The following is a 218,631-nucleotide window of genomic DNA, read 5'->3' as shown; positions in this document are numbered from 1 at the left end:
TATACGCCTAAGTAATCGGGGCGGGCGCACAACCCGAATCGCGGAGGGAGTCCGCTCCTACAGCAGCCGAACCGCGCGTAGGAGCGGACTCCGTCCGCGATCGACATTCGCAACGCGCAAATCAACCGGCGAAGCGCAACATCCCCAACACCAGCACCGCCAGAAACACCGTCTCCCCCACCATCAGCAGGATCGGCTTCACACCCACCGTCGCCAGCGCCTTGAGCTGGGTCTTCATCCCCAGCGCCGCGATGGAAATCACCAGGCACCACTGCGACAGCTTGCCACCCGCCTCCACCACCAGCGGCGGCAGGAAGCCAGTGCTGTTCACCGCCGCCAGCACCACGAATCCCACGGCAAACCACGGCAGCAGCGGCGGACGCTTGTCCCCCGGCTCCACGCCACGGGCGCGGGTGATCATCGCCGCGCAGAGGATCACCGGCAGCAGCATCGCCACACGCATCAGCTTGACCACCGTGGCGCTGTCGCCCACTTCCTTCGAAAGGCTGTAACCGGCACCGACCACCTGCGCCACATCGTGGATGGTGCCGCCGAGGAAGATACCCGCCTGCAGCGGCGGCAGGCCCAGCGAGCGGACGATCATCGGGTAGAGGATCATCGCCAGGGTCGACAGTGCCGACACGCCGAGGACGGTGAACAGCGTGGCCTTTTCCTTCTGAGTGTGCGCTGGCAGCGCCGCCGCCAGGGCCAGGGCCGCCGAAGCGCCGCAGATAGCCGTGGCGCCGCCGGTCAACAGACCGAAGAGGAAGTTGAAGCCCAGGGCGCGGGCCGCGGCGATGGAGACCAGGATGGTCACCGTGACCAGCACCACCACCATGACCACCGGCTGCCAGCCCAGCTCGGCGATCTGCCCGAAGGTGATGCGGATGCCCAGGAGCGCCACGCCCAGGCGCAGGATTTCGCGGGCGGTGAACTCGATGCCGGCCTTGCACACGCTGTCGGCGGAGAGGAAGTTCATCGCCAGGCCGAGCAGCAGCGCAAAGAGCATCACCGGCGCGCCGTAGTGCTCGGAGAGGAATGTCGCGGCGGCCGCCACCATGGCGCTGACCAGCAGGCCGGGTAACAAGGTTCGACTGCGTGAGCCGAGGGCAGAGAGGGTCAGCGTCGTCATGCTGTCGCCTCCTGGTCAGCAAGCACCACGTGGCATTCGCCGCCGATCCAGGAAATCCCGTGCCGACGCAGCCCAAAGCCCTTGATGCCCGCCGGGCAGCCCGTGCCCAGGTCGAAGCGCAGTCCATGGGCCGGACACTGCAGCCATCGACCCTCCAGGCGACCGCTGAACAGCGAGGCGCCAGCATGGGGGCAACTGTCATCGATGGCATGCAGTTCGCCGTCGATGTCGAAGAGCAGGATCAGCCCCTGCTCGTGGTGGAACAGACTACGGCCGCCGCGCGCCGGCAGGCGTTCGGCGGGGATGTGGATCGAACAGCTCATGCCGGGATCGCCTCCGGGAACTGCCGTTCCAGCGCGCGGTAAAGGGCCGCCAGCAGCTGTTCCGGGCTCTGCCCGCCCAGGGCGAAGGCACGGCCTTCAAGGAGGAACATCGGCACGCTGGAGTCGGCCAGGGCGACGCGGCGGCCGATGAACTGGCGGGCGCCATCGGCCAGGGCCTCCTCGAAGTCGATCTCCTTGAAATCGCAGGCGCGCAGCAGACGGCGCAGGGTGTCGCGGTTGCCGATGTCCTGGCCGAGCTGGAAGTGCGCGCGGAAGATCATCTCCAGCAGCTGCTCCTTCTGGTTGTCGCTGCCTACGTGCACCGCGCGCTGAAACACCCGGTGCGCATAGGTGGTGTTGGGCATGGTGAGGATGCGTTCGAGGTCGAGGTCGACCTTGGCGCCCTCCGCCGCCCGCCGCACTTCGCCCATGCGTGCCTTCACGGCACGCTTGCCGCCCAGGCGGCGCTGGTAGAACTCGGCAAAGGGTTCGCCTTCCATCGAAATCTGCGGCAGCAGCTGCAGGCCGAGCCAGTTAACCCGCACCTGCAGCTCGGGGCGCTGGCGGGCCAGCAGGCGCAGCGCGACGTCGAGGTTGCGCTTGCCGATCAGGCACCAGGGGCAGATGAAGTCGAAAGTCATGTCCAGGTTGAGAGTCGGCATCAGGCGCCCTCCTCTTCGCCGCGCAGGCGGCGCATGTCGTTGTGGTAGTGGCGGCGGGCGTAGATGAACACCAGCGCGGCGAGGATGCTCAGCAGCGGGATGAGCTGGAAGGCGCGGTCCAGGCCGATGTGGTCGGCCAGCACGCCGGTGAGCAGCGGGCCGGGGGCCAGCCCCAGCAGGTTGTTGGCCAGGGTCAGGGTGGCGAAGGCGGTGCCGTGCACGGCCGGCGCGGTGAGGTTGGCGACCATGGCGCCGGACGGCCCGGAAGTCCCGGCGGCGACCAGCATGCCCAGGCAGATCAGGCTCAGCTGCGCGGTGCCCGGCGGCAGGTGGAAGGCCACCGACAACAGCAGGCAACTGACCAGGCAGAAGCCGATGGCGAGGATGATCTTGCGCGGCGGATTGGCGCGGCCCAGGCGATCGCAGAGGATGCCGCAGAGCACCATGCCGCTGCCGCCCACCAGCACGATCACCGCCGAAATCAGCCCGGCCTTGCCGGTGTCCAGGTGGTAGTAGCGGTTCAGGTAGCTGGGAATCCACACCATTACCGCGGCGGCGACGAATAGCTGCAGGCCACTGCCCAGGTAGGCGGCAATCACCGATCGGCTGCCGAACAGGCTGCGCAGCGAGCGACCGCTTGCCTGGCGCGGTGCTTCGGCGGCAGCCACCGGGGCAATGCGTTTCTCGCTCACCACCAGCGGGTAGAGCAGCGCCAGCAGCAGCCCGAACATCGCCATGCCGGCGAAGGCCCAGCGCCAGCCCAGGTGTGCGGCGAGCACCCCGCCCAGGCCCATGCCCAGCACCGAGCCGAACATGCCGCCGGCCATGAAGGCGCCGGTCAGGGTGGCGCGCAGGTGCGCCGGGAAGACCGAGATGACCACGGCGATGCCGACGCTGCCGTAGGCGGCCTCGCCGACACCGACGAAGAAGCGTGCGGCGAACATCTGCGGGAAGGTCTGCGCCACGGCGCAGCCCAGGGTGGCGAGGCTCCAGAGCATGGCCATCAGCGCCAGGCTGCGCACGCGTCCCCAGCGGTCGGCGAGCAGCGACAGGGGGAAGGTCAGCAGGCCGACCATCACCGCGACGATGCCGCTGAGCAGGCCGAGCTGCGCATCGCTCAGGGTCCATTCGGCCTTGAGCAACGGAAAGACGGCGTTGAGCACCTGGCGCGACATGTAGTCGGAAATCAGCAGGCCGAAGGTCAGGGCAAAGACCACCCAGGCATAGCGGCGCGGCACGCTGGGTTCAGCGGCATTGATGTCGCCCAGGGCGACGGAGGGGATGGCCATGGCGATGGTGCTCCGGGTGGGTCAGTGGATTCTTGTTGTTCTGGTTGAAAACCGGCGCGGGTTACTGGCAGAACCCGCGCCGGAGCCTGTCACGCGCGTTGCGGGACGGACTTCTGGCCCGGCTGGCGGTTGGGCGCCATGCCGTTCATGCGCAGGGTTTGCTCGACGCTGTCGTACTGCACGCCGATCTTGTAGATGGCGCGCGCTTCCTTGCCGCTGGCGACCTCGCGACCCAGTTCATGGGCGACGCGGACACACTGCTGGATCTGCTCCACCGAACTCATGCGCTGGCCGTGCTGGCCGATGATGGTGTCCTCGATGCCGCAACGCGGGTGCAGCCCCATGGCCATTGCCATCATGTTGAACGGCAGGACGTTCTTGAGCAGCGACTCGGCGGTGACGGTGGCGCCGTCCGGAGCGCGGTGCACGAAGTTCATGAAGTTGAACGGATTGGGGCCGTCGAAGCCGCCGCCGATGCCGATCCAGGTCAGGTTCAGCGGGCCCTTGTAGACGCCCTTGCGCACCAGGCGCTCGAGGGTTTCCAGGGCGTGCATGCCGGTGAGCTGGAAGTGCGGCTGGATGCCGGCGGCCTGCAGGCGCTTGAGGTGCTCCTCGACCCAGGCCGGGCCGGCCGGCACGGTCATCTCGCTGTAGGCCGCCTGGTACAGCGGGTTCTCCAGGGAAGTGCCCTTGAGGTACTCCGGGTAGAGCAGCTCCATGATGTTCATCTGGGTGGTGTTGATCGCCACCGTCACCTGGTCGGGCTTGGGGGTCAGCTCGGCGAGCATGTGGCGGGTGTCGTCGGACAGCCACTTGGCGGCTTCGCCGTCGCTTTCCGGGGCGAAGGAAATCGAGCCGCCGACCTGGATGATCATGTCCGGCACGGCTTCGCGCACGCCGGCGATCAGCTCGTTGAACTTGGACAGGCGCTTGGAGCCCTTGCCGTCCAGCTCGCGGACGTGCAGGTGGAGCACGGTGGCGCCGGCTTCGTAGCACTCCACGGCCTTCTGCACCTGCTCGTCCATGGTCACCGGGATGTCTTCGGGGAAGTCCTCGGGCATCCATTCCGGGCCATAGGGCGCGGTGGTGATGACCACCTTTTCCTGGTTCTCGGGGTGCAGCGAATCGTCGAAGAATTGCATGTCTGTCTCCTGGAATTGTTCTTGTAGGGGCCTGTTTCGAGACTCAGAACGGCTTGTCGCCGATGATCCCGGCGCGCTCCATGCGGCGCGTGCAGGGCGGGTAGTCCATCACCGCGTAGTGCTGGGTAGAGCGGTTGTCCCAGATCGCCACGTCGTTCTTCTTCCAGCGCCAGCGCACCTGGAACTCGGGGATGTACACCTGGCTCACCAGGTAGCGCAGCAGGTCCGAGGCGCCGGGGTTGGCGTCCTGGCCGAAGCGCACGTTCTGCGCGGTGTGGTAGTTGCTGAAGTGGGTCGTGAAGGCGTTGACGAACAGCACCTTCTCGCCGGTTTCCGGGTGGGTGCGCACCACCGGGTGCTCGGCGTCGGGGTACAGGGCCTTGAGCGCCAGGCGCTTGTCGATGGGCATCGCCGCACCGAAGCTGGCTTCGATACTGTGGCGCGCACGCAGGTTGGCGATGCGCTCCTTGATCTCGGCCGGCAGCATGTCGTAGGCCAGCGCCATGTTCGCCCACATGGTGTCGCCGCCCACCGGCGGGCACTCCACGCAGCGCAGGACGCAGCCCAGCGGCGGCGCCTCGCGCCAGGTGGCGTCCGTGTGCCAGGCGTTCTCGTAGCGATCGTTGGGCAGCTCCGGGGTCTTGTAGATGCGCACCAGGCCCGGATGCTCCGGGTCGCTGCCGGCCACCGGGTGGTCTTCCAGCTCGCCGAAGCGGCGGGCGAAGGCGACGTGCTCGGCACGGGTGATGTCCTGGTCGCGCAGGAACAGCACCTTGTGCTTGAGCAGCAACTCGCGCAGCTCGGCGAACAGCCCTTCATCGCGGGAAGCGTCGCCCAGGTTCACCCCGGAGATTTCGGCGCCAATGCTGCAGGTCAGACGTTCTACGTGCATGGCGGCGCCCTCAGATGACGAAGATCGACGAGCCGGTGGTCTTGCGCGACTCGAGGTCGCGGTGGGCTTGCACGGCATCTTCCAGCGCATAGTGCTGGTTGATTTCGATACGGATGTCGCCGTTACCCACGTGGGTGAACAGTTCATCCAGCAGCGCCGCCTTCTCCGCCGGGTCGGCGATGTAGTCGGCCAGCGCCGGACGGGTGAGGAAGATCGAGCCCTTCATCGCCAGCAGCACCGGATCGAACGGCGGGATCGGACCGGAAGCGGTGCCGACGCAGACCATCAGCCCGCGGCGCTTGAGCGACTCCAGGGAGGTCATGAAGGTGTCCTTGCCGACGCTGTCGAAGACCACGTCCACGCCACGGCCGTCGGTCAGCTCGCGCACCCGCTCGGCCACGCCTTCGCGGCTGTAGTTGATGACATGTTCGCAGCCGTGGGCGAAGGCGATCTCGGCCTTGGCGTCGCTGGACACCGTGCCGATCACGCGCAGGCCGAGCAGCTTGGCCCACTGCGCGACGATCAGCCCGACACCGCCGGCAGCGGCGTGCAGCAGGATGCTCTGGCCCGGCTTGAAGTCGTGGATACGACGCAGCAGGTAGGCCGAGGTCAGGCCGCGCATGGTCATGGCGGCAGCGGTTTCGAAGGCGATGTTCTCCGGCAGGCGGATCAGCGGCGCCGCCGGCACCAAGCGCTCGGTGCTGTAGGCGCCGAGGGTGTTGATGAAACCGGTGTAGGTCACCCGGTCACCAGGCACGACGTTGTTCACGCCCTCGCCCACCGCGACCACCACACCGGCGGCTTCCACGCCCATGCCGCTGGGCAGCGGGACGGCGTAGGTGCCATTGCGGAAGTAGGTATCGGCGTAGTTCAGGCCCACCGCCACATGGCGGATGCGCACTTGCCCCGGGCCGGGCTCGCCGACCTCCACGTCCTCGTAACGCAGGACTTCGGGTCCCCCTGTTTCATAGAAACGAACGGCTTTGGCCATGGCCGGAATCTCCAGTTGTCTTGTTGTCGTGGGCACTCCATTTGGAGCTGGCAAGCGCCCTTTGAGCGGACAATAGGCAGGGGCCGGGCGGGAAGCTTCACATCCTGCGACAGGGGCTTTTCATTTCATGACAGGCGCGCGGCGCCAGGCGCGGGAACGGCTGCAACCGGGCCGGATCATCACGCAGGGCGGATAACGCTGGCGCAATTCTGCAGGGAGGTGGCTGCGGCCGGGCGGCCGCAGCGCGAGGATGGATCAGTGGAACGGGAAGATGTAGTTCATCCAGGCCGCCATGCGCAGGAGGATCTTGCGCATGATCGCCACGTGGTGGAAATGCTGGCTGTAGATCGCCGCCTGGCCGTATGCACCACCGGGCATCAGGTTGGCGTACTGGGCATAATCCGGATCGGTAATTTCGATGATCACCGGCACACGTCCCGGCGGCGGTGATCCCGTATAGCTGAGCAGAGTGCCCGAAGGCTGTACCTGGCCCTCGCCGATCACACCGATAGCCTGTTTTACCTTGCCGCTGAAGACCTTGCCGGGAATCCCGTCGAAAGCGACTTCCGCCTCGTCCCCGGCGGTCAGCCGCAACTGGCTGTTCTGCCGCATCCAGGCGGCGAAATACTGCCCCTCGTCCGGGACGAAGACCATCGACGGGCGCAGCGGCAGGCGGGTCGCCATCATCCCCGGACGCAGCGACACGTGGGTGACGAAGCCACGTGACGGCGCGCGCACCACGGTGTTGTCGAGATTGAACTGGGCCAGCGCCAGCTGGGCGTTCAAGTCATCGACGCGGGCGGTGGTGAGGTCGACATCACGTTTATTGCCCACGTTGCGCAGCGCCAGTTCGCGGGCGCGGGACTGGTCGGCGCGCGCCGACACCAGCTGTGCCTTGATCGAATCCAGCTTCAGCTGGAAGGGTTTGGGGTCGATACGGAACAGCACCGCCCCCTTCTCGAGCATCTGGTTGCCCTTTACCGGCACTTCGATCACCTGGCCGGTCACCACCGGGATCACCGGGGTGGAGACGAAGTAGGAGCGCGCCACCTCGGAATACGGGTGGTTGTAGTTCATGGTGAAGATCAGCGCGCCGATCAGCACCACGCCGCCGAGTACGGCGGTGGGCACGGTCCACTTGTTCAGCGGGATGCGGAATATCTTGAAGACGGCGATGCAGATGGCGGTGTAGGTCAGGATCAGCAGCAAATCCATGCTTCAGCCCTCCCCGCCGGGTTGTTTCGGTGCCGGCGCCGCCGGGGCTGCGCCGTTCGTTCTGCCCTCCAGTACCTCCAGGCGCTGGCGCAATTCGGCCAGTTGCCCTTCGAGATACTCGGCCTCGGCTTGCGGTGTTCGCCCTTGGTGAAAGCCCCAGCCACGGTCCTTGCGGTACAACATGGCCCAGATCCAGAGGAACGGCCAGAGCGCGTGCAGGGTGAAAAGACTGACCCAACCGGCCGCGTGGATCGCGTCCTGATGGGGATGGTCGCGGTGCACCGCGATTTCATAGGGAATGTCGTGCAGCACGATGATCCCGTAGAACAGCACCACCGCGGCGAAGATCAGTATTCCCAAAGCAACGTAGTCGAGCATCCCGCCCTCCTTGCCACCTGGCCCAGCGCCAGGACGAATGGCTTGAGTATGGATGAGCCCTGGCGTTCTGCACGAGCCACGAGAGGGCCGCACGGCGCGGTTTCGCATAATCGCCAGATAGCGAATGCCCTGGTCGCCCCATTCGTCAGGGCCTATGCCCGGACGCCGGGTTTTCGCTTTCACTCCTGGAAAGGATCAACCGGGAGACATGCCATGGGCAAATCCACTGTTCTGCTGCTGATCGTCACCCTGGCCGTACTGCTCGGCGGCTCGTCCTGCGGTACTCACGATCGTCCCCCGGATGCGCCACCCCCACCGCCCCTGGACGAGGGCCAGATGAGCTACCAGCGGATTCCGCAGCAACAGATCCAGCCACAGCTGCAGTCCATTCCGCGGCGCTGAGCCCTGTCCTGGTGAGCCAGGCGGCATTGATTCAGGGCTGGCGACGCCGGGCCTTCTGCTCCGGGCTCATCAGGTACACCGTCAGGATGAAGCGCGCCGGCACCAGCGACATCAGCCCGAGCATTCCGCACACGGCGATGACGAAGATGCCGGCCTGCTCGTCCATGATGCTGGTCAGTGCGGCCAGGCCGATCGCCAGCACGATCATCACCAGCCCGAACCATTGCATCATCCGCGCGCGGCGGAACCAGGGCGACTGACGAACCAGATCGAGATTCTCGACTTCATCATTCATGGCGGCACTCCGACAGAGGATTTATTCCACGCTAACAGCCGCTGCCGACCATCAGTACGCGAGCTGACGGAAGTGCCAACCCGTAGTTCCCAGCAGCGCCCAGCAGCGCCCAGCAGCGCCGGTACAGCACGCCAGAGCGCCGCGAATTGATTCAAGTCCACGTTCTGCGCGTGGAACTGTCTATCCTTCATCCGGCTGTCATGGAACAGGGATGGGGCAATGCCGAAGAAGCTGGTGCTGGTGGCGCTCGTGGCGCTGCTGCTGGGGGGCGGACTGTGGTGGTACCTGCAGTCCCGAGAAAGCGACGACAAGGGCCTGGTGCTCTACGGCAACGTGGACATCCGCCAGGTATCGCTGGCCTTCACCGGCAGCGAGCGCATCGCGAAGATGAACGTCGAGGAAGGCGACGTGGTAAAGGCCGGCGACGTGCTGGCCAGCCTCGACACGCGCACCCTGCGCCTGCAGGTCGAAAAGGCCCAGGCGCAGATCGCCGCCCAGGAGCAGAACCTGCTGCGCCTGAAGAACGGCTCGCGCCCCGAAGACATCGACCGGGCGAAAGCCCAGGACAAGGCAGCCCGCGCCCAGCTCGACCTCGCCAACACCCAGTTGCGCCGGCTGCAGAATATTCGCGCCAACAGCCCCGGCGGCCGCGCGGTCAGCCAGCAGGACATCGACAGCGCCACCTCGCAGCAGAGGGTCGCCCAGGCCCAGTTGGAAGACCGGCAGAAATCCCTGCGCCTGGCGCAGATCGGCCCCCGCGCGGAAGACATCGCCCAGGCCGAAGCCCAACTCGCCGCCGCCCGCGCCGACCTGGCCCTGCTGCAGCACAATCTCGACGAAGCCGACCTCAAGGCGCCGCAGAACGCCACCGTGCGCTCGCGCCTGCTCGAACCCGGCGACATGGCCTCGCCGCAGCGCCCGGTTTACTCCCTGGCGCTGACCGACCCGAAATGGATTCGCGCCTACGTCAGTGAAACCAGCCTGGGACGGATCAAGCCGGGGATGAAAGCCCAGGTGTTCACCGACAGCCATCCGGACCAGGCCATCGATGGCCATGTTGGCTTCATTTCCTCGGTCGCCGAGTTCACTCCCAAATCGGTGCAGACCGAGGAGCTGCGCACCAGCCTCGTCTACGAGGTGCGCGTGTTGGTGGCCGATCCGGACAACCGCCTGCGCCTGGGCATGCCCGCCACGGTGCGCTTCGCCGACGAGCCGCGCTGATGGCCTCCAGCGAAAGTGCAGTCATCCGCGCCGAGAGACTGGCCAGGCAGTTCCTGGTGAAAGAGTCGGGCAAGACGGTGCAGGCGCTCAAGGACATCAGCCTGGACATCCCGCGCGGCCAGCTTACCGCGCTGGTCGGCCCGGACGGTGCCGGCAAGACCACCTTCCTGCGCCTGGTCGCCGGGCTGCTGCAGGCCGACGCCGGCACGCTGACGGTGCTGGACGAGGACGTACACGCCCACCCGCAGCGGGTGCAGGACCGCATCAGCTACATGCCGCAGCGCTTCGGCCTTTACGAAGACCTGAGCGTGCAGGAGAACCTCGACCTCTATGCCGACCTCCACGGCGTACCGCACCAGCAGCGCGTCGAACGCTACCAGCGCCTGCTGGAGATGACCGACCTGGCGCGCTTCACCGAGCGCCCGGCGGGCAAGCTCTCCGGCGGCATGAAACAGAAGCTGGGGCTGGCCTGCACCCTGGTGCGCTCGCCGGACCTGCTGCTGCTCGACGAGCCCACCGTCGGCGTCGACCCACTGTCGCGCCGCGAACTGTGGGAAATCATCCAGCAGCTGATCGAACAGGAGCGGCTCAGCGTGCTGGTCTCCACCTCCTACATGGACGAGGCCGAGCGCTGCGCCCAAGTCTTCCTGCTGCACCAGGGCCAGCTGATGGCCCAGGGCGACCCGGCGTCGATCCGCGAGCACGCCGACAACCTCTGCTTCATCGCCACCCCGCCCTCGGACGAGCCCGCGCGCACCCTGCAGGCGCGGCTGCTGGACGACCACCAGAACGTCGTCGATGCCGTGCCGCAGTCCGGCGAAGTGCGTTTCATCCGCCAGCCCGACGCCGACCAGGCCACCCTGGACAAGCTGCTCGACGGCGCCCCGGTACGCCAGGTGGATGCGCGCCTGGAAGACGGCTTCATGTTCCTCCTGCGCGCCCGCAGCGATGCCGAGGCGGTGGACATGGACGCTCTCAAGGCCGGCACCCATCGTCATAGCGACAGCGACGAAACCGTGATCGAGGTGAAGGACCTGGTGCGCAAGTTCGGCGACTTCACCGCCGTGGCCAGCACCAGCTTCAACGTGCACCGTGGTGAGATATTCGGCCTGCTGGGGCCCAACGGCGCCGGCAAGACCACCACCTTCCGCATGCTCTGCGGGCTGCTGCCGGCCACCAGCGGCACGCTGCAGGTTGCCGGGGTCAACCTGCGCCACGCGCGGGCGCAGGCGCGGCGCAAGGTCGGCTATGTGTCGCAGAAGTTCTCCCTGTACGGCAACCTCTCGGTGGCCGAGAACCTGCGCTTCTTCGGCGGCGCCTACGGTCTTGGCGGCAAGCAGCTGAAGCAGCGGATGGACGCGGTGTCCCGGCAGTTCGACCTCAGCGGCCAGGAGGACTCGCCCAGCGGCCAGTTGCCCGGGGGCTTCAAGCAGCGCCTGGCGATGGCGGTCGGCCTGCTCCACGAACCGGAAATCCTCTTCCTCGACGAACCCACCAGCGGCGCCGACCCGCTGGCCCGCCGTGGCTTCTGGCAGCGCATCACGGCGCTGGCGGCCTCCGGCACCACCATCATCATCACCACCCACTTCATGGAAGAAGCCGAGTACTGCGACCGCATCGTCATCCAGGACGCCGGCAAGCTGCTGGCCATGGGCACCCCGCGGGAAGTGCGCGAACAGGCCGGCGGCCAGGGCAGTACGCTGAACATGGAGCAGGCCTTCATAGCGATCGTTGAAAGCAACCGCCATCAGGCCAAGGCAGGCACCGCATGAGCGCCGGCGGCTTCTGGCGGCGCCTCGCCTCGCTGACCCGCAAGGAAGTGCGGCAGCTGGTGCGCGACCGCAGCAACCTGCTGATCGGCATCGGCCTGCCCATCGCGCTGATCCTGATCTTCGGCTACGGCCTGTCGCTGGACGTGAAGCGCGCCATCGTCGCCGTCGTGCTCGACGATCCCTCCCCCATGGCCCGCGACGTGGCCGCCGGAATCAGCCGCAGCGAGTACCTGGAGCCGCATCGCGTGCGCTCCTTCGCCGAGGGCGAGGCGCTGATGAAAGCCCGCGAAGTGGACGCGCTGGTGCAGTTCCCGTCCGACTTCACCCGCAACCTCAACGACGGCCACGCGCAGATCCAGGTGCTGGTGCAGGGTTCGGACGCCACCCGCGCCGCCAGCGTTTCGACCTACGTCAGCAGCGCCCTGGCGGGCTATGCCGAGAAGCAGGCCGACCGCGGCGCCGGCTCGGCGAGCCAGGCTGGCGCGGTCACCATCGTCCAGCGCATGTGGTTCAACGCCGCCAACACCAGCACCTGGTATCTGGTGCCGGGGCTGATCGTACTGATCATGACCCTGGTCGGCGCCTTCCTCACCGCCCTGGTGATGGCCCGCGAATGGGAGCGCGGCACGCTGGAGGCACTGTTCGTCACGCCGGTACGCCCAGTGGAAATCCTCCTGGCGAAGATCATCCCCTGCTTCGGCATCGGCATGATCGGCCTGGCGCTGTGCCTGCTCGCCGCGCGCTTCCTGTTCGACGTGCCGGTCTACGGCTCCTTCATCGTCCTGGTGATCGCCTCCATGCTCTACATGCTGGTGGCGCTGGGCATCGGCCTGCTGATCTCGGCGGTGACCAAGAACCAGTTCCTCGCCAGCCAGATCGCCCTGCTCGCCAGCTTCCTGCCGGCGATGATGCTCTCGGGCTTCATCTTCGACCTGCGCAACGTGCCCACCGCCATCCGCGTGATCGGCAACCTGCTGCCGGCGACCTACTTCATGGAGCTGGTGAAATCCCTGTTCCTGGCCGGCGACTTCTGGCCGATGATCCTCAAGAACTGCGCCATCCTCGCCGCCTACGCCGTCGCCCTGCTGGGCCTGGCGCGGCTGGTGACGCGCAAGCGGCTGGACTGACCCGCATGGAATTTCTCTGGCGCATCCTCAACCTGTGGCGCAAGGAACTGCTGGTGATCCTCAAGGACCCGGCCAACCGCATCGTGCTGGTGGCACCGGTGCTGATGCAGAGCGTGCTGTTCGGCTATGCAGTGACCTTCGACCTCAACGACGCGCCCTACGCCGTGCTCGACCTCAGCCACAGCGAATCCTCCACGCGCCTGATCTCTCGCCTGGATGGCAGCGGCATCTTCCACCGCGTGGCGACGCTGACCCGCGTGGAGGAAATCCAGACAGTGATCGACGAGCAGAAGGCCCTGCTGGTGATCCACATTCCCTCGGACTTCCAGACCCGCCTGGCCCAGGGCGACCCGGCGCCGATCCAGGTCATCCTCGACGGGCGCAACTCCAATACCGCCGGCTCCGCCGCCGCCGGGCTGGCCGTGGTCGTCCAGCAGTTCAACCAGGAACAGGGCCTGGCCGCGGCGCCCATCAGCGTGGTCAGCCGCTCCTGGTACAACCCCAACCTGGAAACCCGCTGGCCGCTGATCCCGGCGCTGATCGCCACCCTGAGCATGATGCAGACGCTGATGCTCACCGCACTCTCGGTGGCCCGCGAACGCGAACAGGGCACCTTCGACCAGTTGCTGGTGACGCCCTACACGCCGCTGGAAATCATGCTTGGCAAGGCCATCCCGCCGACGCTGATCGGCCTGGTGCAGGCCACCCTGGTGCTGCTGATGGCGCTGTTCTGGTTCGACATCCCCATGGCCGGCTCGCTGCTCGATCTTTATGGCGGGCTTGCGGTCTTCACCGTGGCCTGCGTCGGGCTGGGCATGTCGATCAGCGCCGTGTCGCTGAACATGCAGCAGGCGATGCTCTACACCTTCGTGCTGATCATGCCGCTGACGCTGCTCTCCGGCCTCGCCACGCCAGTGCGCAACATGCCCGAGTTCCTGCAGCTGGTGACCTACGCCAACCCGCTGCGCTTCGGCATCGACCTGATCCAGCGCGTCTACCTCGAAGGCGCGACGCTGGCCGATGTCTGGCACAACCTGATCCCCATGCTGGTGGTGGCCGCCGTCACCCTGCCCCTGGCCTCGTGGCTGTTCCGCCACCGGCTTGCGTGAGAGAACGACCATGACGCTAAAGCTCACTCCCCTCGCCTTCGCCCTGCTGGCCCTGGCCGGTTGCGCCGTCGGCCCCGACTACGAGACCCCGAAACCCCAGGCGCCGGCCAGTTGGCAGGCCGCGCACTCCGGTGACGCGCGACTGCACCCCGCCGAGGGTGGCACGCGCCTGAGCGAAGACTGGTGGACACTGTTCAACGACCCGGTGCTGAACAACCTGCAGCGCCGCGCCGACAAGGCCAGCCCGGACCTCAACAGCGCCATGCTGCGCTTCGCCCAGAGCCGCATGCAGCGGCAGATGGTGGCGGCCCAGCGCGGCGTGGACGTCAATGCCAGCGGCGGCGTAACCCGCCAGCGCATGAGCGAGAACGGCGCCAACGCGCTGATGATCCAGCGCATCGCCCCGGGCGCGAACAGCGAGCAGATCAGCAAGGTCCTCGCCGAACCCTTCACCCTCTACCAGGCCGGTTTCGACGCCTCCTGGGAGCCTGACCTGTGGGGCCGCATCCGCCGCTCGATCGAGGCCGCCGACGCCAGCGTGGCGGCGCAGCAGGCCATGCTGGAAGAAACGCGCCTGGGCGTCTCGGCCGAACTGGCCCGCGCCTACTTCGAACTGCGCGGCGTACAGCAGCAGATCGCCGTGGCCACCCAGGACATAGTCGCCACCGAGCAATCCCTGCAACTGATCCAGGTGCGCGCCGATGGCGGGCTGGTGGACGATTTCGACGTCGAACGCCAGCGCGGCCAGCTCGCCGAACTGCGCTCCAGCCTGCCGCAGCTGAACGCCAGCGAAAGCGCGGCGATCAACCAGATCGGCGTGCTGATCGGCGCCGAACCCGGCAGCCTGCGCGATGACCTCAAGCCCGTCGTGCAAAGCGCCCCGCAAACGCCGGACCTGAGCCTTGGCCTGCCTTCGGAGGTGGCCCGTCGCCGCCCGGATATCCGCGCCGCCGAAGCCCGGCTGCACGCTGCCACCGCCAACATCGGCGTGGCCGTGGCCGACCTCTACCCGTCCATCCGCCTGGGCGCCCAGTTCGGCTACGAATCGGCTGACGACGGCAAGTTCAGCGATTGGGGCAGCCGCACCTGGAGCGTCGGCCCGAGCCTGTCGCTGCCGATCTTCGACAACGGCCGGCGGCGCTCGCAGATCAACCTGCGCCAGCTGGAACAGCAGGAAGCGGCGGTGTCCTACCAGCAGACCGTGCTCAAGGCCTGGCAGGAAGTGGATGACGCGCTGAGCCACTACGGCGCCGAGCGCCAGCGCAACCAGCGCCTGCAGGAAAGACTGCACAGCAGCGACGTTGCCTACGGCATGGCCAAGGCGCGCTATGCCGGCGGCATGACCGACTTCCTGGTGGAATTGGACGCCCAGCGCGCCTATCTGCAGTCGCGCCGCGATGTGGTAGACAGCGATACCCAGCTGCGCCTGACGCTGATTGCCCTGTGCAAGGCGCTAGGCGGCGGCACGCCGGCGCCTGAGGCCAGCGCCAGCCGCTGAGGTCAGTTCTGCTGCGCGGTGACCTTGGCGTCGCGAAGGTCCTTGGCGACCCGGCGCTGCATCTCGTAGGCCGGCGCCTCGACGGCATCGAAGTCCTCGGAATAGCGCGTGGCGAAGCCCTGCACGCCCCACTCCTGGTACTGCTTCACGTGCCACAGCTCGTGAGCCCAGAGGGCAACATCCTTCTGAGCGTCGTCTTCGCTGCGGAAGACAATCACGTCCACCAGGGTAACGGCCTCGGTGTCGGGGTTCTGCATGATCGTCTGGGCGGCGTTCAGCTCGTCCAGCGCACCGGTGGAATAGCGCGCCGCCATCAGCACGTCGTCGGAGAAGTACGGCTGCAACTGGGCGCGGATCTCCAGCGGGATCGGCTCGGTACCGCCCTGCGCCGCCTGCTCACGGGACTGCTGCAGCCACACGCCCAGCGCCTGGGCGGCCATCTTGCGGGTATCGGTGAGGACTGGCCCGAGCACAGCGCCCAGGTCCGGCAGGCACATGCAGGTGTCCAGGCAGACCTGGCGTTGCCCCGTCGGGCAGGTCGCGGCAAGGGTATCGACGGACGCGGCCAACCCGGCGAGCAACGCCAGGGCGCGCAGGAAGCGGGTTGCAAGGGGGGATGGCATGAAATGGCTCCGCTACAGCGTGGAGAAGGACTCGGGCGTTGGACCATGAGGCGGCGCGATCATGCCATGCCGCCAGCAAAAAAGAGCACTGGCGCGACGTATGAAACTTCTGATAGCTTCTGAACCATGAATGCCGCCAACCGCACCTTCCAGTCGATTATTACCACCATCGCTCCGATGGTGGGTTAGCGCATTCAAGCGAACAACCAAACCCGCCTCCCGGCGGGTTTTTTAATGCCCGCCGTCCGAGGCTCCCGATCGAGGAGACACTGATGGACCAGGCAAACCAAGCGGCCCTCCCCCCAGAGCAGCACCCCCTGCAGGCGCTCATCCAGGCCGCCGACGAAGCCATCGGCCGCGAGGACTTCGATGCGCTGATCGAGTTCTACAGCGACGACGCCCTGCTGGTGGTCAAGCCCGGCCTGCTGGCGCGCGGCAAGGAGCAGATCCGCCGTGCATTCGTCGCCATCGCCGAGCACTTCGGGCACAACCTGCGGGTGCGCCAGGGCCGCCTGGAAATCCTCGAAACCGGCGACACCGCCCTGGTGGTCGCGCAGACCCTGCTCGACACCCGCCACGGCAAGCTGAGCCGCCGCGCCACCTACGTGTTCCGCCGCGAAGCCAATGGCGCCTGGCGCTGCGCGGTAGACAACTCCTATGGCACCGATCTGCTGGAGGCGAGGACATGAGCACACCCACAGGCACGCTGCACCTGCTGTGCGGCAAGGCGGCGTCGGGCAAGTCCTGCCTGGCGCGGGAGCTGGCCGAAGCGCCGGGCACCGTGATGCTGGCCGAGGAGCAATGGCTGGCCGAGCTGTTTCCCTGGGGCATCAGCAACCCCGACGACTACCAGCTCTACGCCCGCCGCGTGCGCAAGGTCATGGGCCCCCACGTGGTCGGCCTGCTGCGCGCCGGCACCAGCGTGGTGCTGGACATCCCCGCCAACACCCTCGCCGACCGCCGTTGGCTGATCGACCTGGCGCAACAGGCCGGCGCGGCACACTGCCTGCACTTCCTCGACGTCGACCCGGCCACCTGCCGCAACCGCCTGCTGGCGCGCCACGCCATCGCCCCGTTGGCGGCACCGCTGGACCCCGCCGGCTACGAGGCGCTCAACCGCTACTTCGTCGCCCCGCGCCCGGAGGAAAAACTGCAGGTGCAGCGCCATGGCGCCTGAGCGCGTAGAATCGCCGCCCCGATTGACCCCGATCGCCTGAACCAGAAAGACCGGAAAGATGAACACCGAAGCCATCGCCACCCTGCGCGAGCAACTGCTCGCCGCGCTGAACCCCGCTCCCGCGGAAACCCGCCGCCTGTTCCACGGCCGCGGCCGACGCTGGCCGGGGCTGGAGCAGGTCACCGCCGACTGGCTGGAAGGCGTACTGCTGGTGTCGCTGTTCCGCGAGCCGGAAGCCGAGGAACTGGCCGCGCTCAGGACAATGCTGACCGAACTGGCTGACAGCGAGGCCTGGCGCAGCACCGGTGCCCGCAGCCTGATGCTGCAGCACCGCTACACCCTGGAAAGCACCATGGAAGTGCTCCATGGCGAAGCCTTCGACGGCTGGCAGATCAGCGAGCACGGCCTGCGCTACCAGCTGGACCTGGGGCGCAAGCAGAACAACGGCCTGTTCCTCGACATGCGCTATGGGCGCCAGTGGGTGCAGGCCAACTCCGCAGGCCTGCGCGTACTCAACCTGTTCGCCTACACCTGCGGCTTTTCCGTCGCGGCGATTGCCGGCGGCGCACAGAAGGTGGTCAACCTCGACATGGCCCGCGCCGCGCTCAGCCGGGGCCGCGACAACCACCGCCTGAACGGCCACGACCTGTCCAGGGTGAGCTTCCTCGACCATGACCTGTTCAAGTCCTGGGGCAAGGTGAAGAAATCCGGCCCTTACGACCTGATCATCATCGACCCGCCGAGCTTCCAGAAAGGCAGCTTCGTCCTCGACAAGGACTACGCCCGCGTCCTGCGCCGCCTGCCGGAACTGCTGGACGGTGCCGGCACCGTGCTGGCCTGCGTGAACGACCCGGCCGTCGGCATGGACTTCCTTCTTCAAGGAATGGCCGCCGAGGCGCCGCCGCTGCGCTTCGTCGAGCGCCTGGAAAATCCGCCGGAGTTCGCCGACATCGAGGAAGACAGCGGCCTGAAGGCGCTGGTGTTCCGTCTAGGTTGATCCGCTGAGCCGGTGTGATGCGGTAGGGAAGAACGACCATAGGATGGCGTGGAGCGAAGCGATACCCATCGATTCCGAGTACCCGCTGCATGGGTATCGCTTCGCTCCACCCATCCTACAAAGCCCCTCCAAAAACGCTGTAGGCCATATCCCGATAAAAGGCCGTGCCAACCCTTGCGGCCAAGCCGCCATCACGCCATCCTTTCCACTGTATGTAAAACCAGTGCCCGCCGATGTCCGCGCCGCTCGACCCCAACCTCTACTACTTGACCAACTTCCATCGCGCCCTCGACTGGATCGACGAACGCTACGCCGACCTGCTCGACGCCGAGGAAGCGCGCTTCATCGCCGATTTCCGCGCCCTGCCGCTGCCCTCGCGGGCACTGCTGGTGCGGCTGGTGATGCGCAAGGGGCCGCACTTTCGCACCGGTAAGCTGAGCTACGCGGAGATCGGCGACATTCCCAGCGCCGCCGCGCCTCTGCTGGAGCTGGGCTGGCTCGATGACGCCTACCCGCTCACGCTGGAAGAGCTGCTGCCGCTGCTGCTCAAGGACGAACTGCTCGCGCGCTTCCGCGAGGACCTGCCGCGCGGGTCGCTGAAGAAGGCCGAGCTCTACGAGCACCTGCACGCCTACCACGGGCAGGTGCAGCCGTTCGAGGGCTGGTCTCCGCAACTCGACAGCCTTTACACCCTGATGGCGACGCCGCTGTGCGACCGCCTGCGCCTGCTGTTCTTCGGCAACCTGCAGCAGGACTGGTCGGAGTTCGTGCTCGCCGACCTCGGTATCTTCCGTTACGAAAGCGTCCCTTTCACCGCCGACTCCCGCGCCTTCCGCCGTCGCGACGACCTGGAGGCCTATATCCACCTGTGGAACGGCGCCGTCCGCTTCGAAGCCGGCGAGCCCATCGCCGAGCTGGTTGCGGAGTTGGGCGATTTCGCCAGTGACAACGATTACCTGCAGGCGCGCCACGGCCGCCTGCTGTACCGCATGGCCTACCAGCTGGAGCGCGAAGGCGAGCTGGACGCAGCGCTGGCGCTCTACCAGCGCACCGCCGCCGGGGGCTCGCGGCAGCGGCAGATCCGCGTGCTGGAACGCTTGCAACGCTTCGAGGAAGCCCATGCACTGGTGCAGGCTGCACTGGCCGCGCCGGAAAGCGATGGCGAGCTGCAACTGGTCGAGCGCGCACGGACCCGGCTGGTCCGCCAGCTCGGTTTGCCCGAGGAACAAGCCGCCAGGCCCGCGCCGCCGCTGCGCATCGACCTGGAGCTGCCGCGTCCGGACGTCAACGTCGAGTTCGCCGTGCAGGCCGTGCTCCACGAGGAACAAGCGCCCGTGCACTATGTGGAGAACGCGCTGATCTGCAGCCTGTTCGGCCTGCTCTGCTGGGAGGTGATCTTCGCCCCGCTGCCCGGCGCCTTCTTCCACCCCTTCCAGGCCGGGCCCAGCGATCTCAACCGCAGCGATTTCGTCAGCCGCCGCGCACAAGCCTTCGGCGCACGCCTGGCGTTGCTGGACAGTGGCGCCTACCTGTCGGCAATCCGCGAAACCTACATCGCCAAGTCCGGCATCCTCTCGCCCTTCGTGCACTGGGAGCTGCTGGACGAGAATCTGCTGGAACAAGCCCTGCACTGCCTGCCGGCGGCGCACCTGAAGCTGTGGTTCGAGCGCCTGCTGGCGGACCCGAAGGCCAACCGCGCCGGCATGCCCGACCTGATCCAGTTCTGGCCCGCCGAGGCACGCTACCGGATGATCGAGGTGAAGGGCCCCGGCGACCGCCTGCAGGATAACCAGAAGCGCTGGCTGGCCTTCTGCGCCGAGCACGGCATGCCGGTGGAAGTCTGTTATGTGCGCTGGCGCGAAACCGTGGAAGAGCTCGCATGAGCTACGCCATCGCGGTGCGCGCGCTGTGCGAGTTCACCGCCAAGGAGGGTGACCTCGACCTGCGCTTCACCCCCGCGCCCACGGCGCAGGAAGGCATGGCCGGGCATGCCACAGTGGTGTCGCGGCGCGGGCTGGGCTACATCGCCGAGCTGCCCTTGCGCGGAGAGTTTCCGGGCCTGGTGGTCAGCGGCCGCGCCGACGGTTACGACCCGGGTGCCAACCTGCTGGAAGAGATCAAGACCCACCGCGGCGACGTCGCGCGCATTCCGCAGAACCACCGTCTGCTGCACTGGGCGCAGGTCAAGGTGTACGGCTGGCTGCTGTGCCAGACGCTGGAAATCGACGCCATCGATCTGGCCGTCGTCTACTTCAACGTCATCACCCAGAAGGAAACCGAGTTCCGCGAGCGCTTCGCCGCCGACGACCTGCGCGCCTTCTTCGAGCTGCAATGCCAGCGCTTCGTGCAGTGGGCCGAGCAGGAAAGCGCCCATCGCATCGAGCGCGACCGGGGCCTGGAGGCGCTGCGCTTCCCTTACGCCGACTTCCGCCAGGGCCAGCGCATGCTCGCCGAGTCGGTCTACCGCGCCGCCCGCGACGGCCAGACGCTGATGGCGCAGGCCACCACCGGTATCGGCAAGACCCTCGGCACGCTATTCCCGCAGCTCAAGGCATTTCCCGGGCAGCAGCTCGACCGGCTGTTCTTCCTCACCGCCAAGACTCCTGGTCGCCGCCTGGCCCTGGACGCCCTGTCGACCCTGCGCCAGCAGGACGCTGCGCAGCCCCTGCGCGTACTCGAACACGTCGCGCGCGACAAGGCCTGCGAGCATCCGGACAAGTCCTGCCACGGCGAATCCTGCCCGCTGGCCAAGGGCTTTTACGACCGCCTGCCCGCCGCCCGCGAGGCCGCGCTCAAGCGCCGCTGGCTGACCCAGGAAAACCTGCGCGCGGTCGCGCTGGAGCACCAGGTCTGCCCCTATTACCTGAGCCAGGAACTGTGCCGCTGGGCCGACGTGGTGGTGGGCGACTACAACTACTACTTCGACATGACCGCCCTGCTCTACGGCCTGACGGTACTCAATGACTGGAAGGTGACGCTGCTGGTGGACGAGGCGCACAACCTCATCGAGCGCGGCCGCGGCATGTACAGCGCCGAGCTGGACCAGTCCGAGTTCAATGCCCTGCGCAAGGTCGCCCCGGCCGGCCTGAAAGGCGTACTGGAGCGCGTCGGCCGGCACTGGAACCAGATGCACCGCGACCAGGAGGTCGATTACCAGATCTACCCGACGGTGCCGGACCTGTTCATCGCCGCACTGCAGAAAGCCGTCAGCGCCATCACCGACCACCTTACCGACCAGCCCACCGGCAACGAGGCCGAGTTGCTGCGCTTCTACCTCGACGCCATGCTGTTCTGCCGGCTGGCCGAAGCCTACGGGCCGCACTCGCTGTTCGACATCACCCGCCACGACGGCAGCGGCCAGCGCACGCTGTCCACCCTGTGCCTGCGCAACGTGGTGCCGGCGCCCTTCCTCGCCGAACGCTTCGAGGCGGCCCACAGCACCACGCTGTTCTCCGCCACGCTGAACCCGGCCAATTACTATGCGGACCTGCTCGGCCTGCCGGAAGACACCACCTGGCGCGAAGTGGAATCGCCGTTCCACGCCGAGCAATTGGAAGTCCATGCGCTGAGCAACCTGTCCACCCGCTACCAGCACCGCGAGGCCAGCCTCACGCCGATCAGCACCCTGATGGCCCGGCAGTTCCGCGCCCGCCCTGGCAATTACCTGGCCTTCTTCAGCAGCTACGCCTACCTGCAACAGGCACTGGAGCGTTTTGCCGCCGAACACCCGGACATTCCGCGCTGGGTGCAATCGCGCAGCATGAACGAACTGGAGCGCCAGGCCTTCCTCGACCGCTTCACCCCGCACTCGCAGGGCATCGGCTTCGCCGTGCTCGGCGGTGCGTTCGGCGAGGGCATCGACCTGCCGGGCGACCGCCTGATCGGCGCTTTCATCGCCACGCTGGGGCTGCCGCAGGTGAACGAGGTCAACGAGGAAATCAAGCAGCGCATGCAGGCGATGTTCGGCGACGGCTACGACTACACCTACCTGTTCCCCGGTTTGCAGAAAGTCGTCCAGGCGGCGGGCCGGGTAATCCGCACGACGACGGATTCGGGGGTGATCTACCTGCTGGACGACCGCTTCAACCAGCCGGCGGTGAGGCGGTTGCTGCCCAGCTGGTGGAAGACGCAGCGGCTGAAGTTCGTCGCCGACCCGCCGCGGTTCAAAGCGCCGCAAGGGTATCTGCTGTTGTAACCCATCGCATTGGCTGGCCCCCGTACGTTCGTGTTCCGCCGTGATGCTGGTGCGCTCTGGTCGCGGGCATGCCTGCTCCAACGGATGACGCCCCGATGCGTCCGAATGGCCGTCAGACCAACCGCCATTGACGGCACCTTACTACCGGATAAACTGTATATCCATACAGTTATTTCCGAGCAACCCCATGTTCATCCTCCCCATATCCCTTCCCCGGCCCTCCCGCCGGGCGCATGACCGTCGCCGCTCGCCGGCCGGGAGGCCGTGATGGGCAGCGTGGTCGCCCTCGATACCCTGTTCCACCAGCGCCAGGTCTGGAAAGGCCAGCCCCAGGGCCTGCCGCCCAGCCAGCAGCCCACTGGCCATGCGGCGCTGGATGCTGCACTGCCCACTGGCGGCTGGCCGGAAGCGGCGCTCAGCGAAATTCTCCTGGCCGCCGAGGGTACCGGTGAACTGCAACTGGTCTGGCCGACCCTGGCGCGACTCAGCGCGGCAGGCGAGCGCATCGTGCTGGTCGCACCGCCCCATATCCCCTACCCGGCCGCCTGGCAGGCCGCCGGCGTGGCGCTGGAGCAGCTCGCCATCGTCCGGGCGACCGGCCGCGATGCGCTCTGGGCCGCCGAGCAGTGCCTGCGTTCGGGCAGCTGCGGCGCCGTGCTGTGCTGGCCGCAGCAGGCCGACGACCGCGCCCTGCGCCGCCTGCAGGTGGCGGCTGAAACCGGGCAGACCCTGGCCATCGCCTACCGTTCTCAGCGCGAAGCGCTCAACCCATCGCCCGCTGCGCTGCGCCTGGCGCTGGACGCCAACCCGGCCCAGCTGCGCGTGCTCAAGTGCCGGGGCGGCCTGGCGCCGGCGCGGCCCATCCCGCTGCCCTGGCACTGAGGCCGCCATGCTCTGGGCCTGCATTCTCCTGCCACAACTGGCGATGGACGGCGTGTTGCGCGGCCGTTCCGAGCCGGATGCCGCCCTGGCGCTGCTCGCCGGGCCGCCCCAGCGCCGCGTGCTGCAGGCGGTGAACCCGGCCGCGCGGGCGCTGGGGCTCAAGCCCGGCCAGTCGCTCACCGCCGCCCAGGCGCTGAGCCGCGAATTTGCCACCGCCGAATACGACCTGCGCGACGTGCAACGCTGGCAGGACCTGCTGGCCGCCTGGGCCTACGGCTTCAGCTCGCAAGTCAGCCAGCACTACCCGCGCGCGCTGCTGCTGGAGGTGCAGTCCAGCCTGCAACTGTTCGGCCCCTGGCCGCGCTTCGAGGCTCGCCTGCGCGAGGAGTTGAACGGGCTGGGCTTCCGCCACCGCATCACCGCCGCACCCAACCCGGCCGCCGCACGCATCCTCGCCAACGGCCACGACGGCCTGGCGATCCACGACAACGAGCAGTTGCGCCAGTACCTGGGCAGGATGCCGCTGGAGCGCCTGGGCCTTGAGCGCGACGCCGCCACTTCCCTGGGCCGCATGGGCCTGCGCAGCCTGCAGCAGCTGCTCGCCCTGCCGCGTGAGAGCCTGGCCCGGCGCTTTCCGCCGCAGGTGCTGCGGCAGGTCGACACCCTGCTCGGCCAGCGCCCGCTGGCCCTGGAGTTCTACCGGCCGCCAGATACCTTCGAGTCGCGCATCGAGCTGAACTTCGACGTGGAATCCACCCAGGCGCTGCTGTTCCCGCTGCGCCGCCTCACCGGCGACCTCGCCGCCTTCCTCGCCGGGCGCGACAGCGGCGTGCAGCGTTTCGTCCTCTACCTGGAACACCACGAAGGCAGCGACACGCAGATGCCGGTCGGCCTGCTCAGCGCCGAGCGCGAGGCAACGATGCTCTTCGAGCTGACCCGTGGCCGCCTGGAGCAACTGCAACTGCGCGCCCCGGTGCACAGCGTGCGGTTGCTGGCCGACGACCTGCCGGCCTTCGTCCCGCAGCACCGCGAACTGTTCGACGACCGCCCGCAACAGTCGCTGCCCTGGGAACAGCTGCGCGAACGACTGCGCGCACGGCTGGGCGACGATGCCGTGCACAGCCTCGGTGGCCGCGCCGACCATCGCCCGGAGCGCGCCTGGCAAGACTGCTCCACCCCGCTGCAGCCCGTCACCATGGCCCCGCGCCCCGGCTGGCTGCTGGCCGAACCCCAGCCGCTGCGCGAATTCGCCCCGCCCCTGCTGGCCGGCCCCGAGCGCATCGAATCCGGCTGGTGGGACGGCGAGGACATCCGCCGCGACTACTATCAGGTGCGCACCCGCAGCGGCCAGCGAGCCTGGGCGTTCCGCCCGGTGGGCGACGACGGTCCCCTGCTGCTGCACGGCTGGTTCGCATGAGCGCGCCGGTCGAAGGCATCGGCTACGCCGAGCTGCACTGCCTGTCCAACTTCAGCTTCCAGCGCGGCGCCTCCAGCGCCGCCGAGCTGTTCGAGCGGGCGAAGAAGCTCGGCTACCGGGCGCTTGCGATCACCGACGAATGCAGCCTGGCCGGTATCGTCCGCGCCTGGCAGGCCTCGAAGGAGACGAAAATCCCGCTGATCACCGGCAGCGAATTGAGCATCGAGCAAGGCCCGAAACTGGTGCTGCTGGCGGAAAACCTCACCGGCTACGAAAACCTCTGCCGCCTGCTCACCCACGCCCGCCGCCGCGCCGAGAAAGGCAGCTATCGACTGGTGCGCGCGGACTTCGACGGCAACCTGGAGCATCTGCTGGCGATCTGGCTGCCGCGTAACGCGCAGGACGACGACGGCCTCTGGCTGCGCGGTCTGTTCCCTGAGCGCCTGTGGCTGGGCATCGAACTGCACAAGGGCCCGGACGACGCCGGCAAGCTGCGACGCCTGCAGGAGCAGGCCGCGCGCCTGGAGATTCCCGCCGTGGCCTGCGGCGACGTGCACATGCATATCCGTGGCCGCCGCGCCCTGCAGGACTGCATGACTGCCATCCGCCAGCACCTGCCGGTGCACGAGGCCGGGCAGTACCTCTACCCCAACGGCGAACGGCATCTGCGACCGAAGGAGGCGCTGGCGGCGATCTACCCCGCCGAGCTGCTGGCGGAGACCTTGAAGATTGCCGAGCGCTGCACCTTCGACCTGGGCAGGGATGTGAAGTACCAGTACCCGCGCGAGTTGGTGCCCGAAGGCCACACGCCCACCACCTGGCTGCGGGAGAAGACCGAGGAAGGCATCCTTCTGCGCTGGAAAAACGGTGCTACCCCCGCCGTTCGCAAACGCGTCGAAGATGAACTGGCACTGATCGCCGAGCTGAAGTACGACAGCTACTTCCTCACGGTCTACGACATCGTCGCCTTCGCCCGCCGCCAGAGCATCCTCTGCCAGGGACGCGGCTCAGCCGCGAACTCGGTGGTCTGCTTCGCCCTGGGCATCACCGAGCTGGACCCGACCCGCGAACATGTGCACCTGCTGTTCGAGCGCTTCATCTCCCGCGAGCGCAACGAGCCGCCGGACATCGACGTCGACTTCGAGCACGACCGTCGTGAGGAAGTCATCCAGTACGTGTTCGGTCGCTACGGCCGCAGTCGCGCCGCCCTCACCGCCGTGGCCAGTACCTACCGGGGCGCCGGCGCGGTGCGCGACGTGGCCAAGGCGCTGGGCCTGCCGCCGGACCAGGTCGGCGCGCTGGCCGACTGCTGCGGCGCCTGGAGCCGCGAGGCTCCGCCGCCCGAGCGCCTGAAAGAGGCCGGCTTCGACCCGGAAAGCCCGATCCTGCGCCGCGTGCTGGCCCTGACCGGGCAACTGGTCGGCTTCCCCCGGCACCTGTCGCAGCACCCCGGCGGCTTCGTCATCTCCCAGCAGCCACTGGAAACCCTGGTGCCGGTGGAAAACGCAGCGATGCCCGAGCGCACCCTGATCCAATGGGACAAGGACGACCTCGACGCCGTCGGCCTGCTCAAGGTCGACGTGCTCGCCCTCGGCATGCTCAGCGCCCTGCGCCGCTGCTTCGACCTGATCGAGCACTATCGCGGGGAGCGTTACACACTGGCCTCACTACCGCAGGAATGCGCGAAGACCTACGCCATGATCAGCCGCGCCGACACCGTGGGGGTGTTCCAGATCGAGTCCCGCGCGCAGATGGCCATGCTGCCGCGCCTGAAACCCAAGACCTTCTATGACCTGGTGATCGAGGTGGCCATCGTCCGCCCCGGCCCGATCCAGGGCGACATGGTCCATCCCTACCTGCGGCGGCGGAACGAGGAGGAAGAAGTCGACTATCCCTCCGAGGAACTCAAGCCGGTGTTCGAGCGCACCCTCGGCGTGCCGCTGTTCCAGGAACAGGTGATGCAACTGGCGATCATCGCCGCCGAGTACACGCCCGGCGAGGCCGATCACCTGCGCCGCTCCATGGCCGCCTGGAAGCGCCACGGCGGGCTGGAGCCACACCGCCAGCGGCTGTTCGAGCGCATGACCGCCAAGGGCTACAAGCAGGAATACATCGCGCGCATCTTCGAGCAGATCAAGGGCTTCGGCAGCTACGGCTTCCCCGAGTCCCACGCCGCCAGCTTCGCCCTGCTGACCTACGCCAGCTGCTGGCTGAAATGCCACGAACCGGCGGCCTTCACCTGCGCCCTGATCAACAGCTGGCCCATGGGTTTCTACAGCCCCGACCAGCTCCTGCAGGACGCTCGCCGCCACGGCCTGGAGATCCGCCCGGTGGACGTGCGCCACAGCCACTGGGACTGCACCCTGGAGCCCGTCGCCGAACGCCAGCCGGCGATCCGCCTCGGCCTGCGCATGGTGCGCGGCCTGCGCGAGGACGTGGCCAATGCCGTGGCCCAGGCGCGCAATCAACGGTCCTTCGCCGACGTCGCCGACCTCTGCCTGCGCGCCCACCTGGACAACCGCGCCCGCGAACAACTGGCCGACGCCGGCGCCCTGCGCGGCCTCGCCGGCCACCGGCACAAGGCGCGCTGGGCGATTGCCGGGGTCGAGCCACAGCTGCCGCTGTTCGCCAGGCAAGTCACCGAGGAAGCGCCGGTCAGCCTGCCCCTGCCCAGCCGCGGCGAAGACCTGCTCACCGACTACGCGACCCTCGGCACCACCCTCGGCCCGCACCCCATGACCCTGCTGCGCGGCGCCCTCAAGGCCCGCCGCTGCCGCAGCTCACGGGAACTGACCACGCTGGAAGCCGACCGTCCGGTGCGCGTCGCCGGCCTGGTGGTCGGCCGCCAGCGTCCCGGCACCGCCAGCGGCGTCACCTTCGTCACCCTGGAAGACGAATTCGGCATGATCAACGTGATCGTCTGGCGCGACCTCGCCGAACACCAGCGCCGCCCCTTCCTCAGCGCCCGCCTGATGCAGGTGGACGGCACCCTGGAAGCCAAGGACGGCGTGCGCCATGTGATCGCCGGACGGCTGACGGACCTGAGTGATCTGCTGGAAGGGCTGGATGTGCGGAGTCGGGATTTCCATTGAGGCCAAACAGTAGCCGGCCCACAGCGGTATCATTCATCCCTGCCATGTAAACCTGGATGGAACCATGAAATCGAACGGACGCTCGCTGCTCTGCCTGTTTTTCGCTGCACTCACCTGCACTGCACTCACATCCACTGTCCAGGCCGCCGACACCACGCTGCCCGCCGGAGAATATCTGGCCAAGGGCGGCTGGGGCACCCTGGTCATTCAGAAGGCCAAGCAGGGCGAACAGGCTTTCAGCCTCGAATCCCTGGGCGCCAACGGCCACTCCTGCTCGCTGGGCGGCAGCATTCGCAACGGCGAAGCCAACCTGCATGAAGACTGGCAGGAAGGCACCTGCAACGTGAAGTTCAAGCTGCAGGACAACAGCATAGAAGTCAGCAACGATCTGACTGAGAACTGTCGGAGCTATTGCGGCGCCCGCGCCGGCTTCGCCGGCACCTATCTGAAGCCGGCCCCCGGTTGCAGCACCGATGCCCTGCGCCAGACCCGCAATCGCTTCAAGAAACTCTATGACAGCAAGGACTACGCCGGCGCCGAACGCCTGCTCGCCCCGGTGCTGAGCGACTGCAAGGCCACCCTCCACTGGCTCGATGAGCTGGCCACCCGCAATGACCTGGCCCTGACCCAGGCCAAGCTCGGCCAAGGCAAGGCCTGCCGCAGCACGCTGGAGACGATGGTGGAAGATGCCCGGCGATACAGCGGCACCGAAAAGGACAACACGGCAATCTGCGACAGCGGTGATCGTTACCTGCCACCGGCGGATTGTGACGGTTACCTGAGACAAGTCCGCGCCGCCAGGACCAACCTGGGCTGGTGTGAGCGCGCAGGAGGCTGATTCGCAACGTAGGATGGCGTGGAACAATGACTCTCAGCGCATTGGAATTTGCCCAGCGCGCCCACGCCCCTTAACCTCCCGCTATCTCCCCGTCGGCCAGCCCCATGATCACCCTCCGCCACATCGAAATCTTTCGCGCGGTCATGACCACCGGCAGCGTCACCCGCGCGGCGGCGTTCCTGCACACCAGCCAGCCCACCGTCAGCCGCGAGCTGGCGCGGCTGGAACAATTGGTCGGCTTCGAGCTGTTCCTGCGCGAGCGCGGGCGGTTGGCACCGACGGCGCGGGCGTTGATGCTGTTCGAGGAGGTGGAGCGCTCCTTCACCGGGCTGGACCGCATCGTCGCCTTCGCCGGGAGCCTGGGACAGTTCGCCGAAGGCAAGTTCTCCATCGGTTGCCTGCCGGCGCTGTCCCAGGCGCTGCTGCCGGAAGCCTGCAAGCGCTTCAGCCGGGAGAACCCGGCGATCAGCCTGGAGGTGGCGGCGCTGGAATCGCCGCACCTGGAGGAAGCGCTCAGCGCCCAGCACCACGACATCGGCCTGATCGAGAGCGACGACGCCCCACGCGGCACCGAATTGCAGCCGCTGCTGGCGGTGGACGAGGTGTGCATCCTTCCTAACGGCCATCCGCTGCTGGCCCGCGAGCGCCTGGAAGCCGCGGATTTCGCCGGCTTGCCATTCGTCAGCCTGGCCACCAGCGACCGCTACCGGCACCTGATCGATGCCGTATTCCTCGGCGCCGGCATACAGCGGCAGATGCAGGTGGAAACCCACAGCGCCGTCTCGGTGTGCAGCATGGTCCGCGCCGGCCTGGGCCTGGCCGTGGTCAACCCGATCACCGCGCTGATGTTCCAGGGCCAGGGCATCCAGCTGCGGCCGCTGGCCTTCTCCCTGCCGTTCCAGGTGAGCGTGGCGAAGCCGCTGTATCGCCCCGCTACACCGCTGCGCGAGCGCTTCGTGGCGGCACTCCAGGCAGAAGCTGGCGTACTCGTACAACACCTGCGCGACGCCGGCGTGGGCTGCACCCTATATCAAAATTGAATTGATCAGATAACAAGCGGCATTATTCAGCCATGCAAAGGGCCGGTAGACTAGCGCCATCTATCTTCGGAGCCCATTCATGACTTACCTCGCCCTGCCCCGCGCCGAACAGCTTGCCCTGCAATTCGGCACCCCGCTGTGGATCTACGACGCAGCCACCATCCGCGGCCAGATCGAGCGCCTGAAGAGCTTCGACATCATCCGCTTCGCCCAGAAGGCCTGCTCCAACCTGCACATCCTGCGCCTGATGCGCGAGCAGGGGGTGAAGGTCGACGCGGTATCCCAGGGCGAGCTGCTGCGCGCCCTGGCCGCCGGCTACTCGTGCCGTGAGGACGAATCCGAGATCGTCTTCACCGCCGACCTGCTTGACCGCACCACCCTGGAAACCGTGGTCGAGCACGGCATCCCGGTGAACGCCGGCTCCATCGACATGCTCCGCCAACTGGGCGAAGTCGCCCCCGGCCACCCGGTGTGGCTGCGCATCAACCCCGGTTTCGGCCACGGCCACAGCAACAAGACCAACACCGGCGGCGAGCACTCCAAGCACGGCATCTGGCACAGCGACCTGCGCGCCGCCCTGGACGTGATCCGCGAGCGCGGCCTGCGCCTGGTCGGCCTGCACATGCACATCGGCTCGGGCGTCGACTACGGCCACCTGGCCCAGGTCGGCGAAGCCATGCTCGGCCTGGTGCAGCAGGTGAAGGACGCCGGCCACGACCTGTCCGGCATCTCCGCCGGCGGCGGCCTGTCCATTCCCTACCGCGCCGGCGACCCGGAAGTGGATACCGCGCATTATTTCCAGCTGTGGGACAAGGCGCGCAAGGCCGCCGAAGCCGTGGTCGGCCACTCGCTGCACCTGGAGATCGAACCGGGCCGCTACCTGGTCGCCCAGTCCGGCTGCCTGCTCAGCGAAGTGCGCGCCACCAAGGATGCCGGCCGCAACCACTTCGTGCTGGTGGACGCCGGCTTCAACGACCTGATGCGCCCGTCCATGTACGGCAGCTACCACGGCATCCGCGTACTGGCCGGCGACGTGGCCAGCCGCGAGGTCATCGACACCGTGGTGGCCGGCCCGCTGTGCGAGTCCGGCGACGTGTTCACCCAGGGCGATGGCGGCGTGGTCATCCCCCGCGCCCTGCCGCGCGCCCAGGTCGGCGACCTGCTGCTGATCGAAGACACCGGCGCCTATGGCGCGTCCATGTCGTCGAACTACAACAGCCGCCCGCTGATCGCCGAGGTACTGCTCGACGGCGCCGAAGCGAAGCTGATCCGCCGCCGCCAGCGTGTGGAAGAGCTGCTGGCGCTGGAAGAAGATCTGGGCTGAGCCCGGATGTAAGCCACCTCAGCCTGAACTCCGCGGTCTGGCATGCCCTCTCCCCCCTCTCCCTGAAGGGAGAGGGGGGCTGTTCGATGTGCCGGGTGAGCGCGGTGTTGCCACCCCTGCCAATCAGTCCCCTCTCCCTTCGGAGCGGGGCGCGCAGCCAGGGTCCGGGAGAGGGAAACCCGGCACGCGTAATCCGCCCCCTCCAGGAATGCGCCCTCCTCACCGATCGATGCGCGTCGACAAAATGATCGACGACATCGTCCGCTCCACCCCATCCAGCGCGCCGATGCGGTCCAGCACCGCGTCCAGGTCGCGGATCGACAGCGCCTCGACTATCACGATCATGTCGAAGTTGCCGCTCACCGAATGCAGCGTCTTCACCTCGGCGATCTTTTCCAGCGCCTGCACCACCTGGTGCGACAGTTTCGGCAGCGCGGTCACCAGCACGTGGGCGCGCACCAGCGACTGCGCGTAGCTGTCCGACACCTTGATCGAGTAGCCGCTGATGATGCCCTGCTGCTCCAGCCGCTCGATACGGCTCTGCACCGTGGAGCGCGACACCCCGAGCTTGCGCGCCAGCTCGGAAATCGACTCACGGGCATTGGCACGCAACAGGTTCAGCAAGGCCGCGTCGGCATTTTTCGTCATATTGCTCATCGTATTGATCAATCTGCTTGAAAGCTCTCGCCAATCTTGCAGATTGTCAGGTTCATTTCAACGACGAGCTTTGCAATAGTGAGCGCCACGGCGAGCCTTCACAGCTCGCCATTTCTTTGCCCGCGCGCCACCCATCGACTGGCCTCTGCGGGCCGCGAAAGCCTTGCCAAGCTGGTGATACAAGCCGGCACGCCGAACAACCGGCACCTCGAACAACCGGCACCTCGAACAAGAAGGAAGCCCCCATGCACAAGAACCGCCACCCCAACACCCCCGGCAAGAAACCGGTGACCATCTTCGGCCCGGATTTCCCCTTCGCCTTCGACGACTGGATCGAACACCCCGCCGGGCTGGGCAGCATTCCTGCCGACAAGCACGGCCAGGAGGTGGCCATAGTCGGGGCCGGGATTTCCGGCCTGGTGGCGGCCTATGAGCTGATGAAGATGGGCCTCAAGCCCGTCGTCTACGAGGCCGCGAAAATGGGCGGCCGGCTGCGTTCGGAAAGCTTCGAAGGCGCCGACGGCATCATCGCCGAGCTGGGCGGCATGCGCTTCCCGGTGTCCAGCACCGCCTTCTACCACTACGTCGACAAGCTCGGCCTGGAGACCAAGCCCTTCCCCAACCCGCTGACCCCGGCCTCGGGCAGTACCGTGGTCGACCTGGAAGGCACCAGCCACTACGCCGAGAAGATCGACGACCTGCCGGAAATCTTCCGCGAAGTCGCCCAGGCCTGGGCCGACGCCCTGGAAGACGGCGCACGCTTCTCCGAGATCCAGGACGCCATCCGCGAGCGCGACACCGTCAAGCTCAAGGCGCTGTGGGACGAGCTGGTGCCGAAATGGGACGACCGCACCTTCTACGACTTCGTCGCCACCTCCAAGGCCTTCTCCCGCCTGTCCTACCGCCACCGCGAAATCTTCGGCCAGGTCGGCTTCGGCACCGGCGGCTGGGACTCGGACTTCCCCAACTCCATGCTGGAAATCTTCCGCGTGGTGATGACCAACTGCGATGACCACCAGCACCTGGTCGTCGGCGGCGTCGAACAGGTGCCGCGCGGCATCTGGAGCCACGTACCGGAAAACTGCGCGCACTGGCCGGCCGGCACCTCCCTGGCCTCGCTGCACAATGGCGCGCCGCGTCCGGGCGTGAAGAAGATCGCCCGCGCCGCCGACGGCACCTTCGCCGTCACCGACTACTGGGGCGACACCCGCCACTACGCCGCCGTCCTGGCGACCTGCCAGACCTGGCTGCTGACCACCCAGATCGAGTGCGAGGAAGCGCTGTTCTCGCAGAAGATGTGGATGGCCCTGGACCGCACCCGCTACATGCAGTCCTCGAAGACCTTCGTGATGGTCGACCGGCCGTTCTGGAAGGACAAGGACCCGCAGACCGGCCGCGACGTGATGAGCATGACCCTCACCGACCGCCTGACCCGCGGCACCTACCTGTTCGACAACGGCGACGACAAGCCGGGGGTGATCTGCCTGTCCTACTCCTGGATGAGCGACGCCATGAAGATGCTGCCGCACCCGGTGGAGAAGCGCGTGCAGCTGGCGCTGGACGCGCTGAAGAAGGTCTACCCGAGCGTCGACATCGCCAGCCACATCATCGGCAACCCGATCACCGTGTCCTGGGAGGCCGACCCGCACTTCCTCGGCGCCTTCAAGGGCGCGCTGCCGGGCCACTACCGCTACAACCAGCGCATGTACGCGCATTTCATGCAGGACGACATGCCCGCCGAGCAGCGCGGCATCTTCATCGCCGGCGACGACGTGTCCTGGACCCCGGCCTGGGTGGAGGGCGCGGTGCAGACCTCGCTCAACGCCGTGTGGGGGATCATGAAACACTTCGGCGGCGCGACCCATCCGGAGAACCCCGGCCCGGGCGATTGCTTCGCCGAACTGGGCCCGATGGTCCTGCCGGACTGATCCGTTCCACTGGTTGAACAGCGGCTCGCGCAGGGCCGGGATCGGGTGCACACTGCCTGATCCCGGCCTTGCGCGTTTCGAAGGAGAACCCCATGTACCTTGCCCTCTACCAGTGCCCACCCGGCCCCGACGATGTCGCCGGCAACCTGCGCCGCCTGGAGCAGGCCGCGCAGCAGGCGGTGCAGAATGGCGCGGACCTGCTGGTGCTGCCGGAGATGTACCTGTCCGGCTACAACATCGGCGCAAAACGCGTCGCGGAGCTGGCGGAAAGCTGTGACGGCCCGTCCGCCCTGCGCATCGCCGAAATTGCCCGCGAAAACAAGCTCGGCATCCTCTACGGCTACCCCGAGCGTGACGGCGACGCGGTCTTCAATAGCGTGCAGCTGATCGACCGCCAGGGCGAGCGCCGCGCCAACTACCGCAAGACCCACCTCTACGGCGATCTCGACCGCAGCCAGTTCAGCGCCTCCGACCAGCCGCCGGCGATCTTCGAGCTGGACGGCTGGAAGGTCGGCCTGCTGATCTGCTTCGACGTCGAATTCCCCGAAAACGTGCGCAGCCTGGCAATGGCCGGCGCCGACCTGGTGCTGGTGCCCACCGCCAACATGCGTCCCTACGAGTTCGTCGCCCAGGTATTGGTGCCGACTCGCGCGTACGAGAACCAGGTGTTCCTTGCCTACGCCAACTACGTGGGCAACGAGGAGGAGATCGAGTACTGCGGCCTGAGCAGCATCGTTGCCCCGGATGGCCAGGTGCTGACCAAGGCCAAACACAGCGAGGAACTGCTGGTGGCCGAGCTGGACCCGCAGCGCATTGCCCTGGCGCGCGAGGGATACAGCTATGTGCACCTGCGGCGGCCGGTGCTGTATCGCAGCTGAAAAGAGCCCGGCATTACGCCGGGCTTTTACTTCTGCCCGTTCGGGCTCGCGCAGGAATACGTAGGATGGGTGGAGCTTGCGATACCCATGCTGCCGGGCACGGACTACTGATGGGTATCGCTGCGCTCGACGCCATCCTACAAAAGCGGCCACGTTCAGCTCCGTAGCGTGGAGAAGCCTCAGGCGTTATGCACCCTACGGTTTGGATTTCTCCGTTGAGTCTCGGTGGCACGCCTGGCAGCTGCGCACCGGCCCGCTGGCGTGGAAGGCTTGCAAGCGTTCTAGATGGCAGCTCTGGCAGAGCTGATGGAAGTCCGCTTCGATGCGCACGGCCAGCGCCGGGCTCTGCTTGTGGCAGAGGATGCAGGTGCGGTTGCCGGAAACCGAAGGCGACTGGTCCTTGTAGTCGTGGTGGCAGGTGATGCAGTTCACCGAAGCGTGCGGCTCATGGGGGACCGCCAGCGGCATCAGCGGGCGGCCTTGCTGCCAGTGCTGGTGGGCAAACCATGCCCCCGCCGACAGCGCCACGCCAGCGGCGACGCAAAGACCGATCCAGGTTCGCTTCACAGTGGCAGCTCCACATTCGCCAGCAGGCTGTAGAGCGCCGACATCCCGACGATCACGATGCTGGCCGCTAGCGCGAACCAGGTGGCCCTTTGCGCGGTATTTCGCTTACGACCGCTGATGCCGTTGCCAGGTTTTGGCAGGCGCGGCCAGACGGCCACCACCAGCAACAGCGCTACCAGCAAGGCGCCCTTCCAGACTCCGCCACTGTAGTAACCCGCGCCAAGCACGTGCACGGCCATCAGCACCAGGGCGAACAGGCTGCCACCGTAGTGCCAGCGACGGAACGACGCCGCACTGCTGCTCCAGCGTGGACGCACGCGATTCAGGCTGGAAACCGCCAGTACCAGCATCAGGATCGCCGACGCTAACCCGGCCAGCATGTAGCCCGGTGCGGAGGGAAGCAGGTCTTCGATCAGCAGGGGTTCATCGACCAGCAGCACGACGATGTGTACCAGCAGCAATGCGATGGCGACAAAGCCCAGGTCGCGGTGCAGGCGCAGGAAGAACTTGCCCTCATAGAGCGGGCGAGGCTGAGGGCGTCCACCGATGACGAAGAGCAGCCCCAGCAGGCAGCCACCGAGCAACCCGGCGGCGTTGGCGAAATCCCAGGCATAGCCGAGCCCCGGCATGGCGCCGAGCCCGAGCAGGACGGCGACCGGCAGCAGGCAGCCGAGCGCCAGGCGCGCAATCAGCGCAGGCATGGGATCTCCGAACGAGGGATTCGTCGTCGGAGGCTAGCAAGCGCCGACGGCGCGCGACTGTCGCTGTCTGCCAGACGAATTGCCGGCGCTGCCACCGCGCGCCGATCTTTCCCTGTAGGACGCCGGGGTCCGTAGGATGGGTGGAGCTTGCGATACCCATGCTGCCGGATGCAGCAGAATGATGGGTATCGCTTCGCTCCACGCCATCCTACGCAGAGCGGTCAGGCTTACAGGTCGAGCACCAGGCGCGCGGATCTGGCCCGCGAGACGCAGGCGCAGATCTGCTTGTTGGCGGCCTTCTCCTTGTTCGACAGGCAGTTGTCGCGGTGCTCCGGCTCGCCCTCCAGCACTTCGACGATGCAGGTGCCGCAGATGCCTTCGCGGCACTCGGTGTCGATGTCGCAGCCGTGGGCCTGCAGTACGTCCACCAGCGTCGAGTCCGCCGGTACCTGAAGCACCACGCCGGAACTGGCCAGCTCCACTTCGAAGGAGCCGGCCGGCGCCGCGTTGGCGGCCGGGTCGGCCTGGAAGTGCTCCAGGTGGATGGCGTCATCCGGACGGCTGCGCGCGGCGATCTCCACCACCTTGTTCATGAACGGCGCCGGCCCGCAGGTGTAGACGTGCGCGTGTCGTGACGCGCGCCCCAGGCATTCGCCCAGCACACGGTCGAGGTCGGCGGGTTCGACGCCGTAGTGCAGCTCCACCTTGCCAGCGAACGCGTCACTGCTCAGCAGTTCGACGAAGGCCGCGTGCTCGGCGGAACGGGCGAAGTAGTGCAGGCGATAGGGTTCGCCCCTGGCGTTCAGGCGGTAGGCCATGCTCAGCAGCGGCGTGACGCCGATGCCGGCGGCGAACAGTACGTGTTCCTGAGCTTCCGCTGCCAGGCGGAACAGGTTGCGCGGCGCGCCGATATCCAGCTCGGCGCCTTCCTGCACATCGTGCAGCGCGCTGGAGCCGCCACGGGAAGCGCCCTCCTTCTTCACCGCCACCAGGTAGGCGGCACGGTCATCCGGAGGGCTGCACAGCGAGTACTGGCGCGTCACCCCGGTGGGCCCGGTGACGTCGACGTGGGCGCCCGGCTCGTAGGCGTCGAACGGCTGGCCATCACAACGTACGAGGCGGAAGGAGCGGATGTCCTGCGCTTCCTCGACGATCCTTTCGATTCTGACCTTCATCATGGCGTTACCTGCAAGGCATTGGGTGCGGGCTCTGTGGCCCCTTTCCCCGGCCTCTTTGTGACGAGCGGACGGGTGTTTCGGTTGGTTAATGGAGCGGGCCGGGGCTCGCTCGGAAAATCTGGGAGTGGACGGTTGTTCCCTCTCCCCCGCCCTATCCCTGAAGGGAGAGGGAGTGGTCCGTGCCGGCTGGCGCGGTAGTGCCATCCTGCGCCGTAAGGTCCCCTCTTTTGCAGGGAGAGAGCGGTTCACAGTGTCTGGAGCGCGCGGTGTTTCCAGCGCTGCCGATCAGTCCCCTCTCCCGCTTGCGGGAGAGGGTTAGGGAGAGAGGCGCTTCAGTTCCCCCACTCAAGCTCAGGCCAAGCGAAGGGCGCATAACGCGCAGCGTTATTCGCCGTCCGTCCAACCCAAACCCTCAGCGCATGAACAACCCACCATTGATATCCCAGCACGCCCCGGTCACCGACCCGGCGTTCTCCGCACAGAGCAGCAGTACGCTGTCGGCGATGAAGGTCGGGTCGCCCAGGCGGCCGGCGGGGATGGTCTTGAGGATCTGCTCCAGGCGCTCGGGCGCCACGCTCTCGTAGACCACCGGCAAGTCCAGCGGCCCCGGCGAGATGGCGTTGACCGTCACGCCCTGCCCCGAGAGTTCGCGGGCGAACACCTTGGTCAGGGTCGCCACGCCGCCCTTGGCCGCCGCGTAGTGGCCGCCGGTGGCGGTACCGCCGTTCTGCCCGGCCAGCGAGGCGATGTTGACGATGCGGCCGAAGCCGCGCGCGGCGAAGTGAGTGCCGAACACCTGGCAGGCGACGAAGGTGCCGCGCAGGTTCACTGCCATGGAGGCATCGAAGTCCTCCGGGCTGATGTCCATCAACGCGGCCACCTTGGACATCCCGGCGTTGTTCACCAGGATGTCGGTGCCGCCCCAGCGCTGGGCGATCAGATCGCGGGCAAGTTCGAAGTCGGCCTTCTCCCGCGCATCCAGCTTCAAGCCGAGGGCTGTCTGGCCCTCCGGGTCGAGTTCGTCGGCCAGGCGCTGCACCGCCTCCTCGTTGAGGTCGGCCAGCGCCACGCGCAGGCCGGCGGCGTGCAGGCGGCGCGCGATGACTTCACCAAGCCCGCGCGCGGCGCCAGTTACCAGGGCTACTCGTTGCATGGCGCGGCCCTCAGAGCAGGAAGCCGAGCGCGTTGAGCGCGTCTTCGGCGTTGATCAGGCGGATCACCTTGCGCTCCAGTCGCGGCTGGCCGTCGACGAAGCGGATGCGGTGGTTCAGGTCGGCAATGAAAGGCGTCGCCACACCGCGCTTGTAGGCGTAGAGCACCTGCGCCGAGTTCACCTCGACCAGATCGCCCGCCGCTTCCACCAGGGAAAAGCGCGAAACCGTGCGCACGGTCTTCGCCGCATCCACCGCCGACGGCGAATGGCCGCCGGTGAGGCGTTCGATGCGCAGCGCACGCATGCGTGCGTCGTCGAAGACGTAGTTCAGGCGCGAGGCGAAGTCATCGTCCTCACCGTCGATCGGCACCACGTAGACGCCGTCTTCGCTCCACAGCTGCGACCACTGCGCGTAGTCCTTGCGGTCAAGCAGCTCGGCTTCGCGCCAGACGAATTCGATGGCCTTGGCCAGCGGGCCGGAGAAGCCGTTCAGGGTGTCGTTGCTCATTGGCTCATCATCCTTTTCCACATCTGGTACGCCTCGCGCATGCCGCCTTCGTCGGTGGCGTGGGAGACCTTGTCGCCGTTCTCGGCAACCACTTCGCGGTTCAGGCCACGGTTGACCAGGATCGGCGCGTCGACGCCGGCATAGGAGCCACGCTGAACGCGATCCCAGGCCTCGGCGTCATCCGGGCTGCCGAAGCCGAACGGGCCCTGGAAGTGCTCGTGGATGCGCATGCGCTCGCGGTTGGCGATTTCCGGGCCGCCGTCCATGCCCAGGGCGACGTGGCGAATCTCGGTCTCGGTGACGGAGATCGGCCGCAGCACGCGGAAGAACGACATGGACATGGCCACGTTGGGGAACAGGTTGAGGTTGAAGCCGGCGCCATGCAGCGAGCGGACGATGCGGCGCACCTGTGCAGGCTCCATGGTCTTCGACAGTTCCTCGGTGACGTGGGCGAAGCGCTCCTGCAGCTGCTCGGTGCCATCGTCCTGGTCGAGGTCGACGTGCTCGGGAACCATCACCATCACGCTGTGGCCGTTGCCCAGGGCGTGGGTGACCGCCTGCTCGTCGCTCATGAACGAGAGCATCTCCTCGGTCTCTTCATCCACCGAGGACATGAACGACTTGTGCACGATGGGGAAGTGGTAGCCGTCGGTGGTGTTTTCCAGCTGGATCTTCCAGTTGCCCTTGAAGGTGAACTTGTGTTCGCCCTGGGTCTTGATCGGGTAGCCGGCGCCCTGCTTCATGAACAGGTCCATCCAGTGCTTCGCCCCGCCGAGGAAGTCTTCCAGCGGCTCGATCTCGTCGTTGTAGGTGGCGAACACCATGCCGGCGTAGCTCTCCACGCGCAGGCTGGTCAGCGGCAGCTCGGACTTGTCGAGGATGTCCTCGTAGCCATCCGGGTACGGCAGCGCGCGCAGCTTGCCGTCCAGTGCGTAGGACCAGCTGTGGTACGGGCAGGTGAAGCCGGTGGCATTGCCCTTGTGCTTCTCGCAGACGGTGGCGCCACGGTGGCGGCAACGGTTTTCCAGGACGTTGATGTTGCCCTTCTTGTCGCGCACCACGATGACCGGGCGGCGACCGACGCTGGTGGTCTTGAAGTCACCGGCGTTGCGCACTTCGCTTTCGTGGGCGACCCACACCCAGGTGCGGTAGAAGATCTTGTCCATCTCCGCTTCGAACAGTTGCAGGTCGTTGTACAGCGAAACATCGACGCGGTCGTCGCCAACCAGCTCTTCGACGCTGCGCGACCGGGCGATCAGCCGGTATTCGTGAGCGCTCATGCCCATCTCCTCATGCCGATTTCTTATGTTTTGGCGCAGGCCGCGTGGCGGCCAGGCTGTGTTCGAGTTGCGCACCGAAGGCGCACACGCGTTCGTCGTCGCCCTTGCGGCCGACGATCTGCAGGCCGACTTTCAGCCCGCCGCAATCCAGGTCCACCGGCACGGTCAGCGCCGGGTGTCCGCTGAGGTTGAAAGGCCGCACCAGGGGCGTCATGCCGGCCACCGACTTGCCGTTGCGCGCATCGCTGAGCAGCGGCGGCAGGTCGGGCATGGTCGGCAGCAGCAGGACTTCGAAATCCTCCAGCGCGGCGTCGATGGCGCGGGTGAAGTGCTCGCGCACCTTCTCCGCCTCGGCGCGCTCGGCGTCGGTGGTGCGGCTGGCCAGCAGCAGGCGCTGCTCGACGTCGGCGCCGATCAGCCCCTTGCCGGTCAGCGCCGCGTAGGCGGCCCAGTTTTCGTGATTGATCACCACCAGCCCGGCCTGGAAGGCCGCCTCGAACTCGCCGAGGAACAGGTGGCTGCGGCGCCAGCCGGCACGGTCGGCGGCGGCCCCCAGGCAAGCCTGGATGTGCGGTGCGGACGGCACTTCAAGGAAGGCCACGCGGGCGCCCTCGCCCGGCAGCTGCACCTCGCCGAAACCGGGGCAGATGACCTGCATGGCGGCGATCAGGTCGGCCATGTTGGCGGCAAACGGGCCGACGCAATCCAGGCTGCTCTGCGCCGGGTGCACGCCGTCGCGGCTGACGCGGCCGAAGGTCGGCTTCAGCCCGGCGATGCCGCAGCAGGCCGCCGGCACACGGACCGAACCGCCGGTGTCGGAACCCAGCGCGATGTCCGCCAGGCCCGCCGCCACGGCGGACGCGGAACCGCTGGACGAGCCGCCGGGCACGCGGTCCGGCGCCATCGGGTTGATCGGCGTACCGGTCCAGTCGTTGATGCCGGTGACGCCGAAGGCCAGTTCGTGAAGGTTGGTCTTGCCGACGATCTGCCAGCCGGCGTTCAGCACGGCATCGACCACGAAGGCATTGCGCTCGGCGGGTGCGGCATCGGCCAGCGCGCGGGTGCCGCAACGGGTCGGGTGGCCGGCGATGTCGATGCTGTCCTTGACCGCGACGCGCTTGTCGCCACTACCGAGAATGAATTCGCTGACGAAGGTGCTCATGCGCGGCCCTCCTCGACTTGGCCCAGCAGGCGTTGCGACAGGCGCTGGGTACGGAAGTGGCTGATCTGCCAGCGCCCGTCGATCTCGCGGAAGTCGATGTCCAGGCGCGTGCCGAACAGCTCGGTGTGGCCCTCGGCATAGGTCGAGAGCTGCTGCATGATCCACTGCCCGCGCGCGGTGCGACCGTCGACGCGGATCGACTCGCTGGTGAGGAAGTGCAGGTTCAGCGTGAAGTGCGGCGACGGCGGCAGATAGCTGAAGACGAACGCGGCGATGGCTTCGCGGCCCTGGTGATGGCCGAAGGTCTGCGCCGTGGAAGTGCCGATGCCTTCCCACACCGCATCCTCGCTGAACAGCTCGGCCAGCTCGCTCATCGCCACCGGCGCGTGCGGCACGTCGCAGAGGTCCATGTAGCGGGCCATCAGCCGGCGCACCTGGCTTTCCCCTTCGAGGGTCTCCAGGCGGCGGTTCAGCTCGGCCATGCTCAGGCTGCTCATGGCTCAGGTCCGCGCGGCTTCGGGGATGGTCAGCGGGCGGCCGATGCGCGCCTCGACCTTGGCGTACTTCCACAGGCTGTACTCGCCCACCGGGGTGGTGCGGAACAGGTTGCAGGCGTCGATCACAGTCTGGTGGCAATCGACGTCGGCCATGATGTAGACGGTCCACGGCGAGGTGGTGGACGGGCCGACCATCAGGCGGTCGTCATCCAGCACGCCGAGCACGTTCATGCCCGGCAGCGCGCCGAGGTCGCTCATCATCTGCGAGAAGCCTTTCCACACGGTGATGCCTTCACCGGTGGGCAGGTCGAAGAACGGTTGGGCGATGCCGATGCAGAACAATACGCGCAAGGGTTCGGTGGTCGGACGAGTCATGTTTCTGGGTCCTTGTTCTTATGGGGTCGAATCAGATGTATCCGGGGAACGGCGGCACATCGAGCAGCACCGCGCCGGCGCCGTCGTACATGCCATCGCTGAGGAAGGCGTGCTGGGTCACCACCATGGCGTCGCGCAGGTAGCGTTGCAGCGGGTGGTTGAGGTAGATCGCCGTGGTGCCGGCCAGGCTGTAGGCGCGGCGCACCACGTCAGCGCCGGCGCGGGATACGTGCACAGCGGCCAGGCGCAGCTGACTGACCTGCTCGGGCGTCACGGCGTTGCCGGCGAGGATGGAATCCCAGACGGTCTCGGTGGCGTCATAGAAGAAGCCGCGCGCGGCCTGCAATTCGGCTTCGGCCTTGCCGATCTCGATGCGTACGTAGGCCCGATCACCCAGCTTGGGCGCGCCGGTCACGCCGCTGGAAGACGCCATGCGGGTGATCTCGTCCAGCGCCGCGCGGGCCAGGCCGAGGTTGACCACGGCGAGCACCTGGGCGGCGTAGGCGATAGTCGGGTAGCGGTACAGCGGCTCGTCGATGTTCGATTCGCCGCCGCGGATGAAGGTCCAGTCGTCCGCGACGAAGGCGTTGTCCAGCTTCAAGTCGTGGCTGCCAGTGCCCTTGAGGCCGACCACGTTCCAGTTCTCGACGATCTCCACGTCCCTGGCGCGCAGCAGCGCGGTACGCGGCTTGCCGCCCGGGCCGCCGATGCCGATACCCACACCGAGCACATCGGCGCCCTTGCAGCCGCTGGCGAACTTCCAGGTGCCGCTGACGCGCCAGCCGCCTTCCACCTGCGTGGCCGGCTGGATCGGGAACAGGCCGCCGGCGAACACCAGGTCCGGGCCGTCGGCATAGAGCTCGGCGAGGGTGTGGCGCGGCAGTGCGGTGAGGTAGGTGCTGGCGCTACCGAAGCTGGCCACCCAGCCGGCGGAGCCGTCGGCTTCGGCGATGCGTTCGACCAGGCGCAGGAACTGCGCCGGCGGCAGCGCGTCGCCGCCGAAGCAGCGCGGGGTCGCGGCGCGGTAGATGCCCACGTCGCGGAAGCGTTCGATCATGTCGCGGGGAACGTGGGAGCGGCTGTCGAACTCGTCGCGGCGTTGGCGGACTTCGTCGAGCACGCGCTGGAATTCGAGGGCACGGCCGTCCGCATCGAGCGGTTCGGCGAGGGCGGCACGCAACATGGCGTCATCTCCGGTTGTTCTTGTAGGGCCGGCCCGTTCGATGCGGGTCGGTCGTCGTTGGGGCCAGTGTATGAACCGCCCTACCCGCCCAACTATTGGGGCGTGCAGCCCCATGCCTAAAGGAATCCCCTAGTCGGCGGCGAGTTACTCCGCAGTCCCTTCGCGTTACGCTGCGCGGTATAAAGACAGCACTGCCCAAAGAGTCCCGCATGATGTTCCAGCCCAAGCCCGACGACTTCCTCGCCCTGCTCCAGGCCATGCCGCTGTGCGTGATCCTCCATGACGTGCAGACCAAGGAAATCCTCTGGGCGAACAACGCCGCGCTGGCCGTGCTGGGCTTCACCCTCGAAGAGCTGGTGCCGCTCAAGGCACCGGACATGACCGCCAAGGCCCCGCAGTACCGCCGCTCGGTCGGCCTGCGCTGGCTGGAAGGCGCCGCGCGCACCGGCCAGCGCACCATCGAGTGGTGCTACCGCTCCAAGCAGGGCGTGGAAATCCTCTCCGAAGCCGTTGCCACCCGCGTGCCTCTTCAAGAGCGCGACGTGCTGATGGTGCAGTTCCGCGATATCTCGAAGGAGAAGCAGGTCGAGCGCGACCTGCAACGTTTCGAGAGCCGCCTGAAGGCCTTCATGCAGGACCTCGCCGAAGGCGTGGCGGTACTGGATGCGGACGGCAACCTGCGTTTCCTCAGCGAATCCGCCCTGCCCCTGCTGGGCGGCACTCAGGACGACTGGATGGCGCACAACTTCCTCGGCCGCTGCGACAGCGCCACGCGCCCGCGCCTGGAACACCACCTGGCGATGCAGCCGCCCAGCCGCGAGCCCTACTCCGTCAGCTACCAGTTGCAACGCCTGGATGGCGAATGGCGCTGGCACCACGCGACCTGCCGCTACATCGAGATCGAAGACGACCTGGTCGGCCACCTGCTGCTGTTCCGCGACGTCACCGACCAGGTCCGCGCCGCCCAGGCACAGCGCCAGAGCGACCAGAAACTGGAATACCTGGCGCGCTACAACGCCATGGGCGAGATGGCCCTGGCGATTGCCCACGAACTCAGCCAGCCGCTGGCGGCCACGCGCAACTTCATCGAGGGCGCGCTGATCCGCCTGGACCGCGAACAGAAGGCCGAAGCCTCCGCCGCCTGGGGCCTGGACAATGCGGTGCGGCAGATCGAGCACGCCTCGCTGATCATCAAGAGCGTGCGCGAATACGTGGTGAAACTGGAGCAGGCCGAGCAGCGCATCGACCTCAACGAACTGCTCGGCGAGACGCTCTACTTCATCAGCCTCAAGGCCCAGCCAAGCAACGTGCGCGTGGTACTGGAGCGCTGCGACGAACCGCTGTGGGTGAGCTGCGAGAAGGTGCTGGTCGGCCAGGTGATCCTCAACCTCGCCTTCAACGCCATCGAGGAGATGCTCAACCTCCCGGAAGAGCGCCGCCTGCTGCGCATCCGCACCTCTCGCGAGGGTGACAGCGCACGGCTTTGCGTGCTCGACCAGGGCCCCGGCATCGATGCCGGGGCCAGGGAGCGGCTGTTCGACGGCTTCTTCACCTCGAAGGTGAGCGGCAACGGCATTGGCCTTGCGCTGTGCCAGAGCATCGTCTCGCGGCATCGCGGCGATATCTGGGCCCAGAACGTCGAGCCGTGCGGGGCGATGTTCTGCTTCGGGTTGCCGTTGGCGGATCCGTCGTAAACAAGGTGCGACGCTTTTCGTAGGATGGGTGGAGCGCAGCGATACCCATCGATGGCGACGTACCGTGCAGCATGGGTATCGCAAGCTCCACCCATCCTACCTCCGTGACTCACCGGTAAGGCCGGCACCGTAGGGCACATAACCCGGAACGGGTTATCCGCCGATGATCCTACGGCGGATAACGCTGGCGCGTTATGCGCCCTACGAAAAGCCTTCATGCTCTCGAAATTTCCCACCGGCAAACCGCCTTGTGGGCCTACAAGGGCCGTCGCTAGATTCCAGTCCGCCACGGTCAATCCCGTGGCCGGGTGTGAAGACCTGACGGAATATAGGCGCGACCTTGCCAATGGTGCATACGAAAACAGCGAATCGTTTTTGTAGGCCCCCACGCAACTGTAGGAAACTGCAGCAGCTTGATGGTGGACCGCGTGGGGAGGCTCTCGGGCCTGCCGGTTCCTATGTTCCCGGTTCTTCACCCCCACGCGGTCCGCCTCCCTTCCAGGGATGGCGGTTCCCCTGTCGAACCGGAGTACCCGCCATGGATGTCTTACCCGCACTCACCGCCACTACCTTCCTGCGCCACAACCGCCCGCTACGGGCGCTGATGATCGACAACCAGCCGTGGTTCGTCGGCACCGACGTGGCGCGCCTGATCGGCCTGCACCATCCCACGGTGCTCGCACGCCGTCTGGAGGAAGACGAAGTGCGCGAGGTCCGCCTGCTCAGCCAGAGCGGCAACGAAGAACCTGCCGAGGTCATCAGCGAGCCGGCCCTGTACAAGGCGCTGTACCGCCACAGCCACCCGGAGAACCGCACCCTCGGCCGCTGGTTCCGGGAAGAGGTGATCCCCCTGCTGCGCGACCAGTACCAGACCAACCCGCACCAGCCGCGCCGCATGCGCCTGGTCTGGCTGGACGGCTACGTCAACGTGCTCGACTGGCAGGGCGAGGTCTGGGTGCCGCTGGACGACCTGCCGACCTTCACCCGCATCGAGGACAAGCCGAACGGCCCGCGTGGATTCTGGAAACGTTGAACGCGTCAGTGGAATAACAATGGCGCCCGAAGGTGCTGTTGCTGGCTCAGCACCGTAGGGCGCATAACCCGGAACGGGTTATCCGCCGATAGGTACGCGGCGGATAACGCTGGCGAGTTATCCGCCCTACGAAAAGCCGCCATGCCGGAGACCACCAACGACAATGGCGCCCGCGGGCGCCGTTGTCGGTTCAGGAAGGAGCCTCAGCCGTTGGCCTTCTTGATGATCGCCTCGGCAATGTTCGCCGGCGCCTCGGCGTACTTGGTGAACTCCATCGAGTAGCTGGCACGCCCCTGGGACATCGAGCGCACGTCGGTGGCATAGCCGAACATTTCGCCCAGCGGCACCTCGGCGCGGATGACCTTGCCGGCTGGCGTATCTTCCATGCCCTGGATCAGCCCGCGCCGGCGGTTGAGGTCGCCCATCACGTCGCCCATGTAGTCCTCCGGCGTCACCACCTCGACCTTCATCACCGGCTCCAGCAGCACCGCGCCGCCCTTCTGCGAGAGCTGCTTGGTGGCCATGGAGGCGGCGATCTTGAACGCCATCTCGCTGGAGTCGACGTCGTGGTAGGAGCCGTCGAACACCGAGGCCTTCAGGCCGATCAGCGGGTAGCCGGCGAGCACGCCGTTCTGCATCTGTTCCTCGATGCCCTTCTGGATCGCCGGGATGAATTCGCGCGGGATCACGCCGCCGACCACCTCGTTGACGAACTCCAGCCCATCCTTGCCCTCGTCGCCCGGCTCGAAGCGAATCCAGCAGTGACCGAACTGGCCACGGCCGCCGGACTGGCGGACAAACTTGCCCTCGATCTCGCACTTCTTGCGGATCGCCTCGCGGTAGGCCACCTGCGGCTTGCCGATGTTGGCCTCGACGTTGAACTCGCGGCGCATGCGGTCGACGATGATGTCCAGGTGCAGCTCGCCCATGCCGGAGATGATGGTCTGCCCGGTTTCCTCGTCGGTCTTGACGCGGAACGAGGGGTCTTCCTGGGCCAGCTTGGACAGGGCGATGCCCATCTTCTCCTGGTCGGCCTTGGTCTTGGGCTCCACGGCCACGGAGATCACCGGGTCGGGGAAGTCCATGCGTTCGAGGATGATCGGCTTGTCGATGGAGCACAGGGTGTCGCCGGTGGTGACGTCCTTCATTCCGATCAGCGCGGCGATGTCGCCGGCGCGCACTTCCTTGATCTCCTCGCGCTGGTTGGCGTGCATCTGCACCATCCGGCCGACGCGCTCCTTCTTGATCTTCACCGAGTTGAGCACGGCGTCGCCGCTGCTGAGCACGCCGGAATACACGCGGGCGAAGGTCAGGGTGCCGACGAAGGGGTCGGTGGCGATCTTGAAGGCCAGCGCGGAGAACGGCTCGCTGTCGTCGGCGTGGCGCTCCAGGTGCTTCTCTTCGTCGTCCGGGTCGGTGCCGTTGATCGCCGGGATTTCCGTGGGCGCCGGCAGGTAGTCGATCACCGCGTCGAGCACCAGCGGCACGCCCTTGTTCTTGAACGAGGAGCCCAGCACCGCCGGGACGATCTCGTTGGCCAGGGTGCGCTGGCGCAGGCCGGCCTTGATTTCCTCGACGGTCAGTTCCTGGCCTTCGAGGTATTTGTTCATCAGCTCGTCGTTGGCCTCGGCGGCGGCCTCGACCATGTGCGCGCGCCACTCGTCCGCCAGCGCCTGCAACTCGGCCGGGATGGGTTCCTCGGTGTAGCTGGTGCCCTGGTCGGCATCGTTCCAGACGATGGCCTTCATCTTCACCAGGTCGATCTGACCGGAAAAGGTTTCTTCCGAGCCGATGGCCAGCTGGATCGGCACCGGGGTATGCCCCAGGCGCTGCTTGATCTGCGCCACCACGCGGAGGAAGTCGGCGCCCTGGCGGTCCATCTTGTTGACGTAGGCCAGGCGCGGCACGTGGTACTTGTTGGCCTGGCGCCAGACCGTCTCGGACTGCGGCTCGACGCCGTCGGCGCCGCTGAACACCACCACCGCGCCGTCGAGCACGCGCAGGGAGCGCTCCACCTCAATGGTGAAATCGACGTGGCCGGGGGTGTCGATGATGTTGAAGCGGTACTTGTTGGGGTACTGCTTGGACGAGCCCTGCCAGAAGGCCGTGGTGGCCGCCGAGGTAATGGTGATGCCGCGCTCCTGTTCCTGCACCATCCAGTCCATGGTCGCCGCGCCGTCGTGCACCTCGCCCATCTTGTGGTTCACACCGGTGTAGAAAAGGATGCGCTCGGTGGTCGTGGTCTTGCCGGCGTCGACGTGGGCGACGATGCCGATGTTGCGGTAAAGCTCGATGGGCGTGGTGCGAGCCATGGTGTGCTCCGTATCTGCTGGGTGACTGCCGGGCCTGCTGCTGCGGGTCCGTTGCCTGCGCGGGACGGCGAAAGGAAGTGAAGCGTCAGAAATTTCTGAGCGCAACAGGCTCAAGGTAGCGCGTCTTCGTGGCAATTCCAGTGTCGCGCGGTCGCGGATGTCGCAGTCCGACCGGCTGCGTCGCTGCGGCATTGCGTTGGGAGACGGGAAAACCCTAAAATGATAGGCATTCTCAAATGACAATCTGACGCACGCACTGTGGCCCTCGTCAAAATCCCGTCCCCGCAGCATCTGCACACTCTCTACAACGAGCACAACGGCTGGCTCCAGCAGTGGCTGCGCGGCAGGCTGGGCAACGCCTGGGATGCCGCCGACCTGGCCCATGACACCTTCCTGCGCCTGCTGCGACGGCCACTGGAAGACCTCGGCGAACGCCCGCGCGCCCTCCTCACCCACATCGCCAAGGGCCTGCTGGTGGACCGCTGGCGGCGCCAGGAGATCGAGCGCGCCTACCTGGAAAGCGTCGCCGCGCTGCCCGAAGAGCTGGCGCCCGGCCCGGAAACCCGCGAGCTGATCCTCGAGGCACTGGAACGCATCGACGCCGCCCTGAGCGAACTGCCAGCGCTGACCCGCGAGGCCTTCCTGCTGTCGCAATTGGACGGCCTGACCTACCCGGTGATCGCCGAGCGCCTGGGCGTGTCCCTGGCCAGCGTAAAGCGCTATATGCGTGCCGGTTTCGTCGCCTGCCTGAGCGTCGCCTGATGCGCGAGCAACCGCTGGACCCCGGCATCCTCGGCGAAGCCGCAGACTGGCTGGTGCGCCTCAATGAACACCCGGCCAGCAATGCCGACTTGCAGGCCATCGAGCAATGGCGCGCGCGCAGCGCCCAGCACGCCGAGGCCTGGCGCCGCGCCGAAGCCCTGCTGGGCCTGCGCCAGCTGCCGCCGGGCCTGGGCCGCAACAGCCTGCAACGCACGGGCCTGAGCCGCCGGCAGATGCTCAACCGCCTGGGCGTGCTGCTGGCCGTGGCGCCCGCCGCCTGGCTGGCGGCGCGGCAGATGCCCTGGGCGGAGTGGAACGCTGACCTGCGCACTGCCGTGGGCGAGCGCAAGCACCTGCGCCTGCCTGATGGCAGCCAGCTGACCCTGAATACCGACAGCGCGGTGAACGTAGCCTTCAATGCCCGCGAGCGACGCCTGCGCCTCCTCGAAGGGGAAATCCTCGTCGACGCCCTGCCCGACCCGCGCCCCTTCCTCGTCGACGGCCGCCACGGCCTGCTGCGCACATCCACCGCACGCTTCAGCCTGCGCGATCTGGGCGATGCGTGCCGGGTCGCGGTGCTGGACAAGGAGGTCAGCGTCGAACTGCCGGGGTACGCCAGCCAGGTCGTCAGCGCCGGCCAGCAGCTGGTCTTCGGGGCACAGGGATTCCAGTCCCTGCAGACGGCGGACGCCAATGCCAGCGCCTGGGAGAACGGCATGTTGCTGGCCCAGGGCATGCGCCTGGATCACCTGCTGGGCGAACTGGGCCGCTACCGCAGCGGCTTCCTGCGCTGCGACCCACGCTTGGCCGACCTGCGGGTGACCGGGGCGATTCCTGTTGGCGACAGCGACGCAGGACTGGCGCTGCTGGCGGACATGCTGCCGGTGAAACTGCGGCGGCTGACGCGCTATTGGGTCACCGTGGAGCCTGCATGAGCTGATTCCGCCTCAATGCGATCGATCGCGTTGGGCGCGTCCGTAGGATGGCGTGGAGCGGAGCGATACCCATCGGGCCCGCCGCCGACAGCATGGGTATCGCTCAGGCTCCATCCATCCTACAAAAGCCGCCTCACTTCACTCGTTCTGCCAAAACACCGTCTGAAAAAAATTCACTCACCCCTGACACCTTTTTCGCTCTCGCCCGGTGAAGAGGAAGACAACCTCTTTCGCCGACAGGAACACTCCATGCTCCTCCGCTCCCGCCTTCGCCCGCACTCCCTCGCCCTGGCCGTCGGCCTGGCCCTGACCGGTGGCGTGGTGCTGCCCACCCAGGCCGCCGAAGCCGCCAGCCAGCAGCGCCAGTACGACATCGCCCCCGGCCCGCTGGGCGAGGTACTGGCACGTTTCGCCGCCCAGGCCGGCGTGCCGCTGGCCTTCGAGGCGCAGGCACTGAACCGCCAGCAGAGCGCGGGACTCAAGGGCAGCTTCGCGCCCGAGGAGGGTCTGGAACACCTGCTGCAAGGCAGCGGCTACCGCCTGGTGCGCAAGAACAGCGGCTATGGCGTAGAGGCCGCCCCCGATGGCAGCGGCGCCCTGGAAATGGACGCCACCACCGTCAGCGGCGCCGCGCAGCTACGCGGCGAACTGCCGCCCGCCTATGCCGGCGGCCAGGTCGCCCGCGGCGCGCAGTTGGGCATGCTGGGCAACCAGGACATCCAGGATGTGCCCTTCAGCTTCGCCAGCTACACCGCCAGGACCATCCAGGACACCCAGGCACAGACCGTTGGCGACGTGCTGCTCAACGACGCCTCGGTGCGCCAGGGCAACGGCTACGGCAACTTCTCGCAGATCTTCGTCATCCGCGGCCTGCCGCTGAGCACCGACGATGTCTCGCTCAATGGCCTGTATGGCGTTACCCCGCGGCAGATCATCGGCACCGAGTCGCTGGAGCGCGTCGAGCTGTTCAAGGGGCCCAACGCCTTCATCAACGGCGTGACGCCCAGCGGCTCCGGCATCGGTGGCGCGGTCAACCTGCAGACCAAGCGCGCCGAGGATGTCCCCACCCGCAGCGTGACCCTGGGCTACGGCAGCGACAACCAGATCGGCGAGCACCTGGACCTGGGCCAGCGCTTCGGCGAGGACAACCGCTTCGGCGCGCGGATCAACCTCGCCCAGCGCGAGGGCGAGACCGGCGTCGACGACGAGAACCAGCGCTACAAGCTGGCCACCGTCAATCTCGACTACCGTGGCGAGCGACTGCGCCTGATGACCGACTTCGGCTACCAGAAGCAGCGCATCAACCAGGGCCGCCCGGTGGTCTATGTCGGCACCGGCGTCACCAGCATCCCCCACGCGCCGGACGCCGACGACAACTACGCGCAGTCCTGGAGCTATTCGCAGCTCGAAGACACCTTCGGCATGTTCCGCGCCGAATATGACCTCAACGACAACTGGACCGCCTACCTCTCTGGCGGCGCCAAGCACACCCGCGAGAACGGCGCCTACTCGGCCCTGACCCTCAGCGACAACAACGGCGCCGCGGGCGGCGGCATGATGGACGCCACCCACGACGAGGACAACAAGAGCGCCATGGCCGGCCTGAACGGTCACTTCGCCACCGGGCCGGTCAGCCACCAGATGAACCTCAGCGTCGCCGGCATCTGGGCCGAACAGCGCAGCGCCTACACCATGATCACCAAGCGCTACCCCACCGACATCTACAATCCGGTGCAGACGCCCAAGCCCGCGCCGACCCTGAGCGGCGGCGACTACAGCGATCCGGGCATCGTCGGCAAGACGCTGAACAGGAGCCTGGCCGCCGCCGACACCCTGGGCTTGCTCGATGACCGTGTGCTGCTGACCGTCGGCGTGCGCCGGCAGAGCATCGGTACCGACGGCTGGAACTATGTCGGCAAGCGCACCGCCAGCTACGACGAGTCGATCACCACGCCGGTCTACGGCCTGGTGGTGAAGCCCACCGAGTACCTGTCGCTCTACGCCAACCGTATCGAAGGCCTGGCCGCAGGGCCGACCGCGCCCAGCAGTGCATCGAACTTCGGCGAAGTCTTCGCGCCGAACCGTTCCAAGCAGGTGGAAGTGGGCGCCAAGCTGGACTTCGGCAGCTACGGCGGCAACCTGGCCTTCTACCGCATCGAGCAGCCGTTCAGCACCACTGACCCGGATTCGAAGATCTTCAGCGTCGATGGCGAGCAGGAAAACCGTGGCATCGAGCTGAACCTCTTCGGCGAGCCCGTCGACGGCCTGCGCCTGCTGGCCGGCGGCACCTGGATCGACACCGAGCTGAAGAACACCGCGGGCGGCAAGACCGACGGCAACCGCGCCGTGGGCGTGCCGACCTTCCAGTACAACCTGGGCGCCGACTGGGACGTTCCCGGCCTCCAGGGCGCCGCCCTCAACGGCCGCGTGCTGCGCACCGGCGGCCAGTACCTGGACGCTGCCAACGACCTGAGCATCCCGGCCTGGACCCGCGTCGACCTCGGCGCCCGCTATGCCTTCAAGGTGGACGAGCGCGACGTGACCCTGCGCGCCAACCTGGAGAACGTCGCCAACAAGTCGTACTGGGCCTCCACCATCGGCGGCTACCTGACCCAGGGCGATCCGCGCACCCTGAAGCTGTCGATGACCGTCGATTTCTGACATCCCCATGCGACAGGGACGTCGCACCCTATCCAGAGCCAGCCGGTAGGCAAGAACATCGCCCGGCCGTCTCGCCACTGGAACGCAACCGCCATTCGGGTCCATGCTGGAAGCTCGCCCATTTGCCGGAGTTCGCCCCATGAGCGACGCCATCACCATCGATTTCGTCTCCGACGTGGTCTGCCCCTGGTGCGCCATCGGCCTCAACGGCCTGCTGGAAGCCATCCGCCGGGTGGACGGCGAGCTGAGGGTGGAACTGCGCATCAAGCCCTTCGAGCTCAACGCCGACATGCCCGCCGAAGGGGAAGACCTGGTGGAGCACCTGCAGCGCAAGTACGGCAGCAGCGCCGAGGACATCGCCCGCAACCAGGAGCACCTGCGCTCCATGGGCGAGGAAGTCGGCGTGCACTTCGACCTCAAGAAGCGCAGCCGCATCTACAACACCTTCGATGCCCATCGCCTGCTGCACTGGGCGGGTGAGTCGCACCGCGACATCGCCCTCAAACAGGCGCTGCTGCATGCCTACTTCGGCGAAGGACGCGACCCGAGCGACCCGGAAGTGCTGCTGGAAGTGGCCATCAGCGTCGGCCTGGACGCCGTGCGCGCGCGGGAGATCCTCGACAGCGACGCCTACGCCGACGAAGTGGTGGCCGAGGAGGACTTCTACACCAGCCACGGCATCCGCGCGGTGCCGGCGGTGATCCTCAATGGCCGGCAGCTGATCTCCGGCGCGCAGAGCACCGACTACTACGAGCAGGCGCTGCGCCAGGTGGCACGGCAGGCGCCATTGCCGGAGTGAGCTTCACCGGTGTGAAAAAGCCCGCTGCGCACGGGCCTTTTCAGCGGTCTGGCTGAACAAGGTGCCCCACCCTGCGGCAGCGCTCGCTAGTGTGTGCTATCGATCAGGTGGCACAGCGCCGTCTTCAGCTTCATCGGCCGCACCGGTTTGTGCATCAGCGTGTGGCCCAGTTCGCGCACCTGCTGCTTCAGCTCATTGCTGTAGTTCGCAGTGATCATCAGCGCCGGTAGCGGCGTGCCGCGGCGGGCGTTGATCGAGGCCACCGCATCGACCCCGTTCAGCCCGTCGTCGAGGTGGTAGTCGACTATCAGCAGGTCCGACTCGGCGTGGAAGTTGTCCACCTGGCGCGCCAGGTCTTCTTCCGACAGCGCCGTCACCACCTGGCAGCCCCAGGTTTCCAGCAGCGTACGCATGCCGGCGCAGATCGAGGCGTCGTTATCCAGCACCCACACGCGGGAGCCGCGCAGGCGTTCCACCAGGTCGTCGGCGGTGCGCTCCGGCTCCGGAGCCACGCGGGCCACACGGCGCGCCAGCGGAACTTCGATGGCGAAGCGCGAGCCCTTGCCCGGCACCGACTCCACCTGGATGCGATGACCGAGCATGCGCGCGATCTTCTCGACGATGGCCAGGCCCAGCCCCAACCCGCGATCCTGATGGAAACGCTGCACATCGCCGCGCTTGAACTCCTGGAATATCTCGCCCAGCTTGTCGGCGGCGATGCCCACACCGGTGTCCCAGACCTCGATCCACAAGCTTTGCCGACGTCGCCGGCAACCCAGCAGCACCCGGCCCGAGGGTGTGTAGCGAATGGCGTTGGTCAGCAGGTTGCGCAGGATCCGCGCCAGCAGCTGGATATCGCTGCGCACCTGCGCGCCGCACGGCACGAAGTCCAGCGCCAGGCCTTCGCTGGCGGCCACCTGGCGGTATTCGGCGGCGAGGTTGCCGAGCAGTTCGCTGACGTCGAACGAGGCGATGTCCGGCTTGATCACCCCGGCGTCCAGCTTGGAGATGTCCACCAGGGTGCCCAGCAGCGTCTCCACATCCTCCAGCGACTGGCTGATGTTGCGCACCAGCGCCTCGCCACTGCGCTCCTGCAGCGCGCTGGTAAACAGGCGCGCGGCGTTCAGCGGCTGCAGCAGGTCGTGGCTGACGGCGGCGAGGAACTTGGTCTTTGACAGGTTGGCCTGCTCGGCGTCGCGCTTGGCCTCACGCAGGCGCGCCTCGACCTGGCTGCGCTCGTCGATCTCGCGCTTGAGCTGGTCGTTCAGGCTGGTCAGTTCGGCGGTGCGTTCACGCACCCGTTGTTCGAGGTTCTGGTAGGCCTGGTGCAAGGCTTCTGCGGTGCGGCGGCGCTCGGTGATGTCGCGGATCAGCACGAACAGGCCCGTCACGGTGCCGTCGGCCTGGCGATTGGGCACGTAGGAGCGCTGCATGTAGCGCTCCTGCCCGGCGAGGTTGGTCTCGGCGATCTCGAAGGTGACGCTCTCGCCCGACAGTGCGCGCTCGAAGTACGGCTCCAGGCGCTGGCAGTGCTCGGCGCTATGCACCTCGCGCAGGTTGCGCCCGAGCATCGAGCCGCTGGGCCAGCGGTACCATTCCTCGTAGACCTTGTTGGTGAAGTCGTAGTCGAGGTCGGCAGTCAGGTAGGCGATCAGCGCCGGCACCTGATCGGTGATCAGGCGGATCCAGCGCTCGCTTTCGCGTAGCGCCTCGGCATGCCGGTAGCGCTCGGTGATGTCGGTGAAAGTGTTGACGAAGCCGCCGGTGGGCAGCGCGTGGGTGCGGATTTCCAGCATGCGCCCGTCGAACAGCCGTTGCTCGATCACGCCCTCCGCCTCGCCCTTGCGCGGGCGGCTGCGCGGAGTCAGCAACGGCAGTTCGCTGTCGGCCATGACCTCGGCGAAGGGCCGATGCGCCTCGATCGGCGCCAGCCCGCAAAGCTCCAGGAATCGCCGGTTCCACAGCTCCAGCGCGCCATCGGCGCCGACCATCGCCACGCCCTGGGACAGGTTGTCCACGGCGCGCTGCAGCAGGTGCGACTTCTGCGCCACCGCCTGCTCGCGGCGGACCATTTCGCTCTGCTTGATCTCGGTGATGTCGCTGTAGAGCACCACCAGCCCGCCGTCGCGGGTCGGCCGCTCGGTAACGCGCACCCAGCGCTCGTTGCGCAGGCGATAGAGGGTGTGTTCGTCATCGCTGCTGCGCTGCTCCTCGACGATCAGGCCGCTGCTCTGCGCCAATCGACGCACCTCGCTCAGCCGCGTTCCCGCACCGACGCGGGCGCGGGTCTGCGCCCAGAAGGCACGGAAGCGCTCGTTGTACAGGACGATGCGCTGTTGCGGGTCGAACAGCACGAAGGCATCGGAGATGCTCTCGATGGCGTCGAGCAGGTGCTGGTGTGCGGTTTCCGCGCGCAGGCGGGCATCGCTGAGCAACTGGTTGCTGGATTTCAGCTCGACCATCGCCTCGCTCAGCGCATCGGTGCGCTCGCGCACCTGTTCGGCCAGCACCACCGAGTGCTGGAAGGCGCCATAGGCGTTGTCGCCCCGCGAGGTGGCCGATTCGACGCGTTCGATCAGCGCCGCGTTGATCCGCTGCAGCTTGTGGTTGTCGCGCTCCAGTTCCTCGATGCGCGCGCGCAGCTCAGCGTCCGGCATTGCCCCGAGGACGGCCAATGGCGACACCGGTGAAGGTCTGGTTGATATGCATGCCATTGAATTGCTCCCCGTAGGTATTGAAGCCGATCACCTGCTGGCTTCGGAGAAACTCGGCGGTAGGCTCGGTATCGCCGGCCACCTCCAGCTCCAGGCGGCGCAGGAAGCAGTCGCAGCCGATGGTCAGCAGCGGCGGGCCGAGGCGTTCGTGCAAACGCTGGAACTGCGCCTGCAGCCCCGGCAGCAGCGGGCCGGTGCTCATGGCGGTGAGGACGATGCCGTTCTCCACCGCGCAATAGAAAGTCAGGCTGAGGTCGTCGTTGATCTGCTGGATCGAGCGCACGTAGTACTGGTCGCGCACCCGCACCGCCAGTGGATGTGCCGGGAACAGCGAGAAGTCCAGCTGTTCCAGCGGCACCCCGACCAGCCGGGCGAACTCCAGCGCGGCCGGCTCGGCGTTGAGCTCCAGCACGCGGCGGCTGTCGCTGTCGGCGCGGGTGACCACCAGTTTCTCTTCACTGGGCAGCACGTGGTGGGTGGTGAACACCTCGAAATCCAGCCAGGTGTTGAACAGCACCACCACCGCCGCGCCGGTGTGGAACTGGCCCTGGTAGTAGACGTGGGTGTGGGTCAGGTGGTTGTCGTCGCCGGCCGAGCCGCCGAAATGCGGAATGGCGCCGAGCGCGGCGCTGAGCGCGGCGAGCACCACCTCCTCGCGGCTGGAAAGGCCGTCGAGCAGGGTCAGGGCGAAACTGTGGTCCTTGATCGGCGCCAGCCCTGCGCTGCGGCAGTCCGCCACCAGCGACTCGACCATCTGCTGCGCGTCGATCAGGCTGAAGCGCTCCATTTCGTCCACCAGCGCGCAGGAGACGGCGAAGCTGCGCAAGTCGAAGCCCACGGCGGTGACGCAGCCGCGGCCGTAGCCCTGCGGAGTGATCTCCCCCGCAGTGGTACAGCCGGCCAGGTCGATACCGCCAAAATACTGCTCCAGGGCGGCAGCCAGCGCCGGCAGGTCGTACTCGGCGGAGCAGAAGAACAGCACGAAGCCGAGGTTGGGATGGATCAGCTGGCGCGCCAGGTCCTGGGCGACCGCCTCGACGTCGCGGGCGCTGGACATGCCGCGAACGACTCCTTGTGTTTCGTGCATGGCGTACGCCCAGTCAGGATATCGACAGGGGCATTCTACGAAGCGGCCGGGGCGCGCCCCATGCTACTTGGGTCGCGGCGGGTCTATCCGAAAGTAGCGGGATGTCAGGAGCGAGCTTGCCAATACCCCTGCTGTCGGTGCCCCGGAGTCGATGGGTCTCGCTGCACTCCCTCCCATGTTTATGCTCCGCCGTGAGGCATTTGCCGTAGGCATAGCCGCAGCGGCGGAGCGAACACGTCCGCCCGCCGTGCCAGGCCACCCCGCACTAGCGCAGCTGATGCTTGTGCAACAAGCGATAGAAAGTCGGCCGCGAGATGCCCAGCATCCGCGCCGCCACGCTGAGGTTGTCACCGTGCCGGGCGAGTGCATCGCACATGGCCTGGCGCTCCGCGCCGAGCTTGTATTCCTCCAGGGTCACCAGGGGCAGGTGCGCCGAGCGGCCTTTTTCCCGCTCCAGGCCCAGGTCGCGCGCCTCGATCTGTCGCCCTTCGGCGAGCACCAGGCCACGCCGCACCCGGTTCGCCAGCTCGCGCACGTTGCCCGGCCAATTGTGCTCGGCCATTGCCGCCAGCGCGTCATCCGAGAAGCGCCTGGGGCGACGGCCGGTCTCCACGCTATAAAGGTGGGCGAAGTGGTTGGCCAGCAGCGCCAGGTCGCCATTGCGCTCGCGCAGCGGCGAGGTCGACACCTGCAGGACATTGAGCCGGTAGTAGAGGTCCTCGCGAAACTGCCCGGCGCGGATCGCCTGTTCCAGGTCGACGTGGGTCGCCGCCAGCACCCGCACGTCGACATCGATTGGCTGGCTGCCGCCGACCCGCTCGATCTGCTTCTCCTGCAAAACGCGCAGCAGGTTGGCCTGCAGCTCCAGCGGCAGGTCGCCCACCTCGTCGAGGAACAGCGTACCGCCGTTGGCCTGTTCGAAGCGGCCGATCTTGCGCTGGTGCGCCCCGGTGAACGCGCCCTTCTCGTGGCCGAACAGTTCGGACTGGATCAGCGTCTCCGGCATCGCCCCGCAGTTGATCGCCACAAACGGGCGGATCGCCCGTCGCGACTGGCGATGCAGCGTGCGCGCCACCAGTTCCTTGCCGGTACCGCTCTCGCCGCGTATCAGCACGGGAGACTCGGTCGGCGCGAATTTCGCCAACAGCTTGCGCAGCTCGCGAACGTCGCGGCTCTCGCCGAGCAGTTCGTGTTCGTGCTCATCGCTGTGCATGCTGCCCCGACCCCGCAGGCGCGCCATGCCGAAGGCGCGGCCGAGCGTGACCTGCACACGCGCCACGTCAAAAGGCAGGGTATGGAAATCGAAGAACCATTCGCTGACGAAATCACCCACTTCATGGAGCGGCAAGGTGTCGGAGCTGAGCACGGCTATCCACTCCGTGCCGCTACGACTGATGAGTTCCTTGACCGACTCCCGGCGCTCCAGGTGCCAGGGTTGCAGGCGCAACAGGCCGACGTCGCAGCCGCGATTGCCGGCATTGTCCAGCTCGCAGCTGTCCACCTCCCATCCTGCCGCTCGTAGTCCGGGTAAAAGCCTGCGGCAATCGTCGCACGGATCGACCACCAGCAGGCGACGAAGATTCGTGGCTGCCTCGAGCATGCTCCCTTCCTTGGCGCCATTATTTTGAAAAACTTTATAAAACAGTCGGTTGGCGCTCCAATTTGTAACGCTAGCAATATATTGACGCCGCCCATCGACCGTTTTCCTATAAGGTCAATGACGAAACGATCTCAGCAGCGTGAAGGCTGCCCGGCCATTGCGCGCCACCGCGCTGACCGTTCGGCCAGATTTGCCGCACCCGATCGCCTGGGTAGACGCACCACAGGGTCAACCGGCACCTGGGCGCGGTTCGTCAAGCCTGGGTCCAAGGCACAGGCTCCGCTGAAAGGGTCGCACTGAAGAGCAGAGCGCAGGTCGTCAAGGCGCGCTGCGGCAGGGCGTGAAACAGCCCATCGGCGCAGCCGGCGCGCGCAGTTCCGCCGCCGGCAGGTAGCCATTGCGGGTATAGAGGAAATCGAAGCCGAACAGGCTGAGCATCAGCAGGATCGGCAGGACGAGAGTGACGGCGATACGCATGGCGACGCTCCTCTTCTGGTTCTTGTAGCGCCATCCTAGGCCGCAGATGCGGCGCGCAATCTACTACCTTGGTATTGCCCCATCGGTACTTTCTGCATATTTGCCGCACCCCCGGCGCTTCCTATGCTGGCCGCACAAGAACATGTCGGCCCGGAAAAGGAGTCGCCCCATGCGCCTGTTCGTCCTGCACGGCCTGGCCTATCTGCTCGCAGTCGTCTGCGCAGCCGCTTCCAGCCTCGACGCGCATGCCGAGGATGCGCCGGCGCTGGAAGTCCGCATCGGCTACCTGGGCTATACGCCCGATCCTGGGCCGCTGCTGTCCAACGTCATTGCCGAACCCACCGACGCAGGCCTGCGCGGCGCAGAGCTGGCGATCACCGACAGCAACAGCACCGGGCGCTTCCTCAAGCACCGCTACAGCCTGCAAGCCGTCCGTACCGACACCCCTGAAAAGCTGCTGGCGGAAGCCAGGCGCCTGCACGATGCCGGCCTGCGCCTGTTCGTGGTCAACGCACCGGCCGACACCCTGCGCCAGGTGGCCGCCGCACTGCCGGACAGCCTGCTGTTCAATGCCGGCGCCGCCGATGACGAGCTGCGCGCCAGCCAGTGCGCGCTCAACGTGCTGCACACCCTGCCCAGCCGGCTGATGCTGACCGACGCCCTCACCCAGTTCCTGGTGCTGCGCAAGTGGACGCGCTGGCTGCTGATCGTCGGCCAGCGTCCCGAGGACGCCGCCTACGCGGCCGCCCTGCGCCGTTCGGCCAAGCGTTTCGGCGCAAAGATAGTCGAAGAAAAACCCTTCACCTTCGACAACGACCAGCGTCGCAGCGCCCAGGCCGACATGGCGCTGTTCACCCAGTCCGGCGAGGACTACGACGCCGTGCTGGTGGCCGACGAACATGGCGATTTCGGCGAGTACGTGCCCTACAACACCTGGCTGCCGCGCCCCGTGGCCGGCACCCAGGGGCTGGTCGCCACCGGCTGGCACAAGACCGTGGAAACCTACGGCGCTGCGCAGTTGCAAAAACGCTTCGAGGAACACGCCGGGCGCTGGATGAACGATCGCGACTTCGCCGCCTGGATCGCCGTGCGCAGCATCGCCAGCGCCGTTACCCGCCTGCGCGACGCCGAGCCCATGGCGGTCCGCAAGCTCTCGCTCTCCCCGGACCTGCCGCTCGATGGCTTCAAGGGCTACAAGCTCGGCTTCCGCCCCTGGGACGGCCAGCTGCGCCAGCCGATCCCGCTGGTGCAACCGCGTGCGCTGGTCAGCACCTCGCCGCAGGAAGGCTTCCTGCACCCTGCCAGCGAACTCGACAGCCTCGGCCTCGACGCACCGGAAAGCCAGTGCCATCTCGCCGACGCAAAGCCCTGACAAGAACCGTCCACGAGGACCTTGCCCATGCACCGCCTGCTTGCCCTGTCCATTGCGCTCAGCCTTGCCTCGCCGGCCTTCGCCGCCACCGCCTACGTCTCCAACGAGAAGGACAACAACCTCAGCGTCATTGACCTGGACAGCATGACCGTCACCGGCAGCATCGACACCGGCAAGCGCCCGCGCGGGCTCGCGCTGTCCCACGACAACAAGCTGCTCTATGTCTGCGCGAGCGACTCGGACACCGTGCAGGTGATCGACCTCGCCACGCGCAAGATCATCAGGCAGCTGCCTTCGGGCGCCGACCCCGAGCAGTTCGCCCTGCACCCCAATGACCGCTGGCTGTATGTCTCCAACGAGGACGATGCGCTGGTCACCGTGGTCGACACCCAGACCGCCCAGGTACTCGGGCAGATCGACGTCGGCGTCGAGCCCGAAGGCATGGCGGTAAGCCCCGACGGCAAGTGGGCGGTGAACACCAGCGAGACCACCAACATGCTGCACTGGATCGACACCTCGACCCAGAAGCTGGTGGACAGCACGCTGGTGGATCAGCGCCCGCGCCATGCCGAGTTCACCCACGATGGCTCGCAGGTCTGGGTCTCGGCGGAGATCGGCGGCACCGTCAGCGTGGTCGATACCGCCAGCCGCAAGATTCTCAAGACCCTGCGCTTCGCCATCCAGGGCGTACACCCGGACAAGGTGCAGCCGGTTGGCGTGCAGCTGACCGCCGACGGCAAGCTGGCCTTCGTTGCCCTCGGCCCGGCCAACCATGTGGCGGTGGTGGATGCGAAGACCTTCGAAGTGCTCGACTACCTGCTGGTGGGCCGTCGCGTCTGGCACCTGGCCTTTACCCCGGACGAGAAGACCCTGCTGGCCACCAACGGCGTCAGCGGCGACGTCTCGGTGATCGACGTGGCCTCGCGCAAGGTCGCCAAGTCGATCAAGGTCGGCCGCTACCCGTGGGGCGTGGTGGTGACGCCATGAACGCGCCCACCACGAACGCACTCAGCATGAATGCGCTGGCGGTCCGCGACCTCGGCTTCTCCTACGGCCCGCGCCGCGCCCTCGACGGCCTGGAATTCGAGCTGCCCGCCGGGCGCTTCACCGCCCTGCTGGGACCCAACGGCGCCGGCAAGTCCACCCTGGTCGCCCTGCTCACCCGCCTCTACGACCTGCAGCAGGGCGAGATCGACGTGCTCGGCTGCAGCCTTCGCCGCCAGCCGCGCCTGGCACTGCGGGAGCTGGGCGTGGTGTTCCAGCAGAGCACCCTGGACCTGGACCTGAGCGTGGAGCAGAACCTGCGCTACCACGCCGCCCTGCACGGCCTGCCGCGCAGCGTGGCGAACGAGCGGATCGACGCCGAACTGGCCCGCCAGCAACTGCTGGAACGCCGCCGCGACAAGGTCCGCGCGCTCAATGGCGGGCATCGCCGTCGGGTGGAAATCGCCCGCGCCCTGCTGCATCGCCCTCGCCTCCTGCTGCTCGACGAAGCCAGCATCGGCCTCGACCCGGCGGCGCGCCAGGCGCTCAATGAACACGTGCGCCGCCTGTGTCGGGAAGATGGGCTGGCGGTGCTCTGGGCCACCCACCTGCTCGATGAAGTCCGCAACGATGATGCGCTGCTGGTGCTCTACCGCGGCCGGCTGGTTGCCCGTGGCGAGGCGCGAGACGTCTGCGCCCCGGACGCCGGCAACCTGGAGCGCGCCTTCGAGCGCCTGACCCGCCTGGAGGCCTGCGCATGAGCGCCCTGGAGAATTCGCGCTTCGGCCCCGCCGCCTACTGGCAATGCCTGTGCGGCATCGTCATGCGCGAATGGCTGCGCTTCGTCCTGCAACGCTCGCGCTTTCTCAGCGCGCTGGTCCGCCCGCTGCTCTGGCTGCTGGTGTTCGCCGCAGGCTTTCGCGCCGCGCTGGGCATCTCGATCATCGAGCCGTACGACACCTACGTCACCTACGAGACCTACATCGTGCCGGGGCTGTGCTGCATGATCCTGCTGTTCAACGGCATGCAGGGTTCGCTGTCGATGGTCTACGACCGCGAGATGGGCAGCATGCGCGTGCTGCTGACCAGCCCGCTGCCGCGCGCCTTCCTGCTCGCCAGCAAACTGTTGGCGACTGCCCTGGTGTCGCTGCTGCAGGTCTATGCCTTCCTGCTCATTGCCTGGCTGTATGGCGTGCAGCCGCCGGCCATGGGACTGGTGGCAGCGCTGCCGGCACTGCTGCTGGCCGCCCTGCTGCTAGGCGCACTGGGGCTGCTGCTGTCCAACGGCATCCGCCAGCTGGAGAACTTCGCCGGGGTGATGAATTTCGTCATCTTCCCGCTGTTCTTCCTTTCCTCCGCCCTCTACCCACTGTGGAAGATGCGCGAGGCCAGCCAGTGGCTCTACTGGCTGTGCGCGCTGAACCCGTTCAGCCACGCCGTCGAGCTGGTGCGCTTCGCGCTGTACGAGCGCTTCAACCTGCCCGCCACCGGCATCTGCCTGGGCCTGACGCTGCTCTTCGCCAGCCTCGCGGTGTTGACCTTCAACCCGCAGCATGCCGCCCTGCGCAAGGGGTGAAACCTACTACTTTGGTACCGGTTCGCCCCTCCGGACGTCGAATTTCCAAAGCCGCACAGCCGGCATCTAATGGCTACTACAAGAAGAACCAACAGAGACTCCGCCATGCCTCGCCTTGCTATTGCTGTGCCCGGCTGCCTGGCCGCCTGCCTGCTCAGCCTGCCCCTCACGCTTGCGACCGCCCAGGCCGAGGAAACGCCGCTGTTCTCTGCCGACGGTTACCGCCAGGCCCAGTACCGCAGCCCGACTCCGCCTTCCGCCGACCACGCCACCACCCTCGACACCGCGGCCCTGCAGGCGCTGCTCAAACGCGAGCCGCGGACCCGGCTGGTGGATGTCTACCGCCGCACCTGGCTCAACGGCCAGTTCGTCGAGGACGAAAAACACCGCAACCTGCCCGGCAGCCTCTGGCTGGCCAACGTCGGCACCGGTAGCCTGGAGCCGCAGTGGCAGGCCTACTTCGAGCGGAATCTCTCCCATCTCACCGAGGGGGATGCCAAGCGCCCACTGGTCTTCTACTGCCGCTCCGACTGCTGGATGAGCTGGAATGCCATCCGCCGCGCACATGCGCTGGGCTACGCCAGCCTCTACTGGTACCGTGACGGTATCGACGCCTGGGAACAGGCCGGGCTGCCCCTGCAGGATGCACAACCGCAACCCCTTCCGTGACACCTGCTTCCGTGACACCAGCTTCCGTGACACCTGTAGTAGCCTGCGACCGCAAGCCGCTCGCCACCCATAACGACAACAACGAGGTGTAGGCCATGTACAAGATCCTGATCGCCGACGATCACCCGCTGTTCCGCGAAGCCATCCACAACGTCATCGCCGATGGCTTTCCTGGCAGCGAAGTGATGGAGACCGCCGACCTCGACAGCGCCCTGGGCCTGACCCAGGAACACGACGATCTCGACCTGATCCTGCTCGACCTCAATATGCCCGGCATGCATGGCCTGAACGGCCTGATGAGCCTGCGCAACGAAGCGCCGACCATCCCGGTGGTGATCGTCTCCGCCGAGCAGGACAAGCAGGTCGTCCTGCAGGCCATCACCTACGGCGCCGTCGGCTTCATCACCAAGTCCTCGCCACGGGTGCAGATGACCGAGGCCATCGAGCAGATCCTCAATGGCAACGTCTACCTGCCGTCGGACATCATCCGCACGCAGAAATCCTCGCCGCGGCGCAGCGGCCAGGACGACCACAGCATCCCGCCGGAACTGCTGCAGGCCTTGACCCGCAAACAGTTGCTGGTGCTGGAACGGATGACCAAGGGCGAATCGAACAAGCAGATCGCGTACAACCTGGAGATTGCCGAAACCACGGTGAAGGCCCACGTCTCCGCCATCCTGCGCAAGCTGAAAGTGCACAACCGCGTACAGGCCATCCTCTGCGCGGGCGATATCGACTTCGCCGCCTACCTTCGTCGTTGAAGCGAGGCCCGCCGATTCATAAAGTGCCGTTGCGACCGCTACCGGGAACCCCTCGATGCCCTCCACCCGCACCCTGAGCCTGAGCGGCCTGGCGATGATCGCCTTCGCCGGCAACTCCCTCCTTTGCCGCCTGGCCCTGAAGGCCACCAGCATCGACGCGGTGAGCTTTACCGGCATCCGCATCTTCTCGGGCGCCCTGGTGCTCGCGCTGCTGCTGAAACTGCGCCGCCGCGTGGCCGGCGAGGGCGGCAACTGGCGTGCGGCAGCGGCGTTGTTCGTCTATGCCGCGGCCTTCTCCTACGCCTACGTACAACTGGATGCCGGCACCGGCGCGCTGCTGCTGTTCGGCGCGGTGCAGGTGACCATGATCCTGGTCGGCCTGCTGCGCGGCGAAAGTCTGCGGGGGCAGGCGTTGGTGGGCTTCCTGCTGGCCCTGGGCGGACTGCTGGTGCAGTTGCTGCCCAGCGCCAGCGCGCCGCCTCTGGCGGGGGCGCTGCTGATGCTGCTGTCAGGCGTGGCCTGGGGGCTGTACTCGCTGCTCGGGCGCAAGGGCAGCGATCCGCTGGCGACCACTACCGGCAACTTCGTGCGCGCCATTGCCCTTGCCGCGGTGCTGGCGCTGTTGTTTCACGCCGATTTGCGGCTGGACACCCCCGGCGTCGTCTACGCCGCGCTATCCGGCGCGGTGGCCTCGGGGATCGGCTATGCCATCTGGTACAGCGCGCTGCCGGGCCTGTCGGCCATCCAGGGCGCGTCGGTGCAATTGAGCGTGCCGATCCTGGCCGCCCTTTCCGGTGCCGTGCTGCTGGGCGAGGCGATCAGCCTGCGCCTGGCGCTGGTGTCGTTGGCGGTGCTGGGCGGCATCGCCCTGATCCTGCTGGCCAAGGTGCGCGCGCCTGTCGCCGAGCGCGCCTGATCCTGTCCGTCCGGTTCCGAACGACAGAGTCCGCCTGTGGGACTCGGCGCCAGGTGCATAAAAAACGGCGCCCGAAGGCGCCGTTTCCTGTGCCGCATCAGCCGATCAGAGCGCCGACCAGCCGTCCATCTGGCCGCCCAGGTCGGCGGAGTGCTCGGACAGCAGCGCCGCGTAGCCACTGATGTGCTCGTAGGAGAGTTCCATCACCGGATAGGCCAGGACCTGCCAGGGCAGCTTGTCGTTGCCGTCGTACTCGGAGTACGCCACCTTCTGCCCGTTCTGCAGCAGCATGATGGCGAAGTCCAGGGCGGACTGCTCGTCCGGGAAGATCACCGCGAACTCCACCTCATGCTCGAGGGAGAGGTCTTCGCCGTCTTCCTGCAGGGCCCACAGGGCATCGCCGATTTCGTCTTCCGGGAAAAGCTGCTTGTCGCGGCTCATGTCACTGCTCCAATTCGATTTACAAAGTGCCCGGTGTGGGCACGCCCGCGCAGGATACCCGTCCTGCATGACAGATGCCGGAAAACTTCGCCGGCACCATCGTCTTTCGTGATGTTCACCATCACGGCGTTTCACTTCCGCCCTCGCCGGCTCAGCGCGACGATGCGTCCATCGGGCCTGCGCCCTCCCACATCGAGCCTGCGACCATGCACAGCACCGACGAGGCGTACCGCATCACCTACATCACCCTGGACGAGGTGCAATTGCACTTCGAGACCCAGGTCGCCGTCACCGACGAGGAAGGCGGACTTGCCCTGCACAACGCCACCACCCTGCCCGAAGAACGCCGGGTACTGCGCGAGCTGATCCGCGAGGCGCACGAACGGCAGGCCCTGGTCGCCTGATCTCAGGAAAGCTTAGACCCTGAACGGCAAATGCCCCGCTCATGCGGGGCATTTGCCTTCGGGGGCGGGACTCAGGCCTGCAACTGATTGCCGATCGGCAAGGTGCGGATACGCTTACCGGTCGCCGCGAACAGCGCATTGGCCAGCGCCGGCGCCAGGGGCGGCACGCCGGGCTCGCCAACACCGGTTGGCGGCTCGGCCGACGGCACGATGTGCACCTCCACCACCGGCATCTCATTGATCCGCAGGACCTGGAAGTCGTGGAAGTTGGACTGGTCGACTTTGCCGTCGGTCAGGGTGATGGCACTGTGCAATGCCGCCGACAGGGCGAAGCCGATGCCGCCTTCCATCTGTGCCTTGATCACGTCGGGGTTGATCGCCAGGCCGCAATCCACCGCGCAGACCACGCGATCGACCTTGAAGCTCTTGTCGGCCTTGCAGGTCACTTCCACCACCTGGGCGACGAAGCTGCCGAACGACTCGTGCACGGCGATGCCGCGGCCGCGCTGCTCACCGTCCTTGCCCTTTTCCAGCGGCGCCAGCCAGTTCGCCCGCTGCGCCACCAGTTCCAGCGCGCCGCGATGCCGTGGGTGCTTCTCCAGCAGCCTGCGGCGGAACTCATACGGGTCCTGCTTGGCGGCGATGGCGGCTTCATCGATCAGCGTCTCGGTGGAGAACGCCGTGTGGGTGTGGCCCACCGAGCGCCACCATTGGGTCGGCACCGTGACGTTGTCCGCCAGCGCCTGCTCGACGCGCAGGTTGGGCACGGCGTAGGGCAGATCGGCGGCCCCCTCCACGGCGATCTTGTCGACGCCGTCCTTGACCATGAACTTCTCGAACGGCGTGCCGACGATGAAGGACTGCCCCACCAGCCGCTGCTCCCAGCCCACCAGGTTGCCCTGGGCATCCACCGCCAGCCGCGCGCGGTGCAGGAAGGCTGGACGGTAATAGCCGCCACGGGTGTCGTCCTCGCGGGTCCAGACCATCTTGATCGGCACCTTCACGCCCTGTGCGCGGGCGGCCTGGGCAATCGCTGCGGCCTCCAGCACGTAGTCCGAATGCGGATTGGCGCGGCGGCCGAAGCTGCCGCCGGCGTACAACTGGGTGATGCTCACCTGCTCGGGCTGCAGGCCCAGCAGTTGCGCCACGGCCCCCTGGTCGCCGGTCTGCCACTGTTCGCCGTTCCAGATCTGGCAGCTGTCTTCCTTGAGGAAGACCAGGCAGTTCAGCGGCTCCATGGCGGCGTGGGCGAGATAGGGGAACTGGTATTCGGCCTCGATCAGGTGCGCCGGCTTCTCCAGCGCCTTGCCGATGTCGCCCTCGTTGCGCGCCACGAGGCCCGGCTTGCTGGCCATGTCACGGTACTGGGCGAAGATTTCCTTGCTGCCCATCTTGAAGGCCTTGCTTTCGTCCCACTCGACCTGCAGCGCGTCACGCCCCTGGCGCGCGGCCCAGGTGTTCTTCGCCAGCACCGCGACGCCAGCAAAGCGCCGCTCGCTGCCGGGGAACTGCACCACCTCCACCACACCGGGCACGGCCTTGGCCTTGCTTGCGTCGATCTTCGCCGGCACCCCGCCGAAGCGCGGCGGGTGGGCGACCACCGCCACCAGCATGTCCGGCAGATGCACGTCCTGGGTGAACTGCGCGGTGCCGTCGGTCTTCGACGGGCTGTCCTTGCGCGGCAGCTTGACCTGGCCGATCAGCTTGAAGTCCGTCGGGTCCTTCAGCTTCACATCCGCCGGCACCGGCTGCTTCGCCGCGGCCTCGGCCAACTCGCCGAAGCTCGCCTTGTGCCCGGAAGCCGGATGGGTGACGACGCCGTCGTGCACCTCGATCTGCGCCGCCGGTACCTTCCACTGCTCCGCCGCTGCCCCCACCAGCATGGCGCGGGCGCTGGCGCCGGCCTTGCGCATCTGTTCGAAGGAGTTGGCCATGGCATTGCTGCCGCCGGTGCCCTGCAGGTTGCCGAAGGCCAGGTTGGCGTAGCGCTTGGCGTCCGCCGGTGCGCCTTCGACCTGCACGTGGCTCCAGTCGGCGTCCAGTTCCTCGGCCACCAGGGTAGCCAGGCCGGTGTAGCTGCCCTGGCCCATTTCCACGTGTTTGGCGATCACGGTAACGGTGCCGTCCGGGGCAATGCGGACGAAAGCGTTCGGTTCGAAATCGCTGGCCGCCTGGGCGTCACCCAGCTTACCCAGCAGCGGCGCGAAATAGATGCCCAGGGCCAGGCCACCGGCGCCGCGCAGGAAGCTGCGACGGCTGACGTTGAGGATGCTGCCGGGCTGCGCCGGCTTTTCGTCGATTCGGGGTTCGAGCATGACTTCGGTCCTCAAGCCAGGGTCTGGGCGGCGTCGTGGATCGCCGCGCGGATCCGCGCATAGGTGGCGCAGCGGCAGATGTTGCCGCTCATGGCGGCATCGATGTCGGCGTCGCTGGGCTTCTTGTTCGAGGCCAGCAACGCGGTGGCCGACATGATCTGGCCGGACTGGCAGTAGCCGCACTGCACCACATCGAGCTTACGCCAGGCTTCCTGCACAGCCTTGCCGGCAGCCTGCTCGGCCACCGCCTCGATGGTAGTGATCTTCTTGCCGGCCACCGCTGCCAGCGGGGTGACGCAGGAACGCGTCGGCTGGCCATCGATGTGCACGGTGCAGGCGCCGCACAGCGCCATGCCGCAGCCGTACTTGGTGCCGGTCAGCCCGGCGACGTCGCGGATGGCCCAGAGCAGCGGCATCTCGCCGGGGGCGTCGAGCTCGTGGTCCTTGCCGTTCAGGTTCACGGTAATCATCAGGAGGTTCACCTCTTTATTCTGGATATGAAAAGCCGGGTGATGGAATGCGGGTGGTCACAGGAGCGAAGCGCAACGGCTTCGACACGCAATGGATTAAGCCTAGGCGCAAGCGCAGGCGGGTGCCGCGACGATACGCGAGGAAGGTGCCGAGCGGTTTGCCTGGTTCTCTTGAGGCTTGCCTGATTCTGCGCAGGGTGTGACGGGATGTGAATCGCGTAGCCGGCGAGCAATCGCGGACGGAGTCCGCTCCTACCCTCCCGCCACGCACGGTGCTGCTTTTGTAGGGGCGGACTCCGTCCGCGATCGGCTTCAGGCCGCACCGCAGCAACACGAGGGTTCGCGAGCAAGCTCGCTCCTACAAGGAGGCCGGAAAGGCCGTGCGCATAAAAAAGCCACTCCGAAGAGTGGCTCTTTCAGCTACGGATGACGGATCACTCCGGCATCTTCATCACCACACGGCCGCCGCCCGGGCAGGTTTCCATGTAGTAGTTGGCGTCGCGGTACTGGGCGAAGTCGAACACCCGGTCGATGCTCGGCTTGAGCAGCTGGTCGGCGGTCATCTGGTTGATCGCGGTCAGCGCCCGTTGCACGGCTTCGTCGTTGCGGGTCAGGCCGATCTCCGGTTGCCCGGTGAAGTCCAGCACGCAGTGACGGTAGAACTGCAGGTGCTTCTTGAACGCCGCGCAAGCCGGGAAGGCTGCGTCATTGCCACCGTTGATGCCGTAGAGGATCAGCTTGCCGCGCTGTGCGGCCACGTCACCCAGCAGTTTCATCTGCGGGCCGGCGCACTGGTCGAGGACGATCTCCACGCCTTCACCCTTGGTGAAGCGCTCGACTTCCAGCACCAGGTCCTGCTCCTCGGTGTAGATGATCTTGTCCGCACCCAGGCCCTTGAGGAACTCACGGGTTTCCTCGTGGCTGGTGGTGGCGATCACCTGGGCGCCGAGCGCCTTGGCCAGCTGCACCGCCTGCGGAGCCAGGCAATGACCGGCCTCGGTGATCAACACACGCTGGCCGGGCTTGATCTGCGCCAACTCCACCAGGGCGAAGTACGAATACAGCAGGCCGGTGTAGTGCACCGCGGCTTCGACCGGGCTCAACACCTCGGGATAACGGGTCAGCGAGGTGCGCGGCACGATGACGTGGTCGCCCCAGGCCGGGTACAGGTTCGGCGAGTTCGCCGGGAAACTGGCCACCGCCACGCCGGGCTCGAGGTCTTCCACGCCCTCGCCCACGGCTTCGACGATGCCGGAGAGTTCATAACCGATGCCCGCCGGCAGCTTGGCCTGATCCGGGGCGAGGTTCTGCCGCCAGAGCACGTCGCGCCAACTGACCCCCAGTGCCTGGGTACGGACCAGCACTTCACCCGGCCCCGGTTGCGGGGTCGGCATTTCCTCGATCTTCAGGACCGAGGCGTCACCGAACTGGTGGAAACGGATCATGCGGGACATCACATACCTCGCCTTAATAGTGCTCATAGCCACGGACTCTATCCGGGCTTTAGGGGTGACGCCACCGTTCACCGTTGATAGTTGACATAAATGGCGATGATTCGGCCCGCCTTGAAAGCCTTGTCCGGCGCGGCCGCAAGGCTCTGCGCCGGGGCTGTCCACGAGGCAGCGGTGGCTCTGTTCATACAGAGTCAGACCACATCGCCTGGGCGAGATTCTCATTAAAAAAGTGGAAATTGATCAAGGACTTATCTGACAGACTTGACTCAGGACACGCTCGGCCTCACTTTTCCCCCATCGCCAGGGAGTCCCCATGAACCGCAACGACCTCCGCAAGGTTGACCTCAACCTGTTGATCGTTTTCGAGACGCTGATGCATGAGCGCAGCGTGACCCGCGCCGCGGAGAAGCTTTTCCTCGGCCAGCCGGCGATCAGCGCGGCCCTGGCGCGCCTGCGCGGTCTGTTCGACGATCCGCTGTTCGTACGCACCGGGCGCAGCATGGAGCCCACCGCGCGGGCGCAGGAAATCTTCGGCCACCTCTCGCCAGCGCTGGACTCCATCTCCACCGCCCTGAGCCGCGCCGCCGACTTCGACCCGGCCACCAGCAAGGCGGTGTTCCGCATCGGCCTGTCCGATGACGTGGAGTTCGGTCTGCTGCCGCCGCTGCTGCGCCGCCTGCGTTCCGAGGCACCGGGCATCACTCTGGTGGTGCGCCGCGCCAACTACCTGTTGATGCCGCAGCTGCTGTCCTCCGGGGAAATCTCCGTTGGCGTGAGCTACACCGACGAGCTGCCGGCCAACGCCAAGCGCAAGACCCTGCGCCGCAGCACCTGGAAGATCCTGCGCGCCGACTCGATCCCCGGCGCGCTGACCCTCGACGACTACTGCGCGCGCCCGCACGCGCTGGTGTCCTATGCCGGCGACCTGGACGGCTTCGTCGACCAGACCCTCGCCGAGATGGACCGCAAGCGCCAGGTGGTGCTGGCCGTGCCGCAGTTCGTCGGCCTCGCCCAGTTGCTGGCCGGCACCGACATCATCGCCACCGTGCCCGAGTACGTGGCCCTGGCGCTGACCGCCGCCGGCGGCCTGCGCGCCGAGGAGCCGCCCTTCCCCACACGTCTGGCCGAACTCTCCATGGTCTGGCGCGGCGCCCAGGACCAGGACCCGGCCGAGCGCTGGCTGCGCTCGCGCATCACCATGTTCGTGGGTGACCCCGACAGCCTCTGACGCAACTCCCTCCGTATCCCGCCTGCAGGGCGCATAACCCGGAACGGGTTATCCGCCGGCACCGACGCGGCGGATAACGCCCGAGGCGTTATTCGCCCTACGTAACGCTGCTTGCGGGCAATCTGCGTGCCCATTCCTTCTATCTATTCATGCGCATGGCGCAAAGGCTTTTATCACTCCACGTGATAATCAAAATGCACTCGTTCGATTAGTTCCCGAGCGCCCCCTTGCGCAGACTCCGCTCCATCAGAAATCCCAAAACCAATTAGATCGCCGGAGTCTTTTCCATGGAGCGAAATCTGAACACCTTGCGTATTCCGTTGGCGTTGGCCGCCGTGCTGGTTCTCAGCGCGTGCGGCAAGGGCCAGGAGGCGGCACAGAACATGGCCGCCCCCAAGGTCAGCGTGGCGGACGTCATCGAACAACCGATCAACGAATGGGACGAGTTCACCGGCCGCCTGGAGGCGCCGGAATCCGTCGAACTGCGTCCACGCGTCTCCGGCTACATCGACCGCGTCGCCTTCCGTGAAGGCGCGCTGGTGAAGAAAGGCGACCTGCTGTTCCAGATCGACCCGCGGCCGTTCCAGGCCGAGGTGCATCGCCTGGAAGCCCAGCTGCAACAGGCTCGCGCCAACCAGACCCGCACCGTCAACGAAGATGCCCGTGGCGTACGCCTGCGCGCCACCAACGCCATCTCCGCGGAACTGGCCGACGCCCGCAGCGCCGCCGCCGCCGAAGCCAAGGCGGTGGTCGCCGCGACCCAGGCGGAACTGGACAATGCCCGCCTGAACCTGTCCTTCACCCAGATCACCGCGCCCATCGACGGCCGCGTCTCGCGCGCCGAAGTCACTGCCGGCAACCTGGTCAACAGCGGCCAGACCCTGCTGACCACCCTGGTCTCCACCGACAAGGTCTACGCCTACTTCGACGCCGACGAACGCGTCTACCTGAAATACGTCGACCTCGCCCGCAAGGGCGGCCCGGACGCCCGTGGCACCAGCCCGGTGTACCTGGGCCTGACCGGCGAGGATGGCTTCCCCCACCAGGGCCGCCTGGACTTCCTCGACAACCAGGTCAACCCCAAGACCGGCACCATCCGTGGCCGCGCCGTGTTCGACAACGCCGCCAACCAGTTCACCCCCGGCCTGTACGCCCGCATCAAGCTGGTCGGCAGCGGCACCTACCCCGCCGCGCTGATCAAGGACGAAGCGGTCGGCACGGACCTGGGCAAGAAGTTCGTGCTGGTGCTCGACAAGGACAGCAAGGTGCAATACCGCGGCATCGAGCTGGGCCCGAAACTCGAAGGCCTGCGCATTGTCCGCAGCGGCCTGGTGAAGGGTGACCGCATCGTGGTCAACGGCCTGCAACGGGTTCGCCCCGGCGCCCAGGTCGATGCCCAGGGCGTGGAGATGGCCAGCAAGGAAACCCTCGCCAACCTCGAGAACCAGCGTCGCGCGCTGGAGAGCTTCGAGGCGCCGAAAGTCGCCGAGAAATCCGCCAAGCCGGGTGCTCCGCGCGGCTGACCCGCAACCCGTAATCCATGAACTGATGTACCGGGCCCTGTCCCACCAGGGCCTTGGGTGACCTTTGTCCCGGGTTTGGCGAACGATGCGTTCGCGACAGGAACCAGCCATGAACTTTTCCCAATTCTTCATCCAGCGGCCGATCTTCGCCGCCGTGCTCTCGCTGATCATCCTGATCGGCGGGGCCATCTCGCTGTTCCAGCTACCGATCAGCGAATACCCCGAGGTGGTGCCGCCCACCGTGGTGGTGCGCGCCAACTTCCCCGGGGCCAACCCCAAGGTGATCGGCGAGACCGTTGCCGCGCCGCTGGAACAGGCCATCACCGGCGTCGAGAACATGCTCTACATGTCCTCGCAGTCCACCGCCGACGGCAAGATGACCCTGACCATCACCTTCGCCCTGGGCACCGACCTGGACAATGCGCAGGTGCAGGTGCAGAACCGCGTGACCCGCACGCAGCCCAAGCTGCCCGAGGAAGTCACCCGTATCGGCATCACTGTCGACAAGGCCTCGCCCGACCTGACCATGGTCGTGCACCTGACCTCGCCGGATAACCGCTACGACATGCTCTACCTGTCCAACTACGCCATCCTCAACATCAAGGATGAGCTGGCGCGCCTGGAGGGCGTGGGCGACGTGCAGCTGTTCGGCATGGGCGACTACTCCCTGCGCGTATGGCTGGATCCGAACAAGGTCGCCTCGCGCAATCTGACCGCCACCGACGTGGTCGCCGCGATCCGCGAGCAGAACCGCCAGGTCGCCGCCGGTGCGCTCGGCGCCCCGCCGGCGCCTACCGACACCAGCTTCCAGCTGTCGATCAACACCCAGGGTCGCCTGGTCACCGAGGAAGAGTTCGAGAACATCATCATCCGCAGCGGCCCGGACGGCGAGATCACCCGCCTGAAGGACATCGCCCGGGTCGAGCTCGGCTCCAGCCAGTACGCCCTGCGCTCGCTGCTGGACAACCAGCCGGCGGTCGCCATCCCGATCTTCCAGCGTCCCGGCTCCAATGCCATCGCCATCTCCAACCTGGTGCGCGAGAAGATGGCCGAGCTGAAGAAGGACTTCCCCCAGGGCGTGGACTACTCCATCGTCTATGACCCGACCATCTTCGTCCGTGGCTCCATCGAGGCGGTGGTGCACACCCTCTTCGAAGCCCTGATCCTGGTGGTGCTGGTGGTCGTGCTGTTCCTGCAGACCTGGCGCGCCTCGATCATCCCGCTGGCCGCCGTGCCGGTGTCGCTGATCGGTACCTTCGCAGTGATGCACGCCTTCGGCTTCTCGCTCAACGCGCTGTCGCTGTTCGGCCTGGTACTGGCCATCGGCATCGTGGTGGACGACGCCATCGTGGTGGTGGAGAACGTCGAGCGGAACATCGGGCTCGGCCTCACGCCCGTCGAGGCGACCAAGCGCGCCATGAAGGAAGTGACCGGACCAATCATCGCCACCGCGCTGGTGCTGTGCGCCGTGTTCATTCCCACCGCGTTCATCTCCGGCCTCACCGGGCAGTTCTACCGGCAGTTCGCCCTGACCATCGCAATATCGACGGTGATCTCCGCGTTCAACTCGCTGACCCTGTCGCCGGCGCTGTCCGCCGTGCTGCTCAAGGGACACCACGAGCCGAAGGACCGCTTCTCGGTGCTGCTCGACAAGCTGCTGGGCGGCTGGCTGTTCCGTCCGTTCAACCGCTTCTTCGACCGCGCCAGCCACGGCTATGTCGGTACCGTCACCCGCGTGCTGCGTGGCAGTTCGATTGCGCTGATTCTCTACGCGGGACTGATCGGCCTGACCTACCTGGGCTTCTCCAGCACCCCGACCGGCTTCGTGCCGCAACAGGACAAACAGTACCTGGTGGCCTTCGCACAACTGCCCGACGCCGCCACGCTGGATCGCACCGAAGCGGTGATCAAGCGCATGTCGGACATCGCCGGCAAGCACCCCGGCATCGAGCACACCGTGTCCTTCCCGGGCCTGTCGATCAACGGTTTCACCAACAGCCCCAACAGCGGCATCGTCTTCACCCCGCTCAAGGACTTCAGCGAGCGTAAAGGCCCGGGCATGTCGGCCAACGAGATCGCCGCCGAGCTGAACAAGCAGTTCGCGGATATCCAGGACGCCTACATCGCGATCTTCCCGCCGCCGCCGGTACAGGGGCTGGGAACCATAGGCGGCTTCCGCCTGCAGATCGAGGACCGTGGCAACGCCGGTTACGAGGAGCTCTACGCACAGACCCAGAACATCCTCAACAAGGCCCGCGCGCTGCCGGAGCTCAACCCCATGTCGGTGTTCACCAGCTACCAGGTGAACGTGCCGCAGGTGGATGCTGCCATCGACCGCGAGAAGGCCAAGACCCACGGGGTTGCGATCAGCGACATCTTCGACACCCTGCAGGTCTACCTGGGCTCGCTGTACGCGAACGACTTCAACCGCTTCGGCCGCACCTATCAGGTGAACGTCCAGGGCGAGCAGCAGTTCCGTCTCGAACCCGAGCAGATCGGCCAGCTGAAGGTGCGCAACAACCTGGGTGAAATGGTCCCGCTGGCCACCTTCATCAAGATCAGCGACACCGCAGGTCCCGACCGGGTGATGCACTACAACGGCTTCATCACCGCCGAGATCAACGGCGCCGCCGCACCGGGCTACAGCTCCGGCCAGGCCGAGGCCGCCATCGAGCGCCTGCTCAAGCAGGAGCTGCCCAACGGCATGACCTACGAATGGACCGAGCTGACCTACCAGCAGATCCTCGCCGGCAACTCCGCGATCTACGTGTTCCCGCTCTGCGTGCTGCTCGCCTTCCTGGTGCTGGCCGCGCTGTATGAAAGCTGGGGCCTGCCGCTGGCGGTGATCCTGATCGTGCCGATGACCCTGCTGTCGGCCATCGCCGGCGTGATCCTGTCCGGTGGCGACAACAACATCTTCACCCAGATCGGCCTGATCGTACTGGTGGGCCTGGCGTGCAAGAACGCGATCCTGATCGTCGAGTTCGCCAAGGACAAACAGGATGAAGGCATGGACCGCCTGAGCGCGGTACTGGAAGCCTGCCGCCTGCGTCTGCGGCCGATCCTGATGACTTCCATCGCCTTCATCATGGGCGTGGTGCCCCTGGTACTGTCGTCCGGCGCCGGCGCCGAAATGCGCCATGCCATGGGTGTCGCGGTGTTCTCCGGGATGCTCGGCGTGACCTTCTTCGGCCTGCTGCTGACTCCGGTCTTCTATGTGCTGATCCGCCGCTTCATGGAAGCCCGCGAAGCGAAGAAACAGGCGCAGCGAGCGCGCATCGCCCAGAGCCAACCTAACAACAGCGAGGCCCATCAGGCATGAGCGTCATGACCATCAATGCTCTGAGCAAGAGTGCAGTGAAACTGTTCGTGCCCACCCTGCTCGCGCTGGCCCTCAGCGCGTGCATGGTCGGCCCCGACTACCAGAAGCCGGACACCGCGCCGGCCCAACTGGACAGCAACGCCCAGGCACAGGACTACGACCGCAGCCGCTTCGAAGACGCCTGGTGGAAGCAGTTCGACGATCCGGTGCTGACCCAGCTGGTCGACCAGGCGCTGAAGGAAAACCGCGAGCTGCGCGTGGCCTATGCCCGCGTGCTGGCTTCGCGGGCAATCCGCGACGACGTGGCCAATGACCGCTTCCCCACGGTCACCAGCCGCGCCGAAGGCCAGGTCGGCAAGGGCCAGGTGCCCGGCCAGACCGAGGACCGGGTCAACCAGGAGCGCTACGACCTGGGCCTGGACATGATCTGGGAAGTCGACCTGTTCGGCCGCGTGCGCCGCCAGCTGGAATCCAGCGACGCGCAGAGCGAAGCCATGGTCGCCGACCTGCAGCAGCTGCAGGTCAGCCTGATCGCCGAGCTGGCCGATGCCTACGGACAACTGCGCGGTGCGCAACTGCGCGAGAACATCGCCAGGAGCAACCTGGAAAACCAGCGCGAGTCCCGCGACCTGACCATCCAGCTACGCGACGCCGGTGTCGGCAGCGAGCTGGACGTGCAACGCGCCGAAGCCCGCCTGGCTTCCACCGAAGCCAGCGTGCCGCAATTGCAGGCCGAGGAAGTGCGCCAGCGCAACCGCATCGCCACCCTCCTCGGCCAGCGCCCGGACGCGCTCTCCGTGGACCTTTCGCCGAAGAAGCTGCCGGCCATCGCCAAGGCCCTGCCGATTGGCGACCCAGGCGAGCTGCTGCGCCGCCGGCCGGACGTCGCCTCCGCCGAACGCCGCCTCGCGGCCGCCACCGCGGACGTGGGCGTAGCCACCGCCGACCTGTTCCCGAAAGTCAGTCTCGGCGGCTTCCTGGGCTACACCGCCGGCCGGGGTTCGCAGATCGGCTCGTCCGCCGCCAGCGCCTGGGGCGTGGCACCGAGCATCACCTGGGCGGCTTTCGACCTGGGCAGCGTGCGGGCCCGCCTGCGCGCCTCCAAGGCCGATGCCGACGGCGCCCTGGCGACCTACGAGCAGCAGGTGCTGCTGGCCCTGGAGGAGTCGTCGAACGCCTTCAGCGACTACGGCAAGCGCCAGCAACGCCTGGTGTCACTGGTGCGCCAGTCCGAAGCCAGCCGCAACGCCGCCGAGCAGGCCGGCCTGCAATACCGCGAAGGCACCGTGGACTTCCTCAATCTGCTGGACGCCGAGCGCGAGCAATTGGCCGCCGAGGACGCCCAGGCCCTGGCGGAAGTCGACGTGTATCGCGGCATCGTGGCGATCTACAAGGCCCTTGGCGGCGGCTGGCAGCCGACGCCGGCGGCCTGACCGGTCCTCCCCGGTCGGGAATCTCTCGACCGTTCTGGCCCTGCGGTCTGACGCTCCGGACCGTGGGGCTTTTTTATGCCCGCCGCCCTGTGGTTCCCGCGCAGCGCGTCACTTTCTGCCGTGCGAAAGCAAGTGCAAAAGGACGCCGGTTAGAGAATCTGTCAGAAACCTAGATATCGATCAGTATTTTCCGATAGCAAACGAAAATAAGCTGAAGCTGGTTCGAATTCAGAATTCACTGACGTCAGGAATCAGGGAAGCCGCGCAGTGCTCAACAACGAGGTCGAGAGAAGCCCACCCCCGTCCAGCAACGCCGAGCTGCGCCAACTGCTCCTCGGAATCAGGCGCGGCGATGTCATCCACCCTCGACTGAAGCGGCTGCTGGTTCACCTCGGATTCGCCGAACTGCGTGGCCTGCAGCTGACCCTTACCGGCAAGGGCCGCCTCCTGCTGGAGGCCTGAGCTTGGGCTGAGCGCCCCGTGCCGTTATGATCCGGGCCGGCTTGCCAGGGATCAAAGGAGTTCGGCCCTGCTCTGGCCTAGACTTTCCATATCGGATAATTCAGACAAGGACATGCCGTGGACGCCACTGCCCATTTCATCCCGCTGGACCCCACGTCCCTCTTCATCACCCTCGCCATCATCGTCTTCGGGATGTTCATGCTGGGCATCGGCTTCACCATCCGCCATCGCCCGGTGGGCGTGTTCCTGATGTGGGTCGGCACGCTGAGCATGCTGTCGATCATCGGCTACCGCATCTATATAGCGACGTCGGTCTAGGCATCCCGGCCGCCTGAAAGCCATCGCGGACGAAGTCCGCTCCTACGCAGGCCTTCACCATTCGTAGGAGCGGACTCCGTCCGCGATTGGCTTCCGACAACGTTGAACTTCGCCTATTTCTCCATTGCCCGCGCGTAGCCCCTGGGGGAGAAGCGCAGGGTCACGCCCAGCATCAGCACCACCGACACCGCCAGCAGGATCCAGGACGCCTGGAAACTGCCGGTGCTGTCGCGCAGAGCGCCGGTGACGTAGGGCACGATGCCGGTGACGATGAAGCCGATGCCCTGCACGAAGGCCGCCAGCCGCCCGGCCGCGCCAGCGTCGGCGAGGTGATCCAGGGTCAGGGTCAGGCTCAGCGCGAAGCAGGCGCCCAGGCCGTAGCCGATCATCGCCACCCAGATGCCCGGCAGGTGCAGTGGCGCGCAGATCAGCCCGATGAACCCGGCGAGCTGGATCAGCAGGCACAGGCACAGCCAGCCACGACGGTCCAGCGAACGGCGGATCAGCAGCGGGATGGTCAGCGCGGCGATCACCTGGAAGATGGTCATCAGGCCGATCAGCTGGCCACTGGCCTGGGCCGTCCAGCCGAGCTGGCGGTAATACACCGGCAGCCAGGCCACCATGCTGGTGTAGCCGCCGTTGATCAGACCGAAATACAGCGCCAGCAGCCAGGCGCGGCGGCTGCCGAAATAGTGCTGGGCCTTCTGCCGCGGCGGCGCAGCCACCGGCGTCTCGCGCGGGCGCGCCACCGTCCACAGCAGCAGGCCGACAAGGGCCAGCAGCAGCCAGGCGCCGAGACCGTCCTGCCAGCGGTGGAAGTGCTCCGACACCACCGGCGCCAGTACCGCCGCGCTACCGCCGCCGGCCATCAGCGATGCCGAATACAGGCCCATGGCGGACGGCACCTTGTGCGGGAACCAGCGCTTGATCACGCCGGGCACGAACGCCTGGATCACCGCTACGCCACAGCCCGCCAGCACCGCGCTGGCGATCAGGGCGAAACCGCTGTCCAGCAGCAGCCGCCAGAAGCACGCCGCGCCGATGGCCAGCAGGCCGAGCACCATGCCCCGGCTCTCGCCCAGGCGCGGGCCGACCCACGGCAGGCCCAGGGCGAACAGGCCCATGCACAGCACCGGCAGCACCGTCAGCATCGACAGGCCCTGGAAGCCCAGGCCGGTGGCGTCGTGGATGTCGGCCAGCAGCGGGCCGATGGAGGTGAGGATCGGCCGCAGGTTGATGCCCAGCGCGACTATCACCAGCAGGCCGATCCAGCCGGCGTGGCTGCTCTGCCCCGCCGCTTCTTCCTGCGCCGGCAGGGCCATGCCACGGCTCATGAGTGGTGTTCCTGCCAAGCGTTGTACAGACCGTCCTCGCCGCTTGGACGCAGAAGGCGCAGTGGTACGGATTGCCACTGCGGCGGCTGCGTCATCTGCTGATAGACCGCCGAGGTGGACAGGCCGAAGGGCTCCCCATCGTCATTGGAGTAGGCAAAGTACGCGCCCTCCACGCCGCACAGGTGCATGGCCGCCAGGCACATCGGGCAGGGGTGGCCGCTGGCGTAGATCACGCAGCCCTCCAGGCGCGAGCTGCCCAGCGCCGCCGAGGCGCGGCGGATCGCCAGCAGCTCGGCGTGGGCGGTGGGGTCGAAATCCAGGTGAATGGAATTGGCGGCGCGGGCGATCACCCGCCGGTCCTTGACCAGCACGGCGCCAAACGGGCGGCCACCGGCCTCGATGTTGTCGCGGGCCAGTTGCAGGGCCTCGCGCATGAAGACTTCGTGTGACATGGCAGTTTCCAGCGAATCGGTTCGATCAATGCGCGCCAGCGGCTTCCAGCATCCTGGCGATGCGGGTCTGGTTGCGCTGGCGGGCGTGTTGCAGCGGCGTGACGCCGTCGTTGTCGGCCAGGTTCAGGTTCGCCCCGGCTTCTATGAGTAGTTTGACGATGGCCTGGTGGCGCGGGCCGCCGTCGCTGAGCAGGATGGCTTCGAGCAGCCCGGTCCAGCCCAGCTTGTTGACGTGATCGGGGTCGACGCCGGCCTGGAGCAGCATCGCTACCACCTCCACATGGCCGCGCTCGCAGGCCGGGATCAGCGCCGTGCCGCCGTAGCGGTTGGTGCTGCGCAGGTCGGCGCCGTGGGCCAGGGTCAGCTGAAGGATTTCCAGACGCCCGGCCGCACCGGCCAGCAGGTAGGCGCTGTCGTGGAGGCGGTTCTGCCGGTTGACGTCGGCACCAGCGGCAATCAGCAGCCGTGCAACTTCCACACGGTTGCCAGCGGTGGCGAGCAACAGCGGCGTATTCCCCTGCCCGTCGCTGACATCCACGGGTACGCCGCGTTTGAGCAGAGCCGCCACCTCGGCGTCGCGCCCGTGACTGGCCGCGCCCAGCAGCGCGTCTGCGGCGGCGCGGCCGTGCACGTCCTCGGTCTGAACAGTCGGCATATCCATCGGCGCTCCCCCGTGTTGGCTGTCGTGCCTCTCATCGAGGCATGCAGTATGACGAAGGGATGCTCTATGCTGAAATTAAATAGAAACATGACTTTCAGTGGGAATCGAAATGCTTGATCCGAACCTGCTGCGCAGCTTCGTGATGGTGGTGGATGCCGGCAACTTCACCCGCGCCGCCGAGTTGCTGCACCTCACCCAGTCCACCGTCAGCCAGCAGATCCTGCGGCTGGAGCAGAGCCTGGACTGCCGCCTGCTGGACCGCAGCCAGCGCCAGGTGCTGCCCACCGAACAGGGGGAAAGGCTGCTGGGTTATGCCCGGCGTATTCTCGAACTGGGCTCGGAAGCGCGCGAGGCGCTGAGCAGCGAGCACAGCGAGGGCGTGTTGCGCCTGGGGATGCCGGAGGACTTTGCCGGCGAACGGATGATGCCGTTGCTGGCGGCCTTCAGTGCCGAACGGCCGCGGCTGCGCCTGGAGGTGTCCAGCGGCCTCAGTCAGGAGCTGCTGCGCCAGTACCGCGGCGGCGAGCTGGACCTGGCGCTGGTCAAGCAATGGGGCGCGGACAGCGACTGCCTCGCCCACTGGCCCGAACCCCTGGCCTGGCAGGACAGCGCGGCAACCCCTGCCGCCGCCCGCGACCCACTGCCGCTGGTGGTGTTCCCATTGGGGGCGCTGTATCGCCAGGAGATGATCCACGCCCTGGAAGCCAGCGGCCGGCGCTGGCGCATCAGCTACAGCAGCGCCAGCCTGGCCAGTCTTTCAGCGGCGGTAGCGGCAGGCATGGGCGTCAGCCTGCTGCCTTTGCGCGGCCGCCATGAGGGTCACCGCGTGCTGACCGCCGAGGAAGGTTTCGCACCCATCGAGGGACTGGAACTGGCGCTTTATGCGCGCCCGGAACTGGGCAGTGCCGGTCGCAGCCTGTGCGAGCAATTGCGCGAGCTGTGCGCGCAACTGGCAGCGGTAGCCGTGTAGCGTCGGGCTCAGGCCGGAGCGCCGAGACGCTCGAGGAATTGCTCGGCCGGCACCGGCTTGCCGAGCAGGAAACCCTGCAGCGAGTCGCAGCCCAGCCGGGTGAGGAAGGTCTGCTGGCCGGAGGTTTCCACCCCTTCGGCAACGATCCGCAGGTCCAGCGCCTGGCCCAGGGCAACGATGGCCGAGACGATGGCGGCGTCGTCGCTGTCCTGTTCCAGGTCGCGGACGAAGCCGCGGTCGATCTTCAGCTCGTTGGCCGGCAGGCGCTTGAGGTACAGCAGGCTGGAGTAGCCGGTGCCGAAGTCGTCGATGGACAGGTCCACGCCCATGTCCGACAGCCTGCCGAGGATTTCCAGGCTGGAATCGGCATCGCGCATCGCCGTGGTCTCGGTGATCTCCAGGGTCAGGCAGCGCGCCGGCAACTGGTGGCGCTGCAGTGCGTCGGCCACCGACTGCACCAGGGCGGCATGGCAGAACTGCAGTGCCGAGAGGTTCACCGCCACGCGCCAGTTTTCGTGGCCCTGCAGGTACCACTCGCGCATCTGCCGGCAGGCCTCATCCAGCACCCAGTCGCCGATGGGAATGATCAGCCCGGTGCGCTCGGCCAGGGTAATGAAGGTATCGGGCATCAGCAGGCCGCGCTGCGGGTGCTGCCAGCGCAGGAGCGCCTCGGCGCCGATGGGCTCGCCGCTGGCGGCGAACTTGGGCTGGTAATGCAGGGTGAATTCGCGGCGATCCAGCGCCGCGCGCAGGTCGTGCAGCAACTGCAGGTGGTTGCGCGCATTGGTGTTCATCGACTGCTCGAAGAAGCTGTAGCCGTTCTTGCCATTGCCCTTGGCGTGGTACATCGCCGCGTCGGCGTTGCGCAGCAGTTCCTGCTGGGTGGAACCGTCGCCCGGATACAGCGTGATACCGATACTGGCGGCGATGCGCAGCTCCTGCCCGGCTACCTGGAACGGCTGGGCCAGCAGACTGATCTGCTGCCCGGCGACGGTCACCGCGTCTTCGGCCTCGGCCAGTTCGGCGAGCACCACGAATTCGTCACCGCCGATGCGCGCCACCGTGTCTTCGCTGCGCAGGCTGTCGCGCAGGCGCTGGGCCACAGCCTTGAGCAACAGGTCGCCAACATGGTGGCCGAAGGCATCGTTGACCGGCTTGAAGCCGTCGAGATCGAGGAACATCAGCGCGAAATGCCCGCCGCCACGCTGCACCTTGCCGATCATCTGCTCGATGCGATCCTCCAGCAGGATGCGGTTGGGCAGGCGCGTGAGGTTGTCGTGCAGAGCGAGCTGGGTCAACTCCTGGTTGGCCTGCGCCAGCGACGAGGTGAGCTGCGCCGTGCGCGACTCCAGGCGTGCGTCCAGTACCGAGGTGAGCAGCGCGATGCCGATCACCGCCAGGGTGACGATGATGATCAGCAGCGCCAGCCAGTCGCTGTCCAGGCCATTGGGTGACGCGCCACAGAAACTGCCCTCGGGAAAGCGCGCGGCGGCCATGCCGGTGTAGTGCATGCCGACGATGGCCACACCCATCACCAGCGCCGCGCCAGCACGGGCCAGGCGCACGTAGGGCGTGTTCTGCCGCAGCTTGAAGGCAATCCATAGCGCAGCACCGGAAGCCGCCACGGCGATCACCAGGGACAGGCCGAACAGCGTCGGGTCGTAGTCGATACCCGGCTGCATGAGCATCGCGTACATGCCCAGGTAATGCATGCAACTGATCCCTGTGCCCATGGCCAAGGCGCCGCAGACCAGTTGCCAGAGCGGCAGGCGGTCCTGGCTGACCAGGGCCAGGGCAAAGCCGGAGCTGAGCACCGCGATGGCCAGCGACAGCAGGGTCAGGGTGAGGTCATAGCCCAGCGGGATCGGCAGGCTGAAGGCGAGCATGCCGATGAAGTGCATCGACCAAACGCCGATGCCCATCGCCACCCCGCCGCCACTGATCCACAGCAGCACCGGCCAGCCGCGGGTGGTCGCGATGCGCCCGGCCAGATCCAGGGCCGTGTAGGACGCCAGCATGGCGACGCACAGCGAAATCAGGACGAGGGCGGGATCGTAACTACCGGCAAGCATGGGGACTCTCTGATGGACTCACGGGCTGATGGACTCACGCGGTCCCTGCGCGCAAAAGTCCGGGATTCTAGCGAACACCGATGAAGCGGAACCAGCGCTTGCGGTGGATTTTCTATCGGCGTGCCCGCAGCCGCCTTGAGCGCCGTTCGGCGGGCCTGCGGATGATCCATCGCAGGTCCACTCCGGCCGAAACGGCTACCCTTTCCCCGACCATCACCATCGGAGCCGCCCTTGGCGAAGCAACCCTCGATCCTCAGCCTGCCCTTCCGCCGCCTGGCCAACCCCTATACCCGCTATCGCTATGCCGCCTGGATCCATTGCGTGCGGGTCGGCCTCGCGCTGTTCGCCTCGATGCTGATCACCAGCGCGCTGAAGCTGCCCCACGGTCTCTGGGCCTCGGTGACGGTGCTGGTGGTGATGGGCGGGCTGGTGCACCAGGGGACGATCCGCGGCAAGTCCTACGAGCGGGTAATGGGCACCCTGGCCGGCGCGGCGCTGGGCTTGTGCGTGATCGCGATCTACGACCAGACCCGATCGCTCACCCTCACCTACCTGCTGATGTCCGTGCTGGGGGCCGCCTCGGCCTTCTTCGCGATCCGTCGGCCCGGCTACGTGGCTCTGCTGGCCGGGATCACTATGTGCATCGTCGCCGGCCCAGGTGAAACCGGCTTCACCGAAGGCCTGTGGCGTTCGGCCAACGTGCTGATCGGCGTCGCCGTGGTCCTGCTGTTCTCGCAGATCTACCCGTTGCGGGCAGTCTACGTCTGGCGCTACCTGCTCTCGGACAACCTGCGGGCCTGCGCGCGGATGTACGGGCAGTTGTCGTCCAACCACGACTTCACGCCCGAACACTTCGCCCGCCAGCTGGAGGAACTGGATCACCGTCTGGTGGCGTCTCGCGCTCACCTGGGGCCGGTGTCGAAGGAGACCGCGATGCCGCTGCGCGAGCTGGAAATCCTCCAGCGCATCCACCGCGCGATCATGGGCACGCTGGAGTCGCTGATCGCCTCGCGGCAGTTCGCCGCCCAGGCCGGGGAGATAGAACCGGTGCCAAGCAGCCTCGACGCGCACCGGCAGATCATCGCCCGCCTGCTGCTGCAATCGGCCCACGCCTTGAAGTTCAGCCGTACCAGCAAGCTGGTGCAGGCCTGCCAGGGCCTGGACAACCTGCCGGCGCGGCCGCACAACCTGACCGACTCCTTCGAGAAGCAGGGCTTCTACTGGCTCACCCTGCGTCTGTATGAACAGGTGGAGATGCTGTCGGAAAAGCTCGCCGCCACCTCCGGGCACTGGAATATCCAGAGCCGCGACCGGGCCTGAGCCCGGCCGCGCTGCGGTCATCAACGGCCAATCAGGCGCCGAAACCACCGTCGATGGTCAGGCTGGCGCCGGTGATGTAGCCGGCTTCCGGGCCCGCCAGGTAGGCGACGAAGGCGGCGACTTCTTCCGCACGGCCGTAACGCCCTACCGCCATCAGGTCCATCAGGGAGGCCGCGAAGTCGCTGTCCGCCGGGTTCATGTCGGTGTCCACCGGGCCGGGCTGCACGTTGTTCACGGTGATGCCGCGCGGGCCGAGGTCGCGGGCCAGGCCCTTGGTCAGGCCGACGATGGCCGACTTGCTCATGGCATAGACGGCGCCACCACCGAAGGGCATGCGATCGGCGTTGGTGCTGCCGATGGTGATGACGCGCCCGCCCTGCCCCATGTGCCGCGCGGCGGCCTGGGTGGCGACGAAGACGCTGCGCACGTTCACCGCCAGGGTGCGGTCGAGGTCTTCCAGGCTGAACTCTTCCACCGGGGCGATGGCCAGCACGCCGGCATTGTTCACCAGGATGTCGATACCGCCCAGGCGCTGGGCCGCGGTGTCGATGGCGCTCTGCACGGAGGCCGCGTCGCCGCTATCGGCCTTCAGCGCCAGGGCGCGGCCGCCGGCGGCTTCGATGCTGGCGGCGAGGTCTTCGGCCTTCTGCGCCGAGCTGACGTAGGTGAAGGCCACGGCGGCACCTTCCTGAGCCAGGCGCTGCACGATGGCGGCGCCGATACCGCGGGAACCGCCTTGGACGAATGCGACCTTGCCTTGGAGGGATTGGGTGGTGGTGGTCATTGTGAATCTCCGAAAGTAGTGGGGGAGTAAGTTCGACGGGCTCAGTTTCTCTCTGGAACTCGTTACTCGGTAGCCAGCAATCGCTATATTCAGTCGATACCAAATGTCCGGAATACCACCCATGGAAAGCCTGATCAGTATCGAGTGCTTCGTCCGCAGCGCCGAAGCCGGCAGCTTCGCCGCGGCCGCGCGGCGCCTGGGCCTGACCCCGGCGGCGGTGAGCAAGAACGTGGCGCGGCTGGAGAACAACCTGGGCGTGCGGCTGTTTCAGCGTAGTACCCGCAGCCTGGCCCTGACCGAATCGGGCGAGCGATTTCTCCTTGAGGCCAGCGGCGGCCTCGCCAGCCTGCAGAGCGCAATCGCCAACCTGGCCAGCGCCGACGGCCAGCCCAGCGGCATGTTGAAGGTGAGCATGGGGCTGGTGTTCGGCCGCGACTACATCCTGCCGCTGCTGGGCGACTTCCTCGGGCGCTACCCGGCGATCCGCCCGGACTGGCACTTCGACAACCGCCAGGTCGACCTCATCGCCGAAGGCTTCGACGCGGCCATCGGCGGCGGCTTCGAGCTGCCGCCCGGCGTGGTGGCGCGCAAACTGTGCCCGGCGCACCTGGTGCTGCTGGCCTCCCCCGCCTACCTGAAGAGCCGCCCGGCGATCCGCTACCCCTCCGACCTGCCGAGCCACGACGGCATCCGCATCCGCTCGCCGCAGACCGGTCGCGTGCGCCCCTGGCCGTTGACCAACCGCCAGCAGGCCCAGGCGCCGATCGCGCTGAAGGAGCGGATGACCTTCAGCGACCCGGAAGCCGCCTGCGTCGCCGCCTTGATGGGCCTGGGAGTGACCCTGGTGAGCATGCAGCACGCCGTGCCCTACCTGGACGACGGCCGGCTGCAGCGCGTGCTGCCGGACTGGTACGTGGACGCCGGCAACACTGCCCTGTACTACGCGGCGCAGAAACTGCTGCCGGCCAAGACGCGGGTCTTCGTCGACTACGTGATCGAGCAGTTTCGCAGCCAGGGCCTGGAGCGGAAGTTCAGCGCCATCTGACCGGCGACACGGAGATCGGGCTTTTCTTGACCAGCATCAGAACTGAAATGAATTCGTGGGACATTCGCTTGTCGGTAGTTAGCAGGCTAACGTAATTTCGAACTTCTTCGATTCGGCATTCGAGATGCAAGGAGAACCCGCATGAAAAAGTACGCCCTTCTGCTCGCCCTGGCGTTTTCCGTACCGGCTTTCGCCGACAGCGCGCTGTGCGACGGCAACCTGCAGCAGATCAACGACTTTCTCAAGACCGCCAGCCCGAACGCCACCGGCGTGAAGGTCAACGCGGTCCATGAGTACCTCGCCAAGGCCGAGGAAGCGAAGAAGGCCGGCAACTACGAGGAATGCGTCAACCAGTCCAGCCAGGCGCTGCGCGTGATCAAGAAGCCCGCCAACCGCTGATGGCCAACGCCCATGAAAAAGCCCCGCCTAGGCGGGGCTTTTTCATGGGCGCAGTCAGGCGAAGGACTCAGCCGCAGGAGACCTGCTTCACCACCTGGTTGTCGTCGACATCGATGTTCAGGCGCTGCGAGTTGTACTCCATGGTCACCGGCTGGTGCGGGGTGAGCACGCGGGCGACGCTGGCGCCCGCGTCGCGACGGGCTTCCTCGGTCAGGGTGGGGTTGACCACCTTGCCGACGATCGACTGCACCGCCTTGGCGTTGCAGGTGCCGGTCATGGCCGGCGAGTCGTCCGCGGCCGGCTGGGCGGCATCGGACGAGGAATCCTTGGAGCTGCACCCGGCAAGTGCGGCGACAGCGAGAAGCGACAGCAAGGTCACTCGGTTCAAGGGCATGAAAGGTCTCCCTGGTTCTTCGTGGAAAAAACGCGAAAGGCGCCACCTTACCAGCCCGTGGGCCGAGGCAGCGCGTGGATGTATTGCAGGCTGATACACGCAAGGCATGTCGTAGAGCCGTACGGCGCCATTTACACAACCTTTACACCGGCGGCGTTACGATTCCTTCGGGGCCGATGTCTCATAGATACCTGGTTTCTCACCGGGTTCCTCAGGAGGTGCATCATGCTTCAACGTCTCCCCCAGATCGCCCTGCTCTGCGCTGGCCTCGCCCTCGCCGGCCAGGCCGCGGCCAACAGCAACACCGATGCCGCTGCAATAGGCGCCGTAGTCGGTGCGGTTGTCGGGGGTGCAGTGGTCGCCGGTTCTCAGCCCGCGCCGGCGCCCTATTACGCTCCCCCGCCTCCGGTGGCCTATTACCCGCCGCCACCGGTGTATTACCAGCCGGTGCCGGTCTACCAACCCGTGTACCAGCCGGTCTACCGCCCGGTCGTGGTGGTGCCCGGCCCGCGTTACTACGGGCCGCCCCGCTACTATGGTCCGCCGCGCTATTACGGCCCCGGCTACTACGGCCCGCCGGGCCACTACCGTCACTGGTAAGCAGCACAAGAAGGACCCCGCTCACGAGCGGGGTCCTTGCATTCAGGCGGGCAGACGAATGCTCCCGGCCAATTCCTCGAACAGCGTCACCACTGCCCGCAGGGCCCGGCAATCGGGCCGGGTCAGCAGCCAGAGGTGGATGGTGCAGCCAGGCAGCTCCGGCGCCAGCACCTGCAACCCGTCGTCCGGGCGCAGCAGGAATGCCGGCAGCGCGGCCAACCCCAATCCGGCGCGGCAGAGATCGAGGACCGACAGCATGCTGTTGCAGCGATAGGCCGGCAGGACCGTGGGGAATGCCTGGCGGCGCCAGGCGACGCTGGAGTGGTCGGGCAGGAAGTCGTCCGGGGCGATCCAGCTCATGTCCTGCCACGGCCGGTCGCCCTGCTCCACCAGATAATCGCGGTGCGCGCAGAGGACGTAGTGCACCTCGCCCAGCTTGCGTCCGACCAGATGTTCCGGCGGCGCATTGGTCAGGCGCAGGGCAATGTCGGCGTCGCGGCGGCTGAGGTTGGCGAAGGCGTTGGAGGTGGTCAGTTCCAGGTTAAGCGCCGGGTAGCGCTTCATGAAGCGCGCCAGGGCCGGCAGCAACAGCCCCTGCAGCACGGTGTCGGAACAGGTCAGGCGCACGGTGCCGCTGAGCACGTCATGGCCCTGTTCCAGGCCCAGGCGAGCCGCCTCCAGCGCCTGTTCCGCCAGTTCGGCCTGGGTCGCCAGCTGCTGTGCGGTGGCGGTGGCCAGGTAGCCGTTGCGACCCTTCTCGAACAGCGCGGTACCCAGCGCCTTCTCCAGCCGGCGCACGGCGCGGAATACGGTGGACACGTCTACCTCGAGCAATTCCGCAGCGCGCGCAAGGCTGCCGCCGCGCACCAGCGCGAGTACCAGGGCCAGATCGGCGTATTCCAGACGGTATTGCATCGACGCACTCCAAGCTTGCGTAATCGCCCATTTTCGATTGCGCCTGCGCAACTATAAATTGCCTGCCATGGGCCCGCCAATGGGGCCACGACGCCGGGGGAACACAGGATGGGAAAACGTCGTAAAGCACTGCGCATAGGCCTGATCGGCGACCGCGACAGCCGTGTCACCGCCCACTGGGCGATTCCCCTGGCCTTGCAGCAATCGCTGCTGCCGCATTCGGGCACCCTGCGCGTGGACTGGCTCGATACCCCGCGCCTTGCCCAGGGCCTGGAGCTCGAGCCCTATTCCGCTTTCTGGTGCATCCCCGGCAGCCCTTACCTGAACACCGAAGGCGCCCTGCGGGCCATCACCTTCGCCCGCGAGAACGGGGTGCCCTTCCTTGGCACCTGCGGCGGCTTCCAGCATGCCTTGCTGGAGCGCGCCCGCAATGTCCTTGGCTGGAGCGACGCGGCCCATGCCGAGATGGACCCGGAAGCCGCGCGCCCCGTGGTGCAGGCACTGCCCTGTCCGCTGGTGGAAGTCAGCGAGACCATCCGTCTGGCCCCCGGCTCGCATCTGGCGGCGATTTACGGCCTGCCGGAAATCCGCGAAGGCTATCGCTGCAGCTACGGGGTGAACCCTGCGTTCCAGGACGCACTGTTCGGCGGCTCGCTGCGGGCCTGCGCTCATGGCGAGGACGGCAGCATCCGCGCGCTGGAAGCCACCGACCATCCGTTCTTCGTCGCCACCTTGTTCCAGCCCGAACGCAAGGCCCTGGCCGGTATCGCCGTGCCGCTGGCCGAAGCGCTCCTGTCTGCCGCATTCCGTCACCAGTTCAGCCGTACCGGGAGCCCCGCATGATCGCCACTACACCGCAACCGCCCTATTTCGCCGTGACCTTCACCTCCTACCGCAGCGAACAGGACGAAGGCTACGGCGCCACTGCCGAACGCATGCTGGAGCTGGCCGCGCAGCAGGACGGCTTCCTGGGCGTCGAATCGGCTCGCGGTGCCGATGGCCTGGGCATCACCGTATCGTATTGGCGCGATGAAGCCGCGATCCGCCAGTGGAAGCAGCAGGCCGAACACCGCATGGCCCAGCGGGCCGGCCGCCGCGACTGGTACAGCGCCTTCCGCGTGCGCATCAGCCGGGTCGAGCGCGAATACGGCTTCGAACGCTGAGCGACCCGTTCTGGCCCAGACACGACATGCCGGGTTCGATGCCCGGCGCACATCGTCTAGGCTGGTCCCCATTCAGCAAAGGGGGACCGACGCATGCACCGACAAGCCAGTGAACTGCAGGCCGCCTACCTGGGCGAAGTCCGCGGTGAAAACTTCTTCCTCGGCCTGGCCGAGCAACTGCCGGAGGGGGCGTCCTCGATGCTCCTGCTGGCAAGACTGGAGCGCCAGACCGGTCTGCGCATGGCGCGGCTGCTGCAGCGCCATGGGCTACCGCTGGGCGACACCGCGCACGCCGCCGCCCAGGGCCGCCAGCGCGCCGCCGACTGGCACGGGCTCGACTGGCCACAGACCCTGGAGAAGCTCGAAGTGCTGGTGGAACCCTATGTGCAACGCTACGACAAGCTGGCCGACCAGGGCGACGACGACGACCGCGACATCCTCGATGACCTCGCCGAGCACGAGCATGCCCTGCTGGAGTTCACCCGCCTCGCCCGCGACGGCCAGATGAACGCGGCCAAGGCCACCATCACCCGCCTGCTGGCCGTACCGGCCTGAACCTGACAGGGAGCACGTCCATGGCGCTATCGCCCTTCCACCTGGCCATTCCCGTTTACGACCTCGCCCTGGCGCGGCGTTTCTACGGCGAGGTGTTCGGCCTTGCCGAAGGTCGCAGCAGCGACCAGTGGGTGGACTTCGATTTCTTCGGCCACCAGTTGGTGATCCATGAACATCCGCGCACCGCGAGCCAGGAGGCGGCGCATACCAACGCCGTCGATGGCCATGACGTGCCGGTACCGCACTTCGGCGTGGTGCTGCCCTGGGAAGACTGGGAGCGCCTGGCGCAAAGGCTGCGCGAGCGCGGCACGCAGTTCGTCATCGAACCCCATGTGCGCTTCCAGGGCCAGGTGGGCGAACAGGCGACGCTGTTCCTCTTCGACCCCTGCGGCAATGCCCTGGAATTCAAGGCTTTCAAGGACATCGGCCAGTTGTTCGCACGCTGAGTGGCGACCGATTATCCACCCTGGAATTCACCTTCAAATCTACTGGAAGTTTCCTACATAGACTTGCACTAGCCATTTCTAGGATGGCGCCCGTCCCCACCGTTCACCTCGAGGTGACCCGACGTGCGCCCTCTCCGCTGGCTGACGCTTTATCTCTTCTGCATCCTGGGTGCGCCGTTCGCCCTGGCCGATGACTACGACACACCCAGTTGGCGTCGCTACGACAACGCCGCCATCGACCGGACCTACCAGGCTGCGGGCTTTTCCGCACGCGGTATCGAACAGCGCGCACAGATCCGACGCGCGCGACGGAACCTGAAGATATCGAGCCTCTCCCGGGAATCGCTCCTGGTCTCCTACCCACAGGCAAAGGGGCCCCTGAGCCCGCGAGTCACCTCACGCATCATCGAGCGCGCCCATGAACTGATCGGCACGCCCTACCGCTGGGGCGGTGAAAGCGAAGAGTCCGGCTTCGATTGCAGCGGCCTGATCGTCTACCTGTACAGCACCATCGCAAACCGCAAGCTTCCGCGCACCACCACCTCGATGATCGCGCAAAAGCGCAATGCCGTGGACCAGGATGAGCTGCAGCCGGGCGATGCGGTGTTCTTCAATCATGACGGCACGGGGCGTGTCAGCCACGTGGGCCTGTACATCGGTGGTGGCCGTTTCATCCACGCACCACGCACCGGCAAGACCATCCGCATCGACTCGCTGGACAACCGCTACTGGCAGCGCAGCTACACGACCGCCCGACGCTTCACCGGAAGATCCGGCTAGCCGGCGAACACGCGTCACCTCTCGAGGTACTAATCGGAAAATGCCTACACGGCTTTGCAGTTTCCCCACGTTAACGCAACACAGGAGATTTCTAAGATAGCGCCCCGTTCCGCTACCTAGTCACACGATGTACCCAAGATGCGTTTCCTCACCCTGCTGGGCACCACCCTGTTGCTCACCCTGACCGTTACTCACGCAGAAGCCCGCGAGACAAAGCGCACGGCGCCGCACAAGGCGACCTCCAGCCTGTCCCGTGCCAGCCATGCGAAGGTGGTCAACCGCAACAATGTCCGCCTGCACCGGGAGCTGAAGCGTCCGCTGCAATCGGGCGTGCACAAGGCGCCGGTCACCAGCAATTCGCGCGTCGTGGCGCGTGCCCGGCAGCTGATCGGCGTGCCCTACCGGCATGGCGGCACCACGGTCGCCAATGGCTTCGACTGCAGCGGGTTGCTGGTCTACCTGTTCAGCACCGAAGCGGGCCTGAAGTTACCGCGCACCACCAGCGAGATGATCGTGAGCGAAAGCAAACGTGTTGGCCGCAGCGACCTCAAGCCCGGCGATGCGGTGTTCTTCAACCGCAACGGGCGCGGCAGCGTCAGCCATGTCGGGCTGTATATCGGCAACAACCAGTTCATTCACGCGCCCAGTTCCGGCGAACGTATCCGCATGGATTCGCTGAACAACAACTACTGGGAACGTAGCTTCACCACTGCCCGCCGCTTCAACGGCTGACCCCCTTCCGCCACCGGATGAATCCCAACGATGCCCAGCCTGCTGGTCGAGATAGTGCGCTACACCGAGGAGTGTTTCCCTGGCTGGGCTGAGTGCCGCCTGGTCGATGCCGTCGGGCGCGACTGGCGCTTCCTCAAGCCCCGCGCGATGCTGCGTACCGGCAGCCACGACGACCGCCTTCCGGCCGTTGGCCGCATCGATTGCGAAGTGCTCGACCGCGTCGACGGCACGGCGCTGGTCAGCACCGCACAGCCGCGCGGCATCAAATCGCTGGATGGGGAAAACCGTTTCCGCATTCCCCTCAGCGCCCTGGTCGACGACTGACGCGGCTCAGTCCCGCGTCGCCTGCCCTTCCTCGGCGATCTTCGCCGCATCCCAACCGCCGCCCAGCGCGGCGATCAGCTGCACGCTGGCAGTCAAGCGACTGCCGGTGAGGGTCAGCAATGTGCGCTCGTTGGAGAGCGCGCTGGTCTGGGTGGTGACCACGTCGCTGTAGTCGATGGTGCCGGCCTTGTACTGGTTGGTGGTCAGGCGCAGCGCCTCGCGGGCGGAGTCCAGCGCTTGCTGCTGCACGCCGCTCTCTTCTTCCAGCACCTTGAGCTGGACCATGTAGTCCTCGACCTCGCGGAAGCTGTCCAGCACGGTCTGCCGGTAGCTGGCCACGGTCTGGTCGTAGCTCGCCTCGGCCTGCTCGACCTGGGAGGCGATCAGCCCGCCATCGAACAGGGTCATGGCGAACTGCGGGCCGATGGACCAGTAGCGGTTGGGCGTTTCGATCCAGTTCTGGAAGCTGCCGCTGCGGTAGCCGCCGGCGGCGGTGAGCGTCAGGTCGGGGAACCAGGCGGCCTTGGCCACGCCGATCTTGGCGTTGGCGGAGATCACCTGGCGCTCGGCGGAGGCCACGTCCGGGCGACGTTGCAGCAGCTCCGACGGCAGCAGCGCCGGTACATTCGGCAGGCTCGGCACGCCGTCCACGGCGGCCAGGGAGAACTGCGCCGGCGGCACGCCGACCAGCACCGCGATGGCGTGTTCCAGCTGCGCACGCTGGTACTTCAGGTCAATCGCCTGGGCCTCGGTGCTTTTCAGCTGGGTGCGCGCCTGGGCGACGTCAGCCTTGGTGACGATGCCGGCGTTGTACTGGTTCTCGGTGAGCTTGAGCGAACGCTGGTAGGCGGTGACCGTGTCGTTGAGCAGCTTGATCTGCTGGTCCATCACGCGCAGTTGCAGGTAGTTCTGGGCCAGCTGCGATTGCAGGGAAAGCCGCGAGTTGGCGAGGTCCGCCGCACTGGCGTCCATGCTCGCGTTGTCGGCTTCCAGCTGGCGACGCAGCTTGCCCCACAGGTCCAGCTCCCAGCTCACGCCCAGGCTCGCCGAGTAGCTGTTGCTGATCGAACTGCTGCCGCCACCACTGCTGACGGTGGAGCCGTCGGGCAGGCGCACGCTGCCGCCGCTGCCGGTGCCTTGCCCGGAGCGCGTCTTGCCGACGTCGGCGCTGATGGTGGGGAAGAACGACGAGCGCGCGCCCTTGGCCAGCGCCTGGGCCTGGCGGTAGGACGCCAGCGATTGCGCCAGGGTCTGGTTGGCGGCGACCAGGCGGGTCTGCAGGTCGTTCAGCGTGGCGTCGCCGTACAGCTCCCACCAGGCGCCGTGGTTGAAACCGTCCTGCGGCTTGGCCAGTTGCCAGCCCTCGCCCTCCTTGAAGCTGGCCGGCACCGTCAGCTCGGGGCGCTGGTAGTCCGGGCCGATGGCGCAACCGGCCAGGGCCACGGCCAGCGCCAAGGCCAGCGGAGTGAGCAGGGAACGGGAACGGATCATACGGGTGTCTCCAGGGCGCCGTCGGTGCGCACGCCACGCTTCTTGTTGACCCAATGGCGCAGGCGGTCGAGGTAGAGGTAGACGACGGGGGTGGTGTACAGGGTCAGCAACTGGCTGCCGATCAGGCCGCCGACGATGGTCATGCCCAGCGGGCGGCGCAGCGCGGCGTCGCCGCCGATGCCGAAAATCAGCGGCAAGGCGCCGAGAATGGCAGCCAGGGTGGTCATCATGATCGGCCGGAAGCGCTTCATCGCCGCCTCCAGGATCGCATCCTTGGGTGACAGGCCCTGGGTACGTTCGGCGTCCAGGGCGAAGTCGATCATCATGATCGCGTTCTTCTTCACGATGCCGATCAGCAGAATCACCCCGATCAGCGCGATCAACGACAACTCGGTGCGGAACAGCATCAGCGTGAGCAGCGCGCCGACGCCCGCCGAAGGCAGGGTCGAGAGGATGGTCAGCGGGTGCACGTAGCTCTCGTAGAGGATGCCCAGCACGATGTAGACCGACACCAACGCCAGCAGGATCAGCCAGGGCATGTCGTTCTGCGTGTCCTGCACCGCGCCGGCGTTGCCTTCGAAGGTGGCCTGGATTTCCATCGGCAGGTGGAGGGGTTCCACCGCCGCCAGGATGGCGTCGCGGGCCGGGCCGATCTGTGCCCCCTGCGCCAGGTTGAAGGAGAAGGTGGTCGCTGCGAACTGGCCCTGGTGGTTGACCTCCAGCGGCGCGCGGCTCGGCTCGATGTGGGTGAAGGCCGAGAGCGGGATGCGCTGGCCTTCGCTGTTGATCACGTAGACCTGGCGCAGCTCCTCGGGCGTTTCCTGGTACGGCTGGGCGACTTCCATCACCACGTGGTACTGGTTCAGCGGGTTGAAGATGGTCGAGACCTGGCGCTGGCCGTAGGAGTTGTTCAGCACAGCGTCCACCTCGGCGACGTTCACCCCCAGGCTCGCCGCGCGGTCGCGGTCGATCACCAGGCGGCTCTGCACGCCCTTGTCCTGGGCGTCGCTGTTCACGTCGACGATCTGCGGCACCTTGTTCATCGCCGCCTCCACCTTGGGTGCCCATTCGCGCAGCAGCGTGAGGTCATCGCTGCGCAGGGTGAAGTCGTATTGCGCGTTGCCCTGACGACCGCCGATGCGCACGTCCTGGCCGGCAACCAGGAACAGGTTGGCGCCGGGCACCTCCGCCAGCTTCTTGCGCAGGCGGTTGACGATGGTTTCCGCTGAATCGCGTTCGGTGATGTCCTTCAGGGTAACGAAGAAGGAGCCGGTATTGCTCGACTGCCACTTGCCGCCGCCGACGAAGCCCACGACGTTTTCCACGCCGGGATCCTCGGAGAGTATCCGACGAAACTCCGCCATCTTCTTGTCCAGCGCCTGGAACGAGATGCTCTGGTCGGCCACCGCGAAGCCACGCAGGCGCCCGGAGTCCTGCTGCGGCAGGAAGCCCTTGGGCACCACCACGAACAGGTAAAGGTTAAGCGCAATGCAGCCGAGCATGATCATCACCATCAGCCGCGAGTGCTCCAGCGCCCAGCTCAGGCTGGCGCGGTAGCGCTGCATGAAGGCGACGAAATAGCGGTTGCTCTGGCGCTCCACCGAGGCCTTCTTCGGCCCCCGCTCGACCGGCTTGAGCAGGCGCGCGCAGAGCATCGGCGTCAGTGTCAGGGACACCACCAGCGACACCAGGATGGCCGCCGCCAGGGTCACCGAGAATTCGCGGAACAGCCGCCCGGTGATGCCACCCATGAGCAGCAGCGGGATGAACACCGCCACCAGCGACAGGGTCATCGACAGCACGGTGAAGCTCACTTCCCGAGCGCCACGGATCGCCGCCTGGATCGGCGGGTCGCCCTCCTCGATGCGCCGGGCGATGTTCTCCACCACGACGATGGCGTCATCCACCACGAAGCCGGTGGCGATGATCAGCGCCATCAGCGACAGGTTGTTCAGCGAGAAGCCGCACAGGTACATGACGGCGAAGGTGCCCACCAGCGACACCGGCACCGCGAGGCTGGGGATCAGCGTGGCGCGGCCGTTGCGCAGGAACAGGTAGACCACCAGGATCACCAGCACCACGGAGATGATCAGGGTCAGCTCGGCCTCTTCCAGCGAGGAACGGATCGACGGGCTGCGGTCATCCATCACCGACAGTTTCACCTGTGGGCCGAGCACGTCCTGGATGATCGGCAGCTGCTCGTGGATGGCATCGGTGGCCTCGATGATGTTGGCACCGGGCTGGCGGGTGATGATCAGCAGCACCGCCGGCAGGTCGTCGGAGAAGCCGGCGTTGCGCACGTCTTCCACCGAGTCGGTGACCGTGGCGACGTCCTTCAGGCGCACCGCCGCGCCGGTCTCGGCGTTGTAATGGACGATCAGCGGGGCGTACTCGCTGGCCTTGCGCAGCTGGTCGTTGGAGTCCACCTGCCAGTGCCGTTCACCGAACTCCAGCGAGCCCTTGGGGCCGTCGGCGTTGGTGTTGTTGATGGCGTTGCGCACCGTGTCCAGGGAGATGCCGTACTGGCTGAGCTGGTCCGGGTTGACGTCGACGCGCACCGCCGGCAGCGAGGACCCGCCGATGCTCACCTGCCCCACCCCTTTCACCTGCGCCAGCTTGGGCGAGACGATGGTCGAGGCCAGGTCGTACATCTGCCCGCGGGTGTAGGTGTCCGAGGTCAGCGTCAGGATCATGATCGGCATGTCCGACGGATTCGCCTTGCGGTACGTCGGGTTGTTAGGCATGCCCGAGGGCAGCAGGCTCATGGCCGCGTTGATCGCCGACTGCACCTCGCGCGCGGCGCCGTCGATGTCCTTGGACAGGTCGAACTGGATGATGATGGTGGTGTTGCCCAGGGAGCTGCTGGAGGTCATGTCGGTGACCCCGGCGATGCGCCCCAGCGAGCGCTCCAGCGGCGTCGCCACCGTGGAGGCCATGGTCTCCGGGCTGGCGCCGGGCAGCGAGGCCTGTACCAGGATGGTCGGGAAATCGACGTTGGGCAGCGGCGCCACCGGCAGCAGGCTGAACGACAACGCACCGGCCAGCATCAGCGCCAGGGTCAGCAGGCAGGTGGCGACCGGGCGCAGGATGAACAGGCGCGACAGGCCGCCCATCAGCCGCGCTCCGCCGGGTCGATGCTGTTCACGTCCAGGCCATGGCGCTGCCGCCAGTTGGCCCAGCGCGTGGCGAGGCGATCGAAGTACAGGTAGATCACCGGCGTGGTGAACAGGGTGAGCAACTGGCTGACCAGCAGGCCGCCGACCATGGTGACGCCCAGCGGCTGGCGCAGCTCGGCGCCGGCACCGCCGGCGAGCATCAGCGGCAAGGCGCCCAGCAGCGCAGCCATGGTGGTCATCAGGATCGGCCGGAAGCGCAGCAGGCATGCCTGGTAGATCGCCTCATGGGGCGGCTTGCCCTCGTTGCGTTCGGCGTCCAGGGCGAAGTCGATCATCATGATCGCGTTCTTCTTGACGATACCGATCAAGAGGATGATGCCGATGATCGCCACGATGCCGATGTCCTGCCCCGAGAGCATCAGCGCCAGCAGCGCGCCCACGCCTGCCGAAGGCAGCGTGGAAAGGATGGTCACCGGGTGGATGAAGCTCTCGTAGAGGATGCCCAGCACGATGTACATGGTGACGATGGAAGCCAGCACCAGCAGCAGGGTGTTGGACAGCGAGGCCTCGAAGGCCTGCGCCGCACCGCGGAAGCTGCCCTGCAGGCTGACCGGCATGTCCATCTGGGCCTCGACGTCGCGGATCGCCTGCACCGCCTCGCCGAGGGCAACGCCCTTGGCCAGGTTGAAGGAGATGGTCGCGGCCGGGAACTGGGCGATGTGGTTGACCGCCAGCAAGGTGTGACGCTCCTCCACACGGGCCAGACTCGACAGGCGCACCTGGGTGCCGTCGCTGGACGGCACGTAGAGGTTCTCCAGCGACTGCGGGCCGATCTGGAATTCCGGCGCCACCTCCAGCACCACGCGGTACTGCGTGGCCTGGGTGAAGATGGTGGAAATCAGCCGCTGGCCGAAGGCGTTGTAGAGCACGCTGTCGATGCTCGACAGGCTCACGCCCAGGCGCGAAGCGGTGTCGCGGTCGATGTTGATGTAGGCCTGCAGGCCCTTGTCCTGCCAGTCGGTGGCCACGTCGGCCAGCTCCGGCAACTGCTGCAGGCGGTCCACCAGGCGCGGCACCCAGTCGGCGAGCACGTCGGGGTCGGCGTCCTGCAGGGTGAACTGGTACTGCGTGCGGGCAATCCGGTCTTCGATGGTCAGGTCCTGCACCGGCTGCATGTACAGCTTGATGCCGGCGATCCGGTCCAGCTCCGGCTGCAGGCGGTGGATCACCTCGCTGGCGGTCACGTCGCGCTCGGCGTGGGGCTTGAGGTTGATCAGCAGGCGCCCGGTGTTGAGCGTGGCGTTGGTGCCGTCGACCCCGATGAACGAGGACAGGCTTTCCACCGCCGGGTCCTTCAGTACGATCTGCGCCAGGTCCTGCTGGCGGCTCGCCATGGCCTGGAAGGAGATCGACTGGGGAGCCTCGGCGATACCCTGGATCACCCCGGTGTCCTGCACCGGGAAGAAGCCCTTGGGCATGAAGATGTACAGCAGCGCGGTGAGCACCACGGTGGCGATGGCCACCAGCAGGGTCAGCGGCTGGTGGCGCAGCACCACACGCAGGGCGGCTGCGTAGCGCTCGATCATCTTGTCGATGAAGCGCCCGGCAGCGCGGGCGAAACGCCCTTCCTTCTGCGGTTCGACGTGGCGCAGCAGCTTGGCGCTGAGCATCGGCGTCAGGGTCAGGGAAACGAAGCCCGATATGAGAATCGCCACCGCCAGGGTGATGGCGAATTCGCGGAACAGCCGGCCGGCCACGTCGCCCATGAACAGCAGCGGAATCAGTACGGCGATCAGCGAGAAGGTCAGCGAGATGATGGTGAAGCCGATCTGCCTGGAGCCCTTGAGCGCGGCCTCCAACGGCGGGTCGCCCTTTTCCAGGTAACGCGCGATGTTTTCCACCATGACGATGGCGTCGTCCACCACGAAGCCAGTGGCGATGGTCAGCGCCATCAGCGTCAGGTTGTTGATCGAGAAACCGGCCAGGTACATCACGCCGAAGGTGCCGATCAGCGACAGCGGCACGGCGAAGCTGGGGATCAGCGTGGCGGAGATGTTGCGCAGGAACAGGAAGGTGACCATCACCACCAGGCAGACGGCGAGGAACAGTTCGAACTGCACGTCCGCCACCGAGGCGCGGATGGTCGTGGTGCGGTCGGTGAGCACCGTCACTTCCAGGCTGCCCGGCAGGGTCGCCTGCAACTGCGGGAGCATCTTCTTGATGCTGTCGACCACCTCGATGACGTTGGCACCCGGCTGGCGCTGGATGTTCAGCACCACGGCCGGCGAGGTGTTGGCCCAGGCGGCCAGGCGCACGTTTTCGGCGTCGTCCTCCACGCTCGCCACGTCACGTACGCGCAACGGCGAGCCGTTCTTGTAAGCGATGATCAGATCGCGGTAGGCGTCGGCGGACTTGAGCTGGTCGTTGGCGTCCAGGGTCGAGGAACGGGTCGGGCCGTCGAAGCTGCCCTTGGGCCCGTTGAGGTTGTTGTTGGTGACGGTGGTCTGCAGGTCCTGCAGGCTCAGGCCGGCAGCGGCGAGGGCACCGGGGTTGGCGCGGATGCGCACGGCCGGGCGCTGGCCGCCGCTGATGCTGACCAGGCCGACGCCGGATATCTGCGAAATCTTCTGCGCAAGGCGCGTGTCCACCAGGTCCTGGATCTGCGGCAGCGGCATGTCCGGGGACATCACCGCCAGGGTCAGGATCGGCGCGTCCGCCGGGTTCACCTTGCTGTACACCGGCTGGTTCGGCAGGTCCTTGGGCAACAGGCTCTGCGCAGTGTTGATCGCCGCCTGGACTTCCTGCTCGGCCACGTCGAGGTTGATCTGCAGGCTGAACTGCAAGGTGATCACCGAGGCGCCGCCGGAGCTGGTGGAGGACATCTCGTTCAGGCCCGGGATCTGTCCCAGCTGGTTCTCCAGCGGCGCGGTCACCGAGGAGGTCATGATGTCCGGGCTGGCGCCGGGGTACAGGGTCACCACCTGGATGGTCGGGTAGTCCACTTCCGGCAGGGCCGAGATCGGCAGGAAGCGGTAGGCGATGATCCCCGACAGCAGGATTGCCACCATCAGGAGCGTGGTGGCGACCGGCCGCAGGATGAACAGGCGGGACGGGTTCATTCGCTCTTACCGCTGTCCTGGACCGCAGTGTCCGAGCCGAACGGCTTGGCGGTGGACTTGTCGCCCTCTTCCGTCGCGGCCGCGCGGGCCTTCTCGTCGGAGCTGGCGATGTTCATGCGGGTGCCGTCGCGCAGGCGGTCGGTGCCTTCGACGACGACGCGGTCGCCCTCCTTCAGGCCCTCGGTGACCACCACGCGCTCGCTCTCGCTGGTGCCCAGGGTGACCAGTTGCCGCTTGGCCTTGTTCTCCTCGCCGACCAGGTAGACGTAGGTGCCATCGTTGCCGCGCTGAACGGCGTTGGCCGGAATGGTCAGCACGCCCGGCAGGGTCTCGGCGAGCAGGCGCACGTTGACGAACTGGTTGGGGAACAATTTGTGGTCGGCGTTCTCGAAACCGGCCTTGAGCTTGACGGTGCCGGTGGTGGTATCGATCTGGTTGTCCAGGGTCTTCAATACGCCGGTGGCGAGGGTCTGGTTCTGGTTGCGGTCCAGCGCCTCCACCGGCACCGGCTTACCGCTGTAGAGCTCGCGGGCGATGGTGCCCAGTTGCTGCTGCGGCAGGCTGAACACCACGGAGATCGGCTTGACCTGGGTGATCACCACCAGTGGCGTGGTGTCGCCGGAAGTGACCAGGTTGCCCACGTCCACCTGGCGCAGGCCGACGCGGCCGGAGATGGGCGCGCGCACCTGGGTGAATTCGAGGTTGAGCTTGGCGTCGGCGACCTGACCCTGGTTGGTCTTCAGGGTGCCTTCATACTGGCGGACCTGCGCTTCCTGGGTGTCCAGGGTCTGCTTGGCGATGGAGTCCTCGGCGTACAGGCCCTTGTAGCGGGCCAGGTCAATCTGTGCGTTCTTCAGCTGCGCCTGGTTCTGCAGCAGGGTTCCCTGGGCCTGGTCCAGCGCCGCCTGGAACGGGCGCGGGTCGATCACCGCGAGGACGTCGCCGGCCTTCACTTCCTGGCCTTCCTGGAACGGCACCTTGACGAGCTGGCCGCTGACCCGCGCGCGGACGTTGACGGTGTTGTAGGCGGTCACCGTGCCCAGCGCGTGGTAGTGCACCGGCAGATCCCCCTTGACCACCGGCGCGACGCTGACGGTCACCGCAGCGCCGCCCTGCCCCGCGGCCATCTGCCCCGGTCCCGGTCGCCCGCCGCGCCCGCCCTGGGCCGCCGGCGCACCGGTCGACGTCGAGTGCAACCACATGATCAGCCCCACCACCGCGGCGAACAGCAGCGCGGTGATGAGCCAGGGGCACAGTTTGCGGAGTTTCGAGGGCGATCCGTTGCTTGCAGTCATGGGGCTCTGTCTTTTGAAAAGGGGGCTTGGCGCAAAGAAGCGAGAATACCGAGGCTGAACGATAAGCACAGCCAGGCCGCAGGCAAAGTCTCTTTACCCGCTATTTACCTTTGATTTACCGGGAGTTACGAATTGCCGGGGCATTGCGACCCGGAAATGGCGCGGGAGGTTCCCGCGCCATTGGGGCCGGTCCTGACGAACCGGCCCGGCGCTCTCACGAGCGCCGCGTCATCAGGCCAGGGCGGCGATGGCGGCAGCGTAGTTCGGCTCGTCGGCGATCTCGCCGACCAGCTCGCTGTGCAGCACCTTGTTCTGCTCGTCCAGCACCACGACTGCGCGGGCGGCCAGGCCGGCCAGCGGGCCGTCGGCGATGGCCACGCCGTAGTTGGCGAGGAACTCGCGGCCACGCAGGGTGGACAGGTTCACCACGTTCTCCAGGCCTTCGGCGCCGCAGAAGCGCGCCTGGGCGAACGGCAGGTCAGCGGAGATGCACAGCACCACGGTGTTGGCCAGCTTGCTCGCCTCGGCGTTGAACTTGCGCACGGAGGTGGCGCAGGTCGGGGTGTCGACGCTGGGGAAGATGTTCAGCACCTTGCGCTTGCCGGCGTAGGTTTCCAGGGTGACGTCGGACAGGTTGCCGGCGACCAGCGACAGGGCCGGAGCCTGCTCGCCTTTGCTCGGCAGCTTGCCGTCGACGGAAACCGGATTGCCCTTGAGGGTGACTTGAGCCATTGCTTGGGTCCTTCTATGAGGGATGGCGGCGCCGACGGGTTGCCAGCGCCGCAGGAGGATTCGGGGCCGGGGCAGATGCTAGCACGACTTTCCCGAGCGGATTGCCAGGACATGCAGGGACTGCAGGATCGACAGCCCTCCCCCTGACCCTGGCTGCGCACCACGCTCTTCGAATGGGCGTCAGTGGAGCCCGGCGTGAGGGCTGTTCGCGAGCAAGCTCGCTCCTACAGGGGGCCCGACGTAGGGCGAATAATCCGGAACGGATTATCCGCCGTGCCCATGACGGCGGATAACGCTGGCGCGTTATGCGCCCTGCGATCTGCGTTTCTCACCTTGCCCCTGACTGCACCGCCCCGGTGTTCTATTTCACCCGGGCGCGACTCAAACCAGCGGCTGGCCGTGGAACCCCCGTGGCAGGCGCTGGCTGCCTGGTAAAGCGGCGAGGCGTTTCTCCCAATGGCTGCGCCAGTCGTTGTGCACCGCCTCGGCGCGAGCCTTGCGCTGGGCGCGGCGTGCGGCGTTGCGGGCAGTTTTGCGGGCTTCCTTGTAAACCTCGGTATTGCGGCAGCTGCGGCACTTCACCCGGTTCAGCTCGCTGGTGGCTTCCAGGTGCTTGCCGGCATGCCCGCAGGCCAGGTGGCCCTTGACCTTGTAGTGAGTGACCATCGCAGTTCCTCCCGGTACGGCGAGCGCACCCTCGCCGCTTGGCTATGCCGCAGCCGGGCAAGCGGTGCGTGCCGGTTGACTGCGACGCTCAGGAGGTTGGACGTGCCGTTGCGCTTGCGGGTTCGAAATTTCGCGCCCGGCGCCTTACTCCGGCAGATGGCAGACGCAGCACAGCTTATTGCCGTCGAGGTCGCGCACATAGGCGCCGTAGTAGGTCGGCGAGTAGTTCAGGCGCAGCCCCGGTGGTCCTTCGTCCACGCCGCCCAGTTGCACGGCGCACGCATGGAAGCTGTCGACCTGGTGCCGCGTGCGCGCCTCGAAAGCCACCAGGCTGCCATTGCCGACGCTGGCTGGCGCACCGTCGATGGGCTCGTAGACGCAGAACGCCACGTCGCTATCCGGATGGACGAAGATCGCCCGCTCCGGTTGGTGGCGGTGCGCCTTGAGGACGATCCCCAGCGCGCCCAACACCTTGCCGTAGAACTCAATGGCGCGCGGCAGGTCGTTGGTGCCGACGGTGATATGGCTGAACATGCCGGACGCCCCCTCGCTCAGTGCTCGCGCTCAGTTGCCGGCATGGGCGCGCTCGATGGCGGCCATGTCCAGCTTCTTCATCCCCATCACTGCCTGCAGCGTGCGGCTGGCCTTGGCCTTGTCCGGGTCGGCGACCATGTCGCCGACATGGCGCGGGCAGATCTGCCAGGACACCCCGTAGCGGTCCTTCAGCCAGCCGCAGATCTGCGCTTCCACCGGGCCGCCGGCGCCGAGCTTGTCCCAGAAGTGGTCGATTTCCTTCTGGCTGTCGCACATCACCTGCAGCGACAGCGCCTCGGTGAAGTTGAAGGCCGGCCCGCCGTTCAGCGCGATGAAGGTCTGGCCGTCGAGCTCGAACTCCACTGTCAGCACCGAGCCGGGCACTCCACCGTGGCGATCCTTCTCGGCCTCGGGGTAATAGGCGGTCTGGACGATCCGCGAGTTGGGGAATATCCCGGTATAGAACTCGGCCGCTTCCTCGGCCTTGCCGTCGAACCACAGGCAGGGGGTGACGCGTTGCAGGCTGGACATGATGGCTCTCCTGATCCACGCGCGGTCGGCATGACCGGCATGCAGCTTGGTCGCCTGGGCGACGACGGAATCGACAAGTCTAGGCGGACTTTCGCGCCTTACCGGACGACCGGTCGAGCGGTAGGCCGAGTCCGTCGCCAAGAATCCCTGCAAACGAAAAAGGCACCCGAAGGTGCCCCTTGCATACAGCCCGTAGGATGGGTGGAGCGAAGCGATACCCATGCTGTTCGCGCATCGGAATCGATGGGTATCGCTTCGCTCCACGCCATCCTACGAACATCGCTGCCCCTACGCAGGAGCGCGGGTAACACGCCAGCCAGATCAGCGCGCTACTGCCCTGGCCCGTGCCTGGTGCAGCTTCTTGTAGCTCTCGATCAGGCGCAGGTGCTTGTCGAGGCCTTCCAGCTTCAGGCTGGTGGGCGTCAGGCCGTAGAAGCGCACGCTGCCGTCCAGCGAGCCGAGCACCGCGTCCATGCGCTCGTTGCCGAACATGCGACGGAAATTGGCCTCGAAGTCGGCCATCTCCAGTTCCTCGTCCAGGTGCACTTCCAGCGCCGCATTGAGCGCCTGGTAGAACAGCCCGCGCTCGACGGTGTTGTCGTTGTACTGGAGGAACATTTCCACCAGTTCCTTGGCATTCTCGAAACGCTTCACGGCCAGGTTGATCAGCAGCTTGAGCTCGAGGATGGTCAACTGGCCCCAGACCGTGTTGTCGTCGAACTCGATGCCGATCAGCGTGGTGATGTCGGTGTAGTCGTCCACCTCGCAGCTGTCCAGGCGCTTGAGCAGCGACTTGAGACGAACGATGTTGAGGCTGTGCAGGTTGAGGATGTCCGCGCGGAACGCCAGCGCCTTGTTGGTGTTGTCCCAGATCAGGTCTTCCACCGGGTAGATTTCCGAGTAGCCCGGCACCAGGATGCGGCAGGCGGTGGCGCCCAAGTGCTCGTACACCGCCATGTAGACCTCCTTGCCCTGCTCTTCGAGGATGCCGAACAGGGTCTGTGCTTCCTGCACGTTGGAGTCGTCGCCGTGGCCGGAGAAGTCCCACTCGACGAACTCGAAGTCGGCCCTGGCACTGAAGAAACGCCACGACACCACACCGCTGGAGTCGATGAAGTGCTCGACGAAATTGTTCGGCTCGGTCACCGCCTGGCTTTCGAAGGTCGGCCGCGGCAGGTCGTTCAGGCCCTCGAAGCTGCGGCCCTGGAGCAGTTCGGTCAGGCTGCGCTCCAGCGCCACTTCGAAGCTTGGGTGGGCGCCGAAGGAGGCGAACACGCCGCCGGTGCGCGGGTTCATCAGGGTCACGCACATCACCGGGAACTCGCCGCCCAGCGATGCATCCTTGACCAGCACCGGAAAGCCCTGCTCCTCCAGGCCCTTGATGCCGGCGACGACGCCCGGGTACTTGGCCAGCACTTCCTGCGGCACGTCCGGCAGCGCCAGTTCGCCTTCGAGGATTTCACGCTTCACCGCGCGCTCGAAGATTTCCGACAGGCACTGCACCTGCGCCTCGGCCAGGGTGTTGCCGGCGCTCATGCCGTTGGACAGGTAGAGGTTCTCGATCAGGTTGGACGGGAAGTACACCGTCTCGCCGTCGGACTGGCGCACGAACGGCAGCGAGCAGATGCCGCGCTCGGTGTTGCCCGAGTTGGTGTCGTAGAGGTGCGAGCCGCGCAGCTCGCCGTCCGGGTTGTAGATCTCCAGGCAATGCTCGTCGAGGATTTCCTCCGGCAGCACATCCTTGGGGCCGGGCTGGAACCAGCGCTCATCGGGATAATGCACGAACGGTGCGTTGGCGATCTCCTCGCCCCAGAACTGGTCGTTGTAGAAGAAATTGCAGTTCAGCCGTTCGATGAACTCGCCCAGCGCCGAAGCCAGCGCGCTTTCCTTGGTGGCGCCCTTGCCGTTGGTGAAGCACATCGGCGACTGCGCGTCGCGGATATGCAGCGACCAGACGTTGGGCACGATGTTGCGCCAGGAGGCGATCTCGATCTTCATGCCCAGGCCGGCGAGGATTTCCGACATGTTGGCGATGGTCTGCTCCAGCGGCAGGTCCTTGCCCTGGATGTAGGTGCTGGCACCCGCACCGGTGCTGGGCATCAGCAGCGCCTGGGCGTCGGCATCGAGGTTCTCCACTTCCTCGATGACGAAGTCCGGGCCGGTCTGCACCACCTTCTTCACCGTGCAGCGGTCGATGGAGCGCAGGATGCCCTGGCGGTCCTTCTCGGAGATGTCCGCCGGCAGTTCCACCTGGATCTTGAAGATCTGCTTGTAGCGGTTCTCCGGGTCGACGATGTTGTTCTGCGACAGGCGGATATTCTCCGTGGGGATGTCGCGGGTCTGACAGTAGAGCTTGACGAAGTAAGCCGCGCACAGCGCCGAGGAAGCCAGGAAGTAGTCGAACGGACCCGGCGCCGAACCGTCGCCCTTGTAGCGGATGGGCTGGTCGGCAATCACCGTGAAGTCGTCGAACTTGGCTTCGAGTCGGAGGTTGTCGAGAAAATTGACCTTGATTTCCATGCGGGCATTACCACGAAAAAGTAGAAAGCGAACGGGCCGGCATTATCCGGACAAACACGCCCCGGGGATATCCCGACCTGCCCGGCACCGGTCGGGAAGCCTGCCCATGCGGTAGACGGCAATCGACACGCGGTCGGACACGGGCAGCCCGCGCCGCCGCCCTTGGGGTAAGATGCGCGGCTTTGCGCCGCCCAGGCGCTCGTCCACGAGGAATCCACCGTGCTCAGATCCCAGGTCATCATCATCGGCGCCGGCGCCGCGGGACTGATGTGCGCCATGAGCGCCGCCGCGCGCGGTCGGCAGGTCCTCTTGATCGATCACGCCAACAAGGCCGGCAAGAAGATCCTCATGTCCGGTGGTGGGCGTTGCAACTTCACAAACCTGTACTGCGAGCCGAGCAACTTCCTCTCGCACAACCCGCATTTCTGCAAGTCCGCGCTGGCGCGCTTCACCCAGTGGGACTTCATCGCCCTGGTGGCCAAGCACGGCGTGCCCTACCACGAGAAGAAGCTCGGCCAGCTGTTCTGCGATAACAAGTCCAGCGACATCCTCGGGCTACTGCTGGACGAGTGCGAACAGGCCGGCGTCGACCTGCGCCTGGATACCTCGGTGAGCGAGATCGCCCGCCTCGACGAAGGCGGCTACCAGCTGCAGACCAGCCTCGGAGCCGCCCGCTGCGAATCCCTGGTGATCGCCACCGGCGGCTTGTCCATCCCGACCCTGGGCGCCACCGGCTTCGGCTACCAGATCGCCCGCCAGTTCGGCCACAACGTGCTGCCGACCCGCGCCGGCCTGGTGCCCTTCACCATCACCGATCCGCAGCTCAAGACTCTGTGTACCGAACTGTCGGGCACCTCGGTGGAGGACTGCCGGGTCAGCTGCAACGGCCAGAGCTTCGTCGAGAACATCCTGTTCACCCACCGTGGCCTCAGTGGCCCGGCGATCCTGCAGATTTCCTCCTACTGGCAGCCTGGCGACACCATCAGCATCGACCTGCTGCCGCGCATCGACCTGCCCGCCTGGCTGGCCCAGCAGCAGCGCGAGCGACCCAACAGCGAGCTGAAGACGCTGCTGGGCGAGCTGTTCACCAAGAAGATGGCCGGCCTGCTGGCCGAGCAGTGGTTCGTCTCCAAGCCCATGAAGCAATACACGCCGGGCGAGCTGAAGGCCATCGCCGAACGCCTGGGCGACTGGCAACTGGTGCCCGCCGGCACCGAGGGCTATCGCACAGCGGAAGTCACCCTGGGGGGCGTGGATACCCGCGAGGTGTCGTCCAAGACCCTGGAGTCGCTGAAATCCCCTGGCCTGTACTTCGTCGGCGAAGTGCTGGACGTCACCGGCCACCTGGGCGGCTTCAACTTCCAGTGGGCCTGGGCCTCGGGCTACGCGGCGGCGCAGTTCGTCTAGACCCGGTTCCGGAGTTCCTGCAGGAACACGCTTGCTCGCAAACCGCCCGGTACCCGAGTCAGGCCCCCAGGGCACTGAAGCTGGATGCCGGGTTGCTCTACGCCGGCGCGATGTTCCACGACATAAGCCTGATGCTGCGCTGCAGCCAGTGAAAGCGCGTCGAAGTGGACGGCGCCGATTACGCGGCACAGCTCCTGCGCAGCCACGGCATCGCCGAGAGCGATGTCGACACGCTGTGGACCGCCATCGCGCTGCACACCACGTCCGGCGTCCCGCAGCACATGAAGCCGGATATCGGCCGGGTCTGCGCCGGGGTGGAAATGGACGTGCCGGGCTTCGCCCCCGATCCGTTCCCCGACGCCCAGCGCGACGCCGTGGTTACCGCCTCCCCCCGTGGCGGCAGTTCAAGCAGGACATCCTGCAGGCCATCCAGGACGGCAGCAAAGCCCAGCGGCCTCCCCCTTCAACGTCAGGACCGACGTGCTGGCGATGAAGGATGCGGACCTCGTGCGCGTCGACGTCTGCGAGATGATCCTGAATTCGGACTCGGCGAGCTAGGGCCGGGCGTTCACGGGCGCGCCCAATACACCCGGCTCGCCCAGCAGCTGCGCCAACCACTGCATGAACACCCGCACCCGCTGCGGCAGGCGGCGGTGGGCATAAAGCAGGGAGATTTCCATGGGGGGCAGCGGCACGTCCCTCAGTATCTGCACCAGCCGCCCCGCCTCCAGGTCATCGAGCACACCATGGATCGGCACCTGGATGATCCCCAGCCCGCCCATGGCCGCGCTCTCGTAGGCCTCGGCATTGTTCACCGACAACGCTCCGCCCATCGGCACGTAGCGCACCTCGTTGTTGTGCAGGTATTCGAAGCCCGGCGGCCGCGCGCCCAGCACCGTCACGTAGTGGATCAGTTGGTGTCCGGCGAGGTCTTCCAGCGATTGCGGCGTACCGTGCCTGGCGAGATATGACGGGCTGGCGCAGCTCACCTGCGGGAACTGTCCGAGGGTGCGCGCCACCACCGACGGGTCGTTCACCGCGCCGACCCGCACCACACAATCGAAGCCCTCGCGCACCAGGTCGACGCGTCGGTCCGTGCAGCTCACTTCCAGCTCCAGCGCCGGGTGCCGCGCGAGGAATTCGCCCAGGCGTGGCATCACCAGCTTGCGCGCCATCACCGTCGGCATGTCCACGCGCAAGCGCCCTCCCAGGGCCTCATCGTTCTGCTGGAACAGGCTCTGGAGTTCGTCGAGCTGGGCGAGCATGTCCTTGCTGCGCTCGTAGAGCACCAGGCCGTCCTGGGTCGCGGTGACGCGGCGCGTGGTGCGTTGCAACAGCCGCGTGCCGAGCAGTTCCTCCAACGCCTGGATGTGCTCCGAAACCGTGGAACGCGGCAGGCCGAGCTGCTCGCCAGCCTGGGTGAAACTGGCCAGTTCGGTGACGCGGACGAAGGTGCGCAGGAGCTCGGGACGGATCATGGCGTGGTCTTCACGTGAGGGGGCGCCGACAGGTCTATTGTTCGGCCGTGCCGACTATTCTTTCCGATTCTGCCTGATTTATCACCAACCAAACGAACAATAAGCTTCTTCTCACCCCCCCACCCGCTCTCCCAAGCAACGAAGGAAAAACGCCATGACCCGCAAGATCGCACTCATCACCGGCGCCAGCCGTGGCCTTGGCCGCAACGCCGCCCTGCACCTCGCCGCCGCCGGCGTCGACATCATCGGCACCTACCGCAGCCAGGCCGACGAAGCCCAGGCCGTCGCCGCAGAAATCCAGCAGCACGGCGGCCGCGCGCTGATGCTGCAACTGGACGTGGGCGACAGCAGCGCATTCGCCGCCTTCGCCGAGCAGGTGCGCGCCGCGCTGGGCGAAACTTTCGGTCGCGACAGCTTCGACTTCCTGGTGAACAACGCCGGCATCGGCCTTAACGCCAGCTTCGCCGAGACCAGCGAGGAGATGTTCGACCAGCTGATGAACATCCAGCTCAAGGGCCCGTTCTTCCTGACCCAGAAGCTGCTGCCGCTGATCGCCGACGGTGGACGCATCCTCAACGTATCCAGCGGCCTGACACGCTTCTCGCTGCCCGGCTACGCGGCTTACGCGACCATGAAGGGCGCCATGGAAACCTTGACCAAGTACCAGGCGAAAGAACTGGGCGCGCGCGGCATCGCCGTGAACATCCTGGCCCCCGGCGCCATCGAGACCGATTTCGGCGGCGGCCAGGTGCGCGACAACGCCCAGTTGAACCAGCAGATCGCCGCCAGCACCGCTCTGGGCCGTGTCGGCCTGCCGGACGACATAGGCGGCGCCATCACCACCCTGCTCTCCGAGGGCGGCCGCTGGATCAACGGCCAGCGCGTGGAGGCTTCGGGCGGGATGTTCCTCTGAGCCGCAGGACGGCATAACCCGAGCGTACAAGCGGACTCCGTCCGCGATTGGCCCGCATCGCGCCGGTGACCATCGCGGACGGAGCCCGCCCGTATCGATCCTGTGCCTCCGTGCCCCGCAGGAGCGGGCCCGCGAATCCCTCCCCGGCTTCGCGATTTTCGGCGTCCCCCGCCCCTGCAACGCCCGACGCCGGGCGTGGCGATTACTTCAGGCGGCGCTCGGCGGCGATCTCCGGCAGGTCGGTGCGGCGCAGGTAGGTGAGCAAGGCCTCGTTGAGGTTCAGGCGATCATGGATGTTCTGTTCGGCGAGGATCTGCAGGCACTCGCGGCTCAGGGTCATCACCGCGCCGTGCTTCTGCGCCCAGACGAATTCGCAGGCCGGGCGAATGCTGTCCTCGGCGACGTCCATGCCAAAGGAGTCCTCGCTGAAACGCACGATGTACTTGCCGGTCTTGAGGTTGAAGCCGACGAAGCCGGAGAGCCCGTCGGCGGCATTGCAGATATCGCTGGAAGTAATGGCCATGCTGCCCCCTGGATTTGTTCTGTTATGGATTCGCACGCAGGAGGTCCCCGCTTCTGTGAGCGGGTGAACTTCGAATTCTGACAGCCTTGTGCGTCGGTGCTCAGGGGCGGGTTGTCGCACCTCGCTTTGGGAAGTCATCGCCTTCTCTGCCAAGAGCCCCTCTCCCTAACCCTCTCCCGCAAGCGGGAGAGGGGACTGTTCGGAGCGGCTTGAAACAATAGCGTCAGCCGGCACAACCGGCGTGCGATCCATTCCGCGCGGTATCGACCTCGTACCAGCAATATCCCGGCTTGGGCTTTGGCTCTAAAAGACTTCCAGCAAAACATCTGCGCACTCCGGCCAGCCCCTTTCAGGAGGCCTCGTTGAAGTGGGGTTTCAGGGATTGAGCGGCATCGCTTTCCGTCTTTTGCTCTTTGACGACTTCCAGAGAAACGTCCGCGCACTCCGACCTGCCCCTTTCAGGAGGCCTCGTTGAAGTGGGGTTTCAGGGATTGAGCGGCATCGCTTTCCGTCTTTTGCTCTTTGACGATTTCCAGAGAAACGTCTGCGCACTCCGACCTGCCCCTTTCAGGAGGCCTCGTTGAAGTGGGGTTTCAGGGATTGAGCGGCATCGCTTTCCGTCTTTTGCTCTTTGACGATTTCCAGAGAAACGTCCGCGCACTCCGACCTGCCCCTTTCAGGAGGCCTCGTTGAAGTGGAGTTTCAGGGGTTGAGCGGCATGGATGCCGCGAGAGCTGCGATGGGCCAGGGATGGCCCTTCGCAGCGTGCCCCTGCAACTGCGCTTCAACGAGGGCATTTTTCGCCCCAAGCGAAAAACCGGATGACGGGGCAAGACCTTTGCCTCCTTTGGGTCGTTTGCCAAAGGAGGTCGCCCGAGGGGGCGAAACCAGAAGTCCGCGAGCATGCCTAAGCGGCGCAGAAGCACAGACGCCATCTGCAGCGCAGCGCCGTCGACTCCTACAGGATTCTCGGATTGCCCGATGAAGTTTTGCCCGCTAGAGTGCGCCGGTCGCGGTCAACTCCGTGACTCGGGTTTGGCGACCCGGTATGCAAGAGGCGCGGTAAAGCGCCATTAGGCGGTTGGCACTGACAGTGCCAGCACGCCTACGGCTGGACGCTGCACTTTCAGTGCCCCGTTCGGCCTTCCATGGTGGACCGCGCGGGGAGACCTTCGGGTCTGCCGGGTCCTCTTGCACCGGTTCGCCAACCCCGTGCGGTCTGCCTCCCCTGTTTGGCGACTGGTGTGGCAGCTCTCAACTCATGCAGAGGAGCTTCACCATGGACGACGGTTTCTTCCCTTCCGTTTTCATCCGCCACAACCGCCCATTACGCGCCACGCTGATCGACGACCAGGCCTGGTTCGTCACCGCCGACCTCGCTCGCCTCATGGGCCAGTACAACGAACAACGCTTCCGCCGCCGACTGGATGAAGACCAGTGGCGCGAATCCTTCATCCGTACCCAAGCCGGCAATGAAATCCCCGTCGAGCTGATCAGCGAATGCGCCGTCTATGCGCTGCTGGTCTACTTCCCGCACCCGGAGCAGCGCATGTTGCGGCAATGGATCAGCCGCACCGTCGTGCCCGCTCTGCGCAGCGAATTCGATGACCGCCACGACTCACCCAGGCGCTCCCAGCTGCCCTGGGAAACCCGGCAGATCAGCGTGCTGGAGTGGCAAAGCAAACTCTGGCTGGATATCGAAGAGCTCTCGCGCTGGGGCGATCCGAGCCGGGGCCGGCCGGTGCAGCGTTTTCTGTCGAGGATCGGAGTGCGCTGACAGCCATCGCGGACGGAGTCCGCTCCCACGCAGCCGGTGAACCCCGCGTAGGAGCGGACTCCGTCCGCGATCGTTTCCAGGCCGCATCACGGGCCGGCATCTGGTTCGCGCTTACGCGCCCTGAGTCAGGTGTTTTGCAATCGCCGTGCGCAGCGGCGGCAGGTTCTGCGCCAGGCGCAGGCCGGCATTGCGCAGCAGACGAACTGGCGGGCGCGGGTCGGTGTACATGCCGACGATCAGCCGCGTGGCCTGGTACAGCGGCCAGGTCGCCAGGCGGTGCGCCATGGCGTAGCGGCGCAATGGCCAGGTGCCGCCGATATCGCCGCCCCGGCGATGGGTCGCGAGGATTTCATTCGCCAGCCGGCGCTGGCTCTGCAGGCCGAAGTTGAAGCCGTGGGCGGTGACCGGGTGCATGCCGACGGCGGCATCGCCGATCAGCGCGCTGCGCGGGCCGACGAAACGGTCCGAGTACACCCCCACCAGCGGATAGCTGTGACGCGCGCCGAGCAACTCCATGCCGCCCAGACGGCGGTCGAAACGGCGCTCCATCTCGCGGGCGAAGGCCTGCTCGTCCAGTTCCAGCAGCGGCGCCATCTCGCGTTGCGGCAGGGTCAGCACCACCGAGGAACGGTCGCCATTGATCGGCAGCAGCGCCAGGGTCTGGCCGTAGCCGAACCATTCCCAGGCGACGTTGTGGTGCGGTTTCTCATGGGCCATGCGGCAGACCATCATGGTCTTGCCGAAGTCCTCCATGCTCGCGCCGATACCCAGCATGCGGCGGGTTTCGGAGAAGCGGCTGTCGGCCGCCACCAGCAGGCGCGCATGGACGCGACTGTCGTCGTCCAGGGTCAGCGCCACGCCGTCCTGGCGGACCTGCAGCGAACGCAAGGCGCGCCCGCAGACCAGCGAGACATCCGCGCACTCGTGCACCGCGTCGAAGGCAGCGCGGCGGATCATCTGGTTGGAGACGAAATACCCCAGCTGTTGCGCACCAGCCTGCTCGGCCTCGATGCGCAGGGTGAACAGCGAAGGGCCATTGAGCACCTGGGCATCGCGCAGCGGCGAGACGTCCTCGGGGTCGATCCGCGACCACATCCCCAGCCGCTGCAGTTCGGCGCGGGAGGCGTGGGTCAGCGCGATCTCGCGGCCGTCCTCGGCGGGCTCGGACACCGCGGCCAGCGGCTGACGGTCGATCAGCAGGATCGACAGGCCGTTGCCCGACAGCGAGCGGGCCAGGCAAAGCCCGGCGGGGCCGGCGCCGACGATGGCGATGTCCACGTGCATGGGTGACTCCTTTGGCGAGGGATGGGCGGTCCCGGAGTCTAGGCTGGCCACTGGCCCGTTTCGTTGCCGTGGATCAGTGGCCCATGGCGAATACCTCCAAATAGACGGGCCCGACCAGAGCGAGCTAGATGGACAGCCGCACGCCCCGCTGCGGGTCGATCACCGTCGCGCCCCGGCGCTTGTTCACCACCAGCTCGCCAATCTCGATCAGCCGCGTGCGCGTGACGTTGCGGCTCAGACCGAGCAGGTTGGCGGTATGCACCTGGTTGCAATGGCAGAAGCGATAGGCCGCGCGCAGCAACGCATCTTCCACCCGCGCATGCAGGTTGCCGCCCTGCTCCTCGAACAGCCGCTGGAAGGCCTGCTGGAGAATCTGCTCGGCGCCCAGGGATTCCAGCCTTGGCTCCTCGCTGCGCTCGATGCGCAGGTTGGACAGGTGCAGGTCCTCTGCGCGCACCACGCCGTCGCGGCAGATCAGCAGCGTGTGGTGGATGACGTTTTCCAGCTCGCGAATGTTCCCCGGCCACGAATAGCTGCGCAGCTTCTGCGCGGCCTCGGCGCTCAGTTGGCTCTGCCCGTACCCCAGGCGCCGGCTGTACTCGGCGATGAAGTGGCGGGTCAGCGGGAGGATGTCGCCGGGCCGCTCGCGCAGCGGCGACAGCTCCAGACTGACGACGTTGAGGCGGTAGTACAGGTCCTCGCGGAAATGCCCGGCGTTGATCGCCTTCTCCAGTTGCACGTTGGTGGCCGCCAGCACCCGCACGTTTATCGGGATGCTCTTGCGCGAACCCAGGCGCACCACTTCGCGTTCCTGCAGCACACGCAGCAGCTTGACCTGGATCGGCATCGGCAGATCGCCGATCTCGTCGAGGAACAGCGTGCCGCCATTGGCTTCCTCGAACCAGCCGGCCTTGGCCGCCAGCGCGCCGGTGAAGGCGCCCTTCTCGTGGCCGAACAGTTCGGCCTCCACCAGGGATTCGGAGAAGGCCCCGCAGTTCACCGCCACGAAGGGCCCGCCTCGCCGCGCGCTGAGGTTGTGGATGTGCCGCGCCACCAGTTCCTTGCCCGTGCCGGTCTCGCCGATGATCAGCACGCTGGCCTCGCTGGGCGCGACCTGCTGCAGGTGGTCGAGCAGCGCCTGGGATTTGGGGTCTTCGAAGACCTGGGCGGTGGCACGGATGGAGGTGGCCAGCGCGGGGGATTTGGGCAGGGTCAACAGACCCTCGGGTGTGGTCGCGTTCATGAGTAGAAAGTCGGTTGCGGCAGTTGCTGGTTCAGCGCCCAGTCGCCCAGCTCGCGGACCTTGTAGTCCACCGGGTCGTGCAGGGTCTGGGTGCGCAGGTTGCGCCAGTAGCGGTCGATGCGCAGCGCGGCATGGGTGGAGCGGGCGCCGGTGACTTCGAACAGGCGGTTGCAGATTTCCAGGCCGTTGCGGGTCGCCGCGACCTTGGCGGTGGCGATGGCAACGGCCAGCCGGCCGCGCTCCTCGGCGTCCAGAGCGGCGCCTCTGCTCCAGGCTTCGTCGAGCAATTGGGCGGCACGGCGCACCAGCAGGCGGGTGCTTTCCAGACCGACCCAGAACTCGCCGTAATGCCCGAGCACGTACGGGTCCTCACCCACTGTGGCGGCGTTGGAACGGAACCATGGGCGGGCCTCCTTGAGCGTGTACTGCCGCGCCTCTTCGAACGCGCCCTCGGCAATGCCGAGGAAGACATGGGTGAAGATCAGCTGGGCGATCAGCGGGCGCAGGCAGGCGAACGGCGTGCTCAGCGGTCCCGGATCGAGCAGCAGCTCGCTCTCCTCCACCCGCACCCGCTCGAAGGTAGCGCTGCCGCTGTCGGTCTGGCGCTGGCCCATGTTGTCCCAGTCATGGGCCAGGCTGATGCCGCTGCGCGCCGTGGGGATGGCGGCGATCAGCAGCTTGCCGCCCTCGCCGTCCAGCGCCGAGGCGATGAGCATCTGCGAATCCAGCGCGCCGGAGCAGAAGCTCTTGCGCCCGGAGAATTCCCGCCAGCCGGCGAAGGTGCGCGACACGGTGCGGGTGTCCAGCGGGTTCAGCGCATTGCCCCAGAACCATTGGTTGCGCGCCGTCAGCTCGAACCATGGCTGCCACTGCTCGGGGCGGGAGAACAGCCGCACGGTGGCCAGCATCAGGTGCTGGAAGCCGAACACGTGTGCGATGGAGCTGTCGACCACGGCAAACTGGCGCACGACGTCCAGCGTTGTGCTCCAGTCGGCGCCCAGGCCACCGTACTCGGTAGGGATGATCAGCGACAGCAGGCCGCTCTGGCGCAGCGCATCGCGCTCGGCCTTCGGCGTACCGCCACGGATGTCGCGCTCGGCGGCGGTTTCGGCGAAACCGGCGGCCAGGCGTTGGGCCATTTGCCCGGGTGTCTGTACGTCGAGCCGCGTATTGGCGTTCACGCTCGCTTCCTCTTCTATCGATTCGGGATGTGCCAGGCTCCTGCCCGGCACATCAGGGGAACTCAACCGGCCTTGCGCCCAGGCAACACATCGTTGGCGATCATCTCGCCGAACGGCCCGGTGAGGTTGGTCACGCCGCGGCCGGCGAGGCTCGCATAGGGCTCGGGCAGCAGCGGGAAGACCAGTTCGGCGAAACGGTAGGCCTCTTCCAGGTGCGGGTAGCCGGAGAAGATGAAGCTGTCGATCCCCAGGTCCGCGTACTCCTTGATGCGCTCGGCGACCTGCTGCGGGTCGCCCACCAGCGCGGTACCGGCGCCGCCACGCACCAGGCCGACACCGGCCCAGAGGTTGGGGTAGATCTCCAGCTGGTCACGGCGGCCGCCGTGCAGCGCGGCCATGCGCCGCTGGCCTTCGGAGTCGAAGCGGGCGAAGGATTTCTGCGCGTTGGCGATGGTCTCGTCGGAGATGTTGGCAATCAGCTTGTCGGCGGCCTGCCAGGCCTCCTCGGCGGTCTGGCGAACGATCACGTGCAGGCGAATGCCGAATTTGACGGTGCGCCCCTGTTTTGCCGCCTTCTCGCGTACGTCGGCGATCTTCTGCGCGACCGCTTGCGGCGGCTCGCCCCAGGTCAGGTAGACGTCCACCTGTTCGGCGGCCAGGTCATGGGCCTCGGCCGAGGAGCCACCGAAATACAACGGCGGGTAAGGCTTCTGGATCGGCGGATAGAGCGCCTTGGCGTTCTCCACCTGCAGGTGCTTGCCCTTGAAGTCCACGGATTCGCCCTGCAGCACTCGCCGCCAGATGCGCAGGAATTCGTCGGTGACTTCATAGCGCTCGGCGTGGCTGAGGTGGATGCCGTCGCCACGGTTCTCATCCGGGTCGCCTCCGGTGACCACGTTGATCAGCAGCCGGCCGCCGGACAGCCGGTCCAGGGTCGCAGCCATGCGCGCGGACACGGTGGGCGAGATGATTCCCGGACGGATCGCCACCAGGTAGCGCAGGCGCTCGGTGAGCGGCGCCAGGGCCGAGGCGACCACCCAGGAATCCTCGCAGGAGCGGCCGGTGGGAATCAGCACGCCGTAATAGCCGAGGGAATCGGCGGCCTGGGCGATCTGTTTGAGATACGGCAGCGACACCGGGCGCGCACCCTCGCTGGTGCCGAGGAAGTGGCCGTCGCCGTGGGTTGGCAGGAACCAGAACACGTTCATCGCGGGCTCCTCAGGCAGTCTTGCGCAGTTGCGGGCGGGCGAACAGCGGCGCGGCGCGCTCGGCGGCCAGCTGGATGCGCGCGCGCAGGGTGTCGCTGGTGATCTGGTAGTTGGCGAAGTCCCCTTCGCTGGCGTACACGCCGATGGGTAGCGTGATCGACTGGAAGAAGCTGAACAGCGGGCGCAGCTGGTGGTCGAGAACCAGCGCGTGGCGCTCGCTGCCGCCGGTGGCGGCGAGCAGCACCGGGGTGTCGATCAGGGCGTTCATGTCCACCAGGTCGAACAGGTGCTTGAGCAGGCCCGGATAGGAGCCGCGGTAGACCGGCGAGGCTACCACCAGCAGGTCGGCGGTCTCGATCTCGCGCAGCGTGGCTTCAAGCTCTGCGCAGAGCTCCTGGCGCGACAGTGCGGCGCCCAGCGGGCGGGCGATGTCGGCCAGTTCGATGAGCCGGGCTTCTACCGGAAGCCGTTCGGCGAGGGCGTCGAGCACGGCCTGGGTGAGCACCAGGGTGCGCGAGGGGCGATAGGTGCCGCCGGAGACGGCGACCACTCTGATGGGGCTGGTCATGGGTTTTCCCTGTTGACTGTTGCGCTAGGTACAGAGGCCTTGAGCAAGGGCCGTACCAACAGGGAAATGTATGATTTTCGGGCACTTCAGCCCGTTCTGGCGGATGCTCCGTGTCACCCAGGCAACAGCGCTGCTGATCGACTGTTGCCAGGGAAACACTCCGCCGTCAGTGCACGGCCAGCTCGCGCAAGCCGTGGGAGATATCCAACCCTTCGAGTTCGGCCACGTATTCGTCCGTGGTGAGCAGGCCGACACAGGGGGTCGCTCCGCGCTGACGCAGTTGCCCGGCGGCGAGCTTGCGCGCCAGCGCCACCGCCGCCATGCAGGGAATGTTCGGGCCGTGGTCTTGCTGCGCCAGCATCTCCCAGCACAATGCCAGCGGCTTGCCGTCGCCATCGACGCCCTGCAGGTGGACGAACATGCCACTGCGCCCGTCGCCCAAGGGCTCCATCGCCACGGCCATGCGGTGCAGGCCGGCGCCCAGGCGTGCCGCATCCTTCACCAGCCCGGCGCGCACCAGCCAGGAAAGGCCCCAGGTGCCGAACTGGGTGAGGCTCAGGCCAAGGCCCGCGGAGAAGCGCACGTCCTGCACGCCGGGATAACGCCGTGGGAAGAGGTCGAGGTCCGGCACGTCGCAGTGGGCCAGCCAGCGCGAGCCCAGCGGCGCGGGAAAACAATGGCGATTGAGCCCCTGCCAACCATGCACGTCCTGCCAGCGGCCCTGGCGCCACTGGCGCAGCGGCTTGCCGCAGTAGCCCAGCACCGCGGATACCGTGGCCTGCCCGGGAATCTTCGCCGACGAGCTGATGCCGTGGTGGATGCTGTCCAGGCGCTGGAAACGTGGCAACAGGTCGTCGATCACCGAGGCCGCCAGGGCGGGCACCGAACTGGCGCCACTGCACACCAGCACCCCGGCGCTGCGCGCAGCACGGTCGAGTTCGTGGATGCCGCAGACGAACTGGCGGGCATCGGCCAGGTCGACGTAATGCGCGCGGGCACCGATGGCGGCGCGGGCGACGCGGTAGTCCTGGCCCTGGAACGGTCCGGCAGTGGAAATCACCAGGTCGACCTTCAGTTCATTGAGGCGACCGGCCAGCGTCGGCTGGTTCATGTCCAGGCACACCGCCTCGCCGCCCACCTGCGCGGCCAGTTCATTGGCGCGGCGCTGGTCGCGCCCGCCCACCAGCACGCGGATGCCGTCGATGTCGCTCAGGCGGCGCACGATCAGGCTGCCGAAGTTGCCGTAACCGCCCAACACCAGCACGCGAAATGTCCGTTCCATTGCCACTGAACCTGTTACTCCCTGACTGCTGGCGGCGCCAGCTCCTTCAACCCGGCTTTGCACCGCCGTGGCGGGGCAGATTGTCCTCCAGCGGCCACCAACCGGCACGGGAGTCGACGTAGTAATGTGCTTCGAGCTTTGTCCGCACCGGCTCGTCGAGGGTTCCCGCACGCACCCGCAAAGTTTTCGGCAGCGCATCGCGGGCGCTGTAGATTGGCGAGCCACAGAGGCGGCAGAACACCCGTAGTTTTTCCGGCGTCGCGCGATACCCGGCCAGTTCCGACTCGCCGCTGAGCAGGCGGAACGCCGCGCGGTCCACCGGGAGGTTGGTGGCGAACGGCCCGCCCTGCGCCTTGCGGCACTGGCTGCAATGGCAGACCTGGATGGGCGCCAGCTCGCCGCTGATTTCGTAGCGCACCGCACCGCACAGACAACCGCCCCTATGCATGACCCGCCCTTCCGTCCACGTTCACGAAGCGAGGGAGTCTAGATCAGCCTTGCCGGCGTGCACCACCGTGCGCAGGAGCCACTGTCTTTTCCCCCGGGGAAACCCGCTCCACACTCTCCCTCATCCCAGCCCTGTCCCAACGGCAGAGTGAGCCGAGCGTGCCAGCCCCGTAGGCACGACCATCTCGTCAGGCTTCACTCTCCCACCCCAGCGGATAGAGCAGTTCTTCCTTGTAGCCGGCCCACACCCGCACCGCCGCGGGAAAGCTCGCGTCCAGCTCGGCGTCACCGCTGTCCACCAGCAGCGGCCGGCCTTCGAGGGTGGCAAGCTTGCGTTTGGTGGCGATCACCCGCAGCCGCTCGATACCGATGGCGCGCAGCACGCGCGGGCTGATCTGCTGGTTGCCGCGCCCGAGTATGTGCCCCTGCCCGCCGATGGCGGTCACCAGCAGGAAGGCGGAATGCCCGTCCACCAGCTCGAACAGCTGCGTTTCGGTGACGTCGCGGGCAATCACTTCGCCGTTCTCGATCACGTCGACGCCCAGCAGCGTGGTCTCCAGTTGCAGGTCGGCGGCCAGCCCGTGCAGCGTCGAGCCGGGACCGAAGACGTAGCGCACATCGTCCTCCCAGCTGTCCTCCAGCCAGGCGGCGAGGTCGGCCAGCACCAGTTCCTCGGTCTCCATGCCGGCCTGCTTCACGTGCTGCATGAAGTGGCCTTCCTCGGGCACCGTCAGCTCGGCATACCAGCGCGCGGCGACGCGCCCCTCGCGCAGCGCGGCCTCGTCGAGGTCGCGCACTTCGCCCTGGGTCAGGCGCACCAGCCCGCCATCCACGAGGCGCCGCGCCAGTTCCCCGGCGGCGCGCGGGCTGATGGCGTAGACCCCGGAATGGATCTTCACCCCGGCGGGAATGCCCAGCACCGGCTGGCCTTCGCGGGCGACCTCGGCCACGTCGCGTGCGGTGCCGTCGCCGCCGGCGAAGAGGATCAGCGCCACACCGGCCTCCTGCAGCGCCTGCACGGCGTGACGGGTATCAGCCGCGCTGCTCTGCGCCTGCTCCAGGGCACCCACCAGGCGATGGGCAAAGCCTATGTCCGCCAGCAGGTCGGCGCCCATCGGGCCGGGGAAGGTGAGGAACTCCAGGCGCTCGCGCACCGGCAGCAGGTGCTCCAGGGCTACACGCGTGCGCTCTGCCGCCCGTGGTTCGGCGCCACGCGCCAGAGCCAGCTCGACGACGCCGTCACTGCCCTTGAGCGCGGTCGGGCCGCCGATACCGGCCAGCGGATTGATGATCAGCCCTATGCGAATCCTGTCCATACTCAACCTCAAGGGAAACTTCTTCGAACTACCGGCGCAAGGCCGGGTCGGACCAGGGAAACGGCAACTCCACGAACTATAACGACAAGCAGGTGACTGGGGACCTCGTGATTGGCACGCAATCTGCGAGGCAACCTGTCGTCTGTCTTCGGTGACGATTCTCCGGCGCTGCCCTGGGCAGCCTCTGTCACCGGGCTTTCATCTGATCTGCCTAGACTGCAACGCACCTGATGTAGAGGAGATTGGCCATGAGCCTGCAAACCCAACGTGAAACCACTCCCCGTCCCACCCCGCGTCATCCGCAGCAGCCGGTCGGCGGTTCGATCATCGATGCCCAGGGCCGCGAAGTGCCCATCACCGAAGACATGATCCAGCGCGCCTGCCAGGAGCTGGACAAGACCTGCGAGCCACCGCGCCGCTGAGCAGGCGCGTCCGCCCTATTCCCCGACCCGGTTGGCGCCCAGCGCGGTCAGCAGGCTTTCCAGGCGCGGCGAATCGCCCTGGATGTCCACCCACAACCCGGTGATCTCCCGGCGCGGCGGGTAGTGCTTGCGCAGCGCGTCGAAGGCCGCCCGCCGAGTCTGGGTGTCCCCCTGCAGGCTGCGGCGAAAATTGGCGTCGTCGCTGCGCGGGTCGTAGACCGCGCGGCAGAGCATCGCCAGCGCCCAGTCCGGGTCGCATTCTTCCTTCAGGCTCAACTCGGCCAGCCATTGCGCGGGCAACAGGTCGTCGAGGACGACGGCCGGCTCGCAGCGCTGCCAGGCGCAGAATGCCTCGTAGATCTGCGCGGTGCCGCGCAGCTTGCCATCCAGGCTGTAGCCGGCGATGTGCGGAGTGGCGATGCGGCAGTGTTGCGCCAGCTGCACGTTCACTTCCGGCTCGCCCTCCCAGACATCCAGCGCCACGTCGATATCGGCGCCGGACTCCAGGTGGATGCGCAGCGCCGTGTTGTCGATCACCCCACCCCGGCTGGCGTTGATCAGCCAGGTGCCCGGGCGCAGCGTCGTGAGGCGAGCGGCGTCGATCAGGTGGCGCGTCGGGTTTTCGCCGTCGCGGGTCAGCGGCGTGTGCAGGCTGATCACGTCGCACTCGCGCAGCACTTCCTCCAGACTGCGGAAGTCGCCACCTTCGGCGGCGGCGCGCGGCGGGTCGCAGACACGCACATCCCAGCCCAGCCCACGCAGCACATCCACCAGGCGACCACCCACCTGCCCCGCGCCGATCACGCCATAGCGGCGTTCGGCAAGCCTGGCGCCATGCACTTCGGCCAGGGCCAGCAGGCTGCCCAGCACCCAGTCCACCACGCCGCGGGCGTTGCAACCCGGCGCGCTGGACCAGGCGATACCGGCCTCGGCGAAGTAATCGAGGTCCAGGTGATCAGTGCCGATGGTGCAGGTGCCGACGAACTTCACCTGGCTACCCTCGAGCAGCTCGCGGCTGACATCGGTCACCGAGCGAACCAGCAGGACTTCGGCGTCGCCCAGGGCGGCACGGTCGATGCCGCGGCCGGGCAGGCGACGGATGTCGCCATGGGCCCCGAAGAAGGCTTCGACCAGGGGAATATTTTCATCGGCAAGGATACGCATGGGCAGGCTCCAGAAATCGGCACCGGCTACTTTACCAGCGCTGCTGCGCGCGGTCCCGCACAGCCATGTAGGGCGCATAACCTGGCGCGTTATGCGCCCTACGTCAGCGCCGATCCTTCAGCCCTGCGTGCGGTCGCGCGCAGCGCAGGCAGGACTTCCTGACTGGCCCGTCAGCCCTTAAACTGGCCGGCTTCCTGCCAATTTCCATCGCCAAGGATAGCCGTGACCAGCCTCGCCCAGCCCGTCTCCCGTGGACGGCGCACCGCCACCGAACTCAAGGAGCTGCTGACCCTCGCAGCGCCCATCATGATCGCCCAGTTGGCGACCACCGCCATGGGCTTCGTCGATGCGGTGATGGCCGGCAGCGTGGGGCCGCGCGACCTGGCCGCGGTGGCGCTGGGCAATTCGATCTGGATTCCGGTCTTCCTGCTGATGACCGGCACCCTGCTCGCCACCACCGCCAAGGTGGCCCAGCGCTATGGCGCGGGCGACCAGGCCGGCACCGGCCCGCTGGTGCGCCAGGCGCTGTGGCTGGCGTTGCTGGTCGGCCCGCTGGCGGGGGCGACGCTATGGCTGCTGTCCGAGCCGATCCTGCGGGCGATGAAGGTCGAGGAAGCCCTGATCGAGCCCAGCTGCTTCTACCTGCGCGGCATCGCCTGCGGCCTGCCGGCGGTGGCGCTGTACCACGTGCTGCGCTGCTTCAGCGACGGCCTGGGGCGCACCCGGCCGAGCATGGTGCTGGGCATCTGCGGGCTGATGCTGAACATCCCGATCAACTACGTGCTGATCTACGGCCACCTCGGCTTCCCGGCCCTGGGCGGCCCCGGCTGCGGCTGGGCCACCGGCTCGGTGATGTGGTTCATGCTGCTGGGCATGCTGGTCTGGGTGAACGGGGCCAAGGTCTACAAGCCGAGCCAACTGTTCAGCCATTGGGAACTGCCGCAGCCCAAGGTAATCGGCAGCCTGGTGGCGGTCGGCCTGCCGATCGGCATCGCGGTGTTCGCCGAGTCCAGCATCTTCTCGGTGATCGCCCTGCTGATCGGCGAACTCGGCGAAAAGGTCGTGGCGGGCCACCAGGTGGCGCTGAACTTCAGCGCGCTGGTGTTCATGATTCCCTACTCGCTGGCCATGGCCGTGACCGTGCGCGTGGGGCAGTCCCTGGGCGCCGGCGCACCGCGCGATGCGCGCTTCGCCGCGGGCGTGGGCATGGGAGCGGCGCTGGCGTACGCCTGCGTTTCCGCCAGTGGCATGTTCCTGATGCGCGAACACATCGCCGGGCTCTATACCCAGGACCCAGAGGTCCTGGCGCTGGCCGCTACTCTGCTGGTGTTCTCGGCGCTGTTCCAGTTCTCCGACGCCGTACAGGTCACCGCCGCCGGTGCACTGCGCGGATACCAGGACACCCGCGCGACCATGATCATGACGCTGTTCGCCTACTGGGGCATCGGCCTGCCGGTGGGCTACAGCCTGGGCCTCGCCCACTGGCTGCAGGAACCCACCGGCCCGCGCGGCCTGTGGGAAGGCCTGATCGTCGGCCTGACCTGCGCGGCGGTGATGCTGTGCATCCGCCTGTCGCGCAGCGCCAGGCGGCAGATCGTGCTGAAGGAAATGCGCACAGCGGGATAACGAACGTCCCATGACGCAAAAAGCCGCCCGAGGGCGGCTTTTACTTGGGGAAATCCTGCAGGAAAAGCAACGGGTAGGATGGGTGGAGCGCAGCGATACCCACCAATTTCGTGCACGGACTGCATGGGTATCGCTTCGCTCCACCCATCCTGCGAACAGCCTCTTTCGCGCTCAGTCGGTGACCAGCGCCGGCTTCGGCCGGCTGCTCAGCGTAGTGCCCACAGAGGCGACGATGATGGCGCCGATGGCGATCCACTGGTGCGACGTCAGTTGCTCGCCGAGGAACACCAGGCCGGACAGCGCGCCGAACGCCGGCTCGATGCTCATCAGGGTGCCGAAGGTGCGCGCCGGCAGACGGGTCAGGGCGACCATCTCGAGGGTATAGGGCAAGGCGCTGGAGAGGATCGCCACTCCCAGCAGCGCGGGGAACAGGCTGACATCCAGCAGCGCCGTGCCGCTGTGGGCGAAGCCGATGGGTGCCATGCAGACGGCGGCGATGGTGATGCCCAGCGCCGCGCCCTGCGCGCCCAGGTCACTGCCGGCGCGCTGGCCGAAGATGATGTACAGCCCCCAGCACACGCCCGCCCCCAGCGCCAGCGCGGCGCCCTTGGGATCGATACCGGCGCCGAAGTCGGCAATCGGCAGCAACAGCCCCAGGCCAACCACGGCCAGGGCGATCCAGAGGAAGTCCAGCGGCTTGCGCGAATAGAACAGCGCCACCGCCAGCGGCCCGGTGAACTCCAGCGCCACGGCGACGCCCAGCGGAATGCTCTGCAGCGCCATGTAGAACATCAGGTTCATCAGGCCCAGGTTGAGGCCATAGATGAACAGCGGCTTGAGCGGTTTGCCGCGCAACGAAGTGCGCCACGGACGCAGGATCGCCAACAGGATGATCGCGGCGAAGATAAGCCGCATGGAGGTGACACCCTCCGCGCCGAGGACCGGGAACAGGCTTTTGGCCACGGAAGCGCCGGTCTGGATCGAAGCCATCGAGACGATCAGGATGGCGATGGGGAAGACAGTAGAAAGAAAGCGGGAGCGAGGCATGATGCGGACCTGATCAGGCGTTGCAACGATGGGGAAATCTTGATTGACTGTTATGCGCAACATAATGCGCAAAAAGGCCAGAATGAGCAATATACTGCCCACATCTTCCGACCGCCCCAGCGTGCTGGTGCACGTTGCCGATAACGTGAAGACCCACCGCCGCGACGCCGGCCTCAGCCAGGACGCCCTGGCGAAGGCCTCGGGCGTCAGCCGGCGGATGCTGGTTGGCATCGAAGGCGGCGACACCAACGTCAGCCTCGCCACCCTTGACCGTATCGCCGCGGCCTTGAAAGTCACCTTTGCCGACCTGGTGCGGCCGCCGTCCACCGGCGGCCTGACCCGCGTCGACGCCGTCGCCTGGGGCGGCAGGCAGCCCGACAGCCGGGGCACCCTCCTCGCCAGCACCCCTGCTTCGCGCCAGGCCGAACTCTGGCACTGGACACTCGCCCCTGGCGACACCTACAACGCCGAGCCCGACGCCGAGGGCTGGTACGACATGGCCTACGTGATCGAAGGCCGGTTGACCATCGTCCTCGCCGAGGAGACGGTGGAGGTCGAGGCCGGTGGCTTCCATGTGTTCAAGAGCAACCAGCCGTTTTCCTACCAGAACCATGGGGATGTGCTGGTGCGGTTTGTTCGCAACGTCGTGAACTGAATCCTGCTGAAAGACGCGCCTGTCGGCGCTGATCGCAGGCGTGGCACGTCCTAAAGGTCGACTCAGGCGTTTGCCGTTGTGTAGGAGCGGACTCCGTCCGCGATGGGCTTCCCGCCACTCCAGGCCATCAAGGCGCTGGGCGAGATCATCGCGGACGGAGTCCGCTCCTACGAAAGCGAGCATTCCGCTGCCGCGGCTTTGGCTTTGGCTTTGGCTTTTAAAACTTCCAGAGAAACGTCCGCCCGCGCCGAATGCCCCGTTCAACGAGGGAATTTTTCGCCTAAGCGAAAAGCCGGATGTCCGGGGCAAGACCTTTGGTTACTTTGGGCGGGGCGGCCATCCGTCGTTTGCCAAAGTAACTCGCCCGAGGGGGCGAAACCGAAGACATCAGCACGCTCCAGAGCGACGCAGAAACACCCAACCCCAACACAAGAAAGGCCCGCACTAAGCGGGCCTTTTCATTCATATCGAGCGTCAGCTGCTTTGCGGCATCTCACCCCGCGCCAGGCGCGCATTGATATCGGCAATCACCGCCGGCAGATCGACAATGGTGTCGATCAGATAATGCGGACGCGCCCCCTCGAACATCTGCCCGATGCGGCGGCGCTCCTGCTCCAGCTTCTCCGCCGGCAGCGCCTTGTACTGGTCATAGGTCAGGCCCAGCGCGTTGCCCGAGCAGGTCAGCGCCACGGTCCACATGCCGGCGCTGCGGCCTTCGAGGATGCCCGGCCAGGTGTCGTCGACCTTCACGCAGGCCGCTACGTCGTTGATGCCCAGGGCGATCACGTTGGCCAGCGCCTGCGCCGGATGCGGACGACCGTTGGGCACTTCATCGGTGGCGACCACGTGGTCGGCGACGTAGCCGTTGGTCTTGGCCAGGGCGACGACCTTCTCCATCACCACCGCTGGGTAGCCGGAGCAGGAGCCGATCTTCAGCCCCTGTCTGCGCAGTGTGGCTATGGCGTCCAGCGCGCCGGGAATCAGCGCCGAATGCTCGGCGATCTTCTCGATCTGCAGCGGCATGAAACGCTCGTAGATGGCGGTGACGTCGTCGTCGCTCGGCACGCGGCCGAACCTGGCCTTGTAGCGCTCGGCGATGGCCGGGATGTCGCACAGGGTGCGGATGTGGTCCCACTTGCCCATGCCCATCGGGCCACGGGCTTCTTCCAGGCTGACCTGCACGCCGAACTCGGCGAAGGCCTCGACGAAGATCTGGGTCGGCGCGAAGGAGCCGAAGTCGACCACGGTGCCGGCCCAGTCGAGGATGACGGCTTGCAGTTGCTGGGGTTGCTGGTAATTCATGGCGTTCAATCCTGTGAGAATTCGGGCGGGCGTCAGATTTCGAAGACTTCCATTTCCTTCAGCGTCTCGGCGACGGCCGCGACGGCGGCGCGCATGCCGCTGGCGTCGACCTGGCCGATGCAACCGACGCGGAAGGTTTCCACCTGGGTCAGCTTGCCCGGGTAGAGGATGAAGCCCTTCTCGCGCACCCGGTTGTAGAACTCGGTAAAGCTGTAACGGGCGTCGCGCGGGGCATGGAAGGTGACGATGATCGGCGCCTGGATCTCGGCCGGCAGGAAGCTGCGGAACCCGAGCCCGGCCATCTCCGCCAGCAGAGTCTGGCAATTGTTTGCGTAGCGCTGATGACGGGCGGCGAGACCGCCCTCCTCCTCGTACTGGCTCAGCGCTTCGTGCAGCGCGGCCACCACGTGGGTCGGCGGGGTGAAGCGCCACTGGCCGGTCTTGGCCATGTAGGCGTGCTGGTCCTGCAGGTCCATGGACAACGAGTGGCAGTTGCCGGCACTGGCGTTAAGGGCGGTGCTGCGGGCGAAGACGAAGCCCATGCCCGGCACACCTTCCAGGCATTTGCCGGACGCGGCGATCAGCGCATCGAAGGGAATCTGCCGGGCGTCGATGTCCAGCGCGCCGAAGGAGCTCATGGCATCGATGATCAGCCGCTTGCCGTGGGACTCGATGACCTTGGCGATGTCGCCCAGCGGGTTGAGGATGCCGGTGCTGGTTTCACAGTGGATCAGCGCGACATGGGTGACACTCGGGTCCGCGCTGAGCAGGCGGTCGACGTCGGCCGCGGTGGTCGGCACGTCTTCTTCGGTTTCAAAGGTGCTGAATTCGCGGCCGATCACCTGGCAGATCTTCGCCAGGCGCTTGCCATAGGCGCCGTTGATCAGCACCAGCACCTTGCCGTCACGCGGCACCAGGGTGCCGATGGCGGCCTCGACGGAGAAGGTGCCGCTGCCCTGCAGGGGCACGCAGGTGTGGGTCGCCTCGCCGTGGATGATCGCCAGCAGGCGCTTGCAGACATCGGCGGTCAGGTCGTTGAAGTCGCGGTCCCACGACCCCCAGTCGACCATCATGGCGCGGCGGGTGCGGGGGGACGTGGTCAGCGGACCGGGAGTCAGCAGGATGGGGGCTCGCTCGGCAGTGCTCATGCTCGATTCCTCTGTGTTGGGAACGTCGTCAGGGCTGAATTCGGTTGGGCCGGCGGGTTCGCGGCGGCCTGGGCATAACTTGCCGGCCGGGTAGATATCGTTCAAATTGTTTATCACGATGCACCACATAAGCCGGACATATACCTCATGAACCTTTTCCAGCTCCGCGCCTTCGACGCCGTCGCCCGCGAACGCAGCTTCACCCGCGCCGCCGAGCGCCTGTTCATCAGCCAGCCGGCGGTGACCGGGCATGTGAAGGCGCTGGAGGAGCACTACCAGGTCAACCTGTTCCGCCGCACTGCGCGTGGTGTAGAGCTGACAGAAGATGGCGTACGCCTTTCGGCCATTAGTCGCACGCTGTTCGCCCTGGAAGAGGAAGCCGAGGCCATGCTCGACGCCAGCCGCGAACTGGTGGCCGGACGCATCGAGGTCGCTGCCGACGGCCCGCACCTGGTGATGCCGATGCTCGCCCGGCTGCGCGCACGCTACCCCGGTATCACCGTCAACCTGCGCCTGGGCAACGCCCAGGAAACCCTCGCCGCGCTGATGGACGAGCACGTCGATATCGCCGTGCTGACCGAGGTGGAGCCGCGCGCCGGGCTGTTCCTGCGCGAACTGGTGGAGTCGCGCATCTGCGCCCTGGTGCCGGCCAGCCATGCCTGGAGCGGGCACGCTGGCGAGCTGCCGCTGGGCGAGCTGGACCAGCAGATCATGGTGCTGCGCGAGCCCGATTCGATTACCCGCCGGACCTTCGATGCAGCCTGCTCAACGGCCTCGGTGGAGCCCCGCGTGCTGCTGGAACTGGACAGTCGCGAGGCGGTCACCGAAGCGGTGGCGGCGGAGCTGGGAATCGGCATCGTGTCATCACTGGAGGTCAGCCCGGACCCGCGGGTGAAGGCGATTCCGCTGAGCGGCGATGGGCTGCTCAACCGCCACGCCATCGGCTGCCTGGAACGGCGCCGGGGGTTGCGGGTGGTGAGTGCGTTCCTGGAGTTGGCGGAGGGTTGAACCTGATAAGCCAACACCTCTTCCGGCTAACGCCAGCGCAGCCGCGCCTGCCGAGCGGTCCCCTCTCCCGCTTGCGGGGGAGGGTTAGGGAGGGGGAAAGGAGTCAAGCACTCTAGCGGAGCTGCGGGGAAGCATCGGCCCCTCTCCCCAGCCCTCTCCCTGAAGGGAGAGGGGGTATCCGTGCAGCTTGATGCCGCGAACAGGTCGTTGAGCATACCTTCCCCTCAGACAGGCAAATCTTCCTTCACCAGATCGAGAAAGGTCGCCACGATCCGCCGCGTGCTCTGCTCACGCAGGCACACCAGGGTCTCGCTCATCCGCCACTGGCAATCGAGGATCGGCAGCGCATGCACGCGGGCATCCGCGCCCAGTTCGGCGGCGGACACCACGCCGACGCCAATCCCCACCGCCACCGCTTCCAGCGAGGCCTCGCGACCTTCCACTTCGATGGCCGGGCGGATGCGCAGGCCGGCGCGGGCCATTTCCGCTTCGAGCATCTGCCGGGTCACCGAGCCCTGCTCGCGCACGACCAGCGGCGTGTCGTCGAGGTCAGCCAGTTCGATGGACTCGCGCCCGGCCCAGGGATGGCTGCGGCCCACGAAAGCGACTATGGGGTCACTGCGCAGGGTGAAGGTCAGCAAGCGCTCGTCCTGCACCTCGCGCCCCAGCAACGCCAGGTCCGCCTGGTAGTCGAACAGGCGCTGCAGGGATTCGTCGGTGTTGCCCGTCTCCAGCTTCACCCGGATGCCCGGATGGCGCTGGCAGAAGCGCGCGATCTGCGGCAGCACATGTACCGGCGCATCCACCGCCAGGGTCAGGCTGCCGGTCTGCAGCGCGCTGGACTCCTGCAGCAGTTCCTGCGCTTCGGCCTCGATCACGAAAAGCCGCTGGGTCACCGCCAGCAGGCGTTCGCCCAGTTCGGTCAGGCGCACCGAACGCTTGTTGCGGTGGAACAACAACACGCCGTAGCGCTCCTCCAGCTTGCGCACCTGGTCGGACACCGCCGGCTGGGTGAGGAACAGGCGCTCGGCGGCGCGGGTGAAACTGCCGTGCACCGCGACGGCATGGAAGGCCTTGAGCTGGGCGTGGGAAACGGACATGGGCGCGCCTCTGCGGGAAGGTTATGACCCGTCATCCGCCATCGGACAGAACGCGACTGAAAGGTCATTCGCGCAGAACACTAGCGTCATGGCGCTCTGTCATACAAGCCCAGCTTATTTTTGAAATCTGATAAATCGATTTCAGTTATTTATTCGAAATTGTTTCCATCGCTCCACCGCCGCTTCCCAACACCTGCGAGGAACGGCGGCACAGAACAGCTGCAGCGATTCTGACCCGCACCGCAAAGACGGCGCGACGTGCTTCCAGAACAACAACAAGAAACAGGCGTTACTCACTGACTGCCGGCACAGCACAACAACAACGAGGTCAGACCATGCTCAACCCTCACGGCACCGCTTCGCCGCGCGCCTCCCTGGCGCGCTGGAAATGGCAGATCTTCGCCATCACCTGGCTGGCCTATGCGGCCTTCTACTTCACCCGCAAAGCCTTCTCGGTGGCCAAGCTCGGCATCGCCGAAGACCCCAGCTTCCATCTCGACAAGATCGCGATGGCCAACCTCGACGCCATCTACCTCACGGCCTACGCCGTTGGCCAGTTCACCTGGGGCGTCTTCGCCGACCGCTACGGCCCGCGCGTGGTGGTGTTCGGCGGCCTGCTGATCTCCGCCGCTGCCGCCCTGGTGATGGGCAGCTTCGCCACCCTGCCGATCTTCGCCACCTGCATGGTGGTCCAGGGCCTGGCGCAATCCACCGGCTGGTCGGGGCTGTGCAAGAACATCGGCAGCTTCTTCGCCACCCATGAGCGCGGCCGGGTGCTCGGGCTGTGGAGCACCTGTTACGCCTTCGGCGGGCTGGTCGCCTCGCCCTTCGCCGGCTGGTGGGCCTATGAAGTATTCGGCACCTGGCATGCAGCGTTCTACTCCACCGCCGCTGTGGTCGGAGCAGTGGCCGTCCTGTTCCTCCTGCTGCAACGCAACCGCCCGCAGGATGTCGGCCTGCCGCCGGTGGAAGCCGACGTGCAGCAGCCCGAGGCGGTGAACTACGCCGGCTTCAGGCACGAGGGCGAGAACGGCAAATCCCTGCGCATCCTTGGCAAGGTGCTGCGCAATCGCACCGTGCTGACCCTGGGCCTGGCCTATTTCCTGCTCAAGCCGGCGCGCTACGCGATCCTGCTGTGGGGCCCGGTGATCGTCTACGAGCGCATGCCGGGGCTGGGCAAGGTGGGCGCGGCGATCCTGCCGTCGGCCTTCGAGGTCGCCGGGCTGCTCGGACCGATCCTGATCGGCTACGCCTCCGACCGCCTATTCGGCGCACGACGCATGCCGGCCTGCGTGATCAGCCTGCTCGCCCTCACCGTTTGCCTCGCCCTGTTCGTCCCCGCCATGCAGACCGGCAGCAGTCTGGTCGTGCTGGCCCTGCTGTTCATGATGGGCCTGACCCTGTACGGGCCGGACTCGATGATCAGCGGCGCAGCCGCGGTGGACTTCGGCACCGGCGAAGCGGCCGGCACCGCGGCAGGCTTCGTCAACGGCTGCGGCTCCATCGGCGCGATTCTCGGCGGCCTGCTGCCGGGCTACTTCGATACCTACACCGTGTTCATCGGCTTCACCGTCACCGCGCTGATCGCCGCCGGCATCCTGATCCCGCACTGGAACAGCCGTCCGGAAGCAGTCGTCCCGGTGCAGCCCACCAGCGCCAACTCCCGTCTGAACGCACGCCCGGTGCGTTCCTGAGTCCCGCTTCCCCCTCACCGGCCGGCTGAGGGATGGGCGAGGCGCCCCGCGCGCCTCGCCCTTTTTTCGTTGGGCCGCACCCATCCGGAACCCGGCGTGGGCTTGTGCCATCTGCTCCATCTTAATAATATTAATTATCATTTGATAATTATTCCTGCTGGACGCCCTTGTGAGCACTTCCAACCTCGACGCGGTCTTCCTGGCCCAGCGCCTGCCCTTGCTGCGCACGCTCGTACGGATGGTGAAGAATCCGAGCATCGCCGAAGACCTAGTGCAGGAAACCTACCTGCGCGTCGCCCGCACCCTGCTCGAACGCCGCATCGATCACCTGGAACCCTTCCTTTTCCAGACCGGCCGTAACCTTGCCCTGGACCACCTGCGCCACCGGCGCATGCAGTCGCGGACCCTGCTCGAGGATGTGCCTTTCGACGTGTTGCAGGCCGTGCCAGCGCCCGGTTCCAGCGCCGAGGATCAATTGCACGCGCAGAAGCTGCTGGAAAGACTGGGCGCCACACTCGAGCAACTCAGCGGGCGCCAGCAGCGCATCTTCATCCTCAGCCGCCTGCACGGCTGCGGCTACGCGGAGATCGCCGAGCAGCTCGACATCTCGCCCAGCACGGTGCAGAAGGAGCTGAAACTGATCATGGCGATCTGCGTCGGACTGGTCAGCCGCCTCGAGGAAACGGTATGACGGACTACCGTTCGCCGCTCGATTCGACAACAATGCGCGGCTCACTGCCCCGGCACCGCCCCGAGGATCGCTCCTTGCCCCACTCCCCACAGCCAGACGAGCAGGCAGTGGCCGAAGCCCTCGACTGGCTTGTCCTCGAGGACGACATGGACGCCGCCAGCCGCTCGCGCTTCGATGCCTGGCTCGCCGCCAGCGAAGACAACGCGCGCGCATACCAGCGCGTGCGCGAAGCGTGGCAGTCGCCGTTGCTGCCGGTCGCCGCCGCGCGCCTGGAGCGCAGGCTGGCGCAGGAAAAGGCCCGACCGGTCCATCGCCCGCGCCGTTTCTGGAAACCCCTCGCCACGGCTGCCGCAGTGATGCTCGCCATCGGCGTCGTGGTCCAGGGCGATCTGCTGACACGCCTGCGCGCGGACCACCTCACCGCGGTCGGCGAACGCCAGAAAGTCCAGCTGGCCGACGGCTCCAATGTGCTGCTCAACACTGATACCGCGCTCTCCAGCAAGGTCGATGACCAGCAGCGCATCGCCCGCCTCTACCGCGGCGAAGCCTTCTTCGACATCGCCCATGACCGCAGCCGCCCCTTCGAGGTGGAAGCCGGGCCGGTGCAGGTCACCGTGCGTGGGACCGCATTCGCCGTGCGCTACGTGGGCAACGAGGCGGAAGTCAGCGTGCAGCGCGGCGAAGTGGACCTGCGCACACGCCAGGACGACGCCCGCGTCAGCCTCGGCGCTGGCGACAGTATCCGCGTCGGCCCGCAGGGCTTCGGCGAACGCCAGCACGGCGCCGAGGCCCAATCCCAGCTGGCCTGGGTGAAGGGCCGCATGGTGTTCGAGAACTGCCCGCTCAGCCAGGTGCTGGCCGAGCTGCGCCGTTATTACCCCGGCTGGATCGTCAATACCAACGAGCGCCTGGAGAACCTCAGCGTCACCGGCAACTGGCGCCTGGACGACCCGCTGGGCGTGGCCCGTTCGCTGGCGCAGATCACCTCCGCCGAGCTGCACGAATACCCGAAACTGCTGATCCTCAACTGATAGCCCGCACCCGATAGAAGTATTTTTACGCGATCCGAAAGGCTCGTTCGTTTAGTCAGAAGCCAATGCAATAGATTCGCATTTACGAATGCGAACAAAGACTGACTAAGAGAGCCCTTCGATGACCATTGCTTCTTCGCGTGCCCCTCTGCGCCGGCTTTGCGCCCCGGCCAGCATCTCGCTGCTCGCCCTGTCCATCGGACTCGCCAGCCTGCCGGCCACTTCCGCCCTGGCCGCCGAAGCCAGCCAGACCCAGGCCGGCTACAGCTTCGACATCGCCCGTCAGCCGCTGCCCCAGGCACTGAACCAGTTCAGCGCGGTGACCGGCTGGCAGGTTGGCGTTGCCGGCGACCTGGCCGATGGCGTGGTATCTCCGGGCGTCAGCGGCCGCCTGCCGGCGGAGCGCGCGCTGAAGACCCTGCTCGGCGGCACCGGCCTCACCGTGCGCCAGCTCGGCCCGCGCAACGTGGTGCTGGAGCGCAACCTCTCCTCCGTCGCCGAGATGCAGCCGCTCACCGTCACCGCCACCCGCCAGGCGCAGAGCGTCACCTCGGTGCCCTCAACGGTGAACGTCGTCGGCCGCGAGGATCTGGACCGCAAGAACGTCAACAGCATCAAGGAGCTGGTGCGCGACATGCCCGGCGTCTCCGTCGGCGGCACCGGCAACCGTGCCGGCATCACCGGCTACAACATCCGTGGCATCGACGGCGACCGCGTGCTGACGCAGGTCGATGGCGTCGAGATTCCCAACAGCTTCTTCAACGGCCCCTATGCGCAGACCGAGCGCAACTACGTCGACCCGGAGATCATCAAGCGCGTGGAAATCCTCCGTGGCCCGGCCTCGGCCCTGTACGGCAGCAACGCCATCGGTGGCGCGGTGAGCTACTTCACCCTCGACCCGGACGACATCATCAAGGATGGCCAGGACGTCGGCGCGCGCCTGAAGACCGGCTACAGCTCCGCCGATGACAGCTGGCTGACCTCTGCTACCGTCGCCGGCCGCCACGACGATTTCGACGGCCTGCTGCACCTGAGCCAGCGCAACGGCCACGAGACCGAGTCCTATGGCAGCACCGGCGGTACCGGGCTGTCGCGCACCGAAGCCAACCCCGAGGACGTGCGCACCACCAACGTACTGGCCAAGCTGGGTTGGAACTACGCCGAAGGCAGCCGCTTCGGCCTGGTCTACGAGAAGTACAAGGACGACGTCGACACCGACCAGAAGAGCGCCTACGGCGGCCCGTACTTCAACGGTGCGCCGACCATCCCGGACTCCGTTCTGCCCGGCGGCATGTACCAGTGGCGCACCGGCAACGACACCATCACCCGCGAGCGCTATGGCCTGGAACACCAGATGCTGCTGGACAGCGCGGTGGCCGATCACCTGAAGTGGACCTTCAACTACCAGATCGCCAAGACCGACCAGAGCACCGACGAGTTCTACTACCCCATCACCCGCCAGGTGCTGCGGACCCGCGAGACCCAGTACAAGGAGCGCCAGTGGGTACTGGACCTGCAGATGGACAAGGCCTTCGCCCTGGGCGACACCGACCACCTGTTGACCTACGGCACCACCCTCAAGCGCCAGAAGGTCACCGGCTACCGCGAAGGCGATGCCACCTGCCTGGCCGTCAGCCGTACCTGCACCACCGTCGGCGGCCCGAGCTCGGTCGCTTCCGACCGACTGGCCCGCAGCAGCGATTTCCCCGATCCGACCATCGACACCTATGCCCTCTTCGCCCAGGACGAGATCCGCTGGAACGACTGGACCTTCCTGCCCGGTCTGCGTTACGACCACACCCGCCTGAAACCGCACATCACCGAGGAGTTCCTGCGCACGGTCGACCAGAGCGGCGAAGGCGACGTCAGCAGCGAGAGCAAGAGCTGGCACCAGCTCTCGCCCAAGCTCGGCGTAACCTACGCGTTCAACGACAACTACCTGTGGTACGGCCAGTACGCCCAGGGCTTCCGCACCCCGACCGCCAAGGCGCTGTACGGCCGCTTCGACAACCCCACCAGCGGCTACCGCGTGGAGCCCAACCCGGACCTGGACCCGGAACGCAGCCAGAGCTACGAGACCGGCCTGCGCGGCAACTTCGAGGAAGGCTCGTTCGACGTGGCGGTCTTCTATAACAAGTACCGCGACTTCATCAACGAAGATGCCATCACCCCTGGCTACGACGAACCGACCTTCACCAGCAACAACATCAAGCACGCGATCATCAAGGGCGTGGAAGTGAAAGGCCGTCTGGAACTGGGCCCGTTCGGCGCTCCGCAGGGCCTCTACACCAAGGGCTCGGTGGCCTACGCCTACGGCCGCAACAAGGACACCGGCGAACCGATCAACAGCGTCAACCCGCTCACCGGCGTATTCGGCCTGGGCTACGACGAGCAGGCCGGCCGCTACGGCGCCCTGCTCGACTGGACCCTGGTCAAGCGCAAGGATCGCGTGGATGACAGCCAGTTCAACGCCCCGGACGGCACCAGCAGCCAGTTCAAGACCCCGGGCTTCGGCATCCTCGACCTGACCGGCTACTACAAGCTGACCGACGACCTGACCCTCAACGCAGGCCTGTACAACCTCACCGACAAGAAGTACTGGCTGTGGGATGACGTGCGCGGCTACGACGGCGTCGGCGAAGCCTCGGTACTGGCCCCGGCCAACCTCGACCGCCTGACCCAGCCGGGCCGCAACTTCGCGATCAATCTGGTGTGGGACATCTGATGCACTGACTGGCCCGGGATTACTGATGAACCCCGTGCCAGCTCTGTTCGCGAGCAAGCTCGCTCCTACGAAGAGCATCAAACCCTGTAGGAGCGAGCTTGCTCGCGAACCCGCTTCGATGCGGCATCACCCATTGAACATCCGACAATCTTTACGCTTTCCCAACGCTGATTCGTCTCGTCTACAAAGCCGTGTAATTTCAAGGAATTGGACATGACCACCGTGGAACTCCCCGCCCTGCGCTCGCAGCGCCTGAATGCGCTGACCCATGCTCCCCACGAGCGGCTCGACCGCGCCGTCAAGGCCCGCGAGCCCTTCTCCAGCCGCGAGCGTTTCGCCCGCTTCGTGGTCGCCCAGTACCTGTTCCAGTCCGAGCTGCAGGCCCTGTACCAGGATGCCGAGCTGGGCAGGATCTTCCCCGACCTGCCACAGCGCTGCCGCGCCGAACAGGCCCGCCTGGACCTGGCCGACCTCGACACCGAAGTCCCCGGCCCGGTCGCCGGCGCCGTCAGCAACCCGACCCGGGCCCATGCCCTGGGCTGGCTGTTCGTTTCCGAAGGCTCCAAGCTCGGCGCTGCCTTCCTGATCAAGCGCGTCGCCGCTCTGGGCCTGGACGAGAACACTGGCGCGCGCCACCTGGGCGAGCCCGAAGGCGGCCGTGCCGAGGGTTGGAAACGCTTCACCCGTACCCTCGACGCCCTGGAGCTGAGCGAGGCCGAAGAGCGTGAAGCCGAAGCCGGCGCCATCGCCGCTTTCGAGCGCTTCTCCCACCTGCTGCAACACAGCTACGACAGTGCTCCCGCCGCCGTCTGACGCTCTCGAGCGCGCGCCTGGTGATGCGGCGCGCGCCAATCCCTTCGGCCCCGCGCGCTCGCGGCTGGCGCGAGTGGCATTTGCATTGCTGGCGTACACCAGCCTCGGCGTGGGCATGGTGGGATTGGTGGTGCCGGGGTTGCCGACCACCGAGTTCGTCCTGCTCGCCGCCTGGGCCGCGTCGAAGAGTTCGCCGCGCCTGTCCGCCTGGCTGGAGAACCACCGGCTGTTCGGCCCCATCCTGCACAACTGGCGCAACGGCCGCGCCGTCGCCCGCCGCGCCAAGATCAGCGCCAGCCTGGCGATGCTTGCAGCCCTGGCGATCATGCTGATCACCCTGCCCCATGGCCTCTGGCTGTACGCGGTGATCCTCGGCATGGCGGTTGGCAATCTGTGGATCTGGTCGCGGCCGGACACGCCCAGGCCGTAGCCAGCGCGCGGCAGCGGACTTATGCTGGAAGTCCGACTCCACACTCTCTTCCACGAGCCATGAACCAGCCCACCAGCAAAGTCGACGCCGTCCTCGCCGAAGCCCAGCGCCGCCGCGAAACCAGCTACCGCGAAAAAGCCCTGAAGATGTACCCCTGGATCTGTGGCCGCTGCGCCCGCGAGTTCAGCGGCGTACGCCTGCGCGAGCTGACCGTCCACCACCGCGACCACAACCACGACAACAACCCCGAGGATGGCTCCAACTGGGAGTTGCTGTGCCTGTTCTGCCACGACAACGAACACCAGCGGCAGGTGGACCTGCACTACCAGAACAGCAACGACGCCGGCGCCAAGGGGCCGAAGGTCACCCACAAGGGATTGGCCGGGCTGGCGGACCTGCTGAAGAAGAAGGACGACGGGGAGGCCTGAGGCCTGCCCCATTTGCTGCCTCAGGGTTCTGCCGATGCAGGCGGATGGGTAGGAACGGACTGCGTCCGCGATTGGCCCGCATCGCACCGGACACCATCGCGGGCAGAGTCCGCTCCTACGCCGTTCTCGGACGCCGTATCTCCCTTTAGGAGCGGCCATACGCGCGATCGCGAGCTCCTGCAGGTGGAAATCAGCGCAGGCCGGCCACGATCTCCAGCGAGCGCAGGCGCAGTTCGTGGTCGTAGATGTCGCTGGTGAAGATGATTTCGTCCACGCCGGTCTGCTCCAGCAGAATCTCCAGGCGGCTGCGCACCTTCTCCGGCCCGCCGATCACCGCCAGGCCGAAGAAATTGCCCACCGCGTCCTGCTCGTGGGGCAGCCACAGGCCAGCCATGCTTTTCACCGGCGGCTTCTGCTTCAGGCTGTCGCCACGGATCAGCGCCAGTACCCGCTGGAAGGCCGTGGTCGCCAGGTATTCGGCTTCCTCGTCGGTCGGCGCGGCCACCAGCGGTACGCCGATCATGGCATAGGGCTTGTCGAGCACCGCCGAGGGCTGGAAGTTCTCGCGGTAGATGCGCAGCGCGTCATGCAGGTAGCGCGGCGCGAAGTGCGAAGCGAAGGCATAGGGCAGGCCTTTCTGCGCGGCCAGATGGGCGCTGAACAGGCTGGAGCCCAGCAGCCAGATCGGCACGTTGGTGCCCTCCCCCGGAATCGCCAGCAGTGACTGCTGGGAGCGGCGCGGGCCGAGGAGCATTTCCAGTTCGGCAACCTGCTCGGGGAAGTCCGCGCCATCGCCCAGGCGATCGCGGCGCAGCGCGCGCATGGTCGCCTGGTCGGCGCCGGGCGCACGGCCCAGCCCCAGGTCGATACGACCGGGATAGAGGGTCTCCAGGGTGCCGAAATTTTCCGCCACCACCAGCGGCGGGTGATTGGGCAGCATCACCCCGCCTGAGCCGACACGGATGCGCTCGGTCTTGCCGGCAATGTGGCCAATCAGCACCGCAGTGGCCGAACTGGCGATGCCGTCCATGTTGTGGTGCTCCGCCAGCCAGTAGCGGGTAAAGCCCAGGCGCTCGACGTGACGGGCAACCTCGACGGCATTGTGCAGCGCCTCGGCAGCGGTGCCCTGGTCACGCACGGGCACCAGGTCGAGCATGGAGAAGGCAATATCTGACAGGGACTTCATAAGCACTCCAATTCGGGTCACGCGGACGCCTGCAAGCAACGCCGCGGACATGACTTTGACCATGACTCTATCGACGCACCCTGCGCCTGGCCACTTGTCGGGATTGATAGTGCTCATGCCGGCGAGTGATACAGCAGTGACAGCGCATGGCCATGGAGCGTTCACGGGATGGTCACCACCCTGTCATGCGGGGCAGCCAGAATGCACTTGCGCTGAAGGACCAGCGCCCCATCTCTACGGGAATCCGCCGGTCATCCTCCCCCGGCAACGGCGAAATCCTGTGGCCTACGAAGCAAAAAGCCCGCATCCGCGCGGGCTTTTTGCTTAGTCCTCGCCGGAAACTTCACTCGCGGTTCTTCACCATTTCGAAGAGCTTCAGGCGATCACTGATTTCCTGCAGGGTGTGGCGGAACGGGTCGTGCTGTTCGCTGTGGGCCGGGTCGCTGAAGTTCCACACGATCACCTCGCTGGAACTTGGCAGCTCGTCGCCCTCGTCGGTGGACTTGTCGCACAGGTCGATCAGGTAATCGAAGTGCTGGCCGCGGAACTCGTCTATCGACTTGCTGCGCAGGCCTTCGGCGGAGATACCTGCGTGCTCCAGCACATTGCGCGCACGCGGGTCGATGGCGGTCGGGTGGATGCCAGCGCTGAAGGCTTCGAAGTGCTCGCCATCGGTATGCCGCAGCAGCGCCTCGGCCATCGGCGAGCGGGCATCGTTGGCAACGCAGACGAACAGGACTCGGCGTTTCTCGGTCATTGTTACCTCGGCACGGGGTCGGCTGTGCGCCCCTTATACGTCAGGTTTTATGACAGGGCCGTGTCAGCACCATGAAGGCTCACAACACGATGTAGTCGCTGCGCTGTACGATGCCGCGGCTCTCGCCCTCCACCAGGTGCACGTAGCGCCCGCCGACCTGGTCGATGGCAATGCAGTCGTCGACGTCGATCACCGCGTCGGTATGCGCCTTGTCCCAGCTGCGCGGCATGCGCCGCTTGGCGCGCACCTTGGCGTCAGCCGCGTCGCGCGCAGCCACCAGCACGTACTGGTGCGCCTCGCCGAAACTGCCCAGTTCGTAGCCACCCAGGTTAACGAAGAACAATCGCAGTTCGCCCGGCGCCGGCATCGCCGCGCTGAACTCGACGCGGTACGCCTCGACGCCGTCCACCTCCAGCCAGGAGTCGATATGCAGGCCATCCGGGCTGCCGAACCAGGCCTCGCGCAATTGCGGATAGGTGGATTTCAGGTTGTCGCCAATGACGAAGGCCACGTCATGGACTTCGATCCGCGCGCGCGGATGGCGTCCCCCCAGCATGACTACGAACAGCATTTCAGCCCCTTCCCAGGTTTCAGACTGGCTCTGACATATCCACCCCGGGGCAGGTTCAATCCAGTGGCGGATAAATGGCCAAGCGCCAGCGAGACCGGCTGGCGTTGTAGCGCCGGGCGACGCCTGCACTAAGCTGAGCATGTCCGCAGGGCCCCGCGCCATGCATGCATTCATCCGGGAGACGCCATGAAATCGCTACTGATCGCCACGCTGTCGCTGATCGTCGTGCAGCCCGTCTTTGCCGCCATCCCCATGCTCAATTACGACTGCCCGATGAATATCCAGGTCCACTCCGACGAGGGCGGACCGGTCTACATCAATGGCCAGGAAGCCAGGCTCAAGGTGGTCAACGACAACTACTACGAAGCCAAGGGCTCGGGGGTGACGATTTCCATCAGCATCAACCCCGATGGCACAGCCTCGGTTTCCTACACCGGCAAGAAGGGCGCCAACGGTATCTGTCAGCCTGCCGAGGGCGACTGATTCAGTTCTTCGGCGCGCGCCTCAGGCAACGCTGGTAGCGCTCGTCCACGCGCTGGGCGAACCAGGCCGTGGTGAGCTGGCGGGTGATCTTCGGGCTGTGCAGCGTGATGCCCGGCAGCATCGCCCGCGGCATCGGCTTGCCCGCGGAGCGTTCGGCCAGCGCGAAGACCTTGGTGTAGAGCTCCGACTTCGTGAACTCCGGCTTGTCGCCCAGCTCCAGGTCGTGGCGGATTTCCCGCTCGCTCATGCCCAGTTTCGGCGCCAGGGTGCGCACCGCCTTCTCGGTGCTGCCGGCGTCATAGCTGCCGTAGAGGATCAGGTCGCCATCCAGTGCCAGGGTGATACCGGTCAGGTCTGACACCACACGCTGGAACGCCGCGTTGCGGCTGGCGTACCAGCCGGCGTTGAAGTCGGCGAATCGGTACAGCTGGCGGGGGTAGTTCACCGGGTAACCGAGCAGGTGGGCAACTCCGAAGTACATGCCGCCGCGACGAGTGAACACCTCGCGGCGGATACTGCCGTCCACCGGGTACGGATAGCCGTCGGCGTGGGTCTGGGCGAACTCGATGCTGACCTGCATCGGTCCGCCGGTATGCACCGGGTTGAAGCGGCCGAACAGTTGCTGGCCCAGCGGTACGCCACCGATGAAGTCATCGAAGATCGCGCTCAGCTCCCGCTCGGTTTTCGCGCTCGCCAGGCGCTGGCTGTAGGTGCGGCCGTTCGGCGATTTCAGCGCCAGCGCGGTATCGATGAGGAAACCCGGCACATGCACCTTGCTCGCACGCCGGTCGATCTCGGCGCGGGCGATCTTGCCCAGGCCCGGTACCGGCGGGTCGGCCTTGAAATTGGACTCCTGCTCGGTGATCGCCACCACCGAGCAAAGGTTTTCGGTGGTTGCCGGAATGCGCTGGGTGGTGAACGCGACCTGGATGTCCTTCGCCCAGCCCTGGCGGTCGGACGCGCCAGCCGGAATCAGCCTGGCCAATGTGCCGCGTACCTCTTCCGGGGTGGGCTCCGGCACGCTGGGTGCGCGAGTGCCGCAGCCGGCCAGCGCCAGCAGCGCGGCCAGGCCCAGCAGGTGCATGAGTCGTGGTGAAGGCCTTTTCAGGCCGGATGAATCTGCCGTCAGGGCAGCCGCAGTCATAGTCCGTTCCTTGCTTGATTTCCGCCGCCTACAGGACCTGCGCCCGTCGGCACAGGTTCCCCGGCATTGTCAGGCAAGCATGGATTTCAGCGCCAGGCCAGGCGTCGCAGGTTCAGGCTCCAGCCGCGTTGCATGCCGGCGGCAGCCAGCAGGATGGCGACCACGCCCAGCCACTGCAACGGAGTCAGGCGGTGGCCGAAGGCGAACCAGTCGACGAAGATCGCGGCGATCGGGTAAATGAACGAGAGTGCGCCGGTCAGCGCCGTGGGCAGTTTCTGGATCGCGCCATAGAGCAGCACGTACATGATGCCGGTGTGCACGATGCCCAGCGTCGCCAGGCTGGCCCAGGCTGTGGGGGCCTGCGGCAGTGGAGAGAGGTTCGCCCAGGGCGCCAGCAGCAGGACGCCGGTCACCGCCTGGATCAGTGCGATCAGGTGCGGCGGTACGCCGGTCAAGCGCTTGATGATCAACGCCGCCACTGCATACAGCGCCGCCGCACCGAGGGCCAGGGCGATGCCACCCAGATAGTCGCTACCCACCTGCCCCGCTTCGCCGTGCGCGCTGACGATGGCGAGCATGCCGATGAAGGAAAGGCCAAGCCAGGCGAGCTTTTGCGCGGTCACCTTCTCGCCGAGGAACAGCGCGCCGAGCAACACCAGCAGGAACGGCTGCACGTTATAGACCGCCGTGCCGATGGCAATCGATGCCCGCGAGTAGGAGCCGAACAGCAGCACCCAGTTGCCGACGATCGCCGCGCCGCTGAGCAGCGCCAGGCCGAAAGTGGCACGGGTGAGGACGCCGGGCCGCAGCAAGCCCATGGCCGCGCAGATCACCAGGAGCGTCGCGGCGCCGAACACGCAGCGCCAGAACACCACATCCAGCACCGGCTGGCCGGAAACCACCACCAGCCAGCCGATGGTGCCGCAGATCAGCATGGCGCTGATCATTTCCAGGGTGCCGCGCCTGATTCCTTCGTTCATGGTTCACCTCCGCTTGTTGGTGACCAGTATGAACGGGGGGATTCGTGCACTCCATCGCCTAATGCAGGCAAATCCTAATGTTTACCTTTACTATCAAGGCAATTCGCCAACTTCACCTTTCGAGACCGAGATGACCGACGACATCGACCAACTGTTGATCGCCGCGCTGATGGAAGACTCGCGCCTATCCCTCAAGGCCCTGGCCCAGGTCAGCGGCCTGAGCTCCCCCAGCGTTGCCGAGCGCCTGCGCAAGCTGGAGGAGCGCCAGGTGATCACCGGCTACACGGTGAACGTCGATCCACGCGCCTTTGGCTACCACCTGCAAGCCATAGTCCGGGTGCGCCCGCTGCCGGGAAAACTGCAGGACGTGGAGAAACAGATCCTGGCGATTCCCGAGTTCACCGAGTGCGACAAGGTCACCGGTGAGGACTGCTTCTACGCACGGATGTGCGTGCGCTCCATGGAGCAGCTGGACGAAATTCTCGACCACCTCAACGGCTTCGCCGAGACCAACACCGCCATCGTCAAGAAGAGCCCGGTGAAGCGGCGCTTGCCGCCGATGGCGTGAGCATCGTTGTTAGACGAGGTGCTTTCGCGTGGCTTCGGAGTGTCTTTTTCCTGCGAGTCCGTGCGGGCGCCTTTTCCCTCTCCCCGCCCTGGCTGCGCGCCCCGCTCCGAAGGGAGAGGGAGCCGACTGCGCCGGCTGATGCCATCGTTTCAACCTGCGCCGAACAGTCCCCTCTGCCTTCAGGGAGAGGGGCTCTTGATCCAGCGAACCCACGACAGAAAAAGAAGGCCCCTTTCGGGGCCTTTGTCGTTCACACGCTCAGCGCGATGCCTTGCGGCGCAGCGCCGAGGGGCTGAAGTTTGAATCGTCCGGCGCTGGCTGGCTGAAATCGGCGGTGCCGGGCTCCTCGTTGTCCAGCCACTGGATGCTGTAGCGGTGCGCCTGGAGGTCATGGAAGGTGTCCAGCGCGGTCCACACCATCGGTTGCTCGTAGAAACTCTTCAGGTAGGCCAGCGACACCCGCCACAGCTCGCCGCGGCCGTCATACTGGTCGACCACGGCGGCGCCCCAGCTGTCCTCGTCGAGGTACAGGGTGCGGCGCGAGTAGATGTGCCGCGCACCGGGCTTCAGCTTGCCGTCCACCACCCACACGCGGTGCAGCTCGTAGCGGGTGTACTTGGGATTGACGTGGCCGGGAGTGAGCAGGTCCTTGTACTTAACCTCCGGGCTGGTGATCTGGTAGTTGTTGTAGGGGATGTAGATTTCCTTCTTGCCTACCAGGGTCCAGTCGTAGCGGTCCGGCGCGCCGTTGTACATGTCGGTGTCGTCGGCGGTACGCAGGCCATCGGAATCTTCGATGGGGGTGTCGTAGGCCAGCGTCGGGGCGCGGCGCACGCGGCGCTGGCCAGGGTTGTAACCCCAGGCCTGGCGCGGCTCCTTGACCTGGTCGAGGGTCTCCTGCACCAGCGCGCCGTTACCGGCCAGGCGGGCCGGGGCGGTGGTGAAGGTCATGTAGTAGAACAGGGTGTTGCCGAGCTTCTCGAAGCTGCCCTTGGGGTCGTAGAAGCGGAACAGCGCTTCGTCCTGCGAGGTCACCAGCGCATAGGCGCCGTTGCGCTGCACGCCGGCCTGGGAGGAGCGGCGCACGATGTAGGTGCCGCGATAGCGGGCAATGTGGTTCCACACCGCTTCCACGCCGCTCTGCGGGATCGGGAACGGCACGCCGCCGTAGGCATCGGAGAAGCCGTTGCCGCCTTCGACCAGCTTGGCGCTGGTGGCGTTCTTGTAGATGTTGTCGTAGATCCACTGCGGCGCCGAGCCGGTGCGGTGGGTCTGGTAGACCGGCATCTGGTAGGTGTCCGGGTAGGCGTTGAACAGCGCGATCTGCCCCGGCGTCAGGTTCGCCTTGTACTGGTCGAGGTTGGCCTTGGTGATGACGAACCTGGGCTTCTCGCCAGCGAACGGGTCGACATGGTGCGCCCCGGGTCCCTTGTAGCCGGCGGGCGCCGAAGTCAGGCCACCGCTCCAGGCGGGAATGCTGCCGGCGGCGTTGCCGGCCTTCTCCGCGCCCATGGGGGTCAGGCTGCTTTTCAACTGGGCGGCCTGGTCGGCCGGGACGGCGGCACGCGCATCGGTGACGGCCAGGGCAGTCAACGTGGCAAGGACGATCAGGGAACTCTTCTTGTACATGGTTCTCTCCGGATCAGAACGAGTATTTCGCGGTGATCGAGACGTTGTCGCGGTCGCGCATGGAGTTGCTGGAGCCGGCGCCGTAGTAGTTGGTGTACTGGGTGCCGACCTCGAAGGTGTTCAGGTAGCTGGCGTCGATACCGAGGGTGTAGGCCTTGCGGCCCTCGATGAAGTTGCCGGTGCGGTCGGAGTTGCCGCTGAAATCCTCCTGGTAGACGGCGTAGGGCGACAGCTTCACGCCAGCGTAGACGTCGTTCCAGCTGCCGGTGAGCAACAGGGTGTAGCCGTAGCTGTCGCGGCTGATCTGCACGTCGTCGCCATTGCCACCGACGTAGGCCTTGTCCTGGGCGCCGACGAACTTGCGCTCGCTGCCATCCCAGGCGGTGTATTTCAGGCTGCTGCCTCGAATGTGTTCGGAGGCCAGTTCGGCGACGCCGGTCATCGAATCGAAGCTCAGGTGCGGGCCGAAGTTGTAGATGGTCGACAGCGAGATGTTGTAGGTCTCGGCGCGCTCGTAGTTCTCGAATAGCTCGCCACGGCACAGCTGCTTGCCGGCCACCGGTGCGCAGGCCTGGCCGGCCGGCGTGTTGGCATCGAACAGGTTGGTCTGGCCGAGTACGCCCTGGGTCAGCAGGTCGCCCAGCAGGTCGTCGGTGGCGGAGATGCTGATCGGCATGTTCGGCCGGTAGGCGATCTCGCCGGACACCGAGGCATCGCCCAGGGTGGTGTTGAAGCTGAAGCCGTACATGCGGATGTCTTCGACGTAGTCGCGACGGGCCTCGGCGTTGCTCGCCATGTCCAGCGTCGCCAGGCCCGGCACGGCCTCGCCGAGGCCGAGCGGGCCGAGCAGCGAGTTCAGCGCGTCGACGTCGACGCCCTGGTAGCCGCGCAGGTCCACCGCGATCTGCGGCTCCTTGGCGTGGTAATTGACGAAGTAGAAGCCGAACTCGGTGGAGTTGAGTTCCTCGGCGATGTAGCGGAAGGCGACGCCGAACTGGCCGCTGTCACGGGCCTCGATGTCCTTGCCGACATTGGCCACCTTGAAGGTCCCGGTATTGGGGTTCAGGTAGGCGTTCGGCCCATGTGGCCCGTTGCCCAGCAGCCCGAGGGAGGCAACCGTGGGATAACCGGCCAGCAGTTCCTTGATCAGCGGGTTGTCTTCCGTGGTGTAGGCGGTGTTGCCGCCGTCGCTGAAGAGGTCGGTGTCGGAGAAGTAGGTACCTACCGAGTCGAGGCGGGTTTCCTTCCACTTCCACTGGTAGAAGGTCTCCATGGACAGGTCGTCGGTCAGGCCGAAGTTGAGGCTCAGCGCCTCGGTCGGCACCAGCACTTCCTTGAGCTCGGAGCCCGGCAGGTGGAAGCGCGCGGCGTCCACCGGGTTGATGGTGTTGATGCCGCCCCGGTAGAACACGCCCTCGCCCCAGTTCAGCACCTGGCGGCCGACGCGGCCGGTCAGCGGATGCTCGGCGACGTCCCAGCTGCCGGACAGGTAGGCATCCAGCAGCTCGGCCTTGCGCCCGGCGATGTGGCGGGTGTCATCGGTGAAGTGATCGTCCTGCGGGAACGACTGGCTGGGACGTTCCACGCCGTTGGTGGTGTCGTAGTAGTCGTTGCGCTTGTCCATGATCTGCGTGTCGTAGTAGGCAGTGCCGCGCATGAACAGGCCGTAGTTCTGGTACTTGGCCGAGAGGTCGGAGGTGAGCTTGAAGACCTGGGAAACCAGCCCGGTATCGAAGTTGCGGTTGCCGTCGTCGGCATTGATATCGGTGATGTTGCTCTTCTCGCGGCCCTGCACGCGCCACATCGCGCCGTAGGACAGCGTGCTGTCCAGCGAGCCGGTGATCTCGTTCTCGGCCAGCTTGAACTCCAGGGCCTGGGCCGACCCTGCCACCAGCAGCGGCAGAAGCCCCATCACCGCCCCCGCTTTGCGCGGTGCCCAGAAAATGGACGAGCGCGCACCCAATCGACTGTTCATAGACAGCATTACCTCCATGGCCAAGATTTATCGCCCCGGTCATTGCGGCCGGCGCTGTTCTTATTCGTTTCTCGGCTGCCGACGGCTCCGGACATGCCGGGCCATCGTGCAGTAACACTCCTGCCAGAGCGCTTGCGGACGCTTTGGCCCCCTCTCCTCTTCTGGCTCGCACGCGGGAGTTGGGACTATCGTGCAGGCAAAGTAACAAACTGTTTCCCTGCTGCCAATCCGCAGATGTCATCCGCGTCATTCAGTAAGCAAAGAAAAGCCCGGCAAATAGCCGGGCTTTTTTCACACAGAAGTTACGACCGAGGGGCCGTACTTCGAGACTTATTCCACGGTGAAGGTCTTTTCCGCCAGCAACCGGTCGCCCTGGAAGACCATGAAGCGCCATTGGCCCTGCACGACTTCATGATTCTCAGTGAACTGGTAGGCCATCACGTCGGTGGGCGCGCCCACCACCAGCTTCTGTACGACTTCGAGCTTGTCGTGGCGCTGGCCGTCCGGAGTCACCACGCCGGGGGTGAAGTACAGCAGGGTCAGCGGGGTATCGCCTTCCTGCTTGCCGCTGAGCTGGTAGCGCATGCCGAACTTGGTGCCCAGCTTGGCGGGCACGCGGGTAGTGGCTTCGATCTCCTGCTCGCTGCGGCTGAGCACACGCTCGCCCGGCTGGTAATCCTTGTACTGGCTGACGAAGACGCCGTACTCCACCGGGCCGTTGACGCGCACTTCGGCGAAAGCCGAGGAGGCAAAGGTACAAGCCAGGGAGAGAGCCAGGACTGCTGGCAGGCGGGAAATGGACATGTCGCGCTCCTTGTTGGGGTCCGCGCGAGGCTATGACATGGGCGTGACAGGCTGATGACAGCTTGAAGCGAGGCCGCTCGGCGCCGTGCCAAGCGGCTATCATGCGTGAATCGGACCACTGGACAGCATCATGAGCGACAACCTGCTAACCATCCGCCCCCGCGCCGAAGACGTCGAAGGCATGCCCATCCTGCGCCCCCTGCCCTCGGCCCAGCGCCGCAATGTCGGCCCCTTCGTGTTCTTCGACCATATGCTCGAAAACCGCTTCGCGCCGGCGCACGGCATGGACATCCGCCAGCATCCGCACATCGGCCTGTCCACCCTCACCTACCTGTTCGAGGGCCAGGTGCAGCACAAGGACAGCCTCGGCTCGGACCAGCTCGTGCTGCCCGGCGACGTCAGCTGGATGACCGCCGGGCGCGGCGTCGCCCACGTCGAGCGGACCCCGGCCGACCTGCTGCACAGTGGCTCGCGCCTGCACGGCCTGCAGGTCTGGCTGGCCCTGCCACGCGCGCTGGAGGACTGTGAGCCCAGCTACAGCCACCACGCCAGCGCCAGCCTGCCGGAGAGCGACAGCCTGGGTGTGCGCATCCGCATGATCGCAGGCACAGGCTTCTGCCTGGAGTCGCCGGTGCCGGTGCGCTCCAAGACGCTCTATGCCGACCTGCAGCTCAGCGCCGGGGCGACCCTGGCGATCCCCGACGAACATCCCGAGCGCGCGCTATACCTGATCGAAGGCGATGCGCTGCTGGACGACGAGGCGCTGCCGCTGCAGCAGCTGGTCGTCCTGCCGGAGGGCGAGGCCTTCACCCTCAGCGCCTGTGGCGACTGCCACGCGGTGATCATCGGCGGCGACCCGTTGGACGGGCCGAGGCGGATGAACTGGAACTTCGTCGCCAGCGATCCCGAGCGGATCGACAGCGCCCGCGCCCGCTGGGCCGCCCACGACTGGCCGAGGGTACCGGGCGAGTCGGAACGCATCGAACTGCCGCGCTAGCCATACAGAGAAATCGATCAGAAATCGCCGCCTTGCCATCGAAAGCGGCGAATGCTTGAGGACTCGCGCAGCGGCTTGCCGCAGCATCGCGCCCCCGAACCCTTGCCGATGGCAAGCCCGCTACATCTGGCCCAAGGAGTCCGTGATGGACCAGTCGACCGCCAACCGCCACACCAGCGCCCTCACCGTGTTGACCCTGCTGTTCTTCATGTGGGGCCTGATCACTTCGCTGAACGATATCCTCGTGCCGCACCTCAAGGCGGTCTTCACCCTGTCCTATGTTCAGGCTTCGCTGATCCAGTTCTGCTTCTTCGGCGCCTATTTCGTCATGTCCTTCCCCTCCGGGCGGCTGGTGGAAATGGTCGGCTACAAACGCGGGATCATCGTCGGCCTGGCCACCGCTGGCGTCGGCTGCCTGCTGTTCTACCCGGCGGCCAGCGCGCAGTCCTATCCGTTCTTCCTCGCCGCGCTGTTCATCCTCGCTTCGGGCATCACCCTGCTGCAGGTTGCCGCCAACCCCTATGTCAACGTGCTGGGCCCGGCGTCCACCGCAGCCAGCCGGCTGAACCTCACCCAGGCGTTCAACTCCCTGGGCACCACGGTCGGCCCGCTGGTCGGTTCGCTGACCATCCTCGCCATCGGTGCAGGAGCCGCCTCGCAGATCGGCAGCTCCGCCGCCAGCGAAGCGGACTCGGTGAAGACGCCCTACCTGGTGCTGGCCGGCCTGCTGTTTATCATTGCCGTGCTGATCGCCCTGTTCCGACTGCCGCAGATCCATCACGGCGAGCCCACTGACGGCGTGGCCTCTCGCCAGTCGATCTTCGCCCATCGGCACCTGGTATTCGGGGTCATCGCGATCTTCTGCTACGTCGGCGCCGAGGTTTCCATCGGCAGCTACCTCGTCAGTCTGATGGGCCAGCCGGACATCGCCGGGCTGCCCGCCGAGCAGGCCGGCAAATACCTGTCGTTCTACTGGGGCGGCGCCATGGTCGGGCGCTTCATCGGCAGCGCGCTGATGCGCAGCATCGCGCCGAACCGCCTGCTGGCATTCAATGCCGTGGCCATCGCCGTGCTGATCGGCATCGCGCTGAGCGTGGGCGGGCATCTGGCGATGTGGGCGCTGATCCTGATCGGCCTGTTCAACTCGATCATGTTCCCGACCATCTTCTCCCTGGCGCTGGAGGGCCTGGGCAACCTCACCAGCAAAGGTTCGGGCCTGCTCTGCATGGCGATAGTCGGCGGCGCCGTGATGCCGCTGGTGCAAGCCTTCTTCGCCGACCGTATCGGCCTGTTGCCCTCATTCGCCGTCCCGCTGGTCTGCTACCTGTACATCGTCTGGTTCGGAGCACGCGGTTACCGCGCCGACCTGCCTTCCGCGGCCTCCGCTGGCCACGCCTGAAGACTCTTGACGGGGCGCAGCGCTTGCGCCCTATCACCTGATTCCTACAGTCCTTTCGGCCTGCACGCCCTAGCTCACGTCAGGCCGCTCCCGAAGACTTCCTTCCTTTTCCCTGCACCATCGGCCTTGGTCGCGGTGTCGGTCAGACTCTTTCAGGAAGGAGCCCACCCCGTGGCTGATCCCCTCTCGCTGGTCGTCAACGGCCAGACCCGGCAGCTTGCCGTGGCGGCCGACACGCCTCTGCTGTACGTGCTGCGCAACGACCTGCAGCTCAACGGGCCCAAGTTCGGCTGCGGCCTGGGCGAGTGCGGCGCCTGCACCGTCCACCTCGACGGCGTCGCCACCCGCTCCTGCATCACGCCGGTCAGTGCGGCCGTGGGCCGGCAGGTCACCACGCTGGAAGGCCTGGGTACGCGCGAAGCTCCGCACCCGGTCCAGCAGGCCTTCATCGCCGAACAGGCCGCGCAGTGCGGCTACTGCACCAACGGCATGATCATGACCAGCGCCGCCCTGCTTGCCCGCCATCCCAATCCGAGCGACGACCAGATTCGCCAGGAGCTGGCCTACAACCTGTGCCGCTGCGGTACCCATGTGGAAATCCTCAACGCCGTGCGGCGTGCCGCCGGCCGCGCTGGCGACGACGGGCAGGAGAGCCCGGCATGAATCGCTTCAGTCGTCGCGATTTTCTCAAAGCGGGCGGCGTGCTGCTGGTCAGCGTGCAGTTGCCGCGCCCGCTGCTGGCACAGCCCACCCCCGCGCTTCCCCTGCCGCTGGATCAGGTCGACAGCTTCATCGCCATCGCCGGCAACGGCACCATTACCGCCGCCTGCGGCCATGTCGACCTCGGCACCGGTATCCGCACCGCATTGAGCCAGATAGTTGCAGAGGAGCTGAACGTCGACGTCAAGCAGGTGAGCCTGCTGCTGGGCGACACCCGCTATACGCCCGACCAGGGCCCGACCATTGCCAGTTCCAGCCTGCAGGTCAGCGCCATTCCGTTGCGCCGTGCGGCAGCCGAGGCGCGGGAATTCCTCATGCAGCGCGCGGCCCAGTACCTGAAGACCGACATCCGCCAGCTTGGCTGCGAGGACGGGGAAATCTTCGTCCAGCGCAAACCGACCCGGCGTATCGGTTACGGCGAACTGCTGCGTGGCGAGCGATTCGAGCTGAAGATCGATGCCAGCGCGCCACTCAAGTCCCATAGCGACTACCGGGTGGTCGGCCATTCGGTGCCGCGCCTGGATATTCCGGCCAAGGTCACCGGCGAGCTGACCTACGTGCACGACATGCGCCTGCCGGGGATGCTCCATGGCCGCGTGGTACGCCCGCCCTATACCGGCGCCGACGTCAACGCACCGCTGGGCAGGAGCCTGGTGGAGGTGGATGAACAATCTATCGCTCACCTGCCGGGTTTCGTCCGCCTGGTGGTGGTAGGCGACTTCATCGGCGTGGTGGCCGAGCGCGAGGAACAGGCGATCCGCATTGCGCGGGCGCTGAAGGTCCGCTGGAAGAGCTGGAGCGACCTGCCGCCGCTCGGCCTCGATGACCTGGAAACGACCCTGCGCGCCCATCCCAGGCAGCCTCGCCTGTTGCAGGACGATGCGCAGATGGAAGCGGTGCTCAAGCAGGTCGAGCGCCCGCTGCAACGCACCTACGTCTGGCCCTACCAGCAGCACGCTTCCATCGGCCCGTCCTGTGCGCTGGCGAATTTCGAGGACGGCGTCATGAAGGTCTGGTCCGGCAGCCAGAACCCCCACGACCTGCGCGCCGACCTGGCGACACTGCTGGGCATGCCGCCCGAGCAGGTCGAAGTCATACGGATGGAGGCGTCCGGCTGCTATGGGCGCAACTGCGCCGATGACGTGGCCGCCGACGCCGCGCTGCTCGCCATGGCAGTCGGCCGGCCGGTGCGCGTGCAGCTGATGCGCGAACAGGAACATGGCTGGGAGCCCAAGGGGTCGGCGCAACTGATCGAAGTACGCGGAGGGCTGGACAAGGATGGCAACGTGGCCGCCTACGACTTCGCCACCTGCTACCCCTCCAACAACGGCATCAACCTGGCGCTGCTGCTCACCTCGCGGGTGGACATGAAGCCCCAGGTGACGCAGATGGGCGACCGCACCGCCGTCCCGCAATACGCCTACCCACACCTTCGGGTGGTCTGCAATGACGCCGCGCCCATCGTCCGCGCGTCGTGGATGCGCGGCGTCTCCGCACTACCCAACGTTTTCGCCCACGAGTCCTACATCGACGAGCTGGCGCAGATGGCCGGCGCCGATCCCATCGAGTTCCGCCTGCGCTACCTGCACGACGAACGCGCGGTGGCGCTGATCAACGCCCTGGCCACCTCCGCCCACTGGCAGCCGCGCGTTTCGCCCAACCCGCAGGCGCGCCAGGGCAACCTGCTGGTCGGGCGCGGCTTCGCCTATGCACGCTACTTCCACAGCGCCTTCCCGGGGTTCGGTTCGGCCTGGGCGGCCTGGATAGTGGACGTCGAGGTCGAGCCGCACACCGGTGCCGTCCGAGTGACGGACGTGCATGTGGCCCAGGATTGCGGGCAGATGGTCAATCCCGATGGAGTGCGCCACCAGGTCCATGGCAACGTGATCCAGGCCACCAGCCGCGCGTTGATGGAGTACGCCACTTTCGACCGCCGCGGTGTCACCAGCCTGGAATGGGGTGGATACCCGATCCTCGGCTTCCCCCAGGTCCCGAGGATCACCGCGCTGCTGCTCGACCGCCCCGGCACGCCGCCGCTGGGGGCCGGGGAATCCACTTCCGTGCCCAGCGCCGCCGCCATCGCCAATGCCCTGCACGATGCAACCGGCGTGCGCTTCACCCGCCCGCCGTTCACCCCTGAGCGGGTTCGCGCCGCACTGCAGGAGAAGCAACCCTCATGAAAAACGCCTCACTGGCCGTCATCGGCGGGCTTGTCGGCCTTGTCGCGGCAGGCCTGTTTCTCACTTGGCAGCCAAGCATCGCGCCCATCGACCCACCCGAGCCGGCCAGCTTCGGCGCTGAAGCCACCGCCCGTGGCCAGCAACTGGCGGCGCTTGGCGACTGCGCGGTGTGCCACACCCGCGACGGCGGCGCTCCGCTGGCGGGGGGCCGCGCCATGGCCACGCCGTTCGGCACGCTCTATTCCTCCAACCTCACCCCGGATCGCAACACTGGAATCGGCGTCTGGTCCTTCGAAGCCTTCAGGCGGGCCATGCGCGAAGGCATCGCGCGCGAGGGCGACTACCTCTACCCGGCCTTCCCCTACACCGCGTTCACCCGCGTCGGCGACGAAGACCTGCGCGACCTCTACGCCTACCTGATGAGCCGCCCGGCGGTGTCAGCGGAACCGCCGGATAATCGCCTGCCCTTCCCTTACAGCCAGCGTCGGATCCTGGCGGGCTGGAATTTCCTGTTCTTCGAAAAGGGGCCCTTCCAGCCGCAACCCCATCGCGACGCAGCCTGGAATCGCGGCGCCTACCTGGTGGAAGGACTGGGCCATTGCAGCGCCTGCCACTCGCCTCGCAACTCGCTGGGCGCCGAGCGCACCGGCAAGAGTCGCTTCGCCGGCGCGACAGTGGATGGCTGGCAGGTCCCGCCGCTGAACGGCGCCAGCAAGCCTGCCATTGCCTGGACCCAGGCCACCCTGTACGACTACCTGCGCAACGGCTTCTCGCGCTATCACGGAGCCGCTGCCGGCCCCATGGCGCCGGTGGCCGCCGGGCTCGCCCAGCAGCCGGATGCCGACCTGCAGGCGATGGCGCGCTACCTGGCGACCTTCCTGCCGGAGCAGGCGGCAGACTTCTCGCCAGAGCAGCAGGCCGTCGAGCTGGAGCAGCGTACCTACGGCACCCTGCAGCCCGTCAGTGGCAGCGGTGGACGTCTGTTCAACGGCGCCTGCATGGCGTGCCACCACGACGGCGACAGCCCGCGTCTCAATGGCGTCAGGCCCTCGCTGGCGGTGAGCAGCAACCTGTACGCGGCCACGCCGGACAACCTGCTGAAAGTGATCCTGGATGGCATCGGCGATCCCGCCCGCCCTGAGCTGGGCTACATGCCGGCGTTCCGCAACAGCCTGAACAACGAGCAGCTCATCGCGCTGGCACGCTATCTGCGAGAGGATTTCGCCGGCCTGCCCGCCTGGCCGGACCTCGAGTTCAAGGCCGCCAGGCTGCGTTGAGGCCGGCACGGGGAGCGGCGCAACGCCCTCCCCGATCGGGTCAGGCGCCGAAGCGCTCTTCCAGCAGGTCGAACATGGCGGCGAAGGCACGGCGTGCCACCTTGGCGTCGTATTGCATCTTGCCGGGGATCTGCGCATGCGGATCGGTGAAGGAATGCGCGGCACCGCCGTAGCTGGTCAGGGCCCAGTCGACCTGGGCGTCGATCATTTCCCTGGCGAAGTCGGCCAGTTGCTCACGCGGCACGAAGGGGTCGATGGCGCCGTCGAGGACCAGCACCGAGCCCTTGATGTTCTTCGCATCGGCCGGGTTCGGCGTATCCAGGGTACCGTGGAAGGACACGGCAGCCGCCAGCGGCGCGCCATCGCGAGCCAGTTCCAGCGCGCAACAACCGCCGAAGCAGAAGCCGAAGGTGGCCAGCCGGCTGGTATCCAGCGGCGCCTTGCCGGCCTGCTCCAGCAGGGTGGCGAGCGAAAGCTGCATACGCTTGCGCAGCAACGCGCGGTCATTCTTCAGTGGCATCATGGCGGCCGCCGCCTGCTCCGTGCCATTGGGGCGGATGTCCTTGCCATAGAGGTCGGCCACCAGCACTACGTAGCCGCGCTCGGCGACTTTCTTCGCGATATCCACGGCGCCCTGGCTGACGCCCATCCAGTTGGGCGCCATCAGCAGGCCGGGGCGCGGCGCCTTGCTGGCAGCATCGAATACCAGCTGGCCCTCGAAGGACACGCCGTCCTGGCTGTAGGCAACCGGTTGCACGCTGATCTGACTCATTGGGGTAGTCCTCTAGTGAATGCCGGAGAAATATAGCGAACCGAGCGTCTCGCTGTGCGACAAGCCCGGGATCGACGAGTGATCCATTCAGGGCAAACGGCAACCGGAGGCCCGGTAGAAGGCCTCGGCCGCCATCCTTCAATGGATGCTGACCCACACATATCGCCGCATGGTGACGCAGACAGGATCGAAGTCGGGCAGTTCCCGGAAGCGTCCTTCCTGTTCCGTCCAGCGCTGCGCGGGAGGGTCCGTCCAGATTTTCGGGTAGCGTCCGGCCTGGCAAGGAACTCCACGAGGACTCTTCCCAGCCGTTTGCCTTGTCGTGCGCTGAGCATCACTGCTGCTCGAACGCCTCCAGCACTGCACGGGCATGTTCGCGGATGAAGGACCACTTCGAGGCCAAACCCTGCTGCGCCGCCGCCACTTCGTCGGCTTCAAGCGTGCAGAAGCCACAGCCAGGCGCCAATGCCTCGGCGACTGCTGGCGCAATGTCCGGGTGCTGCGCCAGCACAGCTTCAAGTGGGCGGTAGTCAAGGGGACGGTGTCTGCCACGATCCCGGAAGGAGCGGTAGGGAGCGCTGAGCCCACGCGCTGCCACCTCGGTGGGCAGCGCGCCCAGATGCGCGGCAATCAGATCCATGCGGTCGAGGCGTGCCAGGGCTGACGCGGCCCAGGCACGTTCGCTTTCGTTGGCCGCTGCGTTGCACAGGGTGGTTGCGAGCGTGCTGATCACCTCGGGCGTGGAGTGATTGATCTCGGCAAGCAGCATGCTCGCCTGCCAACCCTCGCCAGCGCTGCGCCCGGCGACGACGTCGAGCAGCGCCGGTACCGCGACTTCGCCCAGGGCGCGGACGAGTGCGTCGTACTCGCCGAGCAACGGCCCCGGGGCAGCAGCTCGGACCGCTTGCGGCACCACTTCTGCGACCTGTTCCGCAAGCGGCAATGCCGCGATGCGCGTACGTTCGCGCTCAGCCTCGTCGTACATCGGGAAGTGCCGCAGCAACTGCGCACGGGTCAGGCTCAACGGCACCAGATCCCCCGCTTCATCCGTGGCAACGGCAATGAAGCGCTTTTCGACCAGGCCCTCCCTGAGCAACTGGGCACGGGCGCGCCTGGCCGCACGGGGGAAGCAGTGCAGGAAGCGTTCATAGACCTCCTCCCAGGCGCTGAAGCTGCCCTTCGCCATGGCCTGGGCGAACTCGGCGCACTGCGTCGCCCAACGATCCTGTTCCTCGCCCGGCTCGAAGCCATGGTCTTCGGCATACTGGCTCAGGTCCGGGCCGGACCAGCGCAAGTCCTCGCCATCATCGCCGTAATCCGCGGCCACCTGAGCCAGGACCTCTTGCGTACCGACCGTCACCATAGGCCAATAGAGGACCGTGCCGTCGCCGTAGAACTCATGAAACATCGCGCCATAGACCGTCTCATGCGGATGGGTCTGGCGAATCCGCCGCACCGCGCTGACCAGATGATCCACGGCAGCGTCTTCGAGGGCTTTCCAGTCGAACTTCTGCTCTGAGCGCATCCTTACTCTCCGATATCGCTGAGCTGTCCTGACGGTTCGTCTATCGCCAGCAGTGTGCCAACCAGCCGGGCCGCGTAATCCGCGGCGAAACGGTAACCCCCTTCGCAGTGAACGATGCTGCCGGCAGCAAGCCGCGCCTCCCACCAGTCACTCAGGAAGCCGGGGGCATAGCCGCCCGTGCAGAACCCGTAAGGGTCGGCCACATAGCGGGTGGTCAGCATCAGCGTGTAGCAGGGGCGCCGGTAATCGCTCTGCTCCCGGGAGCAGTCATGGAAGTCTTCGTAAGATTCGGCAAGCTTGAGCTGGGAGAACAGCCAGAACATGGCGTCGTACATCAGTTGCGAATCCGCGTCGGCATGCAGGGCGAAAAAGCCCTTGGCGCGCACGATCCGCTCGGCCAGGCGGCGAATGTACCGCTCGCCATCGGGCAGCTCATCCGCCGCGGCATCCAGCGCGCGGCGCAGAATGGGCGACAGCGTGCCGCGCTGCACCGTGGCGAGGTCGGCCTCGAGAGTTTCCGCGTCGTCGTTGAACTCCTCCTCGCTGACCAACCCGCGGATGAAGGTCGCGAAGTCCGGCGCGACCTCGGTAATCGCAAAGTCGGCTTCCTGGTCGACATGCACGACCCGTGGCTCCCCCTGCGGCCCGCACTGGCGGTAGTCGAGCATGATCATTTCGTGCCCGGCGCTGGGGGTATTGGCAATGGCGATGCCGATGTCCGGATAGCCCCATTCGGCACGCATGAAGGCCGACCCGAGGTCGCCACACAGCGAATAGATTGCCGTGCGCCCGATGGCATAGAGGCCGGTGATGGCGATGTGGTCCTCGGCCCAGCCGGTCGGCTCATCCATCGGGTAGCAGCAGCGCTCGACAGCGCCACCATTGCGCAGCCGGGCCAGCTCCACGTAGGCGTCCGGCAAGCGGTAGCCGCACTCGGCCTCGATCTGCGCAATCAGTTCGTCGCTGGGGGCTGGCTCGGTGTAATGGCTGGCCGAGTAGTCGCCATCGTCCCAGAAGCCCTCCAGATCGAAGCCTGCGAAGGCCCCGGTGGTTCTCCCGACGGGTTGTGTCATTCCCTTCTCCCTTTACGGCGCAGATGCTTGCATCGGCACAGAATCAGCTTTCCGAGCAGTGGATCTTCCTTGCACGGGATCTTTCATATCCAGGCTCAATGAAAAACGCCACGATCCCAGCACTGAAATCGTGGCGTCTGTTCAAGCCTTCACAGCGCTCAGGCGGAAAGCTCCACCAGCAGCTTGTTCAGGCGGCGCACGTAGGCGGCCGGGTCCTTCAGGCTGTCCCCCGCGGCCAGCGCGGCCTGGTCGAAGAGGATGTGGGTCAGCTCGCCGAAGCGGTCTTCGTCGGCTTCCGCGTCGAGCTTCTCGATCAGCGGGTGGGCCGGGTTGAACTCGAAGATCGGCTTGGATTCCGGCACCTTCTGCCCGCTGGCCTCGAGGATCTGACGCATCTGCAGGCCCAGGTCCTGCTCGCCGATAGCGAGGATCGCCGGCGAATCGGTCAGGCGGTGGGACACGCGCACCTCGGCGACTTCATCGCCCAGCGCGGCCTTCAGGCGCTCGGCCAGGCCTTCCTTCGCCTTGGCGATCTCTTCCTGGGCCTTCTTGTCCTCTTCGGAATCCAGCTTGCCCAGGTCCAGGTCGCCACGAGCGACGTCGACGAACTGCTTGCCGTCGAACTCGGGCAGGTAGCTCATCAGCCATTCGTCGATGCGGTCGGTGAGCAGCAGCACTTCGATGCCTTTCTTGCGGAAGACTTCCAGGTGCGGGCTGTTCTTCACCTGGGCGAAGCTCTCGCCGGTGAGGTAGTAGATCTTGTCCTGGCCTTCCTTCAGGCGACCGATGTAGTCGGCCAGGGAAACGCTCTGCTCACCGCTCTCGTCGCTGGTGGAAGAGAAGCGCAGCAGGCCGGCGATCTTGTCCTTGTTGGCGAAGTCCTCGGCCGGGCCTTCCTTCAGCACCTGGCCGAAGTTCTTCCAGAAGCCCTTGTAGGCTTCGGCGTCGCTGCTGGCGAGTTTCTCCAGCATGTCCAGCGAGCGCTTGGTCAGCGCCGATTTCATCGAATCGACGATGGGGCCGGACTGCAGGATCTCGCGGGAGACGTTCAGCGACAGGTCGTTGGAGTCCACCACGCCCTTGATGAAGCGCAGGTACAGCGGCAGGAACTGGTCGGCCTGGTCCATGATGAACACGCGCTGCACGTACAGCTTCAGGCCGCGCGGGGCCTCGCGGTGGTAAAGGTCGAACGGCGCACGGGCCGGGACGTAGAGCAGCGAGGTGTACTCGAGCTTGCCCTCGACCTTGTTGTGGCTCCAGGTCAGCGGGTTCTCGAAGTCGTGTGCGATGTGCTTGTAGAACTCCTGGTATTCCTCGTCCTTCACCTCGGTGCGCGGACGGGTCCACAGGGCGCTGGCACGGTTGACCACTTCCCACTCGGTTTCCGCCGGCTTGTCGGCGTCCTCGCCGTGGTGCTCCTTCGGCAGTTCGATGGGCAGCGCGATGTGGTCGGAGTATTTCTTGACGATGTTGCGCAGACGCCAGCCGTCGGCGAACTCGTCCTCGCCGTCCTTCAGGTGCAGGACGATGCGGGTGCCGCGTTCGGCCTTCTCGATGGTCGCGACTTCGAACTCACCTTCACCCCTGGAGGACCAATGCACACCTTCGCTGGCCGGTGCGCCGGCACGGCGGGTGAAGACGTCCACCTTGTCGGCGACGATGAAGGCGCTGTAGAAGCCCACGCCGAACTGGCCGATCAGGTGTGAGTCCTTCTTCTGGTCGCCCGAAAGATTCTTCAGGAAATCAGCGGTGCCGGACTTGGCGATGGTGCCCAGGTGCGCGATCACTTCCTCGCGGCTCATGCCGATGCCGTTGTCTTCGAGAGTGACGGTCTTGGCGTCCTTGTCGAAGCTCACACGGATCTTCAGCTCGGCGCCGCCTTCGAGCAATTCCGGCTTGGCCAGCGCCTCGAAACGCAGCTTGTCGGCCGCGTCGGAGGCATTGGAAATCAGTTCGCGAAGGAAGATTTCCTTGTTCGAATACAGGGAGTGAATCATCAGGTGAAGCAGTTGCTTCACTTCAGTCTGGAAGCCCAGTGTTTCTTTTTGAGTCTCCGCGCTCATCGTTTCTCGCTCCGAGGTGACAAATGCCGCGTCTTGCGGCCGATGTCAGCGAGATGGGGGCTTCCCGAACCAATTCAAGGGGTTGGCGAAAATTCGCCGCTTCCTCGGCCAGGGCCGCCGGCGCAGGGTCAGCGCGCCGACAGCTCGATGTCGGTGATTTCGCTGGGGCGCAGCGTGTAGCTGGCCTCACCCGGCCCGTCGATGACCTGGCGGATGACAATGCGGCCGTCGGCATCGAGGCCGACGAAAACCCCTTCGGCGATTCGCCCGCGCTCGGTGGTCACGCGCATACCGCGATTGACGTAGCGCTGCGGAGCGGACAGCAGGCGCTCCAGGGAAAGGCGGCCGCTTTCCACTGCCTGCGGCACAGGAGCGCTCGCTTGCGCTGCGACAGTGGACGGCGCCGGCGGCGCGGCGGCGCTCACCGCCTTCAGGCGCGGATAGCGGTCGCCGCGCACGCCCCAGCCACGCGTCGGGGTCTTCTCCAGCGTGACCTGAAGGGCTTGCGACTGGCCCCCTACCTCGACCGTCAACGGCACCTCCTGGGCGGCTCGCTGGGTATCCAGCGCGGGCATCCTGCTGATGACGACATCGCGGCGGGCGAAGCGGCGCTGCAGATAGTCCTGCAGCACGTAACGCAGGGTATCGCGGGAGTCGAAGCGAGTATCCACCTCCCCGTCGTGGTAGCGCAGTCGGTCGGTGAAGACTTCGATACGGCCCGATAGCGTGGTCTGCATTTGCGCCGGCAGCACCAGGTGGAAGGCACCCTCCAGGCGATTGGGGGCCTTCGGCGTCAGGTCCAGATGCAGGCTGTAGCCGCGCTGCAGGCGTATCGCCTCGGGCAGGTCCTGGCCTGGCGCGAGCCAGCTGAGTTCAATTTCCGGCAGGCGGCCCTTGTCGTCAGGCAGCACGTCGAGCCGGATCGGCCCGCTGACCGGCGCCGCCAGGCGTACCTGGATTTCGCGGTGGGCATAGAAGTCCTGCCCTTCGCGCAGGCTGAGCACGCCATCGATGAATTCGGCCTGCTCGGGTACGAAGAGTTTGCCGTTGAGTTCGCCACGCAGGTCGATAGCCAGTTCAGGCTGCACGACCGGTTCGGGTCTGAGCCACTCCAGGCTGAGGATGGCCTGCAGGCGCGCGCTGTCCTGGCTGGCCAGCAGGGTCAGGCCGACCACCAGCGGAATGCAGCCCAGGCCACCGAGGGCAACGGCGCTGCGGGCGTGGCGCCAGTGAATCAGCATGAATAACAGCGCCAGGGGCGGCAGCAGGCTGGCAAGCCCCCAGAACAGGCTGCGCTCGAACGCACGGGCGATCAGCCAGACGTACCCGGCGAGAATCAGCAGCAGGCCGAGCAGGATGAGCAGCGTGTCCATTCAGGCGCCGTCGACCTTGAAGTGCGCGCGGGCGGTGGCAATCGGCTCGGTGCGCGTGGTCTGCCAGGCGGTGATGGCGACGTTGGCCACTCGCCGGCCCTGGCGCCACACCTGGCACTGCGCATAGGTGTCGCGGAAATGGCCGGCGCGCAGGTAGTCGATGGAAAAGTCGATGATCTTGGGCATGTGCGGGATGCCCATGAACATCAGCAGGTGGAGCAGCGCCGATTGCTCCATGAAGCCGGCGATCACGCCGCCATGCAGGGCCGGCAGCGTCGGGTTGCCGATGTTGTCCGGGTTGGCCGGCAGGTGGAAGATCGCGTCGTCACCCAGGCGCAGGCAGCGGATGCCGAGCAGGCGGGCGTAGGGAATCATGTCCAGCAGCGGATCGTAGTTCTTGCTCTCGTGCGCCGTGCGCACCATGGCCTCGATGTTCACCGTGCTCATCCCTGGCTCCCTTCGACGTCGCGCTTCACGGCGCCGGCGGAAACCGCCTTGCCCATCCGCATGAAGGTGCCGACCACATGGGCGATGGGCTCCGAGGGGTCGTCCTGGTAGGCGTAGCCGCGGGTGAAAATGATGTTCGGGGTGACCCGATAGCACTCGGCGAACCCGAAGACGTCCTTGTGCGGTTGCGCCGGGTGCATGTAGTCGATGCGCAGGTCCAGGGTCGGGCAGATCTCGAACTGCGGCAGCACGCAGACTGTGGAGATGCCGCAGGTCGTGTCCATCAGCGTGGTGATGGCGCCGCCATGGATCACGCCGGTTTCCGGGTTTCCGACAATGGCTTGGCTGTAGGGAAGCCGCAGAGTCAGGCCGGAGGCATCCGCCGCGTGTGCGCTGATGCCCAGCAACTGGCAGTGGCGCAGCGCCGACAGGAAGCGCTGGGCGCGCTCAAGGAGTGGGTTTTCGGACATGGGAGGGGTGACCGATTGACTGCACGGGGGCGCATGATACCCCGCTCGTTGTCACTCCTGCAGCGATGCAATGGTGGGTCGCAGGAATATTCGTTGAACTAATTCACACTACTTCGGCTCAAAGGGCTAACACCAGGAAAGCCACACATGGAGGCTCCGCATGAAAAAAACCCTTCCCTTCGCTCTGCTGATCGTCGCTGGCCTCGGCCTTGCCGCCTGCGACAAGAAAGAAGAGCCCAAAGCCCCGGCCGCGCCCGCCGCGACCGAGCAGCCGGCTACCCCGGCGCCGACCACCCCGCCGGCGCCTGAAGCCTCCCCGGCTGCTCCGGCTGCCCCGGCCACCGCGCCGCAGGAGCCCGCCGGCGGCGAGCAGAAGCAATAATCGCTTTTCTGCCGCACAGAACAAGGCCCGCTCATGGCGGGCCTTGTCGTTTCTGGTTTTGGGTTGTCAGCCGCTGGGAGGAATGTCGTTGTCCCGTGGCGCATCGCCCTGCGGCGTCGGCGTATAGACCATCACATGCAGCACGTTGGAGTGGAACTCGCGCTGGTACAGCACGCCCACCACACCCGCCGTCACCAGCATGAAGATCCAGGGGTTGATGAACCAGGCCAGCATCGCCAGGCCGAAATAATAGGTCCGCAGGCCCTGGTTGAACTGGTGCGCCGCCAGCGACACCACGCGCGCCGCGCGCTCAGCGAAGGACTTGCGCTCCAGTTCGCCGACATTGCGCTCCCCCACCATGGGCGCCGAGCCGATCAGCACCGCGGCGAAATTGTACTGGCGCATGCACCAGCTGAAAGTGAAGAAGGCATAGACGAACACCACCGCCAGGCACAGCAGCTTGAGCTCCGAGAGGCCACGCGTCGGCGCCGTGACGAAAGGCAGGTCAGCCAGCACCGAGATCGTGCGCTCGGCCGACCCCAGCAGTGTGAGGATACCGGCCAGGATGATCAGGGTGCTGGACGCGAAGAAGGAGGCGTTGCGCTCCAGATTGCCGATCACGCTGGCGTCCGCCACGCGGTTGTCGCGCAGCAGCACGCGGCGCATCCAGTCCTGGCGGTAGAGGTGCAGCACGCTGGCCAGGCAGGCCGTGTCGCGGGCCTTGGTCTTGGCGTAGCGGGTGTAGCCGATCCAGCAGAACAGGAACCAGAGGATGGCGAGCAGGTTCCAGAAGTACTGGATGTCGAACAGGTCGACGATATCGGTCATGGATGTCCTTGCGATTCGAGACGGAATGAAGTCGGTACGCAGCCGATAGACGCCAGTTTATCGCTTCGGGACACGACGCCACATCGCGGAACACTGCAGGCATGAAAAAGGCCGCCTGCCGGGCGGCCCATCAGAGCTACGGGTCGAGGAGCCGTCCCGCCTGACGATCCACGGCAGGGCGCATCTGGAGGTTATTCGCCCCGCCCTCGCTGACTGGCAGCAGCGTGAACGACAGGATCGCCTGGCTGGAGGATATCCGAAGTGAGACGTGCGTAATGGACGTCCCCGCTCCTGCGCGGGGGACTGGCCCGTGAATCAGAACACCGACCAGCCGATTCGCGAACTCAGCAGCTCCAGCGCCGCCATGCCGGCGTAGGAGTTACCCGCCGCATTCAGCTCCGGCGACCACACGCAGACGGTGAACTGGCCCGGCACGATGGCCACGATCCCGCCACCCACGCCACTCTTGCCCGGCAATCCCACGCGGTAGGCGAAATTCCCCGCTTCGTCATACAGCCCGCTGGTGGCCATGATCGAGTTCACCTGCTGGGTCTGGCGCCGGGTCAGGATCTGCTCACCGCTGTGCTTGCAGAACCCGTCGTTGGCCAGGAAACAGAACGCTCGCGCCAGGTCGAGGCAATTCATCTGCAGTGCGCAGTAACTGAAATAACTGCGCAGTACCGTCTCGACCTCGTTATGGAAGTTGCCGAATGACTGCATCAGGTAGGCCATGGCCGCGTTGCGCGCGCGGAACTGGTACTCCGAATCGGCGACACGGGCATCCATCGTTACTTGGGGATTGCCCGACAGGCGTCGAACGAAGTCGCGCATGGACAAAATGGGGGCTGCGAAGCGCGACTGGTTGATATCGCAGATCACCAGCGCACCCGCATTGATAAAGGGGTTGCGCGGGCGCCCGCGCTCGAACTCCAACTGCACCAGCGAGTTGAACGGCTGGCCGGAGGGCTCATGGCCGAGCCGGTCCCAGATGGCTTCGCCGGAGTGGCCGATCGCCTGAACCAGGCTGAACACCTTGGAAATGCTCTGCACCGAAAACGGCACCATCGCGTCGCCCGCACAGTGATAGCTGCCATCGTTGCCATAAACCGCGATGCCCAACTGCTGCGGCGGCACGTCAGCCAGCGCGGGAATGTAGTCGGCCACTTTGCCCTTGCCGATCAAGGGACGAACTTCTTCGAGGATCTCGTTCAACAGCGTTTGCATGGAAGGCCCTGTTATCAGTCCCCAGACGACGGCACGGGGCAGCATTCTTGACGCAGGCCGATCGGCAGAAATCACACTGGCGAATTCAAAATGGCGGCGATCACCCGGCGGCCGCGGTCGCTGCCGGCAGCCTGTGTTGGCGAACCAGGGAACCAGGCAGCAGTGGTCGCTGCGGACTGACAGCAAGCTTGCCCGGCTCGCATCGGGCGAGCCCGCGCTTCACGGATGGGTGGGATAGCCGATGTGTGCCACGCCCAATGCCTGCGCGTCAAAGCGATGGAAATACGCGGTGATGCTGGCGCCGGCCGCTGCGGGGCGGGTCAACCGACGAATGGGCACGAAACGTGCCCTGCCCGCCAGTTCCAGCTCGGCGGGCGAGCACCAGGGCGGGGCTTTGTCGCCGGTAATGCACCCGACCGTCGCGCGGCTGGCCTAGAACAGCCCGCCGATATACACCGCCGCACCGCCGCCGGCCTGCAGACCGGCGGTCACGCCGCGCATGAACAGCGCGCCCCGCGCCGACTGGAGCAACTGCCGCTGGACGTTGAAGCCGCCCCACACCTGGGACGCCGGCATGGTCGCCATTGCCATGGACAATGCCAGGAGCTTGGCGTCCAGTCCGAACAGCACCGCCGTACCGCTGTAGCCCAGGCCAAGGCCGCCTGCCAGCTCGATATAGGCGCAGGCGCCGGTGATGTCATCGTGGCTCAGGTCGCGGTCACGCAGCGCATCGGAGACATACACCTGGCCCGTGCTGGGGAAGGACTCGGCGGCACCGGTGGCGCCCACGCTCTTGCCGCGCACGTTCAGGTTGACCTTGCCGATCTTCGGCAGGCGAGCGCCGAAGCCCGCGCCCACACCCACGCCGCCGAAGGAGAACTTGTCTTCCTGGCCCTGCGGGTTCTTCAGCACCAGTTGGCCGCCCCCGCCGGCCAGGAACATGAAACTGACGCCCCCGCTACTGCCGGTGACGTATTCCCAGGCGCTGGAGCGCAGGCTGATGGGGATGATCGAGTTTTCCATGGTTCAGATTCCTTTGAACGAATACACGCGCCCTACCGGCGCTTGAGCAGCGAATTCAGGCCGACACCGGCGAAGGCGGCGCCCAGCAGACCGAGCAGGGCCGTCATGCCCCACAGGGCGCCGAAATCATCGACGATGGCGCTGGCCTGGGCGCGCTCGGGCAGGTACAGCACACGAACGCTCTGGCCCTGCTGATAGCCGAAGATCAGCCCGTTCTGCGGATAGGAAATCCGCTGGCCGCCGTCCGTGGTGAAGGCCACCTGCGGGTGCGAACCGCCGGCGTTGAGACTCTCGACCTGCCCATCGGCAACGCGGGCGTTGCGCAGGAACTGCACGCGGTCGACCACCTCGTAGGCGACGATCGCCAGGCAGACCAGACCGATCACGCCGAACAGCAGGCCGCGCATGACTTCAGCGGGGCGGGAAACGGAAGGTTCAGACATCGCGAGGACTCATCCTTGTTCAGTGACAGCCCCCGCCGGGCCAGGCCCGGCGGGGGGAAGAACGGCGGCCGGCAGGAGCCGGCCACCCTGGCTTACGCGTTCGGGCAGGGAACCGGCGCCCAGTCGCCGATATCCGGGTTCTTGCACATGCCGTTGACCTGGCTGGTACCCGCCGCCGCCACCTGCTGGCTCTTCACCTGCTTGGCCTGGGCGTCGCCCAGCGCGCGCTCGGTGGTGACCGCCTCGGCCGGAACGACCGGCAGTTTCTTCTGCTGGGTCTTGGTCTTGGTCTTGGTCTTGGTGGGCGAAGTGGTGGTGCTGCTGGCCTGGGCGACGGTGGCGACGTCGGCACGCTTGACGCCCACGGTCTGCAGGTCCTTCTCGTAGGCCTGGGTGTAGTTGCTCAGGTCTTCGCCGGCCTTGCCGCTGACCGCGGTGATCAGATCGTTGGACTCCTTGAGGCCGGCGACGATTTCCGCCAGGCGCTTGCGGCCTTCCTCGTCCTTGATGGTCCCGGCCTTGCGCTGCTGCAGCAAGGCGCTGAACTGCTGCTGGTAGCAGGACTGCGAGGCCTGGGCGTAGGCCACGCTGCGGTCGATGTCGGCGGCGCTCTTGTCCGCGTCGGCGGCATAGGAACCCAGGCGCTGGTGGTCGTCGGTGATCTGCTTCTGCTTCTCGGTGTAGTAACCGGCGGCACCGCCGACCAGCGCACCACCGGCAGCGCCGATGGCAGCGTTGCGACCACGGTCTTCGCTGTTGCCCACCAGCGCGCCGGTCAGCGCACCACCCACAGCTCCGATCACGGCGCCGGTGGCGACCGATTTGGTCATGTTGGAGTCGGTGTCGCGCAGGTGCTGCACCGGCTCGTAGCAGCTGGGGTAGTACTCGACCTTGGTGCTCTTGCCGATCTGCGAGACCGGCGAACTGGAGCAGCCGCTGAGCAATACAGCGACACAGGTGAAGCTGGCGGTGGCCAGCGACAGCGCGCGGCGGCGCGGTTGCAGGGTGACGGGATTAGCGAACGATTGCATGTCTGAGCTCTCTGCTGGGGTTTGACCACCCCGGAACGGCGGGTCGCCGACCGGGTTCCTTCTGTACATGCCTGGCATCGGTGGTCATGGCTTCGGTACTGCCGATGCAAGCAATTCCTTCAGGACCGCCTCCGGTTCCGCGCGCTGTTGCTGGCGGTACTGGCCGACGTGCCTGACGAACAGGGTGGCGCGGGTGACCAGGCTCTTGCCGATCACCGGCTTGCGATTGAGTTCTTCCTTGATGCGCTGGAACTGCGCCTGGATCACCGCGTCGGTGTAGCGCGTGCCGGTGGCCAGGTTGTCGATGTAGATGGCTACGGCGCCGTTGAGCGCGCTGCTGCCGTTCTCGATGGCCTGGCCGAACAGCTTGGCGCTGGCGGCGTCCTTGGCCTGCTCGGCCTGCTGCTGGCTCTTGCGCAGGTTGGTGAGGCGGATGTTGTAGTTGTTGATGGTTTCAGCCACCAGCGCCGAGGACTGGATCAGGTTGCCGGCAGCCTCTTCGCGCTGCCGGGCGATCAGCGCGACGTTGCGCTTGAGCTCCTCGTTGATCGTGCCCAGTTCGGCCTGCAGGTGCGTGTCGGTGGTCGCGGCGATGATGCCGTCCAGGCGCTGGGTCGGGTCCTGGGTGTCGTCGATGGCATCGGTCAGCCCGGCCAGGCGCCCTTCCTTCTTCCATTGCTCGAAGAGTTCCTGGTAGCGCGAGCGCGGCGCCGACAACGCACCGATGGCCACGCGGAATCCGGTGGTCTCGTTGCGCTGCTCGGTGCCGTCGGGGGCGAACAGCGGGTACTCGCGACGCATGCCGGTGAACAGCGTGCCCTCGCCTTCCAGGTAATTACCGCCCTTGACCACGAAGCCGCCATAGGTGCCCTGCAGGCGACCGGCATGCACCAGCTGGAAGGACTCCTGGACCATCTCGGCAGCATTGCCGATCACATCGAACAGGCCGATCGGATTCGGCTGCCGGGTACCGATGGGCATGAGGCGCGCCGCCTGGCCGGTGCCGCCGGCCACCTGGTTGAACACGGCCCAGTCGGCGAGCGGTCCGTCGTTGTCACTGCCCTCGACCCGGCGCGGGAACAGCCGCGCCTCCAATTCCTGCCGCGATACCGCCTGGGCACCGCGTGCGGCGAACTCCCACTCGACCTCGGTGGGCAGACGGACGAAGCCGAAGCCGCCATCTTCCTCGCTCTTGCCGCGGCCGCTGACCGGCAGGCGGTCGCGCTGGTACTTCATCAGCCAGGCGCTGTACACAGCGGAAAAGCGCTCGGCCTCGAAACGCGACAGCTTCACCTTCGGCAGGCGCCCGGCCACCCCTTCGGGCAGGTTCAGTGTCTCGCAGGCGGGCGCATCCAGCCCCTCGGCCAGCGCCTGGGCCTGGGCCATCACCTGGGCGTACTGGCGCGCGGTCACCTCGTACTTGCCGAGGAAATAGAACATCGGCTTGAGCGGCTCGCCCTTGCCCGCCTTGGGCAACTGGCCGGCGATGGCCTTGCTCCATTCCGCCGGCAGGTCGCCGAGGCTGAACTGGCCGTTGATGTACTCGCGGCGGTAGCCGGAAATGAACGACTGCTTGTAGCCGGGTTCGCCCTCGCTGAACGGATAGCCGAGGTTGACCTCGCGGTCGTCCAGCGCCCCCTTGGCCAGTACGTAGACGTAACGGAACACCATCTGGCCGCCACAGGGCAGCGGCAGCGCCACGTCATCGGCCAGCGGCTTGGGATTGTTCAGCTTGTCGCCCTCCTCGGCCAGCACGAAGGGCGCCGCCAGCAGGGACTGGACGGCAAGGGCAATGGGGGCCAAGGCCAGGACAGCACGGCGCCATTCAGACATCTCTGACTCCTTGAGCAGCATCGATACGGCAGGTCCGCCATCCGCCGAGCAGCGCCGCCAGCAGGCTGGCCGCGAGCACGGCGAGGACGGCAATGAGGTAATGAACGGGCAGCAATTGCGCGGCATGCTCGCCCGGCTGCGCCACGAACAGGTGGTTCAGCCCGCCCTGCGCCAGGCGGTACACCAGCGCCGACAGCAAGGTGGCGAAGGCCGAGCTGTAGAGCGCCTGCAACACCACGAAGGCGAGCAGCGCCGAGGTGCCGAAACCCACCAGCCGCAGCACCGCCAGCTCGCGGCGCTTGCGCTGCACCGCAGCCAGCGCGCCGGCACAGATAGCGGCGAAGGCGCCCGCCAGGGCCAGGGCGGCGATCAGCCAGAAGACCAGCGTCAGGTTGCGCGACAGCGAGCGCACCCGCTCGATGGCGGCGGCCTGGGTGAAGACCTCCACGCCCTGTTTGGCGAAATGCAGGCGCAGCGGTTCGACATCGTCCAGGCTGCGGGCGTACAGCCGGAACGCCGGGTAGATACGCTGCGCGTGATCGCCGGTGGCCTCGCCGGGCCAGCCGAAGGCCTGCACCGCGCGGCCATCGCGGAAATCCTCGGCGGCCTCCAGCAGCGCCGGCGCGGCGAACAACCCATCGCGGCCGAAGGCCCCCAGCGGCAGCACGCCGATCACCTGCACGGCCATCGCACGGGAACTGTCGCGGCCGGCGTTCTGCCGGGTCAGCAGCGCCTGCAATGTGTCGCCGGCGCGCACGCCGAGCTTCTGCGCCGCGGTGTAGCTGAGCAGCACCTCGGTCAACTGCGCGGGCACCGGCAGGCTGCCGAGCAGGGGGTCGCCGGCGGCGGTCGGGATCATCTCGGCGGTCAGCGCCTCGCGGCCGGGCTGCGACAGCTGCACGCTGGCGGCGATCTGCCGGGTGCGCGGCACGGCGAAGGCCACGTCCGGGCGCGCCGCCAGCGCGGCGACGTAAGCCGCATCGAAGCGCCCACCGCCCAGCGGGATGATCTCGCGCACGCTCGGGTCGCGCTGCAGGCGCTCGGTGAGGCTGCCGACCAGGCCGAACTTCAGGCCGAACAGCACCAGCAGCGGCACCAGCACCGCCACCAGGGCGAGCACCGCGCAGGCGGACAGGCGCCAGTCGCTGCGGTAATCCTGCCAGGCCAGGCTGGCGACCAGGAACAGGCGCATCAGGCGTGTTCCTCCAGGGTTGCGCAGACGCCGCCATCAGGCTCGCGCCGGCAATCCAGGCGCAGGACGCGCAGACCGGCCTCGCGCGCGGCCGCCTCGTCGTGGGTCGCAATCACGCAGCAGGCCTGCTGTTCACCCACCTGCTCAAGGAACAGCGCGAGCACCTGGCGGGCGTTGAGCGGGTCCAGCGCGGCGGTCGGCTCGTCGGCCAGCAGCAGTGCCGGTCGGTGCGCCAGGGCGCGGGCGCAACCGACTCGCTGGCGCTGGCCGACCGACAGCTCGGCAGGCTTTTTCTCCAGGTGGTCGTGGATGTCCAGGCGCCGCGCCAGGCGCTCGACGCTGCCGTCATCGGCCAGGCCCAGCAGACGCCGCGGCAGTTCGATATTGCCGCGTACGCTGAGATAACCGAGCAGCCCGCCGGTCTGCAGCACGTAGCCGCAGTGGCGGCTGCGCAGTGCGGCCAGAGTGCTGCGCTGGCCGGCGCGCCAGAGATCGGCAATGGCGTAGACGCCCGCCCCCACCCGCCAGTCGAAGCGCGTCGCCTGTTGCGGCGGAGCCACCAGCGAGAGCAGGTCCAGCAGCGTGCTCTTGCCGCTGCCGCTGGCCCCCACCAGCGCCAGGCGCTGGCCGGGCGCGAGGTCCAGGCACGGCACGTCCAGGCGGAAGCGCTGCGCGCCCTGCCCGCGGACACTGCTCACCCCACGCAGGCTGAGCAGGCTCATGGCAGCGTCGCCAGGGGTACACGGTACAAGGCGTCGCCCGGTTCGGCGGCGCCGAAGCGAACCCAGTTGGCCGTGTCGTTGTGGAAGGTTTCGTACAGCCGGATCTTCGACTCCAGTTCGTCGATGAAGTCCTGCTGCTCGGCCACCGACAGCGACAGCCAGAGGTCCTGGGTCATGGCCAGGACCTTGCTGCGGTACGGCAGGCCGTCGAGGTACTCGCCCAGCAGGCCGCCCTTGGCCAGGTTGCCGCCCTGGCGCAGCGCCGAGGGGTCGCGGCTCATGTAGGCACTGGCGCTGGCGATTTCCTGGAAGAAGTCCTTGGGCGAGGTCTGGGTCTTGCGCGCCGCATCGACGATCAGCTTGAGCGACTGTTGCAGCTCGTTGAGTTGCAGGCGGGTAAGCAGCACGCAGACCTGGAAGGCCGGCAGCGCCGGGTTGCTCAGGTCGCGGTCGGCGGTCCAGGCGCTGACCAGTTGCGGGCTCTGCGCCTGGGTCCTGCGGCCGAGGAAGTCCATGTGCATGGCGTAGCCGATGGCCGCCGACTTCTGCGCAAGACTCGGCGCGCCGTCCAGTTGCGGCGCAGCGCCGGGGGCATTGCCGCGCACCTGGTGGACGAGGTCGGCGAACACGCTGCCGATTTCGTCCAGGCGCTGGCCGAAGCGCTGCACATCGCCCCCTGGCACCGGTACGTAGAGGTCGCCGATGCGCGGGTTGGCGTCGGCGGTCAGGGTGCGGTACTGCTGCTCCGCGGCCGCATGGTTGTTCGCCCCGGCCGGCGTCAGCAGGTGCAGGGCATACAGGTGGATCTGCTTGTTCAGCGCGGCCTGGCGGACTTCGGCCTCGTTCATGCGCGTCGAACTGTAGGGGTCGCTCTTGCGCAGCGCGCCGGCGTCGCTGACCACCAGCACCACCCGGCCGCCGTAGCCGCTCCAGTCCATGCCGTCCACCGCCTGCATGATGCCGGCGAAGGCGTCCTCGTTGAACGAGTGACTGGATACCGTGGTGGCCTTGATCTGCCCGGCCAGTTGCAGGAAGCGCGCGGGGTCGCGGCCTTCCTCCAGCGGGATCAGGGTCCTGCTCAGGTACTCCAGGCCAGGCGTCTTCTGCGTGTTGTTGCGGAAGCCCACCAGGCCGAAGCTGACGCTGTCGAGTTCGCCGCGCTCGGCGAGCTTGCCCTGCAGGCTGCGCACCACCTCGCGGATCTGGTCGATATAGGGCTGCATCGACACCGAGGTGTCCACCACCAGCACGATGCCGGTGCGGAAGGCGTCGGGGGCGGCCGCCTTCAGCGGCTTGCCCTCCAGCGTGCTGGCCGCCTGGCCGCCGGGGTCGATGGAGGCGACCTTGAGCATCTGCACGATCTGCCCGTTGTCATCCATGCTCTCGCGCGACTCGAAGATCGGCAGCAGGTAGAAGCGATCCTGCGCCACCGCGCGGGTTGCCGGCTCCAGGGCCAGCACCTGGCTGTTGTCGCTGGCGTCGGCCTGGGCCTTGCGCAGCAGGCTGCGTGCCGCGTTGGGGTCGGCGATCAGTTGTTCCAGCAAGCTGTCCTGGCGCAGGAACATCACCGGCGCCCGGCCCGAGCGTTCGGTGAACTTGAGCACCAGGCTCTGCTTCCAGTCGGCGCCCTCGCTTGCCGGCAGCCAGCCCAGCGCGCGGCCATCGCTGGCGGCGCTGACCTGCTGCCAGTCCTGGCCCGCCACGCTGCGGCGGGCGTAGACGTACAGCACGGAAAACGCCGGCAACGGCTGGCCGGCGCCCTGCCCCGGCTCGGTATAAAGACGCGCGCCGGGCTTGGCCAGCACGCGCTGATACAGCGTCTTCTTGCCAGGAATGAGCAGCGGGTGAGCGCCTGCCACCGAGTCGTCGGTCGCCCTGGCCTGGGTCGGCAGGCCGGAAGCCTGCGGCTTGTCGCTGGCGAGCGCCTGACTCGGCGCCTTGTCCCTGGCGTTCTGCTGATCAAGAGCCACTGGCGCCTTGGCCGTGCGGCCGAGCCACCAGTAGCCGGCGCCACCGACACCCAGTGCCGCCGCAACGGCGACGGCGAGCAGCGCCAGTACCGGGCCTTTTCGTTGGCCCGATGACGCTTGCCCGGAGGGTGGTTGCGGCGCGCGGGCACCGGCAGCTGCCTGCGGCGTGACCGGGGGTAGCGGCGGTCTTGCCGGCGACGCCTGGGGAATGTCGATGGACACCGCCTGCAAGCCGCCCAGCTCGGTCGGCGTCGGCTTGGCCAGCGGCACCGGGTCCGTGACCACCATGGGGACGACTGGCAGCGGGCGCACCACGGTGGCGTCCAGGTCGGACGCAGGCAGCGCATCGAGAGCGGCGAGCAGCTCGCCGGCGCTGGCGAAGCGTTCGCTCGGCTCCTTGGCCAGCAGGCGCTGCAGCAGGTGCTGGTAACGGCCGTGGTGCAACGGCAGCTCCGGCAGCGGCTGGGTCAGGTGCGCCAGGGCGGTGGACAGCGCATCGGTGCCCAGGTACGGCAGCTCGCCCACGAGGATTTCGTAGAGCACCACGCCGAGCGAATACAGGTCGGCGCGCCCGTCGATGTCCAGGCCGCGCGCCTGCTCGGGGCTCATGTAGTTGGGCGTGCCGACGGCGAAACCGGCCTGGGTGAACTGGGTGCGGTCATCCAGCGATTTGGCGATGCCGAAGTCCGACAGCACGGCGGTGCCGTCCGCGCGGAACAGGATGTTCGCCGGCTTCACGTCACGGTGGATCAGGCCCTGGGCGTGGGCGTAGCCCAGCGCCGAGGCGATCTGCCGGACATAGGCCAGGCCCTGCTCGGGGCTGAGCCCTGCGGCGATGCGTTCGCGCAGGGTGCCGTTGGGCAGGTATTCCATGGCCATGTAGTAGTGCTCGCCGGCGTTGCCGATGTCGTGCACGGTGACGATGTGCGGGTGCGACAGGCGCGCCAGGGTCTTGCCTTCGCGCAGGAAGCGCTCGCAGAAGGAGGCGTCGGCGGCCAGCGCGGGCGCCATGATCTTCAGCGCCACCTTGCGCTCCAGCGAGCGCTGCACGGCCAGGTAGACGGTGGCCATGGCGCCTTCGCCGATCACGCTGTCGATGTCGAAACCGGGGATCTTCAGGTTCATGCCAGGGGTTCGCTTGCCTTGATGACGATGGCGGTGATGTTGTCCGGGGCGCCGCGGGTCAGGCCCAGGTGCACCAGGCTGCGCACCACCTGGTAGGGGTCGGCGTGCCCGAGCACTTCGCGGATCTCGTGGTCCTCGGCGGTACGGGTGAGCCCGTCACTGCACAGCAGCCAGGTGTCGCCGGGGAGGATCTGAACCTCCAGCGCGGACAGTTCGAGCGGGTCCTGCACGCCGATGGCACGGGTGACGATGTTCGCTCGCGGGTGCACCCGCGCCTCGGCCTCGCTGAGCAGGCCGCTGTCCTGCAGCTCCTGCACGTAGCTGTGGTCGCGGGATATCGGGCTCAGCTCGCCGTCGCGCAGACGGTACAGGCGGCTGTCGCCGGCCCACAGGCACAGGCCACGGTCCGCGCGCACGGCCAGCAGCACGACGGTGCTGCCCATCATGCTCAGGCCGCGCTGGCGGGTTTCTTCGCGCACCGCGTCGTTCACCTGGGCCAGGCCCTGGCGCAGCGCCGCCTCGTAGTCCTGCAGCGACCCGGCCGGCGCGATGCGCCGCAGCGAGTCGACGATCAGGCTGCTGACGTAGTCGCCCGCCGCGTGCCCGCCCATGCCGTCGGCAACCACCCAGAGCCCGTCCTCGGGGCGATCCAGGTAGGCGTCCTCGTTGATCTGGCGGACCAGGCCGACATGGCTGTGCGCCGCCGAACGGTAGTCGAGCGTTGCCATCAGCACGACGCCTCCCGGCCCAGCAGGAGCGCCGCGAAGCGCTCGGCGGCCGGCAGCCCGTCGCAGCGCAGCAGACCCGGCGCGACCTGCTCCGAGCCGTTGCCCCACCACAGGCTGGCACCGTCGCAGGCGCGCTCGGCCAAGGCCGCCAGGCGTGCCGGTGCATCCAGCGCCGCCATGCGCTGCGCTGCCGGCAGCGATCCGCAAGCGGCGGCAGGCTGTTGCGGCAGGTCCGGCAATGCCTGCACCGCGGCTTCGAAATCCTCGAAACGCGCGCCCTCCTCCAGCGTGGCCAACAGCGCCGTCTCGACGGCATCGAACCAGCCGTCGGCGGCCTGGGTCGCCGACAGCGACTGGTGCGCAGGCAGCACGATGGCGACAGTCAGGGGGAAGTAGCGCCCGACGCGGTCGATGCTGGGCATCAGCACCCCCGCCGCCGCAGCGCCGCCACAGACGCCCGGCGCCAGGACGAAGCGCCACAACGGGCTGACCAGGTACGCCTGCAACCAGGCCTCGCCCAGTTGCCGCTGGCAGGCCTGCAGACCGGCGGCGAGCCAGGCGTCCCAGGGTTGCTGGAAGCTGGCGGGCAACCCGCGCCCGACGAAGTCGCCGCGGCTGGCGATCTTGCCGTAGAAACCCACTGCCGTCATAGCCGCTCCGGCAGGCTGAAGCCGGCTACCGCGCGGCTCTTGAAGGGATTGAAGGCGCTGTTGGCGCGCAGCTCGTAGGCGATGCTCGCGCTGTCCACGCGCAGGCGCAGGTTGAAGCGATCCGGTGAGCCGCCGCCGACCAGCTCGGACTGGTCGAGCAGGCGGAACCATGCCCACGGGCCTTCGACGGTCAGCGCCGAGCGTCCGCCCGCCGACGGCGGCGACACCGACAGGCGCACGGCGCCGATGCTGTTGGGGTTGGGCCACTGCATGGCCACCGGGCGACTGGGACCGTGGTCGTAGCTCAGCTGCTGGCCGTCCAGGTCGAGCAGGAACTGGCTGACCGAGGCGTCCATGGTCACCGGCTTGAGTTCGAAGCGCACGCTGGGTTGCAGGCCGCCGCCACGGAAATACACGTCGCGGATCAGTGCCGCGCGCTGGAACGTCTGCAGCACGCCCGGCGCGATGCCCAGCTTCTGCGCCGCGCCCGGCTGCCAGCGCCAGGTGGGGCTGGAGGTATCGACGTAGGGTTGCAGGTAGCGGCGGAAGTAGTTGTCCATCACCCCGCCGACGCCGAAGAACTGGCCGAAATCGTCGAGGGTGGCGTCGCGGGAACTGCCCGGCACCAAGGGATAGCGGCCGCTGAGGGACTGCCGCCAGACGTTCACCACCTCGCTGGTCCAGGCCGCGTTCAGCTGGTTGCGCACGCCGCCCATCATGGTGTTGGTGGTCGAGCTGACCACCGACTTGACCAGCCCCTGCACCACCGGCGGCTGACGCTCGGCGGCCAGGCTGACGCGCGCGGCGGCGGCGCTGGCCTGGTTCTTCGCCTCGCCCAGCAGCGCGTCGCCACTGGCGCCGACCATGGCGCTGACCTGCACGTAGAGCGCGTTCATGTCCGCCAGCAGCGCATCGATCGCCATGGACGAACCACCCTCCTGGCTGACCAGTGCGGCGAGGTCGGCAAAGTGTGCGCTGACCGGGTCCTGGCCCGCGGGCTGCGCTGCCGGACCCGCGCCCTCGGGCGCCTGGCCCAGTAGCGAGCCGAGTTTCTGCTTGAGCTGGTCGACGCCGACGTCGGCCTTCTTCACCTGCGCCGCGACGGCCGGGTCAGCCTGCTGCAGGTCGGTTTCATGGGCGACCGCCAGCAACAGCTTCTTCAACGGCGAAGTCGGCCCGGAGATCACCCGCAGCACGTCGGCGGCCTGCGCCACGCTCGTGATGGGCACGAAGTCGATATCGGCCAGCAGCGCATCCCACTGGCGCACGTAGTCCTGGAAATACAGCTGGCGCACTTCGGCGGCCAGGGTCAGGGCGTCCTCGGCGTCGTTCAGCGAATGACCCAGCACCCACTGCTCCTCTGCCAGCACGCCGGCCTGGTTGACGCTGGCCAACAGGAAGGCCTCGCGGTAGCCGCGCAGGGTGAAGAAGCCGCTCAGCGGTTCGGCCAGCGGCTTGCCGCTCTTGCGCACGAACACCAGGGCGGCGTCACGGCCGGCGGCCTCGCTGAGGCGGAAGTCCTGAACGCCTTCGGGCAGCTTCTGGCGCTTGACCCGGTCATACACACGCTGCGCCACCGGCAGGCGTTGCAGTTGCTGGCGCAGCTCGTCGATCAGGCGCTGGTCCAGGCGCGCATCCGGCGGGCGCCGTTCGAACAGGGCCTGCAGGTGCGTGTTCAGCGCCTGGCGCTGCTCCACCGGCAGGTCGCGCGGCAGGCTCTGGTCCCAATCCAGGCTGATCCAGGCCTTGAGGAAGTCCGGGTCGTAGTGCGAACCGTCGCCGAGCATCAGGTAGGCCTTGAGTCCTTCATAGAGGTAGTCCGAGCCGCCCCCGCTGCGCAGTTGCTCCTCGACGCGGCTGACCAGGCGCGGGGCGAAGGTCGCCACCAGCAGGCGGCGGTACACGTTGCCGGCTTCCTCGTCGAGCATGTCGCCCTGGTACAGGCCCAGGCCTTCGGCCATGCCCGGCGGGTCGCCGGCCAGATGGCGCACCGCGTCGAGCAGCGGCAGCACCGCCAGCACGTCTCGCTGGGCCGGGCTCAGGCTGCGTACGCTCTGTTCCAGCGGCGCGGTCTTCTGCCCGACCTGGGCGATGTAGGCCTGGTTGGCGCGGAAGCTGAGCAGCCACAGCGTGCCCACCACCAGTACCAGCGCCACACTGGCGGCCAGCGCGCCGATGGCCACCCATTTGCGCCGCCGCTCGACCTTCGGGTCGACGCCAACCAGGCCGCGCTCGGCGAAGGCGACGTCGGTGAACAGGCGATGGAGGAAATAGCTGCGCCCACTGCCGTTCTGCCGTGCCAGGTGTTGCCGGTCCAGATTCATGCTCTGGGCCATGGCGCCGATCAGGCGGTCGATGGGGCTGCCTTCCTGGGTGCCGCTGGTGAAGTACAGGCCGCGCAGCAGCGCGCGCTCTTCAAAGGCATTGGGCTTGAACACCCCGCCGAGAAACTCCTCGAGCATCGCCTTGAGCGCGGCGAACTGCTGCGGGAAGCCGTAGATCAGGTCGCGCCGTGCGGGGTCGCGCTCCTGCTGCAGGCGCTCGACCAGGCGCTGGTTGAGGCGCTGCTCGAGCGCGGCGAACTCGCTGCCGAAGGCCTGCAGCGGCCCGCCGGCCTGCTGGCCGTCGTCCAGGGCGAAGGTGAAGCCCCACACCTGGGCGCGCGCCTCTCGATCCAGGTCGTCGAAGAACTCCATGAATCCGGGCACCAGGTCGCACTTGGTCAGCATCACGTAGACCGGGAAACGCACGCCCAGCTGGGTATACAGCTCCTGCACCCGCGCGCGGATCGCCACCACGTGGGCCGCGCGCTCCTGCTCGCTGGCCTGCAGCAGGTCCGCCAGGCTGATGGCGATGAACGCGCCATCGATGGGGCGGCGTGGGCGCTCGGTCTTGAGCAGGTCGAGGAAGCCGAGCCAGGCAGCCTTGTCGACCTGGGCATGGCTGTCCTGGGTGGTGTAGCGGCCGGCGGTATCGAGCAGCACGGCCTCATCGGTGAACCACCAGTCGCACTGGCGGGTGCCGCCCACGCCGCGAATGGCGCCGGCGCCCAGTTGCGCTGCGAGCGGGAAGTTCAGGCCTGAATTGACCAGCGCGGTGGTCTTGCCCGAACCCGGCGGGCCGATGATCACGTACCAGGGCAGCTGGTACAGGTTGCGCCGCTCCGCGCCGCCCAGGCGCGCCTTTTTCAGCAGCGCCAGGGCCTCATCCATGCGCTGGCGCAAGGTCGCCAGCTCCTCGGCGGTGGCCACGCTGGCCGCATCCGGCGCGGTCTCGGCGGCCAGGCTGGCGAGCATGCGTCGCTCCTGCCGGCGCGCCTGCAGCAGGCGCCACAGACGCCAGCCGAGCCACAGGCCGAACAGCAGGACGATCAGCGTCCAGCGGCGCCAGGCCGGCACCAGGGCGGTCAGCAGCGGGCCGATGAACCAGATGATCAGGCTCAGGGCGGCCAGCCCGAGCACGGGAATCACCCAGCGGGTGACGAATCCGAACAACGACTTCACTCCACGCCCTCCGCCAGTACCGTGATTTCAACCCGACGGTTCTTCGCCCGTCCCTCGGCGGTGGCATTGGAGGCCACCGGCTCGGTGTCGCTCAGGCCCTCGGCGCTGAAGCGTTGCGGCTGGCCGGTGCGCGCCGCGAGGATCTGCAGCACCTCCTCGGCGCGCGCCCGCGAAAGTGCCCAGTTCGACGGGAAGCGCAGGGTGGCGATGGGACGGTTGTCGCTGTGGCCGGTAATGCGCACCTGGCCGTTGATCCTGCCGATGGCGTCGGCGATGCGCCCCATCAGCGGCTGGAAATCGTCCTTGATGCTGGCGCTGCCGGAGGCGAACAGTTCGTCACCGCGGATGGTCACCACCGAGCGATCGACACCGTCCTGCACGGCCACGCGGTTGGCGCGGATATCCTCGGCCAGGAAGGTCGCCAGGCGCGGACGCTCCACCACGCGCGGCTTGACTACCGCGGGTTCGATGCTCTGCACCGGTACTTCACCTAGTGCGTGGATCTGCCGGAACACCGGCTCGGCGTCGGCGGCGAGCTTCAGGCGCAGGCCGAACAGCAGCAGCAACAGCAACGCCAGCGCCATGGCCAGGCCGACCCACGGCGGCACCAGGCGCGACAGGCGATCGGGCATGACCTGCACGCCCTGCCAGTGCGGCGACAACTCGCGTTCACGCTCGCCGCGCACGCTCCGCAGGGTCGCGGCGGTGCGCTCGCGCAGCGCTTCGAGCTGGCTGCGGCCGTCGTGCATCACCCGGTAGCGGCCTTCGAAGCCCAGGCTCATGCAGAGGTACAGGAGCTCCAGCAGATCGATGCGCTCGCGCGGGCTCTGCAGGCAATGCTCCAGCAGCTGGAACACCTTTTCGCCGCCCCAGGCCTCGTTGTGCACGGTGATCAGCAGGCTCTGCTTGCCCCATTCGCTCGCGCTGCCCCAGGGCGTGCTGAGCACTGCCTCGTCCAGCGCGGTGCACAGCGCGTAACGCGCCAGCAACACTTCGTTGCGGGCGACGCCGGCGGCCTCGGCGCGCTGTTCGAACTGGCGCAGGTAGCCCAGCAGTTGCGCGCGCAGGCTGGCCGGTGCCGGGTGCGCCAGGGTGCTGCGCAGGCGGGTCAGCAGGCTGAGCAGCGACCCGGCGGCCTGTTCCAGCGGGTTCATGCCCTGGGCCTGCCCCGCCGGCAAGGGCGCAGCCGCTACCGGCAGCGGTGCGGCAGGCGCTGGCGCGGCGGGCTGCGGCGCGCGGCCACCGGGCCGCGGCATGAACTGGGTGCGGTCGTTGCCCAGCGGATTGGGGCTGGCGTTGCTGCTCGGCCAATCGTCGTTGTTGACGCTCATCGCTTATCCCCGGATCGCCCAGAAGGCCAGGTTCAGGCCGGGGAAGTCACCGGCGACATGGAAGGCGAAGCCACCGGATTGCGCCAGTTGCTTCCAGTGCTCGCTGCCACGGTCGAGCTCGTAGTAGGTGGAGCCGGCGTGGAAGGGAATCTGCCGCGGGGCTACCGGTAACGGCAGCAGGCCGATGCCGGGGAGCTGCAGGTTGACCAGGTCGCGGATGTGCTCCACCGAGCCGATCTTGCTCTGCTGGCCGAACCGGCCGCGCAGGGTTTCCGCGGGCATGTCGGCGCGCACCACGAGGACGAAACTCGCCGTGTCCAGCAGGCTGCGATCGGCGAGCAGGCCGACGTGGATGCCGTAGGCCTTTTCGACCAGCGGGATCGGCACCGCCTTGCTGTCGATGAGCATCGACAGCGCCTCGCGCAGGGCCTGCATGACCGGGGTGAAGCTCATCACCAGGTCGTCGTGCTGGTACACCGGGAACTGCGCCGGGCGGCGCTCGGCGCTGGAAAAAGTGGCGAACTCGCCGGCCAGGGCCAGCAGTTCGCTGAACAGGCGCTCCGGATGCAACGGCGTGATGCGCGCCAGGTGCGCCACCAGCGGTTCGGCGCGGTTGACCAGTTGCAGCAACATGAAGTCGGCGATTTCCGAAGCACCGCCGGCGCTGGAGGCAACCACCCGGCCGGCCAGCGCTTCACCGCGCTGATGGAGCAGGCCCAGCAGCTCGCTGCGAAAAGCGGCCAGCGGCTTGCTCACGCTGACGTCCAGCAGCGGCGGTATGTACTGCTCGTCCAGCACCAGGGAGCGGTCGGCGCGTTTTTCCTGAACCCGCGCCACACCCAGCGCGGCGTAGTCGTGCAGGCCGTCCGCGGCGGTGAGCAGGCGCAGCGCGCGCTCGCCCACCGCGACCGGAATGCGGCTCTCGAAGGCGGCGTTGTCGTCGCGCACCTCGCGCACCTGGCTGCGGTAGCGCGCACCACCGGCGGGCTCGCCCGCCTCCACCGTGTCGCGCACGCCGGAGCGGCGCAGCGGCAGGGCGAGGTAGATCACCCCATCGCGCAGGCCGTCCTCGATATCCAGCGGTTCGGGAGCGACGTCTTCCTGGGGAATGTTGAACGGCGTGCCGTCAGGCAGCAGGCCACGCGCCGTGACGATGGCCAGCTTGCCCTGGGCCAGCAGGCCGGCGTCGAGCTGAAGTTCCGAAAAGCCCCAGCCGGCGGCGGACAGCGGCCGGCTGCGGGCGTCGATGAGGCTTTCCAGGTAGCGGTCGTGCTGCTGGAAATGCTGGGTGCCGATGAACATGCCTTCCGACCAGATCACGCGGTTGTTCCAGGACATAGGGGCTCCGTTTAGCGAGTGTCGGGACGGGAAGGTCGTTCGAGGGCCACCACCCGAACGGCGTTGGCGCCCAGTTCGACGCGGTAGCGGCTCGCTTGCCCGGCAAGGGGCTGGAGCACGCTGCGCCATTGCGCGCGGTCGAGGTCGCGGTAACCGACCATCAGCGCCACCTGGCGGGTGGCGGGTTCCAGGCGGCGGGTCAGCTCGCGCTGTTCGCCCGGCTGCAGCAGCCAGTCTTCCTGGGCAACGAGATCAGCGCCCAGGACGCTGGCGGCCTGTTCGGCGAGGCTGAAGTAGTCGGCGCGTTCGAAGAGCGCGGCACTGCGCAGCTCCAGCAGGCGCACGCGCACCGGGGCACTGTGGCCGTCAGGGGTGGGGTTGAGGCGGCTGTCGGCCTGCACCAGCAGCGTCAGGCGGGTGCCCTCCTCCGGCGCCGGCGACACGCTGGGCGTATCGCTGGAACAGCCACTGCACAGCAGGGCCAGGCCCGCCGCCAGTAAAACCTTTCGAATCATCCTTGTTCCTCGGTAACGCGCTTGTTTCTTCCCTGATCGACCGGCCTAGGGGTGGCGCAGGCGGGCGATGTGTTGCTCGTAGGCGCGGCCGAATTCACGGCCGAACAGATCCTGGAAATCGTCTTCGGCTTCCCGTGACAGGGTCGCGTACAACTCGACGAACTGCTGCCAGCTCTGCGCCTGGCGGGCGCCCGGCAACAGGCTCGACAGCCCGCCGCCCTTGCCCATTCGCGCCTCCAGGGCGTGAGGTTCGAAGCGGGCCAGCAGGTGCTTGATTGCGGCCTCGACCCCGGCCATCACTGCCAGTTGGTGCGCACGCAGGTCGTCGAAACCATCGCGCACCGCCTGGTCGGCCGGCATGAACGCCGGGCTGCCGCCGCGCAGCAGCAGGAGCAGCGCCTCGTCGGCATTGGGAGCGAACTTCAGCGGGTTGTTCTCCACCGGGCGCACCAGGGTCTGCTGCATGCGGAACTCGCCCTTCAGGCTGCTGCGCGCACGCAATACGTCGATCAGCCCCTCCACCATCAGCCGGTAGCTGCGCCCGATGGCTTCCATCTGCGCAGCGGCCTGCCGATTGTCCAGGCGCAGGCGCTCGAGGCCGGCGCCGCGCAGGAAGGCCTGCAGCAGCTCGTCGTGGTTTTCCGCCGGGGCGGAGCTTGTCGCGAGAGGTGCTTGCTCGGTCACCGCAACCGGCGCGGCAGGTCGCTCGACCGGCGGCACGTCGGCGGGTTGCAATGGCTCAGGAATGGACACGCCCAATGGCGGCGCCGGCTCGAACGTAGCAAAGGGATTGCCTGCTGCGGGTGTTTCGCCCAGCAGGTCCCAGTCCTCGGGGATCAGGCCGCCACCCGCGCCCGGCAGCTGGGGTACGCCGGGCGCTGGCGTGGGCATGGCCGGGGGCGGCGGCAGGGTTGCCGCGGGCGGACGGAAATCGTGGCGCTCCGCCGGCACATGGTCGGATACCGGCGCAGGGCTTGGCGTCGAGGGGGCGAGAAAATCGAACAGGTCGGGCAGGGTTTCCTGCGGGGAAACGCCCTGCAGATGCGCCGATGCCGATGGGCTGAATGGGGTATCCGGGATCGGCGCGGGGGCCGACTGGTGGGCGGCCATCAGCGCCTCGAAGCTGTTCGCCGAGTCCGCCGCGGCAAAGGGCGAAGCGCCTTGCGTCAGGCCGGCCTCGATGCGCGCCTGGATCTCGTACTCACCGATACGGATAACTTCGCCATCTTCCAGAAGTTCACTGCTGCCACGGCGCATGCGCACTCCGGCATTGACCAGTTCGACGCCGTTCGTGCTGTTATCGGTAAGGAAGTAGCGCCCATCCTTATATTGAATGAGACAATGTCGCGAAGACACGAGGCGCGCAGGGTCCGGCAATACCCAGTCATTATCGGAATTGCGGCCAATTGCCATCACACCGGTATCCAAAGTCATTTCGGGACATTGGCCGGGGGTGATCTTGTGATAACTGGTGATGGTCAAACGCAGCGCCATGTAGCCTCCCTGCCTGCTTCGCTTCCCGTCGTCCCATCCAGGGACAACCCAACCCTCATGCGGGTTCCACACTTTTTTCCTACAAGCGCGAACCCTTGATTCTGAAGGGCTGACGGCGGAAACCGCGCGATCTTATCCTTGCTTCCCGTGGCCGGCAAACACGAATCGCCGAGGAACTTCTCGACTCTTTGGTACGGGTCACAACTGCAGTAACGAGTAAATAGCTTACCTTGACAACAGCAACTACTAAACCAAAAATGGCTACTTCATCGCAAATATGTGATGGCTCAGTGATATTAACTGAGGGCAACTTCCCACAGAAATAACATGGAAACTTCTGGGGACTTTGTCGGCCAAATCCACACCGATAGGGAGATCGACTACTGTGGATGGATCGCTTTTGCTCGCCTCAATTTCAGAGAGCGCACCCTGTGGCGTTGACCTGGAATACGACAGCGAATTCCTGCAACTCGAACGCGATGCCCAGGGGCGCCCAGAGCGCAGCATGGGTGACGTGGTTCAGGCCGCCGAGCCGCCGGACTGGCGCGCCATCGAGCAGGCCAGCAGCAGCCTGCTGCAACGCAGCAAGGACCTGCGCATCACCCATTTTCTCGTGCAGAGCAGCCTGGCGCTGGAAGGTCTGGAAGGCCTCGCGGCTCGCCTGACGCTGGTCAGCGAACTGCTCTCGCGCTACTGGGCCGAACTCTATCCGCGCCTGGACGCCGACGATGACAACGACCCCACCGTGCGGGTCAACACCCTCGCCGGCCTGACCTGCGACACCAACCTCGCCTTGCTGCGCAATGCCGTGCTGCTGCGCTCGCGCGTGTTCGGCACGGTGACGCTGCGCGCCGCGCTCAACGCCGCCGGCCTGCTCCCGGCCAGCGACGAAGCCCTGAGCGCCGATGAGCTCAATGGCGCCCTGCGCGACAGCGACCCGGCAGAACTCGAAGCCACCCGCGCGGCGATCCAGAGCGCGCTGGAGGCCGCCCAGGCCATCGAACGCCAGGTCGCCGAGCAGGTCGGTTCCGATCGCGGCGTCGACCTGCAGCCCCTGCGCCAGCCGCTGAAACTGGCCCTGCAGGTGCTCGGCGACAGCACGCAGCCCACAGCTGACGGCATCGACGAGGCGGCGCCGCAGCAACCCCATGCCGACACCGCGGCTGCCGCGCCGAGCGCGCCCCCCGCCAGCGGCGAAATCCGCAACCGCGACGATGTGCGTCGCAGCCTTGACCGGCTGCTGGAGTACTACGCCCGCCACGAGCCTTCCAGCCCCCTGCCCGTGCTGCTCAATCGGGCGCGGACGCTGGTCGATGCGGACTTTGCCAGCATCGTGCGCAACCTGATTCCCGACGGCATCAGTCAGTTCGAAAACCTGCGCGGCCCCGACGCGGACCAGGCCTGACCGGCCAGGAAACGGGATCACGCGTAATCGATGACGGCCCGCGGGCCGACACGCAGCGTCGCGTCAGGCGACCAGGAGAGAAGCCATGTCCAGCAACAGCAGTTCCCAGAAGTTCATCGCACGCAATCGTGCCCCGCGGGTACAGATCGAATACGACGTCGAGCTCTATGGCGCCGAGAAGAAGGTCCAGCTGCCCTTCGTCATGGGCGTGATGGCCGACCTCACCGGCAAGCCGGCCGAGCCCCTGGCTCCGGTGGCCGAGCGCAAGTTCCTGGAGATCGACGTCGACAACTTCGACTCGCGCCTCAAGGCCATGAAGCCGCGCGTGGCGTTCAATGTCCCCAACGAGCTGACCGGCGAAGGCAACCTGAGCGTCGACATCACGTTCCAGAGCATGGACGACTTCAGCCCGGCGGCCGTGGCGCGCCAGGTGGACTCGCTCAAGCAACTGCTGGAGGCACGCACCCAGCTGGCCAACCTGCTGACCTACATGGACGGCAAGACCGGCGCCGAGGAAATCATCATGAAGGCCATCCAGGACCCTGCCCTGCTGCAGGCCCTGGCCAGCGCGCCGAAACCCCAGGACAACGAGCCCCAGGCCTGATCAGAGGAGGATCACCATGAGCGAGATGATGCGTGAAGAGCAGGCCATCCAGGCGGCCGGCGAGCAGACCAGCGAATTCGCCAGCCTGCTGATGCAGGAGTTCAAACCCAAGACCGAGCGTGCCCGCGAAGCGGTGGAAACCGCCGTGCGCACCCTGGCCGAGCAGGCCCTGGCGCAGACCGACCTGATCTCCAACGATGCGATCAAGTCCATCGAGTCGATCATCGCCGCCATCGATGCCAAGCTCACCGCCCAGGTCAACCAGATCATCCACCACGCCAACTTCCAGCAGGTGGAAAGCGCCTGGCGCGGGCTGCATTACCTGGTGACCAACACCGAGAGCGACGAGCAGCTGAAGATCCGCGTGCTCAACATCGCCAAGCCCGAGTTGCACAAGACCCTGAAGAAATTCAAGGGCACCGCGTGGGACCAGAGCCCGGTGTTCAAGAAGCTGTACGAGGAAGAATACGGCCAGTTCGGCGGCGAGCCCTACGGCTGCCTGGTGGGCGACTACTACTTCGACCAGTCGCCGCCGGACGTCGAGCTGCTCGGCGAGCTGTCCAAGGTCTGCGCGGCGATGCACGCGCCGTTCATCTCCGCCGCCTCGCCCACCGTGCTGGGCATGGGCTCCTGGCAGGAGCTGTCGAACCCGCGCGACCTGACCAAGATCTTCACCACCCCCGAATACGCGGGCTGGCGCTCGCTGCGCGAGTCCGAGGATTCGCGCTACATCGGCCTGACCATGCCGCGCTTCCTGGCGCGCCTGCCCTACGGCGCGAAGACCGACCCGGTGGAAGCCTTCGCCTTCGAAGAAAACACCGACGGCGCCGACAGCAGCAAGTACACCTGGGCCAACGCCGCCTACGCCATGGCCGTGAACATCAACCGCTCGTTCAAGCACTACGGCTGGTGCTCTCGCATCCGCGGCGTGGAATCGGGCGGCGAAGTGCCGAACCTGCCGGCGCACACCTTCCCCACCGACGACGGTGGCGTGGACATGAAGTGCCCCACCGAGATCGCCATTTCCGACCGCCGCGAGGCGGAGCTGGCGAAGAACGGCTTCATGCCGCTGCTGCACAAGAAGAACACCGACTTTGCCGCATTCATCGGCGCGCAGTCCCTGCAGAAGCCGGCCGAGTACGACGACCCGGACGCCACCGCCAACGCCAACCTGGCCGCGCGCCTGCCCTACCTGTTCGCGACCTGCCGCTTCGCGCATTACCTCAAGTGCATCGTTCGCGACAAGATCGGCTCCTTCAAGGAGAAGGACGAGATGCAGCGCTGGTTGCAGGACTGGATCCTCAACTACGTCGATGGCGACCCGGCGCACTCCACCGAGACCACCAAGGCCCAGCACCCGCTGGCCGCCGCCGAAGTGGTGGTCGAGGAAGTCGAGGGCAACCCCGGCTACTACAACTCCAAGTTCTTCCTGCGTCCGCACTATCAGCTCGAAGGGCTGACAGTGTCGCTGCGGCTGGTTTCCAAACTGCCGTCGGCCAAGGGCGCCTGATCGGGCGCGACGCGGGTTCTGCAAAGCGGCGCCGTCGGAACGGCGCCGTCCCTGACACCTTCCATTCGGTCACTGCACCACAGGAGAAAACATGGCTGTCGATATCTTCATCAAGATCGGCGACATCAAGGGCGAGTCGATGGACAAGACTCACAAGGACGAAATCGACGTACTGAACTGGAGCTGGGGCATGACCCAATCCGGCAACATGCACGTCGGCGGTGGCGGTGGCGCGGGCAAGGTATCCATCCAGGACCTGACCCTGACCAAGTACGTCGACAAGGCCACCCCGAACCTGATGATGCACTGCTCCAGCGGCAAGCACATCGACAAGGCCGTGCTGACCGTGCGCAAGGCGGGCGGCGACAACCAGGTCGAGTACCTGATCATCACCCTGCAGGAAGTGCTGGTCACCTCGCTGCACACCGGTGGCTCGGGCGGCGATGACCGCATCACCGAGACCGTCTCGCTGAACTTCGGCCAGGTCTCGGTGGACTACCAGCCGCAGAAAGCCGACGGCGGCAAGGACGGCGGTCCGATCAAGTACGGCTGGAACATCCGCCAGAACGTCAAGAAGTAAGCCTGCATGCCCCCGTCGCCTGAGCGCCGGGGGCTTGCCTGCGGGTACCGGGGGCCGCAAGCCCCCTCCCCGCCACTGCGTACAGGATTCCTGTGTTGGTAGCCGACCTGACTTCCCGCGAGCGCCTGCAGCCATCGCTGCTCGACCGACTCACCGATGATGCCCCCGGCACCCCGCACGATGCGCCGGGTCGTCGCGCCTTCTCGCACAATGAGCTGCGCGCGGCGGTGCTGCGCGACCTCGCGTGGCTGCTCAACTCCACCGCCCTGCTCGACCCCGAACGCAGCCGCCAGACGCCCGCCGGCACCTCGGTGCTGAACTACGGCCTGCCGCCACTGGCCGGCAACAGCGCCTCGAGCATCGACGTCCTGGCCCTGGAGGGCCTCATCCACCAGGCCATCGCCACCTTCGAGCCGCGTATCCTGCGCCACACCCTGCGCGTGCGCGCGCACAAGGCCGCCGGCGAGATGAATCACAATGCCCTGAGCTTCGAGATCGAGGGCGACCTGTGGGCACAGCCCGTGCCCCTGCCCCTGCTGCTGCGCACCGAGCTGGACCTGGAATCCGGCCACGTCTCCGTGGTGCCCGCGCAACAGCGGAGGCGCCCATGAATCCGCGCCTGCTGGAGCTGTACAACCAGGAGTTGCAGCACATCCGCGAGGGCGCCGCAGAGTTCGCCCGCGACTACCCGAAGATCGCCAGCCGCCTGAGCCTGGCCGGCATGGAGTGCGCCGATCCCTACGTCGAGCGCCTGCTCGAAGGCTTCGCCTGGCTCACCGCGCGGGTACAGCTCAAGCTCGATGCCGAGTACCCGACCTTCACCCACAACCTGCTGGAAGTCGCCTACCCGCACTACCTCGCCCCGACCCCGTCGATGTGCGTGGTGCAGATGCAGACCAACCCCGACGACGGCTCCCTCAACGACGGCTTCCGCCTGCCCCGGCAGAGCGTGCTGCGCGCCCCGCTGGGCAAGGAAGGGCAGACGCCCTGCGAATTCCGCACCGCCCATGAGGTGACCCTGTGGCCGCTGCGCGTGGCCCAGGCCGAATACATCGCCAACCCGGCCGCCGAACTCGGCCGCCTGGCCGCTGCCGAACCACGCGCCAAGGCCGCGCTGCGCCTGACCCTGCGCAGCGGCGTGGAAGTCCCGTTCAACAGCCTGGCGCTGGAGCACCTGCCGCTCTACCTCAATGGCGTCGACGAAGTGCCGGTACGCCTGTACGAGCAGTTGCTCGGCAACGCCTGCGCGGTCTACGCCTGCCAGAACGGCCGCGACTGGGTCGAGCGGCTGCCCGTCGACGCCCTGCGCCCCTGCGGGTTCGATGACGAAGACGCGGCCCTGCCGGTGGTGCCGCAGGCGTTCCAGGGCTACCGGCTGTTGCAGGAATACTTCGCCCTGCCGCAGCGCTACCTCTTCATCGACGTGACCGGGCTGCAGCGCGCAGTGCGCCGCTGCGACGGGGAGGAGCTGCAGCTGATCGTCCTCTTCGACCGTCTCGACAAGCAGTTGCAGGGCCAGGTCGGCGCCGAGCAGTTCGTGCCCTTCTGCACGCCGGCGATCAATCTGTTTCCCCGGCGCCTGGACCGCATCCACCTGAGCGAGCGCGTCCACGAGCACCACGCCATCGCCGACCGTACCCGGCCGATGGATTTCGAGATCCACTCGCTGAGCTCGGTCACCGGCCACGGCACCGGCGCGGACCAGGCCTTCCTGCCCTTCTATGCCGTGCGCGATCCGTCGCGCTATGGCCAGGAAAAGGCCTATTACATCCTGCGCCGCGAGCAGCGCGTACTCTCCAGCGAACAGCGCCGCAGCGGCGCCCGCTCCAGCTACGTGGGCAGCGAAACCTTCATCAGCCTGGTGGACAGCCAGCAGGCACCCTATCGCCACGACCTGCGCCAGCTGGGCCTGGGCGCACTGTGCACCAACCGCGACCTGCCGCTGTTCATGAACCCCGGCAGCGCCGGCAGCGATTTCACCCTCGCCGACAGCGCCCCGGTGCAAGCGGTGCGCTGCCTCACCGGACCCAGCCGGCCGCGCCCCAGCCGCGCCCATGACCGCGAGGCCTGGCGGCTGATCAGCCAGCTGTCGCTGAACTACCTGTCGCTGGCGGAGAACGGCCAGGGCGCCGCCGCCCTGCGCGAACTGCTGCGGCTCTACGCCGACAACCAGGACCCGGCCCTGCCGCTGCAGATCGAAGGCCTGCGCGAGGTCAGCAGCCGGCCCATCACCCGACGCCTGCCGATGCCCGGCCCGATCGTGTTCGGCCGTGGGCTGGAGATCACCCTGGAGTTCGACGAGAACGCCTTCCGTGGCACGGGCGTGTTCCTTCTCGGCGCGGTGTTCGAGCGCTTCCTGGCGCGCTACGTGTCCCTGAACAGCTTTACCGAAACCGTGCTTCGCAGCACCGAACGTGGCGAGATCATGCGATGGAAAGCCCGACCCGGACGTCGACCGAACCTCTGAGCGCCCTGCAGGCGATGCAGGCCGAGCCCTGGGAGTTCGACTTCTTCCAGGCCCTGCGGCGCATCCAGTGCGAGCACCCCGAGCTGCCCCGCCTGGGCCATTCGCGGCGCCTGGCGGACGACCCGTTGCGCCTGGGCCAGCAGCCCGAAGGCAGCTTCGCCCCCTCGACCCTGGCAGCCGTGCGCCCGCCCGAGGGCAGCGCGCCGTGGCGCCTTGAGCAGTTCTTCTTCGGCCTGGGCGGGCCCAACGGGCCGCTGCCGCTGCACATCACCGAGTACGTGCGCGACCGCCAGCGCAACCATGGCGACAGCACCAGCAAGCAGTTCTTCGACGTCTTCCACCATCGCCTGCTGAGCCTGTTCTACCGCGCCTGGGCCGAGGCGCGCCCAACCGTGAGCCACGACCGTCCGGAGGACGATTACTGGTCCGAGCGCCTGGCCGCCTTCAGCGGACGCGGCCAGCCCAGCCTGCGCGGCAACGGGCTGATCGATGGCAACGCCACGCTGCATTTCACCGGCCATCTGTCCGCCCAGACACGCTACCCGGATGGGCTCAAGGCCATCCTGCAGGACTACTTCGGGGTGCCGGTGCGCATCGAGGAGTACGCCGGACAATGGCTGCAGCTACCCGAGCGCACGCGCCTGGGCGTGGCCTGCACCCGCCTGGGCGAGGACTTCTGCCTGGGCGGCCAGGTGTGGGATCGCCAGCATTGCTTCGGCATCTGCCTGGGCCCGCTGAGCCTGGCGCAGTACCAGGCGCTGCTGCCCGACGGCCGCGCCTTCGCCGAGCTGGCGGCCTGGGTGGGCGAATACCTGGGTGAAGAACTGGACTGGCAACTGACACTGCAGCTGCGCCGCGAGGAAGCCCCCGCGCTGCGCCTGGATCATGGGCTGCGCCTGGGCTACACGACCTGGCTGGGCCGCCCCGAACACGACCCGAAGGACCTGGTGCTGTCCCGGCACCACGCCGCGCCGAGCGCGCCGGCACACTAGACAAGGAGCAACACCATGGGTGAAATCAGTCGCGCCGCGCTGTTCGGCAAGCTCAATCCCACCGCCTACAAGGCCATCGAAGCCGCCACCGTGTTCTGCAAGCTACGCGGCAATCCCTACGTGGAACTGGTGCACTGGCTGCACCAGCTGCTGCAGTTGTCCGATTCGGACCTGCATCGCGTGGTGCGCCAGTTCAGCCTCGAGCCGGCGCGCCTGGCGCGTGACGTGACCGAAGCGCTCGACCGCCTGCCGCGCGGTTCGACCTCCATCACCGACCTGTCCGCCCACGTCGAGGAAGCCGTGGAGCGCGGCTGGGTCTACGGCAGCCTGATGTTCGGCCAGAGCCAGGTGCGCAGCGGCTTCCTGGTCATCGGCCTGCTCAAGACCGCGAGCCTGCGTCATGCGTTGCTGGCGGTCTCCCGCGAGTTCGAGAAGGTCAAGGTAGACACGCTCACCGAGCGCTTCGACGAGTACATGGGCGACTCGCCGGAAAACGGCCAGGCCGCCAGCGATGGCTTCAATGCCGGCGCCACACCGGGCGAATCCAGCGGCGCCCTGGCGCCCAGCGCGCTGGGCAAGCTGGAGGCGCTCAAGCGCTTCACCGTCGACCTCACCGAGCAGGCGCGCAATGGCGAGATCGACCCCATCGTCGGCCGCGACGAAGAGATTCGCCAGCTGGTGGACATCCTCATGCGCCGCCGGCAGAACAACCCGATCCTCACCGGCGAGGCCGGGGTGGGCAAGACCGCGGTCGTCGAAGGCTTCGCCCTGCGCATCGTCGCCGGGGACGTGCCGCCGGCGCTCAAGGACGTCGAGCTGCGCGCCCTGGACGTCGGCCTGCTGCAGGCCGGCGCGAGCATGAAAGGCGAGTTCGAACAGCGCCTGCGCCAGGTCATCGAGGATGTCCAGGCATCGCCCAAGCCCATCATCCTGTTCATCGACGAAGCCCACACCCTGGTCGGCGCCGGTGGCGCGGCGGGCACGGGGGACGCGGCCAACCTGCTCAAGCCGGCGCTGGCACGCGGCGCGCTGCGCACCGTGGCGGCCACCACCTGGGCCGAGTACAAGAAGCACATCGAGAAGGACCCGGCGCTGACCCGGCGTTTCCAGGTGGTGCAGGTGCCCGAGCCGTCGGAAGACAAGGCGCTGCTGATGATGCGCGGTGTCGCCTCGACCATGGAGCGCCACCACCAGGTGCAGATCCTCGACGAAGCGCTGGAGGCCGCGGTGAAGCTCTCGCACCGCTACATTCCCGCGCGGCAGCTGCCGGACAAGTCGGTGAGCCTGCTGGATACCGCCTGCGCCCGCGTCGCCATCAGCCTGCACGCCGTACCGGCGGAAGTGGACGACAGCCGCCGGCGCATCCAGGCGCTGGAAACCGAGCTGGCGATCATCGCCCGCGAGCATGCCATCGGCATCGAGGTCGCTGGCCGCCGCGCCAACAGCGAGAACCTGCTGGCCGCCGAGCGCGAGCGCCTGGCCAGCCTGGAGGCGCGCTGGAGCGAAGAGAAGGCGCTGGTCGACGAACTGCTAGCCACCCGTGCCCGGCTGCGCGAACAGGCCGGCACGGTCGACAGCGACAGCGCCGGCGACGACAACCATGCGCTGCGCGCCGAACTGCTCGATCTGCAGCAGCGCCTGGCAGACCTGCAAGGCGAAGCGCCGCTGATCCTGCCGACCGTGGACTACCAGGCGGTGGCCTCGGTGGTCGCCGACTGGACCGGTATCCCCGTGGGGCGCATGGCGCGCAACGAACTGGAAACCGTCCTGCGCCTGGACGAACACCTGGCCAAGCGGATCATCGGCCAGGACCACGCCCTGAAGATGATCGCCAAGCGCATCCAGACCTCCCGCGCCGGCCTGGACAACCCCAGCAAGCCGATCGGCGTGTTCATGCTCGCCGGCACCTCCGGCGTCGGCAAGACCGAAACCGCCCTGGCGCTGGCCGAAGCGCTGTATGGCGGCGAGCAGAACCTCATCACCATCAACATGAGCGAGTTCCAGGAAGCGCACACCGTTTCCACCCTCAAGGGCGCCCCGCCCGGCTATGTCGGCTACGGCGAAGGCGGCGTGCTGACCGAGGCGGTGCGTCGCCGACCCTACAGCGTGGTGCTGCTCGACGAAGTGGAAAAAGCCCACCCGGACGTGCACGAGATCTTCTTCCAGGTGTTCGACAAGGGCGTGATGGAGGATGGCGAGGGCCGCCTCATCGATTTCAAGAACACCCTCATCCTGCTCACCACCAACGCCGGCACCGAATTGATCGCGCGCCAGTGCGCCAACCCCGCCGCCCTGCCCGCGCCGGACGACATCGCCCAGGACCTGCGCCAGCCGCTGCTGGAAATCTTCCCGCCGGCGCTGCTCGGCCGCCTGGTGACCATCCCCTACTACCCGCTGAGCGACGCCATGCTCAAGGCCATCACCCGCCTGCAGCTGGAGCGCATCAAGAAGCGCGTGGAGGCAACCCACAAGGTCGCCTTCGACTACGACGACGCGGTCATCGACCTGGTGGTCTCGCGTTGCACGCAGACCGAGAGCGGTGGCCGCATGATCGACGCCATCCTCACCAACAGCCTGCTGCCGGACATGAGCCGCGAGTTCCTCACCCGCCTGCTGGAAGGCAAGGCGCTGGCCTCGGTGCGCATCGGCGTGGAGAACAGCGAGCTGGCCTACCACTTCGCCGACGCCGCGGCCTGAACCCGCGTTGAAGCCGGGGCACATGCCCCGGCAACCCCCAGCAAGGCAGACGACCGGATATGTCCATGCAGTTCACCCCGTTCACGCAACGTTCCCGCTTCGCCCAGGTCTCCAGCCCGCTGGGCCCGGACGCGCTATTGCTGCGCGACTTCTCCGGCAACGACGAGCTGGGGCGGCTCTTCGAATACGACCTGCAACTGGTCTCCAGCGATGCGAATCTGGACTTCAACCAGCTGCTGGGCAAGCCGCTGTGCGTATCGATCCAACTGCCCGACGGCGGCCAGCGCCATTTCCACGGCCTGGTGGCACGCTGCGGTCAGGGCATCGACGTCGGCCAGTTCGCCGCCTACCAGGTGACGCTGCGGCCCTGGCTGTGGCTGCTCAGCCGCACTTCCGACTGCCGCATCTTCCAGCACCAGAGCGTGCCGCAGATCATCAAGCAGGTCTTCCGCGACCTGGGCTTCTCCGACTTCGAGGATGCGCTGAGCCGCAGCTACCGCGAATGGGAGTACTGCGTGCAGTACCGCGAGACCAGCCTGGACTTCGTCAGCCGGCTGATGGAGAAGGAAGGCATCTACTACTACTTCCGCCACGAAAAGGACCGCCACGTGCTGGTGCTGGCCGATGCCTATGGCGCGCACCGCACTCCGGCCGGCTATGCGCAGGTCCCCTACTACCCGCCGGACGGCCAGCACCGCGAGCGTGACCACCTGAACGACTGGCGCCTGGCGCAACAGGTGCAGCCCGGTTCCCTGGAGCTCAATGACTACGACTTCCAGCGCCCCGCCGCGCGCATGGACGTGCGCTCGGCGCACCCCCGCCCGCACAGCGCGGGCGACTATGCACTGTACGACTACCCCGGCGCCTACGTGCAGAGCGAGCATGGCGAGCAGTACGCCCGCAACCGCATCGACGCGTTGCAGAGCCTCCACGAGCGCATCGAGTTCAGCGGCAACGCCCGTGGCCTGGCCAGTGGTGACCTGTTCAGCCTGACCGGCTTTTCACGTGCCGACCAGAACCGCGAATACCTGATAGTCGGCGCCAGCTACCGCGTGACCCAGGAGTCGCTGGAGACCGGTGGTGGCGGTGGCGGCCAGTACCAGTGCAACCTGACCTGCATCGATGCACAACAGACCTTCCGCCCCCTGGAGCTGACCCGCAAGCCCAGCGTGCGCGGCCCGCAGACCGCCCGCGTGGTCGGCCCCGGCGGCGAGGAAATCTTCACCGACCAGTTCGGCCGGGTGAAGGTGCACTTCCACTGGGATCGCCACGACCAGTCCAACGAAAACAGCTCGTGCTGGATCCGCGTGTCCCAGGCCTGGGCCGGCAAGAACTGGGGCAGCGTGCAGATCCCGCGGATTGGCCAGGAGGTGATCGTCAGCTTCCTCGAAGGCGACCCGGACCAGCCGATCATCACCGGCCGCGTCTACAACGCCGACCAGGCGGTGCCCTACGACCTCCCCGCCAATGCCACCCAGAGCGGCATCAAGAGCCGCTCCAGCAAGGGCGGCACGCCGGCCAACTTCAACGAAATCCGCATGGAGGACAAGAAAGGCGCGGAGCAGCTGTACATCCACGCCGAGCGCAACCAGGACATCGTCGTCGAAGTCGACGAAAGCCACAGCGTCGGCCACAACCGTACCAAGAACATCGGCAATGACGAGAACGTGCGCATCGGCCAGCACCGTTCGCGGGCGGTCAAGCAGAACGACAGCCTGCTGGTGGGTGGCATGAAGAGCGACAAGGTGAGCACCCGGTACGTGATCGAGGCCGGCGCGCAGATCCGCCTGGTCTGCGGCCTCAGCGTTCTGGAATTCAACGCCGACGGGCGCATCAACATCTCCGGCAGCGCCTTCAATATCTACGCCAGCGGCAACGGCAACATCGACACCGGCGGCCGGCTGGACCTCAACTCTGGCGGCGCCAGCGCGGTGGATGCCCAGGGCCAGGGCAATAAGGGCAGCATCGACGCCGAGGTACAGGCGGCCTTCCCGCCGCCGCCCAAGGCCTCCTGAGCCATCGGGCGCCCCTGCCTGGGCGCCCGATCACGGGGCCGGGAAGCCGCGCTCGTATTCCTCTCGGGTGATCTCGCGGCCAAAGCGCAGCGCTTCGTTGAACAGGCGGCCATCGTGCGGCACCGGCTCGGCACGCTCCGGCTCGCCGTAGAAGCGCACGTAGACCGTGCTGGTGCGATGGTCCCAGCGGTAGGTCACGTCCTCGTAGTCATAGTCGATGTAGATGTCGCGCTCGGCGAAGGCCTCGCCCTTTTCAATTCCCATTTCCCGTCCTTACGGCTTCGTAGTAGGCCCGGCTCTTCTCGGCGATGGCCTGGGCTTCGGGTGACTTCGGATCGAGCACCCGCCATTCCTCATAGTACTTGTGCCCCAGGCCGCCGGGCACATCGGTCCTGGCCGCGACCGCGTTGTAGGCGTCGTCGCCCAGCAGCGCACGGGCCATGGGTTCGGACTCCTTGGCGTAGATCATCTCCGGCGAGTTGACCTGGATCTCGGCGGGAATCCCGGCCTTGGTGTTCACCGTCGAGTTCACCCCGCTGTAGCCCAACGGGTCGCTGGCTCCGTCGATGACCTTGACCTTGGCGCCACGGCTGGCCAGCTCGCCGGCCACGGTATTGACCTTGTCGCCCTCGACGATGATGGTATTGCGGGCCAGGTCCTTGATCTTGGTCGGATCGCCTTCGTAATCGCCGTTGATCTTCTGGATCGCCCGTTCCTGCGACTTGATCGGTGCCTTGGCGACCTTGCCACCGTACTGAGCCGCCAGCTCGTCGGCCACGGCGTCGATCTCGGCCTTCGCCGCCGGCGCCTTGGCGTAGACCTCGTCGAAGCCCTTGGGCACCTGCGTCTTGGGCGGCGGCTCCTCCAGCGCTCCCCGGCGCGCCAGCTTCGGGCTCAGGCCCAGCAGCGCCATGCCGGCCACGCCTTGCAGCAGGTCGCGATAACCCGGCCCCAGGCGGTCGCCCAATTCGCCCAGCAGGGTCATGCCTCCCATCATCAGGGCGCCAATGCCAACGAACGCGCCCAGGGCGGCCAGGCCGGCCATCGCCGCCAGCACCAGCCCTCCCAGCGCGGCGACGATGCCCAGCGCCTCCAGCCCGGTGTGCAACCATTCCTCGAGGTCGAGGACGAAGGCCACGCGCTCAGTCGGGCCGCCGATGAAGGTGTTCTTGCTGCCGGTCTTGATGTGCGCGCCGCAGACCATCTTGCTCTGCAGCCGCGCGGCGGGCTTGCCGTTGATGTACACCGTGGCGCTGCCCTCGGCGATCACCACCGGGAACGGCCACATCGGGTGGTTCAGCGGCAGCCCGGTGCAGCTGGACGACGCATCGTCGCCCGCGCGCATCGCGTTGCGGCTGTTCACGTAGACATTGAAGCTGCCCCGTATGAGCACCCCGGTCGTGGGCTCGGGCAACTCGAAGATGGTGGTCAGGCCCTTGACGATCTGGAACATTGACAGGCCGCCCGCGGCGATCGAACCGGCGATGATCACCGCCGCCAGGCCACCGGTGGCGGCCGTGGCGGCGACTACCGCGGCGCCGATCAGGGCGCCCGCCACCGCGCCCGCGACCATCGCGGCGACGCCGAAACCATGGGCGATCTCATCGCCCAGGCGTGCTGCAGCTTGCGCATCCATGCGGCGTACTCAAACGGTGGTCGGCTGGGGTACCAGGCTCTGCATCGCCTGCTTCCAGGCCGCTTCATGGTGCGGCAGGTCGTAGGGCGTGGTGGTGAGGGTGGTGATCAGCACCGCCGGACGGCGTTCGATGAACACCTGGCGCAGCATCAGGTCACGGCCTTCGCGCTGCCACTGGTAGTCCAGCATCACCGCGGCGTGGCCATGGATGTTGAAATCCCAGCGCTTGTGCAGCTTGAACCCCGGCAACTGCTTTTCGGCATTGGCCAGTTGACCGCTGACGTACTCGGCGAACGAGGCGTCGCCCTGGCTGGCGTCCCGGCTGATGACGAAGCTGGCTTCGCGGGCCGGGCCGTTGGCGGGCAGCTTGAAGATGTTGATGCTCTGGTCCTGCCAGGCATCGGGAATGTCCAAGTCCGCTTCGTTGAGGCGATAGAGCGACAATGTTTGACCCCTTCCGTAGGATTCTGCTCTCTGAGCTGAACGAAAAATCTTCCTGCAACGCATCCGAACAATCAAGGATTGCATTGTGCCAGCGTCGCCATCCATTTGCGCTACCGACCCTTATCGAACGGGCTGATTGCCACTCCACACCAGCTTTGAGCCTCACCCGGCTGGCGACATCTCTGACCTCACGTCCTCGACCGCCCCAGAAACTCGACATTGCGGCAGCCATCAAGATCAAGCGCTGATGCAATCTGAACGGCAGCATCGATCAGCGTCGGCTCGTTCAGAATGCGAGCTCTCCCCCACTCCCTTAGAGGTTCGCACCCGTTCCTGCCAAGCCATCGCGACCGATTGCCCTGTGGCACGCCGGCGGACGATATGAAACCTTCTTAGATTTCGATAGACAGTAAAAAGGCCGCCTCGTGGGCGGCCTCGTTTCGTGGATGGCGGGATATCAGGCCATCGCTTCCTGGGGTTTGCCCAGCAGGCGGTCGATCACCACCATCAAGGCCAGCATGACGACGGAAGGGATCAGCCAGGCGAGGCCCTGCTCGGCCAGCGGCAGGTGCTCCATCCAGGCCGGCATCCAGGCGTCCAGCTTGGCGCCTTTCAGCGCGTCGATGATGCCGAAGACGAAGGAAATCACCATCACCGGGGCGACGATACGGGTCTGCGAATGCCACAGGCTGGCGCAGAAGCTCAGCGCCACCAGCACGATGCACGGCGGGTAGATGGCGGTCAGCACCGGGATCGAGAACTGGATGAGCTTGGTCAGGCCCAGGTTCGACACCAGCAGCGAGAAGCCGGCGAGGATGACCACCAGGCTGCGGTAGGACAACGGCAGGATGCGGCAGAAGTACTCGGCGCAGGCACAGGTCAGGCCGACAGCAGTCACCAGGCAGGCCAGCGCAATGAGCACCGCCAGGAAGGTGCTGCCCAGCGAGCCGAAGGTGTGCTGCACGTAGGCATGCAGGACGGCTGCGCCATTGGCGGCACCGGCGGCGATGTCGTGACTGCCGGCCCCCAGGCGGAACAGGCTGATGTATACCAGCGCCAGGCCCACCCCGGCGATCAGGCCGGCGATGATGGCGTAGCGGGTAATCAGCCGCGGCGACTGCACGCCACGGGAGCGGATCGCGTTGACGATGACAATGCCGAAGACCAGCGCGCCGAGGGTATCCATGGTCAGGTAGCCATTGACGAAGCCCTGGGAGAACGCGGCAGTCTGGTACGCCGGCTCGGCAACGCCGATAGGGCCCGCCGGCAGCATGAAGGCGGCGATGCCCAGTGCGGCCAGGGCGATGATCTTCAGCGGCGCGAGGAAGCGCCCGACGGTATCGAGCAGCTTGCCCGGATACAGCGAGATCACCAGGACGATCAGGAAGTACACCAGGCTGTAGAGGAACAGCGGCAGCGCGCCCTCCCCGGTCAGCGGCGCCAGGCCGACTTCGAAGGAGACGGTGGCGGTACGCGGAGTGGCGAACAGCGGCCCGACCGACAGGTAGCAGACAGCCGCCAGCAACCCGCCGGCGACCTTGCCGATGGGATGGCTGAGGGTATCCATCGCACCACCGACCTTGGCCAGCGCGACGACGGTGATCACCGGCAGGCCGACCGCAGTGATCAGGAAGCCCAGCGCGGCCATCCACACGTGCGGCCCGGACTGCAGGCCCACGATCGGCGGGAAGATGATGTTGCCCGCACCGACGAACAGCGCGAAGGTCATAAAACCAAGTGCCAGGACGTCCTGGCCTTTCAAGACTTTCATGAAGGGAAATACCACAGTGCTGAAACGGTTTCGTGGTCTCCCAAGGCACGCACGCCGTACGGACGTGACAAAGCCGCATCGGACGGGACTGACCAACTCACGCAGGGTGAGCCTGGGCATCCTGTGATGCTGCTGTCATCGGTACGGTGATTTGTTCTTGGAAGTCCGATAGCAGAGGTTTTCCATGGGCTCGTGGCCCGGTTGCTCCTGCATTCTGGTTATCCCGCCATCCTTGACGGTCAGGAATCGCCGTCGCCTCCGGGTAGGAATTGACGGTGAGCGAGCCTTCCCTTGTGGGGAACGCGACGCTTCATATAGTTGCTAGCCTAACGATCTATTCCGAGGAGCTGCACTGACGTACGTCAGATCGTCCGCGGAATGAACGGGAGTGTCGCCTGCTCGACACTTTGCCGGAGCCTGACGAAATGACAGAGGCCACCCGAAGGTGGCCTCTGTTGACAGGCGGTCAAGTAAGCGAGGCGCTTACTTGACCGGCCAGCCGGTCAGCTCGGCCAGGGCCTTGCCGATGTCAGCCAGGGAACGCACGGTTTTCACACCAGCGTCCTGCAGGGCGGCGAACTTCTCGTCCGCAGTGCCCTTGCCGCCGGAGATGATGGCGCCCGCGTGGCCCATGCGCTTGCCGGGCGGTGCGGTCACACCAGCGATGTAGGACACCACCGGCTTGGTCACGTTGGCCTTGATGTAGGCAGCCGCTTCTTCTTCAGCCGAACCACCGATCTCGCCGATCATGACGATGGCTTCGGTTTTCGGGTCTTCCTGGAACAGCTTCAGGATGTCGATGAAGTTGGAGCCCGGGATCGGGTCGCCACCGATGCCCACGCAGGTGGACTGGCCGAAGCCGGCGTCGGTGGTCTGCTTCACGGCTTCATAGGTCAGGGTGCCGGAACGCGACACGATGCCTACCTTGCCCGGCAGGTGAATGTGACCCGGCATGATGCCGATCTTGCACTCGCCGGGAGTGATCACGCCCGGGCAGTTCGGGCCGATCAGGCGTACGCCCAGCTCGTCGCACTTGACCTTGGCTTCCAGCATGTCGATGGTCGGGATGCCTTCGGTGATGCAGACGATCAGCTTGATGCCGCCGAAAGCCGCTTCCAGGATCGAGTCCTTGCAGAACGGAGCCGGAACGTAGATGACCGAAGCGTCGGCGCCGGTCGCTTCCACGGCTTCCTTGACGGTGTTGAACACCGGCAGGCCGAGGTGGGTGGTGCCGCCCTTGCCGGGGGTCACGCCGCCAACCATCTTGGTGCCGTAGGCGATGGCTTGTTCGGAGTGGAAGGTACCCTGCGAGCCGGTGAAGCCCTGGCAGATGACTTTGGTGTCTTTATTGATCAGGACGCTCATTACTTACCCTCCGCGGCCTTGACGACTTGCTGGGCAGCGTCGGTCAGGCTGGTCGCCGCGATGATGTTCAGACCGCTCTCGGCCAGGACCTTGGCGCCGAGGTCGGCATTGTTGCCTTCCAGACGAACGACAACCGGGATTTTCACGCCGACTTCTTTCACGGCGCCGATGATGCCTTCGGCAATCATGTCGCAGCGAACGATGCCGCCGAAGATGTTCACCAGAACGGCAGCGACGTTGCTGTCGGACAGGATGATCTTGAACGCTTCGGTCACGCGCTCTTTGGTGGCACCGCCGCCAACGTCGAGGAAGTTGGCCGGCTTGCCGCCGTGCAGGTTGACGATGTCCATGGTGCCCATGGCCAGGCCAGCGCCGTTGACCATGCAGCCGATGTTGCCTTCCAGCGCGACGTAGTTCAGCTCCCACTTCTGCGCATGGGCTTCACGAGCGTCGTCCTGGGACGGGTCGTGCATGGCGCGCAGCTTGGGCTGACGGTACATGGCGTTGGAGTCGATGTTGATCTTGGCGTCCAGGCAGTGCAGGTTGCCGTCTTTCTTGATCACCAGCGGGTTCACTTCCAGCAGTGCCAGGTCGTAGTCCTGGAACAGCTTGGCCAGGCCAACGAAGATGTGGGTGAACTGCTTGATCTGGTCGCCCTTCAGGCCCAGCTGGAAGGCCAGCTCGCGGCCCTGGAACGGCTGAGCGCCTACCAGCGGATCGATGGTGGCCTTCAGGATCTTTTCAGGGGTTTCGTGCGCCACTTTCTCGATGTCCACGCCACCTTCGGTGGAGGCCATGAAGACGATGCGACGGCTGGAACGGTCAACAACGGCGCCGAGGTACAGCTCCTTGTCGATGTCGGTGCAGGATTCCACCAGGATCTTGCTGACCGGCTGGCCGTTGGCGTCAGTCTGGTAGGTCACCAGACGCTTGCCCAGCCAGTTGGCGGCGAACGCCTTGGCGTCCTCTTTGCTCTTGACCAGCTTCACACCGCCCGCTTTACCGCGGCCACCAGCGTGTACCTGGGCTTTAACGACCCACTCGGTACCACCGATCTTTTCACAGGCTTCTGCGGCCTCTTCGGGTGTGTCGACGGCGAAGCCCTTGGATACGGGCAGGCCGTACTCAGCGAACAGCTGCTTACCCTGATATTCGTGGAGATTCATGCTTGTCTACCGTTTTCGTCTTGGGTATTGCGCATTCGGCGCGGCGCTCGTGGCGCCACGCCACCTGTGACCGAGTCCCCCTTGGGGGAGAAACGATCCGGCGGGGTGGACGGCAGCCCCTCGCAAAAGACTGCCGCCCTCCCCGCCGTGGTCCCGTTCCTTAGCGCTTCTTGCGGTTGGCGATGTGGATGGCGTGGCCATTCACTGCCAGTGCCGCTTCGTGCAGCGCTTCGGACAGAGTCGGGTGGGAGAAGACCATCATGCCGAGGTCTTCGGCACTGGTGCCGAATTCCATGCCGATCGCGCCCTGCTGAACCAGCTCGGCGGCGCTCGGGCCGATCACGTGGACGCCCAGTACGCGGTCGGTCTTGGCATCGGCGATGACCTTGACCAGGCCGCCGGTGTCGTTGGCAGCCATGGCACGGCCGCTGGCGGCGAACGGGAAGGTGCCGACGTTGACTTCGACGCCTTCGCCCTTGAGCTGCTGCTCGGTCTTGCCGACCCATGCGATTTCCGGGTGGGTGTAGATCACCGACGGAATCAGGTCGTAGTTCATCTGGGCCTTGTGGCCGGCGATGCGCTCGGCAACCATCACGCCCTCTTCCGAGGCCTTGTGCGCCAGCATGGCGCCGCGGACCACGTCACCGATGGCGTAGACGCCCGGAACGCTGGTCTTGCAGTGGTCGTCGACGTAGATGAAACCGCGTTCGTCCAGGGTCACGCCGCTGTCCGCAGCCAGCAGATCGGTGGTCACCGGGCGACGGCCCACGGCCACGATCAGCTTGTCGAAGGTTTCCTTCTGCTCGCCGTTGGCGTCGGTGAAGGTCACGGTGACCTGCTTCTTCTTCACTTCCGAACCGGTGACGCGAGCGCCCAGGCGGATGTTCAGGCCTTGCTTGGTCAGGGTCTTCAGCGCTTCCTTGGCGATCTGCTCGTCGGCAGCCGGGAGGAACTTGTCCAGGGCTTCCAGGACGGTGACTTCAGCACCCAGGCGAGCCCAGACCGAACCCAGTTCCAGGCCGATGACGCCAGCGCCGATCACGCCCAGCTTCTTGGGTACGCTCTGGAATTCCAGGGCGCCGGTGGAATCGACAATCACGTCTTCGGTCAGCGGAGCCGGCGGGATTTCCACCGGACGGGAGCCCGAGGCGATGATGATGTTGTCGGCTTCCAACACCTGGGTCTTGCCGTCCAGGCCGGTCACTTCGACCTGCTTGTTGGCCAGGACCTTGCCGTGGCCTTCGAAGGAAGTCACGCCGTTGGCCTTGAACAGGGTAGCGATGCCGCCGGTCAGGTTCTTCACGATGTTGGCCTTGCGGGCAACCATCGCCGGGACGTCCATCTTCACGCCGCCGGTGGAGATACCGTGAATCTCGAAACCTTCTTTGGCTTCCTTGTACTTCCAGGAGCTGTCCAGCAGTGCCTTGGAGGGAATGCAGCCTACGTTCAGGCAGGTACCGCCGAGGGCAACCTTGCCCTCTTTACCGATGTACTTCTCGATGCAAGCGGTCTTCAGGCCGAGTTGGGCGGCACGGATGGCGGCTACGTAGCCGCCGGGGCCGGCACCAATCACAACCACGTCGAATTTCTGGCTCATGTCTCAATCCTTATTCCGGTGAAGCGGACGGCCCCTTTCGGGGCCGTCGTGTAGTACGGGGCCGTCGTGTTAACTGACGTATCAGACGTCGAGCAGCAGGCGAGCCGGATCTTCCAGCAGATCCTTCATGGTGACCAGGAAGCTGACCGCTTCCTTGCCGTCGATCATGCGGTGATCGTAGGACAGCGCCAGGTACATCATCGGCAGGATCACCACCTGGCCGTTAACGGCCATCGGGCGTTCCTGGATCTTGTGCATGCCGAGGATGGCGGTCTGCGGCGGGTTGACGATCGGCGTCGACAGGAGGGAACCAAATACGCCACCGTTGGAAATGGTGAAAGTACCACCGGTCATGTCTTCGATGGACAGCTTGCCGTCTTTGGCTTTCTTGCCGAAGGTGGCGATGCCGTTCTCGATCTCGGCCAGGCTCATGAACTCGGCGTTGCGCAGGACCGGTACGACCAGACCGCGGTCGCTGGACACTGCCACACCGATGTCCTGGTAGCCGTGGTAGACGATGTCGTTGCCGTCGATCGAGGCGTTGACGCCCGGGAAGCGCTTCAGGGCTTCGGTGGCGGCCTTGACGAAGAAGGACATGAAGCCCAGGCGGACGCCGTTGTGCTTCTTCTCGAACAGGTCCTTGTACTTGTTGCGCAGGTCCATGATCGGCTTCATGTTGACTTCGTTGAAGGTCGTCAGCATGGCCATGGAGGACTGGGCTTCGACCAGACGCTCGGCAACCTTCGCACGCAGGCGGGTCATCGGAACGCGCTTCTCGACGCGGTCGCCAGCGGCAAACACGGGAGCGGCAGCAGCCGGGGCAGCGGCCTTGGCGGCCGGAGCGGCAGCCGGGGCGTTCTTCTTGGCTTCAACGGCAGCGACGACGTCTTCCTTGGTCACGCGACCGCCCTTGCCGGTGCCGGCCAGGCTGTTCGGGTCGATGCCATTCTCTTCGGCCAGCTTGCGGGCGGCCGGCGAGAGGATGTTGTCGTCGGCAGCGACGGCAGCCGGGGCAGCAGCGGCCGGAGCGGCAGCGGGAGCGGCGGCAGCAGCCGGAGCGGCAGCGGCAGCACCGCCTTCGCTCAGCTTGCCCAGCAGTTCGTTGGAGAGAACGGTGTCGCCTTCATTCTTGACGATCTCAGCCAGGACGCCGTCGGCCTCGGCCAGTACTTCGATCACGACCTTGTCGGTCTCGATGTCGACGATCAGTTCGTCACGCTTGACGGCTTCACCGACCTTCTTGTGCCAGGTTGCGACGGTGCCGTCGGCAACCGATTCCGGGAAGGTTGGGGCTTTGATTTCGATAGCCATTATGTGTGTTTCCTTAAATTCGGTATCAACTGCGCGTTGGCGTTAAACGGTGAAGGCGTCCTGCAGCAGTTTTTCCTGCTGCTCGGCGTGCATCGAAGCGTAGCCGCAAGCCGGAGCTGCCGAGCCTTCGCGGCCCGCGTATTCCAGGTTGAGACCTTTCTTGTGCGCGGCGATGACACGACGCATGTGGTGCTGCGAGCAGTACCAGGCGCCCTGGTTCATCGGCTCTTCCTGGCACCAGACGATGTGCTTGAGGTTCTTGTACTGCGACAGGACCTCGGCCAGATCGTCTTCCGGGAACGGATACAGCTGCTCGATACGAACGATCGCGATGTTCTCGAGACCTTCGGCACGACGCTTCTCCAGCAGGTCGTAGTACACCTTGCCGCTGCACAGCACGATGCGGTCGACCTTCTTCGGATCCAGGCTGTCGATCTCGTTGATCACGGTCTGGAACGAGCCGTTGGCCAGATCTTCCAGGGTCGAGATGGCCAGCTTGTGACGCAGCAGCGACTTCGGAGTCATCACGATCAGCGGCTTGCGCAGCGGACGGATCACCTGACGGCGCAGCATGTGGTAAACCTGGGCCGGGGTAGTCGGCACGCAGACCTGGATGTTCTGCTCGGCGCACAGCTGCAGGTAACGCTCCAGACGTGCGGAGGAGTGCTCCGGACCCTGGCCTTCGTAACCGTGCGGCAGCAGCATGGTCAGACCACACAGGCGTTGCCACTTGGTTTCGCCGCTGGTGATGAACTGGTCGATCACGACCTGCGCACCGTTGGCGAAGTCACCGAACTGGGCTTCCCAGATCACCAGCGCGTTCGGCATGGTGGTGGCGTAGCCGTATTCGAACGCCAGAACGGCTTCTTCCGAAAGGTAGGAGTCGTACAGGCTGACGCGCGGCTGGCCGTCGAACAGGTTGGCCAGCGGGATGTAGACCGAGTCGTCCTTCTGGTTGTGCAGCGCCGCATGGCGGTGCGAGAAGGTGCCGCGGCCGACGTCCTGACCGGTCATGCGCACCGGGTGGCCTTCGAACAGCAGGGTGGCGTAGGCCAGGTTCTCGGCGAAGCCCCAGTTGATCGGCATGCCACCGGCAGCCATCTTCGCGCGGTCTTCGTAGATCTTCTGCACCTGACGCTGCATGACGAAGCCGTCCGGAGTCTCCAGCAGCTTGGCAGACAGGTCCTGCAGGGTCTTCAGGTCGAAGCGGGTGTCGTGACGCGCGGTCCAGGCATGGCCCACGTACGGACGCCAATCGACGAAGAGCTCCTTGTTGGGCTCCTTCACCAGGCTCTTCACCACGTGCTGGCCGTTGTCGAGAGCGTCGCGGTATTCGTCGACTTTCTCCTGGGCCTGCTCGGTGGTCTGCACGCCAGCGGCGATCAGCGCGTCGGCGTACAGGTCGCGGGTGGTGCGCTGCTTGGCGATCTGCTGGTACATCAGCGGCTGGGTGCCGCTCGGCTCGTCGGCCTCGTTGTGGCCGCGACGGCGGTAGCAGACCAGGTCGATGACCACGTCACGCTTGAACTGCATGCGGTAGTCGACAGCCAGCTGGGTCACGAACAGCACTGCTTCCGGATCGTCGCCATTCACATGGAAGATCGGCGCCTGGATCATCTTCGCCACGTCGGTCGCGTACTCGGTGGAACGAGCGTCGTCCTGACGGCTGGTGGTGAAGCCGACCTGGTTGTTGATCACGATGTGGATGGTGCCGCCCGTCTTGTAAGCACGGGTCTGCGACATCTGGAAGGTCTCCATGACCACGCCCTGCCCCGCGAAGGCGGCATCGCCGTGGATGGAGATCGGCACGACCTTGTCGCCGCTGCCGTCCTTGCGACGGTCCTGGCGGGCGCGTACCGAACCCTCGACCACCGGGGAAACGATTTCCAGGTGCGAGGGGTTGAACGCCAGGGCCAGGTGGACTTCGCCGCCGGTGGTCATGACGTTGGAGGAGAAGCCCTGGTGATACTTCACGTCACCCGAGCCCAGCTCGACCAGTTTCTTGCCTTCGAACTCGTCGAAGAGGTCGCGCGGGTTCTTGCCCAGGGTGTTGACCAGGACGTTCAGACGGCCACGGTGGGCCATGCCGATGACGATTTCCTTCACACCGTAGGAGCCGGAACGCTGGATGATCTCGTCGACCATCGGAATCAGGCTCTCGCCGCCTTCCAGGCCGAAGCGCTTGGTGCCCGGGTACTTGGTGCCCAGGTACTTTTCCAGGCCTTCGGCAGCGGTCAGGCGCTCGAGCAGGTGGGAACGGGCGTCCGCGGAGTAGGTCGGACGACCACGCACGCTTTCCAGGCGCTGGGCGAACCAGTGGCGCTGTTCGGAATCGACGATGTGCATGAACTCGGCGCCGATGGTGCTGCAGTAGGTCTGCTTCAGCGCATCGATGATTTCACGCAGGGTCGCCTCTTCCTTGCCGATGTAGAGCTCACCGGTGCGGAAGGTGGTGTCGAGGTCTGCAGCAGTAAGCCCGTAGTGTTCGAGCGACAGATCGGAGGGCGCGGTACGCACCCAGAGACCCAGCGGATCGAGCGACGCAGCCTGATGCCCACGCAGACGGTATGCCAGGATCAGACGCAGTACTTCGACCTGTTTCTTCTCGTGCTCGGTGCTTACGCTGCCGGCGGAAACAGGCGCAGCGCGGCGCTGGTTCTTGGCCAGGAGTACGAAATGATCACGGATAGAGGAATGCGAGACGTCTGGGGCAGGATTGCCGTCGGCGGGGAGCTTCTGGAAGTACGTGCGCCACTCTTCTGGCACAGCGTTCGGGTCGTGCAGGTAGAGCTCGTAGAGCTCTTCGACGTAGGCAGCGTTTCCACCGGATAGATGGGCACTGTTCCACATCCGCTGCATTACGCTTTCGTGCATGCTTGGTCACCCTCGGTAAGGGGACTCCACCTGTGGAATCTCTGGCGCGAAGTCATACACAGCGACTTCAAGCCACCGATTCCCGCAGATAGTCCGGGTACCAGCCCGGATGCCCCTGCTGGTCATATATACGTTTTCAAAACAGGACCCCCGCTTTGTGGGCTTGGGTCCTAAGGACTGTACCGCCGGACAATGTTCCGGCGGCACAGGTGTCGCTCTTGCAATGATCTCTGGGCGCAATGCCCTGGGATCAAGTGCCGCTCTGCAGCAGCATGTTACGGATGTGACCGATTGCCTTGGTGGGGTTCAGACCCTTCGGGCAGACGTTCACGCAGTTCATGATGCCGCGGCAGCGGAAGACGCTGAACGGATCATCCATGCTCGCCAGGCGAGCCTGGGTTTCGGTGTCACGGCTGTCGGCCAGGAAGCGATAGGCCTGCAGCAGCGCGGCGGGGCCCAGGAACTTGTCGGGGTTCCACCAGAACGACGGGCAGGAGGTCGAGCAGCAGGCGCACAGGATGCACTCGTACAGACCGTCCAGCTTCTCGCGCTCTTCCGGGCTTTGCAGACGTTCGATGGCCGGAGCTGCATATTTGTTCTGCAGGAACGGCTTCACGCTCTCGTACTGCTTGTAGAAGATGCGCATATCGACGACCAGGTCACGGATGACCGGCAGGCCCGGCAGCGGACGCAGGACCAGCTTGCCGCCCTTCAGGCCAGCGGCCGACAGGGGGGTGATGCAGGCCAGGCCGTTCTTGCCATTGATGTTCATACCGTCGGAACCGCACACGCCTTCACGGCAGGAACGACGATAGGAGAAGCCCTCGTCCTGTTCCTTGATCAGCGCCAGCACGTCCAGGACCATGATGTCCTTGCCGTCGGTATCGACCTGGAAGTCCTGCATGTAGGGTGCAGCGTCCTTCTCAGGGTTGTAGCGGTAAACACTCACTTGCAACATGGCGGGCACCCTTAGTAAGTACGAACCTTGGGTTCGAATGCCGGAACAGTTTTCGGCGCGAAGTTGACGGCACGCTTGGCAACGCGTTTCTCACCCGGGAAGTACAGGGTGTGGCACAGCCAGTTCTCGTCGTCGCGCTCCTCGAAGTCTTCACGGGCATGCGCGCCGCGGGACTCTTTGCGGGCTTCGGCCGCAATCGCAGTGGCTTCGGCCACTTCGAGGAGGTTCTGCAGTTCCAGCGCTTCGATACGCGCCGTGTTGAACGCCTGGCTCTTGTCATTGATCTTGACGGTAGCGATACGCTCACGCAGATCAGCCAGCTGAGCGATACCTTTCTGCATGTACTCGCCGGTACGGAACACACCGAAGTAGTTCTGCATGCAGGATTGCAGCTCGCGCTTGAGCGGAGCGACTTCTTCGCCGCTGGTGCGCTCGTTCACGCCGTTCAGGCGATTGAAAGCGAATTCCAGGTCGGATTCGGAAGCACCGCGGTGCTCGATGCCCTCTTTCAGGGCTTTTTCCAGGTGCAGACCGGTGGCACGACCGAACACCACCAGGTCGAGCAGCGAGTTGCCGCCCAGGCGGTTGGCGCCGTGTACCGATACGCAAGCCACTTCGCCTACGGCGAACAGGCCTTCGATAATCTGCTCGTTGCCGTTGGCATCCATGGTCAGGGCCTGGCCATGGATGTTGGTGGCAACGCCGCCCATCATGTAGTGGCAGGTCGGGATGACCGGGATCGGAGCGACAACCGGGTCGACGTGGGCGAAGGTCTTGGACAGTTCGCAGATGCCGGGCAGGCGGCTGTGCAGAACTTCTTCGCCGAGGTGGTCGAGCTTCAGCAGCACGTGGTCCTTGTTCGGGCCCACGCCGTTGCCGGCGATCACTTCCTTGACCATGGAGCGGGCAACCACGTCGCGGCCGGCCAGGTCTTTCGCGTTCGGAGCATAACGCTCCATGAAACGCTCGCCGTGGGCGTTGATCAGGTAGCCACCTTCACCGCGGCAACCCTCGGTGACCAGTACACCGGCGCCGGCGATGCCGGTCGGGTGGAACTGCCACATCTCGATGTCCTGCACCGGCACGCCAGCACGCAGGGCCATACCGATGCCGTCACCGGTGTTGATCAGGGCGTTGGTGGTGGAGGCGTAGATACGACCGGCACCGCCAGTGGCCAGGACCACGGCTTTGGAGCGGATATAAACGGTGTCGCCGGTTTCGATGTCGATGGCGATGACGCCAACCACATGACCGTCCTGGTTCTTCACCAGATCAACGGCGTACCACTCATTAAGGAAGGAAGTACCGCTCTTCAGGTTAGCCTGATAGAGGGTGTGCAGCAGGGCGTGACCGGTACGGTCGGCCGCGGCGCAGGTACGGGCAGCCTGGCCACCCTTGCCGAAGTCCTTGGACTGGCCGCCGAACGGACGCTGGTAGATACGGCCCTGTTCGGTACGGGAGAACGGCAGGCCCATGTGTTCCAGCTCGAACACGGCTTCCGGGCCGACTGAGCACATGTATTCGATGGCGTCCTGGTCACCGATGTAGTCGGAGCCCTTGACGGTGTCGTACATGTGCCAGCGCCAATCGTCGTTCGGGTCGGCCGAAGCGATGGCGCAGGTGATACCGCCCTGGGCGGAAACGGTGTGCGAACGGGTCGGGAAGACCTTGGTCACCACGGCAGTCTTGTGACCGCCCTGGGCCAGCTGCAGCGCAGCGCGCATGCCGGCGCCGCCACCGCCAACAATGATGGCGTCGAAGGAAAGAGAACGAATGCTAGCCATGGATCAGTTACCCCAGAGAATCTGCACACCCCAGACGAAGAATGCGAACATGGCCATGCCGCATACTGCCTGGACGAGGAAACGCACGACGGTCGCGGATTTGCCCAGCGCCATCTGAGTCAGGTAGTCGGTCGTGATGGTCCACATGCCGACCCATGCGTGCACGCTCAGGGATACCAGCGTCAACAGGCTGAAGATCTTCATCAGGCTGTGGGAGAACAGACCATGCCACTCGGCGTAGGAAATACCCGGGTGCGCGATCAGGAAGCCCAGCAGGAAGAGAACATAAGCCGCGAGAACGACCGCGGAGACGCGTTGAGCCATCCAGTCATAGAGACCCGAACGCGACAAGTTAGTGACGTTAGTTACCATACCCATACCCCCGCCAGAACGATCAGCACCACTGCGACAGCGATGACGATTTTCGAACCACGCTTACCGCCTTCCAGTGTTTCGCCAACGCCTGCATCCATGATGAGGTGACGAATACCGGCTACCAGGTGGTACAGCAGCGCAGACAGCAGGCCCCAGATCACAAGCTTGACCAACGGATGGGTCAGACACGCCTTCACCTGCTCGAAGCTTTCTTCCGAAGCGAGGGAACGATCCAGTGCGAACAGCAGCACTGCGATGCCCACGAACAGAATGACGCCAGAGATGCGGTGGAGAATCGACGTGTAAGCAGTGATAGGGAGTTGGATGGTCCTTAGGTCTAGGTTTACGGGTCGTTTGCTATTCACGGCTTTTTTCACACTGAGAGCCCTTCTATGGATCAGGGCTAGTTGTCGGGAGGTGCACTTGTCAGGTACCCATCACCTTCGGGAGTGACAACCACCAATCAAGCGAGGCCGGACGGCCCTTGGCGGCTGGTCGCCGAGTATAGACAGTTAGGCTCCTAATGACAACGGAAAGACCTCCACCTAAGGACTAATTGCCGCACCCCCATAAAAGGCGTAAACAGGCAAATTTTTCCGGCAAAACAGGGGCTTGGAGGAGCCAAACTTCTCCGATTGTGCAAATTGACATTCGGATTTATCTCTCTATAGTGGTGCGGGCCCTGCGTGGGGGGTCGTACAGATGATTTCAAGCATAAATAGGAGGCCATCATGGCTGACAAAAAAGCGCAGTTGATCATCGAGGGCGCTGCCCCCGTCGAACTGCCTGTCCTCTCCGGCACGCTGGGTCCCGATGTCGTCGACGTGCGGGGCCTGACCTCCACGGGCCACTTCACTTTCGACCCCGGCTTCATGTCCACCGCCTCCTGCGAGTCGAAGATCACCTACATCGACGGTGATAAAGGTGTGCTGCTGCATCGCGGCTACCCGATCGAACAGCTCGCCGAGAAGTCCGACTACCTGGAAACCTGCTACCTGCTGCTCAACGGCGAACTTCCGACTGCCGAGCAGAAGGAAAAGTTCGTCGGCACCATCAAGAACCACACCATGGTTCATGAGCAGCTGAAGACCTTCTTCAACGGCTTCCGCCGTGATGCGCACCCGATGGCCGTGATGTGCGGCGTGATCGGTGCCCTCTCCGCTTTCTATCACGACTCCCTGGACATCAATAATCCGAAGCACCGGGAAGTCTCGGCGCATCGTCTGATCGCCAAGATGCCGACCATCGCTGCCATGGTGTACAAGTACTCCAAGGGCGAGCCGATGATGTACCCGCGCAACGACCTGAACTATGCAGAAAACTTCCTGCATATGATGTTCAACACCCCTTGCGAGACCAAGCCGATCAGCCCCGTGCTGGCCAAGGCCATGGACCGCATCTTCATCCTGCACGCCGATCACGAGCAGAACGCCTCCACCTCCACGGTGCGCCTGGCGGGCTCCTCGGGTGCCAACCCGTTCGCCTGTATCGCCTCGGGCATCGCTGCCCTGTGGGGACCGGCTCACGGCGGTGCGAACGAAGCCGTTCTGCGCATGCTCGACGAGATCGGTGACGTATCGAACATCGAGAAGTTCGTGGCCAAGGCCAAGGACAAGAACGATCCGTTCAAGCTGATGGGCTTCGGCCACCGCGTGTACAAGAACTTCGACCCGCGCGCCAAGGTCATGAAGCAGACCTGCGACGAGGTTCTCCAGGAGCTGGGCATCAACGACCCGCAACTGGAACTGGCCATGAAGCTGGAAGAAATCGCCCGCCACGATCCCTACTTCGTGGAGCGCAACCTCTACCCGAACGTGGACTTCTACTCCGGCATCATCCTCAAGGCCATCGGCATCCCGACCAGCATGTTCACCGTGATCTTCGCCCTGGCACGCACCGTGGGCTGGATTTCGCACTGGCAGGAAATGCTCTCCGGCCCGTACAAGATCGGCCGCCCGCGCCAGCTGTACACCGGCAGTGCGCAGCGCGACTTCGTGGACCTCAAGGCCCGTTAAGCGCTACGGCGTACAAGAAAAGGCCGCCTTCGGGCGGCCTTTTTACTGGCCCGGCTTTTCTGGGGAGCAAGCTCGTTCAACGAAAGCAAAAAAGCCGCCCAGGGGCGGCTTTTTCGTGGGGGAAACGACAGCGTCTATTACTTCTCGGCAGCGCTGCGCAGGCCTTTCAGGGTGTTCATCGGCGCATCGACCACGAAGCTGTTGGCCAGCCAGGACGGAATGCTGCCACCCGGCTCGGTCTGCACCTGGTAGGTCACTTCGGTCACGCCGGCGCCCTTGGGGACCAGCTTCCACTCGCCGATCAGCTTCGGCACGCGGATTTCGCCCTTCTCTTCCGGGATGTAGGTCGGCTCGGCCTTCAGATGACGGATCAGGCCGCCGTCGGCGGTCTTCTCGGTGGTCACGTGGATCACCACGTCACGGCCGGTCACCGGCCAGGGCATATCGATCTTCGAGTAGGTCCAGGAATTCTCGCCCTCGGTCTTCAGCAGGCGCATCTCGGCGCAGGCGTGGATCCACTTGCAGGAGCCGGCCACGTCTTCCTGCAGGGCGTTGATCTTGGCCACATCGGCCTTGATGTCGACGACGCCACGGTAGGCCTTGTACTTGGAGCCTGCCACAGGGCTGAGGAAGACCTTCACACCGTCGTCTTCCTTTTCCAGCTTCCAGTCTTCAGCCAGGGCAGTGCCGGCAAAGCCCATCACGGCAGTGGCCAGCAGGGTCATACGCAATACACCACGCATCGTCTTACCTCTCTTTATTCTTGATCTTGTGGGGGCAACAAATGCCGCTGCCCCGTCGCAATCCGCGGTCTTGAGCGGGTCGGGGCGTCAGTATGGACCGCGAAAACGTGACTTCCAAGTCACATCAGGCAGCGGTGATGCGTTCCCACTCTGTGAGGATCTGCAGCGCCTGCTCGTTGCTGCTGCCGCAGGCTTCGGCGTCCGCGTCGAAGGCCGCACAGACCTTTGGACGCCGCGAATCGCCGAATAGTTTGCACAGATTGCGTTCATCCAGCTGCACGCAGCGCACGCCCGCCGGCTTGCCGTCAGGCATGCCGGGGATGGGCGAGGAAATCGACGGCGCTATGCAGCAGGCGCCACAGCCGATACGGCAATCCATGGATGACTCTCTACTCGGGATCGTTTGTTGCGGGGGTTGGGAGCGCAGCTGCCCCAGCTCGCACAATGCGGCCGCCAGGCGCCCGGGGCTTGGCGGGCGCGGCAGAGCACGGTGTTGCCAGAAATGGGTCGCCGAGCATATCGCTCGCCGGGCATTCCGCCAACCTGGCCGGATCAGCGGGAAGTTCCCGCTACTGCGGGCGAACCCATGGCCAGCCTGCTTTTTGGACAGCGATCCCGCTGACGATGGCTGACTCGACGAGTGCCTGGGCCCGCGCCCCGTCAACGCCCCGCTCCCCGCGCTAGGAACCTGATCACCGCTCCAGCTCTTGGCTGTCACGCCGCACTCCACTAGGCTCAGGCGCAGTCCCCCACAGGAGCTCTGCCATGCCGGTCTGGCTGCAAACCGCGTTTCTTCTGTCGCTCTCCAACCTGTTCATGACCTTCGCCTGGTACGGCCACCTGAAAACCCTGAACAGCAAGCCGTGGATCATCGCCGCGCTGGTCAGCTGGGGCATCGCACTGTTCGAATACCTGCTGCAGGTGCCGGCCAACCGCATCGGTTACACGGTGATGTCGGTAGGGCAACTGAAGATCATGCAGGAGGTCATCACGCTCGCAGTCTTCGTGCCGTTCAGCGTGTACTTCATGCAGCAGCCACTCAAGCTCGACTATCTCTGGGCCGGCTTGTGCCTGCTGGGCGCGGTTTACTTCATCTTTCGCGCCTGAAGCGAGCCTGGCGCGACTCGCAGGATGAACGACTCAGGACTCGGGCGAGTCCTGCAGGCGAGTGATAAGACTGGAAGTGTCCCAGCGTCCACCGCCGGCGGCCTGCACCTCGGCGTAGAACTGATCGACGAGCACGGTGACCGGCAATTTCGCGCCATTGCGGCGAGCCTCGTCGAGGACGATGCCCAGGTCCTTGCGCATCCAGTCCACCGCAAAACCAAAATCGAAGCGCCCTTCCAGCATGCTCTGGTGACGGTTCTCCAACTGCCAGGATTGCGCGGCGCCCTTGCTGATCACCTCCATCGCCGCCATGCCGTCGAGGCCGGCGTTCTGGGCGAAGTGCAGCGCCTCGGACAGTCCCTGCAGCAAACCACCGACGCAGATCTGGTTGACCATCTTGGTCAACTGGCCGCTGCCCACCGGGCCCATGCGTCGCACCATGCGCGCGTAGGTGGCGATCACCGGCTCGGCGCGGGCGTAGATGTCGGCATCGCCACCGACCATCACCGTCAGCGCGCCATTCTCGGCGCCGGCCTGACCGCCGGACACCGGCGCATCGAGGAAGCCCAGCTCGCGCTCGGCCGCCATCACGGCCAGTTCACGGGCTACTTCAGCGGAAGCAGTAGTGTGGTCCACCAGCACGGAGCCGGGCTGCATTCCCGCCAACGCACCGTCCTCACCCAGCACCACGCTGCGCAGGTCGTCATCGTTGCCCACGCAGCACATCACGAAGTCGGCCCACTGCGCCGCCTCGCGCGGAGTGTCCGCGCAGCGGCCGCCGAACTGCCTGACCCACTGCGCCGCACGGCTCGCGGTGCGGTTGTAGACGCAGACCTCATGCCCTTCGCGCGCCAGATGCCCGGCCATGGGATATCCCATCACCCCCAGGCCGATGAATGCCACTCTCGCCATCGCGGTCCCCTTGTCAGCAGAAGTCGCTCAGCCTAGCGCGGTTTGCCGGTCGCGCAAACGCCTTCCATACTCGATTCGAACCCAACCACGAGCACCGACTATGCCCCACTGGCTGGTGATCGACCTGGAAGCCACCACCGAGGAAGGCGGCTGGCCGGTCGAGGAAATGGAGATCATCGAGATCGGCGCGAGCCTGGTGGCAGAGGCCGATGGCCGCGAGCTGGACCATTTCCAGCGTTTCGTCCGACCGCAGCGGCGCCCGCTGTTGACGGCCTTCTGTCGCGAACTCACCCACATCACCCAGGCCAATGTCGATGCCGCCGCGCCGCTGCACGAAGTCTGGCCGCAGTTCGAGCGCTGGCTCGCGCAGCACAGCCCGCGCCTGGCCGGGTGGACCAGCTGGGGCGACTATGACCGCCATCAGCTGGAACTGGAGTGGCGCCGCCAGCATCTGGACAGCCACCTGTCCCGCGTGCCGCACGTCAACCTCAAGCAGCGCTTTGCCCAGGCCCGCCAGCTCAAGCGCCCGGTGGGCCTGAACGCCGCGCTACACCTGGCCGGGCTGCACTTCCAGGGGCAGCCGCATCGCGCCCTGGAAGACGCCCGCAACACCGCCCGCCTGCTGCCGCTGACCCTGCCCGTCGCCGGCTGACGCCGCCCATCAATCACTGACCGCACGGTCGCCGGCCTCGCTCTAGTGACGGAGCCGGCGGCCTTGGGCATACTGGCGGGCCCTTTTTCACCCCTCTTGCAGGAGAAGCCCATGTTCAAGGTCAACGAGTACTTCGACGGCACCGTCAAATCCATCGCCTTCGACATGACCGCAGGCCCCGCCACCATCGGCGTGATGGCTCCGGGCGAATACGAATTCGGCACCAGCCAGCTGGAGGTGATG

General features: G+C 66.4%; 195 protein-coding genes (1 of these 195 running past the window's edge). 86 read left to right on the top strand and 109 right to left on the bottom strand.

Going from position 1 to position 218,631, the window contains the following annotated elements:
* Window positions 1-121: 121 nt before the first annotated feature.
* The 9 genes from MJ122_RS12130 to MJ122_RS12090 form a co-directional block, all read right to left on the bottom strand.
* Window positions 122-1,132, bottom strand: a complete 1,011-nt coding sequence (locus MJ122_RS12130; protein ID WP_239744318.1) for a putative sulfate exporter family transporter — start codon at window positions 1,130-1,132, stop codon at window positions 122-124.
* Complete coding sequence (locus MJ122_RS12125; RefSeq protein ID WP_239744317.1) at window positions 1,129-1,455, bottom strand: Rieske 2Fe-2S domain-containing protein; 327 nt, start codon at window positions 1,453-1,455, stop codon at window positions 1,129-1,131. The genes MJ122_RS12130 and MJ122_RS12125 overlap by 4 nt, the downstream gene beginning before the upstream one ends.
* Window positions 1,452-2,117 (bottom strand): DsbA family protein, encoded by a 666-nt coding sequence (locus tag MJ122_RS12120; protein ID WP_088417146.1) that lies wholly within the window; start codon window positions 2,115-2,117, stop codon window positions 1,452-1,454. Before MJ122_RS12120 ends, MJ122_RS12125 begins: the two co-directional genes overlap by 4 nt.
* Window positions 2,117-3,406 (bottom strand): MFS transporter, encoded by a 1,290-nt coding sequence (locus tag MJ122_RS12115; protein WP_088417147.1) that lies wholly within the window; start codon window positions 3,404-3,406, stop codon window positions 2,117-2,119. Before MJ122_RS12115 ends, MJ122_RS12120 begins: the two co-directional genes overlap by 1 nt.
* 89 nt (window positions 3,407-3,495) lie before the next feature.
* Entirely contained in the window at window positions 3,496-4,548 is a 1,053-nt protein-coding gene (locus MJ122_RS12110; RefSeq protein ID WP_239744316.1) for a 3-keto-5-aminohexanoate cleavage protein, read from the bottom strand.
* Between the two features lie 43 nt (window positions 4,549-4,591).
* Complete coding sequence (locus MJ122_RS12105; RefSeq protein WP_017517761.1) at window positions 4,592-5,440, bottom strand: TauD/TfdA family dioxygenase; 849 nt, start codon at window positions 5,438-5,440, stop codon at window positions 4,592-4,594.
* Between the two features lie 10 nt (window positions 5,441-5,450).
* The gene (locus MJ122_RS12100) at window positions 5,451-6,431 is read right to left on the bottom strand and encodes a quinone oxidoreductase (protein WP_138523063.1); all 981 of its coding nucleotides are present in this window, start codon (window positions 6,429-6,431) and stop codon (window positions 5,451-5,453) included.
* Between the two features lie 255 nt (window positions 6,432-6,686).
* Window positions 6,687-7,646 (bottom strand): biotin/lipoyl-binding protein, encoded by a 960-nt coding sequence (locus MJ122_RS12095; RefSeq protein ID WP_088417150.1) that lies wholly within the window; start codon window positions 7,644-7,646, stop codon window positions 6,687-6,689.
* A gap of 3 nt (window positions 7,647-7,649) precedes the next feature.
* Entirely contained in the window at window positions 7,650-8,024 is a 375-nt protein-coding gene (locus MJ122_RS12090; protein WP_239744315.1) for a DUF3302 domain-containing protein, read from the bottom strand.
* Between the two features lie 213 nt (window positions 8,025-8,237).
* Here MJ122_RS12090 and MJ122_RS12085 point away from each other — a divergent pair, with 213 nt between their 5' ends.
* Window positions 8,238-8,426, top strand: coding sequence for a hypothetical protein (locus MJ122_RS12085; protein ID WP_239744314.1), 189 nt, complete (start codon window positions 8,238-8,240; stop codon window positions 8,424-8,426).
* A gap of 31 nt (window positions 8,427-8,457) precedes the next feature.
* Here the strand turns inward: MJ122_RS12085 and MJ122_RS12080 are convergent, their stop codons facing one another.
* Window positions 8,458-8,721, bottom strand: a complete 264-nt coding sequence (locus tag MJ122_RS12080; RefSeq protein WP_239744313.1) for a hypothetical protein — start codon at window positions 8,719-8,721, stop codon at window positions 8,458-8,460.
* A gap of 219 nt (window positions 8,722-8,940) precedes the next feature.
* Here MJ122_RS12080 and MJ122_RS12075 point away from each other — a divergent pair, with 219 nt between their 5' ends.
* Genes MJ122_RS12075 through MJ122_RS12055 form a run of 5 tightly spaced genes read left to right on the top strand, consistent with a single transcriptional unit; the run spans window position 8,941 to window position 15,448 of the window.
* Window positions 8,941-9,942, top strand: coding sequence for an HlyD family efflux transporter periplasmic adaptor subunit (locus MJ122_RS12075; protein ID WP_239744312.1), 1,002 nt, complete (start codon window positions 8,941-8,943; stop codon window positions 9,940-9,942).
* Window positions 9,942-11,714 carry an ATP-binding cassette domain-containing protein gene (locus MJ122_RS12070; RefSeq protein ID WP_239744311.1) on the top strand — a complete coding sequence of 591 codons (1,773 nt, stop codon included), beginning with the start codon at window positions 9,942-9,944 and terminating at the stop codon, window positions 11,712-11,714. The genes MJ122_RS12075 and MJ122_RS12070 overlap by 1 nt, the downstream gene beginning before the upstream one ends.
* Window positions 11,711-12,841, top strand: coding sequence for an ABC transporter permease (locus MJ122_RS12065; protein ID WP_239744310.1), 1,131 nt, complete (start codon window positions 11,711-11,713; stop codon window positions 12,839-12,841). The genes MJ122_RS12070 and MJ122_RS12065 overlap by 4 nt, the downstream gene beginning before the upstream one ends.
* A gap of 5 nt (window positions 12,842-12,846) precedes the next feature.
* Window positions 12,847-13,950, top strand: coding sequence for an ABC transporter permease (locus tag MJ122_RS12060; RefSeq protein WP_239744309.1), 1,104 nt, complete (start codon window positions 12,847-12,849; stop codon window positions 13,948-13,950).
* A 10-nt stretch (window positions 13,951-13,960) separates the two neighbouring features.
* Complete coding sequence (locus MJ122_RS12055; protein WP_239744308.1) at window positions 13,961-15,448, top strand: efflux transporter outer membrane subunit; 1,488 nt, start codon at window positions 13,961-13,963, stop codon at window positions 15,446-15,448.
* 2 nt (window positions 15,449-15,450) lie between these two features.
* Here MJ122_RS12055 and MJ122_RS12050 read toward each other — a convergent pair whose 3' ends face one another.
* Window positions 15,451-16,071: a DUF4157 domain-containing protein gene (locus tag MJ122_RS12050; protein WP_239744307.1), complete on the bottom strand. Its 621-nt coding sequence runs from the start codon at window positions 16,069-16,071 to the stop codon at window positions 15,451-15,453.
* A gap of 272 nt (window positions 16,072-16,343) precedes the next feature.
* On the opposite strand from MJ122_RS12050, the gene MJ122_RS12045 reads away from it, so the two are divergent.
* The 11 genes from MJ122_RS12045 (at window position 16,344) to lysA (ending at window position 31,033) form a co-directional block, all read left to right on the top strand.
* The gene (locus tag MJ122_RS12045; protein ID WP_239744306.1) at window positions 16,344-16,760 is read left to right on the top strand and encodes a nuclear transport factor 2 family protein; all 417 of its coding nucleotides are present in this window, start codon (window positions 16,344-16,346) and stop codon (window positions 16,758-16,760) included.
* Window positions 16,757-17,248 carry an ATP-binding protein gene (locus tag MJ122_RS12040; protein WP_239744305.1) on the top strand — a complete coding sequence of 164 codons (492 nt, stop codon included), beginning with the start codon at window positions 16,757-16,759 and terminating at the stop codon, window positions 17,246-17,248. Before MJ122_RS12045 ends, MJ122_RS12040 begins: the two co-directional genes overlap by 4 nt.
* Before the next feature lie 58 nt (window positions 17,249-17,306).
* Window positions 17,307-18,245 carry a class I SAM-dependent methyltransferase gene (locus MJ122_RS12035; protein ID WP_239744304.1) on the top strand — a complete coding sequence of 313 codons (939 nt, stop codon included), beginning with the start codon at window positions 17,307-17,309 and terminating at the stop codon, window positions 18,243-18,245.
* Between the two features lie 233 nt (window positions 18,246-18,478).
* Window positions 18,479-20,128, top strand: a complete 1,650-nt coding sequence (locus tag MJ122_RS12030) for a VRR-NUC domain-containing protein (RefSeq protein ID WP_239744303.1) — start codon at window positions 18,479-18,481, stop codon at window positions 20,126-20,128.
* On the top strand, window positions 20,125-22,440 hold the full coding sequence (locus MJ122_RS12025) for an ATP-dependent DNA helicase (RefSeq protein WP_239744302.1): 2,316 nt from the start codon (window positions 20,125-20,127) through the stop codon (window positions 22,438-22,440). The genes MJ122_RS12030 and MJ122_RS12025 overlap by 4 nt, the downstream gene beginning before the upstream one ends.
* 267 nt (window positions 22,441-22,707) lie before the next feature.
* Window positions 22,708-23,322: a translesion DNA synthesis-associated protein ImuA gene (gene imuA / locus MJ122_RS12020; RefSeq protein ID WP_239744301.1), complete on the top strand. Its 615-nt coding sequence runs from the start codon at window positions 22,708-22,710 to the stop codon at window positions 23,320-23,322.
* Window positions 23,323-23,329: 7 nt separating this feature from the next.
* The gene (locus MJ122_RS12015; RefSeq protein WP_239744300.1) at window positions 23,330-24,739 is read left to right on the top strand and encodes a DNA polymerase Y family protein; all 1,410 of its coding nucleotides are present in this window, start codon (window positions 23,330-23,332) and stop codon (window positions 24,737-24,739) included.
* Window positions 24,736-27,831, top strand: a complete 3,096-nt coding sequence (locus MJ122_RS12010; RefSeq protein WP_239744299.1) for an error-prone DNA polymerase — start codon at window positions 24,736-24,738, stop codon at window positions 27,829-27,831. The genes MJ122_RS12015 and MJ122_RS12010 overlap by 4 nt, the downstream gene beginning before the upstream one ends.
* Before the next feature lie 64 nt (window positions 27,832-27,895).
* Window positions 27,896-28,669, top strand: a complete 774-nt coding sequence (locus tag MJ122_RS12005) for a hypothetical protein (protein WP_088417167.1) — start codon at window positions 27,896-27,898, stop codon at window positions 28,667-28,669.
* A gap of 104 nt (window positions 28,670-28,773) precedes the next feature.
* Window positions 28,774-29,709 carry a LysR family transcriptional regulator gene (locus tag MJ122_RS12000; RefSeq protein WP_239744298.1) on the top strand — a complete coding sequence of 312 codons (936 nt, stop codon included), beginning with the start codon at window positions 28,774-28,776 and terminating at the stop codon, window positions 29,707-29,709.
* A gap of 79 nt (window positions 29,710-29,788) precedes the next feature.
* The gene (gene lysA, locus MJ122_RS11995; RefSeq protein WP_239744297.1) at window positions 29,789-31,033 is read left to right on the top strand and encodes a diaminopimelate decarboxylase; all 1,245 of its coding nucleotides are present in this window, start codon (window positions 29,789-29,791) and stop codon (window positions 31,031-31,033) included.
* 219 nt (window positions 31,034-31,252) lie between these two features.
* Here the strand turns inward: lysA and MJ122_RS11990 are convergent, their stop codons facing one another.
* Window positions 31,253-31,681 carry an Lrp/AsnC family transcriptional regulator gene (locus MJ122_RS11990; protein WP_088417584.1) on the bottom strand — a complete coding sequence of 143 codons (429 nt, stop codon included), beginning with the start codon at window positions 31,679-31,681 and terminating at the stop codon, window positions 31,253-31,255.
* Window positions 31,682-31,935: 254 nt separating this feature from the next.
* Here MJ122_RS11990 and MJ122_RS11985 point away from each other — a divergent pair, with 254 nt between their 5' ends.
* Window positions 31,936-33,618, top strand: a complete 1,683-nt coding sequence (locus MJ122_RS11985; protein ID WP_239744296.1) for an NAD(P)/FAD-dependent oxidoreductase — start codon at window positions 31,936-31,938, stop codon at window positions 33,616-33,618.
* Window positions 33,619-33,710: 92 nt separating this feature from the next.
* Entirely contained in the window at window positions 33,711-34,496 is a 786-nt protein-coding gene (locus MJ122_RS11980) for a carbon-nitrogen hydrolase family protein (RefSeq protein WP_088417171.1), read from the top strand.
* 195 nt (window positions 34,497-34,691) lie between these two features.
* Here MJ122_RS11980 and MJ122_RS11975 read toward each other — a convergent pair whose 3' ends face one another.
* The 10 genes from MJ122_RS11975 to MJ122_RS11930 all read right to left on the bottom strand — a co-directional run bounded on the left by MJ122_RS11975 (window position 34,692) and on the right by MJ122_RS11930 (window position 43,100).
* Complete coding sequence (locus MJ122_RS11975; protein ID WP_239744295.1) at window positions 34,692-35,063, bottom strand: cytochrome c3 family protein; 372 nt, start codon at window positions 35,061-35,063, stop codon at window positions 34,692-34,694.
* A complete protein-coding gene (locus tag MJ122_RS11970) occupies window positions 35,060-35,764 on the bottom strand; it encodes a ferric reductase-like transmembrane domain-containing protein (protein ID WP_239744294.1) in 705 nt (234 codons plus the stop codon). The genes MJ122_RS11975 and MJ122_RS11970 overlap by 4 nt, the downstream gene beginning before the upstream one ends.
* Before the next feature lie 227 nt (window positions 35,765-35,991).
* A complete protein-coding gene (locus MJ122_RS11965; RefSeq protein WP_239744293.1) occupies window positions 35,992-36,942 on the bottom strand; it encodes a PDR/VanB family oxidoreductase in 951 nt (316 codons plus the stop codon).
* Between the two features lie 412 nt (window positions 36,943-37,354).
* On the bottom strand, window positions 37,355-38,095 hold the full coding sequence (locus MJ122_RS11960) for an SDR family NAD(P)-dependent oxidoreductase (protein WP_239744292.1): 741 nt from the start codon (window positions 38,093-38,095) through the stop codon (window positions 37,355-37,357).
* 10 nt (window positions 38,096-38,105) lie between these two features.
* Window positions 38,106-38,603: an aromatic-ring-hydroxylating dioxygenase subunit beta gene (locus MJ122_RS11955; RefSeq protein WP_239744291.1), complete on the bottom strand. Its 498-nt coding sequence runs from the start codon at window positions 38,601-38,603 to the stop codon at window positions 38,106-38,108.
* Window positions 38,600-39,883, bottom strand: coding sequence for an aromatic ring-hydroxylating dioxygenase subunit alpha (locus MJ122_RS11950; protein ID WP_239744290.1), 1,284 nt, complete (start codon window positions 39,881-39,883; stop codon window positions 38,600-38,602). The genes MJ122_RS11955 and MJ122_RS11950 overlap by 4 nt, the downstream gene beginning before the upstream one ends.
* Window positions 39,884-39,893: 10 nt before the next feature.
* Window positions 39,894-41,045, bottom strand: a complete 1,152-nt coding sequence (locus tag MJ122_RS11945) for an amidase (RefSeq protein WP_239744289.1) — start codon at window positions 41,043-41,045, stop codon at window positions 39,894-39,896.
* Window positions 41,042-41,527, bottom strand: a complete 486-nt coding sequence (locus MJ122_RS11940; protein WP_088417585.1) for a nuclear transport factor 2 family protein — start codon at window positions 41,525-41,527, stop codon at window positions 41,042-41,044. Before MJ122_RS11940 ends, MJ122_RS11945 begins: the two co-directional genes overlap by 4 nt.
* 18 nt (window positions 41,528-41,545) lie before the next feature.
* Complete coding sequence (locus tag MJ122_RS11935; RefSeq protein WP_017516776.1) at window positions 41,546-41,917, bottom strand: hypothetical protein; 372 nt, start codon at window positions 41,915-41,917, stop codon at window positions 41,546-41,548.
* A gap of 31 nt (window positions 41,918-41,948) precedes the next feature.
* A complete protein-coding gene (locus tag MJ122_RS11930) occupies window positions 41,949-43,100 on the bottom strand; it encodes an acyl-CoA dehydrogenase family protein (RefSeq protein ID WP_239744288.1) in 1,152 nt (383 codons plus the stop codon).
* A 212-nt stretch (window positions 43,101-43,312) separates the two neighbouring features.
* Between MJ122_RS11930 and MJ122_RS11925 the strand changes: the two genes are divergently transcribed.
* Window positions 43,313-44,794 (top strand): ATP-binding protein, encoded by a 1,482-nt coding sequence (locus MJ122_RS11925; RefSeq protein WP_239744334.1) that lies wholly within the window; start codon window positions 43,313-43,315, stop codon window positions 44,792-44,794.
* 538 nt (window positions 44,795-45,332) lie between these two features.
* Window positions 45,333-45,827 carry a BRO family protein gene (locus MJ122_RS11920; RefSeq protein ID WP_239744287.1) on the top strand — a complete coding sequence of 165 codons (495 nt, stop codon included), beginning with the start codon at window positions 45,333-45,335 and terminating at the stop codon, window positions 45,825-45,827.
* A gap of 203 nt (window positions 45,828-46,030) precedes the next feature.
* Here the strand turns inward: MJ122_RS11920 and fusA are convergent, their stop codons facing one another.
* The gene (gene fusA, locus MJ122_RS11915) at window positions 46,031-48,139 is read right to left on the bottom strand and encodes an elongation factor G (RefSeq protein WP_088417179.1); all 2,109 of its coding nucleotides are present in this window, start codon (window positions 48,137-48,139) and stop codon (window positions 46,031-46,033) included.
* Window positions 48,140-48,397: 258 nt separating this feature from the next.
* Here fusA and MJ122_RS11910 point away from each other — a divergent pair, with 258 nt between their 5' ends.
* The 4 genes from MJ122_RS11910 (at window position 48,398) to MJ122_RS11895 (ending at window position 53,296) form a co-directional block, all read left to right on the top strand.
* Window positions 48,398-48,901: a sigma-70 family RNA polymerase sigma factor gene (locus MJ122_RS11910; protein WP_239744286.1), complete on the top strand. Its 504-nt coding sequence runs from the start codon at window positions 48,398-48,400 to the stop codon at window positions 48,899-48,901.
* Window positions 48,901-49,836, top strand: coding sequence for a FecR domain-containing protein (locus tag MJ122_RS11905; protein ID WP_239744285.1), 936 nt, complete (start codon window positions 48,901-48,903; stop codon window positions 49,834-49,836). The genes MJ122_RS11910 and MJ122_RS11905 overlap by 1 nt, the downstream gene beginning before the upstream one ends.
* A gap of 249 nt (window positions 49,837-50,085) precedes the next feature.
* Window positions 50,086-52,497 (top strand): TonB-dependent receptor, encoded by a 2,412-nt coding sequence (locus tag MJ122_RS11900; protein ID WP_239744284.1) that lies wholly within the window; start codon window positions 50,086-50,088, stop codon window positions 52,495-52,497.
* A 139-nt stretch (window positions 52,498-52,636) separates the two neighbouring features.
* The gene (locus MJ122_RS11895) at window positions 52,637-53,296 is read left to right on the top strand and encodes a DsbA family oxidoreductase (RefSeq protein ID WP_088417183.1); all 660 of its coding nucleotides are present in this window, start codon (window positions 52,637-52,639) and stop codon (window positions 53,294-53,296) included.
* Window positions 53,297-53,382: 86 nt separating this feature from the next.
* Here MJ122_RS11895 and nahK read toward each other — a convergent pair whose 3' ends face one another.
* From nahK to MJ122_RS11875, 4 genes are all read right to left on the bottom strand, one after another.
* Window positions 53,383-56,010 (bottom strand): hybrid sensor histidine kinase/response regulator NahK/ErcS', encoded by a 2,628-nt coding sequence (gene nahK / locus MJ122_RS11890; protein ID WP_239744283.1) that lies wholly within the window; start codon window positions 56,008-56,010, stop codon window positions 53,383-53,385.
* Window positions 55,940-57,097 carry a nitric oxide-sensing protein NosP gene (nosP, locus tag MJ122_RS11885; RefSeq protein ID WP_026078765.1) on the bottom strand — a complete coding sequence of 386 codons (1,158 nt, stop codon included), beginning with the start codon at window positions 57,095-57,097 and terminating at the stop codon, window positions 55,940-55,942. The genes nahK and nosP overlap by 71 nt, the downstream gene beginning before the upstream one ends.
* Before the next feature lie 265 nt (window positions 57,098-57,362).
* Window positions 57,363-58,697, bottom strand: coding sequence for a sigma-54 dependent transcriptional regulator (locus tag MJ122_RS11880; protein WP_239744282.1), 1,335 nt, complete (start codon window positions 58,695-58,697; stop codon window positions 57,363-57,365).
* 318 nt (window positions 58,698-59,015) lie between these two features.
* A complete protein-coding gene (locus MJ122_RS11875; RefSeq protein ID WP_172419192.1) occupies window positions 59,016-59,174 on the bottom strand; it encodes a hypothetical protein in 159 nt (52 codons plus the stop codon).
* 169 nt (window positions 59,175-59,343) lie between these two features.
* Here MJ122_RS11875 and MJ122_RS11870 point away from each other — a divergent pair, with 169 nt between their 5' ends.
* From MJ122_RS11870 to MJ122_RS11840, 7 genes are all read left to right on the top strand, one after another.
* The gene (locus MJ122_RS11870; RefSeq protein WP_239744281.1) at window positions 59,344-60,546 is read left to right on the top strand and encodes an ABC transporter substrate-binding protein; all 1,203 of its coding nucleotides are present in this window, start codon (window positions 59,344-59,346) and stop codon (window positions 60,544-60,546) included.
* Between the two features lie 27 nt (window positions 60,547-60,573).
* On the top strand, window positions 60,574-61,533 hold the full coding sequence (locus tag MJ122_RS11865; RefSeq protein WP_239744280.1) for a YVTN family beta-propeller repeat protein: 960 nt from the start codon (window positions 60,574-60,576) through the stop codon (window positions 61,531-61,533).
* A gap of 26 nt (window positions 61,534-61,559) precedes the next feature.
* Window positions 61,560-62,291: an ABC transporter ATP-binding protein gene (locus tag MJ122_RS11860; protein WP_239744333.1), complete on the top strand. Its 732-nt coding sequence runs from the start codon at window positions 61,560-61,562 to the stop codon at window positions 62,289-62,291.
* Window positions 62,288-63,106, top strand: coding sequence for an ABC transporter permease (locus MJ122_RS11855; RefSeq protein ID WP_239744279.1), 819 nt, complete (start codon window positions 62,288-62,290; stop codon window positions 63,104-63,106). The genes MJ122_RS11860 and MJ122_RS11855 overlap by 4 nt, the downstream gene beginning before the upstream one ends.
* 105 nt (window positions 63,107-63,211) lie before the next feature.
* Window positions 63,212-63,775, top strand: a complete 564-nt coding sequence (locus MJ122_RS11850; RefSeq protein ID WP_239744278.1) for a PQQ-dependent catabolism-associated CXXCW motif protein — start codon at window positions 63,212-63,214, stop codon at window positions 63,773-63,775.
* Between the two features lie 95 nt (window positions 63,776-63,870).
* Window positions 63,871-64,536, top strand: coding sequence for a response regulator AgmR (gene agmR / locus MJ122_RS11845; protein WP_088417189.1), 666 nt, complete (start codon window positions 63,871-63,873; stop codon window positions 64,534-64,536).
* 55 nt (window positions 64,537-64,591) lie between these two features.
* Window positions 64,592-65,452 carry a DMT family transporter gene (locus MJ122_RS11840; protein WP_239744277.1) on the top strand — a complete coding sequence of 287 codons (861 nt, stop codon included), beginning with the start codon at window positions 64,592-64,594 and terminating at the stop codon, window positions 65,450-65,452.
* 105 nt (window positions 65,453-65,557) lie between these two features.
* On the opposite strand, the gene MJ122_RS11835 is transcribed toward MJ122_RS11840, so the two are convergent.
* Window positions 65,558-65,893 carry a ribonuclease E inhibitor RraB gene (locus MJ122_RS11835; RefSeq protein WP_017517486.1) on the bottom strand — a complete coding sequence of 112 codons (336 nt, stop codon included), beginning with the start codon at window positions 65,891-65,893 and terminating at the stop codon, window positions 65,558-65,560.
* 206 nt (window positions 65,894-66,099) lie between these two features.
* On the opposite strand from MJ122_RS11835, the gene ptrC reads away from it, so the two are divergent.
* Window positions 66,100-66,297 (top strand): type III secretion system co-regulatory protein PtrC, encoded by a 198-nt coding sequence (ptrC, locus tag MJ122_RS11830; RefSeq protein ID WP_088417588.1) that lies wholly within the window; start codon window positions 66,100-66,102, stop codon window positions 66,295-66,297.
* 71 nt (window positions 66,298-66,368) lie between these two features.
* Here ptrC and MJ122_RS11825 read toward each other — a convergent pair whose 3' ends face one another.
* The 3 genes from MJ122_RS11825 to MJ122_RS11815 form a co-directional block, all read right to left on the bottom strand.
* The gene (locus tag MJ122_RS11825) at window positions 66,369-68,612 is read right to left on the bottom strand and encodes a xanthine dehydrogenase family protein molybdopterin-binding subunit (protein ID WP_239744276.1); all 2,244 of its coding nucleotides are present in this window, start codon (window positions 68,610-68,612) and stop codon (window positions 66,369-66,371) included.
* Between the two features lie 11 nt (window positions 68,613-68,623).
* Window positions 68,624-69,082, bottom strand: a complete 459-nt coding sequence (locus MJ122_RS11820) for a (2Fe-2S)-binding protein (protein ID WP_081516800.1) — start codon at window positions 69,080-69,082, stop codon at window positions 68,624-68,626.
* Window positions 69,083-69,516: 434 nt separating this feature from the next.
* Entirely contained in the window at window positions 69,517-70,536 is a 1,020-nt protein-coding gene (locus tag MJ122_RS11815) for a zinc-dependent alcohol dehydrogenase family protein (protein ID WP_088417192.1), read from the bottom strand.
* 313 nt (window positions 70,537-70,849) lie between these two features.
* On the opposite strand from MJ122_RS11815, the gene MJ122_RS11810 reads away from it, so the two are divergent.
* The 6 genes from MJ122_RS11810 to MJ122_RS11785 all read left to right on the top strand — a co-directional run bounded on the left by MJ122_RS11810 (window position 70,850) and on the right by MJ122_RS11785 (window position 78,822).
* Window positions 70,850-71,764 carry a LysR family transcriptional regulator gene (locus MJ122_RS11810; RefSeq protein ID WP_017517481.1) on the top strand — a complete coding sequence of 305 codons (915 nt, stop codon included), beginning with the start codon at window positions 70,850-70,852 and terminating at the stop codon, window positions 71,762-71,764.
* Window positions 71,765-72,051: 287 nt separating this feature from the next.
* The gene (gene mexE / locus MJ122_RS11805) at window positions 72,052-73,287 is read left to right on the top strand and encodes a multidrug efflux RND transporter periplasmic adaptor subunit MexE (protein ID WP_239744275.1); all 1,236 of its coding nucleotides are present in this window, start codon (window positions 72,052-72,054) and stop codon (window positions 73,285-73,287) included.
* Window positions 73,288-73,396: 109 nt separating this feature from the next.
* A complete protein-coding gene (locus tag MJ122_RS11800) occupies window positions 73,397-76,609 on the top strand; it encodes an efflux RND transporter permease subunit (protein WP_088417194.1) in 3,213 nt (1,070 codons plus the stop codon).
* A 5-nt stretch (window positions 76,610-76,614) separates the two neighbouring features.
* Window positions 76,615-78,042 (top strand): TolC family protein, encoded by a 1,428-nt coding sequence (locus MJ122_RS11795; RefSeq protein ID WP_239744274.1) that lies wholly within the window; start codon window positions 76,615-76,617, stop codon window positions 78,040-78,042.
* A gap of 267 nt (window positions 78,043-78,309) precedes the next feature.
* Window positions 78,310-78,504: a hypothetical protein gene (locus tag MJ122_RS11790; protein ID WP_088417196.1), complete on the top strand. Its 195-nt coding sequence runs from the start codon at window positions 78,310-78,312 to the stop codon at window positions 78,502-78,504.
* 117 nt (window positions 78,505-78,621) lie between these two features.
* Window positions 78,622-78,822 (top strand): hypothetical protein, encoded by a 201-nt coding sequence (locus MJ122_RS11785; RefSeq protein ID WP_017517476.1) that lies wholly within the window; start codon window positions 78,622-78,624, stop codon window positions 78,820-78,822.
* Between the two features lie 113 nt (window positions 78,823-78,935).
* Here the strand turns inward: MJ122_RS11785 and MJ122_RS11780 are convergent, their stop codons facing one another.
* The 3 genes from MJ122_RS11780 to MJ122_RS11770 are packed head-to-tail and all read right to left on the bottom strand — an operon-like array spanning window position 78,936 to window position 81,269.
* A complete protein-coding gene (locus MJ122_RS11780) occupies window positions 78,936-80,144 on the bottom strand; it encodes a CynX/NimT family MFS transporter (RefSeq protein ID WP_239744332.1) in 1,209 nt (402 codons plus the stop codon).
* Window positions 80,145-80,152: 8 nt separating this feature from the next.
* Window positions 80,153-80,608: a nucleoside deaminase gene (locus MJ122_RS11775; RefSeq protein ID WP_239744273.1), complete on the bottom strand. Its 456-nt coding sequence runs from the start codon at window positions 80,606-80,608 to the stop codon at window positions 80,153-80,155.
* A 25-nt stretch (window positions 80,609-80,633) separates the two neighbouring features.
* Window positions 80,634-81,269 (bottom strand): ankyrin repeat domain-containing protein, encoded by a 636-nt coding sequence (locus MJ122_RS11770; RefSeq protein ID WP_239744272.1) that lies wholly within the window; start codon window positions 81,267-81,269, stop codon window positions 80,634-80,636.
* Between the two features lie 109 nt (window positions 81,270-81,378).
* Here MJ122_RS11770 and MJ122_RS11765 point away from each other — a divergent pair, with 109 nt between their 5' ends.
* Window positions 81,379-82,239, top strand: a complete 861-nt coding sequence (locus tag MJ122_RS11765; RefSeq protein WP_239744271.1) for a LysR substrate-binding domain-containing protein — start codon at window positions 81,379-81,381, stop codon at window positions 82,237-82,239.
* Between the two features lie 8 nt (window positions 82,240-82,247).
* Here MJ122_RS11765 and MJ122_RS11760 read toward each other — a convergent pair whose 3' ends face one another.
* The gene (locus tag MJ122_RS11760) at window positions 82,248-84,311 is read right to left on the bottom strand and encodes an EAL domain-containing protein (protein ID WP_239744270.1); all 2,064 of its coding nucleotides are present in this window, start codon (window positions 84,309-84,311) and stop codon (window positions 82,248-82,250) included.
* 231 nt (window positions 84,312-84,542) lie between these two features.
* On the opposite strand from MJ122_RS11760, the gene MJ122_RS11755 reads away from it, so the two are divergent.
* Window positions 84,543-85,631 carry an FUSC family protein gene (locus tag MJ122_RS11755; protein ID WP_239744269.1) on the top strand — a complete coding sequence of 363 codons (1,089 nt, stop codon included), beginning with the start codon at window positions 84,543-84,545 and terminating at the stop codon, window positions 85,629-85,631.
* Window positions 85,632-85,662: 31 nt separating this feature from the next.
* On the opposite strand, the gene MJ122_RS11750 is transcribed toward MJ122_RS11755, so the two are convergent.
* The gene (locus tag MJ122_RS11750; RefSeq protein WP_088417203.1) at window positions 85,663-86,415 is read right to left on the bottom strand and encodes a 3-oxoacyl-ACP reductase family protein; all 753 of its coding nucleotides are present in this window, start codon (window positions 86,413-86,415) and stop codon (window positions 85,663-85,665) included.
* Window positions 86,416-86,536: 121 nt separating this feature from the next.
* On the opposite strand from MJ122_RS11750, the gene MJ122_RS11745 reads away from it, so the two are divergent.
* Window positions 86,537-87,460, top strand: coding sequence for a LysR family transcriptional regulator (locus MJ122_RS11745; RefSeq protein ID WP_239744268.1), 924 nt, complete (start codon window positions 86,537-86,539; stop codon window positions 87,458-87,460).
* 141 nt (window positions 87,461-87,601) lie between these two features.
* Window positions 87,602-87,859, top strand: a complete 258-nt coding sequence (locus MJ122_RS11740) for a hypothetical protein (RefSeq protein ID WP_088417205.1) — start codon at window positions 87,602-87,604, stop codon at window positions 87,857-87,859.
* Between the two features lie 67 nt (window positions 87,860-87,926).
* Here MJ122_RS11740 and MJ122_RS11735 read toward each other — a convergent pair whose 3' ends face one another.
* Complete coding sequence (locus MJ122_RS11735; protein ID WP_239744267.1) at window positions 87,927-88,253, bottom strand: I78 family peptidase inhibitor; 327 nt, start codon at window positions 88,251-88,253, stop codon at window positions 87,927-87,929.
* A gap of 225 nt (window positions 88,254-88,478) precedes the next feature.
* On the opposite strand from MJ122_RS11735, the gene MJ122_RS11730 reads away from it, so the two are divergent.
* Window positions 88,479-88,853 carry a hypothetical protein gene (locus tag MJ122_RS11730; protein ID WP_239744266.1) on the top strand — a complete coding sequence of 125 codons (375 nt, stop codon included), beginning with the start codon at window positions 88,479-88,481 and terminating at the stop codon, window positions 88,851-88,853.
* Window positions 88,854-88,895: 42 nt separating this feature from the next.
* On the opposite strand, the gene MJ122_RS11725 is transcribed toward MJ122_RS11730, so the two are convergent.
* Window positions 88,896-89,768 carry a LysR family transcriptional regulator gene (locus MJ122_RS11725; RefSeq protein WP_017517464.1) on the bottom strand — a complete coding sequence of 291 codons (873 nt, stop codon included), beginning with the start codon at window positions 89,766-89,768 and terminating at the stop codon, window positions 88,896-88,898.
* Between the two features lie 108 nt (window positions 89,769-89,876).
* Here MJ122_RS11725 and MJ122_RS11720 point away from each other — a divergent pair, with 108 nt between their 5' ends.
* From MJ122_RS11720 to MJ122_RS11690, 7 genes are all read left to right on the top strand, one after another.
* Window positions 89,877-90,611, top strand: a complete 735-nt coding sequence (locus MJ122_RS11720; RefSeq protein ID WP_239744265.1) for a CTP synthase — start codon at window positions 89,877-89,879, stop codon at window positions 90,609-90,611.
* Complete coding sequence (locus MJ122_RS11715; protein WP_239744264.1) at window positions 90,608-90,931, top strand: antibiotic biosynthesis monooxygenase; 324 nt, start codon at window positions 90,608-90,610, stop codon at window positions 90,929-90,931. Before MJ122_RS11720 ends, MJ122_RS11715 begins: the two co-directional genes overlap by 4 nt.
* A 93-nt stretch (window positions 90,932-91,024) precedes the next feature.
* On the top strand, window positions 91,025-91,486 hold the full coding sequence (locus MJ122_RS11710) for a hypothetical protein (RefSeq protein ID WP_088417210.1): 462 nt from the start codon (window positions 91,025-91,027) through the stop codon (window positions 91,484-91,486).
* A gap of 20 nt (window positions 91,487-91,506) precedes the next feature.
* Window positions 91,507-91,932, top strand: coding sequence for a VOC family protein (locus tag MJ122_RS11705; RefSeq protein WP_088417211.1), 426 nt, complete (start codon window positions 91,507-91,509; stop codon window positions 91,930-91,932).
* A 123-nt stretch (window positions 91,933-92,055) separates the two neighbouring features.
* Entirely contained in the window at window positions 92,056-92,712 is a 657-nt protein-coding gene (locus MJ122_RS11700) for a C40 family peptidase (RefSeq protein ID WP_239744263.1), read from the top strand.
* A gap of 138 nt (window positions 92,713-92,850) precedes the next feature.
* Window positions 92,851-93,444, top strand: a complete 594-nt coding sequence (locus MJ122_RS11695) for a C40 family peptidase (protein WP_239744262.1) — start codon at window positions 92,851-92,853, stop codon at window positions 93,442-93,444.
* A 30-nt stretch (window positions 93,445-93,474) separates the two neighbouring features.
* Window positions 93,475-93,768 (top strand): hypothetical protein, encoded by a 294-nt coding sequence (locus MJ122_RS11690; RefSeq protein WP_088417214.1) that lies wholly within the window; start codon window positions 93,475-93,477, stop codon window positions 93,766-93,768.
* Window positions 93,769-93,774: 6 nt separating this feature from the next.
* On the opposite strand, the gene MJ122_RS11685 is transcribed toward MJ122_RS11690, so the two are convergent.
* The 9 genes from MJ122_RS11685 to MJ122_RS11645 form a co-directional block, all read right to left on the bottom strand.
* Complete coding sequence (locus MJ122_RS11685; protein WP_088417215.1) at window positions 93,775-95,259, bottom strand: efflux transporter outer membrane subunit; 1,485 nt, start codon at window positions 95,257-95,259, stop codon at window positions 93,775-93,777.
* On the bottom strand, window positions 95,256-98,372 hold the full coding sequence (locus MJ122_RS11680; protein ID WP_088417216.1) for a multidrug efflux RND transporter permease subunit: 3,117 nt from the start codon (window positions 98,370-98,372) through the stop codon (window positions 95,256-95,258). The genes MJ122_RS11685 and MJ122_RS11680 overlap by 4 nt, the downstream gene beginning before the upstream one ends.
* Window positions 98,372-101,494 carry an MdtB/MuxB family multidrug efflux RND transporter permease subunit gene (locus MJ122_RS11675; protein WP_239744261.1) on the bottom strand — a complete coding sequence of 1,041 codons (3,123 nt, stop codon included), beginning with the start codon at window positions 101,492-101,494 and terminating at the stop codon, window positions 98,372-98,374. Before MJ122_RS11675 ends, MJ122_RS11680 begins: the two co-directional genes overlap by 1 nt.
* A complete protein-coding gene (locus MJ122_RS11670) occupies window positions 101,491-102,789 on the bottom strand; it encodes an MdtA/MuxA family multidrug efflux RND transporter periplasmic adaptor subunit (protein WP_239744260.1) in 1,299 nt (432 codons plus the stop codon). The genes MJ122_RS11675 and MJ122_RS11670 overlap by 4 nt, the downstream gene beginning before the upstream one ends.
* A gap of 231 nt (window positions 102,790-103,020) precedes the next feature.
* On the bottom strand, window positions 103,021-103,521 hold the full coding sequence (gene tpx, locus MJ122_RS11665; RefSeq protein ID WP_088417219.1) for a thiol peroxidase: 501 nt from the start codon (window positions 103,519-103,521) through the stop codon (window positions 103,021-103,023).
* 381 nt (window positions 103,522-103,902) lie between these two features.
* Window positions 103,903-104,187 (bottom strand): hypothetical protein, encoded by a 285-nt coding sequence (locus tag MJ122_RS11660; protein ID WP_088417220.1) that lies wholly within the window; start codon window positions 104,185-104,187, stop codon window positions 103,903-103,905.
* A 144-nt stretch (window positions 104,188-104,331) separates the two neighbouring features.
* The gene (locus MJ122_RS11655; RefSeq protein ID WP_239744259.1) at window positions 104,332-104,721 is read right to left on the bottom strand and encodes a VOC family protein; all 390 of its coding nucleotides are present in this window, start codon (window positions 104,719-104,721) and stop codon (window positions 104,332-104,334) included.
* A 30-nt stretch (window positions 104,722-104,751) separates the two neighbouring features.
* A complete protein-coding gene (locus MJ122_RS11650) occupies window positions 104,752-105,252 on the bottom strand; it encodes a VOC family protein (RefSeq protein ID WP_088417222.1) in 501 nt (166 codons plus the stop codon).
* Between the two features lie 321 nt (window positions 105,253-105,573).
* The gene (locus MJ122_RS11645) at window positions 105,574-107,772 is read right to left on the bottom strand and encodes an OsmC domain/YcaO domain-containing protein (RefSeq protein ID WP_239744258.1); all 2,199 of its coding nucleotides are present in this window, start codon (window positions 107,770-107,772) and stop codon (window positions 105,574-105,576) included.
* Window positions 107,773-107,991: 219 nt separating this feature from the next.
* Between MJ122_RS11645 and MJ122_RS11640 the strand changes: the two genes are divergently transcribed.
* Window positions 107,992-109,179 (top strand): NAD(P)/FAD-dependent oxidoreductase, encoded by a 1,188-nt coding sequence (locus tag MJ122_RS11640; protein WP_239744257.1) that lies wholly within the window; start codon window positions 107,992-107,994, stop codon window positions 109,177-109,179.
* Window positions 109,180-109,733: 554 nt separating this feature from the next.
* Here the strand turns inward: MJ122_RS11640 and MJ122_RS11635 are convergent.
* Window positions 109,734-110,657, bottom strand: a complete 924-nt coding sequence (locus MJ122_RS11635) for a LysR family transcriptional regulator (RefSeq protein ID WP_239744256.1) — start codon at window positions 110,655-110,657, stop codon at window positions 109,734-109,736.
* A 154-nt stretch (window positions 110,658-110,811) separates the two neighbouring features.
* Between MJ122_RS11635 and MJ122_RS11630 the strand changes: the two genes are divergently transcribed.
* The gene (locus MJ122_RS11630; protein WP_239744255.1) at window positions 110,812-111,570 is read left to right on the top strand and encodes an SDR family oxidoreductase; all 759 of its coding nucleotides are present in this window, start codon (window positions 110,812-110,814) and stop codon (window positions 111,568-111,570) included.
* 202 nt (window positions 111,571-111,772) lie between these two features.
* Here MJ122_RS11630 and MJ122_RS11625 read toward each other — a convergent pair whose 3' ends face one another.
* Window positions 111,773-112,093 carry a DUF2025 family protein gene (locus MJ122_RS11625; RefSeq protein WP_017518630.1) on the bottom strand — a complete coding sequence of 107 codons (321 nt, stop codon included), beginning with the start codon at window positions 112,091-112,093 and terminating at the stop codon, window positions 111,773-111,775.
* Window positions 112,094-113,372: 1,279 nt separating this feature from the next.
* Between MJ122_RS11625 and MJ122_RS11620 the strand changes: the two genes are divergently transcribed.
* Complete coding sequence (locus tag MJ122_RS11620; RefSeq protein ID WP_239744254.1) at window positions 113,373-113,870, top strand: BRO family protein; 498 nt, start codon at window positions 113,373-113,375, stop codon at window positions 113,868-113,870.
* 111 nt (window positions 113,871-113,981) lie between these two features.
* Here the strand turns inward: MJ122_RS11620 and ubiM are convergent, their stop codons facing one another.
* From ubiM to MJ122_RS11580, 8 genes are all read right to left on the bottom strand, one after another.
* Complete coding sequence (gene ubiM / locus MJ122_RS11615; RefSeq protein WP_088417229.1) at window positions 113,982-115,154, bottom strand: 5-demethoxyubiquinol-8 5-hydroxylase UbiM; 1,173 nt, start codon at window positions 115,152-115,154, stop codon at window positions 113,982-113,984.
* Window positions 115,155-115,278: 124 nt separating this feature from the next.
* A complete protein-coding gene (locus MJ122_RS11610) occupies window positions 115,279-116,397 on the bottom strand; it encodes a sigma-54 dependent transcriptional regulator (RefSeq protein WP_017518633.1) in 1,119 nt (372 codons plus the stop codon).
* Window positions 116,394-117,578: an acyl-CoA dehydrogenase family protein gene (locus MJ122_RS11605; RefSeq protein WP_088417231.1), complete on the bottom strand. Its 1,185-nt coding sequence runs from the start codon at window positions 117,576-117,578 to the stop codon at window positions 116,394-116,396. The genes MJ122_RS11610 and MJ122_RS11605 overlap by 4 nt, the downstream gene beginning before the upstream one ends.
* A 62-nt stretch (window positions 117,579-117,640) precedes the next feature.
* Entirely contained in the window at window positions 117,641-118,786 is a 1,146-nt protein-coding gene (gene ssuD / locus MJ122_RS11600; RefSeq protein WP_239744253.1) for an FMNH2-dependent alkanesulfonate monooxygenase, read from the bottom strand.
* A gap of 10 nt (window positions 118,787-118,796) precedes the next feature.
* The gene (gene msuE, locus MJ122_RS11595) at window positions 118,797-119,354 is read right to left on the bottom strand and encodes an FMN reductase (RefSeq protein ID WP_239744252.1); all 558 of its coding nucleotides are present in this window, start codon (window positions 119,352-119,354) and stop codon (window positions 118,797-118,799) included.
* 166 nt (window positions 119,355-119,520) lie between these two features.
* Complete coding sequence (locus MJ122_RS11590) at window positions 119,521-120,636, bottom strand: saccharopine dehydrogenase NADP-binding domain-containing protein (RefSeq protein WP_239744251.1); 1,116 nt, start codon at window positions 120,634-120,636, stop codon at window positions 119,521-119,523.
* A gap of 46 nt (window positions 120,637-120,682) precedes the next feature.
* On the bottom strand, window positions 120,683-121,084 hold the full coding sequence (locus MJ122_RS11585) for a GFA family protein (RefSeq protein WP_239744250.1): 402 nt from the start codon (window positions 121,082-121,084) through the stop codon (window positions 120,683-120,685).
* A 187-nt stretch (window positions 121,085-121,271) separates the two neighbouring features.
* Window positions 121,272-122,399 (bottom strand): ATP-NAD kinase family protein, encoded by a 1,128-nt coding sequence (locus MJ122_RS11580; RefSeq protein ID WP_239744249.1) that lies wholly within the window; start codon window positions 122,397-122,399, stop codon window positions 121,272-121,274.
* A 248-nt stretch (window positions 122,400-122,647) separates the two neighbouring features.
* On the opposite strand from MJ122_RS11580, the gene MJ122_RS11575 reads away from it, so the two are divergent.
* Window positions 122,648-122,821: a PA1571 family protein gene (locus MJ122_RS11575; RefSeq protein WP_017518640.1), complete on the top strand. Its 174-nt coding sequence runs from the start codon at window positions 122,648-122,650 to the stop codon at window positions 122,819-122,821.
* 15 nt (window positions 122,822-122,836) lie between these two features.
* On the opposite strand, the gene pdxB is transcribed toward MJ122_RS11575, so the two are convergent.
* Window positions 122,837-123,985, bottom strand: a complete 1,149-nt coding sequence (gene pdxB, locus MJ122_RS11570; protein ID WP_239744248.1) for a 4-phosphoerythronate dehydrogenase PdxB — start codon at window positions 123,983-123,985, stop codon at window positions 122,837-122,839.
* Window positions 123,986-124,207: 222 nt separating this feature from the next.
* On the opposite strand from pdxB, the gene MJ122_RS11565 reads away from it, so the two are divergent.
* On the top strand, window positions 124,208-125,611 hold the full coding sequence (locus MJ122_RS11565) for an MATE family efflux transporter (protein ID WP_239744247.1): 1,404 nt from the start codon (window positions 124,208-124,210) through the stop codon (window positions 125,609-125,611).
* Between the two features lie 171 nt (window positions 125,612-125,782).
* On the opposite strand, the gene rhtA is transcribed toward MJ122_RS11565, so the two are convergent.
* Complete coding sequence (gene rhtA, locus MJ122_RS11560) at window positions 125,783-126,658, bottom strand: threonine/homoserine exporter RhtA (protein ID WP_239744246.1); 876 nt, start codon at window positions 126,656-126,658, stop codon at window positions 125,783-125,785.
* Window positions 126,659-126,740: 82 nt separating this feature from the next.
* Between rhtA and MJ122_RS11555 the strand changes: the two genes are divergently transcribed.
* Window positions 126,741-127,313 (top strand): XRE family transcriptional regulator, encoded by a 573-nt coding sequence (locus MJ122_RS11555; RefSeq protein WP_239744245.1) that lies wholly within the window; start codon window positions 126,741-126,743, stop codon window positions 127,311-127,313.
* 474 nt (window positions 127,314-127,787) lie between these two features.
* On the opposite strand, the gene phnX is transcribed toward MJ122_RS11555, so the two are convergent.
* Together phnX and MJ122_RS11545 are read right to left on the bottom strand one after the other, a co-directional pair.
* Window positions 127,788-128,615, bottom strand: coding sequence for a phosphonoacetaldehyde hydrolase (gene phnX, locus MJ122_RS11550; protein ID WP_239744244.1), 828 nt, complete (start codon window positions 128,613-128,615; stop codon window positions 127,788-127,790).
* A gap of 32 nt (window positions 128,616-128,647) precedes the next feature.
* Window positions 128,648-129,763 (bottom strand): 2-aminoethylphosphonate--pyruvate transaminase, encoded by a 1,116-nt coding sequence (locus tag MJ122_RS11545; protein ID WP_239744243.1) that lies wholly within the window; start codon window positions 129,761-129,763, stop codon window positions 128,648-128,650.
* Between the two features lie 147 nt (window positions 129,764-129,910).
* Between MJ122_RS11545 and MJ122_RS11540 the strand changes: the two genes are divergently transcribed.
* Window positions 129,911-130,771, top strand: a complete 861-nt coding sequence (locus tag MJ122_RS11540; protein WP_239744242.1) for a LysR substrate-binding domain-containing protein — start codon at window positions 129,911-129,913, stop codon at window positions 130,769-130,771.
* 224 nt (window positions 130,772-130,995) lie between these two features.
* On the opposite strand, the gene MJ122_RS11535 is transcribed toward MJ122_RS11540, so the two are convergent.
* Window positions 130,996-131,871: a LysR substrate-binding domain-containing protein gene (locus MJ122_RS11535; RefSeq protein WP_239744241.1), complete on the bottom strand. Its 876-nt coding sequence runs from the start codon at window positions 131,869-131,871 to the stop codon at window positions 130,996-130,998.
* A gap of 335 nt (window positions 131,872-132,206) precedes the next feature.
* On the opposite strand from MJ122_RS11535, the gene MJ122_RS11530 reads away from it, so the two are divergent.
* The 7 genes from MJ122_RS11530 (at window position 132,207) to MJ122_RS11500 (ending at window position 139,683) form a co-directional block, all read left to right on the top strand.
* Window positions 132,207-133,565: an MFS transporter gene (locus MJ122_RS11530; protein ID WP_239744240.1), complete on the top strand. Its 1,359-nt coding sequence runs from the start codon at window positions 132,207-132,209 to the stop codon at window positions 133,563-133,565.
* Window positions 133,566-133,734: 169 nt separating this feature from the next.
* Complete coding sequence (locus MJ122_RS11525; protein WP_017518651.1) at window positions 133,735-134,256, top strand: sigma-70 family RNA polymerase sigma factor; 522 nt, start codon at window positions 133,735-133,737, stop codon at window positions 134,254-134,256.
* Window positions 134,257-134,330: 74 nt separating this feature from the next.
* On the top strand, window positions 134,331-135,287 hold the full coding sequence (locus MJ122_RS11520) for a FecR domain-containing protein (protein ID WP_275590652.1): 957 nt from the start codon (window positions 134,331-134,333) through the stop codon (window positions 135,285-135,287).
* Between the two features lie 121 nt (window positions 135,288-135,408).
* Window positions 135,409-138,012, top strand: coding sequence for a TonB-dependent receptor (locus tag MJ122_RS11515; RefSeq protein WP_239744239.1), 2,604 nt, complete (start codon window positions 135,409-135,411; stop codon window positions 138,010-138,012).
* Window positions 138,013-138,225: 213 nt separating this feature from the next.
* Window positions 138,226-138,825: a biliverdin-producing heme oxygenase gene (locus MJ122_RS11510; protein WP_239744238.1), complete on the top strand. Its 600-nt coding sequence runs from the start codon at window positions 138,226-138,228 to the stop codon at window positions 138,823-138,825.
* Between the two features lie 73 nt (window positions 138,826-138,898).
* On the top strand, window positions 138,899-139,255 hold the full coding sequence (locus MJ122_RS11505; protein WP_345772977.1) for a YbaN family protein: 357 nt from the start codon (window positions 138,899-138,901) through the stop codon (window positions 139,253-139,255).
* A gap of 59 nt (window positions 139,256-139,314) precedes the next feature.
* A complete protein-coding gene (locus MJ122_RS11500) occupies window positions 139,315-139,683 on the top strand; it encodes a YajD family HNH nuclease (protein ID WP_081516740.1) in 369 nt (122 codons plus the stop codon).
* Window positions 139,684-139,873: 190 nt separating this feature from the next.
* Here MJ122_RS11500 and MJ122_RS11495 read toward each other — a convergent pair whose 3' ends face one another.
* The 3 genes from MJ122_RS11495 to MJ122_RS11485 form a co-directional block, all read right to left on the bottom strand.
* Window positions 139,874-140,869 carry an LLM class flavin-dependent oxidoreductase gene (locus MJ122_RS11495; RefSeq protein WP_088417249.1) on the bottom strand — a complete coding sequence of 332 codons (996 nt, stop codon included), beginning with the start codon at window positions 140,867-140,869 and terminating at the stop codon, window positions 139,874-139,876.
* A 343-nt stretch (window positions 140,870-141,212) separates the two neighbouring features.
* Window positions 141,213-141,626, bottom strand: a complete 414-nt coding sequence (locus MJ122_RS11490; protein WP_088417250.1) for an arsenate reductase ArsC — start codon at window positions 141,624-141,626, stop codon at window positions 141,213-141,215.
* A gap of 79 nt (window positions 141,627-141,705) precedes the next feature.
* The gene (locus tag MJ122_RS11485) at window positions 141,706-142,197 is read right to left on the bottom strand and encodes a DUF1543 domain-containing protein (protein ID WP_017518659.1); all 492 of its coding nucleotides are present in this window, start codon (window positions 142,195-142,197) and stop codon (window positions 141,706-141,708) included.
* A gap of 186 nt (window positions 142,198-142,383) precedes the next feature.
* Here MJ122_RS11485 and MJ122_RS11480 point away from each other — a divergent pair, with 186 nt between their 5' ends.
* Window positions 142,384-142,680, top strand: coding sequence for a hypothetical protein (locus tag MJ122_RS11480; RefSeq protein ID WP_017518660.1), 297 nt, complete (start codon window positions 142,384-142,386; stop codon window positions 142,678-142,680).
* Between the two features lies 1 nt (window position 142,681).
* Here the strand turns inward: MJ122_RS11480 and MJ122_RS11475 are convergent, their stop codons facing one another.
* Together MJ122_RS11475 and MJ122_RS11470 are read right to left on the bottom strand one after the other, a co-directional pair.
* Window positions 142,682-143,755, bottom strand: coding sequence for a DUF1615 domain-containing protein (locus MJ122_RS11475; RefSeq protein WP_275590663.1), 1,074 nt, complete (start codon window positions 143,753-143,755; stop codon window positions 142,682-142,684).
* Window positions 143,756-143,910: 155 nt separating this feature from the next.
* Window positions 143,911-144,804 (bottom strand): DMT family transporter, encoded by an 894-nt coding sequence (locus MJ122_RS11470; RefSeq protein ID WP_239744237.1) that lies wholly within the window; start codon window positions 144,802-144,804, stop codon window positions 143,911-143,913.
* Between the two features lie 130 nt (window positions 144,805-144,934).
* Here MJ122_RS11470 and MJ122_RS11465 point away from each other — a divergent pair, with 130 nt between their 5' ends.
* Window positions 144,935-145,372, top strand: coding sequence for an Lrp/AsnC family transcriptional regulator (locus MJ122_RS11465; protein ID WP_239744236.1), 438 nt, complete (start codon window positions 144,935-144,937; stop codon window positions 145,370-145,372).
* A gap of 258 nt (window positions 145,373-145,630) precedes the next feature.
* Here the strand turns inward: MJ122_RS11465 and MJ122_RS11460 are convergent, their stop codons facing one another.
* The 3 genes from MJ122_RS11460 to MJ122_RS11450 form a co-directional block, all read right to left on the bottom strand.
* Window positions 145,631-147,001 carry a DUF1329 domain-containing protein gene (locus tag MJ122_RS11460; RefSeq protein ID WP_239744235.1) on the bottom strand — a complete coding sequence of 457 codons (1,371 nt, stop codon included), beginning with the start codon at window positions 146,999-147,001 and terminating at the stop codon, window positions 145,631-145,633.
* 13 nt (window positions 147,002-147,014) lie between these two features.
* Window positions 147,015-148,976 (bottom strand): DUF1302 domain-containing protein, encoded by a 1,962-nt coding sequence (locus MJ122_RS11455; RefSeq protein WP_239744234.1) that lies wholly within the window; start codon window positions 148,974-148,976, stop codon window positions 147,015-147,017.
* 330 nt (window positions 148,977-149,306) lie between these two features.
* Window positions 149,307-149,780: a DUF3859 domain-containing protein gene (locus MJ122_RS11450; RefSeq protein ID WP_017518666.1), complete on the bottom strand. Its 474-nt coding sequence runs from the start codon at window positions 149,778-149,780 to the stop codon at window positions 149,307-149,309.
* A gap of 130 nt (window positions 149,781-149,910) precedes the next feature.
* Here MJ122_RS11450 and MJ122_RS11445 point away from each other — a divergent pair, with 130 nt between their 5' ends.
* From MJ122_RS11445 to MJ122_RS11425, 5 genes are all read left to right on the top strand, one after another.
* On the top strand, window positions 149,911-150,777 hold the full coding sequence (locus MJ122_RS11445) for a pirin family protein (protein WP_239744233.1): 867 nt from the start codon (window positions 149,911-149,913) through the stop codon (window positions 150,775-150,777).
* A gap of 145 nt (window positions 150,778-150,922) precedes the next feature.
* Window positions 150,923-152,176, top strand: a complete 1,254-nt coding sequence (locus MJ122_RS11440) for a sugar MFS transporter (protein WP_088417257.1) — start codon at window positions 150,923-150,925, stop codon at window positions 152,174-152,176.
* Window positions 152,177-152,347: 171 nt separating this feature from the next.
* The gene (locus tag MJ122_RS11435) at window positions 152,348-152,839 is read left to right on the top strand and encodes a (2Fe-2S)-binding protein (protein WP_239744232.1); all 492 of its coding nucleotides are present in this window, start codon (window positions 152,348-152,350) and stop codon (window positions 152,837-152,839) included.
* A complete protein-coding gene (locus MJ122_RS11430; RefSeq protein WP_239744231.1) occupies window positions 152,836-155,076 on the top strand; it encodes a molybdopterin cofactor-binding domain-containing protein in 2,241 nt (746 codons plus the stop codon). The genes MJ122_RS11435 and MJ122_RS11430 overlap by 4 nt, the downstream gene beginning before the upstream one ends.
* Window positions 155,073-156,353: a cytochrome c gene (locus MJ122_RS11425; RefSeq protein ID WP_239744230.1), complete on the top strand. Its 1,281-nt coding sequence runs from the start codon at window positions 155,073-155,075 to the stop codon at window positions 156,351-156,353. Before MJ122_RS11430 ends, MJ122_RS11425 begins: the two co-directional genes overlap by 4 nt.
* Before the next feature lie 40 nt (window positions 156,354-156,393).
* On the opposite strand, the gene MJ122_RS11420 is transcribed toward MJ122_RS11425, so the two are convergent.
* From MJ122_RS11420 to MJ122_RS11390, 7 genes are all read right to left on the bottom strand, one after another.
* Entirely contained in the window at window positions 156,394-157,125 is a 732-nt protein-coding gene (locus tag MJ122_RS11420) for a dienelactone hydrolase family protein (RefSeq protein ID WP_088417261.1), read from the bottom strand.
* Between the two features lie 334 nt (window positions 157,126-157,459).
* Window positions 157,460-158,650, bottom strand: a complete 1,191-nt coding sequence (locus MJ122_RS11415) for a DUF4303 domain-containing protein (RefSeq protein WP_239744229.1) — start codon at window positions 158,648-158,650, stop codon at window positions 157,460-157,462.
* Between the two features lie 2 nt (window positions 158,651-158,652).
* Complete coding sequence (locus tag MJ122_RS11410) at window positions 158,653-159,723, bottom strand: SMI1/KNR4 family protein (protein WP_239744228.1); 1,071 nt, start codon at window positions 159,721-159,723, stop codon at window positions 158,653-158,655.
* 158 nt (window positions 159,724-159,881) lie between these two features.
* Complete coding sequence (gene htpG, locus MJ122_RS11405) at window positions 159,882-161,786, bottom strand: molecular chaperone HtpG (RefSeq protein WP_239744227.1); 1,905 nt, start codon at window positions 161,784-161,786, stop codon at window positions 159,882-159,884.
* A 128-nt stretch (window positions 161,787-161,914) separates the two neighbouring features.
* Window positions 161,915-163,159, bottom strand: a complete 1,245-nt coding sequence (locus MJ122_RS11400) for an MFS transporter (protein ID WP_239744226.1) — start codon at window positions 163,157-163,159, stop codon at window positions 161,915-161,917.
* Entirely contained in the window at window positions 163,160-163,606 is a 447-nt protein-coding gene (locus MJ122_RS11395; RefSeq protein ID WP_017518676.1) for a PaaI family thioesterase, read from the bottom strand.
* Window positions 163,603-164,076: a PaaI family thioesterase gene (locus MJ122_RS11390; RefSeq protein WP_017518677.1), complete on the bottom strand. Its 474-nt coding sequence runs from the start codon at window positions 164,074-164,076 to the stop codon at window positions 163,603-163,605. Before MJ122_RS11390 ends, MJ122_RS11395 begins: the two co-directional genes overlap by 4 nt.
* Before the next feature lie 160 nt (window positions 164,077-164,236).
* On the opposite strand from MJ122_RS11390, the gene MJ122_RS11385 reads away from it, so the two are divergent.
* The gene (locus MJ122_RS11385) at window positions 164,237-164,458 is read left to right on the top strand and encodes a hypothetical protein (protein ID WP_017518678.1); all 222 of its coding nucleotides are present in this window, start codon (window positions 164,237-164,239) and stop codon (window positions 164,456-164,458) included.
* A gap of 66 nt (window positions 164,459-164,524) precedes the next feature.
* Here MJ122_RS11385 and MJ122_RS11380 read toward each other — a convergent pair whose 3' ends face one another.
* The 16 genes from MJ122_RS11380 to tagH form a co-directional block, all read right to left on the bottom strand.
* A complete protein-coding gene (locus MJ122_RS11380) occupies window positions 164,525-165,286 on the bottom strand; it encodes a DUF599 family protein (RefSeq protein WP_239744225.1) in 762 nt (253 codons plus the stop codon).
* A 315-nt stretch (window positions 165,287-165,601) separates the two neighbouring features.
* Entirely contained in the window at window positions 165,602-166,510 is a 909-nt protein-coding gene (gene glsB / locus MJ122_RS11375) for a glutaminase B (RefSeq protein ID WP_239744224.1), read from the bottom strand.
* Window positions 166,511-166,942: 432 nt separating this feature from the next.
* The gene (locus tag MJ122_RS11370; RefSeq protein WP_017518681.1) at window positions 166,943-167,533 is read right to left on the bottom strand and encodes a hypothetical protein; all 591 of its coding nucleotides are present in this window, start codon (window positions 167,531-167,533) and stop codon (window positions 166,943-166,945) included.
* A gap of 32 nt (window positions 167,534-167,565) precedes the next feature.
* Window positions 167,566-167,976 (bottom strand): DUF3592 domain-containing protein, encoded by a 411-nt coding sequence (locus MJ122_RS11365; protein WP_239744223.1) that lies wholly within the window; start codon window positions 167,974-167,976, stop codon window positions 167,566-167,568.
* Window positions 167,977-168,068: 92 nt separating this feature from the next.
* Window positions 168,069-169,007: a type VI secretion system-associated lipoprotein TagQ gene (gene tagQ, locus MJ122_RS11360; protein ID WP_088417269.1), complete on the bottom strand. Its 939-nt coding sequence runs from the start codon at window positions 169,005-169,007 to the stop codon at window positions 168,069-168,071.
* Between the two features lie 84 nt (window positions 169,008-169,091).
* A complete protein-coding gene (locus tag MJ122_RS11355; RefSeq protein ID WP_239744222.1) occupies window positions 169,092-170,840 on the bottom strand; it encodes an SUMF1/EgtB/PvdO family nonheme iron enzyme in 1,749 nt (582 codons plus the stop codon).
* On the bottom strand, window positions 170,833-172,032 hold the full coding sequence (locus MJ122_RS11350; RefSeq protein ID WP_239744221.1) for an FtsX-like permease family protein: 1,200 nt from the start codon (window positions 172,030-172,032) through the stop codon (window positions 170,833-170,835). Before MJ122_RS11350 ends, MJ122_RS11355 begins: the two co-directional genes overlap by 8 nt.
* Window positions 172,032-172,748, bottom strand: coding sequence for an ABC transporter ATP-binding protein (locus tag MJ122_RS11345; RefSeq protein ID WP_275590661.1), 717 nt, complete (start codon window positions 172,746-172,748; stop codon window positions 172,032-172,034). Before MJ122_RS11345 ends, MJ122_RS11350 begins: the two co-directional genes overlap by 1 nt.
* Window positions 172,749-172,750: 2 nt before the next feature.
* Entirely contained in the window at window positions 172,751-175,849 is a 3,099-nt protein-coding gene (locus tag MJ122_RS11340) for a serine/threonine-protein kinase (protein ID WP_239744219.1), read from the bottom strand.
* Window positions 175,846-176,577, bottom strand: coding sequence for a protein phosphatase 2C domain-containing protein (locus MJ122_RS11335; protein ID WP_088417591.1), 732 nt, complete (start codon window positions 176,575-176,577; stop codon window positions 175,846-175,848). Before MJ122_RS11335 ends, MJ122_RS11340 begins: the two co-directional genes overlap by 4 nt.
* Window positions 176,577-177,227, bottom strand: coding sequence for a type VI secretion system-associated protein TagF (gene tagF, locus MJ122_RS11330; protein ID WP_239744218.1), 651 nt, complete (start codon window positions 177,225-177,227; stop codon window positions 176,577-176,579). Before tagF ends, MJ122_RS11335 begins: the two co-directional genes overlap by 1 nt.
* Window positions 177,224-180,730, bottom strand: coding sequence for a type VI secretion system membrane subunit TssM (gene tssM, locus MJ122_RS11325; RefSeq protein WP_239744217.1), 3,507 nt, complete (start codon window positions 180,728-180,730; stop codon window positions 177,224-177,226). The genes tagF and tssM overlap by 4 nt, the downstream gene beginning before the upstream one ends.
* A complete protein-coding gene (locus MJ122_RS11320) occupies window positions 180,727-182,061 on the bottom strand; it encodes a DotU family type VI secretion system protein (protein WP_239744216.1) in 1,335 nt (444 codons plus the stop codon). Before MJ122_RS11320 ends, tssM begins: the two co-directional genes overlap by 4 nt.
* Before the next feature lie 3 nt (window positions 182,062-182,064).
* Window positions 182,065-183,399, bottom strand: a complete 1,335-nt coding sequence (gene tssK / locus MJ122_RS11315; RefSeq protein WP_239744215.1) for a type VI secretion system baseplate subunit TssK — start codon at window positions 183,397-183,399, stop codon at window positions 182,065-182,067.
* 11 nt (window positions 183,400-183,410) lie between these two features.
* The gene (gene tssJ / locus MJ122_RS11310) at window positions 183,411-183,914 is read right to left on the bottom strand and encodes a type VI secretion system lipoprotein TssJ (protein ID WP_239744214.1); all 504 of its coding nucleotides are present in this window, start codon (window positions 183,912-183,914) and stop codon (window positions 183,411-183,413) included.
* 45 nt (window positions 183,915-183,959) lie between these two features.
* Window positions 183,960-185,408 carry a type VI secretion system-associated FHA domain protein TagH gene (gene tagH / locus MJ122_RS11305; RefSeq protein WP_239744213.1) on the bottom strand — a complete coding sequence of 483 codons (1,449 nt, stop codon included), beginning with the start codon at window positions 185,406-185,408 and terminating at the stop codon, window positions 183,960-183,962.
* A 385-nt stretch (window positions 185,409-185,793) separates the two neighbouring features.
* Here tagH and tssA point away from each other — a divergent pair, with 385 nt between their 5' ends.
* The 9 genes from tssA to MJ122_RS11260 all read left to right on the top strand — a co-directional run bounded on the left by tssA (window position 185,794) and on the right by MJ122_RS11260 (window position 197,678).
* On the top strand, window positions 185,794-186,813 hold the full coding sequence (gene tssA / locus MJ122_RS11300) for a type VI secretion system protein TssA (RefSeq protein WP_239744212.1): 1,020 nt from the start codon (window positions 185,794-185,796) through the stop codon (window positions 186,811-186,813).
* An 85-nt stretch (window positions 186,814-186,898) separates the two neighbouring features.
* Complete coding sequence (gene tssB, locus MJ122_RS11295) at window positions 186,899-187,417, top strand: type VI secretion system contractile sheath small subunit (protein ID WP_017518696.1); 519 nt, start codon at window positions 186,899-186,901, stop codon at window positions 187,415-187,417.
* Window positions 187,418-187,433: 16 nt separating this feature from the next.
* Window positions 187,434-188,927 carry a type VI secretion system contractile sheath large subunit gene (gene tssC, locus MJ122_RS11290; protein ID WP_239744211.1) on the top strand — a complete coding sequence of 498 codons (1,494 nt, stop codon included), beginning with the start codon at window positions 187,434-187,436 and terminating at the stop codon, window positions 188,925-188,927.
* A gap of 91 nt (window positions 188,928-189,018) precedes the next feature.
* A complete protein-coding gene (locus MJ122_RS11285; protein ID WP_088417279.1) occupies window positions 189,019-189,507 on the top strand; it encodes a type VI secretion system tube protein Hcp in 489 nt (162 codons plus the stop codon).
* A gap of 95 nt (window positions 189,508-189,602) precedes the next feature.
* Window positions 189,603-190,118: a type VI secretion system baseplate subunit TssE gene (tssE, locus tag MJ122_RS11280; RefSeq protein ID WP_088417280.1), complete on the top strand. Its 516-nt coding sequence runs from the start codon at window positions 189,603-189,605 to the stop codon at window positions 190,116-190,118.
* Window positions 190,115-191,974 carry a type VI secretion system baseplate subunit TssF gene (gene tssF / locus MJ122_RS11275; protein ID WP_088417281.1) on the top strand — a complete coding sequence of 620 codons (1,860 nt, stop codon included), beginning with the start codon at window positions 190,115-190,117 and terminating at the stop codon, window positions 191,972-191,974. Before tssE ends, tssF begins: the two co-directional genes overlap by 4 nt.
* Window positions 191,938-192,966 carry a type VI secretion system baseplate subunit TssG gene (tssG, locus tag MJ122_RS11270; protein WP_239744210.1) on the top strand — a complete coding sequence of 343 codons (1,029 nt, stop codon included), beginning with the start codon at window positions 191,938-191,940 and terminating at the stop codon, window positions 192,964-192,966. Before tssF ends, tssG begins: the two co-directional genes overlap by 37 nt.
* A 15-nt stretch (window positions 192,967-192,981) precedes the next feature.
* Complete coding sequence (gene tssH / locus MJ122_RS11265) at window positions 192,982-195,663, top strand: type VI secretion system ATPase TssH (RefSeq protein ID WP_239744209.1); 2,682 nt, start codon at window positions 192,982-192,984, stop codon at window positions 195,661-195,663.
* 65 nt (window positions 195,664-195,728) lie between these two features.
* Window positions 195,729-197,678, top strand: coding sequence for a type VI secretion system tip protein VgrG (locus MJ122_RS11260; RefSeq protein WP_239744208.1), 1,950 nt, complete (start codon window positions 195,729-195,731; stop codon window positions 197,676-197,678).
* Between the two features lie 30 nt (window positions 197,679-197,708).
* Here the strand turns inward: MJ122_RS11260 and MJ122_RS11255 are convergent, their stop codons facing one another.
* The 13 genes from MJ122_RS11255 to sdhC all read right to left on the bottom strand — a co-directional run bounded on the left by MJ122_RS11255 (window position 197,709) and on the right by sdhC (window position 213,336).
* Complete coding sequence (locus tag MJ122_RS11255) at window positions 197,709-197,942, bottom strand: hypothetical protein (protein ID WP_239744207.1); 234 nt, start codon at window positions 197,940-197,942, stop codon at window positions 197,709-197,711.
* The gene (locus MJ122_RS11250; RefSeq protein WP_239744206.1) at window positions 197,932-199,314 is read right to left on the bottom strand and encodes a PAAR domain-containing protein; all 1,383 of its coding nucleotides are present in this window, start codon (window positions 199,312-199,314) and stop codon (window positions 197,932-197,934) included. The genes MJ122_RS11255 and MJ122_RS11250 overlap by 11 nt, the downstream gene beginning before the upstream one ends.
* 9 nt (window positions 199,315-199,323) lie before the next feature.
* A complete protein-coding gene (locus tag MJ122_RS11245; protein ID WP_017518706.1) occupies window positions 199,324-199,758 on the bottom strand; it encodes a DcrB-related protein in 435 nt (144 codons plus the stop codon).
* A 457-nt stretch (window positions 199,759-200,215) separates the two neighbouring features.
* Entirely contained in the window at window positions 200,216-201,529 is a 1,314-nt protein-coding gene (gene brnQ / locus MJ122_RS11240) for a branched-chain amino acid transport system II carrier protein (protein ID WP_239744205.1), read from the bottom strand.
* A gap of 483 nt (window positions 201,530-202,012) precedes the next feature.
* Complete coding sequence (gene sucD / locus MJ122_RS11235; protein WP_038803160.1) at window positions 202,013-202,894, bottom strand: succinate--CoA ligase subunit alpha; 882 nt, start codon at window positions 202,892-202,894, stop codon at window positions 202,013-202,015.
* Window positions 202,894-204,060, bottom strand: coding sequence for an ADP-forming succinate--CoA ligase subunit beta (gene sucC, locus MJ122_RS11230; protein ID WP_017518067.1), 1,167 nt, complete (start codon window positions 204,058-204,060; stop codon window positions 202,894-202,896). Before sucC ends, sucD begins: the two co-directional genes overlap by 1 nt.
* A 160-nt stretch (window positions 204,061-204,220) precedes the next feature.
* Window positions 204,221-205,657 (bottom strand): dihydrolipoyl dehydrogenase, encoded by a 1,437-nt coding sequence (gene lpdA, locus MJ122_RS11225; protein WP_088417288.1) that lies wholly within the window; start codon window positions 205,655-205,657, stop codon window positions 204,221-204,223.
* Window positions 205,658-205,738: 81 nt separating this feature from the next.
* Window positions 205,739-206,968: a 2-oxoglutarate dehydrogenase complex dihydrolipoyllysine-residue succinyltransferase gene (gene odhB / locus MJ122_RS11220; RefSeq protein ID WP_017518065.1), complete on the bottom strand. Its 1,230-nt coding sequence runs from the start codon at window positions 206,966-206,968 to the stop codon at window positions 205,739-205,741.
* Window positions 206,969-207,010: 42 nt separating this feature from the next.
* Window positions 207,011-209,842, bottom strand: a complete 2,832-nt coding sequence (locus MJ122_RS11215; protein WP_026078928.1) for a 2-oxoglutarate dehydrogenase E1 component — start codon at window positions 209,840-209,842, stop codon at window positions 207,011-207,013.
* Between the two features lie 250 nt (window positions 209,843-210,092).
* Window positions 210,093-210,800: a succinate dehydrogenase iron-sulfur subunit gene (locus tag MJ122_RS11210; protein ID WP_026078927.1), complete on the bottom strand. Its 708-nt coding sequence runs from the start codon at window positions 210,798-210,800 to the stop codon at window positions 210,093-210,095.
* Between the two features lie 11 nt (window positions 210,801-210,811).
* Window positions 210,812-212,584 carry a succinate dehydrogenase flavoprotein subunit gene (gene sdhA / locus MJ122_RS11205; RefSeq protein WP_088417289.1) on the bottom strand — a complete coding sequence of 591 codons (1,773 nt, stop codon included), beginning with the start codon at window positions 212,582-212,584 and terminating at the stop codon, window positions 210,812-210,814.
* Window positions 212,585-212,587: 3 nt separating this feature from the next.
* Window positions 212,588-212,956 (bottom strand): succinate dehydrogenase, hydrophobic membrane anchor protein, encoded by a 369-nt coding sequence (gene sdhD / locus MJ122_RS11200; protein ID WP_026078926.1) that lies wholly within the window; start codon window positions 212,954-212,956, stop codon window positions 212,588-212,590.
* The gene (gene sdhC, locus MJ122_RS11195) at window positions 212,950-213,336 is read right to left on the bottom strand and encodes a succinate dehydrogenase, cytochrome b556 subunit (protein ID WP_162140471.1); all 387 of its coding nucleotides are present in this window, start codon (window positions 213,334-213,336) and stop codon (window positions 212,950-212,952) included. Before sdhC ends, sdhD begins: the two co-directional genes overlap by 7 nt.
* A gap of 354 nt (window positions 213,337-213,690) precedes the next feature.
* On the opposite strand from sdhC, the gene gltA reads away from it, so the two are divergent.
* Entirely contained in the window at window positions 213,691-214,974 is a 1,284-nt protein-coding gene (gene gltA, locus MJ122_RS11190) for a citrate synthase (RefSeq protein ID WP_017518059.1), read from the top strand.
* A 137-nt stretch (window positions 214,975-215,111) separates the two neighbouring features.
* Here the strand turns inward: gltA and MJ122_RS11185 are convergent, their stop codons facing one another.
* Both MJ122_RS11185 and MJ122_RS11180 read right to left on the bottom strand, forming a co-directional pair.
* Complete coding sequence (locus tag MJ122_RS11185) at window positions 215,112-215,717, bottom strand: START domain-containing protein (protein WP_088417290.1); 606 nt, start codon at window positions 215,715-215,717, stop codon at window positions 215,112-215,114.
* A gap of 124 nt (window positions 215,718-215,841) precedes the next feature.
* Window positions 215,842-216,096: a YkgJ family cysteine cluster protein gene (locus MJ122_RS11180; protein WP_088417291.1), complete on the bottom strand. Its 255-nt coding sequence runs from the start codon at window positions 216,094-216,096 to the stop codon at window positions 215,842-215,844.
* Window positions 216,097-216,482: 386 nt separating this feature from the next.
* Between MJ122_RS11180 and MJ122_RS11175 the strand changes: the two genes are divergently transcribed.
* The gene (locus tag MJ122_RS11175; protein WP_017518056.1) at window positions 216,483-216,824 is read left to right on the top strand and encodes a DMT family protein; all 342 of its coding nucleotides are present in this window, start codon (window positions 216,483-216,485) and stop codon (window positions 216,822-216,824) included.
* Between the two features lie 33 nt (window positions 216,825-216,857).
* Here the strand turns inward: MJ122_RS11175 and MJ122_RS11170 are convergent, their stop codons facing one another.
* The gene (locus MJ122_RS11170; RefSeq protein WP_239744204.1) at window positions 216,858-217,736 is read right to left on the bottom strand and encodes an NAD(P)-dependent oxidoreductase; all 879 of its coding nucleotides are present in this window, start codon (window positions 217,734-217,736) and stop codon (window positions 216,858-216,860) included.
* Window positions 217,737-217,836: 100 nt separating this feature from the next.
* Here MJ122_RS11170 and MJ122_RS11165 point away from each other — a divergent pair, with 100 nt between their 5' ends.
* Both MJ122_RS11165 and MJ122_RS11160 read left to right on the top strand, forming a co-directional pair.
* On the top strand, window positions 217,837-218,388 hold the full coding sequence (locus MJ122_RS11165; protein WP_017518054.1) for an exonuclease domain-containing protein: 552 nt from the start codon (window positions 217,837-217,839) through the stop codon (window positions 218,386-218,388).
* A 111-nt stretch (window positions 218,389-218,499) separates the two neighbouring features.
* Window positions 218,500-218,631, top strand: partial view of a pyrimidine/purine nucleoside phosphorylase gene (locus MJ122_RS11160; RefSeq protein WP_088417293.1) — the beginning only. The gene runs 150 nt beyond the window's last position; 132 of the gene's 282 nt are visible here — the first part of the coding sequence; the start codon lies at window positions 218,500-218,502; its stop codon lies beyond the right edge, outside the window.

This window comes from Pseudomonas sp. DP-17, assembly GCF_022380625.1.
GTDB lineage: Bacteria > Pseudomonadota > Gammaproteobacteria > Pseudomonadales > Pseudomonadaceae > Pseudomonas > Pseudomonas nitroreducens_A.
This window is presented reverse-complemented; position numbering and strand designations above follow the sequence as displayed.

Coding starts and splice junctions, on each gene's coding strand:
- MJ122_RS11545 (WP_239744243.1), bottom strand. CDS start 129,763: ATGAGCACTGCCGAGCGAGCCCCCATCCTGCTGACTCCCGGTCCGCTG.
- MJ122_RS12105 (WP_017517761.1), bottom strand. CDS start 5,440: ATGCACGTAGAACGTCTGACCTGCAGCATTGGCGCCGAAATCTCCGGG.
- agmR (WP_088417189.1), top strand. CDS start 63,871: ATGTACAAGATCCTGATCGCCGACGATCACCCGCTGTTCCGCGAAGCC.
- MJ122_RS11760 (WP_239744270.1), bottom strand. CDS start 84,311: ATGCTTGCCGGTAGTTACGATCCCGCCCTCGTCCTGATTTCGCTGTGC.
- tagH (WP_239744213.1), bottom strand. CDS start 185,408: ATGGCGCTGCGTTTGACCATCACCAGTTATCACAAGATCACCCCCGGC.
- MJ122_RS11900 (WP_239744284.1), top strand. CDS start 50,086: ATGCTCCTCCGCTCCCGCCTTCGCCCGCACTCCCTCGCCCTGGCCGTC.
- tagF (WP_239744218.1), bottom strand. CDS start 177,227: ATGACGGCAGTGGGTTTCTACGGCAAGATCGCCAGCCGCGGCGACTTC.
- MJ122_RS12115 (WP_088417147.1), bottom strand. CDS start 3,406: ATGGCCATCCCCTCCGTCGCCCTGGGCGACATCAATGCCGCTGAACCC.
- nahK (WP_239744283.1), bottom strand. CDS start 56,010: ATGGCATGCATATCAACCAGACCTTCACCGGTGTCGCCATTGGCCGTC.
- MJ122_RS11410 (WP_239744228.1), bottom strand. CDS start 159,723: ATGACACAACCCGTCGGGAGAACCACCGGGGCCTTCGCAGGCTTCGAT.
- nosP (WP_026078765.1), bottom strand. CDS start 57,097: ATGCACGAAACACAAGGAGTCGTTCGCGGCATGTCCAGCGCCCGCGAC.
- MJ122_RS11650 (WP_088417222.1), bottom strand. CDS start 105,252: ATGTCCAGCCTGCAACGCGTCACCCCCTGCCTGTGGTTCGACGGCAAG.
- MJ122_RS11955 (WP_239744291.1), bottom strand. CDS start 38,603: ATGAGCAACGACACCCTGAACGGCTTCTCCGGCCCGCTGGCCAAGGCC.
- MJ122_RS11480 (WP_017518660.1), top strand. CDS start 142,384: ATGAAATCGCTACTGATCGCCACGCTGTCGCTGATCGTCGTGCAGCCC.
- MJ122_RS11840 (WP_239744277.1), top strand. CDS start 64,592: ATGCCCTCCACCCGCACCCTGAGCCTGAGCGGCCTGGCGATGATCGCC.
- MJ122_RS11695 (WP_239744262.1), top strand. CDS start 92,851: ATGCGTTTCCTCACCCTGCTGGGCACCACCCTGTTGCTCACCCTGACC.
- MJ122_RS11440 (WP_088417257.1), top strand. CDS start 150,923: ATGGACCAGTCGACCGCCAACCGCCACACCAGCGCCCTCACCGTGTTG.
- MJ122_RS11625 (WP_017518630.1), bottom strand. CDS start 112,093: ATGGCCATTACTTCCAGCGATATCTGCAATGCCGCCGACGGGCTCTCC.
- MJ122_RS11575 (WP_017518640.1), top strand. CDS start 122,648: ATGAGCCTGCAAACCCAACGTGAAACCACTCCCCGTCCCACCCCGCGT.
- brnQ (WP_239744205.1), bottom strand. CDS start 201,529: ATGAAAGTCTTGAAAGGCCAGGACGTCCTGGCACTTGGTTTTATGACC.
- MJ122_RS11960 (WP_239744292.1), bottom strand. CDS start 38,095: ATGCAACGAGTAGCCCTGGTAACTGGCGCCGCGCGCGGGCTTGGTGAA.
- MJ122_RS11965 (WP_239744293.1), bottom strand. CDS start 36,942: ATGATGAAGGTCAGAATCGAAAGGATCGTCGAGGAAGCGCAGGACATC.
- MJ122_RS11895 (WP_088417183.1), top strand. CDS start 52,637: ATGAGCGACGCCATCACCATCGATTTCGTCTCCGACGTGGTCTGCCCC.
- MJ122_RS11555 (WP_239744245.1), top strand. CDS start 126,741: ATGAGCAATATACTGCCCACATCTTCCGACCGCCCCAGCGTGCTGGTG.
- MJ122_RS11335 (WP_088417591.1), bottom strand. CDS start 176,577: ATGGCAACGCTCGACTACCGTTCGGCGGCGCACAGCCATGTCGGCCTG.
- rhtA (WP_239744246.1), bottom strand. CDS start 126,658: ATGCCTCGCTCCCGCTTTCTTTCTACTGTCTTCCCCATCGCCATCCTG.
- MJ122_RS11185 (WP_088417290.1), bottom strand. CDS start 215,717: ATGCGTGGTGTATTGCGTATGACCCTGCTGGCCACTGCCGTGATGGGC.
- MJ122_RS11460 (WP_239744235.1), bottom strand. CDS start 147,001: ATGTACAAGAAGAGTTCCCTGATCGTCCTTGCCACGTTGACTGCCCTG.
- htpG (WP_239744227.1), bottom strand. CDS start 161,786: ATGAGCGCGGAGACTCAAAAAGAAACACTGGGCTTCCAGACTGAAGTG.
- tssG (WP_239744210.1), top strand. CDS start 191,938: ATGGAAAGCCCGACCCGGACGTCGACCGAACCTCTGAGCGCCCTGCAG.
- MJ122_RS11775 (WP_239744273.1), bottom strand. CDS start 80,608: ATGTCACACGAAGTCTTCATGCGCGAGGCCCTGCAACTGGCCCGCGAC.
- gltA (WP_017518059.1), top strand. CDS start 213,691: ATGGCTGACAAAAAAGCGCAGTTGATCATCGAGGGCGCTGCCCCCGTC.
- MJ122_RS11400 (WP_239744226.1), bottom strand. CDS start 163,159: ATGGACACGCTGCTCATCCTGCTCGGCCTGCTGCTGATTCTCGCCGGG.
- tssH (WP_239744209.1), top strand. CDS start 192,982: ATGGGTGAAATCAGTCGCGCCGCGCTGTTCGGCAAGCTCAATCCCACC.
- MJ122_RS11800 (WP_088417194.1), top strand. CDS start 73,397: ATGAACTTTTCCCAATTCTTCATCCAGCGGCCGATCTTCGCCGCCGTG.
- MJ122_RS11660 (WP_088417220.1), bottom strand. CDS start 104,187: ATGGTCACTCACTACAAGGTCAAGGGCCACCTGGCCTGCGGGCATGCC.
- MJ122_RS12110 (WP_239744316.1), bottom strand. CDS start 4,548: ATGCAATTCTTCGACGATTCGCTGCACCCCGAGAACCAGGAAAAGGTG.
- MJ122_RS11670 (WP_239744260.1), bottom strand. CDS start 102,789: ATGACTGCAAGCAACGGATCGCCCTCGAAACTCCGCAAACTGTGCCCC.
- phnX (WP_239744244.1), bottom strand. CDS start 128,615: ATGAATTACCAGCAACCCCAGCAACTGCAAGCCGTCATCCTCGACTGG.
- MJ122_RS11865 (WP_239744280.1), top strand. CDS start 60,574: ATGCACCGCCTGCTTGCCCTGTCCATTGCGCTCAGCCTTGCCTCGCCG.
- MJ122_RS11395 (WP_017518676.1), bottom strand. CDS start 163,606: ATGAGCACGGTGAACATCGAGGCCATGGTGCGCACGGCGCACGAGAGC.
- ubiM (WP_088417229.1), bottom strand. CDS start 115,154: ATGCACGTGGACATCGCCATCGTCGGCGCCGGCCCCGCCGGGCTTTGC.
- tssF (WP_088417281.1), top strand. CDS start 190,115: ATGAATCCGCGCCTGCTGGAGCTGTACAACCAGGAGTTGCAGCACATC.
- MJ122_RS11340 (WP_239744219.1), bottom strand. CDS start 175,849: ATGAACCTGAAGATCCCCGGTTTCGACATCGACAGCGTGATCGGCGAA.
- MJ122_RS11920 (WP_239744287.1), top strand. CDS start 45,333: ATGGATGTCTTACCCGCACTCACCGCCACTACCTTCCTGCGCCACAAC.
- MJ122_RS11815 (WP_088417192.1), bottom strand. CDS start 70,536: ATGTCCCGCATGATCCGTTTCCACCAGTTCGGTGACGCCTCGGTCCTG.
- MJ122_RS11255 (WP_239744207.1), bottom strand. CDS start 197,942: ATGGGAATTGAAAAGGGCGAGGCCTTCGCCGAGCGCGACATCTACATC.
- ssuD (WP_239744253.1), bottom strand. CDS start 118,786: ATGAACGTGTTCTGGTTCCTGCCAACCCACGGCGACGGCCACTTCCTC.
- MJ122_RS11355 (WP_239744222.1), bottom strand. CDS start 170,840: ATGTCTGAATGGCGCCGTGCTGTCCTGGCCTTGGCCCCCATTGCCCTT.
- MJ122_RS11730 (WP_239744266.1), top strand. CDS start 88,479: ATGCTTCAACGTCTCCCCCAGATCGCCCTGCTCTGCGCTGGCCTCGCC.
- MJ122_RS12120 (WP_088417146.1), bottom strand. CDS start 2,117: ATGCCGACTCTCAACCTGGACATGACTTTCGACTTCATCTGCCCCTGG.
- tagQ (WP_088417269.1), bottom strand. CDS start 169,007: ATGCAATCGTTCGCTAATCCCGTCACCCTGCAACCGCGCCGCCGCGCG.
- MJ122_RS11880 (WP_239744282.1), bottom strand. CDS start 58,697: ATGCTCGAGGCAGCCACGAATCTTCGTCGCCTGCTGGTGGTCGATCCG.
- MJ122_RS11680 (WP_088417216.1), bottom strand. CDS start 98,372: ATGGGCGGCCTGTCGCGCCTGTTCATCCTGCGCCCGGTCGCCACCTGC.
- MJ122_RS11530 (WP_239744240.1), top strand. CDS start 132,207: ATGCTCAACCCTCACGGCACCGCTTCGCCGCGCGCCTCCCTGGCGCGC.
- tssJ (WP_239744214.1), bottom strand. CDS start 183,914: ATGATTCGAAAGGTTTTACTGGCGGCGGGCCTGGCCCTGCTGTGCAGT.
- MJ122_RS12085 (WP_239744314.1), top strand. CDS start 8,238: ATGGGCAAATCCACTGTTCTGCTGCTGATCGTCACCCTGGCCGTACTG.
- MJ122_RS11810 (WP_017517481.1), top strand. CDS start 70,850: ATGAACCGCAACGACCTCCGCAAGGTTGACCTCAACCTGTTGATCGTT.
- MJ122_RS11510 (WP_239744238.1), top strand. CDS start 138,226: ATGACCACCGTGGAACTCCCCGCCCTGCGCTCGCAGCGCCTGAATGCG.
- tssC (WP_239744211.1), top strand. CDS start 187,434: ATGAGCGAGATGATGCGTGAAGAGCAGGCCATCCAGGCGGCCGGCGAG.
- MJ122_RS11445 (WP_239744233.1), top strand. CDS start 149,911: ATGAGCGACAACCTGCTAACCATCCGCCCCCGCGCCGAAGACGTCGAA.
- MJ122_RS11490 (WP_088417250.1), bottom strand. CDS start 141,626: ATGACCGAGAAACGCCGAGTCCTGTTCGTCTGCGTTGCCAACGATGCC.
- MJ122_RS11720 (WP_239744265.1), top strand. CDS start 89,877: ATGGGAAAACGTCGTAAAGCACTGCGCATAGGCCTGATCGGCGACCGC.
- MJ122_RS11470 (WP_239744237.1), bottom strand. CDS start 144,804: ATGAACGAAGGAATCAGGCGCGGCACCCTGGAAATGATCAGCGCCATG.
- lysA (WP_239744297.1), top strand. CDS start 29,789: ATGACTTACCTCGCCCTGCCCCGCGCCGAACAGCTTGCCCTGCAATTC.
- msuE (WP_239744252.1), bottom strand. CDS start 119,354: ATGACCAGCCCCATCAGAGTGGTCGCCGTCTCCGGCGGCACCTATCGC.
- MJ122_RS11870 (WP_239744281.1), top strand. CDS start 59,344: ATGCGCCTGTTCGTCCTGCACGGCCTGGCCTATCTGCTCGCAGTCGTC.
- odhB (WP_017518065.1), bottom strand. CDS start 206,968: ATGGCTATCGAAATCAAAGCCCCAACCTTCCCGGAATCGGTTGCCGAC.
- MJ122_RS11320 (WP_239744216.1), bottom strand. CDS start 182,061: ATGAGCGTCAACAACGACGATTGGCCGAGCAGCAACGCCAGCCCCAAT.
- sucD (WP_038803160.1), bottom strand. CDS start 202,894: ATGAGCGTCCTGATCAATAAAGACACCAAAGTCATCTGCCAGGGCTTC.
- MJ122_RS12000 (WP_239744298.1), top strand. CDS start 28,774: ATGATCACCCTCCGCCACATCGAAATCTTTCGCGCGGTCATGACCACC.
- MJ122_RS12100 (WP_138523063.1), bottom strand. CDS start 6,431: ATGGCCAAAGCCGTTCGTTTCTATGAAACAGGGGGACCCGAAGTCCTG.
- MJ122_RS11420 (WP_088417261.1), bottom strand. CDS start 157,125: ATGAGTCAGATCAGCGTGCAACCGGTTGCCTACAGCCAGGACGGCGTG.
- MJ122_RS11950 (WP_239744290.1), bottom strand. CDS start 39,883: ATGAGCGCTCACGAATACCGGCTGATCGCCCGGTCGCGCAGCGTCGAA.
- fusA (WP_088417179.1), bottom strand. CDS start 48,139: ATGGCTCGCACCACGCCCATCGAGCTTTACCGCAACATCGGCATCGTC.
- MJ122_RS12080 (WP_239744313.1), bottom strand. CDS start 8,721: ATGAATGATGAAGTCGAGAATCTCGATCTGGTTCGTCAGTCGCCCTGG.
- MJ122_RS12075 (WP_239744312.1), top strand. CDS start 8,941: ATGCCGAAGAAGCTGGTGCTGGTGGCGCTCGTGGCGCTGCTGCTGGGG.
- MJ122_RS11165 (WP_017518054.1), top strand. CDS start 217,837: ATGCCCCACTGGCTGGTGATCGACCTGGAAGCCACCACCGAGGAAGGC.
- MJ122_RS11850 (WP_239744278.1), top strand. CDS start 63,212: ATGCCTCGCCTTGCTATTGCTGTGCCCGGCTGCCTGGCCGCCTGCCTG.
- MJ122_RS11390 (WP_017518677.1), bottom strand. CDS start 164,076: ATGTCCGAAAACCCACTCCTTGAGCGCGCCCAGCGCTTCCTGTCGGCG.
- MJ122_RS11180 (WP_088417291.1), bottom strand. CDS start 216,096: ATGGATTGCCGTATCGGCTGTGGCGCCTGCTGCATAGCGCCGTCGATT.
- MJ122_RS12035 (WP_239744304.1), top strand. CDS start 17,307: ATGAACACCGAAGCCATCGCCACCCTGCGCGAGCAACTGCTCGCCGCG.
- ptrC (WP_088417588.1), top strand. CDS start 66,100: ATGCACAGCACCGACGAGGCGTACCGCATCACCTACATCACCCTGGAC.
- MJ122_RS11515 (WP_239744239.1), top strand. CDS start 135,409: ATGACCATTGCTTCTTCGCGTGCCCCTCTGCGCCGGCTTTGCGCCCCG.
- MJ122_RS11715 (WP_239744264.1), top strand. CDS start 90,608: ATGATCGCCACTACACCGCAACCGCCCTATTTCGCCGTGACCTTCACC.
- MJ122_RS11450 (WP_017518666.1), bottom strand. CDS start 149,780: ATGTCCATTTCCCGCCTGCCAGCAGTCCTGGCTCTCTCCCTGGCTTGT.
- sucC (WP_017518067.1), bottom strand. CDS start 204,060: ATGAATCTCCACGAATATCAGGGTAAGCAGCTGTTCGCTGAGTACGGC.
- MJ122_RS12125 (WP_239744317.1), bottom strand. CDS start 1,455: ATGAGCTGTTCGATCCACATCCCCGCCGAACGCCTGCCGGCGCGCGGC.
- MJ122_RS11610 (WP_017518633.1), bottom strand. CDS start 116,397: ATGAACGCGACCACACCCGAGGGTCTGTTGACCCTGCCCAAATCCCCC.
- MJ122_RS11485 (WP_017518659.1), bottom strand. CDS start 142,197: ATGCTGTTCGTAGTCATGCTGGGGGGACGCCATCCGCGCGCGCGGATC.
- MJ122_RS11170 (WP_239744204.1), bottom strand. CDS start 217,736: ATGGCGAGAGTGGCATTCATCGGCCTGGGGGTGATGGGATATCCCATG.
- MJ122_RS11465 (WP_239744236.1), top strand. CDS start 144,935: ATGACCGACGACATCGACCAACTGTTGATCGCCGCGCTGATGGAAGAC.
- MJ122_RS11825 (WP_239744276.1), bottom strand. CDS start 68,612: ATGCTCGAACCCCGAATCGACGAAAAGCCGGCGCAGCCCGGCAGCATC.
- MJ122_RS11985 (WP_239744296.1), top strand. CDS start 31,936: ATGCACAAGAACCGCCACCCCAACACCCCCGGCAAGAAACCGGTGACC.
- MJ122_RS11970 (WP_239744294.1), bottom strand. CDS start 35,764: ATGCCTGCGCTGATTGCGCGCCTGGCGCTCGGCTGCCTGCTGCCGGTC.
- MJ122_RS11710 (WP_088417210.1), top strand. CDS start 91,025: ATGCACCGACAAGCCAGTGAACTGCAGGCCGCCTACCTGGGCGAAGTC.
- MJ122_RS11370 (WP_017518681.1), bottom strand. CDS start 167,533: ATGGAAAACTCGATCATCCCCATCAGCCTGCGCTCCAGCGCCTGGGAA.
- MJ122_RS11875 (WP_172419192.1), bottom strand. CDS start 59,174: ATGCGTATCGCCGTCACTCTCGTCCTGCCGATCCTGCTGATGCTCAGC.
- MJ122_RS11500 (WP_081516740.1), top strand. CDS start 139,315: ATGAACCAGCCCACCAGCAAAGTCGACGCCGTCCTCGCCGAAGCCCAG.
- MJ122_RS11350 (WP_239744221.1), bottom strand. CDS start 172,032: ATGCGCCTGTTCCTGGTCGCCAGCCTGGCCTGGCAGGATTACCGCAGC.
- MJ122_RS11780 (WP_239744332.1), bottom strand. CDS start 80,144: ATGGCCCTGCCGGCGCAGGAAGAAGCGGCGGGGCAGAGCAGCCACGCC.
- MJ122_RS11385 (WP_017518678.1), top strand. CDS start 164,237: ATGAAAAAAACCCTTCCCTTCGCTCTGCTGATCGTCGCTGGCCTCGGC.
- MJ122_RS11765 (WP_239744271.1), top strand. CDS start 81,379: ATGCTTGATCCGAACCTGCTGCGCAGCTTCGTGATGGTGGTGGATGCC.
- glsB (WP_239744224.1), bottom strand. CDS start 166,510: ATGCAAACGCTGTTGAACGAGATCCTCGAAGAAGTTCGTCCCTTGATC.
- MJ122_RS11380 (WP_239744225.1), bottom strand. CDS start 165,286: ATGACCGATATCGTCGACCTGTTCGACATCCAGTACTTCTGGAACCTG.
- MJ122_RS11725 (WP_017517464.1), bottom strand. CDS start 89,768: ATGCAATACCGTCTGGAATACGCCGATCTGGCCCTGGTACTCGCGCTG.
- MJ122_RS11980 (WP_088417171.1), top strand. CDS start 33,711: ATGTACCTTGCCCTCTACCAGTGCCCACCCGGCCCCGACGATGTCGCC.
- MJ122_RS12050 (WP_239744307.1), bottom strand. CDS start 16,071: ATGCCATCCCCCCTTGCAACCCGCTTCCTGCGCGCCCTGGCGTTGCTC.
- MJ122_RS11835 (WP_017517486.1), bottom strand. CDS start 65,893: ATGAGCCGCGACAAGCAGCTTTTCCCGGAAGACGAAATCGGCGATGCC.
- MJ122_RS11635 (WP_239744256.1), bottom strand. CDS start 110,657: ATGATCCGTCCCGAGCTCCTGCGCACCTTCGTCCGCGTCACCGAACTG.
- MJ122_RS11860 (WP_239744333.1), top strand. CDS start 61,560: ATGAATGCGCTGGCGGTCCGCGACCTCGGCTTCTCCTACGGCCCGCGC.
- MJ122_RS11905 (WP_239744285.1), top strand. CDS start 48,901: ATGCGCGAGCAACCGCTGGACCCCGGCATCCTCGGCGAAGCCGCAGAC.
- MJ122_RS12060 (WP_239744309.1), top strand. CDS start 12,847: ATGGAATTTCTCTGGCGCATCCTCAACCTGTGGCGCAAGGAACTGCTG.
- MJ122_RS12025 (WP_239744302.1), top strand. CDS start 20,125: ATGAGCTACGCCATCGCGGTGCGCGCGCTGTGCGAGTTCACCGCCAAG.
- MJ122_RS11495 (WP_088417249.1), bottom strand. CDS start 140,869: ATGAAGTCCCTGTCAGATATTGCCTTCTCCATGCTCGACCTGGTGCCC.
- MJ122_RS12005 (WP_088417167.1), top strand. CDS start 27,896: ATGAAATCGAACGGACGCTCGCTGCTCTGCCTGTTTTTCGCTGCACTC.
- sdhA (WP_088417289.1), bottom strand. CDS start 212,584: ATGGCTAGCATTCGTTCTCTTTCCTTCGACGCCATCATTGTTGGCGGT.
- MJ122_RS12095 (WP_088417150.1), bottom strand. CDS start 7,646: ATGGATTTGCTGCTGATCCTGACCTACACCGCCATCTGCATCGCCGTC.
- MJ122_RS11990 (WP_088417584.1), bottom strand. CDS start 31,681: ATGACGAAAAATGCCGACGCGGCCTTGCTGAACCTGTTGCGTGCCAAT.
- pdxB (WP_239744248.1), bottom strand. CDS start 123,985: ATGCGTATCCTTGCCGATGAAAATATTCCCCTGGTCGAAGCCTTCTTC.
- MJ122_RS11415 (WP_239744229.1), bottom strand. CDS start 158,650: ATGCGCTCAGAGCAGAAGTTCGACTGGAAAGCCCTCGAAGACGCTGCC.
- MJ122_RS11945 (WP_239744289.1), bottom strand. CDS start 41,045: ATGAGCACCTTCGTCAGCGAATTCATTCTCGGTAGTGGCGACAAGCGC.
- MJ122_RS12040 (WP_239744305.1), top strand. CDS start 16,757: ATGAGCACACCCACAGGCACGCTGCACCTGCTGTGCGGCAAGGCGGCG.
- MJ122_RS11365 (WP_239744223.1), bottom strand. CDS start 167,976: ATGTCTGAACCTTCCGTTTCCCGCCCCGCTGAAGTCATGCGCGGCCTG.
- MJ122_RS11770 (WP_239744272.1), bottom strand. CDS start 81,269: ATGGATATGCCGACTGTTCAGACCGAGGACGTGCACGGCCGCGCCGCC.
- MJ122_RS11930 (WP_239744288.1), bottom strand. CDS start 43,100: ATGTTGCGTGCCGCCCTCGCCGAACCGCTCGATGCGGACGGCCGTGCC.
- tpx (WP_088417219.1), bottom strand. CDS start 103,521: ATGGCTCAAGTCACCCTCAAGGGCAATCCGGTTTCCGTCGACGGCAAG.
- MJ122_RS12030 (WP_239744303.1), top strand. CDS start 18,479: ATGTCCGCGCCGCTCGACCCCAACCTCTACTACTTGACCAACTTCCAT.
- MJ122_RS11935 (WP_017516776.1), bottom strand. CDS start 41,917: ATGACTCGTCCGACCACCGAACCCTTGCGCGTATTGTTCTGCATCGGC.
- MJ122_RS11260 (WP_239744208.1), top strand. CDS start 195,729: ATGCAGTTCACCCCGTTCACGCAACGTTCCCGCTTCGCCCAGGTCTCC.
- tssK (WP_239744215.1), bottom strand. CDS start 183,399: ATGTCCTGGAACAACCGCGTGATCTGGTCGGAAGGCATGTTCATCGGC.
- MJ122_RS11580 (WP_239744249.1), bottom strand. CDS start 122,399: ATGGACAGGATTCGCATAGGGCTGATCATCAATCCGCTGGCCGGTATC.
- MJ122_RS11675 (WP_239744261.1), bottom strand. CDS start 101,494: ATGAACCCGTCCCGCCTGTTCATCCTGCGGCCGGTCGCCACCACGCTC.
- MJ122_RS11685 (WP_088417215.1), bottom strand. CDS start 95,259: ATGATCCGTTCCCGTTCCCTGCTCACTCCGCTGGCCTTGGCGCTGGCC.
- MJ122_RS11750 (WP_088417203.1), bottom strand. CDS start 86,415: ATGACCACCACCACCCAATCCCTCCAAGGCAAGGTCGCATTCGTCCAA.
- MJ122_RS11925 (WP_239744334.1), top strand. CDS start 43,313: ATGTTCCAGCCCAAGCCCGACGACTTCCTCGCCCTGCTCCAGGCCATG.
- MJ122_RS11795 (WP_239744274.1), top strand. CDS start 76,615: ATGACCATCAATGCTCTGAGCAAGAGTGCAGTGAAACTGTTCGTGCCC.
- MJ122_RS11740 (WP_088417205.1), top strand. CDS start 87,602: ATGAAAAAGTACGCCCTTCTGCTCGCCCTGGCGTTTTCCGTACCGGCT.
- MJ122_RS12065 (WP_239744310.1), top strand. CDS start 11,711: ATGAGCGCCGGCGGCTTCTGGCGGCGCCTCGCCTCGCTGACCCGCAAG.
- imuA (WP_239744301.1), top strand. CDS start 22,708: ATGGGCAGCGTGGTCGCCCTCGATACCCTGTTCCACCAGCGCCAGGTC.
- MJ122_RS12070 (WP_239744311.1), top strand. CDS start 9,942: ATGGCCTCCAGCGAAAGTGCAGTCATCCGCGCCGAGAGACTGGCCAGG.
- MJ122_RS11820 (WP_081516800.1), bottom strand. CDS start 69,082: ATGATTACCGTGAACCTGAACGGCAAGGACCACGAGCTCGACGCCCCC.
- MJ122_RS11250 (WP_239744206.1), bottom strand. CDS start 199,314: ATGGATGCGCAAGCTGCAGCACGCCTGGGCGATGAGATCGCCCATGGT.
- MJ122_RS11285 (WP_088417279.1), top strand. CDS start 189,019: ATGGCTGTCGATATCTTCATCAAGATCGGCGACATCAAGGGCGAGTCG.
- MJ122_RS11745 (WP_239744268.1), top strand. CDS start 86,537: ATGGAAAGCCTGATCAGTATCGAGTGCTTCGTCCGCAGCGCCGAAGCC.
- MJ122_RS11210 (WP_026078927.1), bottom strand. CDS start 210,800: ATGTTGCAAGTGAGTGTTTACCGCTACAACCCTGAGAAGGACGCTGCA.
- MJ122_RS11535 (WP_239744241.1), bottom strand. CDS start 131,871: ATGTCCGTTTCCCACGCCCAGCTCAAGGCCTTCCATGCCGTCGCGGTG.
- MJ122_RS12015 (WP_239744300.1), top strand. CDS start 23,330: ATGCTCTGGGCCTGCATTCTCCTGCCACAACTGGCGATGGACGGCGTG.
- MJ122_RS11540 (WP_239744242.1), top strand. CDS start 129,911: ATGAACCTTTTCCAGCTCCGCGCCTTCGACGCCGTCGCCCGCGAACGC.
- MJ122_RS11645 (WP_239744258.1), bottom strand. CDS start 107,772: ATGGAAATCAAGGTCAATTTTCTCGACAACCTCCGACTCGAAGCCAAG.
- MJ122_RS12055 (WP_239744308.1), top strand. CDS start 13,961: ATGACGCTAAAGCTCACTCCCCTCGCCTTCGCCCTGCTGGCCCTGGCC.
- MJ122_RS11940 (WP_088417585.1), bottom strand. CDS start 41,527: ATGGCCGAGCTGAACCGCCGCCTGGAGACCCTCGAAGGGGAAAGCCAG.
- MJ122_RS11215 (WP_026078928.1), bottom strand. CDS start 209,842: ATGCACGAAAGCGTAATGCAGCGGATGTGGAACAGTGCCCATCTATCC.
- MJ122_RS12130 (WP_239744318.1), bottom strand. CDS start 1,132: ATGACGACGCTGACCCTCTCTGCCCTCGGCTCACGCAGTCGAACCTTG.
- MJ122_RS11590 (WP_239744251.1), bottom strand. CDS start 120,636: ATGGAACGGACATTTCGCGTGCTGGTGTTGGGCGGTTACGGCAACTTC.
- MJ122_RS11705 (WP_088417211.1), top strand. CDS start 91,507: ATGGCGCTATCGCCCTTCCACCTGGCCATTCCCGTTTACGACCTCGCC.
- MJ122_RS12090 (WP_239744315.1), bottom strand. CDS start 8,024: ATGCTCGACTACGTTGCTTTGGGAATACTGATCTTCGCCGCGGTGGTG.
- mexE (WP_239744275.1), top strand. CDS start 72,052: ATGGAGCGAAATCTGAACACCTTGCGTATTCCGTTGGCGTTGGCCGCC.
- MJ122_RS12010 (WP_239744299.1), top strand. CDS start 24,736: ATGAGCGCGCCGGTCGAAGGCATCGGCTACGCCGAGCTGCACTGCCTG.
- MJ122_RS11655 (WP_239744259.1), bottom strand. CDS start 104,721: ATGTTCAGCCATATCACCGTCGGCACCAACGACCTGCCGCGCGCCATT.
- sdhD (WP_026078926.1), bottom strand. CDS start 212,956: ATGGTAACTAACGTCACTAACTTGTCGCGTTCGGGTCTCTATGACTGG.
- MJ122_RS11455 (WP_239744234.1), bottom strand. CDS start 148,976: ATGAACAGTCGATTGGGTGCGCGCTCGTCCATTTTCTGGGCACCGCGC.
- lpdA (WP_088417288.1), bottom strand. CDS start 205,657: ATGAGCCAGAAATTCGACGTGGTTGTGATTGGTGCCGGCCCCGGCGGC.
- MJ122_RS11175 (WP_017518056.1), top strand. CDS start 216,483: ATGCCGGTCTGGCTGCAAACCGCGTTTCTTCTGTCGCTCTCCAACCTG.
- MJ122_RS12045 (WP_239744306.1), top strand. CDS start 16,344: ATGGACCAGGCAAACCAAGCGGCCCTCCCCCCAGAGCAGCACCCCCTG.
- MJ122_RS11425 (WP_239744230.1), top strand. CDS start 155,073: ATGAAAAACGCCTCACTGGCCGTCATCGGCGGGCTTGTCGGCCTTGTC.
- MJ122_RS11620 (WP_239744254.1), top strand. CDS start 113,373: ATGGACGACGGTTTCTTCCCTTCCGTTTTCATCCGCCACAACCGCCCA.
- MJ122_RS11690 (WP_088417214.1), top strand. CDS start 93,475: ATGCCCAGCCTGCTGGTCGAGATAGTGCGCTACACCGAGGAGTGTTTC.
- MJ122_RS11630 (WP_239744255.1), top strand. CDS start 110,812: ATGACCCGCAAGATCGCACTCATCACCGGCGCCAGCCGTGGCCTTGGC.
- MJ122_RS11430 (WP_239744231.1), top strand. CDS start 152,836: ATGAATCGCTTCAGTCGTCGCGATTTTCTCAAAGCGGGCGGCGTGCTG.
- MJ122_RS11585 (WP_239744250.1), bottom strand. CDS start 121,084: ATGCATAGGGGCGGTTGTCTGTGCGGTGCGGTGCGCTACGAAATCAGC.
- tssB (WP_017518696.1), top strand. CDS start 186,899: ATGTCCAGCAACAGCAGTTCCCAGAAGTTCATCGCACGCAATCGTGCC.
- MJ122_RS11855 (WP_239744279.1), top strand. CDS start 62,288: ATGAGCGCCCTGGAGAATTCGCGCTTCGGCCCCGCCGCCTACTGGCAA.
- MJ122_RS11735 (WP_239744267.1), bottom strand. CDS start 88,253: ATGCCCTTGAACCGAGTGACCTTGCTGTCGCTTCTCGCTGTCGCCGCA.